This is a genomic window from Paenibacillus tengchongensis, from assembly GCF_008973665.1.
In the GTDB taxonomy this organism is placed as follows: Bacteria; Bacillota; Bacilli; order Paenibacillales; family Paenibacillaceae; genus Paenibacillus_AQ; species Paenibacillus_AQ tengchongensis.
The window spans coordinates 1-182,389 of record NZ_WACP01000015.1; the positions used below are offsets into that span (position 1 = coordinate 1).

Genomic DNA, 182,389 nt, shown 5'->3' on the forward strand with positions numbered 1-182,389 from the left:
GTGCCTACCTTCTTACAATAGAGTTTTTTCTATTTATGGACAGTTAATTTATACCATTTGGCTAATGTCAGCTTTTATGCAACGCTAGTGGTGATTATCAACTTAGTCCTCTGATATTAAAGAAAAAGCCTGAATTAGTTTGCGATTATCCACTTAGAATTTGCATTGCCTTTACTCAGCCGCTTCAGCAAACAGCAATCCAAAGAAAAAACCTGAACGCCGGCTTTCGGCGTTCAGGTTTTAGGGAGCGGATGCTTTCCGCTGCTCTTTCCGTTATCATTGCTTCGCAGAATTTCCGTAACTCTGCCCAGCATGCGATGTTTTTCCGGATTAATCCGTTTGTACTTTTTACTGCATTGGTTTAAATATTCACTACCCTTGGCGGTCTCGCCTTGCAGATAATAATACTGCCCAAGTTCATACATTAAACTGGCTTGACGGTCTAACACCAGTCTCCGGGAGTATCTTTTCAAGACTACATCCTTTCTTATTTCTTCGATATCCGTCTGGAAGTGCTCCAAAACCCCATCTACATTCTTCTTGTACTTATTGGCAGCCTTCATGATGTATAGCAATCCGGTTATTAATTCTTCCTTTTGCTCATCCAGATAAGCCACATACTGTTCCAATACCGAGAAGTCCCCGCTAAGAAGCTTGGTCATCATAATATTAGCTCTGGTCCATTCCAAAAAAAGGTTCTTCCAGTAGTCTATTTCTTCACCCTGCTCCTTGACCCAGCTCAGATCGCTGGACGAATACATATACTCCAGAGCCTGATCATAATCCCCACGTTCATGGCAGACATTTGCTCTCAACAGGTTGCTGTAAGCAATATACATGAATAATGGCCTGGTCAGCTTCTTTCCTGTGCCTTTCCATTTACGTACGGGTTTATGCACTAGTTCATACTGTATATGCGCTTTCCTGCCCATTTTTTCAGCAAACTCATCGACCTTATCCCAACAATGTAATGAACGATATGTATTCGCCAGATCTTTAAGTGCATCCAGTTGTTCCATTTCATCCAGGCGCTCTACATAGGGCTCAAAGCGGGTTGCGGCAAACAAATTTTGGATTTGATTATCTCCAAGGGCAATGGTAAATATCCGGTACTGGCAGACTGCAAGCCTTTCTGAATGCTGATAACGCTCCCCCTCGGCAACACATTCATACAATATGGACGCCGCTTCTTTGTACCCTTCGGAGTACAGCTCCTCAGCTGTATCAAAAAACAATTGCGAATAAGCCAACTTGTCCAATACATGTTCTACCACACGGCGTATACTATCCAGCTTGCCCATTTCGGCACAACGGTGGATTAACGGACCAATTCGGCGCCAGTCAGGGGCTCCTTCAATAATGTAATTATCAATATAAAGCTCATAATAGTATCCTTCTACAAGTCCCATGGCTGTGGTAATGCGGTCTAGCTGCTGCATGGCAATGGGCCTATGCCCGTTCAAAATATTGCTCAGCGTACCAGAGTGCAGATCCGTTAGCTTCGCAAACTGTGAAATCGATATCATTTCTTTTTTCAGATATTGATCCAGTTCCGTCAGAATTGAACGTGAAGCCTCCATTTCATAAATCCACCTTTCTTAATCGGCTTTTGGTTACCGGTACCTTTAATACTAAGTTTTAGCAACCGGCTTTGAGGGTTAATACGAAAAGAACGGCATTAAGTCTCGTGCAATCTCAACCGATTTTTCGTACTGCCACATTAATGAGCCAAAGTGTGCGATTGTTTACAATTTTATACTCGTACAGCAAAAAAAGACCCCGCGCAAGTTTTGCGCGGGGTTCATTATAAGACTAGGATTACCTATGTAAATTCCAATCAACCGAAACCATGGTTGAAAGAAGTGACGGATGGTGTGCTTACAGCGTCTGTTGTAAAGATTACCGGTGCCAATAAAATGCTAATTGCTGTTAACAATACAATTGCCTTCTTCTTCATCTGCAATTCCTCCCAATAATAGAGCTTTATACAAATTTTGCATCTCTGGTGCTGCGGATTTCCGGAATCTCTCGAATAACGTTACACACTCAATTATATACTTTTCGTTATTAATTTGTTGATAATTTTTTAACGAATTAAGTAAAAGATTGAATCCACGGTTATAATCCTTATTAAACAAAAAATACTTCGCCAACTCCAGCATTAGGTTAGCTTGACGATCAAGTGCCATTTCTCTGTTATATCTTCCCTCTAAGGGATTCTGAATGCTTTCTTCAATTTCTTGTTGAAACAACCGCAATGTCATATCGACATTAATATGATATTTATTGGCAGCTTTCATTATATATAGTAAGCCTGTAACAAGCTCATCACGTTGATCCCGGATATAGGCAGTGTAAGGAGAGATAACACTTATATCTCCGCTTAACAGTTTAGTTATATAGATATTAGCTTGGGACCATTCGACAAACAGCTTGATCCAGGAGTCTACCTCTTCTCCTTGTTCCTTGACCCAGCTCAGATTACCATAAGCTTGTTTATATTGAAGTGCCTGTTCATAGTCACCAACTTCATCACATACGTTAGCCCGCAACAAATCACTGTAAGCAATATAAAAAAACATCGGCCGGCTCGGCTTCTTCTCCTCCTCCTTCACCTTCCGCTGGGGTCTGTGCATCATCTCGTACTGGATACGCGCTTTATGGCCCATCTTCTCGGCGAGTTCATCGACTTTGTCCCAGCGCTGCAGGGAACGATAGGTGTTCGCTAGCTCCTTCAGGGCATCGAGCTGATCCACTTCGTCGAGACGCTCGACATAGGGCTCGAAACGGTTCGCCGCCCACAGGTTCTTATCCTGGTCATCGCCCAGGGCAATGGTGAACAGGCGGAATTGGCACTGGGCCAGGCGCTCCGAATGCTGGAAGCGTTCACCCTCCGCCACGCATTCATACAGAATAGCAGCAGCTTCCAATTGGCCGGCGGCGAACATTTCTTCCGCAGTATCGAACAGCAGCGGCGAATAAATCAGATTATCCATGATATGCTGGGCAATCTGCCGGACACCCTCCAGCTTTCCAAGCTCCGCACAGCGGAGCAGCAGCGGCCCGACTCTGCGCCAGTCTGCAGACCCCTCAATAACATAGTTATTTATGAACAGCTCATAAAAGAACCCTTCCGGGTAGCCCATGGCCTCGGTAATCCGATCCAGCTGCTGCATGGCAATTGGTCTGCGCCCGCGCATGATGTTGCTGAGCGTACCGGAGTGCAGACTGGCATGCTTCGCAAACTGAGAGATCGTCAGGGATTCCTTTCTTAAATACTCTTCCAGTTCCGTTACTATTGTAAGAGCAGCTTCCAAGGCATAACCCACCTTTCCTCATCGACCAGACAAACATGGTTGTTTATACAGTGCTAATACAAAATATACCAGCGGTCGATAATGATTACAAGGTAAAATTATGGCTATTTCTGGAATTAAATAAACATACTCCTAATCGTCAAGGTTTGCTGCTGCGGGCAGCGGCTTCGGCGTATTCCTGCATAATCATTTTCCCGCCGCTGTCTTCCCACTTCTTCACCTCCTCGGCAAATTGTTCCGCATCCATTGCCCCGAGAATATAGTTATAGGTCGCATCGGTAATAATCATTGAAAGCTCCATATTCTTCTCATCAAAAGTAGGAGAGCTTAATGACACCGTCGGATCATCCACCAGGAACTGTTCATTATCTTTGCTTAGCTGATCAGCCATAGCGGTGAGCTGTTCTTTCCGGGCGACCTCCATGATGTTCTTGTTGCCGATATCGGCTATCATCAGGGAATAGAGCGGGCTGACCTCATTGACGCGCAGCTGCGAGGTTGCCTCCGGAAGGATCACCTTGCCGTTCTCCAGCTTGTAGTGGCGTCCTTCAAAGCCGTACATCATCAGATTGGCCACATCCTTGTCCATCGTGCGGTCAAAGAAGCCCAGCACCGTCTTCAGTTCGTCCTCGGTAGCGATCGCCTTCTTCGAGAACAGGTAAAGCCCGTTATAATTCGGAATGGACCACACCTTGTAACCGTATGGACCCTCGATCCTGTTGATCAGCGTGAACTCGGCCTGCGGATTGATGATCTTCGCTTCAATGGAGAGGCGCTGGGCATCCGTCATACTGCCGATGAACACGCCGGCCTTGCCGCGGATAATCTTATCGCGCTGCACTTCTTTGCTGGTCAACGCGAAATCCTGATTGATAAGGCCCTCCTGATACAATTTGCGCATGTAATTCATGGTATTCATATATTCGGGTGTGGCGAACTCCGGAATGAACTGCCCATTCTCCAGCTTCCAGTTATTAGGCGTACCGAAATAAGAGCCGAGTGTCTTGAACACGCCGTATACGAGGTCATTGCGGTCGACCAGGCCGAAGGTATCCTGCCTGCCGTTGCCGTCCGGATCGTTATAGGTGAACTGCTTCATCACTTCATACAATTCATCCAGGGTTCCCGGCTTCTCCAGTTGGAGACGATCCAGCCAGTCCTGACGAATGATAACGCCCTGTCTGGAGGAGGGACGCTCGGTGTACAGCCCATAGATTTTGTCTTCCACAGCCGATTGGTCAAGGATCTCCGCATCCAATCCCTTCAGATTCGGAAATTGTTCAAGATAAGGCCCGATTTCCCAGAAAGCGCCGGAACGGATCGCGCTCTTCAGCAGGTTATAGTCGGTAAATTTCACAAAAGTCACCTTTGCCAGCGTACCTGTCGTCAGTGCCGTGTTCATTTTGTCCGTATAGACTCCCTCCGGCACCCAGGTAATTTCGAGGTCCGTTCCGGTCAGCTTCTCGATTTCCCCCAGCAGTTCCTTGGAAGGGGTCTGCGGAAAATGCAGGGGAGCAAGAATGGAGATTTCCGGTATGCTTCCGGACTGCTGTGAACCGGCGTCTCCATTACTGCAAGCGCTTAACATTATAAGAATGAACGCAAGCGGCAGACAGACACGGGCAACAAGCACAGGGCGCGCAGATTTTGTGGGCATGATGAAGGTCCTCCTAAGCAATAGGCGATAACATGTAAAACAGGTGCCTATTAACTGTTATTTATAGAATTTTCTGCTTATCTAAACAATGATTTGAGATAATGATTATTGCGGCACCAGATGATTATTGTTATTATCCTTGCTGGTGCATACACTGATAGAGAACAATGTTTTCCAAAAAAGAGGTGCTGAATCTGTGAGACACTTGAGCTTTCTGAGCAAACTTACTTTATTTGCCTTTGTCATCAGTACGCTGCCCGTACTGTTCATCGGCACATTCTCTTATCTCACATCTTCACGCGAGATTCAAAAAAATGTTAACAAAAGCAAAATGGAACTCATTTTACAAATTAACTCAAATGTAGAACATAAGCTGACGACTGTCAACCAGACTTTGAATCAGGTCGTAAGCTCCTCAGTGCTCAAAAAAGCGTTGAACAGCCCCTTAAATGTAAACGATTTCATTCTATATAACGATCTTAGATCGGAAATCCGCAATATGCAATCCTTTGATACGAAACTGGAGGATGTTATTCTGATTAACCAGCGCCAGAACTGGATGATCAAGAATTCAGGCTTGTACCGGCTGAACGAATATCCGAATTACGAGCGGCTGACCAATCTGATGAATATTCCCGACAACAGCTCATGGGTGCTGAACCCCTCTTCCCTGTTCTACAGCGAGGAGAGCGTCAATGTGACCGGCTGCGATTACAGCATCAGCCTGATCAAGAAGCTGCCGACAGCCAAGCTGCAGAAATACGGTCTGGCCCTCGCCAACATTCCGGCCTGCAGCCTGCAGGATTTCATTAATTCCTCCGATGTCGAGCCGCTAGACAACATTATGGTGCTTAACGAATCGGGCACGATTCTGCTGCATCCCGACCGCAGTCTGATCGGCAAGCCGGCCAGCGCCGGCGGACTGACAGATCTGAGTGTCATTAAGAAGAGCACCAATACCTCCGGCCAATTCCAGACCGTAATGAACAAGCAGGATTATTCGGTGGCTTATTTCCGGTCGCCGATGAACGGATGGATGTACCTGTCCGTAACCTCCATCGACGGTCTGACCAAGCAGTCGGACAAAATCGGCCTGTATACCATTCTGGTCTGTGCGGTGATGCTGATTCTGTCTGTGCTGCTGGCCTGGCGGGGCTCCCGCAAGATGTACACCCCGATTGAGCGGCTGCTCAATCAGATGGGGCAGCGCCGTCCCGGCATCAAATCCGGGCAGCGGGATGAATTCCAGTTCATCGGCGAGCAGGTGCACCATCTGTTCCAGTCCAAATCGCAGCTGGAGCGTGAGGTGAGCCAGCATATCCGCAATGTGCGCACCTTTTTCCTGATCAAAGCTTTCCAGGGCCATGTGAAGAAACGGGAGCTGTACGAGGAGCTGGAGCAGTTCGGGTACCGTGAGCAGGTCGAGGAATGGCAGACGATGGCCGTCATTATCCTCAGCATCGACTACGCCGGCGAAGACGGCTATGAGAAGAAGGACCTGAACCTGCTGCTGTTCGCGGCGCAAAATATGATTGAAGAATTGATTGACCCGGGCCGCCAGCTGGCTCCGGTCATTGTGGACGGGGCGGTGGTGACGCTGATCGGCAGCCGGGAGGATCACCCGGAATCCTTCCACCGGGTGCTCTATGCGCTCACGGAGAATCTGCAGCAGCAGGTCCACAGCTACCTGAAGCTTGCAGTCAGCATCGGCATGAGCCTGCCCTTCCACACCATCGAGAAGCTTCCCCTCGCCTACAAGGAAGGGCTGGAAGCGCTGAAATACCGGATTACGCTCGGAAAAGGAATTATTATCCAGTATGAGCATATCAACTCCGGCAAGCATTACCTGGGGCTGAACTACCCTGTGCATACCGAGAATGATCTGATGGATGCAATCAAGCTGGCGGACGAGGCCAAGGCGAAGGAGCTGCTGGGCAAGTTGATGCGCTGCATCTTTGCGCCGGGGCTGCCGCCGCAGGAGTATCAGATCCCGCTGACCCGGCTGCTGAACAATATCCTCATCATGATGCAGGAGTCGGGCATTACGCTGAATCAGATCTACCATGTGAACGGCTCGCTCTTTGAGGAGCTGACCGATCTGCATATCGCGGCCGAGATTGAGGACTGGTTCTGGAGCATTATCGTCCTGCCGATTATCCGCACTTTCCACAGCCGGCAGAACGCGCAGTACCATAATATTTCCGAGAAGATCATCGACATTATCCAGCATGATTACGATAAGGACCTGACGCTGGAGGAATGCGCGTCACGGCTGCATTATAACGCTAACTACATCAGCAGCGTCTTCCGCAAGGAGACACAGTACTATTTCAGCGAATACCTGGCGATGTACCGCTTCAAGATGGCCAAGAAGTGGCTGGAGGAGACCGACATGCCGATCAAGGACATCGCGGCGAAGCTGCGCTATAACAATTCGCAGAATTTCATCCGCTCCTTCCGCAAGCAGGAGGGCATGACTCCCGGCCAGTACCGCGACAGCGCCGGCGGCCGGCAGCGGGCGGTGCCGGAGGAGTACTAGCGGCGGGGGAGAAACAGGGCGGAGCGTAAAGATCATTGCTCCCCCTATTCCGCAGGCCCACATTTGCGGATAATGACAGCAGCGCCCCCGGCCTTTCGGCTGCTATAGCCGACAAAACCGGAGGCGCTGTTTCGTTTGCGGTTAGGATGTCAAACAGCCTTGGGCTTCCGTCTCTTGCGCGAGCGGATGAACAGGACGACTGCGGCAATGATCACCAGCAGAGCGCCTCCACCGGCGATGGCGATGTTCCGCACGTTCGGCACCATCAGCGTAAGCTCCAGTGGCTGCTCATCGGTCAGGGTCAGATGCCAGGTTAATGTATTGCCATCTTGCGAAACGGCGTTGTTCTCCCCATACAGGTCGAAGGGCAGCGTCAGTTTGAAATCGATGGCAAAGCTCTGCAGCAGCAGCCGGACCAGCGGCTGAGGCACGCCGGCGTCGCCCAGGCTGTTCAGAATATCGTCCGTGTATGAGCTGAATTTAGGCTGGGCCACAATGCTGTACTTCGTGTACAGCCATTTGTCCTCCTGATTGACTTCGGCATCGATAATATCCAGATTCCCCGCCGTGTTCATCGCCGGAAGATCTTTATAGGAAGCGTACACCTTACGGAACAGATACTCCGTGTCATCTCCATTCTTGCTCTTCTGTAAAACAATTCCCTCAGGTTCCAGCTTCTCGGACAGCACCTCCTCAAGCTTGCTGCCGGCCAGTGCTTCCAGCCGCGCATTCAGAACGAGGCTGAATGCAAATTCCAGGCTCCCGTTCTTCTTCACGGTGACATGCGCCGTGCTCTGGGCGCAGCCGGCCAGCGCCAGCATCACAATCATCAACAGTGCGGCAACAACCGCCCGTGCAGCTCTCAAGGCAACTCCCCCATTACTTATCGCTAGAATCTCATTCCTGTGATCTAATCATAGCGGGTACGCTACCGGCACTGCAAATCCGAAGGGCACCTTCACTCTCTTGCTTGCCCCGTCTCCTTCGGCAGCGTCTGCCGCAGATAGCAGGCCAACTGCAGATGGAGCAGATGCTCCTGGTTCCCGAAGGACATCCCCAGAATCTCCTCAATTCTGTGAATCCGCTGATAGAGCGTGTTGATATGAATATGCAGTGCGGCCGCTGTCTGCGCGGCCGACCCGCCGCTGGCCATATAAGCGGTCAGCGTATCCTCCAGCACTGCGGCCGCCCCCTTCGCAGGGCGCAGCGGTTCAAAGATCTCGGCAATGAATGCGGCAAGATCCTCCGCCGGCTGACGGATGAACAGCCGGTTCACACCGATGTCGGCATAACGGATAAGGCCGGCTTTGCCTCTGGTCTTCTGGTAGGCAAGCGCTTTGTCGGCCTCCTGGTAACTGGTGTTGACCGCATCCACTCCCGTCCGCACCGAGCCGATTCCCCCGAACAGCGCAATACCGGCTTTCCGTTCCCAATCAGTAAGGCCGGCGGTGAATTTCCGCTCAAGCTCACCCGGCTTGTACCCTTCGGGAGTCATGAGCAGGAGCGTTGTCCGCCGTTCGCTGGCGAAGGCCAGCGGGATCGCCTGCTGTGCCATATTATCCCTGAGGAACGAAATCAGCTGCAGGGAGAGTGCACCGAATGCCGAGGGGTCGCCGGGTTCGGCGAATTCCAGCAGGCCCACGGCAATGCGGGTGGCCGGGACGATGCCGATCTCGCCCGCCCTTTCCCAATATTCCGCCGAATCCTTGCTCAGCCGCAGGTCATTGAAGAACTGCTGCGTCTTCTTAAAATACAGCTCAGCGAGTGACTGCTTGCGCATCAGCTCCAGCGCGAGAATCGAGCTACCCTGCTCCAGCGCCATTAATTGCAGCGGTGTCAGATTCTCCTCTGCCCGCACCAGCAAATATCCGAGGCATTGTCTGGCGGAAGCGATCGGATACAGGTGCAACAGATGCGCTTCGTCCCCGCCGTCCACCGTAGTCAGATAATCAGGCGGCTGCAGCGACTGGTACAGCTTCACAAGCCGCTCCATGCCCCACTCCTGCGCCCACTCAGCGCTGCGGGGATGCCACTGGCGGTCAATGAAATCGCCAAAAGTCAGCGGCAACCCGGTAATGCGCGCCATTTCGCCCACAATAGAACCGACACCTTTGTTCTGCAGGGACAGCTTCATCAGCGTGGAATGAATCTCATCCCGCCGGATCAGAGCTTCGTTCTGTGCGCTTAAATGCGCGTACAGCTTCGCATTGGTAATAGTAATCGACACCTGGTCGGCAAAGCTTTGCAGAAGCCGCACCTCCGCTTCGCCGAACAGGGGGATCCTCCCTTTCTGATAAAAGATCAGCACGCATTCGCTCTGTCCTTCCACCTTAATCGGGACCGAAATGATCGAGCAGATATTCTCAAAATGATATGCATTGTACAAATGCAGCCGGTTCTCCCGGGACATGTTGCCAATATCCTCTTCCAGGATGCGCATGGTGTCATACAGCCGGGGCTCGCCGCGCACGAAGGTCTTACCGATAATGCCCTCGCCCGGCTTCATCCGCATCTTGAGCATATCCTCGCCCATCTCCCCCGCCCGTGCTTTAACCTTCAGGGCATCGATTGCGGGGTCGTAGCTCCACAGCACACCTATACTTTCATACGGAATGACTTCCAGCGCGCTCGCCAAAATGCGTTCCAGCACATCATCCAGGTCCAGCAGCTGCGTCACATCGCGGAAGCTGTTCATCATTGTCTGGAGAGCCTGTTCATGGGCTGCGGCCATAAATTCGGTATAGCTTGGATACAACAAGGAAGAAAGGATGTTAAGCTCTGCTTCCGACAGTCCCTGCACCCGGAAAACACGGATTGCGACACATACATTATGCTCATATGGAAGATAAGCTAACGTATATTCGTCTGATTCTCGGCCTGACTGCGCAGACCGTAATGGTAATCCGGATGCCAGAAGGGGTGGCGCCGCCGGAAAACCTTCTCTTCGATAAATCTCCGTCCAGTCCGTCCAATTCCTGCTGATCCATACGGCAAACTCCGGGGTCTCTAAGTGTCTTTCCAACAACTCCACGAAAAAAGCCTGCATTCCTCCACCTCTGTCAATGTAGGTTTTCATATCACATTATTCTTTATTATAGAAGAACCTCCATTGTAAAGATACCACTGATCCTGTAATTTTTATATTAATCAAACAATATAAATAACAACCCATGAGAAAGAAGGTAACACGATGTCGAAGGTGATCCACAGCAAACACTTTAAGTACATTATTTTGGCCCTGTTGTTCCTCGGATGGTGCCTCGGAAATCTGGACCGCTTCGTCATCAACTACGCCGTCGTCAGCATCGCTGAGGATTTGGGGCTGAGCGCTTCCTCGCAGGGAATTATCCTCAGCAGCTTTTTCCTGGGCTATGCCATCATGCAGATTCCCGGCGGAGCGCTGGCGGACCGATTTGGTTACCGTAAGGTCATTTTGTTCTCGCTGTTATCCTGGTCTGTCTTCACCATGATTACCGGGTCTGCCTGGTCCTTGCTCTCACTTGTGCTTGTCCGGTTTCTGTTCGGCATCGGCGAAGGCGGCTTCTTCCCTTCCGGTTCGAAAGCCATTGCCGTTAACTTTCCCGTCAACCAGCGCAGCAGCGCGATGTCCGTCATGCTGGCCTCCGGCGCGATTATGGGTGTGGCTACGCCGCTTATTGCCGGCTTCACGCTGGAGTCGATCGGCTGGCGCACGCTGTTTCATATTTTCGGTATCATTGGCATTGTCATTACCATCCTGATGTTCTTCTTCCTCAAGGAGCCCGCCCGCACTCCCGTACAGACCTCTACTCCTGCAGCCCGAAAGAATGCTTCGTTAAAAACTGTGCTCAAAAGCCCGATGATCTGGGGCCTGTTCCTCAGCTATTTCTGCATTTATGCGGTCAATTGGGGACTGTCCTCATGGATGCCGACGTACATGGTCAACGTCCGCGGCCTCAATCTGAAGGAAATGGGCATGCTCGCCGCCATTCCCGGCGTTATCGGGATCGCTACCATGCTGCTTGGCGGCTATGTGATGGACCGCATCCCCCCCGGCAAAGACCGTAAGATCTCCGCCGTCTTCGCACTGGCCGTCGCCGCAGGACTTTATCTGATGAGTACAGCCGGCAGCATTGCGCTCTTCATCACCTATGAAACCATTGTGCGGATTGCCGCAGGCTTCGTATCCACACTGATCATCTCCAAATCCGTGAAATCAATGCCGGAGAGCGTTGCGGCCAGCGCGAGCGGATTCGTCAACACAGGGGCCCAGCTGGCCGGCTTCCTGACACCGATGCTGATCGGCTTCCTGGTCGATGCCTCGGGCGGTTCGTATACTGCAGCCTTTACAATGCTGATTGCCTTTGCCGTTATTTGTTCCGCTGCGCTGCTGTGGGGCCGCCGTACCCAGCCCGATCTGCCGGCGGAGCCGCAGACGACCTGAGCGGTTAACTGGCAAACGTAACACCTGACCTGTCACGCGGTTACTAATCCCGAACAAACCATCCGGTTTCACTATTCTTCTATAATGAGGTGTCTTCCTTCATGAATATGACCATTGATTTAACCCGTTTTGTATCCGAAGCAATTGAAGGCAAACAAGAGCGGTTTACCTCCGCCAGCGACGAGATCTGGGCGTTCGCGGAAACGCGCTTCGATGAATTCCGTTCGGCCGGCGTACTGATCAGAGAGCTCGAAGCCGAGGGCTTCAGCATAACCAGGGGCGTGGCGGGCCTGGAGACAGGCTTCATCGCCTCCTACCGCACCCGCAGCGGAGGACCTGTCATTGCACTGCTGGGCGAATACGATGCGCTGGCGGATTTAAGCCAGGAAGCCGGCATCAGCGAATACCGGCCGGTGGCGCCGCGCGGCAACGGCCACGGCTGCGGGCATAATCTGCTCGGCGTCGGCGCGCTGGCCGCCGCAGTCGCGGTCAAGGATTATCTGGTCCGGAATCCGGATACCGCCGGAGAAGTCCGTTTCTACGGTTGCCCCGCCGAGGAGAGCGGATATGGCAAGACCTATCTGGCCCGCGAAGGCTACTTCAAGGACGTGGACGCTGCCTTCTCCTGGCATCCGCATGCGCTGAACGCCGTGATGCATGGCAGCTCGAATGCGGTCATCCACGCGAGCTTCACCTTCAAGGGGATCAGCGCCCACGCCGCTGCCGCCCCCCATCTGGGCCGCAGCGCGCTGGACGCCGTAGAGCTGATGAACATCGGCGCCAACTACATGCGCGAGCACATGATTGACCAGGCCCGTCTTCATTATGCCATTACCAATGCGGGCGGACTTGCCCCGAATGTGGTTCAGGCTGATGCCGAGGTGACCTATCTCGTCCGGGCGCCGAAGTCGGCCCAGGTCCGCGAGCTGTTCGCGCGGCTGGTCAAGGTTGCCGAAGGCGCCGCGCTGATGACCGGCACGCAGATGCAGTACCGCTACGAAGGCGCCTGCGCCAACCTGATTCCCAACAGCACCCTGGAGCGGGTGTTGCATAAGCATCTTGCAGCGCTGGGGGTCCCTGCTTACAGCGAGGAAGAATATGCTTTTGCCAAAGCGATCTATGAGACGCTGCCGGAGAGCAATAAACAGGAGGCGGCGGCCATGGTTGGTCCCCAGCTGGCAACCGTGCTTGCAGAGTGTCCGCTGGCGAACTTCATCGTTCCCTTCTCCGACGAGAAAGAGATCTTCATGGGCGGCTCGACCGATGTGGCCGATGTGAGCTGGAACGTGCCTACCGCCCAATGCGGAGCCGCCACGATGGCCTTCGGCACACCGCTGCATGCCTGGCAGACGGTGGCCCAGGGTAAATCATCCTTTGCCCACAAGGGCATGCTGCTGGCGGCCAAGGCAATGGCGGCGGCAGCCATCGAGACGCTGCTGCAGCCGGAGCTCGCAGTGGCGGCGCAGGCCGAGCTGAAGGAGCGGCTGGGCGGCGAAGCCTACGACTGCCTCGTGCCTTCTGGCGTGCAGCCGCCGAAGCAAGGAGCAGCCACTCTTGCGCTTTAAAGATGTGTTCTCGATCATCGGCCCGGCGATGGTCGGGCCGTCCAGCTCCCACACGGCCGGGGCCGCCCGTATCGGGCGCACAGCCAGGCTGCTGTTCGGGGAATGTCCGGCCAGAGCCGTGATCTGGCTGTACGGTTCTTTCGCCGCCACTTACCGGGGGCACGGCACGGATACGGCGCTCGTCGGCGGCCTGCTGGGCATGGCCACCGACGATCCGCGCCTGCCGGATGCCTTCGCGCATGCCGAAGCAGCGGGGATGGCGGTATCGATCTCCCCGGGGAAGGGGCTGTATCCCCACCCCAATACGGCGGAGCTGCAGCTGTCCAGCGCGGACGGGAGCAGAGCACTGCAACTGACCGGCACCTCCATAGGCGGCGGCAATGTCGAGATCGTCAGGATCAACGGCTTCAGCCTGAAGCTGTCGGCCTCCTATCCCACCCTGACGATCCGCCACCGGGACGAGACCGGCGTCATCGCCGTTGTCACCGGCCTGCTCGGCAGCGTGGGCATCAACATTGCCCACATGTCGGTGGACCGCCGCTCCAGACGCGGCGATGCGATGATGGTGCTGGAATGCGACGCCGTACCGGACCCGGATACGCTGGAGGCGATCTCCGCGCTGCCGGCAGTGCAGGAACTGCGTGTACTCGCAGTCTGATTTGAGCCTGGCGGCCGGGAAGCTGCAGAAGACCACCCGGATCAGATACCGGCATGATCAGTGGCGAATAATGCGATATGCTCGGATTAAATGATGCTTTCGGCAAATTAAGATCTTTAAGGTCCGTTAGCAGCTTAAGCAACGGGGGCTGACAGCCTTAACGCCTGAGAGGAGCGACACCATGAATTTTCAAACACTGAAGCAGCTGTCCGAATTGGCGGAGACCCGGAACTGTTCGCTGGGCCGGCTGATGCTGGAGGAGCAATCGCGGGAATCCGGGGAAGAGAGCGGCCGCGTCTTTGCGCAGATGTACGATTATTATCAGATCATGAAGGATGCCGTGCATCAGGGGATCCATTCCGATACCACTTCCAGAAGCGGCCTCACCGGCGGCGACGCCCGCCGGATGCACGGCTACCGTGCAGCGGGCGAAACGCTGCTCGGCGGACATGCCGCGCTGGCAATGACCTACGCGCTTGCCGTTTCCGAGGTTAACGCTTCGATGGGCCGGATCATCGCCACCCCTACTGCGGGCTCCTGCGGCATCATCCCCGGCGTGCTGATCAGCAGCCAGGAGCGCTTCGGCTGGAGCGACGAGGAGATGGTGTACGGCCTGTTCGCCTCGGGAGCGATCGGCTATGTGATCGCCAACAATTCCTTTATCTCCGGCGCCGAAGGCGGATGCCAGGCCGAGGTCGGCTCGGCGATCGGGATGGCGGCGGGCGCGCTCGTTGATATCCGCGGCGGCACACCGGCCCAGGCCATTCATGCCGTCGGCCTAGCGCTGAAGAATACGCTTGGGCTGATCTGCGATCCTGTCGCCGGACTAGTGGAGATCCCTTGCATCGTCCGCAACGGCTTCGGGGCCATTACTGCATTAGCCGCCGCCGATATGGCGCTCGCGGGCGTACGCAGCGTCATTCCGTCCGACGAAGTCGTGCAGGTGATGCTGGAGGTCGGCTCAGCGATGCCGGAATCGCTGCGGGAGACCGCCGGCGGCGGGCTCGCCCAGACGCCAACGGGCCGCAGGATCACCCGCGAGCTGCACCAGAATGCCTGAGCATCTGCAGCAGGCGTTCATACCGGGCAGCGGGTGAACACACAGACGGACTTGCCTCAGCACTAAACTTTGATACCCCGGAAACGCCTGACGGCGCTTGCGGAACAGCAAACCCAAAGACCGTGAGCCTGCCGGCGCTGCCACAGAGCTTCACGGTCTTTGTGCTGTAACCCTATGTTCAGGTACTGCGGAAGTCACTCCTCTTCCGTGCGGATACCCGCATTTCCTGTCCCCGGTTCCATCAGGGCCCTGCTGTCCGGGTACCTCTCCAGCATAAGCCGGTTCGCGGCTTCCAGTTCCTCGCTGTATGCCCGGTAAGAGGGGCTCAGCCGCTTCATGGCCGGGATGAAGATATCCGCATACCCGGAACCCTGCTGAAATTCACGGAGCAGCTGCCCGAGCCGGAAAGCCGGAGAATTTTTATAACCGTCAGAGCGGCGGAATGCGATATAGGCGTCAATCTCCTCCTTATGCTGTTTCAGATATCCGTCAATATCCTGAAGCGCTTGTTCCATCTGCTGTCCGGATTCCTTCATCCAGACATCGTCCTCCGCAGGCAAATATTGCTCCAGCAATGCAGACAGCTCCGTATCCATGGGCTGGGAGAGCTCCAGCCGGTCCAGGTAACCGACGATGTCGGCATAGGCCTGCCGCTGCTCCGTCCCGGTCTCGCTGAAATCCAGGAAACGGCCGAAATGGGCCGATAAGTACCGGCCATAGCCGCCCGGAAAAGCCAGCAGCAGCTTCTCACGAATCGTAAAAGCCTCTTCGATCCCCGCCGCAAGCCCCGCGAGCTGCTCCGGCCGGTAATCGGCGATCAACAATTCCACTGCCTGCAGCCGGGCCTTGCCCTGCTGCTGCTGCAGCTCCATTCTGGCTCTTACGGCTGCAAGCCGCTCCTGCCTGTCACTGCTGCCCACAATCTCCCTGATGTCCGGCACGCCTATGCCGAGCTTGCGCAGCAGCGAGATTTCCTGCAGCCGGGCCACATCGCCGGAGCTGTACATCCGGTAGCCGTTCTCTCCGCTCTCCGGTGTGAGCAGGCCTTGCCGTTCATAATATTCCACCGCTTTGCGGGTCAGGCCGCTAACGGCGCACACCTCTTTGATCCTCATTGCGTTCACCTCCACTCCAGCATAAAACAGTCCCTTAGGGGGAGGTCAAGCCCGCAGCTTACCGGACGAAGGCTCTGATTCAGCAAAGCCCTCCAATACAGTAACCCAGTAATGCAGGGGACTCCGGTAAACACAGCACCTCACAGCACCTCACAGCACCTCATTGTACCTCGCAGCACTTCACAGCACTTCACAGCACTTCACAGCACTTCACAGCACTTCACAGCACTTCACAGCACTTCACAGCACTTCACAGCACTTTACAGCACTTCACAGCATTCACCGCCATACAGCTCTTTTACACAAGAAACAGACCTGCCCGGGCCACGTGCATCCCAGAACAGGTCTTCTTCATCTAAACCGCCTGCCAAATGAGCAATATACCGAAGACGATAAACAACGCCCCCACCCAACCGGCCAGCATGCCGGTGAATTTGATGGCCTCCAGGTAAACCTCGCTGGGCTCGCTTTCCCCTCTTACCTTCCAGCCTTCATTCATCCGCCAGCCGGAATCCGGGCGGCGGCGGATGTATAGCCCATAGAAAACGGTGACACTGCCGAGCAGCAGCAGCAAAATACCTACAGCCATCAGGGATCAGCTCCTTTTTCCGGGTTATACGCCGGCTGGCGGGAAAAGTTGCTGCATGCTCGGAGCGGCAGAAGCAGAGGAGGGCCGGCGCCGGTTATTTTTTCAAATGATAGGGTACTGTAGTAATAATTACATCTCTGCGGTACAGCAGATGGGCCCGGAGCAGCAGACTGGACTGGTTATGCAAAATATTGTGCCAGCCTTTGCGCGGGATGAACTGCGGCACGATAACGGTCACATGATAGTCCGACTCGCAGGCCTTGCGCTGCACAGTGTCGATAAATTTGGTCAGCGGCTGGATGATGCTGCGGTAAGGCGAGTACAGCGTAACCAGCCGGACGTCGGGGTGGAACTTCTTCCATTTCTCCTCGAAGGTGTGCTCCTCGTCCCGCTCGAATGGAACGTGGACGGCGATAATCTGGCTGGCGTTCAGCGATTTGGCATACCGGAGCGAATTCTCCACCACGTGGGTGATGCCGGCCACCGGCAGAATAATGATGTTGCCGTTAAACTTCAGCAGAGGCTCTTCATTGTTGCTAATGCTGAGCTGGTCGGCGACTGCTTCATAATGCTTGCGGATACGGTAAAAGAGCAGAATGATGAGCGGCAGGAAGATCAGCACCGGCCACACCTGCGGAAATTTAGTCAGAAAGAACACAATCGTGACGATAAAGCTGATGAGCGCCCCGGTGGTATTGATCGCCAGCTTGGTCCTCCAGCCTTCCGGCTTCTCACGGAGCCATTTGACCATCATCCCGCTTTGGGACAAGGTAAAGGGAATAAAGACCCCTACAGCGTACAGCGGAATCAGATGCTCGGTGCGCCCTTCAAAGGCGATAATCAGAATGATCGACAGAATTCCGAGGCTAAGTATGCCGTTCGAGTAACCCAGCCGGTCGCCGCGGACAGTAAACATCCGGGGAATGTATTTATCCTTCGCCAGATTTACCGCCAGCAGCGGAAATGCAGAATATCCGGTGTTCGCGGCCAGAATGAGAATCAGAGCGGTTGTGCCTTGAATAAAGAAGTACATCCCGTTACGCCCGAAAATGTGCTCGGCGATTTGCGATACAACCGTCACATCCTCACGCGGCGTAACCCCATAATAATACGCGAGCAGCACAATACCGGAAAAAAGCAGCGCCAGCAAAATCCCCATTGCTGCAAGCGTCTTGGCTGCGTTATTAGGCGCAGGCTCCTTGAAGTTCGGGATGGCGTTGGAAATCGCCTCCACCCCGGTCAGCGCCGAGCTGCCGGAGGAGAAGGCCCGCAGAAGCAGGAACAGGCTGATCCCTGCCACCTGTGTGCCGAGCGGCGTATGGAGTTCAGGCGGCACTCCGCCTGTGAGCACCTTAAACAGGCCGACACCGATCATAAGGAACAGGGCCAGTACAAACAGGTACACGGGGTAGGCCAGGAACGAGGCGGATTCTGTGACCCCGCGCAGGTTGAGCGTCGTAATGACCAGCACAAACAAGATCGCAATCGGCACATTGTACGGATGCAGACCGGGAAATGCCGACGTTACAGCGTCGGTACCCGCGGATACGCTGACGGCAACCGTCAGAATATAATCGACCAGCAGCGAGCCACCGGCGATGAGGCCGGGGTATTTACCCAGATTTTCCTTAGAGACGACATAGGCACCGCCGCCGTGGGGGTAAGCGTAAATAATCTGCCGGTATGACAGAATCAGCGCCAGCAGCAGTACCAGCACGCCGATGGCAATCGGAATTGAGTACCAGAACGCTGCGGCGCCGACCGTAATCAGCACGATCAGAATTTGCTCGGGACCGTAAGCGACAGAGGACAGGGCATCCGATGAGAGGATCGCCAGCGCCTTCGTTTTGTTCAGTTTCTGCTCGCCCAGCTGGTTGGACTTGAGCGGCCGCCCGATCAGGAATCTTTTTACCGAAGACATCATCAGCCTCACCCGACTTTTTTAGTGTTATATTACCCACGGCAGTCCGGAATAATCTGAGCCTGATCCGCGCAATTTCAGGAAAAATACCGCCGCCACTGATCATCATACGGGAAAACACCGTTAACCGTAGCATGCGGCCTCATAGACAGATGGGAATTTTTTGAATACAATAACCGGATACAGCGGCGCCGGTGGAAGCGGATGCTTTTCTTGCCTGCGTCATCGCCGGAATAAATGTATCAGTGCATCTATGATATAAACTCCAACATAAACAAACATATTGAATATAAAAAGCCCCAGATTAATACTGAGATATTGTTCGATCGTCACATACCCGGTCAGCAATAGCAGATGCAGCCATAAGAAAGTCAGGTAAACCCACACCTGAAAACCAACGGTAAAGAGCGGAACTTTGCTGCTGTATCTCCTAAAAAACAACAGCCGGCTGAGCCATGCAGGAATCCGTACACGGACCAAACTTTCCTCGTAACCCGCAATTCTTGCCGTGACCACCCAAAAGGCTACATAATTGACGACAATCGCTAAGCAAAGCTTCAAAATCGTATCCGTTGACATCGTATCCATTGGCCTCCTCCTATTCTGAGTTCCAGCCCTGTATGCGGAAAATACCCGGATCACTGTTCAATTAACCGCATTGCGTACCTCAGCAAATTCATCTGGGCTTCTATAAACGCTCTCCCATTGGCTTAAAGTATCAGATACCGGTTTGCTAACCGCATTACAATAATGAATCATTCTGTAGGCCAGCCGGGCAGCAGCCACCCTGATTTCGCCTTTCGGGACAGCGTCGTCAGTCTCATCGCTATTTGGAATATTGCTTTCCTCCAGTAAACATTGCAGACCTATTAACAGGGCAGCCTCAATCTCTTGAGACAACAGTTCAGGTGCAACCCGAAAAAGATCATGCATTACATTCAAAGCAGAGACTAAATGCTCGTTACTACGCCACTGAATTTGTTGTGCAATCATCGTAAACAAAAACCGTGTCTCATCTTCGTTCAAAACAGCTTGCTCTTTATATTCGATGGCAAGAATAGCTGTGTCGTACAAAGCTAATTTTTGGTAGGGGCTCCCCATAAACAGATGCGCAATAAACTTATCATTAATAGATATAGTATTAGCGCATTTCCTTGCCCAGAGCAGTTCCAAACCGGGATGTGTAAGCCCGTGACTGCGCAAGCCTTCTACTATCTGCTCCATGAGTACGCGTTCCTGATCTGTTGGGTGCCAACCAGTCACAGATAATAATAAGCGTGTCAACGTCTCGGTCATTTGAAACCAATGTTTGCGTGCCAGACTATCTGCATTAAAAAATTTCGTCTTTCCAAAATGGTATGAAAGCCGTGCGTACATGGCTGCGCAGAATGTCAGAATTACAGTGATATCCTGCGTAGTAAAGATACCGCGGAAGACCCCATGACCAAATTCATATAATAAAGAATCACGGTTAGACATGGAAGCCTTGTTATCGCTTGCACGATCCCGGAAATCGGCTAACAGCAATGCTCTAATGACTTCTTTGGGGTTAACCTCCGCAGGATGCGGCAGCATTAAAAGAATTGTCCGTTCATACGATTTGAGCATCACAGGCCCATCTTGTTGCCAGAGCAGATCTCCCAACCGTTTGTCCTGTTCCTGGGTCAACCAGCCGTTACAAGACAGGACGGCCAAACGCCCAAGTGCGGCTTGCCGCAGCTCTGGTGAAGATAATGCTTGAACAAAGACCTCCTCTGTACCTGGAATAACTTCTGTACAAGGAATGGGCTTTTCTATTGGAAGAGCCAAAAAACTCATGGGATCCGACAAGTCGTAAAGCATCCGATAGTTATCGGGGAAAAGCGGGAATTTGAGTAACACGGCAATTTGTTGCGCCTTCTGTGTTGTTGTGAAAGCAGTCATCAACCTTCTCGTTAATTCGTTCAGCTTCTTATAATTCAAGCGGAAATCACTTTGATAAATCTCAAGCAGATATTGAAGCAGCTGTTCCAGAACAGAAAATGAACACTTGCAGCACAAATGCGATAACAGCAAAGGCAACACCTCAGCGGTAAAACCGGCAAAGTTCTTCGCACCAAGCCAGTCGGCGGCCTGGATTTCACCTGAAGTACGGCGTAGCGCAACTAAATAACCAAGAGCCAGCTCATCCGCTGCTGACGCATTCAGTTTACTAAGTGCTGCCCGGGACAATACCTCTTCAACCGCTTTATGCTCATTGGCGCGCGCAATAGTAACAACGGCCCAGGCAAATGCAAAGGGTGCAATTCGCTCCACTGCCCCGATCACCGCTTTACCTGCACTGGTGACCGTATGAATCCGGAAAGGATGACCGGTATCTTCACGAAAACGCAGGAAGGCATATGCTGTAAAGCTATCCGTATCTTCCTTATCATTAAAGGAAACAGAACGCCGTCCAAAGTCAAACGAAGGCTGTTCCTTGTTGGAACGGTGGTCTTGACGGGGAGCAGTCAGCAGCAGTTGGAAGCGCTCATCTTCAGTATGCCAGTCGGTTGTGAACATTCTGTGCTTTTGCCGGCGTTCAGCCTCCGTATCTCTCGGTTTTGCCCCGGTTTCCTTAAAGTCTTTTCCTATGGAAGCAGCGTGCTCAATATAGCCCTTTAATGACATCAAGGCGCTTTCGTAGGAGAGCAGCAGCAAGCTTTGGTCATTGCTCTGAAGCTGCCTTCTAATAAGAACAAGCGAATGCTGCAGCAGCTCCTGCGCCTGCAGAAGTTCATTGCATTCAGCCAGCAGTCCGGATTTCCGCAATACCCATTCAGGCGAGTATTCGTTGACATTCCATGCATCCAGGTGCGCCCGCATCTCCTGATAATTAAAATTAAACATGGAAAACAAGCAACGCTCGTATGACAACCGATGGATCTGGTCATCTCTCATGACCGGCGGTTGGCTCTGGATTTGCCCGAATAGCTCTTTCCATCCCTCATAGTCACCGCTCTCACGCAAATCCCGCAACAAGGAAAGCTGGATGGACAGACGCATTTGTTGTTCTTCTTTGACTATAGACCCGAGACTGCGTGCCAAGATTGCCTGATAGAACTCCAGCTCCCACTGTAAAGGCGGCCTTAGACACTTCTCCCGCAACCAGTCGTATTGGTACAACAGAGAAAGTTCGCCAACCTGATATTCCTTTATCGAGCGATGCAGGTACTCCTCTATTTCTCTTCTCAAACGAAGAGCTCTGTTGCGTATCGCATGGGGAAGAACCAACCAGCCGGGATAGGCATTACGTACGGACTGAAGATGTGAAATGACGTCCGGCAAAGACTTTTTTTCATCCAGGTCCCGTTTCAGTTCTTCCGGCCAAACCTGCTGTGAAGTATGTACACTGTCCAGAAGGTAGTCGAGTAGACCTTCATAGCGTTGCCGGGGACTGCCGGCGGGCGCCAGTGCAGATATGTCCAGAACGACCACTTTTTTGCGCAGCAGCAATCTTTTTTGGGCGTCGGGATAATCCTCATGAGTGAACAAATAAATCTGCGGAGAGTTTTCAATCCCCAGATTATCGTGAATCCAGCCGATCCACTGGTTGAAGTTCGGATCATCTCCTGAAAACCCGATTAAACATAACGTGTTCTCAAGCAATGACTGTTGGACGGTATTGATCAAGGGAGCAAATTCCCGCGGGTATCTCCGATAATCTTCGGAAGTGATAATAAAAGGCCGGTGGGAAGGAAACGTTCCATGCAGCTTAACAATCCGGGGAGCATCCACACTGGAAACCAGATCTTCTTTGCAGTTAATAATATTAAAACGTTTGCTTGTAATTTCCTGGGAAGCCCGTTCCAATAAGGTATCATAATTAGTCGTGAATATATCTGTCCAAGGCAATTCCAGCAATTTCGTATGCAGGGCAGAGGGGCTGTACTGGGCGTCGGGTATCCGGGAGATCAGCAAATGATTCAGCACATTCCGCCCAAAGGCGGCTTCTACCTGTTCCGCCAAAGCAAGGGGGCTAAGATACTGCGTACCTGCAGGCTTAACTGAATGCAGCTTCTCATAAAAGGTGTCGGCCAGCTCATTCCAGGTGGGAAATGTCGGCGCAAATAGCGAACCGCTGTCCGCATTGCGGCTAAATCCAGCTCCCACAAGTACAGCACAACGATTAGATTTTAAACTTTCGGTAATTTGTTTCAAATACTGCTCTAGTACCTGTGATACTACAGTGGTCATTTGAATCCCTTCCCTAATAAAGTTATAGTTTAAATCCGGCGCCCAATATATTCAGTATACTTCCAGTATTTATAAATCATATGTTACCATATTTCTTACGTTTACTATAAGATGACGTAGAACACAACAATACTTAAAACAGTAATCGCAATTTCAAAATTATTAGACTAACGTATACTCGCTGCCTCCACCTTGTCCTTCCCCCGCCCGCCGGGATATAATGGCCCATATATTGGGGGGATCAAGTGATGAAGCTGTTTAACCGGAGAACGGTCCGTGTGCCGTATGCCAAGATCAAGAAAGCCAACAGGCTGCGCAATGAATCCACCAAAGACGACTGGGTGCATTGGGCGGATTACCGCGAACAAATCCGCGAGGTCATTGCGAAGACCATGGAAGACTATCAGCCGGGCTGCGGACACATCGTGCTGCTGGGCGCAGGGAACGGCAACGATGTGCCGATTTCGTATATTGAAACTGTTTTTGAGCGGATCACCATCGTCGACATCGATGAACAGGCGCTTGACCGCCTGATCGCCAAGTCGGCTTACCCCGGCAAGTTCTGCAAAGCCGTCATTGATTTAACGGGGCTGGGTCAAACGGTGACTTCCCTGGCCGATCTGAAAAATAATATCGAAGCGTTAGAGCCGGCGGTCGACCTGACCAAAGTTGCCGCCCCGGTGGATGTTGCCATGAATTTATGCTTCACCACCCAGCTCTTGTCGGCTTATTTCCACCGGGAGAAGGATAAGGAAATCTCGGCGGAATTCAGCGCCGCGCTGGACCGGCTGCTGGAGCGGATTCACATCGGCCTCTTCGAGGGACTGGCCGGGCTGCTGGCCGAAAGCGGAGTGGTCATCCACCTGACCGACACCCTGCTGCTGCAAACCAAGCAGGATTATGTCAGTCCGGCAACCCCCAAGGTGGAGGCAATCGTTAAAGGGGACCGCAAGGGCAACGCCCACCTGCTGTATGGACATCTCAAAGAGTGGGACCGCCAGGGCCTGTGCCTGCCGGGAGCCTTTATCCCCAGACATCCGGACATCCTAAGGCGCTTTACCGCCGGTCCGCATTACTCCCTGCTGTGGCAGTTCGTCCACGATGAATATGAGGACCGGGATTATTATGTGACCGCACATGTGCTGGCCAAGAAATAAAGCGGTAAACATTACAAAGAGGGGAGTCAAAACAGCCATGATATCAGGCTGTTTTGACTCCCCTCTTCACCTTTCTTTAATGCTCGACCCTCACCGTTACGGTTGCCGTGGTCCGGTTGCCCGCCCGGTCCACCGCCTCATAGGTGATGGTATAGACACGGCCGCTGCCTTTGCCCGAACGCTCGGCGCGCAGCTCAAAGTCGAAGTCGGCGGTGCCGTAGGCCGCGCCCTGAATATCGTTGTCCGTATTGCCGTCCCCTGGGCCGTTGTCCGGTTCATTGCTGGTAATGGACAGCAGGGTTACCGCTGCTATTCCTGAACCGGCATCATACACATCGGCGGTGACATGGATCGCTTCCATCCGGTGGCCCTTGGCCTTAAGCACCGGCTTGTCGGCCGTCAGCCGCAGAACCGGAGGCTCCGTGTCCGTAACTTCAGGCTCCTTCACCGTGAACCTGATCGTATAGACCTGCGCGCTGCCATCCTGTGCGGTAACCCTAATCACGGCCGTGCCGGGGAGCGCTGCCGCCTGCTCTACCGTGACCGTTGCCGCAGCCGCAAGGGCTTCGGCGGCTACCACGGGAACCGCATTGCCGTCTTCAACGATCACCGTGTACGCTGTCACGGCCGGGTCAAAGCCGGGCAAAGCGCTGCCGTCCACCGTGAGCCCGGCCAGCTCGCGGTTGCTGCCGGCAAGGCCCGAGAGCGCCGCCGGGTTCCAGCCATCGCTGCCGCCCAGCAGGCTGGCCGGAGTAAACAGCGCCGCCTCCTCCGGTGTCAGCTGCTGCGACCAGCCGGCCCTGCTCACCGGGGCCGCTCCCGGCCCGAAGCTGGCGAACTCGCCGTAGCGGGCCGTCTTCTCGTTGGCCGCATTGCCCCAGTTATTCCAGCCCGCAGGGGCAATATGCCCGCCCAGGTAGCTGTTGATGTAGACAACATTGGCATCGGCGCGCCAAGGTCTGCCGAGGGCTACGCCCGTAATGCCGGGCTCGGCGGTCGCCCGGGAGTTCAGGAAGATGTAGCCCGGCTTGCCCGCTGCAGTGGAGGCGGCGGTTACGTATCCGCCGCCGAGGCTGTGCAGTGTGCTGTTCTCAAATAAGGCGGTGGCATTGCCGAAGATGAAGTCGACCGTGCCCTCTATATAACTATCGAGATAATAATGCCGGCCATTGTTGGCATACAGCGTATCCTGATGTCCGCGCAGGCTGACATCCCTGAACACCAGCCGGTCCGCGTTCGCATACAGCGCCACAGCCTGCCCGGCATTGATCCCGGCGTCATTGCGGATCGTCAGGTGCTCGGCCGTGAAGTCGCTAGCCTGCACCCGGAAGCTGTAGCTGCCCGAGGTGCCAAGCGCATTGCCGCTGGCATCCAGCGTGCTCGCTGCATCTCCGTACACCAGCACCGTGCCCTCCCGGCTCTCGCCGATCATCCGCACCTTGACCTTCTGGGACGGGAGGTCAAGCTTCTCGCGGTAGATACCGTCCCGGATCTTGATAATCGTTGGCACGGCGCTGTTGGCCGGGACGGCATTGATGGCCTCCTGCACCTTCGTAAATTGTCCGCTGCCGTCCTTGGCAACGGTCAGTACCGGCGCAGGCACTTCGCTGGCTATCGCCGAAGAAGGCCCCTCCCCCGCTGGGTTCACTGCGGAGACAACATAATAGTAGCGGGTGCCGTTCACCAGACCGGCATCGGTATAGGACGTGTCCGTGAGGCCGGAAGCGACCGTTTCAAACGGTCCGGAAGAAGCGATGCCCCGGCGCACGGTATAGGACACGGCGTCCGGCACCGCCTCCCAGCTTACGGCAACGCTGGCGTCATCCGGGCCGGCCGTAAGTTCCGCAGGTTGGGCAGGCTTGCCGTCCATAGCCGCCGGCCGTACACTTGCCGCCGCAGAGTCCAGACTGTGTGTGCTGCTGTTCACGGCAGCAACCTTATAGTAGTACGGCGTGCCGTTCACCAGGCCCGCATCGGTGTAAGCTGCTTCCGTAACTGTGGCAATGACGGCATACGGGCCTTCTATCTCCGCCGCACGCTTCACCTCATAGGAGGCAGCCCCGCCAACGGCCTCCCACTGCAGCTGCGCCGCATTCGGCAAGGACTGCGCCGACACTGACGGCGTGCTCAGATGAGCAGCCGGTGTTACGGCGACCGGAGCCGAATCCGGTCCCTCCCCGCCGATACCGGTCGCCGAGACCACATAATAGTACGTGGTACCGTTCGTCAGTCCGGCATCCCGGAAGGATGCCGCAGTAACGGCGGAGGCAACCGCCGTATAGGGTCCCTCCGCAGCCAGGCTGCGCTTGACGGTGTAACGGATCGCATTCTCCACTGCCTGCCACTGCAGGTCCCCCTGCGCACTGCGCGCCGTTGCGGTCAGTCCCAGCGGGGTAGCCGGAGTCACCGCAGCGGTGGACGGCGTTGCCGACACCTGATTGGACGGGCCGCTCTCCCCGGTGGAGCCGGTGGCCGTAATGACATAATAATAGGCCGTATCATTCTGCACTGTCTCATCGATATAGGAGACATCGGTCAAGCCAGAGGCAACTGCCGTGTATGGGCCGCCATCCGTCGTGCTGCGTTTCACCGTATAGGTAGACGCTCCTTCGGCGGGGGACCATTCCAGCTTAATTTTGCCGTTGCCGGGGGTTGCACGGAGTCCGTTCGGGCTCTCCGCCGGCTCCACGTACACCTTAAGGTTGTCGAAATACAGCGTGCCCTTGCCGGTGCCCGGCATCTTGGCGGAAATCCGGGCAATGCCGCCCGCCGTCAGATCGGCCTCCAGCGGCGCATCATCCTGGACCAGCACATCGTCAATGTAGATGTCGGCCGTCCTGGCCGGTACGTTCACAATCAGCTTCAGGCTGTACCACTGATTGTTCACCGGCGGGTCCATCAGCTTGTAATCGGCACCGTTCTTTTTGTAGATCAAAGTGTAGTTCCCTTCCGCCACGGGAGCGGTCGGCTTGCGGATCTGCAGGGAGAGCGCGGTTTTGCTGCCCGCTTCATCCTGCAGGTTCAGCACTGTCGCCGTGCCCGGCCATCCCGGAGAAGTAATGTCGGCTTCCAGGATGAACTTGCCCTTTTGCGGCGTGAATTTACGGATCATCTCTGTGCTGCCCGCAGCATTGTCGTAGACGATCAGCGCCTTATCCGAGTCATTGCCGCTTGTGCCGGCAGGGAGGTCAACCGCCGTCACCTTGTGGTCCGCATCCGGCGGATTCGGTGTAAAGGTGTAACCTTCCGGTGTCGTCTCATTGGCTGCCGCTTCAAAGTCATCGTTGACATAAAAGACCGTTTCCGGCTCCCCTTCCGGTACAGCGTGCACCACGGCGGAGTTGAAGCTGGTTCCGCTGGCATTGGCAGCGGTAATGACATAGTAGTAGGTTTTGCCTACAGTAAGGTTGGCGTCGGTGTATGCATTCTCCGTAATACCGGCGGCAACTGCCGTGAACGGCCCGCCCGGCATTTCGCTGCGCAGCACATGGTAGCTGTCGGCTACCGCAACCTCATCCCAGCTGAGGCTCACCGATCTTACGCCGGCTTCCGCCGCTACATTCACCGGGGACACCGGATAATCCGCTGGCAGCGGGTTAACGGCTGCACCGGAGAACACGGTGGCGTTGTATTTGTTCACATCGTCATCCACCTTGGCCGCATCGGCCGCCAGCCCGAAATAGACCGTTTCCGGCAGTGACAGATTAACGGTGTCAATGACCGACCATTCTGTTCCGTTATCCGAAGCCAGCGAGGTAATCTGGTCGCCCAGGCGCACCAGCTTCACCCAATAAGGCGTATTCATGAACTGCTCCGGCTCCACTTTGACCGCCTGCCCGCCCGTATCCTGCCGGGAGAGGGAAATCGTCTTCTTCCCGTATTTCACATACGAGGCCATCAGTGCAGCGAAGCGGGCTGACCCGTCCAGGCTTTCGCGGATCATGACGCCGCCTTCGGCCTCATCGTCCGTTGCGGTAATGCTCTCCACACGGGCCACGATCTCCCCGTTGCCGGTCAGCTCCTGATAGGCATAGTGGAAGCTGTCGGCGCTGCCGCCAATGTCGCCTGCCGATTTCACGGTTACGTCTGCAGCTGTGGCACCGAGCTGCGTATGTCCGGGTATTCCGGGAGCTCCTACATCCGCCGCCTGCCAGGGCAGCGTGCTGCCTGCCTTGTTGACGTGAACGGCCACATTGTCCGACTGCGTAAAAGTCCCAGTGTTATCCATGGCCCGTACGGTCAGGAAATGGGTGCCGTCCTGAACATTCTCCCAGGTAAAGGTATACGGGGCCGTACTGTCCTCTCCCAGGAGCTCATCGTTCCGGTAAAATTCCACTTTGGCCACAGTCCCGTCAGTGTCGGCGGCGGCGGCCGTAATTTCCACATCTGCCCCCTCTGTCACAATCGCGTGATCTGCCGGGGAGCTGATGGCCGCTTCCGGATTGGCCGAGCCGTTGCCGCCGATGCCGTTCAGGTAGACCTCCAGATAGGTATAACCGGAGGAATGGATGTTGTTCCGGTCCTCCGGATCGGCCGGGTTCAGGCCGTGCGCCGTCTCCCATTCATCCGGCATGCCGTCATGGTCGCCGTCGGCCAGCGCCGATACCGCCGGAGCGAATTCCGGATATCCGCCGACCTCGCGCTGCGAATTGATATGCCGTCCCGTCCGGTTCTTCACATCATTCACGATCCGCGCATCGACGGCATCTCTGCGGGGCAGGATGGCCCCTGCGCCCTTGAGTACACGCTCGTAGGCGGCCTCGGCGGAGTCGGGATTCACCGGGTAGGGCATCACCACCGGCTCGGGGAGCACCGACTCGGGATTGGCCACATCACCGACGCCCAGCCAGTTATCGGCTGTCACTTCAGGGGAACCGTCCATGATATTGCCGCCGATGAAGATGCGTGTATCCGCGCTGACCCCGAGGAACAGCTGCTCCCTTACCGAGCGGTAGGTGCTGGGACCGTATTTATAGTAGTTATTCCGCAGATTATAGTTGCCCTGCTCGCCTCCATAAGAAGAGAAGAAGCCCCAGTTGTATATAATATTGTTGTACATATCTGTAGGGAAATCCGGCGAACCGGCAAACCGCGGATTGCGGCTGACGTTATGGGCGATCAGATTATGATGAAAGGAGGCGTTGTTGCCGCCCCAGATGCCCGCATAGCCGTGTCGGCCCTTCTGGTGCGACGTCATCAGCATACTCTCGGAGACAACCGACCATTGTACCGTCGTGTTCTCGTTTACGTACATGCTGAGCACTTCATCCACGGACCAGCTGAACGAGCTGTGGTCGATGATGATGTCTTTATGGTACCGTCCGCCAAAAGCATCGTCCTCGCTCGGATGCCTGTCACCGAGCCGGAAGCGCATATAGCGCACGATCAGATTATCCGCCTCAATGGAGGTATAGTAGTCGGAGACGGTAATTCCCTCGCCCGGCGCCGTCTGCCCGGCGAGGGTCAGATTCGATCCTGTGATCTTCAGCGGCGATTCCAGGTGAATCGTCCCGCCCACCCGGAACACGACAGTCGTATTGCTCCGGGCCACGCCCTCGCGCAGCGAGCCCGGACCGGAGTCGGCCAGCGTTGTTACTTCATAGACAGCGCCGCCCCGTCCGCCGGTAGTGTACATGCCCCCGCCTTCGGCTCCCGGAAAAGCCGGAAGCGGCGGGACCTGCGCAGCGGAAGCCGCATCGGCTTGTACCCCGGCCGGCAGCATCCCCAGCAGCAGGGAAGCGGCCAGCAATCCTGATAGCATTTTTCTCAAAACAGTTCCTCCTTCACCGGATTAATAAATGCAAAGCAAAAAGCGCACCCGCTGCATCCAATCAAGTTGAGCCAAATCTGGTACGGATCATCCCATCCGTTAAAGCCATAATTGTCTCTCTGATGTGCTGCGCGGGTGCGCGTAAAGCTCGGGATTACTGCGGAGAACCGGCAGGTTTAGCCGTTTACCGCTTTATAGGCGGCTTCGTACTCGGAGATAATCTGATCTCCGCCGCTCTTGCGCCAGTTGGCGACCTCTTTCTTGAAGTCGTCCAGGCTGATTTTATCGAGAATATATTTGTAGGTAGCGTCGGTAATAATCTTCTGGAGCTCTGAGCCCTGGGTGGAGAAGGTCTCCGATTCCAGTGAGTACACCGGATTCAGCACTGCATACTGTTCATTCTCGTGAATCAGGCGGGCAGCTTCCGTCCGCAGCGGATCGGAATCATGGATTTCATAGCCCGGCTCCTTCGGACGCGACGAGGAGAACGGCTGTACTTCCTGCTGCCACAGATCCTGGTTCGTGATCGTTACCGCTTTGTCGGCATCAATGGTATAGTGCACCCCTTCAATGCCATAGGTCATCAAGGCGTAAATCTCTTCGGACATCAGGTCATCCATGAATTTCAGAATACGCTTCAGCTCGGCTTCATCCTTAACCTCCGATTTCGGGAAGGCCAGCAGGCCGCCTACACCGTTGCTCGTCGTCCAGATGGCCCGGTCCGCCGGATTTCCGGTGGAGGTAATGTCATTGACGAGCACCAGCTCCATATCATCCTGAATTCCCTTGGCGGAGTTCAGCATATTCTTGCTGTCAAACAGCGCTCCGACATAAATACCCGCTTTCCCCTGGGAGAAGCCTTGCTGCTGGTCTGTCTTGGCCGTTACGGCAAAGTCCTGGTTGATATAGCCGCCCTTGTACAGCGCCTTCATATAATCCATCGCTTTCACGTAGCCTTCGGATTCGAACTCCGGCGTCACTTTGCCGCTTTCATCCACATGCCAGCCGCTTGGCGTGCCGAAGTAAGAGCCGAGCGTCTTGAAGGCGCCGAATACCAGATCGCTGCGGTCGATAAAGCCGGTAGTGTCTTTTGCACCGTTGCCGTCAGGGTCCTGCTCTGTAAACGCTTTCGCAACAGCCATCAGCTCATCGGTCGTTTTCGGAACGGCGAGGCCCAGCTTATCGAGCCAGTCCTTACGGATGATCACCCCGTTACGGGAGATGTCCTTCTGCATCGGAATGCCATATAGCTTGCCTGCAATGGAAGCGGATGTCCGCATATCCTGCGAAATGGAGGCCAGGTTCGGGAACTCGTCCAGATACGGGCTGACCTCCCAGAACACACCGGCCTTCAGGGCGTTGCGCACCGAGGAGTTCTCCAGAATCGTCAAGGTTACAATATCCGCCAGTGAATCGGAGGCGAGCGCTGTATTGATCCGTTCTTCTTTAGAGGCATCGGGAATCCAGGAGAATTCCAGATCGGTATTCGTTGCTTCCTCTATTTTATTGAGGATGGTGTCGGTTGGCGGCGAGGCCGTGTGCAGAATGTTCATCCAGCTGATCTTGGCGGGTTTATCGGCCGCCTCGGCGGCTCCGTTTCCGGTATTGCCGGCGGCAGGCTGCGTGCCCGCATTCCCGTTATTGTTGTTGCCGCCGCAGCCGCTGAGCAGCAGCGCACCGCTGACCGCGAGCGCGGCGAATTGCGTAATTTTCTTGTTCATGTCCTTTCCCCTTTTCTCGTCGTATGTGTGGCCCATGCCTCTGCTGATAATTAAGCCGGAGGCAGGAATTCAAGCGGCGTTTAGTCCGCCTGGCTGATTCTTGGGTTAAGCATACTTGCCGCTGAAGTGTTACGTATATAATCATTTGGTATCGTGTCAAAAAGGGCCATTTCCCTGCCCCGGTCCGCTCTGCGGCTGCAATCGTTGCTGCGGATTATCCCCGTAACGGACCGGCTGCGGCTACTTTCCGGCCGGGATTCCATACATAATCTTTGGCTACAGTACGGGTATTATCAGGTTAGCATACAGCGGAAGGCCAGGCCACCCAAAATACCTTCTAGATATACTCCCAAACGCCATAAAAAAGCGGCAGCCCCGGACGGAAATCTCCGCCTGGGGCTGCCGCTGCATGCAATCTGCAGTCCACGCTTGCTATTCGATGGGTTCAGGCCTTATTTCAGTCCAGCTTCCAGCCGGGTAAATAAGCCTTCGTATTCTGAAGCATTTCGCCCAACAGGCTGCGGGCGTCCTGTACATCGATTGCGACCAGCGGATCGGCGGCGAAAGCACGGAAAGCCACGTCCGCATCCTTGCGCAGCCCTGCCTGCAGCGTCGTTTCCTGATTGGCGACATGCCGGAGCACAAGCGCCTCCACCTCCAGCGGCAAGCGTCCGGCGGTTACCGGGGCAATCCGGTTATGCGACAGAACGGCGTTGGTCTCGACGACACTGTGGAGCGGCAATCCGGCCATCTGCCCGATATTCGGAAGGTTGACGTTGGTCACCATGTCCCCCAGACCCAGCAGTGCCTTGATCTGACGCACGCCTTCTTCGCCGGATTTCTTCAGATTCAGCTCCTCTTCGCCGCGGAACATCCGCTCCGACTGCTCCAGCAGCCGCACGCGGTTCTCCATCCGCCAGGAGACCGGGGTCAGCGCGAACTTCCAGGCATCGATATGCCCGGGGGAAGCGAGATAAGCCTTGCCGCAGAACTCGGCCAGGTGGCGGTCCCCGGCCGCCGCAATAATGCCGTACCGGCGGAACAGATCAAACTTCACACGGTGTGCGGAGTCGAAGAATTTGTTCATCCAGTGCTCTTTTTTCTGCTTGCTGAAGCCTTCCTCATAGTACTTGTCTACAAACTCCTTGTACAGCGGGAGCAAATCCATTCCCTCATACTCAGCGCGGTCGATCCAGGTAAAATGGTTGATGCCCAGCACATTGGTCTTGATGTCCTCCCGGCTGACGCCGGTAATCCCCTTCATATCGCCCAGCATATCGGCCAGCAGCTTCTGCACTTCGAATACCTCATGGCAGCAGCCGAACGCCTTGATCTCCGGGAACACTTCGTACAGCGTACGCGTACACACCGTCATCGGGTTGGTGTAATTGATCACCCAGGCATCGGGACAATGGGCGCGGACCGCTTCGGCAATTTGGGCAAAAATCGGAATCGTCCGCAGGGCCCGCACTATGCCGCCCGGTCCAACGGTATCGCCGACGGATTGATAGATGCCGTATTTCTCCGGCGTATGCACATCGGACGCCATTTCCTCAAAGGTGCCCGGCACAATTGAAATGATAACAAAATCTGCACCCTGCAGCGCTTCCTCTATCGTATCTACAGCCTGGTAATCCCACCGCCCAACGGCTTCGGGACGTTCCTTCAGCCGGTTCCCGATTACCTCGTTGCGGGTTGCGGCTTCTTTGTCGATATCGTACAGCTTGACCGTACCGGACAGCTCGGCGCTCAGCGCCAGATCGCCCATCAGCCCCCAGGCCCAGCCGCGCGAGCCTCCTCCGATATAAGCAATTTGCAGCTTTTCCACCCGGTTATCATGTTTAATCAATGGACTTCCTCCTCATGGTTGCAACTTACCTTTTACTACCGCCAGCTTATCATAACAATAGAGGGAAATCGCCGCGTTATAACGCATACATAGTGCAAATGCCGCTTTTTTTGCTCCGGATTTTTTTGTATAGTATCTAGTGAATACACTATGTGAGAGGAGGAGGCCGCCATACCTTTGCAACAGCTTCCGGATCTGCTGCGCTACGGCGCCAGCCCGGACCCGTTCTATCTGGAATTTGACCGGAGAATCGGCCACTTCTCCATGTTCACGAACCATTATCACAGCCACTATGAGCTTTATTATTTATTCAGCGGGGAACGCAACTATTTCATTAAGGACCGAGCCTACCATGTCCATGCCGGAGACCTCGTCCTGGTGGATTCGGATGCCGTACATAAAACCTCGGATCTCGGGATTCCCGGCCATGAGCGGGTGGTGCTGTATTTCTCGCCTTCGTTCTTTGACGCCTATGAGCCGGAGGAGCGGGAGCTGCTCCTGAGCTCCTTCGCGCAAGGCTCGCCGCTGCTGCGGCTGAATCTGCAGGAGCGGCTGCATGCGGAAGCGCTGCTTGGTTCGCTGCTGACCGAGCTGCACGACCAGCCGCCGGGCTACGGGCTCCATCTCCGGCATATGGCCGGAGAGCTCCTGCTGTTCACCGCCCGCAGTATGCAGAAGCGCCAGGGCGTGCCCGATGTCGAGCCTACACCGGTGCAGCGCAAAGTATCGGACATCGTCCGCCACATTAACCTGCATTTCAGCGAACCGCTGGAGCTGGGCATGCTGGCCGGACAGTTCTTCATCAGCAAAAGCCATCTGAGCCGGATGTTCAAGGAAGTCACCGGCTTTGGCCTCAGCGAATACGTCAATATCACCCGGGTGAAGGAAGCCCAGCGGCTGCTGCGGGATACCGACTACAGTGTGACCCGCGTATCCGAGCTGGCCGGCTTCGATAACTTTTCCCACTTCGGCAAAATGTTCAAGCGCCTCTCCGGCCTGACACCGCGCGCTTACCGGAAGATGGCGGAGGGGGAGTAGACAGCGGAGCTGCCGGACGGTAATGTAGGGCTTTTATTGGTGGGAGGAGGGCGCAGTATATGTCCGGGTTAACTATCAGTAAGTGTTTCTCATTGTTATTAATGGCTCTAGGCGCCTTGAAGCCGATGGGGATGGGTCCCCCTTATATTCTGTATCTGACGCTCTGGCCGGGGCTGCTGCTTCTCCTGACAATCAACTGGATTGAAATAAAGCAAGACAAGCAAAAATAACGGACTGACACCTCCAGCGTATATCGTGCGGGAGTTGCCGGAAGCATATAAAGCAGCTATCCTCTCCACATCAGGAGGATAGCTGCCCGTAAATTATAATCTACGCCTTCAGACCTCCTGCCCCGCGCCGCCCAGGAAGAAGCAGACACGGTGCGGTGCACCCGGCAGTGTCACTCTGCTCTGCAGCACCGGCCCCGGCGGAATTCTCCTACCTGAGCGATCCGCCTGCTATTTCCCGGCAGCAGCCCGCCGCGCTTCAACTTCCCCGCAAGCCTGCAGGAACGCGCCGAGCCCCTTAAGGTCGTTGGTGATGATCGGCTCGCTGATGTAATAGGCATAGGTGCCGTCGCGGCGCTCATCGCCGCCTAACCCGGCAACCTGGCAGGTCTTGTTCAGATTCACCCAGCCGCGCTTCGTCACCGTGATGAATTCGTCGATTAGTCCGGCGTAGGCGTGCTCCAGCGTCTCCGCCCAACCCTCTTCATCCAGCACACCCAGCCGGAGGCCCTTGGCGATCGCGTACGTGATCATACTGGATGCCGAAGCCTCCAGGTAATTGCCTTTGCGGCCGCCCTCGTTCACCACCTGGTACCAGACGCCGGAAGCCGCATCCTGATACTTCCGTAAAGCGGTAAGCGTATCCCGCAGGATTCTCACCAGCTCTGTATTATCCGCATGCTCCTGCGGCAGCAGCTCCAGCACATCGGCCAGGGCCATAACGAACCAGCCCACCGACCGGCCCCAGACCTTCGGGGACTGTCCGGTCTGCGGATCGCACCACGGCTGGACGCGCTGCTCATCCCAGGCATGCCGAAGCAGCCCGGTCTTGGCATCTTTGGTGTGGCGTTCACAGAGGATGAACTGCTTCGTTACATCCTCAAGACCTTGGCCGTCCTCGAAGGCCAGCAGATATTCCAGATAAAACGGCGAGCCCATGTACAGTCCGTCCAACCAGATCTGGTACGGGTAAATCTGCTTATGCCAGAACGCGCCTTCCGAAGTACGCGGGTGCTGCCGGAGCTGTTCTCTGAGGTTGGCTGCTGCCAGCTTGTATTTCTCTTCTCCTGTCTCCTTATACAGCCCAAACAGCAGCTTTCCATTATTTAAATGGTCAATATTGTATTCATCCGGACGGTAGCCCTTGATGGAGCCGTCCTCCCCGATGAAGTCATCCATGTTGTCCCGGATATACCGGAAATATTTCTCCTCGCCCGTCAGCCGCCATAGCAGCTCGAAGCCCTTCAGGATGACCCCGTAATCATAGGACCATTTGCCCCGGTACCATTCATTGGTTTCATACAGCAGCGGCGTCCGCTCCATAATGGAGCCGGCCATGCGTACCGCCCAATTCGTCTTGTCCGTCATCGTGACCTCCACTTGTGTAATATTTAGTACACTCCGTCCTCCCCGATCTTCTTGGCAAGCTTGTTGGACAGCATGACGAGGATCAGGCCGACCACGCCCTTGAACAGGCCGACGGTGGTGCTGAAGCTGAGCTGGCCGTTCTTCAGACCGGCGGTGTAAATGTAAGTATCGAAGATTTCACCGACCTCGCGGTTCAGCGAGTTAAGCAGCAGGTACATATGCTCGAAGCCGAGGTCCAGCGTGTGGCCGATCTTCAGAATGAGCAGCGTAATAATGACCGGCCGGATCGCCGGCAGGGTGACATGCCAGGTTTTACGCAAGCGGCCGGCGCCGTCCATCTCGGCGGCCTCGTACAGCTGCGTGTCCACAACCGTGATGGCAGCCAGATAAATAATGGTCGACCAGCCGAGCTCTTTCCAGATGATCTGGCCGATATACACGATGCGCAGCCATTCCGGTGAGGTCAGGAAGCTGATCTTCTGCCCGCCCATCGCGGCAATCATCTCATTGAGCACCCCGCCGTCCACATTCATAAACACATAAGTAATGGACACAATGATGACCCAGGACATAAAGTGCGGAATGTAGATGACCGTCTGCACCACATTCTTGAAGAACTTGTGCCGCACCTCGTTCAGCATCAGCGACAGAATGATCGGCAGCGGGAAGAAGATGATAATGTTCAGCGCGAACAAAACCAGCGTATTGCGCAGCAGCATCATAAAGGTAGGCTCCGTGAATAAACGGATGAAGTGCTTAAAGCCGACCCACGGGCTGTCCGCGATCCCCATATACGGCTGATAATCCTGAAAGGCAATAATCAGCCCGCCCATCGGCAGGTATTTGAAAATCACAAAATACACGAACCCCGGCAGTATCATCAGATATAGCAGCTTGTTTCTTCGCAGACTGAGCAGGTTATGCATCGTCCTTGTTCTTTTTGCCGGTGGTGCTTGAACCTCCATCGCGGCGACATTGGCTTGTTTCACGGGAATCGGCCTCCTTGAACGCGTTTCTTTACGGCTCAAGCTTAAGGCGCCCGTTAGGATTACGTATATAATCATTACTTACTATGGACTGACAATCCGCGCCGCTACGCGCTTTTGGCTGAAACGACCCCGTGCAGGGATACCGATCGTACCTGAAGAGCATGTCCGCCCGAACCCGCCAATTCTCCCGCCTGCAAAGCGATAGCTAATGATTATATACGGAATGAAATCCCCTTGATACATTGTCATTGAAACGATTACGAGGAGGATAACTGCATGGCGCAATCATCATTAAAAAAAGAAAGCATGGGCGGCAAACTGTTCACCATCGTCAATACCACCCTATTGGCTCTCATTGCTCTCATTTGTCTTTTGCCATTTGTCAACGTGTTTGCCAGTTCCTTTGCCACCACCCAGGAGATCGTCGAGAAGAAATTCGTCCTGTTCCCGACCACCTTCTCGCTGGATGCCTACCGCTTCATTCTATCCACGCCTACCCTCTTCCGCAGCCTGGGCGTGTCTATCGGCGTCACGATTGTAGGCACCGTCGTCAGCATGGTCCTGACCGCCCTGATGGCTTACGGCTTGTCGCGTAAATATTTGCTGGGCCGTGATTTCATTAACTTCGTGGTTGTCTTCTCTATGTTATTCAGCGGCGGCATGATCCCGACCTTCCTGGTGGTCAAATCGTTGTCGCTGATCGATTCCTACTGGTCGATGATTATACCGGTAGCGATCAACGCCTTTAACCTGATCATCATGCGCAACTTCTTCCAGGCGCTGCCTGAAGGGCTGGAGGAGTCGGCCAAGATTGACGGCTCAAACGATTTCGGCGTCTTTCTCAAAATCATGCTGCCGCTGGCGCTGCCCTCCATTGCGACCCTGTCGCTGTTCTACGGCGTCGCGTACTGGAACACGTATATGAACGCCATCCTGTACATCAACGATTCCGTCAAATGGCCGATCCAGGTGCTGCTGCGCCAGATCGTTATCGTCTCCAGCGGGATGCAGGGCGACAATACCTCGGTCGACATCATTCCGCCGGCCCAGACGATCAAAATGGCGGTCATCGTGGTTGCGACTGTGCCGATGCTGCTCGCTTACCCGTTCGTGCAAAAGCATTTCACCAAAGGGGCGATGCTCGGCGCCGTTAAGGGCTGACAGGCCCATCTCTCTGCCGCAGGAGCAAGTATTAAGGGCCATCCCTTGCGGAATGGCCCTTTTGAAGTATCGTTACTTTTTCTTAACAGGTATCCAGATCTTACCCTGCGTAGTCCCGGTCTTCATCACCTTGTATACTGGCCCATCAGTCTGCTGCCTTGATTTGTTGTGTGGCATACATGCCTTCCTCCCAAACCTTGCCGTTAGACAAGTGATATTCCCTTTCCACCGACCCATCTATTCGGGTATAGCTGAGCATAAAGACCTGGCCGGTATCGATCAGCATCGGGTATTCACTGTAAGGAAGAAAGTTATCCACCAGAGGCAGCTCTTTGACATCCTCATAGGCGCCTTCCAATCGCCAGAATTCCCGGTAGGCATAATCCTTGAACCCGGTTAAATCCTGCTTCCCAAAATACGATGCCGGATATTCCTTGCCTTGTAACGTGATGCTATCCACTCTGGAGGGCTCGATATCTTTAATCATCCAGCTTAAGTCCTCCGAATAAAGGTTGTCACCGTAGTGTTCCTTTAATTGATTGGCCATACAAGGGATCGATTGGGTGTCATAATCCAGCCCGTCAAGCGCGGTATGTGCCGAGCCGTAAATGCCCATGACGCTCTCGCCGGCCAGCTTTTCAAATTCGCGGATAAAGTTCTCCGTCATCTTGTTCTCCCGGTATACTCCATCATCTTTGATGTAGAAATATCGGCCTTGGTTGATCGATTCCTTCGTTAAAGTATACTCCTCCGATTCTGTCAGATCGTGTGTGCCAAGGTAAGATAAGAAGCGGCTCCCGGTGGTATCATGCTGATGCCCGACGTCTGTGCCGTGGAAAATCGTCTCGGGACACTCGCTTTTTATCTTTTTGTAAAACGCCTTGATATATGGATTTTGACTAAGGGTTCCCTCCCAGTCCTCATAAATCTCCTCCAGAATATCGTCATTGTCCGACTGCATCCACAGGTTCAAATATTCAGCGGTAAAATAGGGCAGCTCGACGAATAAGTGCCTCATACCCTCATTATGGTAGTAATCAGACCACAATTCATATTCCTTATCTAAAATCTTGGATACGCCATGGGCTTCACCGTACAGATAAATGCTGCCGGATGCTTGCGTCACCACAGGCGTTTCTTCGGGTGGCTGTTCAAACTTATCTGCGGAAGAATTGCTGCAGGCTGCCAGGCTGCCGGTTATAAGCACAACGATCAAGGCAAGCAGCAAAGGGTGGGCAAGCAGTATTTTGGCCTTGGTTAAGCTGGGGGATTGATTATCATTCATAAGCTAGGAACAACCCTTCATATTGATGTATAAATCCAAATTCAGGTATTCTCTAGCTTAGGAGGGATTTCCTGCTACTTTTTAAACTTATAATTGAATTTCACATCCATCAAAAGGAAGCCTTGTCAAATCCACAGGATCCGGCAGCTTTGGCCAGTAATTCCCGGCTTACCATACGAAGCCTCCACCACATAAAGTATCGTTTACCCCCTTGCTCTCGCTCATATTGATATTATCAAATCTGGAACCCTCCAGATTAATGTTGCAGAATCTTGTTTTGTTCATATCGGTCTGCTCTCTACTGCATCGACTGATATTCCGAGGAAATCACTAATTTCCTTTATGCTTTTCCCTTACCTCTCCTGCTTCATCGCCCGGTAGGCGCCCGGTGTAACATGCTCCTTCTTGCGGAAGGAGCGGATGAAATTCTGCGGATTGTGGTATTGCAGCCGCTCGCCGATCTCCTTGATCGTCATGTCGCTTTCCACCAGCCATTTCTTGGCCATCTCCAACCGGTAGCCCATCACATATTCGCTGAAGGTCATGCCGAACTCTTTCTTGAAGATGCTGCTTAAATAGTTCGGGCTGTAATGCAGCCGTTCGCCGATCATCTCCAGCGACAGCTCCTGGTCGTATTCGGTACGCACGATGTTGGCAATCTGGTCCGCAAGGCCGCGGAACTGGCGGGTCGTCTTCTCCTTCATGGAGGCGACCATCGGCTGGATGACCTCCTTGACCAGAATACGCTCAATTTCTTCGGGATTGCGGATATCGAGCAGCCGGTGGTACAGCGCATAATTATCCTGTGTCAGCAGTACCTCCACGCCGATCAGCTGCTCCAGCTGAATCAGGTTGTTCACGAAGCGGATTAGCGTCACCTCGAAATTCAGCGGGTTCTTGCCATGCTTCATCATCTCGCCAAGCAGCGGATAGAGGGAACGCGACACCTGCTCCTCATCCCCTAACCGGATAGCGTCAAAGAGCTGCGATTCCAGCTCTGACGGATAATGCAGCAGCACCGGTCCGGAAATCACCTGCGAAATATCCTCGTAAAAGAGGATCGACTCCTTCCCCAGATGCAGCCGGTGATGCAGCGCCTCCTTACTCATCTCGCAGGCTTCCTTGCTGCCGCTTAAGTCTGTATAGAAGCTGCTGATGCCAACGCTGACCGACAGATTAAGCAGCTCCCTTACGGTCTTAATGATCCGCTTGGCATCCTCAAGCACCTGCTTGCGGTTGTCCTGCTCCACATCTCCGTCGAAGATCAGAATGGTCGCCTGCGTCCGGTCGTTCAGCAGCACCGGAATCATCCGCCGCGAAGCGGGAATCAGCTCCTCTGCCAGCTTGTTGACGGCGACAAGCAGCAGGTCCTTGTCGCTGGCCTGTCTGTCGCCGTAGTTATCCAGCTGAATCAGCATGGTCGCATAGCAGGCGTGCGCGGCAAGCGAATAGCCGAACCGCGTCATGTTATGCTCCAGTTCCTCTGCCGGGATACGGCCGCGGAACAAATTCAGGATGAACTGGGTTTCCAGCTGCGGCAGCTCCGACTCCAGCAGCCCTTCCAGGCTTTGCTTCTCGGACAGAATATGGTCGATGGAGGTAATAATCCAGTCAATTTCGTCCTTGGGGGCCGGCTGTCCGTCAGCGGAGAGCTTGCGCTGAATCTTCTGGATCCGCTTGGTGAAATGCTGGGCGATACCGTACGCTACCACGACAATCAGCAGCGTAATCAGGACAATCATCATAATCAGACCGAAGCGTGTAGTTTTCAGTGCATCGGCGATCTCTGTCTGGTCCAGCAGCGTAACATAGGTCCAGTTGTTATAGGAGGATTTCGCATAAATCGCTTTAACGTTCTTGCTGCCGGGGTCATCCAGGGACAGAATTCCCGGCTCACCCGATCCGCCCGCCGCTCCGGTGATGTCCTGCAGCTGCCCTGCGGTCAGCAGTCCTTGGGCCGAAGCCGATTCGTACAGCAGCTCGCCCTGGCGGTTCAGCAGAATCACCGGAATATTGTCTTCCGTCTGCAGGATGCGCTGCAGTGCCTTGAGCGATATATCGGACAGGGCGATCGCCTGCTTACGCTGCGAGAACACCGGCAGCGTGTTCACCATCCGGATGCCGTCCTCCGTCTTGATCCAGAACAGCGAGCGTTTCTGATCGTCAATGTAATGATCGTGCAGCAGATCCCGCTCCTCCTCCGTCAAATGCGAGAGCCGCCCGTTGGCGATCTGCCAGTTCTGCTCCAGACTGATCAGCGAGTACGCCACCCCGTCCACGCCAAGTGAAGCGATATAATTGAGCTGGGTATTGACGTTGCGGTAAGCCTGAAAGTCGGATACCGTGATCGGATTCTTGATGACATCGCTGAAGGAGCTGGTCGTGCTGTACGTATTGAAGGCATACTCGATCGTTTCGATTTTCTGCTCCAGCGTATTTTTGACCTGTGTAATCAGGCTCTGCTTGCCGACGGCCACCCGGTCAACCACCGAACGGTTCGTCGTGAAATAGATGTAGCTGCCGAAGCTGATCACAAGCCCCACGCCAAGGACAAGAATCGGGATGAAAATCTTGTAGAACATTCTGCCTTTTCTCATTGGCTAAACTCCTTCAATATTGGAATCATTCCAATTATAGCGTTTTCACAAATTGGAGTTCAACCATTTTTCACACGTGTGCACAGTTTGTATGAACTGCCGGAACGGCAAGCCGTCACCCGCACTATCGGATTCCGGCAGTTCCCGTCCTCACAGCCAGTCCTCGGCCAGCAGCCGCTTCAGCGACTCCACCCGTTCCGCCCCCAGCTTCTCCGCAATGTTCCGTTCGATATCCTGCTTGCACTCCAGCAGCTTCCGGCTAGTCTCCAGCCCTTTGGAGGTAAGGGCAATATGCTTGTCGCGTCCGTTGCCGGCGGCCTGGGCAATCTCAGCATATCCTTCGGCCAGCAGGCCGTTCACGCATTTCTGCGCACCTTGGCGGGAGATATTGATCATGCGGCTGATCGCCGAAATCGACAATGTGCCGTGCAGCTCCAATTTGGCGATGACGTGGGTCTCGGTATGGTTCAGCGGGTTGCCGCTGTTCTCATCGAGCTTGTCCCGGAGCGCCTTATGCTTCTCGCTCAATAAATCGATTAGATTAAGCTCATGGAAATAATCTTTCATGTGAACCCTCCAGGTAAAATGAATATGTAGACACAGCCTTCGCAATAAATTGTCAACCAAGTTGACAATAAAGACGGCCGCTGCTATTATAAGTGAAGTTTTACAATCACCGTTAGGGGAGAGGAGTTAACTTATGGGCAGAAACAAAAAGGAAGCACTTATCTTCACTTCAATTATGTGTGTATTTATGGTCTTCGGGATGAGCGTATATAACGTCGTCATATTTAGCGGCCTGACCCGCTCCCTGCTCGGCGACGTACTGTCCACCCTGCTGCCGGCGCTGGCTGTGGCTTTGGTATGCGATATCTTCATTGTCGGTAAACTGGCCAAGGGGGCTGCAGGCAAATGGCTCAAGCCGGATGCTCCTGTCATCCGGAAGGTACTGACGATCTCCTGCCTCATGGTCTGCGGCATGGTGCTCTGCATGTCTCTATATGGGACACTAGCACATTACGGATTGGCCGGCAACTTTATCAGCCACTATCTGACCACTGCAGGTCTCAACTTCATCTGCGCTTTGCCGCTGCAGCTGCTGATCGTCGGTCCGCTGACACGGTTCCTGTTCACAAAGCTGTTCCCGCCGGATCCGGCCATCTCACATTAAGACTCTGCGTGCTTGGAGAGCGAAGGGGCGGGGTAATGGGTATTATTACCACCACCCATGAAAGGACGTGACACCATGTTCAGCAAAAGAGATGCGCTCTCTCTCCTTGCCCTAATTGCGGCTTTAATTCTTGTCAATGTGTTCGGCAATACGCTTGAATCCCATCTTTGGCCCCGGTTTACGCTGCTGGCCAACTGTATTCTAGTCCAGGGGATGTTCCTCACGCTGCTCGGCCTGTTCCGCAACAGCGCGAGCCGCACTCCCTCCATCGCTCTCATTCTGCTCTCCCTGCTGACGGGCTTCATCTCGTTCGTAATCATCTTCAACTCGCGGATCGACTCACTGAATCAAGTGCTTGTTCTGGTCCTGCAGGTCATCATCACCTACACGGAAGCCAGCCTGCTGCGCAGAGAACGGAACCGCGACCGGGACAAACAGATTTGAATCCGGAGGCAAGACTTGTGTCCCGGCGGGAATTAAAATATCCATCTATAGACAAGACCCGGATACCATTTACGCTGGTTCCGGGCCTTTGTATGTTCTGGGACATAGTCTTTTAGACTTCAATCCGCTGCACTGTCCCGGCCGGGATACGCAGCGGCTCCCCGTTGACGGAAATCCAGACATCCATCGCCGAGGGATTGCCTGCAAGAGTCCGGTCGGCGCTGAAGTACAGGGACCGGAGCGCAGTAACATAGTCATAGATTTCGATATTCGTGGCATACCAGACATCTTCTCTGCCGCCCGCCCGGGCACAGAATGCTTCGATCAGCTCCCAGTTGTCCTGATGGGCGAATTCATAGCTGTGACCCCAGACGTAGCACAGGCTCAGGCTGTGGGACAGCGGCTGGCTGATGAAGCGTTCCCATATCTGCTCAAGCCCGTCGTTGTGATGACATGTAGGATGCCACTTCATGAAGTCAGCGGGGACGCCGAAATACCCCGTCGCATGGACGGTCCGGCTGTACACCAGTCCCACGGAGCGCAGCACCGGAATCAGTTCCTCAGCGTATGAACCGAAGGGATAGGACATCCCTCTCACCGGGTAACCGGCCACCTGCTCCAGCGCCTTGCGGTCTTCCAGCATTTCATGAACGGCCAGCGGAGCCGGCAGCTGCTCCAGATGCGGGTGGGAGACGGAATGGGCTGACACCTCATGTCCGGCCAGAACCTTATGGACCTCCTCTTTGCTCAAGAATCCCTCCCGGCCGAGGTTGCCGCTGTTTAAATGAAAGGTTCCTTTAATTCCATGTTTGTCCATGATGCCGGCCAGCCGGATATCATGAATTTGCCCGTCATCATAGCTCAGCGTCAGCGCTTTAGGTAATCCGCCAGGGAACAAATTGAGTTGCAAATGCATGGGTTCACTCTCCATCATTTAGTTCCGGTAATGAGCCTTCCGGTAATATATAGGGATTCTGCGGCCCTGCCGGGATTCCTTTTTTCACAAAATTGCAATTATATTTTCATGAGAACTATGGAAATAGACTTATTTTCGAATTAATATAAGGAAAACCATTCTTCCGAAAAGGCGGGAACCTTGCTGAACACCTATAACTTCAGACAAACTGTTAAGGACCTGCTGGATCGTTCGGCCAATGGCGTTGCAGTCAAGTATGAGCCGCGGTTTCCGGGAGGCCGGCTGGTTGGCGGCAAATATCAGATGAGCACCCACACGGTATACTTATATATAGAAGAAATTATCCGCCAATGCCGGCTGATGTTCGGCTCTACCGGCAGGCTGCAGGAGTACTTCGCCGTGATTATGGCCCACGAGCTGGGTCACTCCGCAGATGCCGAGCTGGAAAGCCTGGCGGACCGGCTAGATGAACCGCTGACAGCCCGGGAACGGGCGGAAATTCAGCTGCGCATCGAGGAGAACGCCTGGGCCTATGCGGCAGCGCTGCTGCCGGAGATCGAGCCCGCCTTTATGCAGCGCATCATCGATGAATCGCTGGCAGCCTACCGGCGGCGGCTGGAATCCCATATTGCCTGAGGGGATGCTTTATGCTGAGCAGGACCGGTTCGTACACTTTTATTTATACTATCTTATGTATGTGATCTGACTTCAGATTCGGGGGACCACCCGGGTTATTGTAATATAAGGTCAGGCCCCTTTACGGGGTCTGACCTTATTCTTTAGTTGATTATAAGCTTATTGCGTTTGTTTTAATTGTCACGTTGACGGGCACGGGCCTCGCCGCCCTTGCGGCCTGCTTCCTCACGGCTCATTTTACCGTCGTTGTTGCCGCCGTTTGAGCCGCGGGCTTCGCCGCCCTTCTCACCGATTTCCTGATAGAACTCGCGGTCATGATTTCTTGATGTTGCTTCTCCACCCTTGCGGCCGGCTTCTTCGCGGCTCATCTTCCCATTCTGGTTGTTCTGTGCCATTTTGAATTCCTCCTTAAGGTTATGAGATATCGTGTTGCCCTATATTCTTAAACTTGTCTCCCGGAATGAAACATCGCCTGCTGTAAAATAATTTCCTGCTGCCGGACACCTTACCCGCTTGAATCGCATGGCTATGCGGCTTCCGCGGACAGGGGGCTTGACAGGCATGTGGTATAATTATTTTTGTCAGCCGGACCAATCCCGGCACTGTAATTGGATGTCTGCTGTTAGTAGTTTTGGTCACAATACACGGTAGTGATTAATAAATAACCAGGGAGGTAGACAATGCTGGTAACTGGAGACGAAGTGTTTTATCCGAATCATGGAGCAGGTTGTGTAAAGGATGTGGAGACCCTGCAAATCACGGGATCACCGCAGGAATATTATAAAATCTTCATTGCATCGAACAGCCTGAGCTTATACGTGCCCACTAATGAAGCCCGCAGAATGGGCCTGCGCAAGCTGTCCTCGCCGCAGCAGCTGGAAGAGGCCCGGCAGCACTTTTTCGCCGGTTCGGCCAAGCTGCCTATGAACAGTACAGAACGTAAAACCATGCTGAAGGATAAACTGCATTCCGGCACTGCAGCTGATTTGTATGAAATATTAAGAGATATGGTCTGCAGCAAAGGGCATGACACAAAGTTAACGGCCGACGACAAGCATGTGATGGAGCATACCTTACATCTCTTGAGCAGCGAGCTGATGATGGTCCGCAACATTTCGCTGGCCGAAGCCGAGCAGCTGCTGAAAAAAGACATGGAAGTCCGTTCTGCAAGCATGGGCTGATACATCCCCCCCTTCCTCACCGGTCAGCGGTTTGGCGGGGGCTTTTTTATGCCTTGGCGGCTCCCAAATCAAGCATTAATCTGGAGATAAATTTATTTATGACGTACTATATGTTGCAATGAGCATATTTATTGCGTATTATATAATCAAGTTAGGTACATTATTCCAAACACAGCATGCAGAAAGGGGGATCATGACCCAGGCGCTGTTCCATCTCTGGAAGGCCACCCTGCAAAGTACCCGTGAAAGTGGAGGATTTACGTGATTGAACTGACATCGCGTCAACTGCTGATTATCGAAATCGTCAAGAAACATGCACCCATCACCGGCGAGCAGATCGCCGAACAACTGAATCTGACGCGGCCCACCATCCGCTCCGACCTGTCGGTGCTGGTCATGCTGGAATATATTGACGCGAAGCCCAAGGTCGGCTATTTTCCCGGCAAGAAAGCGGCGCAGCGGCTGGGCAGCGGACAAGTGCTGCTGGAAACTACGGTTGCGGCAATCCAGAGTACGCCGATCATCGTCCGCGAGACGGCGACGATCCAGGATGCCGTGGTCACCCTGTTCCTGCAGGACGTCGGAACACTGATTATCTGCGATGAGGCCGGCAGCCTCGCCGGCGTTGCGTCCCGCAAGGATTTTCTGAAGGTGACGCTCGGCAATCCCGCCGCAGTCACGATGCCGGTAAGCATGGTGATGACCCGCAGATCGAAGGTCGTTACCGTCTCGCCGGAGGACACGGTGCTGGATGCCGCGCATAAGATGATTTTTCATGAAGTGGACAGCCTGCCGGTCATCACTCCGGATGCTGCCGAGGACAACGGCTTCCGGCAGGAAGTGACCGGGCGGCTGACCAAGACCGCCATTATCAAGCTGCTGCTTGAACTCGAAGCCAAAGGCTAACAGGGAGGAAACTGAAGGGCATGGAGCCATCTTCTCACTTCATCACCATCGTCTCCGATTCCATCGGCGATACGGCCGAGGCTGTAGTAAAGGCCGTTATTCATCAATTCCAGAACCGCCCGGTCACCCTCCGCAGATACGGCAATGTCAGGCAGGAGGAGGAGCTGCGCAAGCTGATGGAGGAAACCGCCAGGCTGCACGGCTTCGTAGCCTACACGCTGGTGCAGCCGGAGCTGCGGGAGGTGATCCGCGAGGAAGCCGTGCGGCTTGACCTGCGGATCGTCGATCTGATGGGCCCGATGATGCAGGCCTTCATCGATACCTTCGACGGGTCGCCGACAGCGCGGCCGGGACTTCTGCATCAGCTCGACGAGAGCTATTTCCGGCGCATCGAGGCGATTGAATTCACTGTCGCCTCCGATGACGGCCGGGACCTCGGGGCGCTGCTCAAGGCGGATATCGTACTGCTCGGCATGTCGCGCACCTCCAAGACGCCGCTCGGCATCTTCCTTGCCCACCGCGGCAAGAAGGTGGTCAATGTTCCGGTCGTTCCGGAGATGGCCCCGCCGCCGCAGCTGTTCAGCCTGCCGCATAGCCGCCTGTTCGGACTGACCATGAAGCCGGAGACGATGCTGAAGATCCGCTCCGAGCGGCTGCGTATGCTCGGGCTGCCCGAAGGCTCGCAGTATGCCAGCCTTGAACGCATCTGCGAGGAGACGGAATATGCGGCTGCGCTGTATGCGAGGCTCGGCTGCCCCGTCATTGACATTACGAACAAAGCCATTGAGGAAACCGCCGGCATCATTATGGGCTATATCGCCGATTCGCAGGAAAGCTGAATAGAATTCAAACACATGGAGGGAAAACCTATGGAACGAGAGTTGGCACTGGAAATCGTACGGGTGACGGAACTGGGCGCATTATCCGCGGCACGCTGGATCGGCCGCGGTGACAAGATGGCGGCGGATGATGCAGCGACAACGGCCATCCGTTCCATGTTTGATTCCGTCTCCATCGACGGAACCGTCGTTATCGGCGAAGGTGAAATGGATGAGGCGCCGATGCTCTACATCGGCGAGCGGGTCGGCAACAGGAACGGCCCGGCCGTCGATGTTGCCGTCGATCCGCTGGAAGGTACGGAGGTAGTGGCGCTGGGGCTGCACAATGCCCAGTCCGTCATCGCCATCGCTGACCGCGGCAGCCTGCTGCATGCGCCGGACATCTACATGGAGAAGCTGGCCTGCGGGCCGGAGCTGGCCGGCAGGCTGCGGCTGGAGGACGATCCCGAGGCGACGGTGCGCAAGGCGGCAATGATCACCGGCAAGGCGCTCTCGGAGCTGACCGTCCTCGTGCTGGACCGCAGCCGCCACGAGCAGCTGATCGCCACCCTGCGGCGGCTGGGCGTTCGCATCCGGCTGCTCGGCCACGGCGACGTGGCCGGCGCCATTGCCGCCGCGCTGCCGGACAGCGGCGTCGACTTGTACATGGGCTCCGGCGGTGCGCCGGAGGGCGTGCTGGCCGCGGCTGCCCTGCGCTGCCTCGGCGGCGAGCTGCAGGGCCGGCTGCTGCCGGAGGGCCCGTTCGAGATGCAGCGCTGCCTGATGATGGGCCTCGACCATCCGATGCGCGTGCTCTCGATGGCCGACATGGTAGGCACCGGCGACGTCATCTTCGCCGCCACCGGCGTCACCTCCGGAGAATTCCTCAGCGGCGTGCGTATGCTCGCCAAGGACCGCGCCGAGACGCATTCCGTCATCATGCGGGCCAGCAGCCGCACGATCCGCTACATCCGCAGCATCCACTACCTGCCCGGCAAGGAGATTCCGGAAGGCATGGCGCAGCGGATGAATGCGGCATCGCAATAGGTTCCATACGCATTCCGTTGTTATCCCGAACCAAGAGGACCGGTCTGGCTATGCCTGCCGGTCCTCTATCTTTTATGTTGGCCTCTCCGCAGCTCATCGCCGTGCCAATTAACGAAAGGACCTTCATTTATCTGGCAGATGCAGAATAGAGGTAAAATCTACCTCTATTCTCCGTATTGTCCGCTCCACAGGAAAATAGAGGTAAAACATTCCTCTAATTTCACAGAAACAGCCTATATGGCTTAGAACCAGCATGATTAGAGGCAGGGAATGCCACTAATATCACTTAAATGGAACTCGTCTTGAAATTAGAGGTAGAAAATCCCTCTATTTGGGCTTTGGCCTGTTCCAGTGGAGAACACGAGCGGGTTGATCCAAAAAAACCGTTCCCGCGCAGCTTCAATCTGCGCAGAAACGGTTAACTCCGTATCCGCCCTGTCAGCGCACCGGACTAACCTTCATTAACTCCGGATAAGCTTGGAGCTGTCCTTACCCGCCAACGGGCAATCCGAAATAACGCTCCGCATTATGATGGCAAATATCCTGCACGATCCCGCCGAGCAGCGGAAGGTCGCGCGGCGCCTCGCCGCTCTCCACCCAGCCCCCGAGCAGGTTGCACAGAATCCGCCGGAAATACTCATGCCGCGTGTAGGACAGGAACGACCGCGAATCGGTCAGCATGCCGACGAAGCAGCTCAGAAGCCCCAGGTTGGACAGGGAGGTCAACTGCTTCAGCATGCCGTCCTTCTGGTCGTTGTACCACCAGCCGGAGCCGAACTGCACCTTGCCTTTGATGCCGCCTTCCTGGAAGGAGCCGGCCATCGCGGCCAGCACATCGTTGTGCACCGCGTTGAGCGTGTACAGGATCGTCTTCGGCAGCTCGCCGCTGCGCTCCAGCCCGTCCAGCAGCCGGGACAGCGGCTGGGCAAAGCTGCCGTCCCCGATAATGTCGAAGCCGGTGTCCGGGCCAAGCTCGCGGAACCGCCGCGAATTCGGGTTCCGCAGCGCCCCAATGTGCAGCTGCATCGCCCAGCCGAGGGACGCATACTTACGCCCCAGCGCCAGGAACAGCGCGGTGGTGTACTGGTCGGCTTCCTGCCGGGTCAGACAGCCGCCGCCCAGCCGTTTGGCGAAGATCGCCTCCAGCTCAGCCTCGTTCGCTTCAGCATAAGGCACATATGTAAACGCATGGTCGGAGATCATGCAGCCATGGGAAGCGAAATAGGCCACACGCTCCAGCAGAACGCGTTCCATTGCCGCATACGAATCAATACGGCAGCCGGCAGCCTGCTCCAATACGGCGACATAGTCCGCGAAGTCCGGCGCTTCAATCTGCAGCGCCTTGTCCGGCCGGAAGGTCGGCGTCACTCCAGTGCCGAAATTCTCCAGCGCTGCAATACGCTTATGGTAGCGCAGATCGTCCGCCGGATCGTCCGTGGTGCAGATCCACTGCACGCCCGAGCGCCCGATCAGCCCCCGCGCCGAGAAGCCTTCTCCGGCAAGCAGCCGGTTGCAGTGCTCATAAATGTCGCGCCAGTTGCCGGGATGGAGCTGCTCTTCCACGCCGAAGTATGTCTTCAGCTCCAGCGCCGACCAGTGATACAGCGGGTTGCCGACCGTGTAAGGCAGCACCCCGCTCCACTTGGCGAACTTCTCTTCATCCGTCGCGTCGCCGGTGATATACCGTTCTTCCACGCCGAAGGTCCGCAGCGCGCGCCATTTATAATGGTCTCCGCCCAGCCACAGCTCCGTAATGCTGCGGAAGCGCCGGTCCTCGGCGATGGCCTGCGGGTCGAGGTGACAGTGATAATCAATAATCGGCAGCGCCTTGGCGTAGTCGTGATACAAGCTGCGGGCCGCCTCCGACTGCAGCAGGAAATCCTCATGGATCAAAGGCTTCATTTTCAGTCGTCCCCTTCTAATTCAGAACCTTCTCCAGCGTCCGGCGCACCGCGCCCGGGCCGGCCAGCATCTCATGGAACATGCCCTCGATCTTCACGCCGAGGCCGATGTCGTACAGCTTCACGCCGAACAGCTGCTCATCGCTGAGAATAGCCCTTACATTGGACGAGGTGTCGCCCAGAGCTACACCCGACAGGCGGCTCTGCAGCGATTCCAGCAGAGGGTCCGGGCTGAGCGTGAAGGCTTCTCCTTCGTCGTTCACGCCGAGCAGATACCGGCACCAGGCAGCAATCGCCAGCGGAATCGCCGTCAGCTGCGCCGGATCAAGGTCCTCGCGGCGGACATAGGATTTGATCGTCTCCCCGAAGCGGATGCCCACCTTCTGCGAGGTGTCGGTCGCGATCCGCTGCGGCGTATCGGGAATGAACGGATTGGCGAAGCGCTCCTTAAGCACTTCATCCAGGAATTGCTTCGGACTGAGAATGCCCGGGTCAACGACCACCGGCAGCCCTTCCTTGTAGCCGATCACCTCCACCATACGGCGCAGGGTGTCGTCCTTCATCTCGTCGGCAATCAGGGTATAGCCGAGCAGACAGCCGGTAACGGCCAGCGCCGTATGCAGCGGGTTGAGGCAGGTCGTCACCTTCATCGTCTCCACCTTATTGACCGTATCGCGGTCCGTGAAGATAATGCCCGCTTCCTCCAGCGCCGGGCGGCCGTTCGTGAACTTGTCTTCGATGACCAGGTATTCGCTGATCTCCGCGTTGACGAACGGCGCGGTGTACGTATTCTTCGAGGTAACGATGACGTCCATTTCGCCGATGCCCTGCTTCAATAATTCCGCCTGCACCGTCTCTGACGGGCGGGGGGTGATCTTGTCGATCATCGACAGCGGGAAGGCGATCTTGCTTTCATCCTCCAGGTAGTCCACGAAGCCCGCTTCCACATGGCCTTGAGCCGCCCACTCCTTGGCAATGGTAACGACACCGTTCTTCAGCTTGTCGCCATTGTGAGAGCAATTATCCATGCTGACAAAGGTCATCGGATACTGCCCCTTGAGATACCTGCGGTAAGCAAGCGAAGCCACCACGCCCATGGCATGCACCGTATGCTCCGGCCCTCCGGCAATATCCTTCTCGACGATGCCGAGATAGGAGCCGTCCGGTCCGGTCAGCGCGTAGCCTTTTTCCGTAATCGTAAAGCTCGCCATCTGGAGACTCGGATTCTCGAAGACTTCGATCAGCCGCTTGTAATCCTCTTCCCGGCCTTTATCGGCGGCGGTGAGGCCCTCCACAATGCTGCTGACAACCGTCTTCTGAAACTCGCCGCGCGCGTTCATCAGCACCAGCAGGGTCAGATTGTCATACGGCTTGTAGACCTTGTCAATCATCTCGAAGTCGAACGTCTCTGCCGCAATAATCCCCGTCTCCGCCTTGCCGCTGTCCAGCAGCTGCTGATGGGCCCTGGCCACGAATCCGCGAAAAATATTCCCCGCCCCAAAGTGAATCCACTCCGGCTTCGCCAGCGTATTCTGTGCCACCCGGGCATGGTCGAACTGCGGAAGCTCTACACCCGCCGCCTGCCACGCCGCCGTCTCGTTTACGATACTGCTTCTCGTCAGGCGCAGCATTTATTTCGCCTCCTTGGCATTGTCCAGGCTGTCCCACACACCCAGCAGGTACATAATGCCCATGGCCCGGTCATACAGACCGTAGCCCGGACGGCAGTTCTTCTCCTCGCCCCACAGATGGCGGCCATGGTCCGGACGGACATAACCGGTGAAACCGTTCTCATGATAGGCTTTTACAACCTCGGCTACATCAACGCTGCCGTCGCGGCCGCGGTGTGATACCTCAATAAAGTCGCCGTTCTCGAATACCTTCACATTGCGGATATGGGCAAAATGAATCCGGTCATGGAACTCGCGGATCATCGCCGGCAGATCGTTCTCCGGATTTGTGCCGAGCGAGCCGGTGCAGAAGGTCAGGCCGTTGTATGGGCTGGGCACGCTGTCGAGCATGCGGCGGATGGTGTCGCGGCTGCGGATAATGCGCGGCAGGCCGAAGATCGGCCAGGCCGGGTCGTCGGGATGGATTGCCATTTTGATATCTACTTCTTCACAGACCGGAATGATCCGCTCCAGAAAATATTTCAGATTCTCGAACAGCTTATCTTCCGTTACGTCGGCATAGGCTGCGAACAGCTCATCCAGCTTCGCCAGCCGCTCCGGCTCCCAGCCCGGCATCGTAAACTGCCCTGCGCCCTGCAGGATGCGGTCAACCATTTCACGCGGATTATCGGTAATGGCAGCCTTTTCATAAAAGAGGGCGTTCGATCCGTCCGGCAGCGGATGGTACAGATCGGTCCGCGTCCAGTCGAATACCGGCATGAAGTTGTAACAAATGACCTTTACGCCAACTTTGGCCAGCTTGCGGATGGTGTCGATATAAATATCGATATATTTATCACGGGTCGGCAGGCCGATCTTGATATCATCATGAACGTTGACGCTCTCCACCACAGCCGTGCTGAAGCCTTTGGCGGTGATTTGATCCGCAACCTCCTGAATCCGTTCCATCTCCCACACTTCACCGGCCACCTTGTCATGCAGCGACCAGACGATGCCCATTACGCCCGGCACCTGCCGGATATGATCCAGCGTGATGTTGTCGTTCCCTTCCCCGTACCATCTCCACGTCATGTTCATTTGATTGATTTAACCCTCCCATGTGTTGTTCTCAATAATCTTGTATACAAGATTTCCTTGATCATAATTTAGGTCTGCCATTCTTGTCAACAACCTTTAGTACGTGAAAATATTCCTTTAATCGCCCATACTTACGGACTCATCAGCCGCGGATTTCTTCCATTCATCTTTCTATTTATGTATACTAGTTAGAAATGCACAACCGGATTATCCGTATCTGTTAACGGACCTCGGCGTTCCATCCATCTTAACGTATTGGAGCAAACGACATGTCGATCAAAGAACAAATTATGGCCTCGCTGAAGCATGAAATCCGCAATTTAACGCTAAAGCCCGGCACCATCCTGAGCGAGACGGTCTTGTCCGAACGCTTTCAGCTCTCGCGGACACCGCTGCGCGATGTGCTGAAGCAGCTGGCGCTGGAGTCCTATATCGATGTCTATCCCAAGAAGGGCAACCTCGTCTCCTTCATCGACCTGGAATCGGTGGAGCAGATAATTTATTTGCGCAGTGTGCTGGAGAAGGAAATTATCAAGAGCCTGGCGGGCAAGCTGGCCCTCAAGGGCACGCTTGAACTGAAGGAGATTCTGGAGAAACAGCAAAACGCCATCGGCCGGGAGGATGCGCTGGAGCATTTTCTCACCTGGGATGACGCCTTTCATCAGACGATCTTCAAGCTGGCGGGCCGCGAATTTCTGTGGAATCTGATCCAGCAGTCGAACGTACACTATGAACGCTACCGCCGCCTTCACATGCTGAAGCAGGAGAAGCTGGAAGAGATCGTGCAGGAGCACCGCTATATCCTCGATTACCTGCTGAACCAGGAAAGCGGCAGAATCGAGGAGCTGATCCACCACCATCTGCGCGAAGATATTAACTCGCTGTACCTGCAGGAGAATTTTGCGGAGTATATTAAGAGCTGATGCGGATAACTGTAAGAAATTACTATCCATGTAATATGTCCGATAGCTTTTGATATATGAATTGAAGGTTTTCGTTGATATCTTTCAGGTAACTGTTAACGGTTAGTATACTTGAGTTATTCACGACACCTTGAGCATTTTGAAACAGGTTATATAGCGTCAAGTCTGTGGTTGAAGAGACGCTTGTCTGCGGATCCATCTTGGTTAATAGATTATTGATTTCATCCTTTTCGATGTCAGTCCAATTGTTCTCGAAAGAGCCGGACCGCGTAATTTCTAACAGCGTACCCGTAACTTTTGTCAGCAGTTCCACGGACTTACCGGCCTCCGAGGACATTTCATCATTTGTTTTATCCAGGATGCTTGTCATATCCGAAGTTAAATATTCATATACAGAGCTGTTATCAAATGAAAAAGAGTAGCCCTTGCTTACTGACTTTATTTCATTCATGGTGGTCTCTGCGCTGAAAATAGATCTTAGATAGGATATATGAGATTTGATCCTTCCTGCGTAATTGTAAGGCAAAGCGTAGTCATCCTGACGCTCCTGTTCCATATTCCTGTCAGCAGCACAAGCTGTCGTCAAAGCGAATCCCAGTATTAAGACTATTAAGGCCGCGCGTTTCTTTGTCATAGTACCTCCACGATTATTTTTGGAACAATTATACACTAATACCATCTAGTTTTGTTTAACTGACGGATTAGATGCTTTCAGGACAGCACGCCAAGCTCTATGTAGTTGGAAAATCGCCACTTAATTTCACCACTATCGAGATAATTGCAGACTTAGTTGGATAAACGCCACTTAATCCGGGTGAAAGTGAACGGTCATGCTAATATCGTTCGAAATAAGTAGCGATAATCGAACTAGTCCGCTGGAATCGGTAAGAATAGCAAGATTAGTGTGCCAAAATCGAACTATTCCCATGGAACGCTGAAATTCCTATGGGGGGGTAAGTTGTGACTATGGAAGTGTGCAGACTTCCGGCCGCTGTCAGCCTCCGGGCATCAACGCTGACTCCGCATCCGCACAGCAAACAACAAGCTGACCCTCCGGAGCACCGGAAGACCAGCTTGTTTGCATTATCGATGGTTTCTGCTGCGTATACTCAGAATCCCGTCTTGGGAATCTCGACGGGCTCGCGGCCGTACGGCTGCCGCACTCCGGTTCTGACTTCATACATGGCGCTGTGCGCCTCGCGCATCGCCTCTGCCAGCTCTGGATAGAGGCGGCTACAGACGTCGACGGCGCCGATCTGGTAGTTCTCCCCGTCGAACCGGCCCAGCAGCGGCTGGTCGTTCCACTGGAAGTAATGCACGCCGATCAGCTCCGGGATCGCTGCCGCCTGCTCGACATAATAGCGGTAAGCGCCTCCCCGTTCGGCGCCCGTGGCCACGGCCTTGATGCCATATGCCGGGAGGCCGGCGTCAGCCGAGCCGAAATGGAACTCGCCGATCATCACCGGCCGCCCCAGTCTGGCAGATATTCCGGCCATGTGCCGGCGGTCGGGCTTCCACTGGTAGCTGTTCAGGGAGAACACATCGAACCATTCGCAGCCCTCCAGCACGGCATCGCTGGCCACCCAGGCATACCGCATGCCAAGATTAAGGTGATGCGGGTCGATCTCCTTGCAGCAGCGGGCCGGGACTTCCACATACCGGCGGATCATCATCCGGTTGAACTGGTCGCAATCCGCCGCCCACGCGGGAGATTCGCCGCCGCCAACTGACGCCTTCTGCGGCTGATACAGCTCCTCCCAATCGGCGTACCGACTGTTCCAGGCCGCATTCAGCGCTGCCACATCGCCGTACTTCTCCTGCAGCCAGGCGACCAGCCGCTCCTTCGAAGCGTAACGCGCGGGGCGCTTCAGCATCTCCCCCGTCAGATTGAGGCTGTCGACGAAGGCCCATTGCGGCTCGTTACGCATGAAGTAACCGACCAGCCGCCGGTCTTCGCGGAGCGATTCAAGCTGCCGGGCGAATCGCTCCGCCGCTTCCGCATATTCCGGATGGAACACATCCGGGAAATCGCGGAAGATCGTCTCTTGCGTCTCCGGAAATCCCTGCAGCGGCAGCACATAGGGAAGACTCGATGACGCAATGAACTGCGGATCGGACCAGTTGCCGACCGTGTTGATTCCGAGCGAGTACAGCCGCCGCTCGGTTAAGACCTGCCAATCCTCCCGCCAGGAGGCTCCGAAGGCGGTAATCAGATTGGCGGTCGCCGGGCAGAACTCCGCACCGTCCCGCCTCCAGGCATCCCCATACCCGTCCTCCGGTGCCGGGAGGGCGGGGAGCAGATGCTTCATGCCCCTGACATGCATCGGCGAGGAGGGACCAACGCAGTCCATCCCGGCGCTGAACAGCGCATACCCTTCCGGGTCGGCGAACCACCAGCGCCCGTCTGCCTGCTCCGTCCGGAAATATCCGGTCGCCGCAAACTGCAGCCCCTTCCAGCCACCGTAGCGGCCATACTCCCCGGACCCGGGCTCGGGTCCGGCTTCACCACGCGGCACTCCAGTAGCCGCCCGCTCTTCCCGGGGCATCTCGGCTATAGTCCCGGCCACGAACTCGGGTCCGGCTTCAGCTCCACCACACAGCACTCCACCCGCCGCCCGCTCTTCTCGCACCCTGCTAGTCATTGCCCCGGACCCACTCCCAGCCCCGGCTCCACCACACGGACCCGCCGCCCGCTCTTCCCGCAGCCGCGCGGTCATCTCCGCGCGGCTGCGCGTCTTCCCTACCCATTCCCGCCCCGTCCATTGCCCGAGGCTGTCGATGAGCGGCTGCCTCGCACACTCATCGGCCTCATATTCAAACACCGGCTCCTCCATCCCGAGCGTCCACGCCGTCAGAAGGAATTCGCGCTCCGCCGTGGACGGCGGCGTACTGATCAGGACCCCGCTCAGCCGGGTCCGGTCAACCGACGCGTCGCCGCGCATCACCGACTGCAGCACGCCCGGATAGCGGTCCAGAAACAGCCGACCGCCTTCCAGCGCCTGCAGCGGCAGGCAGAGCCGGGTCGGAACCTCCGGCAGAACTCCGAAGTGAACGGACACCTCGCGGCCAAGCGCATCGCGGAAGGTAAAGATTAGCACAAGCACATCATGCAAGCTGTGCGAGACCATCGCGGACATATACCGAGCGTTCCGCCAGGCCGAGGAAGCGGCCTCATCCAGCCGCAGCGCGGCACTTCCGCCTTGTGCAGACGCCTTCATCCACAGGGAGCCTGCACCCTCTTTTTCCATAGACAGCTGCACCCCGGCCTCCGGCTTCATCTCCTTAGTATCAATCATCATCTGCAGCCGCCCCGCTTACTTCAGGCCCATCTGCGACATGAAATCCACTTTATTGGCGTCAGCATACCATTCGTTGACTTCTTTGGTGATTTGCTCGCCGCCTTTGTCATGCCACTGCTTGACGAAATCGTCATACGCTTCCAGCGGCTCGTCGCTGTAGATGATCTTCGTAAAGACTTCTTTCTCCATTGTCGTCAATTGGGCCCAGGAATTCTGCATCGTCTTGGTCGGCGGACCATTGAAGGCGCTCGGCAGCAGCACGTCGCTGTTCTCATACGAAATGACGTAGCCTTCCTTCATCGTCTGATCGAGCGCATTCGAACGCATCAGCACGCCGTTGTCCATGGACGCGCCGTTCGCCAGATCATAGAATGATTTGCCGGCACCGTCTACGCTTGGCGTATTCTTGGTAAATGCCATCTTGCCGACACCCTGGACTTCCGTAAGCGGTGTGTTGAACCGGGTCGGATCAAAGGTCACTTCTTCGTTCACAATGTCGTAATCGTAGCCTTGCGCATAGCCGTAGGTGAAATCGCCGGTGCCGAAAGCGGCATCATAGAGCTTGTCGTAGTAGAGGAAGAAGGCCTCCATGTTGTTGAAATCCTTGTTGAACATGAACACGCCGTCGTTAAGCTGACCGCTCTGATACGTCTTGTCGCCGTCGACACCGTTAATCGTCGGATAAACTTTGATGACCGCGCCTGCCACATTCTTCTCAACATCCTTAACGCTGCCGTACAGCCACGGCCTTCCGACAATGATGCCCGCTTTGCCCTCGGTGAAATCCGCCAGCGCATCCCATGCACCCTGGGTCGCCAGCTCCTTGTTCAGATAGCCCTTGGAGTACCAGTCGCGCAGCTTCGCCAGAGCCTCCTTATTGCCGTCGGCCACCGAGCCATACGACAGCGTGCCGTTCTCCTCAAGCCAGGAACCCGGCAGATGCTTGCCCGTGTACGCGCTGAAGATCATCACCGGATCACTGACCCAGCCGGTATTGTAGGAGTCCTTGCCCGAGAACGTGAAGCCGTACGTATCCGGTTTACCGTTTCCGTCGGGGTCCTGCTCCGTAAAGGCGGCGATGACCTGCTCGAATTCTTCAATCGTGGTCGGCGCCTTCAGGTTCAGCTTATCGAGCCAGTCCTGGCGGATCAGCATCACTTCGCCTTCCGTCAGATTGGGCGCAATCGCCATCCCGTATACTTTGCCGTCGCTGACCACCGGATTGAAGGTCGTCGGGAATTGCTTATAAATGTCCTTGAGCCGCTCCGGCATATAGTTCTTGATATCTTCGCCGATTTCTTTCACCTGGCCGGACTGAATCAGGTCGCTCGCCAGCGCGGTATCGTAGACGGGCACGACATCGGGCAGCTTCTCGGAGCCGGTCAAGGCCAGACGCAGCTTGGTATTATACTGGCTGGCATCGCCGCCGAGCAGAGTGGTCTGAATATCGATTCCGAGGTTCTCTTTGCCCCAGCGGGTCAGCACGTTGTCGTTCAGACTCTCCCCTTCCAGATATTTGCCGGCGTTCTCATCCTGCTGCTTGGCGATGGTAATGGTAATCGGGGGATCATATTTCCCGTCCTTCAGAGTAGCCTGCGCTGCGGAGCTCCCTTCCGTCTTCGCCTCATCTCCGCCGCAACCGGCCAGCATTCCGGATAACAGGAGGATAGCGGACAGTGCAATGCTTGCTTTTTTCATGATAGTCTCCCCTTCGCTATTGTGGTTTGGATTTTATTCCTTAACGGCACCCAGCACAATCCCTTTTACAAAATACCGCTGCAAAAAAGGATACACGAGAATAATCGGCAGGGTGGAGATGAAAATCTGTGCGGCTTTCAGGCTCTTTTCGGATAAAGCGGCCGCTTCCGAGGCGCTTAGCGCCATGCTTTGCGCATTGCTCTGGACGACTACCGTCTGCAGGAACGAAGCCAGCGGGTATTTGTTGGTATCGGACATGTATAGAATACCATCAAACCAGGAGTTCCAATGGCCGACCATGATGAACAGTCCGACCGTCGCCAGCCCCGGAAGCGAGAGCGGCAGATAGATTTTGCGGAAAATCCCGAAGAAGCTCGCCCCGTCGATAAACGCCGCCTCCTCCAGCGCCTTGGGAATCGTCTTGAAGAAGTTCATGATCAGAATCAAATTGTAAGCGCCGAAGGCGCCGGGCAGGACAAGCGACCAGAGCGTATCCTTAAGCCCGAGGGTGGTGATCAGAATATAGGAGGGAATCAATCCCCCGGAAAACAGCATCGTGAACACGAAAATCCACATCAGCGCATTGCGCCCGCGAAACTCCTTGGACAGCGCATAGCCTGCCGTTGTAATCACAAACATGCTGATGGCTGTTCCGAGTACGGTCCGCGTGACGGAGATCAGCATGGAGCCGGTGAAGTTGGAGTTACTGAACGTTTTGCGGTACGAATCGGTGTTGAATTCGACCGGCCAGAACGTGACCAGATTGCCGTTGACCGCCGACTTGCTGCTGAAGGACTGGGCCAGCAGATGGAGCAGGGGCAGAAAACAGGACAAGGCGACCAGAATCAGAAAGATATAGTTGAACACGGCGAATACTTTGTAGCCTCCGGTTTTGTGGTACATGTTCCTCCCCCTCTAGAAGATTTTATAGTTGGCCAGCTTGTAGGCGATGCGGTATGAGATCACGATCAGAACCAGGCTGATTCCCGATTTAAACAGGCCAACCGCTGTCCCGAAGCCGTATTGGCCGTTCAGCAGCGAGGAGCGGTAGACATACGTGTCGATAATATCTCCCGTGCTGTACACCAGCGGGTTATACAGGTTGAAGATTTGGTCGAACCCGGCGTCCAGAATACTGCCCAGGCTCAGGGTGGCGATGACGATAATCATAGGCAGCATGCTGGGCAAGGTCACATGGCGGATTTGCTGCCGCCGGGTGGCGCCGTCGATCTCAGCCGCCTCGTAGTAGGATGGATCGATACCCGTAATCGTGGCCAGGTAGACGATCATGCTGAAGCCGAAGTTTTTCCACAGATCACTGATAATAACGGTAGGCCGGAACAGCTCCGGGTCCCCCAGGAAGAAGATCGGCTTCGTTCCGAACACGCTGGCGAGAAAATGATTAATCCCCCCGTCCAGGCCCAGAATGTCGATCATCATACCGGCCACAGTAACCCAGGACAGGAAGTGCGGCAGATAGACCAGCGTCTGGATGCTCTTCTTCACCCCGACGTTACGGATCTCACTGAGCAGGATCGCCATAAAGATCGGCACAATGATACCGATTACAATTTTGCAGTCCGCAATGATCAATGTGTTGATAATCGCCTGGGTCGACTCTTCATACTGGAAGATGCGTGCGAAGTTATCCATTCCGATCCACGCCGACCCCGTCATGCCGAGCCACGGCTTGTAATCCTGAAAGGCCATGACCAGCCCGGCCATCGGACCGTAAGCAAAAATCAGTACAAAGACAAGCGCGGGCAGGCACATCAGGTACAGCGGCCAGCTTTTGCGGATTTCCTTGCCCCACGGATTACGCAGCGGCTGCTCCAGCTTCTCCGGCCTTTCCGGCTTCTCCCGGGCGATGGGGTTTCCAAGTAGTTGCGCCATTTTTCCTTTCCCCCTTTTCTCCAAGAAGCATTTTCCTCTTACACAAATAATCGTAGCAAAAGCGTTTACATGCCGAAATGTCAATTTCTCAACATCATGGCCATAACCTCAACCACTTTAGATAACGCTTTCATTTTTCGCGGCGTAACACTTTTTCTTTTTACCTTGATGACTTATGATAAAAATACAAGATGGGGGGACCGGCAGCATGATCCGAAAAGTAAACATGAAGCGCTTTATTTATTTCTTCGTCTTTTTCCTGCTGCTTACGCTCAGCCTCTTCTTCGTCATGAACACCTTTAGCTCGCAAACGCTGCAAAAAAGCCTGATCGGCGCCTCGCGCAGTCAAATTTCCTACGCTGAAGGGATTCTCCAGGACGCCGTGTCCGAGGCCGCCATGTACGGCATCCAGTTCACTGCAGATGATTCTATCCGGCTCTACCGGAACCAGATTGCAGACCTGGACAATTACGACGCGCAAATGAAGAAGAACGCCATCCGCGATAAACTGGGGAGCACGCTTATCACCAGCCGCACCGTTGACGCCCTTGCCATCTATTGGCTGACGGATGAAACCTTAATTACGACCAACTCCGGGCTCCTGTCCGAGGAGCACTTCCAGAATGTAACGGCGCGGGGCTGGAAGGTCATCGGCGGAAATCTTTACTATTTCTCGGTCTACCCGTACATTCATCCGCCGAAGAACCCGGCGAATTTCCAATATATCGTCGGGGTCAGACTGAAGCCCGATTATATGGTCAGTCTGCTGCAAAAAGCGGTGAACGGCGACAGCTCGGACGCATTCTTCCTTGTCGGCGGAGAGCAGGTCATCCGCAACCGGGCCGTGGATGAACGAATTGTCGCCGAAGCGCGCGAGACGCTCATTCCCGACCCGGCTCAGGTGAAGCAGTTCAATTACCGGGCCGGCCGGGATGAGTATTATATCCTGTCCAAATACATCGAGCCTATCGACACTTATCTGATTACCTATACGCGGATGAATGATTTTCTGACTCCGCTGGAGCAGAGCCGCCAGGTATTCCTCGTCAGCATCCTGGCTGTCCTGATGATCGGTCTGGTGGTGATCGGGGTGTTCTACCGCAATTTCTACCGGAACGTTCAACTGCTCGGCAAGAAATTCCGCCAGGTCGAAGAAGGCAACCATAATACCCGGATCAGCGAGAATACCGGCAACGAGTTTCAGAGCCTGTTCGTCAGCTTCAACCACATGGTCACCAACATCCAGACGCTGTTCGCCTCGCTGAAGACGGAGACTGAGCTGCGGCGGGACGCGGAGTTCAAGCAGCTGCAAGCCCAGATCAACCCGCATTTTCTGTATAATAACCTGTTCTTTATTATGACCGTAGCGCAAAGCTCGCCCGACGCCGTCATGCGCATGAGCAAGCATATGGCTGAATACTACCGTTATATCACCCGGCTCGACCGTGCAGAGATTACGCTGTCGTCCGAACTTGAACTGGCCGACCACTATCTCAACATTATGGCCCTGACCAAGCAGATTACGTACAGCATCGACCTGGCTCCTCCGCTTGCCGCAAGGCCGATCATGCCGCTGATTATCCAGCCGCTGGTCGAGAATGCGATCCAGCACGGCATTGAAGAGCAGCAGGGTGCCCACCGGATCTCCATTGAGGTTAAGGCGCTGGAGACCGGAGCGCTGCTGACCGTCGCCGACGACGGCAAGGGGCTGACTCCCGAAGAGCTGCACCGCCTCAGCGTGAAGATCGAGAGCCCGCAGCCGCCCGAGGGCAGCCGGGGAGTCGGGCTCTGGAATGTGAACCGGCGGCTCAGGAACGCCTATGGCCCGCTCAGCGGCCTCCGGCTGTTCACCAACCATTGGGGCGGCCTGTCCGTCATGGCCTACATCGAATTTGCCGAAACCGAAGGAGGACATCATGAAGCTGCTGATCGTTGACGATGGACATTATATCGTGGAGTACTTAAAGCATCTGCTGGACTGGAGCAGATACGGCGTAACCCGGTTGGAGACGATGATCAATTCGGTGGAAGCCAGACAGCGGCTCGCAGCGGGCGATGTCGATCTCCTGATCACCGACATCCGTATGCCCGAGGTGTCCGGCATTGACCTGCTCCGGTACATCAGTGAGCAGGAGCTCAAGACGAAGACTATCATCCTGTCCGGCTATTCGCAGTTTGACTACGCGCAGAACGCCATCCGGCTGGGGGCGCTCGATTACCTGCTGAAGCCTGTGGACAAGGACGATATGGAGAAGGCGATGAAGCAGGCCTTTACATGTATCGGGAAGGAGCAGCGGCTGACAGGCGGGGAAGAAGGTTCCGGTTCGGGGACAGCTGTTGCTGCCGGGCAAGGGGAGCCGGAGCCGCCGGGCAATCAGGAGGACGGGGCACCTGCACCTGCACCTGCAGCTGCAAGTCAGACAAAACTATGTAATACGGAGCTCGTCCGTTTCATTCACACCTATATCTCCGAGCATCTGGGCGATACGCTGTCCCTGGACGATCTCGGAAAAGCGGTTCACCTGCATCCCGTCTATCTCTCCAAGCTGTATAAGCAGGAGACCGGTGAGAATCTGTCGGGCTATATTACGCTGAAGCGGCTGGAGCGAGCCGCTAGGCTGCTCACCGAATCGCGGCTGCATGTACTGGACATCGCGCAGCTGGTCGGGTACCGCAAGCCGCAATATTTCATCAAGCTGTTCAAGGAGCAGTACGGCACCACCCCTTATCAGTACCGCCGCAAAAGTGTCCAGTGAATCCAAGCCACAGCAGCCTCAGAAGGGCCATCAGGGCGTGCAGCGGCAGCGGAACCGCGGTGACTGCATATTCAGATCTATTGTATTTTGTACATCAGAATAGCAGAAATCAGTCTCTCAAATGCTATCTAATGTATTTTGTACAATAGATTTCGGCTTACAGCCCCAAAAAGCACTTTTCTCTTAAAATCTGCTGTACAAACTGCAACAGATTCATTTCAGAGGTCATTTTGGGGCTAATCTATTGCCAACCTGCAATCACGCTATTAAGCCCGCCCCTTTCCCTGTCTATTAAACAACAAACAGCGGCAATCCCCCCGGTTTAAGGGAAGGATTGCCGCTGTTTGAATGGTGCCGCCGCTGATTACTACAACACTACCGGCCGGATTCTGCCGTCTTCGTCATAGAACAGCTCAGTGAATTTCACCGACCGTTTGTGATCCACGCCGCCCGACAGGGACGCATCGTGATAGAACAGATACCATTTACCGCCGAACTCCACGATGGAGTGATGCGTGGTCCAGCCAAGCACCGGGTTCAGGATGGTCCCCTGGAAGACAAACGGTCCGCATGGCTTGTCGCTGGTGGCGTAGACGATTTTGTGGGTGGTGCCCGTCGAATATGACAAGTAGTATTTCCCGTTATACTTGTGCATCCATGGACCCTCGAAGTATCTCCGCTCTTCATCCCCGGCAAGAATAGGGTTTCCCTCTTCATCGGTGATCACAATTTCCTGCGGTGCCGCCCGGAAGGACAGCAGGTCTTCGCTAAGCTCTGCTACCCGTGGACCATAGGCCGGTTCTTCCGGGCCTTTCTCCGGCGCATCCGGCCGGAACTCTCCGGTCTGCCATTTTTCCAATTGCCCGCCCCATAGTCCGCCGAAATACATATAGGCCCGCTCATCCTCGTCAATGAACACCGCCGGGTCAATGCTGAAGCTGCCTTCGATATAATCGTCCTGGGCCGCAAAAGGGCCAGCCGGAGACGCTGAAGTCGCCACTCCGATGCGGAAGATTCCATCCTTGTCCCGGGCCGGGAAGAAGAGATAATAAGTGCCTTTCCGGTAGGCGGCGTCGGGGGCCCACATTTGCTGCGAGGCCCACGGCACATCCTTCAGGTGCAGCACCAGCCCATGGTCCACACACGGTGAATCCGGACTGTCCATGGACAATACATGATAATCTTCCATCGCATATTGATCGCCATTGTCGTTCGTTGGACCATCGTGGTCGATGTCATGGGACGGGTAAATATACAGCTTGCCCTCAAAGACATGAGCGGAGGGGTCGGCTGTATAGAGATGGGTTACTAAAGGCTTATGTTGCTCTGCCATAACAGGCTTCTCCTCCTTGGGTAGTGGTATTAAAATGAACTATTCCTTGACGCCACCCAGCGCCACGCCTGCGATAATGTAACGGGACAGCAGGAAATACACCACGAACAGCGGCAATGCCGTCAGTGCAAGGCCCATATAAATGGAGCCGAACTCCGTCTTGTAAATGTCGCCGCGCAGCAGGCTGACCATGATTGGCATCGTATATTTTTCCTTCTGGGTCAAGAGAATCAGCGGCATGAACAGGTTGTTCCAGTTAGCGACAAAAGCAAAGATCGCCTGTGTCGCCACCGCCGGCATCATCAGCGGCAGAATAATCCGGTTGAACGTCTTAAACTCGCCTGAACCGTCGACGCGAGCCGCTTCCACAATTTCCAGCGAGAGCGTCGCGAGCAGATACTGGCGCATGAAGAAGACGACCGCCGGCGCAGCTATGGCCGGCAGGATCAGCGGCAGGAAGCTGTTCGTCCAGTGCAGCTTATACATGAACTGGTAGAAGCCGATGGCGCTCGCCTGGGCAGGGATCATCATGACACACAGGATGAAGGTAAAGAATGGCCCCCGCAGCTTCCAGTCATAGGCCACGATGCCGTAGGCCGTCAAGGACGAGAAATAGACGGTACACAGCGTCGCCGCACTGGAGATAATGAATGAATTCATGAAGCCCTGAAGCGGATCGAAGCTCTTGTCCAGCAACACCCGCAGATTGCTCATCATATGGCTGGAAGGCAGCAGCGACAGGCCGCTTTGAATCTCAGGTGTGGAGCGTGTGGCATTGACGAACATGATCCAGAACGGCAGAATGCTGAGCAGCGCCAGCAGAATGCAGACGATATAGACAATCGTCTTGGTGAGTTTCCGGTTTACGTTTCCGGTGCTTTTAATTTTCTCCATATGATTACACCTCCCTTGCGGTTGTTGCTTGAGCGGACCGAGCCGCTCTGCGCTTCATTTTCTCCGCTTTCTTGAGCCTTGCTGCGTCGCGGTCTCGCATCAGGAAGAACAGCAGCGACGACAGTACCGCCGTGATCAGGAACATTATCATGCTCGCTGCCGCAGCGCGGTTATACATATAGCTGCCCTTGAAGGCTTGCCCGTAAATAAACATGGACGTGGTCATCGTTGAATCATCCGGTCCGCCGGCCAGGAACAGCTGCGGAATATCGAACATCGTCAAACCGCCGACCATCGAAGTAATCAGAGTGAACAGCAGGATTGTCCGCAGGCTCGGCAGCGTGATCCGGAAGAAGGTCTGCACCCCGTTCGCACCGTCGATTGCCGCAGATTCGAACAGTGCCGGATTAATGCCCATGACCCCGGCAATCAGGACGATCATCGTATTTCCGTACCACATCCAGAACTGGATGAAGGCCACGATACCGCGTGCAGTCGTCTTATCCTGCAGGAAAAAGATCGGAGCGTCGGACCACCCCAGCATCTCGAACAAACTGTTGATAGGACCCATCGGATAGGCAAACAAGCTGTTGAAGAGGATGGCAATCGTACTGGCAGTAATAATATTGGGCATATACAGCAGGACCTTGAAAGCCCCCTGCCCCTTAATGTTCATTCTCTTGTTCGTGAACCAGGCCGTAAGCAGCAGCGCCAGGAGCATTTGCGGAACGAAATTGAGGACCCACAGCAGTCCCGTGTTGGTCAGAGACTTGATGAAGGTAGGATTGTCAAAGAGCAAATCCTTGAAGTTTTGAAAAGGATTGTCCATGATGTGAATCGGCTTCGGGATCAATCCTTTCATGTCAGTAAAGCCGATCACCGCGGTGTACACAATCGGATAAAGCGAGAAGATCAGAAATGCCAGGACAAATGGCAGGGTAAAAATATAACCGTACTTCGAATAGCTGACACCCTTGCGGCGCATGCTCTCACCTCTTTTATTGATATGAAAGGGCGGGATTCCCCCGCCCCTTCCGGCCCTTCTTATTCGCTATCGATACCCAACTGGTCTTTGACCTGCTGCTTGAACGTCTTGATCGCATTGTCGCGGTCCTTGTTGCCAGCTGTGTATTCACGGACCTGATCGCGCCAGAGCTTGTTGATCGTTTCGTCATACTGGGTCAGGTTCTTACCCGAAGCATTGGCGTTGGCGGGAACGAATACGTCAAACATATTTTGACCGCCGAGCAATGGAACTTCGCCGTTGGACTTCGCCATAACAGTGGCGGATGCAACGCTGTCCTTCGTGCCCTGCTCGCCTTCCTTCATTGTGCCATTGGCCCAGTAATACTGCAGACCAGTTTCGGATGTATCAAGCGTTACCCACTTCACGAAATCGGCAACCGCCTGTTTCTTGGCATCATCCTTCGTAACATCTTTGTTAGCCAGCAGCCAGGTGCCGCCCCAGAAGAAGCCAGTGGTCGGTTCGGTAACGGCCCAGTCGCCGTTGGTGTCCTTCACTTGACCATTCATCGTGTAGTTGATGAGCCAAGCGGGACCGAAGAAGCCGAAGATTGGCTGTGCGCCGGTGCCGGACATATCCGCGTACCAGGCTTCCGTCCAGTCTGTCGTATCGTTATGATAGCCGTTGTCTTTCAGCTTTTTGGAGAGATCCAGGAACTCTTCACGCTTCGGATCGATGTGCAGCTTGCCGTCGACAATCCAACCCGTATCGGAGCTGTTCTCAATTGCGTGCCAGATATCGCCGTCGCCGGAAACAATACCGTAGCCCTTGGCTTTCAGCTTCTCGGCCGCCGAGAAGAATTTATCCCAGCCCGGACCGACCTCTGCCTTGATGGCAGCCGGATCATCCGTGCCAAATACCTCCTTCGCAATAGAGCGGCGATAGATAAAGGCACCGCCGGTCGCCTGATAGCCGAGGCCCTTCAACTGGCCGTCCGTGCTGCTGCCGATATCCACCGAGTATTGGGCGATGCCCGCATCCTTCACCAGTTGGTCATCAAGACCCAGGTCCGCATAATTAGCGGCATAGCTGGATGCGTCGCCTTGCGTATATTTGAGCACGAACGCCGCTTCGGCGGCATAAACATCAGGTGCGTCCTTGCCGCCGGCCGCCAGGGCCTGGTCAAGCGCAGGCTGATAAGCGCCGTCGGTCGTCGCAATTACCGTGGTTTTGAACTCCACGTTCGCGTCCGGATGAGTTTCAAGATATTTTTTCGTCATATTCGGAATTTCGTCGGTGAAGCTCCAAAGATTAATGGTAACCTTTTCACCGCTGCCTTTAGCCGGAGCTTCGGAAGCGTTTGCCGCTGGAGCCTGACTGGCATTTCCGCCGGATGCATTGGAATTGGAGTTAGAGTTTGAATTCCCCCCGCAAGCTGCGAGCGCCGTTGTTAGAACCAGTGCTGTGGAAATTCCAACCATCGTACGTTTCATACTTTTCATACTTTGCCTCCCCTTTTTAGTTGCTGTCTCGGTTTTTTGTAACCGCATACACATTATAGTCCCTGCGGTTTGCAGGCATAAGGCTACAGCTATTGGGGAAAATTCCACTTTTATTGGGTGTTGTCCTCGATAAAACTATTGACAAAATATTAATTTGAAAGTAACTTATAGAATAATTGAATAAGATATCCACTAGGGGAGCCCGAATAGGCTGAGACGGGAAAATTGCATTTCCGGACCCTTGAACCTGATCTGGATCATACCAGCGTAGGAAAGTGGAGAGGGACTTTCTTTATGCTGGGCTCCTGCCAATCATGAGTAAAGCCGCTCCACGTGGAGCGGCTTTTTGTGCGCAATCTTATGAATTCATTTGATTGGAGGAAGAAATGATGAGTAATGATCTGCACCAGGGCCAAGTGAATTTAGGCGCTTTTCCGGGCAGCCGCAAAGTGTATGTAGAGGGCTCAAGACCCGATATCCGGGTGCCCATGCGGGAGATTGGGCTTGGAGCTTCACCGGCTGCCGCCGGAGAGCAGCAGGATTCCATCCGCGTCTATGATACCAGCGGAGTGTACACGGACAGCGTAGGCAATCCCGATATCCGGCTGGGCTTGGCGCCCCAGCGCTTGCCGTGGATCTGCGAGAGGGAAGATACCGAGCCTTATGGTGACACGGAGCTATCAAGCAGGCCGGTCCGGAACTCCAAAGTGAGCCTCATGGAACCCGATACCTTTGCTGGCGAACGCCACCTTCCCTTACGGGCGAAGAAGGGACGGAATGTCAGTCAGCTGCATTATGCCCGCAAGGGAATCATCACTCCGGAGATGGAGTATGTCGCCATTCGCGAGAATGTCTCCCCTGAATTCGTCAGAGAGGAAGTTGCCTGCGGCAGGGCGGTCATTCCGGCAAATATCAACCACCCGGAAAGCGAACCCATGATTATCGGCCGCCGCTTCCTGGTCAAGATTAATGCCAACCTCGGAAATTCCGCCGTCTCTTCTTCGATCGAGGCAGAGGTGGAGAAGATGCGCTGGGCTACAAGATGGGGTGCAGATACCATTATGGACTTGTCGACCGGAAGCCACATTCACGAGACAAGAGAATGGATTGTGCGCAATTCACCTGTTCCTGTCGGCACCGTGCCGATCTATCAGGCTTTGGAGAAAGTCAACGGCAAGGCCGAGAACCTGACCTGGGAGATTTACCGGGATACTTTAATTGAGCAAGCCGAACAAGGGGTAGATTACTTCACCATTCACGCCGGAGTACGGCTGGCTTATATTCCGCTGACTGCAGGGCGGATGACCGGAATTGTATCCAGGGGCGGCGCGATTATGGCGTCCTGGTGTCTGGCCCATCATGAGGAGAACTTTCTGTATACTCATTTCGATGAAATTTGTGAGATTACGAAAAGCTACGATGTTGCGCTCTCCCTTGGCGACGGTCTGCGTCCCGGCTCCATCGCCGATGCCAACGACGAGGCCCAGTTCGCCGAGCTTGCAACCTTGGGTGAGCTTACCGAAAGAGCCTGGAAGCATGATGTGCAGGTGATGGTGGAAGGTCCCGGCCACATTCCCATGCATTTAATCAAGGAGAATATGGATAAACAGCTGGAATGGTGTCATGGTGCCCCTTTTTACACACTGGGTCCGCTGACTACCGATATCGCCCCAGGCTACGACCATATTACTTCGGCCATCGGCGCCGCTATGATCGGCTGGTTCGGTACGGCCATGCTGTGTTACGTCACCCCGAAGGAGCATCTCGGACTGCCGGACAAGGAGGATGTGCGCGAAGGGGTCATCACCTACAAAATCGCCGCCCATGCCGCCGATCTGGCCAAGGGCCATCCCGGAGCGCAGGAGCGGGACAATGCCCTGTCCAAAGCCCGCTTCGAATTCCGTTGGCGCGATCAGTTCAATCTGTCGCTGGATCCCGAGCGTGCCCTGGAATATCACGACGAAACCTTGCCGGCCGAAGGGGCGAAGACCGCCCACTTCTGCTCCATGTGCGGTCCCAAATTCTGCAGCATGCGCATCTCACAGGATATCCGGGACGAAGCCGCCCGGCAAGCCCATGCGGAGAACGGGGAGGCTTCGTCCGTTCTCGCCGGAATGAAGCAGAAAGCGCAGGAATTCAGGAAAGGCGGCTATTCCATCTATAACTGAATGATGACAACAAACAGCCAACCCTCATCACAGAAGGTTGGCTGTTTGTATTCCTGGCAATCAGACAAGCATTTCCCAATCCTTGAATACCGGCTGCAGTCCGTTCTTATAGAGCATCTCTCTGATCTCCGGCACACTGCGCCCGTCGGAAATCTCGAATTGCGGCGTTCCGCCGCCCAGGGCATGCCCGCCTACCGCAGTCGACACCCCCGCCGACATCCGGGTTACGCCCAGGTGCACCAGCTTGTCGCGCAGCGGGGCCGGCTCCCTGCTGGACAACGTAATGCCTGCAGCCGGCAGGAACAGGCGGTACGCCAGAATAATCTGGACCAAGGCACGGTCTGTCACTTCCGATTCGGGGTTATACTCCCCCAGGTAAGGACGGAACCGGGGAATGGATAGGCCAATCTCACAGTCCGGGTACTTACGCTGCAAATAATCGGCATGCATGGCCGTCAAGTAAGCCTCCTGCCTCCAGTCGTATAAACCGAGCAGAGCGCCGATGTTCACAGAGCGGTAGCCTGCCGCGCAGCCCCGTTCGGGCGCCTCCAGGCGGTCGCGGTAATTGCGTTTTGGACCTTTAATATGCAACCGTCTGTAAGTTTCCTGATGGTACACCTCCTGGAATAGCGTCAGGCTGTCCACCCCGGCTTGGGCAAGCTCCCCGTATTCGGCCACAGACAAGGGATTCACTTCAATGCCAATCGATGAAAAATGCCTCCGCAGCACGCCGGCACACTCTTTCATGTAACTGACGGGCGTTTCCCTGCGGGATTCCCCCGTCAGCAGCAGAATGTGGCGTATACCCGCAGCTGCGATCCGGGCTGCCTCCCTGTCCACCTCCTCCATATCCAGTTTCCGCCGCGGAAAATCGTAAATGGAGCTGAAGCTGCAATACTCGCAATGGTTCACACAATAGTCCGACACATACATGGGCGTAAACAGCTGGATGACATGGCCAAAATGGTTCCGGGTAACCTGCTGCGCCCTCTGCGCCATCGCCTCCAGATAATGACCGGCTGCCGGGGAGAGCAGCACGGGCAAATCCGCTTCGCCGATGCTGCGTGCCGCGAGAACCCGCCGCACATCGGCATCGGACACCTGCCGCAGCCGTTCCGGCAAGGAAGAACTCTGCAGCGTCTGCAGCTTGTTATAGAAGCTCATGCTCTCCCCCCTTATTCGTGCAGAAATCCGGTAAGCGGTGATGAGGCTGCCGCTTCCTGCTGCACCGCACCAAGCCCTGCCAGATAAGCCCGCCGCCCGGCGGCCACGGCGTAACGGAACGCTTCCGCCATGCCGAGCGGATCCCTCGCGGTGGCGATCGCTGTATTGAGCAGAACCGCTGCGGCTCCCATTTCCATCGCTTCCGCCGCCTCTGACGGCCTGCCGATGCCGGCATCCACGATGACCGGCAGTCCGGCCTCTTCAATGAGGATACCAATCAGCTCTTTGGTGCGGAGTCCCCGGTTGCTGCCAATGGGCGAACCGAGCGGCATTACCGCAGCGGCCCCCGCATCTCTCAGCCTCAGGGCGGCCCCCAGATCCGGACTCATGTAGGGAAGCACCACGAACCCTTCCGCAGCCAGCACTTCCGTGGCCCTGATCGTCTCCAGATTGTCCGGCAGCAGATAGCGCTGGTCCCTGATCACCTCTATCTTGATCCAATTCCCCATGTCCGCCGCCCTGGCCAGCCGGGCAATCCGGATAGCTTCCTCCGCCGAGCGGGCACCGGAGGTATTGGGTAGCAGTGTCATGTGCGGGGGAATGTGGTTAAGCAGATTCTCTTCCTCCCAGTCCGGGTTGACCCTTCTTAGCGCTACCGTAATCACCTCCGCCCCCGACGCGGCAATCACCTCGGGAATCAGCGTGTTCCGGCTGTATTTGCCTGTCCCGATCAGCAAACGGCTGGTCAGCGACTTGCCGCCGATCTCAAATCCATCATTATGGTATATATCATTCATGGGTAGCACCCTTTCTGTTCGCAAAATTTCCGTCCTTTAGCCAAAATAACGGTGATACAGCGCCCGCGCTGTCCCGGTATCGTTCGTTCCATGGACCAGCACCCGTCCATCCGGAAAAAGCGCAATCCGGTAATCTCCGGTACGGAGCGATAACGTATAAGAATTAAAGTCTACCTGACCGTAGGCGGCCAGACGCCGGCCCCATTCGGCCAAATCAAGCTTCTGGGCTTTGGGCGGGCGGATCTGTACCGTATCTCTTCCGCACAACACCGCCGTCCTGGGGTGACTGGACGCTGACAGGAAAGGAAAGGTGCGCTCCTTCCCGCAAGTCGGACAATCGGCTCGCTTCAGCTTCGAGGTATCCACCGCCACATGCCGGTTCTCCCAGAGATCGAAGGATACCAGCGTTCCCCGCAGCGCGTGCTGTCTTCCGGACAGCCACTTCAGGGCTTCGGCTGTTTGGTAAGCGGCGGTCATCTGTACAGCAGGCTGGATAATTCCCGCCGTATCGCAGGTCTCCCCTTCCGGGTGAAGCTCATCCAGCAGGCAGTGCAGGCAGGCGCCCTCTCCAGGCACCACCGTCAGGGATATTCCGCTGCTCCCCGTGCAGCCGCCGTAAATCCAGGGAATGCCATCCCTTGCCGAAATATCGTTCAGGATCATTCTCGCCTCGAAATTATCGGTAGCATCCAGAATCAGATCTGACCCGCGCGTGTATTCTTCAATATCGTCAACAGTCACGTCGGCGACGATTCCCTCCACCTTCACCGACGAGTTCACGCTTTGCAGACGGCGTGCGGCGGCCACAGCCTTGGGCAGCCTCTGCTCCGCATCCTGTTCGCTGAACAGATTCTGGCGCTGCAGATTGCTCCACTCCACCACATCCCGGTCTATGACCGTTACCTGGCCTGCGCCGGCGCGCACCATAGTTTCGGCCAGGGCGGAGCCCAGTGCGCCGACTCCCAGGATTAGCACTTTGGAGCGGGCCAGCTTCTGCTGTCCTTCCTGGCCGATTCCATAGAAGCGCTCCTGTCTGCTGTATCTGTCCTTTGGGCCTTCAATCATGCCCATCAGCCTCCTCCAACAAAATGTACCAGTTCAACCCGGTCGCCCTCGGCCAGCCGGGTATGAGCGTAATCGCTCTTCCCGACAACCTCCCCGTTCACCTCCACCAGGATACGCTTGCCGCGCCATGGGCCGCTGCTGAGCAGGTCGGCTACCGTCATCCCTTCCGCTTCCAGCACCGTGTCTCTTCCATTCAGCAGAATCCTCATCTTCTCACCCCCTCTCCAGCCAGGCTGTATCCATTGCACTGCGGTAGGCTCTCGCCTGGCCCGCCGGGTCCGGCGAATGCCAGATGCCGGACAGCACCGCTATACCGTGTGCGCCGCTCCGGATGACATCTCCCGCATTCCCCGGCTCTATCCCGCCTATGGCGATTACGGGAACAGAACAGGCCTGTACAGCTTCGGCCAGTTGCACCAGCCCGCGGCCGGGGAAGCCAGGCTTGCTGGATGAATCATAGACGTGGCCGAACAGACAATAATCTGCCCCCTCTCCGGCGGCGGCCGCAGCTTCCTCCGGAGAATGAACCGAGCAGCCCAGACGTATGCCTGTGGCGATGGGACGCACCGCCGCTGCGGGAAGACTATGGCCTGCCAGCTGGACGCCTCCCGCGCCGGCGGCCAGCGCTACATCCAGCCTGTCGTTGACCACTATAGACGCCACGGGCACTCCGGCCCGGCGCATCTCTTGTACTGCCTCGTACTGCATGTTGGCCGGGAGCTGTTTATCGCGAAGGTGGATATAGTCCACATAGGGAAGTACCGCCGCCGACACTTTTAACAGTTCGGAAATAGGGGTTCTCCCGGAGGAGATCAGGTGAAGCTCGGGTCTGCTTCTGATTTGTATTGGATTCATCATGTTGATTACTCTCCCGTAACAGAGGATTGGATTGTAGCAGAACGATAGACCACTGCGGTCCCGTTGCTGCACACGCAAAAAAGCCGCCCTCCGGTAAGAAGGGCGGCCAAGAAACACAACAGAAATAAGCCGTCTGAAGGCATACATCCATATTCACTCTTGCCTCTCCACTTCCCTACGCTGGTATGATCCAGATCAGGTTCAAAGGGTCCGAATGTTCATTCGTCTCAGCCTTGCGGCCCCCCTAGTGTCGATCACTATACAATTATTAACACTCAATATACATGATTATCCAGTAAACTACAATCATTAATTGAGGTCTCCATCCTTTTCCGCTACAAATCGGAACCGGCTTACCCGGATGTCACCCTCCAGCTCCAAGACAACCCGGGTGGCGGCGGACATCTGCCGGACAGGGCAAGCTGCGGTATGCCACCCGCTGCGGCTGCCTGCGGCAGCGCCTTCTATCCTTAGTTCTCCAGCGACAGGACCTTCCGGCGAATCGAGCCGCACGCGGATTGCGCCTGCGCCATGGGACAAGACATGCGCTTCAAAGCCGCTAACCTCTTGCGGAAATGCCGTGTCGAAATATCCGGCCCAGGCAGCAGCGGCGGCGCCAGCCGGGCGGATGCATACACCCTTCACCGGTTCAATATCGCCCAGGCTACCCGTTTCCTTCCACTCATCCAGATACAGTCCCTCGTAGTCATCGTAGTTCTCAGCGGCAGTCCAGCCGCATAAGTCGCGCGGCGGAACGGTCTCGCCCTGCACAGGCAACTCTGCCGTAAGCCGGATATCCTCCGAGGATGCTCCCGCGAGGAGTGTATACCGGCAGGCTTCTACGCAATACCGGTCCCGGGTGACATCCCAGTACGCCAACTCGGAGACCGGGATGCCGAATACCAGCTTCCGGCTCTCGCCGGGCTGCAGATGCAGCCGCCGGAAGCCGATCAGCTGCTTCTGCGGACGCACGACGCGGGACTCTTCCGCACGGACATACAGCTGAACAACCTCGTCACCGGCCAGAGGACCGGAGTTCTCCACAGTCAGCTCCACAGTAAAGCTCTCCCCTTCTGCCGGCCGCTCTCCAGCGACGGTCAGACCGGAATAGCGGAAGGAGCTGTAGGACAATCCGTAGCCGAACGGATACAGCGGACTGCCGTCGAAATACTGATACGTCCGTTTGCCCTTAATAATATCGTAGTCCATAATATCCGGGAGCTGTTCTTCGGACCGGTACCAGGTCATACTCAGCCGTCCCGCCGGATTATAGCGGCCCAGCAGCACATCCGCCACGGCGGTGCCCAGCTCCTGGGAGCCGTGGGCGGTGTACAGAATGGCGGGCAGCAGCTCCGCCAGATCACCCAAAGCATACGGGTAGCTTCCGATAATGACCAGCACCGTTTGCGGATTCGCTTCATGAACGGCGCGGATGAGCCGTTCCTGATATTCCGGCAGGGTCAATCCGGGCCGGTCAATCTCTTCCTTGCCGTTCAGCAGCGGATGATTCCCCGCGAAGACCAGCGCCACATCCGCTGCCTTCGCGATTTCTACAGCTTCCCCGATGCCGGAGCTGGCCGTCTCCACCGTGAACGGGCAGTCCGGATGGGGCTGGCCGCCGCCGTGTCCTTCTGAATCGGCCGCAGTTGCTCCATCAATGGCCTCGCTGCCGCCAATGGCATCAGCACTATCAGTGCCGTCAGCGCCGCCTGCACCCGGAGCTATCCATGGAGCCAGGACCAGTTCATGGTCCGGTGAAGCATCGTCCACAGACACGCTGCGGCCGCTCCACGTCCGGATTCCGGTTGTTCCGTCTGCGCCCGGCACAAGCTCCAGCCGCTCCTTCACGAACCAGCCCCAAATGTCTCTGGCCTCGGCAGCAAGCCGCCCGCCTTTGTCATCGGCGGTAACATAATTTCCGTTGGCATGGGAGCGGAGCGTATTTGCTCCCCAGCCCCAGTCCGTCCGGCGGAACCGCTCGCCCGCAGACGGATGCTCACGGTCTGCCACCAGCAGGCCGTTCCCCCAGCCCTTCGTGCCGACATACCGGTCGGTGCGGACGGAGCGCAGATACACCCGGTCGTCCCCGTCCCGGAAGTCTACCCTAGCGTCCGGCAGCGCCGCGACGATGCCCTGCAGCGGGCTAACCGTATACGGCGGGTGCCCGGTATACCAGTCACGGTAGACCGTGTCGGCCAGCGGCCCGATCACCGCAGCCCGGCGGATGGCATCCGGCCGGAGCGGGAGCAGGCCGGCCTCATTCTTGAGCAGAACTATGGCTTCTCTGGCCGCCTTCAATGCAGTCTCCCGATGGGCCGGATGATGGATGACAGTCTCCGCGATCTGCGCATACGGATTCAGCTCGTCCGGGTCGAACTGCCCGAGGCGGAAGCGGATGCGGAACACATTGCGGATGGCGCAGTCCAGCTCGGCTTCAGTCAGCAGACCCTGTTCCAGGGCTTCACGGATCGAGTTCTTGACGAGCACGGAGTCGTCGGTTACGCAGTCTATGCCGCCCTTTATGGCAAAAGCAACCGCCTCCGCGTAGGTCCGGCAATACCCGTGCTCGCTCACCGTCATCGACATATCCCCGCCGTCGCTGACAATAAAGCCGTCCAGGCGCCACTCTTCCTTCAGTACGCCCTTTACATCCGGATGGCCGATTGCCGGGGTGCCGTTGATCGAGTTGTAGGAGGTCATCAGGGAATGCACGCGGCCCTCGGTGACAGCCCGCTCAAAGGCTTTCAAATAATACTCCCGCCGGTTGCGCGGATCGACCGAAGAGGAGCTGCGCAGCCGCTCCCGTTCATTGTTGTTGGCGTAGAAATGCTTGAGCGCAGGCGCCAGCTTAATGTAGTAAGGATGCTCCCCATGCATCCCCTGGATCAGCGAGGTTGCCAGAACCCCCGTCAAATGCGGGTCTTCGCCGTAGGCTTCCTCCGTGCGTCCCCAGCGCGGGTCGCGCTCCATATCCACCGTCGGCGCCCAAACGGTAAGGCCGCTGAGGCCGCCCCGTTGCCGGTAGTAGCTCCGGGCTTCATCGCCGATCACACTGCCGATTTCCTGCAGCAGCTCCGGGTTCCATGTAGAAGACAAGCCAATCGTCTGCGGGAACACCGTGGCAGGCCCATCCTGGGCCACAAAGCCGTGGGCGGCTTCTCCCCCGACCCAATACTCCGTAATGCCTAGCCTCGGCACCGCCTCCTGGCGTGTGGGCATCAGCCCGATTTTATCCTCAAGTGTAAGACGGTCCAGGAGATCATCCAGCCGCTGCTCCAAGGGAAGCTCTGCATTCCACATCGGCAGCGTCCGGAAATCGGTTTCCGTTCGTTTCATCGCATGTTCAGTCCTCTCTGCACACTGATTGGTTACGCTTTCTATTGTACACTTTCTGCAACAATATGTTGATCCTGTGGCACCCGGATTCCGGCTTGGACACTGTACTTAACTCCAATAAATAACCTCCGGCACCCGGAATGCCGGAGCTCCGCGCCGGAATAACGCAAAAAAAAGGGGGGCCGCCGGCCCCCCGTCTAAAACATTTTCTTCAATCTTCGCTTCATACAACCTGGACGCCAAGATTCCTTCTTACCAAGGCAGGCGGTCTTCCATATAAAAGAACCCGCCCGTAGGTCCGTCCGCCGGCAAAGTGGCATAATGGACCGCCGTCTTCGCGCCTTCCTCGGGTGAGAGCTCGGCCTTCTCGCCGCCCATCCGCGTCTTCACCAGACCGGGATGAACAGTATTCACCTTCAGCGGAGTTCCTTCATATTTCTGGGCCCAGTAGGCTGTGAGCATGTTCAGCCCGGCCTTGGATGCAGCATAGGCCGGAGTGGCGATGCGCCGGGCCAGCTCATTGCCGAGAATGTATCCGATGGAGCCGAGGGCACTGCTCTGGTTCACAATCCGCCCCGCCTCACTCTTAAGCAGCAGCGGCAGCAAGGCTTCCGTTATATGGTAGGGTGCAAACGTGTTAACCTCAAAAGTCTTCTCAAATGCTCCTTCGGTGTTGCCCGCCTCTGCCCAGATGCCGGCATTGTTCACCAGAATATCCAGTTTGCCATATTCGCCCGCAATCCGCTCCGCCAGCTTCGCAATGTGCCCGCTGTTCGTCACCTCAAGCTCCACACCGACTGCATCAATGCCTTGCTCCTTCAGCTTGAGCGCCGCTTCCTCGGCGTCAGCCAGTGTACGTGCTGATACCAGTACCGTTATCCCCTGCTCCCCCAGCTGTTTGGCCACTTCAAAGCCAATGCCTTTGCTTGCTCCTGTGACCAGTGCAATTGTACTCATGTTAATTCCCTCCTAATTGGGTGAATATGATCCGTTTCATTTGAGACCAATCATTCTAATAAGTCCGCAATAAATTATTTGCTGGTATTACTTTACCATATTGAGAACGATCAGTAAATAATTATTTTTACCGATCGTTCTCATAAGAATGAGTATACTTTTTGAAGATCCAAGGGGCTTTTAAATTTACTTAATCATAATGTCTTCTTTGGCAGCAGAATCTTCCTCCTGGGAGAATGCTCTTAACGATGCTTCCACTCGCTTGCTAATATCTGCATCCTTAACTTCTTCTTTTATTTTTCTTTCCCAACCCGCTTTGCAGGAGCATTCAATGGATTCAAACGCATAAATCTCTCCAAATGTATTGAACTTATCAATAGCTTCAAAGATTAATGGATCACATACATCACAGTTTGAAGTTCGATCGATCGCAGAAACCGAGTAATTAGGCGGGCTAATGTATAAAGGTGTTTTCAATTCCAGTAGCTGTCTTGCCTTAAGTATTTTAATCACCGACCAGAAGCTTATGGGCTTGTATTCTCCCCTCTTCCATAATTCATGAACCAGGGTATTCGCTTCAACTGTAGGCAGCTCCATATCAATTCTTTGAAACTTGAATTTTTCCAGGAAGACAAGGCTATCAATATAATCCTCAACTGCCTCTTTTTCGGTCAAGAATGGCGGTTTGATCATTAACAGAGGAATAATACTGATACCATGGCTGCGTGCACGGAAGCAATTTTCTTCAAATACAGCGTTGTCAAAATTTTTATTTATACACAGATCCCTAATCAATGGGTTCGCCGACTCAAAACCAACGGCTATCTCCAGTTCCTTATGGGTTGCCGCTCTAATCTTTGCCAGCTTCTGCCCCGATACATCCTCTACCCTGCCTTCGATTACGATCTTTTTCACTGTGTCCTGTTCACTAAGGATTTTGATAATTGCTATTAACCCGTCAATGCTTATTTCTTCTTCCCGCAGCATACTCCCGTCATTATACAGACAAATAATAGGATACTGATGAAAGTTCACCTTCGCATCCTCTATTACTTCTTTGATCTGGGAAATATAATCCTCATCCGCAATCTTCACTCCAAAATTAGTCGCATTATAAAATCCGCAGAATGTGCATCCCCCCGTTTCTTTAACAAGCGAGCAGCCTGTCCCTCTTAAAAAAACTACAAGTCTCTCCACATATGTATTATTTATGTATCCTTTCCGCACTTCTGTGAAAATCACTTTCTTTTGTTCGTTAATATCTCTCTTCGTTTCTCTTTTGGCAGTTTCTCTTAAATCCTTCAGTTTCGAACGCAGCTCAGCTCTTATTTCCTTATGTGCCGTATAGTTATACGTCAATTCATTCACTCTCCATTGTGGATTAATATATATAGTTACGCTCAGCCAAGGAAGGCTAAATACCCATCCAGAATCATCTGGATGGGTAGGAATAGAACATTTCTTATTGGTGTTTCTTATAGCTGATCCGCGTGCTGGAGTTTCACCAGTCTGTCATTCAGAGTTGAGGACTCAGGCCATATGTCTATCGCTATTTTGAGTAAGTCAACCGCCTGTTTATTTCTTTTTTCCTTGGACCACAGACTGGCAATATCATCAAATTCACCTTCGCGAATAATGTACTCCTCAATGGAATGCTGCTGTATTTCTTTGTACTTCATGAATGCGGCTTGAGGGCTATGATTGAGCATAGTTATGGCCAGTGAATGGGCAAGAGATTTCCGTACATCCGCCGGCTCTTCACCTAATACAATATCCAGAATACTTGTACAGATGCGCTCGGTCGCAACGTAATCCGAGTTAGTCATGATTACTACGGCTGCTCCCGCATCGGGGGCAATCATAAATTCAGCCCGGTATCCTGTATCACCGCCCAAATGTGACATTACTCTGTACCCCTTATACTCGCCTAAAAACCAGGACAATCCCATTTCTGTTGTATGACCGCCCCAGCCGGTACCAATTTCTTCTTGCCACAGAACTGAGTAACTGCCCGGAGCTAATATCTGTTGTCCTTCGAACTCGCCTTGATTGATATTGGCAATTGCGTAGTTACACATCTCCACCACATTGGAACATAATGTAGAGCTTGGACTATGGATGCGGTTGTAAGGATAAATCCGGCTAACCTTTGCGCCTGACTGCCCTTCCACATACAGCAAATGGGGACTGGTAAGTAACTCCTTTGAGACAGCTGGAACAAAAAAGTCACTTTCTTTCATGCCTATAACATTCAATATATTATCCTTCATGTACTGCTCAAAGGATATTCCCGAAACTTTGGCAATGATCTCCCCCAAAATTTCATACGCGGTATCGCTGTAAGAGAATGACTCCCCTGGTTTATGAAGCAACTTTTTATCCTTAAGTCCTGCTACATACTTTTCCAAGGCATCTTCTTCATATTGAGGTTTATCCCACTCCAGGTCCTTCTCATTGGGTATAGCCGACCTGTGACTTAATAAATGTCTTATGGTTATGTCCTTATATCTGTCGTCATGAAGCCGGAAATGGGGAAGCAGTTCAACCACAGGGGAATCTAAATGAATGCTCCCTTGTTCAACCAATTGCATGATTCCGGCTGCCACAAAAGTTTTGGATACAGATGCCATATGGAACAAGGAGTATTCGTCAAGAGGCTCCTTCGATTCCGCATTTTTCACACCAAATCCTTTGGTATAAATTATCTGATGATTACGTACGATTCCTACCGCTAATCCTGGAATAGACTCTTTACTCATATATTCATTTAGCAATTGGTCAACTTTTACTGCAATATCCATACGGACCTCCTGAGAGAATCTGACTTTGATTAATTTAAATAATTCTTAATGATCTCAGCAACTTTATCTACATTAGGCGGGGATAACACCGTATCATGATCTCCCGGCACTTCATGGAATTCCAAAGGCCCTTTCACCATTTTCATCCAAAGCTCCTCTTTTAATAAATCGTGGTTATTATCTTCTCCTTTAATTACAAGTGTAGGACTTTCAATGAATCCCAAACTATTGTAAACCGATTTAATGACTAACTCTCTTCCAAAATAATTACTCAAATTCTCAGTATGGTTTAACAATTCAATCTGTCGCTCTTTTGAAATCGGCTTAGCTTTGAACATTATTTTCGAGAATTTTTCCGTAGTATACATTTTATCCAGCTTCTTAAACCGGCGCCAAAGCTCAATGCCCCGCAAGATCAGACTATTCAAACGCACGAATGCCCTGCCCTTTTTGATAAAAGCTTCATGATCTAATTCAATGAGCGCCGCTACGCGGTCACCCTGCAGTTCAAATATATTTACAAGATCAAACGACACAATTCCGCCGATGCAATAACCTGCTATAATGTAGGGGCCTTCATTCTGAATTATCCGGATTTCCTTTATATAGTCATGGATCATCTCGTAATAGCTGTTCGGAAAAGGTTCCTCCCCGTTCAAGCCTTTGGGCTGAATACCGTACACACTATATTCCGCTTCCAACAGCTTCGCCAAATCCTTATAGATGAAAATATCCCCGCCTGCGCCGTGTACAATAAAGATGTTCTTTTGACTGCTGCTTTTGTTCATTTTGAATACATGTTTAAACAGATTGCCGTCCTTCTCTTGTTTGGCTATATAATCTGAGAGTTCAACAACTGTCCGATTGGCCATTAAGTCAGCAAATGTTATGTTCACGCCCAAAGCTTGATTTATTTGGTTGACGGCTTGGATCACATGAATCGAGCTTCCTCCCAGTTCAAAGAAATCATCCTGTATATAAATTTCTTCTAATCCTAATACTTCTCTCCATATTTCTACGATCGTATGGTCACGATAATTTTTGGGAGGTGTTTTGTTGCTTGTTTCATTGGTTACCTGAATGCTAAGGAGAGCATTACGGTCGGTCTTTCCGTTAGAAGTAAGCGGAATGGCATCAAGAACAATATACGAAGCAGGAATCATGTAATCTGGAAGCTTCTCCTTAAGGCTGGCCCTGACGTTTTGCACATCGGTATGGTTAAGTACTACGTAAGCGCATAAATATTGAGATTCAACATCGTCTCCTTTCACCATTACTACAGCCTCTTTTATGCCGGTCTGTTTATTGATTACACTTTCAATTTCGCCCAGTTCAATACGATGCCCTCTTATTTTTACTTGCTGGTCAATACGGCCTAAATAATCAATATTTCCGTCATCTCTCCATCTTCCCAGATCACCCGTCTTGTACAGACGTTCACTTCTATCCTTTACAAAAGGATTTACCAGAAATGCGTTTCTCGTCTTTTCTTCATTGTGTAAATATCCCCGGCCTACACCTGCTCCGGAAACAACAATTTCTCCTTTAACCCCGATCGGACATAAATTTAAATATGCATCAACAATATAAATATTGAGATTTTGCAGCGGCTTGCCTACAGGTACTCTTATATCATTTGGATAAGCCGGCATTATATAGTGTGTAATATCATCCGATGCTTCTGTTGGCCCATAGGCATTTACCAGTAGGGTATCTGAATATTTATCGAACCATCTCTTAACTAATTTCGGCTTTAATTCTTCTCCGGTAACGATTAAGTACTCTAAGTCCTCCAGCTTATCTTCTCTTTCCTCTAAATAATTGAGCACGACATTTAGATAGGAAGGGACTACTTCCAGAATCGTTACCTTATCCTCCATTACTCTTTTCACAAAGGCTTCGGTGTTTTTGACTAACTCGTTGGAATAAATGACTGTAGTTCCCCCACACAGTAACGCAGCGAAAAATTGCCAGACGGATATATCAAAACAATGAGAAGCGTTTTGAACAACGATACTGGCTTCAGATAATTTCAAGTCATTAATTTTTGCAAACAAATGATTAATCATCCCAATATGTTCAATCATGGCTCCCTTTGGTCTTCCGGTCGAACCTGATGTATAGATGACGTAACACATATCGGATGGGTTATTTATAAATTCAATGTTTTCCGTTGAATACCGATCAGACGCATTATTAAAATGATCCAGATCGATGATATGTTCGACATTCGTGCCGGAAGCAAGTTCATCATAAAATGACGCCGGATGATTAACCGTTTGCGATTTCGTCAATACAATGCCAGCGCCAGAATCAGCCAGCACGGTTCTTATCCGCTCCGAAGGATAATCGAGATCCATCGGAATATATGCTCCTCCAGCTTTCAGCACTCCAATGATGGAAACAAGCATATCTATTGACCTTTCTAACAAAATCCCTACAAGCTTATCCTTGCTGACCCCCTTCTCCCTTAACATATGTGCGATTTGATTAGACTTTTCATTCAGTTCCTTATACGTTAAACTTTGCTTCTCATAAATAACTGCGGTACGGTAAGGCGTCCGTTCTGTCTGTTCCTGTAAAAGCTCCTGCAATGTTTTCTGTTTGGGAAATTCAACAGCATTGTTGTTGAACTCATGTAATAACTTGTGCTTTTCCTTCTGCGACAATATATCAATCTCTCTTAGCCTTACACCTTTATCTTTAGTAATCGTGTGCAGGACGACTTGTAAGTGTTCCGTCATCCGTACTATGGTTTCTCTTTTAAATAATTTCGTAGAGTACTCCACATTGACGAGAATTTCCTCTTCCCCTTCAGTTGCCGAGAACTCCAGATCAAATTTAGCAACTCCGTTTTCCAGCCTGTACTCGGAGAATGTTAAATGCTCGAATGAATACCTCGCCAGGCCTGTATTTTGCATGGTAAACATAACGTCGAATAAAGGGTTTCGGCTCATGTCTCTTCTAACGTTCAGCCTATCTACTAAATCTTCGAATTGGAATTCCTGATTCTCATAGGCTAAGAATGAATTCTCTCTCACTTCCTCCAGAAACGCCTCATACACTTTTTCTCCTGCCGGCTGGCTTCTCATAGGGAGCGTATTAATAAATACTCCAATCATACTGTCTAATTCAGCATAGGGTCTTCCTGCTATAGGGCTTCCTATCACAATATCATCCTGCCCGCTGTATTTGGAGAGCAGGATATGCAGAGCAGATAAAAGCACCATATACATCGTGCTTCCCTTTTCTTTAGCCAATCTTCTCAACCCTAGCGTAAGTTCAGCATTCAATGTGAAGTTGTAAGACTTACCTTCGTAACTTTTAATTGAAGGCCTTATGTAATCCGTCGGAAGATCCAGAACCGGGATTTCTCCAGAAAATTTATTGAACCAGTATTCTTCTTTCTTTCTCATCTCAGCCGTTTTAAGGAAGGTATTTTGCCACTCCGAATAATCTTTATACTGGATCTTTAAATCATCCAATCCAATCCCTTCATATAAATTCGCAAAATCGCTAATCATTCTGCCTATGGATGTGGCGTCTGAGATAATATGATGGATATCAAAGAGAACTAAATGCTTGTTATCCTCAAGTTGCAGAATCCCCGCTCTTAATAAGGGCCCATTGCTTAAATTAAAAGGACGAACAAACCGGCTTGCAATTTCCTCTATTTCATGATCATTTTTTTCCAAGTACTCTATATGAAACTTAACTTCACCCGCTATTCTTTGTATGACTTTTTCCTGTACAACTTCAAAAGAAGTCCTCAAAGTCTCATGCCTGCGTATAAGCTCATTGAAGGCTCTTTCTACCCTTGACCGGTCAAGCTCTCCCTCAACAAACAGGAGATTAGGCATATTATAAGCTGTGGTTTCTGCATCAACCTGCTGCAATACATACATTCTCTTTTGGGCCGAGGATGCTTCATAATACGCTTGGTCCACCGCTTTTGGAATCCGGGTATAATTGCTTTTGGCAGCATTTTGAATAAAAACGGATTGTTTTCTGATTGTAGTGATGTCGAATAAGTCCCTCATAGAGATGTCAACATTAAACTCTTTATATATTTCAGCCATCAGACTGGCGGCTCTTAGGGAATGACCTCCCAATTCAAAAAAGTCGGCTTCAACGCTAATTTTCTCAATGGGAAATATGCCTGACCATATTCGGGCGAGCCGTTCTTCCGTCTCATTACACGGCTTAACATATTGCTCATTGTTGTCGGCAACAATATTCATTAACTCCAATTTTTTTCTGTCCGTCTTCCCGTTTGGATTTAACGGAATATGATCCATTTGTACAAAGCTAGAGGGCATCATGCCTTCCGGTAACTTTTTTGATAAATATTGTTTTATTTCCGAAGCACTTAACGTTTCTTTAGACACAAAAAAAGCAGTTAAGTATTTATTGCTGTCCGGGTCCATCCGCACAATAACAACTGCTTCATTGATTTGAGGATGCTGCAGCAGACAGTTCTCAATCTCCCCCAGTTCTATTCGCATACCTCGAATCTTAACTTGATGATCTGCCCGGCCTAATACTTCTATATTGTCATCAGCGAGCCTTCTTCCCAGATCTCCGGTGTTATAGATGAAATCATTCGTATGGTCTGAGAAAGGATTTTGAATAAACAGCTTTTGAGTTAACTCTTTATCATTACAATATCCTGAAGTCATGAATGGAGTTCTGATATAAATCTTTCCCACTATTCCTTTGCCGCATTTCTGCATTTCTTCATTCAGTATGTAAGCCTGGGCGAGATCTATGGGTTTACCGACAGGAATGATGGTACGGTTGATATCATCCGCTTTGATTTTGTAGAACATTTTGGCCAAAGTTGTCTCGGTGGGACCATATAGATTCACGAGCTGTACTCTCGTCCCAATGATTTCGATAAATCGCTTTATATCATTGCCTCTTAGCAGTTCACCTGCCAAAAGAATATGCTTTAACTTCCCGAATCTCCCCGAATGTTCGATTTGAGCTGTGATTGCTTTGAATAAGGAAGGTACGGTATGAATAAGAGTAATTTCTTTATCCTCAATCCAGTTCATTAATTTCACAGGATTCAGAATGATATCTTTACTCTCGGGAATACAAAGCGTGCCTCCTGCGCATAACGGTACTAATACATCCCTAAGGAAGGGATCAAAAGATACAGGGGTAAGTTGACTTACTCTGGAATTCTCATCCACTCCCATTTCTTTCATTTCCCAATCGATAAAGTGCATTAAGCTATCCTGTCTTCCCAGTACGCATTTGGGTTTACCTGTTGAACCTGATGTAAAGTAGATATAGCAATGTCTATTTAGAGCATATTTATCCGAAATATCCGATTCGCCTCTGTAATTCTCAATGGAATCCACTGAGTCGACCAACAAACAATTCATATTGTCCTTTACCTTATTTTTGATATCTGTAATTTTGTTCAATAAGGATGGACTGGTAATTATCCACTCAGCTTCAACTTCACCAAGCATATTGGCAATTCTTTCTTCAGATGCGGAAGGATCAATAGGTATGAAAATCCCCCCGGATTTGAAAATTCCGATTAGTGCTTTAATTAAAGCAACCCCGCTATCCAGGAAAACATAAACATGCTTCATTTCGTTATAATTGTCCATCAAGAAATGGGCGATTTTATTAGTAGCGTTCTCCAGTTGTTGATAGGTAATCTCCTCATTCGCACATTCTATTGCAACTTTGTTAGGAGTGCTTCTTGCAAAACTTCGAATCCTCTCAACGATTGTTTGTTTATTTGTTTGTAATAAACTCATTCCCCATCCTCCTAGTTTCATTGCTCCATAAAAATAGAGACACGCATTTCAATATGAAATGTGTGTCTCTCAGTCCAGTAATGGATGAAATATTTATGCAAAAATATCTGTAGTATTAAAGTACTCTTCCATCATCAAGTCCTCTTCCTCAGCGTCCTCCATAATATTGCTGAATTCGATTTCTTTGATGACCACTTCGGAATCGCCCAGAACCAGATCAGAAATATACAGAAATGATTGGCCGATCCTTTGAATAATATAGTCTTCGATCAGGGAGCTGTTGTAAATCATATTAAGCGATACATCATCCCTGTTCTCATTTACATAAAATGTAACATCATATTTGGGCGTTATCTTGTCTGTGTTATACGGTGTAAACGTGACATCCTCAAGATTACCGCTGTTCATCTCAGAATCAGTATCTTGATACGGCATGTAATTTAGCATAATAGAGAATAAGGAGCTTTGGTTCCAGCCCTCTTTATCCACCAACATACTATGCAGTTCTTCATAAGGATAATCTTGATGCTTCATTGCCTCAATTATTGTGTCATTTACGTTACCTAAGTATTGGGCGAACGTGTGCTCCTTATCAATTTGAGTTCGCAGGAGGATCACATTCAAGAATACACCGATTACATTTTGCAGCTGATCATGGTTTCTTCCTGCTACCGGCGTTCCGATTACAATGTCCTCTTTGCCCAACTCATTCATGAGAATAAGGTTCAAGATTGAAGCGAAGTAGGTGAATTTCGTTATTGAATGTTCCTTGCAGAACCTTCCGATTCTCAAACAACGTTCATTGTCGAACAGAATTTCTACATTCGCCCCCTCAACTTTATCCCTATTTATATCATATCTTTTAGGAAAACCCGTGTAACTTAAATCTGTGGTCTGCTTGCTCCAGTAATTCTCCAAATCTTTCATGTAGCTTGAATTTAGATAGTCTCTCTGCCAGGCACAATAATCCTTATACTGAATCTCAAGCTCATCCAATGTCTGATCATTATACAATTTCATAAGCTCCTGGATAAATATATCCATAGACACACCATCTGAAATAATATGATGCATATCCATCATTAAATAGTGGGTTCCTTGTTCCATTCTTACATAATTTACTCTCAACAATGGAGGCCGGCTCAAGTCAAAAGGTACTATTAGATCAGAGATTACTTCTTCCACGTTTGTGCCCGATACATTAGCGAGGTTTAGCTTAAAATCGACTTCTTTATTTATCTTTTGCACAGGCTCACCATTTACAATGTCAAAGGAAGTCCGAAATACATCGTGTCTTTGAATAAGCTTATTAACGGCATGTTCCAGCTTTACGGTATCAAGCACTCCTTCTACACTGGCTATCGTTGGCATGTTATAGCTCACATCATTCGGCTTAAGCTGATTCACAATAAACAGTCTGTTTTGAGCTCTGGATAAAGGATAGTAATCTTGTTCAGCAACGGCAGGAATGATGGCGTAATTCTGCAGCTCGGTATGAGCAATATAACTGCTGAGTTCCTTAATCGTTGCAGATTTAAATATCTCTACCAGCGGGATCAAAACATTAAAGGCTTTGTGTATTTTTGCAGCCATAATCGTTGCCTTTAGCGAATGACCTCCAAGATCAAAGAAATTCTGATTCATCCCTACCTGTTCTAAGCCCAGTACTTCCTTCCAAATCTCCGCCAGCCTCGTCTCCCTCTCATTTCCAGGCTCATCAAGCTCTGAAGCTGCCGCATTCTGCTCTGTGGGTTCAGGCAATGATTTTCTGTCGACTTTTCCATTCGAAGTCAGAGGCATTTTATCGATCTGCATAAAAGAGGACGGAATCATATACTCCGGAAGCTTCTGAAACAGGCTTCTTCTTATTTCATTTACACATAATTTGTGGTCAGATGTGATATAGGCACATAAGTACTTCTCCCCGTACCTATTTTTTCTATCCACAACAATTGCTTCTCTGATGGATTCATGACGCAATAATTGGCGTTCGACCTCCCCCAGTTCTATCCGGATCCCTCGAATTTTGACCTGGTTATCGATTCTTCCCAAGAACTCAAGTACCCCATTCGGTGTCCATCTTCCCAGATCCCCCGTTTTATACAATCTGCCTCCGGGAATAAAGGGATTATCGACGAATTTTTCCAAGGTAAGCTCCGGTCTGTTCAAATACCCTCTGGCTACCCCATCTCCTCCAATATACATTTCACCCGGCATGCCCATAGGCTGTAATTGCCCCGACATGCTCATGATGTACACTTGTGAATTCTCCACCGGCCTTCCGATTACATCGGTCTCATCGCAGGTGGTGATGATGGTATCCACCGTGGTTTCTGTGGGTCCATAATGGTTGTGCAGTGTATACCCCTTAGAAATGACTTCATTCTTCAGAGAGTTCTCCAGTACATCTCCGCCAGATATGAGTACCGTGAGCGTTTCCATAACCTCGTTGCCCAACAGCAAATCATTAATAATTGCAGGTACGAATTGGACAGAATTTATTTGGTGTATATCCACGTATTCCCTAAATCTACTCTTTTCAAATATGGTTTCCTTCCGGGGAATAAAGATGGTTCCGCCATTTAAAAGAACGACTAAGGTCTCCAGGACTGCCACATCAAACGCCAGGTTTGTGATTTGAAGTGTGTTTTTGTTGGCCCGCACATCATACTTGTTATCATACCAGTTACTTACATGAATCGCGTTTTTATGCTCAATCATAACTCCCTTGGGAGTTCCCGTGGAGCCCGATGTGTAGATAACATAAGCTAAATCATTCACCTGGTTGATATTCCTTAAATTCTCAGTCTGTTGTTCATACACTTGTTCGTCTTCTACAACTACTGCGTGACAATCATAGGGTTTTTTATCCATAAACTTGCTCTGCAGGATAAGGATTTGCGTCTTGCTGTCTCCAATCATGTAGTTTATCCGCTCTGCCGGAATATCCGGATCGATTGGCAAATACGCTCCTCCTGCTTTCAGTACCCCCATAATTGCGATTATCATATCTATAGAACGTTCCAGCATAATTCCAACAATACTTTCTGCCTTAACTCCCTTTTGCCTTAGTGTCCGGGCTAATTGGTTTGACTTTTTATTTAACTGTCTGTAAGTTAACCGCTTATCTTCAAACACTACTGCAACCTCATCCGGAGTTTTTTCCACTTGCTCTTCAAACCGTTCATGGATGGTCTTTGCTCTGTCATATGTGGTATACGTATCATTAAAGCCGTAAACCAGCATTTGTTTCTCTTCTGCAGTAAGCATATCAATTTCATCCAGCTTGATATTTTTATTCTCCGCTACTGTTTCAAGAATCCGGCAGAAATGCCCAATCATCCTTTCAATCGTTCCTCTTTTGAACAGCTTGGTACAGTATTCCAAATAAAGAATAAGCTCTTCCTCTGTCTCCTTTACCGTGCACGTCAAGTCAAATTTCGCCACATTGAACTCATGCGAATATTCTTTGAACTGCAGATCTGCAGCCTCGGCTTCTTCGCTATCCATATGCTCTACTGCAAACATCACATCAAACAATGGATTTCTGCTTACATCTCTCCTTAGATTTAATTTATCTACTAATGCCTCGAATTGATAATCCTGATTTTCATATGCTTTGAGCGCATTTTGTTTTACATCCTCCACAAATTGCTTATAGGATTTACTCCCTTCCGGCTGATTCCGTATCACAAGGGTGTTTACAAACATCCCGATTATCGGCTGGAGATCTGCATGGGGACGTCCTGCTATCGGACTCCCGACAATGATATCCTCCTGTTCACTGTATTTAGAGAGCAGTATGTTGAATCCAGCCAATAGGACCATGTACATCGTACTTCCGGTTTCCTTGGCTAATCCCTTTAATTTAGCTGTTAATTCTTTATTAAGCGAGTAAATAACCCGCTCGCCTTCAAAGCTTTGGATCGCCGGCCGTACAAAGTCTGTGGGCAGATTCAATAAAGGAATCTCACCCGATAAAGTATCGAGCCAATATTTTTCTTGATGCATTAGTTTTTCTGTTCTTAATAACTTGTTCTGCCACTCCGCATAATCTTTATACTGGATGCGCAGCTCCTCTAATACCTTTCCTTCATAAAGTTTTGAGAATTCGCTTACTAAAATCCCCATAGATAAACCATCCGAAATAATATGGTGCATATCGAACATTAATATATGATTATTTTCCTTAAGCGTACATACTTTTACTCTGAGCAAGGGTGCCTTGGCTAAGTCAAAGGGTTTGACGAAATGATTAATCAGCTCATTTGCATCTACATTAGTCTGATTAACAAAATCACTATGCTCAACATTGAAATCCACTTCTTGATTCACAATTTGCATAACTTGCTCACCAATGGTAGTAAACGATGTTCTGAGCGTGTCATGCCGCATGATTAATTGATTAAAAACCCATTCAAGCTTCTCTATATCGAGACGCCCGTCAATTTCCATAACACCCGGCATATTATAGCCCGTACTCTGCAGTTCAAGTTGCTGTAACAGGTACATCCGCTTTTGTGCAGAGGATGCCTCATAACAGGCTTTATCCTCAACGGGGAGTATAGCCTCGAAGATTTGCTTTTCGGCACTGGCTATATATTCACTAATCGCTTTTATGTTAGGAGCTTTGAATAATTCTTTCAGAGGCACCTGCACATTCAACTTCTCGTGAATTTTTGATACCAGCATGGTCGCCTTAAGCGAATGCCCTCCGAGTTCAAAAAAATTATCATTGATTCCTATATCTTCTACGTCTAATACTGTGGACCAAATCTGATGTAAGGCTTGTTCCACGTCATTTCTTGGCGCTTCATATTCCATTCCTGTATTTATCCTCTTGTCCGGTTCAGGAAGCATTCTTAGATCAATCTTTCCATTTGGAGTTAGCGGCAGCTTCTCCATCCGAACAAAATAGGAGGGTATCATATGTTCCGGCAGCTTACCGGAAAGATGTTCTCTCAACTCTTGGACCGCAACCTCTTTGGTCAGTACTACAAATGCGCACAGATATTTAGATCCATTCTTATCCTCTTTATCTGTTACAACCGTTTCTGTTACTGCCTCATGGCTCAATAACCAGCTTTCAATTTCACCTGGTTCTATTCTGAAGCCGCGTATTTTCACCTGAAAATCGCTTCTTCCCAGATACTCAATATTCCCATCAGGAAGCCATCTTACCAGATCGCCGGTTCGGTAAACGGTCTGTCCGCCGGTTCCTTGCAACTGTAACTGAACGAACTTTTCTGCCGTCAGTCCGGCTTTGTTAAAGTATCCTGCCGACACCCCGATTCCGCCGATATACAGCTCCCCCACTGTTCCTACAGGTACGAGCTGCTTGTTGTGATCCAGTATATACGTTTGGGTATTGTGAATCGGCTTGCCAATAGGTACAGTTGTCATTTGATCTATAGCTTCATTGTCTATCGTATATGATGTTGCAATATCGGTGCACTCGGTAGGGCCATACGTGTTAATAATCCGGGAATGGCATTTCCCGGATTTCACCCAAGGAACGAGTAAGGCAGGCTTTATCGGCTCGCCCCCCAGGTATACACATCGCAGACTCTCAAGCGCTGTAAATTTCTTATCGAATTCCAGCAGAGGGTGAAAGGCACTGGGCGTGCAGTTAACAATCGTTATCCGCTGTTCCTTCATCGTCAGAAGCATCTGATTGTAGTCGTACATACCTGGAGTAAACAGACATAGCCTTCCGCCTTTAACCAAGCTGGCGTAGAGATTTTTCTGCGCCAGATCAAAGCTAACCGGGGCGATCAGCAGAATATTGTCATTGGCAGTAATAGTGAACTCGCTTGTAAACCAGTTGATCAGGTTCGTGAATGCGTCCGCTCTTACCATTACCCCTTTCGGGTTTCCTGTGGAGCCCGAAGTGTACAGGAGGTACATTAACCGGGATGGCTCATACGTTATAACCGGATTTTCTTCACTGAGATCTTCGCGCACTAACAAATCCTCAATGGCTACAAGTTCTTTTTCATCTTGTCTTATTTTTTCTTTTAATTTCCTCTGCGTAAGCAGAATCGCAGCCTTCGAGTCATCCAGAATATACTGTATCCGTTCTTCCGGGTAATCGGGATCAACTGGAACGTAGGCTGCTCCCGCCTTTAAAATCCCGTAGATTCCTATCATCATTTCGAAGGAACGCTGAGCCATAATGCCGATGATGTCATTCTCTCCGATTCCATTTAACTTCAGGTAGGATGCTACTTTATTAGCCTGCCGGTTCAACTCCCGGTAAGACAGGGTCTGATGTTCAAACACCAAGGCTACCTGTTCAGGTGTCTTCTCCGCTTGCTTCTCGAACATTTGATATACGGTCTGATGATTATGATGATTTACGGCGGTATGGTTGAACTCCGACGTAAGCTGATGCTTTTCCTCTCCCGAGAGAATATCAAGCTCTTTCAACTGGATTCCGGCATCTTCTGATATATGCTCCAGGAGGTGGCTGAAATGTCCGGTTAACCGCTCTATCGTGGCAAGCTTAAACAATGCAGGTGAATACTCCAGAGTGAATGTGATTTTTCCAGCCGTTTCCTGGGCGTATAATGTTAAGTCAAACTTGGATGCTCCACTATCAAGAGGATAAGGTTTAAAACGTAATCCCTCCAGCTCCAGCTGTCTGCTATCCGCATTTTGCAGCACAAACATGGCATCAAATAGCGGATTACGGCTCATGTCCCTTGGTAAGTCTAACTTTTCCACGAGTTGTTCAAATGGATAGTCCTGGTTCTCGTAAGCTTTGAGTGTGTTTTGTTTAACCTCCTGCAAGAACGTTTGGAACGTTTTGTCCCCTCCAGGATAATTCCTCATAGCCAGCGTGTTCACAAACATTCCTACAATACCTTGCAGGTCAGCATGGGGTCTGCCAGCAATCGGTGAGCCTACGATAATGTCCTCTTGCCCCGTATATTTGGATAGCAGTGCATTGAACCCGGCGAGCAATACCATATAAAGGGTAGAGCCTGACTCTTGGGCCAGCATATTTAACCGTGTTGTCAGTTCCGCGCCAGCCTCAAATTGAACGCTGCGTCCTTCAAAACTCTGCATGGACGGGCGAGGGTAATCGGTAGGCATGTCAAGTACAGGGACCTCGCCTGCAAATGCACTTAACCAATACTGCTCCTGCTTCTTTACCGCTTCACTTGCTAATAACGCATTTTGCCATCCTGCATAATCCTTGTATTGAAATTGGAGCGGTTCCAGTGAAGTCCCCTCGTACAGCTTAATGAAATCGTTAATTATTATATTCATTGATACACCATCACTAATAATATGGTGTATATCAAACAGCAATATATACTTTTCTGCTTCAGTTTCTTTAAGCCCGATTCTTAATAGAGGCGCCGAACTAAGGTCAAAGGGCTGTATAAACTTTGCCAGTTCGTCCTCAATTGTTAATTCAGAGTTCGCCACATATTGCACCTGGAAATCAACTTGCTGCTCAACCCTTTGACTAATTTTATCGTCCGCTATGTTAAAGGATGTTCTTAAAACCTCATGCCGCTGTATTAATTCCTGCGAAGCCTTTTCTAATCTTGCTCTATCCAGCTTGCCTTCAACGATCATAACACCCGGGATGTTGTATCTTACGCTTTCAGCATCAAACATTTGCAGGATATACATTCTTTTTTGCGCGGAAGATACTTCATAGTATTCTGCTTCATCTACTTGAATGAGACCCTGAAATGTTTTCTTTTCCGTTCTTGCTATATACTCCCGCAGCCCCTTTATGGTCGGAGATTTAAATACTTCCTTCAGTGGTATTTCAACATCCAGACTCTTATGAATCTTCGACACCAAGCGAGTAGCCTTTAATGAATGCCCGCCCAACTCGAAAAAATTATGATGGATGCCAACACTATCTACAGATAAAATTTCTCTCCACAGGTTTACAAGTACTTCTTCTATGCCATCTCTTGGGGCTTCATAGTCGCTGTTAATCCCCATGTTTCCAATGGGGTCGGGAAGGGCCTTAATATCAATTTTCCCGTTATGACTTAGGGGCATATTCTCCAATTTTACAAAACAGGACGGTATCATATATTCCGGCAGTACTTCCAACAGGTAGGACCTTAATTGTGAAGCGTTTACATCATCAGAAACTACAATATACGCACATAATGATGCGGTACCAGCTTTATCATTTTTCACTAATACCACTGCTTCTTTTACGGATGAATGCAATGTAAGCTTACTCTCAACTTCACCTAATTCAATTCTGTACCCTCTATGTTTAACTTGATGATCCATTCTTCCGATGTACTCTATGTTGCCATCGTCGAGCATTCTTGCGTAATCCCCTGTTTTGTACATGAGAGATGAAGCAATAAAGGGGTTGCTTATGAATTTTTCCGCAGTAAGTTCCGGTTTGCCCAAATACCCTCTTGCTACTCCATCACCGGATATGTATATTTCCCCTATGACTCCCGCTGCGACTGGCTGCAAATATTGGTTCAACACATAAATTTGAGTATTGTCTGCCGGGACCCCGATTGGTACGGAATCATTAGTATCCTGCAAGGGATCATATTTGTAGATCATACACCCTACCGTTGTCTCTGTAGGACCATATTCGTTGAATATTTCGATATCCCCGCCAAAATTCTTATGCACCTTTCTTGCTGTATCGGTCTTTAACAGCTCCCCACCGACAATTAACTTTTTCAACCGGGATTTCTTCATATCCATGTCTTCCATTATCTTCAAATGCGTTGGTGTTAATTTCATCACTTCTGTTTTGTTATCGTTAATTATTTTTTCAAGCAACAAGACTTTTTCATTCCCGCTGTAAATAATAATCTGATTTCCCGCTATTAATGGCGTATAAATGGAGGTGATGGTTAGATCAAATGAGATTGATGAGTATAATGAAAAATTAAGCCTTTCACCATTCACATACTCTTTCTGGGCCCAGGTTATATAGTTCACTAATCCCTGATGAGTGACCATAACACCTTTAGGTTTCCCCGTAGAACCAGATGTATAAATAATATAGGCCACATCGTTGCTGCTGCAATTTTTATCTAAATTCCCTCCATTTTGCTCGTATAAGTCATTATGGCTGACATCAAGAATCTCACCATGAAAGCTTACTTGCTTGTGTAACCCCTCGTAAGTGATTAACAATCCTGTACCACTGTCATGAAGCATGTATTCAATTCTCTCCACCGGATACTCAGGATCTATGGGAAGGAAGGTCCCCCCTGCTTTTAATATTGCCATCATGCATATTACAGTTTCCGGACGGTTCTCCATCATGATTCCCACAACGGTTCCTGTCTGAACACCTTTGTTTCTCAGCCTTCTCGCTAATTGATTGGATTTTTCATTCAACTTTTTGTAAGACAAAAGTTCCTCTTCAAATACTACAGCCACATCATCTGGTGTGCGTTCTGCCTGCTCCTCAAACAGCTCAAATATAGCCTTTTCCTTGGGATATTCTGACCGGGTATCATTAAAATCATATAAGATCTGCTGCCTTTCCCCGTCCGTAAGCATTCTGATATCTTTTATGCACTGGTTTGCTGTGCCGGATATTGCATCTAATATATTTTCAAAATAGGAGCCAAGCTTTGCCACCATTTTGTCGTTGATTACAGCGTCGTTGTAGCTAAAATGCAGGCTTATATTTTCGTGATGTATAATGGATAAAGTAATATTATAGTTGGTTTCTTCAACCATGGAATAGTTCTCGATAGTTAAGTGGTCATCGCTATTCCGATCTAATTTAATGGGATAGTTCTCCACGACAACAATGGAATTAAATAAATCTTCAAGCTGATTCAGATTACTGCTTGCTTTAATTTCGGTTAGTGGGGTATTTTCATACCCGTCTCTATGTTTTAAGGAATGGTCTATTTTCATGAGGAGATCAACGATTTTCTCTTGAATATTTATCTTCACTCTCAGCGGTATAGTATTAATACACATGCCCACCATGGTTTCAATATTTTTCATATTAACATTTCTTCCAGATACAACCGTTCCAAATAAAATATCATCTTCATTATTAAGGGTCTGAAGCATTATTGCCCATGTAGAATATAGAATTGATGCAGTGGTTACTTTGTATTGCTTGGAGCATTCCTTTATTTTGTTGCTTATTTCGGCTGAAATGGTATATTCACTTTTTTTAATGATTGATTTTCCTGTTGTATTTCTGAAATAATCATTCCCCGGTTCAAAGCCATGCAAGTATTCATTCCAGAATGCCCTGCTTTTTGTGGGGTCCAGCTGTTTCATCTCGGCAATAAAGCTTTTAAATTTGTTTTTTTGTATCTTTGATGGTACGCTGCCCTGTTTATAGTTATTGTAAGCCTGCAATAATTCTTCCAGGATTATGGCATTACTCCAGCCATCATATAAAATATGATGGTTACTGATGATCATTTCGTATCTGGATTCGGCCAACTTACACAAGGAAACCCTTAAGGATTCCTTCGTTATATCTATTCTGTTCCTTAAATCCGATTCTTTTAGTTTACTTAGCTCCAGTTGCTTTGTATTCTCCGCAAGTAAGGAAAAATCATAATAATTCATATTTACTTTATGAGACTTTAGAATAATCTGCACAGGATTTTCAATATTTCTCCATCTGTATACTGTCCTGAGCATTTCATTCGATTCGATAACAAAATCCCATGATTTCTGCATTACTTCTATATCCACATCACCCGTCAATGTTAAGCTTAACTGCTCATGATATAATCTGCTCTCCGGTTCATGGATGTAGTGAAACAATATTCCTTCCTGCGTACTGGTTAAGCCGATTATATCCTCAATATTATTTTTATCTAATTTAATATCCATTATGAGTTCCTCTCAATAAATTATAGTTTTGTACGTGCGCACCATTCCGCATTGTAAATGGTATCAAAATATCTGTCGCCCCGATCTGCAAACAAGGTTACTACATTGGGCTTTTTATCAAGTTTTTTATCTGAGAAATATTGCTTTATTGCTGCGAAGTTTGCTCCTGAAGAGCCTCCGGCAAAAATGAGATGTTTCTTCAGCAGTTCGTTACAGTTATTCACAACTTCTGTTTCACTTACGTAGACAACTTCATCTATTTTTGCAAATTCTAAAATGGGTGGAACCTTACTTGAGCCTATTCCAGGAATATATCTTTTCTTCGCCGGACCTCCAAAGATCACTGACCCAACAATATCTACAGCAATAATCTTCGCGTTCGGATAAACATCTTTGATCTTTCTCGAAACCCCTGTTATGGTGCCTCCTGAACTAACTCCGACAAATACATAATCAACACGATCTGCAGCCTCACACATTTCCCCTCCGAGGGTATGGTAATATGCTTCTGCATTATAAGGATTTCCATATTGATTGATCCAATACGAGTTCGGGAATTGCTCCCTTAGTTCTTGTACCTTCTTAATCCGGTTGACCAGATAGCCCCCGTTAGCATCCGGCTCTATAACCTTGAACACTTTTGTGCTTAGACTATTAATGATGGTTTCGTTTACAGAAGAAATCAGGGGATCTATTACACAATAAAAATCTAATCCTCTTTCCTTACAATAAGAAGACAAGGCTATACCGAAATTGCCTGAAGTAGATTCAATAATGATAGTGTCCTTGTTAATTTCACCTGTACGCAATAATTTATTTATAATATAGGTCGCAGCCCTATCCTTTACACTGCCGGTCGGATTAAATGATTCCATTTTCACATATAGATTGATGCTGCTAATTTCTTCACCGTTTATTCTAATCAAAGGCGTGTTTCCTACAGTACTAAAAATTCCATCTGCCATTTCCAACGTTTCTATCATTTCATTGCTCCTTTTAAAAGATCTATTGTTATTATTCCAGCCTCGTCCACTCTAACTAACACACTTTCCAAGCTCCAGCTTTAAAGTTTGATCTGCCAATCCAAAATAATAATCATCGTGCGTGATCGCAATGACACACTTTCCACGGCTCTTTAAGTCCGGTAAAAGTATATTATAGAAAAACTTCCTGAATTCCGGGTCCTGATCGGCTGCCCATTCATCAAATAAATAAATTGGCTTATCCTCCAAATAACTGATTAATAAAGCCAGCCTCTTCTTTTGACCCGTCGATAGTTTGATCGTACTAAACCTTCCATTATCCACCTGCACCTTGCTGTCCATATTCAGAAGCTTTAGATATTTGCTGATTTCACCTTCCTGCTCTTTGTAATCAATTCCATAAAGTTTCTCGAACAAATGGAAGTCGCTGAAAATTGCGCTGCAGAACTGCCTCAATTCCCCCGCTTCCACCTCTTTTCCATCTATACATACATTTCCTTTTGTCGGTGTATACAGGCCCGTAATGAGCTTGGCCAAAGTGGACTTACCGCTTCCATTCCCGCCGGTTATAAAATTGATCTCTCCTGATTTAAACCGATAATCTATAGGCCCTACTTTAAAAACAGATCCTTCAGCAGCCATATATTCATATTCAAGCCTCTCTAAATGGACCTCAATGTTATGCTTGGAATGCAATTGCTGTTCCGGTAACGTAATTAGATTTAGAGAGGATAATTGCTTTAGAAACTCATTAATCCGCTTCCAGCTTATTTTTACATCGATTAAATTGGGAATAGAGTCCAATATCCCGTGCACCGGTCCCGTCATGTATAGGAGCACAAAAATATAGGTTGTTAAAGTGCTTGCCGAGATTTCTGTAAATACGAACGGAAAGATGAATGCAACAGAACCGACAGCTAATGTGAATAACAATTCTCCAATGACAAACATGTTCGCAAAAGCCATGGTCGATTTACCACGCATAATTCTGTATTCATTACAGCTCTCGCTCATATCTGTTTCAAACTCTTTTTTTCTTTTCTCGTTCAGACTTAATTCCTTAAATCCGCCGATCAAATCATCAATAAACTTGAAAAACGTATTTTGGAAATCCCGCGATTTCTCTCCAATCTTGTTAGCATAAATCCCGGCGATAAAATAAATTCCGGCGATAATCAGGATGATTGCCGTGGAGAGCAGCAGCCCGTAGAAATTGATAAAACCCAGGTAAATAAAACAACAAACTAATGTTGCCGTACTTGTTATGCCCGTAATAACGATATTAACGAATCTGCTGACCGTTTCCGTATCATTATTCAGAGTGGCTTGGATTTTTCCATTTTCAATATTTTCGAAATCCATATATGAGGTTTTGAGAAGTTTATTGATGATCTCGATTCGCTTTAAATAAATAACTCCATTTGTCATTTCAATTAGTTTTTTCCTTACTATTTTTTGTCCGCCTACATACAGCGATAGCCCCAATACAAAAAAATAGATAAATACTGTCTTGCTGCCGGTACTTGTAATCGCCATATTAATGGATAATATGATAATGGAATTACCGATTCCGCTTATAAAGCTCAAAATGCCTAATAATACAATATTCTTGTTATTCTCCTTTTTAAAAAGATACACCAGTATAAGATATGCGTAGGTTAACCACAGGCTTGCAAAGATCAAATGATACGTTACTGTCAGACTATTGGGCAGCCAAACATCAATAAAACCCCAAGATACCCCCTGGAATAAAACCACCGGAACCATTTGGAGACAGTAGCTTACACCGCTCATGAAAATAAGCGATACTATTAGCCCGATTACTTCTTTAATGTTTCTGGATACAAGCTTTCTGCGTTTTTTCCCTATCTCATACAACGCCTTAATACCTAAATATACAATCGCCGCTATAAGCGCACTGACTATGATGATAATTACAACAGAAGCTTTATCCGCCTTCGTATTTAAATCATTTATGCTCTTTTCAGGCTGGTCGCCACTCAGGATAGCATGTATACCCCGGCCAATTAATTCTGTATAAGCGGAATTAGTGTTGCTTAATACAGCAACCCCCAATTGTTCGCTAGGCTTCATTAGGATATAAGAGGAATAATTCGGATTATTGCCCCCGTGCGAAATCTCGCCTTCATCCCCCTCAAATATAAACCACCCGTTTCTATAATATGATCCGTCCGATAATGGTTTACTTACATGGTCTGCAATATGCGACTTCTTAATAATTGCGCTATCAAAACTGCCGCTTTCACCCGTACCTATCTGGATCTTCATCCATTGCGCCATATCTTCAGCATTCATAATAAAATAACCGGCGGGCTTGTTCCCCCTATATTCAGGCGCATCATACTTTTGAGCCTTGGAAAAATTGACTTTATACCCTGCAGCAATCTCATCCGTAATGATCTCATTACGGAATAAATATGTACTTTTCAAGCCCAGAGGATGAATCACATTTTCCTTCATATAATCCTCATACGATTTTCCGGTAACCTTTTCTATGATCAGACCCAGTACATCATAGTTAATGGTGGCGTATTGAAAACTACTCCCTGGTTCCGAATCGAGCGTGACTCCGTTTAATCGCTCTACGGTTTCCTCCAATGCGTTATCCTGATTGGAAATGGGAATACTGTCGATTGTCTTAAACGGTACGCCGCTAGTCTGATCCAGAAATTGTTGTATTGTTGGAGAAACGCTCTGTCCTTTGTAATTCATATTTAGCCCGGGAATATATTTGGATACGGGTTCCTCTAAACGAATCACACCTTCCTCCTGAAGCTTTAATATGCCCAGTGCAGTGAGTGCTTTACTATTGGACCCAATTTCAAATAAAGTTTTGGGGGTTACCGGACTCTTCTTCTCCACATCAGCATATCCAAAGCCTTGTTCATAGATTGTTTTATCTGCTTTCACTACAACTACGGATAGACCGGGAATTTCAGCTTCCTTCATCTGCTTATGTATATATTCTTCTATTTTTGTTTTTTCATCTTCTGCCAGGCTCACGCTACTGCTGACAGTTGAAGCTGTTACCCGGATAGGCCAAAATATTGCGGTAAAGATAAGCATCCCCGCTATAAACAAACCTTGTGCTTTCCTCATAAATTCCTCCTGAATAACAAAATATGGATCACCAGGAAGCATGCCATAGCTTCACCAGTGATCCAAGAGTTAGCTTTAGTTGAATAAATAATCCAAATCCTCCTGCGAAATATCCGTACCTTTAAAGTCAGAAGGAGTATATTCCTTCTCTCTTTTTTCGCCACAGTAATTTAGTATTTCTCTCATCTTGTCAGCGTAAGAATGAATGAAGGAGTGTACCGTTTCCTCAGCAAATCTATTTTTGCTATAGGTAACTGTAACCTGCAATCTTCTGTTTACAATCATCGCCGTTATATCTAGAAGTGCAGTCAAATGGTTGCCTGTGCCACTATCCATACCACTGGCGGCATGTGATAATTCAAAATAATCACCCCGCAACACACTATCAAAATCCCCCAAATAATTAAACCTTATTCTTTTAGGTTCTTTGCCTTCATTAATTTGATTATTGAGGTATTTAAAAATCCCATAAGTAAACCCCTTATCAGGGACGTATCTAAGCTGTTCTTTCAGACGTTTAATATGATGGTCCAATTCCGCTGCCTGATCTTCGATCTGGAAAAGCACCGGGTACATGCTGGTAAACCAGCCCACGGTTCTTGATATGTCCATCGGAACATGGATAGGTTCCCTACCGTGACCTTCCAATTCGATAATGATATCAGACTGTTCCGTTGTGTTATTAATGGTTAATAACAAAGAAATGAGGAGAACCTCATGAATTTCGAGGCCATAGGTCTCATTGGTTTGTTGGCATAGCAAACTTATGAAATCATAATCAAATTCAACCTGCTGTACTGCGGAGGATTGTACATCGTCCTTCCCCATATTGAAGTCGCTTGGATATTCAGTTGTTCTTCCCGCTATGCCTCTCCAGTACTCCAGGTCATTTGTAGACATTACCTTGCTGTACTCCGCAAGATTGTATGACCATTCTTTGAACGAATGCGTTTTTGCAGGCAAACTCAGCTCCTGACTATGAATCAGCTGCCCTATTAAGGACGAGAAATCCTCCAGTAAGATTCTCCATGAAATACCGTCAACGAATAAATGATGGGCAGTAAACAAGATCAGCTGCTCATCTTTGCTTAGATTGAACACACCTACTTTGAATAAAGGACTTCCTTCACGTTCAAATCCTGACTTCAGCAGATATCCCAGATACTCTAGTTTTTCATATTTCCCCTCTAATGAGTGATGGGATAGATCAAAATATTCAACCGGGTTCCTGAATGTCAGTAATTCGTTGTTATAAAACACTTCTTTTGTTGTTTTATTGTAATTCAGCCTCAAAGCGTCGTGGTGCTTAATTAGCGCTTCAACTGCACTATTTATAATCTGCGTACTTATTGGTTTTTTACTTACTAACAATACTGACTGATTATAATGACTGTCACACGTAAAATTCTGTTCGAAGAACCATTCCATAATTGGTGTATTGGTCATAGTCCCTTCGCAGATACCTTGGTCTATGAATATCTGATCATCCAGCACACTCATAGCAGCCGCAATCTCTTCTATATATTCTTTCTCCAAAATCTGTTTGGGACTAATCTCCAAGCCTGAATTTTTCAATCTCGAAGAAATTTGAATCGCCTTGATGGAATCACCGCCAATTTGGTAAAAACTATCTGCCATATTGACATGATTGAGCCCAAGAATTTCTTTGATCGTGTTTACGAGCTCTTTAACTGCCGGGTTCATATCCCCCATACTATCTGTTTCATGGACATTTTCTTTAGCATGAGGTAATAGTTTAACATCCACTTTTCCGTTAATGGTTAAAGGCATATGTTCAATACCAATAAAAACGTTTGGAATCATATAAGCAGGAATAAATTTCAACAACCACTTCTTTAAATCAGAGCTGCTAACCTCTCTCTCACTTACGTAATAAGCATAGATTGACTTGTCACCTTGATCATTTTCCCGGATCAGCGCAATGGCATTTATTATCGGCTCAAATTCAAGCATGCGTGCTTCAATCTCACTAAGTTCTATCCGATATCCTCTGATTTTCGCCTGATTATCCCGCCTGCCGATATATTCAATATTGCCGTCTGGAAGGTATTTGGCGATATCACCTGTTTTGTACATCATTTTATTCATTAGAAAAGGATTATTAACAAACCGCTCATGATTTAACTCTGGCCGATTTAAATACCCTCTTGCCACCCCGTCGCCCGAGATATAAATCTCCCCTTGCAAATTAGCAGAGACCGGGCTTAAATATGAATCCAATATGTAAATCTGCGTGTTATCAATAGCTATACCTATCGGTACTGATCCTCCGTCATTTCTTGCTTGTTGGTATTTGTATATCATACAGCCAACCGTGGCTTCTGTAGGTCCGTACTCGTTAAATATTTCAATTTGTCCATTAAAGCTTTGCTCTATCTCCCTGGCCACAGCAGCCTTTAAATTGTCTCCACCTACAATGAATTTTTTGATCGAACTATTGGAATTATCCATATCTTTAATTAATGTTAAATGTGCGGGTGTTAATTTCACTATGGTTGCAATATTATCTTTTATAATCTTATGTAAGATAAACTCTTTACCGTCATCGTTGTAAATCACTACGGTGCTGCCTGAAATCAGGGGGGTGAATATGGAAGTAATAGTTAGATCAAATGATATTGAAGAATAAAAAGCAAACACATCTTTCTCTTCTATGTAGGTTTTATTCGCCCACCATATATAATTCACCAGGTTTCTGTGTTCAATGATCACTCCTTTTGGAGTTCCTGTGGAACCGGAGGTATATATGATATAAGCCATATCACTTGACGAGTGATCAACTGGTCGCTGATCTTCATTAGATAAATATATTCCACTGTCATTCAGATGGAATATTTCACCGGCGAAGTGAATCCCATCTAAATGTTCGAGGTTAGTAAGTAATAATGCAGTTCCGGAATCCTTCAGCATATAATTCACTCTTTCAACCGGATAATTCGGTTCAACCGGAAGAAATGCGCCTCCAGCCTTAAGAATCCCCAAAATTCCGACGATTAGCTCAAAAGAATGATATCCGGTAATAGCTACGATTTTATCTTTTACAACGCCTTTCTCTATCAGGAAAGCAGCTAATTGATTCGCGCGTTCATTCAACTCTTTATATGTCAAACTTTCCCCTTGAAAGATCAATGCTACTTGCTCGGGAGAACGTTCTGCCTGTTCTTCAAACAGTTGATTAATCGTCTTCTCCCTGGGATACATGCTCTCATTGGTATTCGCAAGATATATCCTTTCATTAATTTCATGATCACTGCACAACATGATATCCTTTATCTTCAGTTCCCCGTTAACCAGAATTTGAGACAAAATAAGCATTAGATGTCTATACATTTGCGAGATATCTTCATCCGTGTATTCCTGTGTTTTATAGTCGAAACTTAGACTTACGCAATCATCCTCCCATTCACTAACGATCAGCTGCAACGAATAACTCTGATCACCGCTGCTGTATTCATGCACCTCTACGGGCATCCCGGCAATATCTCTTATATAGCGGGAGTTGTAATAGTTAACAGCAATTTTGTATAAACTATCGTAGGCTTTTTTATTTAACCCCAGGTCTGAAATTAAAAGATCATACGGGTATTTTTGATTTAACAAACAATGCTTTACTTCTAAAACAACAGCCTTGAGCAGTTCTTTTATAGAAAGGTTCGTATCTATTGCCAATCGAAAGGGCACTGTGCTCGTGTACATTCCTACTGTATTTTTATCTTGTTTATTGGTTCTGTTAGCTATCGGAGTACCTATTACTAAATCCTCCTGTTCTAACACTTTGTTCATATAAATCATCATTACAGCAATGAATAATGTATTTAGGGAGAGGCCATGCTCCTGCAACAGGTTTCTAATTTGCAGAGAAGTTTGTTTATCCATATTAAAAGTCTTCCGGTCACTCGCTAAGCTGGAGATGCTTTTATATAGAAACATTTCAGGAAGATTTTTAAATTTTTCATTCCAGAACAGCTTGTTTTTCACAAATCTTTCGCTCGAAAAATATTCTTTTTCTCTTGCGATGTAGTCTATATAGGAATACTGAAAGCTTGTTTTCTCCGTACGATTTAACAAATAACCGTACTCTTCACATACCTGTTTTTGAATCAGGGCAATAGACCATCCGTCTGATATAATATGATGAATTTTTAGAGCGATCCCAAACTCTTGTTCACTCATTTTGTAGATGAAAAAACAGAATAGATCGGAATTCTCTAGTACAAACGGTTTTTGAAAAAAAACCTTGATCCAGTCCGAAAAGGCTAAAGATGCATTTTCCCTGCTGCTAAAATCTATAAAATCAATCTTTTTTGGCTCACTTTCACTAACATATTGATAAGGTTCCTCTTCATTTTTGGAGAATCTTAATCTGAGTCCGTCATTCATCTTAATCACAACATTAATAGCTTCGCTAAGCAAATGTTTATCAATTTGACCTGTAATCTTTAAATAGCCGCCAATATTATTTAGTGCAGTATTGGAATGGATTTTTTCTAAGTACCATATCCTTTTTTGTGCATGAGTCAGATTATATACATTCATGTCGCTGCTCCTTTTCATTTTCATTTAAAAGCATAAATAGACCCCGCACTCTAAATCAGTAGAGTACAGGGTCTTTGTTAAAATCAGTCACATGTTCCAAACAAGACATAGCTTCGCCTGTTCGTCCAGAAGGGTCTGCACTAATTCAAAGTTATATTTATCCCCCTAAACAATTAACGTGCCGAAACATCGATTAGTTCTTAAGGTTCTTTTGTAGAATTCAATAATTTCCAGCAAAGAAAGGCACTAGCTAAAAACAATGCCTACATCAACATATCTTTCTGAGCCCAGCAGATTTACTGCAATCTTGGCCCGTCTCTTGTGTTTGTTTATTTTTCTGATTTGACTTTCCAGGCCCAATAACGGACCTGACTTTACATAGAAATTTGAATTTTCAAAATGAATTTCAGAATAATCTATGATTTCATCGTGATGCGTAAACCGCAAAATACTATCCATTTCACTCTCCTGGATACTTTTAAAGCAATCCTCTTCCAATCCATTAGTTGTTTCCTCTTCATCAGCAATGACCAATCTTTGGTTATTCACGGCCGTCATTAATTTATCTTTTTCATTTAAATAATTAAGTAACCTTATTACTCCTGGAACTTTATGTATTAAATAATATGTACTTATATCCATTCTGACTTTCAAAAATATATATCCCGGAAACAACGGTTTAATAACATCCTGGAACTCCCCTGCGGTTCTCTCAGGTAATTTCCTTTTAGGGGCTATGCAGGTGATGTTCTGATGGATCAGTATTCTATAGATCTCTCTCTTTACAAACTCTTCTTTACCGGTATGTACATATATAGCGTACCATTTCATAAAATCTCCTTTTCGGTTAACTACCCTGTCTCAGATGATTATCCATCCATTTTTGAAAAAATGTTATATAATGCCATGGTAAACTTTCTATTTTTTATAGTCAATAATGAAAAATTATACAAATTTCTTTTAAATTTATTAAATTGAAAATAAATCCTTTTTCACTGGTGCAATTCCAGACGAAACTCCTACTGCAAAAACTTTGTTCAATTCAAATAAGCCGAATTCACCATATAGGTGAATTCGGCTTTCTATAGTTGATTAAATTACTATCCTATTGATGGTTAAATTCACTGTAGAAACGAAAAAAATACTGTCCACTTCCCCAGTTCCCTTCACCTTACTCCCACAAGGCTTCACCGCCAATTCTGGGATAATGATTGGTGTCTCTTCATGTTAAGTTAAACCATAGAAAATTGGAAGCCAACTGTTCCAATTGTGAACGAAAACGAATAAAAATTAGAGTCCAGAATGGCAGGGTGAAGAGCAGGAATAGATCGGGGGAAGGGATTAGGGATCGGAAAAACGATCGAGGTAAAGCTTGAGCAAAGAATCGCAGAAGCCTTGATGGGACTGGGTTATTGCTTGAGAGAAGGATCGAGGAATGGCTTGAAGAGGGCTTGAAGAGGGCTTTAAAAGCAGAGAAATAGGCTGGAACAATGGTTGGTGCAATCGTCAACCTGGTTCCAGCCTTTGTGCAGTTAGAGACAGTTATTTTTAATCAGGGACAGTGATTTGGGCGTTGGACGGGAATTTTTTATTTATTAAATTCACGCTGCCGCATCGCCTCAAACAGCAGCACCGTCGCTGCCATTGCTGCGTTCAGCGACTCGGCCCGGCCGGGCATCGGAATGATGATGCTCTTGTCTACGAGCGCGGCCGTCTGCGGCGAGATGCCCTGGCCCTCGCTGCCGATGAGCAGCCACTGGCTGCCGCGGAAGTCATGCGTGTAGCAGGAGTCCGTGCCGGCCAGCGAGGTGCTGACCAGCAGTGTGCCGCGCTCGCGGGCCTGCGGCAGCACCTGTCCCAGATTGGCTTCCGCGACCGGGAGATGGAATAGCGAGCCCATCGTTGAGCGGATGGTCTTCGGGTTGTACAGGTCGGCGCAGCCGTGGCCGAGGATAACGCCGTCCGCTCCGGCCGCATCGGCGCTGCGGATGATCGTGCCGACGTTGCCGGGGTCCTGCACGCCGTCAAGGACAACGACCAGACTGCCCTGCTGTGCCAGGATCGTCTCCACGCCCTTCCGCTCCTTGCGGATGACGGCGAATACCGGCTGCGGCGTGTTCGTGCTGCTCACTTTGCCAATGACGGCCGCCGACACGCCGATGACTTCCATGCCCTGCACGGATTGCAGCAGCGGCTTCAACTCGGCGGGCATGCCCTTATCTACATCGAAGGCCAGAATCTCCACCTCGGCGGCGGCCATCAGCGCCTCCTGCACCAGATGGATGCCTTCCACAATATATTTGCCGGACTTGTCACGGTGCTTCTTCTCCTGCAGTCCGGCCCACTCTTTAACCCGCGTATTTTGCGGCGATAATATTTCCATAAGTTCCTGCCTTTCTTAACTACTGGTACGCCATCTCCAGCTTCGCCAGGTTGTCCTTGCGGCCAACGATGACTAGCACGTCTTCAGGCTTCAGCCGGTCCTCGGCCCGCGGCGAGATGTTCATCTCTTCGCCCCGGCGGATCGCCATCACGTTGCAGCCAAATTTGGCGCGGATGTTCAGCTCCTGCAGATTTTTGCCGATCATTTGCTGGGGCGCCTTCATGTCCAGGATACTGTAATCCGGAGACAGCTCGATATAGTCGAGTATGTTCGGCGAAGCCAGATGATGCGCCACCCGTGCGCCCATATCCCGCTCCGGAAAGACCACCTTATCGGCGCCGATCTTGCTCAGCACCTTGCCGTGCAGCTCGTTTCTGGCCTTGACCACAATATTCGGCACGCCGAGATCCTTCAGAATCAGCGTCGTCAGAATACTGGACTGGATATCCTCGCCGATGGCGACAACAACGACGTCAAAGTTCCGGATCCCCAAGGCCCGCAGCGCTTCCTCATCGGTGCAGTCCGCCGAGACGGCGTGGGTGACGATGCCGGAAATCTCCTGCGTGCGCTGCTCGTCCGCATCGATCGCCAGCACATCGAAGCCCATGCCGCTGAGCGTCTTGGCTACGCTGGAGCCGAACCGGCCCATGCCGATGACGGCGAATTGTTTTTTGGCCATAGTCTAGTCTGTCCCTCCCACATACGCTAATGCATCTCCAAGTAGTATAGCACAAGCCCCCCTAAACTTGAATTTTCGGACCGGCGGACGGGTACATTAAGACGGGGTACGAATTTACACTAACCATCGGGAGGTCAAAGCATGCCGGTAACCATTGATTTGCGCCAGGCGATTCTTCATAAAGTCCACGGCCAGTCCGAGGAGCAGCTGAAGGAAATGATTGAAGGCTCCATCGGCGGTCCGGAGGCAGCGCTGCCGGGACTCGGAGCCGTGTTCGAGATGATGTGGCCCGACCTGAGCGAAGCCAAGCAGGATCATCTGGTCGCCAAGCTGCACCGACACCTGGAGAAGGTTACACCCGGTTCTATTACGTCCTAGGACAACCGTTTCGTATCGCCAAAAAACCTCCGCACCGGCATGCCGTTGGCATCACGGGCGGAGGTTGTATTTTTACATTTTGACAGGATAACCACTATTCACGAAAGACCCGCTGCACTTATACTCCGTTTGACTTAGACTCCCACAAATTTACGGAGCCGTCTCCAGGAACTTGGCGCTTGGATTCTTCTCTATGGCGGTACGCATCGCGTATTCATTCTCGAACAGCACGACATAATTACCCTTCTTATCCGTTACCAGCGTCGAGTTGATGCGGAACTTCGCCGGGTCCGGCTTGTTCTCATCGACAATCCAGCGTGCGAACTGGTAGGACATCCGCTGCAACTGCACATCCACGCCATACTCGCCTTTCATCCGGTACTCGAACACCTCGAACTGCAGCTGCCCGACCACCCCGAGAATAATATCGTCGAAGTTCACCGTGCGGAAGACCTGGATCATCCCTTCTTCGGTCAGCTGGTCGATCCCCTTCTGGAATTGCTTCGATTTCAGCGCATTCTTAATGCTCACTTTGGAGAAAATTTCCGGCGAGAACGTCGGCAGCTCGTCGAACTCGATATCCCCCGCCTGGCTCAGCGTGTCGCCGATCCGGAAGATGCCGGGGTCGAACAGACCGATAATATCGCCCGGATAAGCCTCTTCGACGATATCCCGGTCCTGCGCCAGGAACTGCTGCGGCTGCGACAGCTTGATGTCCTTGCCCGCCCGCACATGCTTCACGCTCATGCCGCGCTCGAACTTGCCCGAGACAATCCGCAGGAATGCGATCCGGTCGCGGTGGGCCGGGTTCATGTTGGCCTGGATTTTGAAGACATATCCGGTGAACTTCTCATTGGTCGGTTCCACAGAACCAGCTGTACTGCGGCGCGGCTCCGGTTTCGGCGCCAGTTCAAGAAAGTTGTCCAGGAAGGTCTGGACTCCGAAATTATTGATTGCCGAGCCGAAGAAGACCGGGGTCAGCTCGCCGCGGAGTACCTTCTCGTAATCAAAAGCGTCGCCCGCCACGTCCAGCAGCTCCAGATCCTGGCACAGCTGCTCATGCAGAAATTCGCCCGCCATCTCGCGGATAATTGGATCGCGGTAGCTCTCCACTTTCTGCACTTTGATGACACTGTGGTCATCGCCCTGGAACAGCTCCACCTGATTCTTCATCCGGTCGTAGACGCCGCACAGCTCGCGGCCGCTCCCGATCGGCCAGTTCATCGGTACAGAGCGGATGCCCAGCACATTCTCCAGCTCTTCCATCAAGTCAAACGGACTCTGACCCTCGCGGTCCAGCTTGTTGATAAACGTAAAGATCGGAATTCCCCGTTTGGCGCAGACCTGGAACAGCTTGATCGTCTGGGCTTCCACGCCCTTCGCCACGTCAATCAGCATGACTGCGCTGTCGGCGGCCGTCAAGGTACGGTAGGTGTCCTCACTGAAATCCTGGTGACCCGGAGTATCAAGGATGTTCACCCGGTGGTCCAGATAATCAAACTGCATAACGGAAGACGTTACAGAAATCCCGCGCTGCTTCTCGATTTCCATCCAGTCACTTGTTGCATGCTTACTGGCTTTACGGGCCTTGACCGTGCCCGCCAGGCGGATGGCGCCGCCGAACAGCAGCAGCTTCTCCGTTAATGTTGTTTTCCCCGCATCGGGGTGGGAAATGATCGCAAACGTTCTGCGTTTGTCCACTTCCTGCTTCAGCTTCTGATCCGCTGCCATAGGTTTTGCACATATCCCTTCATCTATAAATTCGTATAATCCGTGCCTATGCTGACGGGCAAGAAATCAAATGGGTGCTCTGCTCATTCGCCTTAAGTCCCTTCACAGTGGATTATGGATGGATTCTTGCTTAAACGATCCCTAATTCTTCAACCGCTTCAAAAAAAACATCCTTATCAGTATAACAAAATCCGGCCGGCATTATCTACACCAAAGCGGCGGAACAAGGGCAGTTGCGTAAATAAAAATGGCACTGACCGGAATCAGTGCCATTCTCTATCGATCCATAAACAGGCTTAGCTGTTAACACTCCATACCACATTGTCTTCTTCCTGGCCGTTGACAGGCCACCAATGGAAGCCTTCGCGGGCCAGCAGCTGTTCCGCTTCAACCGGCCCCCAGGAGCCTGCCGGGTAGGAAGCCAGGTCGCCGCCCTCTTCCTTCCAGGCCTGGGCGATGCGGTCCACGAAGGACCAGGCCGAGGAGACTTCATCCCAGCGGGTGAAGTAAGTCGAATCCCCGCGGGCTGCATCATGCAGCAGACGCTCATAGGCTTCCGGCGAGTTGATGCCGACCAGGCAGCTCTGGCAGAAGTCCATCGCCAGCGGCTGGATTTCCGATTCGGAGCCAGGCTTCTTGGCGTTGATCTTCACATAAATGCCTTCCATTGGGTTCACGCGGATAACGAGCAGGTTCGGCTCCAGCTTATGCTTCTGGCCGAGATACACGTTCGTCGGCATGCCCTTGAATTCCACGACCACTTCGGTCGTCTTCACCGGCAGCCGTTTGCCGGTGCGGATGTAGAACGGTACGCCCGCCCAGCGGAAGTTATCGACGAACACACGCGCCGCAAAATACGTCTCGGTGTTTGATTCCGGGTCCACCTTATCTTCCTGGCGGTAAGCCGGCAGGGACTTGCCTTTGTAGAGGCCTTGCGTATATTGACCGCGCACGACATTCTCACGTACTTCCTCCGCGGAAGCATACGGACGCAGGGAACGCAGTACCTTCACCTTCTCGTCGCGGATGTCCTCGGCGAGCAGTCGGCTTGGCGGCTCCATGGCGATCATCGTCAGAAGCTGCAGCATATGGTTCTGCCCCATATCACGCAAGGCACCGGCATGATCGTAATATCCGCCGCGCTCTTCTACGCCAACCGTTTCACCGAGCGTAATCTGCACATTGGCGATGTGCTTGTTATTCCACAGCGGCTCAAAGAAAGCGTTGGCGAACCGGATGACTTCAATATTCTGAACCATTTCCTTACCAAGGTAATGGTCGATCCGGTAAATCTCCTCTTCCTTGAACACCTGGCGGATCTGCTCGTTCAGCTCTTCCGCCGACTCCAGATTGTACCCGAACGGCTTCTCGATTACGAGACGGTGCCAGCCGGGACTTTCCAGCATGCCGCCCGCCTGCAGGTTAAACGATACGCTGCCGAACAGCTCAGGCGCCAGGGCCAGATAGAACAGCCGGTTGCCCGGAATGCCGAACTTGGCCTCAATGGCTGCAGTCTGCGCGCTCAGCTCGCGGAAGCCGTCGATATTGTTGATGTCCAGAGACTTGTATTCAAAATGCTGCACGAACTCGTTCCATTCCGCATCATCTCCCGCCTGGTAACGGCAGAACTCGCGGATGGACTCTTTCACATCCTCCCGGAATTGCTCCTGGGAGCGGGGACGGCGAGCCACGCCAATGACCGCAAAGTCTTGGGTCAGCTTGCCTTCGCGGTACAAACTGTAAATCGCCGGAAATAGCTTGCGCCGGGCCAGATCTCCGGTTGCCCCAAAAATAAAGAATACGGCACCGGGGGTATGCAATGCATCAAGGGTTTGATTTTCAGCCATGGCTCCTCATCTCTCTGTATGTAATATAGTTGACAATCATTCTCAGCGCCGGATAGTAGAACGAAACGCATGACGGCGTGATGTCATTTTATCATATTCGCGGGAAGGATGCTATCAGATTCCTGACAGTTTTTCTCGGAATTTCGCAATTTTCCATTACATTTTCTTATCCGTTTACATAGTCCCGCTTATACATTATTCCCTATTCTTCATATCCAGATTCAGGAACACAGCTATTATAACCTTATGCCCTTAGCCCCGCAACGCGGTGGCCGGAAACCGGACCCGTTTGCAGAGTGTGCCAAGCCTTCAGATACCCGGATTATGCAACGGAAGAAATCAGCGTCAGATTGTGAGGCCTGATCATTCCAGTGTACCCGCCTCCTTTGCTATCGGATGGCTGGAACCGTTCCACCAAGCTTGGGAGATGCACTCCACTGTAGAGGGGGCTGGCCGACTAACCATGTACAAGCTGGTGCATTGACCAAGTTAAATTTATGGACAGTATGCGCCGACAGCCCCAGCTTGTACTCGCAGTTCGCCGGTGCATAGCTGCAATTTGGTGCGTTCAAAGTATTAGTTCGATTTCCGCCACTTATTTGGTTCGGTTTTTGCATTTTCTTGAAGTTAGTTGGAATTCCGCCACTTAATTCTGGGCATATCCCTCCACATCAGCTAAATCAGGAGAATTAAGTGGTTATTATCCAATTGCTCTTTTCAAATTGGCATTTTGACACAAATTAAGTGTCGAAATTCCAATTAATCCGAAATCCGAATAGCGCCTTCTGCATTAGCCTGTTGAGCGATCAGCCTGTTGAGCGATTACCCGGCTGAACGTGCATTACTCCAGTGTCGGCACGCCAAAAAGCCGCCTGCCGGTACGGTCCCGGCAAACGGCTCAGCATTTCTTGACGCTTCTCTTTTCTATGAACAATTTCAGGGCCTGTTCCCTTAATACTCAATCGTAATCAGCGGCAGGCCAATAGTCAGCCGGTTTGCGCCGTCCTGGCTGTCCTGATGCACCGCCGCCTGCAGGGCGATGTCATGCCCGCCGCTCTTGACGAAGCGTTCCAGACCCGGAACGCTGTACGAGCGGCTGGCGGTGGCCCCGTCCGCGTACGCCTCCTCGGCCTGCGCCTCCCCAAAGGCCTGCGCCAGCGCGGACTCGGCCCCGGCAAGCGCCGCCTCAGGCGCGCCCTGCTCCGCCGCCTCCCCTTGCAGCGACGCGTTCCACTCGGCGGCGACCCCCGCCGCCTGCAGCGCCAGCCCGGCCGCTTCCGCTGCCGCCTGAAATCCGCCGTCCTGCCGCCAGTCCGCCGTCTCATGGGTAACGATCACATAGCTCGTGCCGTCGCCAAGCTCACTCCAGAACATGGCCGCCTTGCCGGCGGCTGCGGCTGCGGCGGAAGCCCGGTAGACGGTGTGCCCGTCTTCCTCCCCCACCTGCACCGGGCCAAGGCCAAGCCGCTGCGCCAGAGCCGCGGCTGCTTCATGGGCCGCCGGGCCCTTACCGCTGAAGTTGCCCTGCCACTTCAGCACCAGCCGCAGCGGCGAGCCCGCTTCCATGGCGGCGCCGCCGGCCGCCGCCAGCTGGCGGAGCGGCTGTGCCAGCTCCGCGGAGCGGGGAGCGTCTGCGGCCTGCAGGTCCGCAGCCGCCGCGCCGCGGAACCCCGCCAGCAGCAGTGCCGCGATGCACAGCGGCACCAGCAGCAGCATGATTCTACCTTGTCCTCTTCTCAAGTTCCACAGCTTCATCATCCGTCTTCCTCTCCATCCGAATCTAGCAATCTACTAGAAGGATGGCCAGGAAGAGAGCTCCCTATACCTCTTGGAAACCAAAAATCCGCAGCGCATAGCCGGCCGTCGCTTCGGCAAGAAGACGGGCCTCATCCGGAAAAATAGCTCCGGCGCCGTTAATATAGGAGAAGTAGGTCCAGCCGATCACCTGCGCATTGCCCGGAGCCAGGACACCTGCCCGCTGCCCCTCTTCAATTACCGGAACCAGCAGCGTAACAAAATCCTCTCCATAACGGTAAACGGCCGCCGTTAGCTCGGGATACTGCTCGGGCTGTCCCATAACTTGCTGCACCACCCGCAGAAACGTCCCCCGCCGCAGCCACTGCTTCGCCTGCAGGTCAACCAGCCGGGTTAGCGTGGCAAGCACATCCTGCGCCTCCTTGAACAGCGTCCGGTATGCGCTCAGTGTCTCCTCCAGCGGCTCCAGGACTACCGCACGGATCAGCTCTTCTTTGCTCTTAAAATAAGTGAAGATCAGTGCGTGGCTGATCCCCGCTTCCTGGGCAACGCTGGTGATGCTTGTCCGGGCGAATCCGCCGGAAGCAAATTGCTTTTCCGCCGCCGCGATGATGATTCCCCGCTTCTGCAGCCGCAGGGCCTCGTTTCTTTTGCGGGCCATAATACACTCACCTCGGGTATATCATACCGCAGAATCAGGAAATAAATAACCATTCAGTAACAAAATAACTTTAAGGAAGCGTTTTATTTATAGTAACCCATTCGTTCCGCCCGGTTGCACAAAAAAAACGGCCCGGCGGTTCACTCCGCCAGCCCGTTCTTATATGCATAAATGGCCGCCTGGGTCCGGTCCTCCACATCCAGCTTGGCCAATATATTGGTCACATGGAACTTGACCGTCTTAATCCCGATGATGAGCTGATCGGCAATATCCTGATTGGATTTGCCCTGGGCCAGGAGCCGCAGCACCTCCATCTCCCGGTCAGTTAGCTCTTTGTAGGCAGGCGTCTCAGCCTTGGAGTTATTGCGGAACCGGTTCATCATCTTCGAGGCGACCTGCGATTCCAGCACAGACTGCCCTCTGGCCGCCGCACGGATGGCATCGGCCACTTCGCTTGCCCGCGAGGTCTTCAGCAGGTAACTGAACGCCCCGGCTTCAATGACCGGGTACATCTTCTCATCGTCGAGATAGCTGGTCAGGACAATCACCTTGCACTCCGGGAACAGCTTCATCAGCTGCCGTGTCGTTTCGATGCCGTCCATCCCTTCCATCACCAGATCCATCAGCACCACGTCTGGCTTATACTCCTGAGCCAGACGGATGCCTTCCTCGCCGCTTCCGGCCTCCCCAACCACTTCAATGCCGTCTTCGGTGCCGAGCACGGCGGCCAGCCCGATGCGGACCATCTCATGGTCGTCCACCAGCAGAACCTTGATCGCGTCCTCCATTTCCATGCTGCGTTCCTCCTATTCCTTCATTAACGGTACGGTAACTTCAATGCGCATCCCTTTGCCCGGGGCCGTAATAAACTGGATCGAGCCTCCAGTCTCCACAATGCGCTCCTGCATGTTCGACAGTCCGTAGGATGTCAGCTTACTCTCGTCCAGCTCGAAGCCGACTCCGTCATCGCGCAGCGTAAGCCGCACAGTATCGCCGCGCTTCTGCATCCGGATTTCCATCTTCCCGGCCTTCGCATGGCGCAGGGTGTTGGAAATCGCCTCCTGCACGATGCGGAACAGGTGGTTCTCGACCCCCTTCAGCAATTGAATCTCGGGGTCGATCTCGCACACAATATCCAGCGGCACCTTGATCTCCAGTTCCTTGATCAGTTCACGGATGCCCTGCTCCAGACCCTTGCCCTCCAGATAGACAGGCCGCAGGTGCAGCAGCAGCGCGCGCATCTCTGATTGGGCGACGGCGGCCATCTCCTCGATCAGCGCGATCTGCCGCTGCGCCTTGTCGAAGTCCTTCTCCAGCGTCCGCCCGACTGCCGTCGCGGTCATCGAGATGGCGAACAGCTGCTGCGAGACCGCATCATGCAGCTCGCGCGCCAGCCGCTGCCGCTCTTCCATGATCGCCGAGCCGCGCGCCTGCTCCGCCAGCTTGGCGTTGTTGGTGGACAGCCGCTGCAGCGTGCTCACCTGGTTCTCCCATTTGCCGCTGATCCGCCCGATCTGCTCGCCGAGCCGTCCGAGCTCGTCGGTGCCCAACGCCGGAATGGCGGAGGAGAGGTTGCCTTTTTCCCAGGCTACCAGCGTCTCCCGCAGCCTTTCCAGCCGGCGTTTGGTCCGAAAGCCCTGATAGAACCCGAAGCCGATACCGAAAGCCACCGGCAGCAGGACAAGCGTGACCGCGGTCTGCAGGCCCACAGTCCAATCTTCGAACGGCCGCAAATAGCCATATGTATACATCAGATAGAGAATCACCAGCAGCATGACCAGAGAGAACAACGCCCCTTCGCCCATGCTGCGTGTGACCATATTGCTGTTCTTTTTGTCCATACGGGGCTTACGCCCTCCCTTCAGGATCAATGTGCGGCACCTACTTGCTTCAGGATACCCGCACATCCAGATCGCCGATCAGATAAGACACGCACAATTTCACTTTCTGCTCACTGCTGTCATAATTGGCCGATTTCCAGTTCAGCCGGTTAAGCATGCCCGTATCCCGGTGGTCGCCGAACTCAATGGAGCCGAACAGCACAAACGCTTCGATTTCCACGCCGTAATTGTCGGACAGCAGAATATCCACATCGCCGAAGATCCCCTGGAACAGCATGATGGTCTCCTTGTCCTCAGCCATCGCCAGCGACAGGTCCACATCGGCCTCACCCAGCACATGCCAGGCGCTCAGGCTCTTCATCATCCAGGGGGACAGCTCCCAGTCGAACCGGGAAGAGAAGCTTTGCTTCTGCATAAAAGCCCGGCCGCTTTGCAGCTTTTTGGATTTGGCAAAAAACAGTCCCAGCGAGACCAGACAAATCCCCAGCACCAGCACAAGGTGATCCAGCAGCAGCAGCGCTGCCCCAATCCCCAGAAGCGTGTAGCCCTGCTTCACCTTACCCGTGGTCGTCCGGTATACCCCGAGAAGCAGGAGCACCAGCGCGACAATGGAGAAAAAGCCGATCCATCTGCCAAATATCATCAAACAGCCAACCCCGATCAGTCCTATGGCGATCATCCGGCTCCGTTTATCCATGTTCGCACCTCCTGCAGTCGTATTTCGTGTACGCACAGCCCGGTTTACCTGCTGGCACAGTGCCTATCCCATGCTTGGATGTTCACCGCCCGCTACCGGCCCATCGGCCATCCTCAATCTTCAAGCCGGAAGAAGCCGGTCAACATCCTAACTTTTAAAAAAGGTTGGAGGTTAGTTGCACTTTATACCTCTAAATGATTTCAATCTCCGTTCTAAATGAAATTGCTGTATTTCATAAAACAGATGGTTTCTTTCTAATCGGCATTTTCCCCAAACTTTAATTGCAGAAACTGTAGCTATATCGAATAAAGCAGCGAATTGGGCCGAAGTAATTGTATGAAATACAGTTACTTCAATAAACGGTTCTAGAACTCATCGCGTTCACCTGGAAAGGGCTTATCCCTGTACCGCTTACCGCTATAAAAGCCATACCGGTATGGTGACCCATACCGTATGGCTTTTTGACCTCATTCAGCATATCATATCGGCCTGCGGTTTAGGAACAGGCTTTACTTATCTTTTTTGTCGGCTGGCGCTGCCGGAGCGGCCGGTGCTGCTGTTGCCGCAGATGCACCGTTCAGCTTGCTCTTGAGTGCGGCCAGCTGCTCATCCACTTTAAGCTGCTTCTCCACGTCAACCGGCTTGCTGTAAGCAGCGGATGGGCTGTAAGGAGCGCGCAGCACATCGGCTTCGGCTTCAAGCTGCATGATCTTCTCTTCCATGCGGTGGAAGCCCAGCGAAGCGGTTCCGCTCTCGATGGAGTGTACGCTGCTGATCTGCGACATCTGTTTCTTGGCTTTGGCCATTTGCGCCCGGGAGACCAGCTCATTGCGCTTGTTGCGCAGCTTGTAGAACTCATCCTTCATATCATGCAGCTGCTGCACCAGTTCCTTGGCCTGTACTTCCGCTTGGGCGTGAAGATCACTGTACTCGGCAAACTTCTGGTCGAAGTAGATTTTCTCCTCCAGCAGCTTGCGGGTCACTTCCTCCTGGCCGTTCTTGAGTGCCAGTTCAGCTTGGGCGGAACGCTGGCCGGACATCTTGGCCGCTTCCTCCACGCGCTGCTTCATCCGGCGCTCATTAGCCATTTGCTTGGCTACGGTCACTTCGGCTTCATGAATTTCCGCCTCCATGTCGCGCAGATACTGGTTCAGCATTACAATCGGGTCCTCTACCTTATCCAGCAGGTCATTTACCGACGCCTTAGTCATATCTTTAATCCGTTTAAATACTCCCATGATTACACTTCTCCCTTCTCGTATTTGGCAAGTTTGCGTTTCAATTCTTCAATTTCCTTCTGCATGGCCTTCTTCTCGATATCCTTCATCATGGCATCCAGACTGGAGTCCTGTGCCGAATAAGCTCCTGCTTTGTTATGACCGGCGCCGGGGCCGGGCTGTCCGTGGTAAGGACCGTACCCGCCTTGTCCCTGCGGGCCGTATCCGCCCTGCGGACCTGGTCCCGGGCCGTAACCGGCGGGGCCTCCCTGATAAGGGTTGCCGTAAGGTCCGTTATAGGGACCTTGGCCATGTCCATGGCCGAAAGGATTATAATGGGTGGGCTCTTTCGGAATCACCAGCGCGGCGATGAAATATACCACGATTACCGCGCCGCCGGTGAAGACAATGCTCACGAGCAGCAGGATCCGGAACAGGGTGGAGTCAATACCGAGTGTCTCGGACAATCCTCCTGCCAGTCCCGTCATTACCTTGTCGCGGGTTGAACGATACAATCGGGTCATGGTCCTACTCCTTTCCGTCATTGTTCAGCTTCTCCTTCAGACGGGCCATCTCCCGCTCCAGTACCGAAGCTACGGTCTCGCCGGTCTGCAAGGCGAACTCCTGGCCCATCCGGCGCAGGTCGCGCAGGCTCTTGGCCTCCAGCTCCCAGTCGCTCATCCGGTCTTCCAGCCGGCCGAACATCTTGGGAACATCGGCGCCGTTGCCGTAAGCGGCTGCCCGCTGATTCATGCGCTGCTGCAGCCGGAGCGATTCCATCCGGGCCGCATAATACTGGCGCTTGCTGTACACGGTCTGATACTCCATCTTGAGCTCATTCAGTTGGCTTTCCAGTTCAAACAGCGATTCCTGGCTTTGCTCCAGCAGCCCGCTGTACTGCTCCAGCTTCTCCTCATGGATAATCTTCTCCTGGAGCGCCAGCTTGGCCAGATGGTCTTCACCGGCCTTCAGCGCCAGCAAAGCCTGTTCTTCACGTTTGTTGCGCATTGCCGTCGCCTGGTTCACCTGCTGCTGCAATTGCTTTGTATGTGAAGCGTATTGCTGGTGCAGCCGCTCCGCTTCGGCAATTTCTTCGCGGGTCGTGTGAAGAAACTGATCGATCAGCTTCACCGGATCCTGGCTCTGCTCCAGACGTTCATTCAAGTTGGCTACTGTAATGTCCCTCATGCGGCGAAAAACACTCATGATTACCTGCTCCCTCCCTGCTTCTGATTAAGTAGTTATTGGCATGTATTAATAGGTTCTTCTATGTCCGCCGCGCAATACCGAGATGCCCCATACTACAAGCGCGATCCCCAGCAGCGGTCCGATAATCCAGGAGAGCTTGGATAGCAGCGACATGACACCGATGAAGAGTACGATCCAGCCGATAATCTTGCGTCCGCTCTTAATTCCGTAGTAACCGAGAGCAATGAGCAGTACCGGGAACAGGATACGGAAGATTCCGTGGATCAGCGGCAACGCGATGCCGAGCAGCATAATCGCTCCAAGGACAATCAACACAATGGCAAGTCCGTTGTTTCTTCTGTTATTCATTAGTTTCTCACCGCCTTTCGTTCAGCCTTGTTCTTATATCCTTATTCTAGGGTAAACCGCGGCTTCTCAAAACAGACCGTGGACGGTTTTACGGACTGGACCTTAGTCGGGGCAGCACTCGGACCCGGGTCGGCAGTGCCTGCAGACCTGAAGCGGAGCCTCTGCACCGGAGCAGCTGTTTGCTGCTATGAACTCCTTGCTCTTCCGCACTGCGGGAGGGACGAGTAATGTGTATAATGAACCAAGTCTTAAGAAAGGAGCATGGATAGAATGAAATGCCTGATTGTTGAAGACGACCGGAGTCTGAACAAGGGAATAGCGCTCACGCTTTCCCGCAGCGGACTTACCATCCTGCAAGCTTATGACCTGGCCGAAGCGGACGCCATCTTCTCGGCCCACAAAATCGATCTGATCATTCTGGATATCAACCTCCCGGACGGAAGCGGGCTGGATTACTGCGAACGGGTCCGCAGAGCCTCACAGGTGCCGGTTATTTTTCTGACCGCCAATGATATGGAGCCGGACATTGTGCTGGGCTTCGAGCTGGGGGGCGACGATTATATAACCAAGCCGTTCAGCCTGATGGTGCTGCGGGCAAGAGTTATGGCCGTCCTGAAACGGACGGCTGCGCGCAGCGAGGATTACTACATGGCCGGGGCCTTAAGCTTTAACTTCTCCCGGATGGAATTCTATAAGCAGGACGAACAGCTGATTCTGAGCAAAACGGAGCAGAAGCTGCTGCGCCTGCTTGTCGCCAATCCTGGCCAAATTCTGCACCGCCAGCAGCTGATGGATAAAGTCTGGTCGCAGGATGCCGAGTTCGTCGACGAGAATGCCCTGACGGTAGCCATCAAGCGGCTGCGCGCCAAGCTTGAGGACAACCCTTCCGCTCCCCGGATCATTAAGACGGTCTATGGTCTCGGTTACATGTGGGCCGGGGAGCCTGATCTATGAAGAAGCCTAAGCATGACCCGAAGAGCCGCGGCAGTAGCTTCATCTTCACCGTCATGTTCCTCCTGGCGGTCTTCATCTATACAACCGTAATCGCTCTGGCGGGAGATTTGAACAGTACGCTGCTGGGTCCGACAATTCTATTTATAGCAACCGTGCTCCTTCTCGCCTTCATGCATAACCGCTCGCTGCAGCGCCAGCTTAACGCCATGATGCATGCAGTCGAACAGATGGTGGACGGGGCGATGCATGGGCGGAGACCTTCCTTCCTATTTGAAGAGAGCCGCCTGTCCGCTTTGGAGCACCGCTTATTCAGATATATTGAAATAAATCAGGCAAGCGAACAAAGCCTGGAAGCGGAAAAAAACAGCATTAAGGCCCTGCTCTCCGATATTTCGCACCAGACCAAGACTCCGCTCGCCAACATCATGCTGTACAGCCAGCTGCTGGCCGAACAACCGGCAGCGGACGAAAGCTCACGCCAGCTTGTGAGTCAAATATCCGCCCAGTCGGAGAAGCTGGAGTGGCTCATTGCGTCTCTGGTTAAGCTGTCGCGGCTGGAGTCCGGCATGATTACCCTGCAAACCGCACCGGTTCCTGTCATTCAGACGGTCAGCCGGGCGCTCTCCCAGGTGTACACCCGGGCAGAAGCCAAAGGGATCACGATCCGTACGGACTGCCCGGCGCAGATTACGGCACGGCACGACCCGCAGTGGACTGCCGAAGCCCTGTTCAACCTGCTGGAGAATGCCGTCAAATACACGCCAGCCGGCGGTACGATTACGGTTCATGCCGAGAGCAACGAGATGTTCACGCGCATCGAAGTTGCCGATACGGGGATAGGTATCCCGGCCGCAGAGCTTGAGCATATCTTCAAGCGGTTCTACCGCGGAAAGGCTGCGCGAGATTATGAAGGAGTAGGCATCGGGCTGTTCCTGTCGCGGGAAATCATTAACCTGCAGGGCGGATTTATGCAGGCAGTCTCTGCCGTCGATGCAGGTACGCGGATCACCGTCTATTTGCCGCAGAGCTAAATGTGTCGAATCCGTCAGATTTCAGACATGGCCCGGTTAGATTTGTCTGCTATCTTGGTAGACAAGAGGTAGACAAGAACGATGATGGAGGGATAACCGCATGCCTATACTGCAAATCGAGCATCTGAAAAAATATTACGGGAAAGCCCCGCAGCACGTTAAAGCGCTGGACGGAGTATCGCTCAGCGTCGGCAAGGGCGAGTTCGTCGCCATTGTCGGCACCAGCGGCAGCGGCAAGAGCACCCTGCTGCATATGCTCGGCGGCCTTGACCGCCCTACGGAGGGCAAAGTGATGGTGGACGGCAATGATATCTTCGCGATGAGCGATGAGAAGCTGACCATCTTCCGCCGCCGTTCGGTGGGCTTTATCTTCCAGAGCTACAATCTGGTGCCGATCCTCAATGTGCTGGAAAATATTCTGCTGCCCATCGAGCTCGACGGCGGCACCATTGACCAGCAGTATCTGGATGAAGTGATCCGCGCCCTGGGCCTGCAGGAGAAGATCTACAGTCTCCCCTCGAATCTCTCCGGCGGCCAGCAGCAGCGCGTCGCCATCGCCAGGGCACTGGCAACCAAGCCGAGCATTATTCTGGCGGACGAGCCGACAGGCAACCTGGACAGCAGAACCAGCCAGGAGGTGCTGATTCTGCTGAAGCAGCTCAGCGTCAAATTCCATCAGACCCTGGTCATGATTACTCACAATGAAAGCATCGCCCAGGCCGCCGACCGGATCATCCGCATTGAGGACGGGCGGCTGGCCGGGGACAGCGGACCGGGCGAAAGGGCGGACCGGCGATGATGGCACCGAACAACCGCAAAGCCGTTACCCGGCTCTCGCTCCGCAGCCTGAAGGCTGCTCCAATGCGCAGTTTGGCCGTGATCTGCGCCACTGTGCTGACTACCCTGCTCATTACCTCTATTTTCACTATGGTTATGAGTATTAATAAATCGATGGAACTGGCCCAGATGAAGACGTCCGGCAGCGATTTCCACGGGTCCTTCAAGTATCTCACGCTGGACCAGGTGGAGACGCTGAAGGCTCATCCTGCAGTCCGCGAATATGGAGTTTCCCTAATGGCCGGGCAACTTACCAATAAGGTTTTTGCAGACAGTCCGGTAGAAGTGCTTCAGATGGATAAGAATGATGCCAGGCACGGCTTCATCCGTTTAATTGAAGGCGGACTCCCTGTCGCGGAAGAGGAAGTCGTGCTTAGTACCTGGGCGCTGGACAAGCTGAAGATTCCGCATGAACCGGGACAGCGGGTGCCACTGGTCATCGATATCGGGGAACGGGTAATTGCCAGGGACTTCGTGCTGTCGGGATACTATGAAGCAGATAAGAATCTGGCTATGGCCGGCCTGGCCCTTGTGTCCAAAGCGTTTACCGACCAGAATCTCGCGGATATCGATCCGGTTCTCTCCCGGGACAGCGGATCCTACGTAAATACATATCATCTGTCCGTCATGTTCAACAATTCGTTCAATATTGAGAACAAGTTACGCAAGGTGCTTGCCGATAGCGGCCTGGATGTCCCTTATGGCGTGAACTGGGCTTACACCGCGACGACGCTGGCGGATAATCCCCTTTCCGTCCTGCCTTATCTGGCGGTTGTGGCAGTCATCATGTTCAGCGGCTATTTGCTGATCTACAATATTTTCTACATTTCGGTTGTCCGGGACGTGAAGTTCTACGGACTATTGAAGGCGATCGGAACGACTCCGGGACAGGTAAGGCGGGTGATTACGAAGCAGGCCGAACTGCTCTATCTCGCCGCTTTGCCGGTTGGCCTGGGCTCCGGTTACGGCGTCGGGCGGCTGCTGGTCCCGATGCTGAACTCCTTCTCCGGCGAGCCGATGGAGAGTGCCTACTCCGCCAGCCCGTGGATCTTCGTCTTTGCCGCCCTCTTCTCCTATCTGACCGTGCGGATAGCCGCAAGCAAGCCCGGCCGGATGGCTGCCCGGATTGCTCCGGTGGAAGCCGTGAAATATGCCGGGGTCAGCAGCGGGCGCCGCAAGCTCAAGCGTTCCAGACGGGGAGCCCGGCTGTACAGCATGGCGTTCGCGAATATTTTGCGTCATCCGAAGAAGCTGGTGCTCATGATCACCTCTTTGGCATTAAGCGTCGTTTTGTTCGGGATCATCTTTACTTTGATTTCTTCATTGGACATGAACAAATATCTGAATTCCTACATCACCGGGGACTTCGTCATCCGCAATAAGGCGGTTGTGTTCACGGAGGGCACGCGGCCGGGCGATTCCTACAAGCTGTCGGATGGTCTCATGAATACATTCGCATCGCTGGAAGGAGTCGAGCGTGCGGACAATGTATTTTATAAAAGCGAATTGTATCCCCCGGATGCAGCCGTCCGCGCTGTGCTGGAGCCGCTTGAGGAATCGCTCACTTCGTGGGTCTGGGAGAACAACTTCATAATGCTTGATCTCTATGGTATTGATCCGGGCTGGTACGGCCTTGTTCAGCAGGATCTTCTTGAAGGGTCTTTCGATCAGGCGAAGTTCGCTTCCGGTGATTATGTGCTGGTCAGTGAGTCGCTGATCGGTCCAGAACGGGCACAGACCTATTACCACCCGGGCGACCGCATTACCTATGCCGGACTGGGTAAAACCTATGAGGTCATGGCCGTCCTGAAATCGGACGCACTGTTCCCTGCGACTACGCAGGCGTTCTCCTCGCTGGGCTATAACGCCTTTTTGCCGGCTGCTGAATTGACCGGAGCCTTGCCGGAGGGGAGCGAACCGGTGATGGCTATATCTTCGACGCTGCAGGTTACTCCGGATAAGCTGGACAGCGTGGAAGAAGCCCTGACCTCTTTGACTGCAGGTGCCGACGAGCTCGTGCTTAAATCCCGGGAAGATTACCGTCAGGAGCTTGGCGGCTTCATCCGGGTGATTCAGACCCTGGGCTACGGGCTCAGCTTTGTCATCGCGCTCATTGGAATTCTTAATTATGTAAATACTGTCGTAACCGGAGTAATTAACCGGAAGCACGAATTTGCCCTATTGGAGAGCGTCGGCATGACCCGGAAACAGCTTAAACGCGTTCTTGTCTATGAAGGTCTATATAATGCTTTGTGTATTACGGCGGTCACCTCGACCCTCGGCGTGCTGCTGACCTATACGATTGCCAAAAGCATAAGCGGGAACATCGAGTTCACTGAGTTCCGGATGAGCTGGCTGCCTTTTGTTCTCACGGTGCCAATCCTGCTCATCATTGCCTATACGGTGACAGTAAGCTCCTACAGAATGCTGGCCGGGAATACACTGGTGGAACGGCTGCGGCAGCCGGAATGAGTGAATAAGAAACGACATTTGTCCATATTCATTCTGCTTTTCTCCATACGCTTGGCCGGGAAACAGCCTTATAATGGGGCTGTCGCAACATTAAATATGTGCCATCTCCGGGAGGTAATCACCTTGTCTATTTATGTTGATGCGGAGCGCCGCATCTTCCACCTGCAAACGCTTAACACGAGCTATATCTTCGCTATTGCCCGGGAGCAATACCCGGTGCAGCTTCATTACGGCAAAAGACTCCGCAGCGCGGAGGTTGCCGACCTGTTCCAGCCGCAGGCACGGGCTTTCAGCACCACCGTTGATCCGGCGGACGCCGATTTCTCGCTGGATACGCTGCCCCATGAATATCCCGGCTACGGCTCAGGCGATTTCCGCGAGCCCGCTTATGAAGCTGAGCTGCCCAACGGCACAACGGTGACAGAGCTTGTGTATGTCTCTTATTCCATCGTAAAAGGCAAACCGGCACTCGCCGGCCTTCCGGCCGTCTATGCCGAAGGCGAAGATAACGCCGAGACGCTGGTCATTGTGCTGGAGGATGCTGCAGCGGGACTGCGTGCCGAGCTGTCCTACTCCGTGCTCGCAGGCTTCGACGCCGTCATCCGTTCGGCACGGCTGACCAACACCGGCTCCGGGCCGCTGAAGCTGAACCGGGCGCTGTCCGTAGCGCTCGACTTCCCGCATGACCAGTTCGAGCTGATCCAGCTCTCCGGCTCCTGGGCCCGTGAGCGCCATCTCGTCCGCGCCCCGCTGCACAGCGGCCGCCAGAGCATTGACAGCAAGCGAGGCGCCAGCAGCCACCAGCAGAACCCGTTCCTCGCCCTGCTCTCCCCGCAGGCGGGCGAGGACCACGGCGAGGCGTACGGCTTCAGCCTCGTCTACAGCGGCAACTTCGTTGCCGGCGCCGATGTGGACCAATACGGCACCACCCGGGTTACCATGGGCATCAACCCGTTTGGCTTCCGCTGGAACCTCGGCCCGGGCGAGAGCTTTCAGACACCGGAGGCGGTGCTTGTCTATTCGGACCGCGGCATCGGCGGCATGTCCCGCACCTATCACCGGCTGTACCGCACCCGCCTGGCGCGCGGCCTGTTCCGCGACGAGCCGCGTCCGGTGCTGATCAACAACTGGGAGGCGACCTACTTCGGCTTCGATGCGGATAAGATCGAAGCCATCGCCCGCGCCGGCCAGGAGCTGGGCATCGAGCTGTTCGTGCTCGACGACGGCTGGTTCGGCCACCGCGATGACGATACCACCTCGCTCGGCGACTGGTTCGTCGACACCCGCAAGCTGCCGGACGGCCTCGGCGATCTCGCCGCACGGGTCAACAAGCTCGGCATGCAGTTCGGCCTCTGGTTCGAGCCGGAAATGATCTCGCCGGACAGCGAGCTGTACCGCGCCCATCCCGACTGGTGCCTGCATGTGCCGGAGCGCCGGCGCAGCCAGGGGCGCAATCAGCTCATTCTGGATTTGTCGCGCAAGGAAGTCTGCGACTATATTATTGAAGCAGTCGGCAGCGTGCTGTCCTCCGCACCGATTACCTACGTCAAATGGGATATGAACCGCCATATGACCGAGATCGGCTCCGCCGCCCTGCCGCCGGAGCGTCAAGGCGAGACGGCGCACCGCTACATGCTAGGCTTGTACCGGGTTATGGAGGAGATTACTTCGGCGTTCCCGCATGTGCTGTTCGAGAGCTGCTCGGGCGGCGGCGGCCGCTTCGATCCGGGCATTCTGCATTATATGCCGCAAACGTGGACCAGCGACAACACCGATGCGGTGGAGCGCCTGAAGATCCAGTACGGCACCAGCATCGTTTATCCGGCCAGCGCCATGGGCGCCCATATCTCGGCCGTGCCGAACCACCAGGTGCACCGCAGCACACCGCTGTCCATGCGCGGCGATGTGGCGATGTCGGGCAACTTCGGCTACGAGCTGGATCTGACCGCACTCACGCCGGAGGAGCGGGAAGAAGCGGCGGCACAGGTCGCCTTCTACAAGGAGATCCGCTCGCTCGTCCAGCAGGGCGACATGTACCGGCTGCGTTCGCCGTTCGAGGGCAACGAGACGGCGTGGATGTTCGTCTCGCCGGACCGCGGCGAAGCGCTGGTCGGCTACTTCCGCGTGCTGGCCGGACCGAATGCGCCGCAGGCCAGGCTCCGCCTGCAGGGGCTGGATCCGGACAAGGACTACGTGCTTAAAGAGACCGGCGCCGTCTACGGCGGCGACCGCCTGATGCATGCCGGACTGATATTGCCGCAGCTGCACGGCGACTTCCGCAGCAAGCTGCTGCATTTTGCAGCGGTACCGCAAGGATAATATAGCAGCAACAGAAAGTGCCCCGATACCATGTATGGTGTTGGGGCACTTTCTTGTGACCTGCAGCGAAACAATTTGTGCCGGCACCACGTAAAGAAAGGCATACCCACACTATACTTTAGGGAGTGAACGGCATGAATCAAAGCAAGATCGAAGAGCTTCGGGCAGAGTTAAGAGAACTGTCTGCCCGGCAGGGGCATCAGTACAAGCTGGATGCCATGCTGCGTGATCTTGACAGGCGGGAACGGGAGCTGGGAGATGAGGAATACCGGCTGAAGACGATACTGGATAAGGAAGAAGCAGATGTGGAGCGTCTGGAGAAGGTGACGCTGACTTTGATTTTTCATACCATTACCGGCCAGAAAAAAACGAAGCTTACCCGGGAGCAGCAGGAGGCGTACGCCTCCAGGCTGAAATACGAGGCCGTGCTGAAAGAGCTTGCGGATTGCAAAACAAGGCGGTATGAGCTGCGTTTAGAAAAAGCCGATCTGGTGAATGCTGCGGCACGGTATGACCTCGTTTTTGCCGAATTGCAGGAGCTGATGCAGGATGACCCCCGGTTTGCAGAGCAGCTGTGCGAGCTGGAGAAACTGGAAGGTGAAGCGTCCGCTCATTTGAAGGAAATTGATGAAGCCATTTCTGCCGGCAGAGCCGCACTTAACCAGATCGATCGGATTGAGCAAAGTCTGGGCAACGCCGAAAGCTGGGGCAAATGGGATTTGTTCGGAGGCGGGCTGATTGCCGATATGGCCAAGCATTCGCATCTGGACATTGCGCAGGAACATGTCGAGTATCTGCAGGTGCTGCTTGGCCGATTCCGTACCGAGCTGGCGGACGTGAAGATGGACAACCGGCTGGACAACGTTAATATTGAAGGGTTTCACCGGTTTGCGGACTACTTTTTTGACGGGGTGATTGCCGACTGGTCGGTGCTTTCCCGTATTCAGGAATCCCAAGATAGCGTGCACCAAGTTAAGCGGCATGTAGAACATGTCATGTCCAAATTGTCGAAACTGCGCACCGCCTATGCCCAGGAACAAGGAGGCATTCAGGGACAAATCGCCAGCCTGGTTGCCCGGCCTTGAAGATAAGCTGCCTCGAGCAGCAGCGTTCACCTGGAAATTGAAGACGGCCGCCCCTCCCCTACCATGACGGGAACAGGGCGGCCGTTTCCTTTTGCTCCTATTCAGGAACTCTTTTCGGCTCCCTTTAGCAACTTTATCCTTTTTCTTCCGTCCAATGATAGAGATGACATAGGAGAGTGCCTGCATGAATAAAACCAATGCTGTACTTACTGTCGCCTTTTTGGCAGCCCTGCTGTCAGGCTGCAGTGCGGCCGGGAACGCCGAACCATCACCTAGCCCGGCACACCTGGAGCCGGTGGCACACAGGGAGAAATTGCCGCAGCTGTCTGCCGAATCGCTGACGCTTACGCATGAATCCGTGGATGTTGAAATCCCGTTCACAGATCAGGATGACATTGATCTGTTTATGAAAGCCATCCATAGCGCGGAGCGGATCGAAGGAATCCTGGATACGGGTATACCGGATTATGAGATGGTGGTTGGGGAAGCAGACGGCACGATGCATACCTTTCGGCTGTGGATTAAGGAGAACGAAGAACAAGCCATGCTGATGGATATGGAGGCTCCTTATAGCGGGTACACGGTTCCGGAGCCGATCACGGCTAAATTGAAAGAAGTGCTGTGGGCCTCACCCGAGATCGAACATTTAACTTTTGAAACCAAGCGGAATGCTGACGGATCCCTCGTCGCTGTACCGGCAGGATTGCGAAATGACCAATACAGCATCAGCGGCGGAACCGTTCTCGAATTGAATGGAATGACGTATGTGAGCATGCAGCTTTTTTATGGTGATCACCATATGATTAATGCCTTGGTCGCCCATGCTCCCGCTTCTGATGAAGCTGAAGTGATCTGGAGCGAACAGCTGAACGATTCGAACAACCGGTGGAATAATGCGTTTATTGGCAGTTATAAACCGCTGTATCCTTTAGATGAACGACGCCTGCTGTTTCTTGAGCCGGAGCTTACCGCCGATGCGGGGCAATTTCATCTATCCGTCTATGACAGCGGGAACGGCTCCATTGAACGGGTACGTGAAAATTTCTGGCCGCTCACCGACAATTACGACTATCTCTATCAAACGCACTGGAATGCGGAGAAACAGACGCTGTTCATGCAAAGCTACCTGGGAAATGTATGGTTCTATAATTTCAAAACAGGCGAGGATAACGTTCATCCGCTGAAATTCCAGGTCATCCCCCATTCGACGACCGGGGTTCCTTCTCTTTTCCTGTCGCCGTCCTTCGACCACTTCGCATTTGACGATGAAAGCGGCACGGTTGGTTTCTACGACAGTGAGGGGACACGACTGAATACGGTAACACTGGAGGGTGGCACACCTTCCGAATTCATCAAATGGAGCCCGAAAGGCTCGGTGGCCTGGATGGAGCAGGCGGATAACATTGACAACCGGATGTTAGATATCGATATTGATTACATGAAGATTGCGCCCGAGAGAATCCAGTTTTACAGCCCCGACGGGCAGCCGCTGGGCACGCTCGAGGCTGAGGATTACGTGGAGGGCTCTTCACTGGAAGTAGCGGGTTGGATGGACGAGCAGGTAGCCGTGCTTAGAACTTATACGGTGTATTCCGGCATGCCGGCTGGTGCGGAAGCTGAACAGACCGATTCCGATAAGACTGATTCGGATAAGGCCGGGTCGAGTGAGACTGGGACGAGTGCAACTGAACCGGATGAGGCTGATGTGAGCCAGACTGGGCTGAGGGTGAAGGATGGAGCATACTACCTCTACAATGTCCGGACCAAAGAGAAAGGCGACATCATCCAAACGATACCCGCCGGCGCAACTTTGGTTAAAGACGGGAGACAAGGCTACAGTGAAACGGTTGAGGACAATGCCGGCGCAACAGTGACCCGGGAGGCAATTATTTTTGCTGCAAAATAACGGGACTGTCTTCCTGGGCGCAGGTTGGTTACAGGCGAAATGGCTGGTGAGGTGATGGTTGGTGTAATGGGTGCGGGCGAAAAAAATTCCACGGTCAAAAATGACCGTGGAATTTTCGAGAGAATTGTGATTTCTGACGGTCGTTCATGTCCTTTAAATCCGCATCTCGGCCAATTACTATCTCTAACGGACTTTTGTCCGTTAGCACTTGCAGCGCACCGCTCCCCCGTACTCTTGCACGCACTCCGACTCTGCCCCCTCCGTCTGTCTTTATCCAGGCTGTTCCGAATCAGTTACGAAGGCAGGTATCCTAATTGTATGCAATCGACTTCGTTTGCAGGGTTGATAAAGATGGAGCCTTAATGGCAGACAACCGCCGGCTTATTCAAAAGCGGGAACCGCGATGTCCGCGTAATTATCCTCGAGGAATTTCTTCACTTCCGGACCGCTGATGCGCTGCGCCAGCTTCTGGATCGCATCCGAATTCTGGTTGTCCTCGCGCGCCACCAGGGTAATGGTGAACTCGGAGTCCTTGCGCTCAGTAATCAGGGCATCCTTCTTCGGCGTCAGTCCGAGCGGACTGGCATAGGCGGGAGTCATCGCCACCAGATCGGCATCGTCATACATGCGGGCCAGCATCAGCAGGTCCACTTCCTCAAACTTGAAGTTCTTCGGATTCTCCGTAATATCCGCCTGCGTCGCCTGGATGCCTACGCCTTCCTTCAGCGAGATGAGACCGGCATCGGCAAACATCTGCAGTGAGCGGCCGATGTTCGAAGGATCGTTGGCCATCACCAGTGTTGCCCCCTCAGGTAGCTCTTCAACCGACTTGTACTGCTTGGAATACCCGCCGTAAATAGCGTCGTATACCGGCTGCACCGGAACGAGATTCGTGCCCTTGCTCTCATTGAACTGCTCCATGTAAGGAACGTGCTGGAAGAAGTTAGCATCCACTTCATTGTTGGCCAGCGCATCGTTCGGCTGCACATTGTCGGAAAGAACCACAATTTCCATATCGACTCCGTCTTCCAGCAGCAGCGGCTTCACAATGTCGAGAATATCGGTCATCGGCGGAATGAGCGTGGCAACCTTGATCTTCACCGGTTCTGAGGAGCCGGCAGCCTCTGTGGGAGCCGCCGTTGCGGAAGGCGCGGCGTTCTCCTGAGCGTTACTGTTATTGTTGTTGCCGCAGCCGGAGACGACGAGCGCAAGCAGGGTGAACAAGGCGAGCAGTGATTTTTTCATTGGTTTAGATAACCCCCATTGAACTATGTTATTTGTGGTACTGAACGGATAAGCTTTCAATCAGCGTTTGTCGAGCAGTCTGGCCACGGTACTGCCTGTAAATTGGATCAGCTGCACGAGCACAATCATCACAACAATTGCATAGACCATGACTTCCGTCTCGAAGCGCTGGTAGCCGTAACGGATGGCGAAATCGCCGACCCCGCCGCCTCCGACCACTCCCATAACCGTCGAGAAGGAAATGAAGCTGATGGTGGACGCGGTCAATCCAAGGACCAGCCCCGAGCGGGCCTCCACATACAGAAACTTGAAGATCAGCGCGGTCCGCGAGGCGCCCATCGCGCGCGCCGCTTCGAGCGTTCCCCGCGGAACCTCCAGCAGCGACTGCTCCACCAGCCGCGAATAATAGGCGATGGCCACAATCGACAGCGGCACCGTAGCGGCCATCGTGCCGATAGCCGTACCCACCAGCAAGCGGGTGAACGGAATCAGCGCTACGACCAGCAGCAGGAACGGAAAGGAACGGACCACATTCACGACCGCATTCAAGAGCGCCGACAAACTCCGGTTCTCGTAGAGCTGGCCCTTGCGGGTGAAATAAAGCAGCGTGCCGAGCGGCAGCCCCAGCAGCACTGCCGCGCCGATGGACACCCCGACCATCACGAAGGTCTCGCGGATAGACTCCCACATTTGCGCCTCGTATTGCTGCAGGCTCTCAAACATAGACTCCACCCGCTTTACCCGTAATCTGCTCCCGGTAGGAACCGGAATGGCCGGCCGGCGGCAGGAAGTCTTCCTCCCGGCGCGAGAAGGAATCGACGATGCGCCCTTCCTCCATGACGGACACATGGCTGCAGATGCTGCGCACCACGTCCATCTCATGGGTGACAATAACGACTGTCACCCCCAGGGAGCTGTTGATGTGCCGCAGCACACCGAGGATGTCGGCCGTCGTCGCCGGGTCCAGCGCCGAGGTTGGCTCGTCGCACAGCAGCAGCTTCGGCCCGTTGGCCAGCGCCCGGGCAATTGCCACGCGCTGGCGCTGGCCGCCGCTTAGTCGGGCAGGGTACTGCCCGGCCTTGTCCTCCAGGCCGACGAACTGCAGGCATTCCATCACCCGGTCCCTCCGCTCCTTGCGCGGATAACCGGACAGCTCCAGCGGTATGGCCACATTGCGGCTCACCGTGGCATTGGCCACGAGATTGAACTGCTGGAAGATCATGCCCATCTTCTGGCGCTCCCTGCGCAGTTCAAGCTCCGTCAGCTCCGTCAGCGGTCTGCCCTCCAGCAGGACCATACCCTCATCGGGCCGCTCCAGCAGATTCATCAGCCGCAGCAGCGTCGACTTCCCGGCGCCGCTTGCGCCGATAATACCATGGATAGAGCCGGCCTCTACCGACAGCGATACTCCCCGGACCGCCTGGTAGCTGCCTTCGCGCTGCGTAAAGCTCTTGCTTACTTCCTGAAGCGTCAGCATATGTAGTCCCACCTCCAACCCGCCAAGATTAGTCTTGTTCCCCCGAACAGTGTACTACAAATATTTTAAAACTGTTTTATAAAAAATCTCTTTAAATAATAAGGCATTTTAACCGCTGTGTCATCATTTTCCTGAAAATTAATATATCAGACCTATAGGAGAGCAGAATCCTTATAAGGATGCACGCCGCAGCCGGAATTATCCGTAATGTTCCAAAAACAACAAGCATCCCTTGCTGCTGCTGCTTTCTGCACAACGCAAATCCCCCCGCACCAAGGGAATGGCGCGGGGGGATACGGACCCATCTGCGATAAAATTAACGGGCTGCACCCGCTTTAATAGATTGTTCTACCATCTTGGTCGGGGATGCAGCTGATGCGGTAGAAATAAGTGTTGATCCGGTCACGCCACTCTTTGGCATGCTCCGCCTGTTCCTCCAGACGCGCAAGCACCTGGGAATGCAATCCTTCATTCATTCCGCCGGCAAGCGACTGCCAGCTCTCCACAAATTGTGCCGCCAGCTCCGCACCTTCGAAATGCGTATCATAAATATGTTGAATGACCGTCTTGCCGGATTTCAGCACATGGGTATACGGTACATGGTGGAAGAAGAGCAGCAGCTCATCCGGGCAGGAATCCGGAGATTCATAAATCCCGGCTACTGCCGGCGGATATTGGCCGGTGTAGCCGGTACCGGTGCGCACCGTGCGGTCAACTCCGATGCCGTGATGATCGGCGTAATGGTAGGTTCCCCACTGCGAATATTCGTAGCCGTCGACGTTAGGGCCGTAATGATGCTCCGGATTGACCATCCAGCCGATGCCCAGCGGAGCCGTATAGGCTTCATAAATGCCCCAGGAATCGAGCAGCATTTCACCGATAGCCTTTACCAGCCGCTCATCGCCGCCAAACGTAAGCGAGATCCACTCCCCGGCGATCTCCTCCGCGCCCAGTCCGGGATTCCAGGCCAGCCGGCCATATCCGTACAGGTTGGCCTGCGCCAGCAGATGTCCCGTCCAGTTGGCGTCATTGCCGACATTGACTACCGCGGCAATCCCGTTATGCTTGCGGCCGTACAGCGTTCCGCCGACGATCCGCTTCACCGAAGCATCCGCCTCTGCCGCGCATGTATTGAAATCCAGCACTTCTTTCCACTGGGGAACGAGATAGCACAGATGACGCTGCTGACCGGTATACTCCTGGGTGATCTGGAATTCGAGCACCTGCCCAGTCTCTTCCATGGCACCGAACAAGGGGGATACCGGCTCTCTGACCTGGAAATCCATCGGACCGTTCTTGATCTGCAGCACGACATTATCATGGAAGCTCCCGTCCAGCGGCTTAAAGTGATCGTAGGCCGCCCGGGCCCGGTCCGTCTTGCGGTCGCGCCAATCCTGCTTGCAGTTATAGACGAAGCAGCGCCAGATGACCAGCCCGCCGTAAGGCGCGAGCGCCTCGGCCAGCATATTGGCCCCGTCGGCGTGATCCCGGCCGTACGTGAACGGGCCGGGGCGGTTCTCCGAATCCGCCTTGACGACAAAGCCGCCGAAATCAGGGATAAAGCGGTAGATCTCTTCGGCCTTCCGCCTCCACCACTCCCGCACCTGCGGGTCCAGCGGGTCAGCAGTCGTAAGCCCGCCGATCTCCAGCGTGCTGGCATAGTTCACGCTGAGGTACAGGCGGATGCCGTACTCCCGGAAGATACCGGCCAGTTCCGCGACATCGGGCAGGTAACGCTCCGTAATAAACAGCGTCTCCAGCCGGTGGACATTGACATTGTTGACCGAGATGCCGTTGATGCCCACCGATGCCAGCAGGCGGGCGTAATCCCGTACCCGTGCGAAGTCCTTCAGAAAGCGGTTGTCTGCGTAGAAGAACGAGCGGCCCGCGTACCCCCGTTCGATGCTTCCGTCAAAATTGTCCCAGTGGTTGATCATCCGCAGCCGGGCTGCGGGCTGCTCCAGTACATCCAGCTCTGCGGGGGGACGTCCGGCAGCCATCAGCCGCAGCAGATGGAACACGCCATACAGCACGCCTGTCGGCCCTGCTGCGGCGACGGCGATGCAGTCCTCTGCTTCACTGCAGCGGATCGCGAAGCCTTCATTACCGAGCCGTCCGGCGGTGTCCGCATCGAACATCCGGCGGAGCACCTCCGGTCCCTCCGCGAAGGTACCGATAACGATGCATGGCCCCTCAACGGCTGCGGTGCGCTGTGGCGTCCGGCCGGTGAATGAGGCGACTGCCCCAGCCAGCTCCGCCGCAGCCCTTTGAACCACCGGATGCTGCTCGTCTGCGGCCACGGCGGCACACCACTTCCCATACTGCCCGGATTGTCCGTCTTCCAGAGGGCGGTAGCCCAGCCAGGCCTTATATCCGCTGTCAGCGGATTCTCTGTACCCGGCGGTTTTATTCATCGCCCTTTCCTCCTTGCAGGGTTCCTTGAAGCAGACGGTTATAGGCCGCCTTCGGCCGGTGCTGCTCGTCGAACAGAAACGGCCAGTTCTTCCGCCCGTGCACCGGGAAATGGTCCAGCCAGGTATAATCATCGGCGGCGCCCCAGAAGGTCACAGCCGAGATGACCTCCTTATATTCCCGCAGCAGCTTGAAGACTGCGGCATAGCGCTCCGCTTGCAGCTCCAGCAGCTCCGCCGGCGGCTTCGTCAGATCGGTACGGCGGTCATCGAACCGGAACAGCGACATATCCAGCTCTGTAAGCTGCAGCGTAAGGCCCAGTGAAGCATATTTCTCGATCGCCGAACGGATTTCATCCAGCGAAGGATCATACAGATTCCAGTGGGCCTGAAGCCCCACGCCGTGCACCGGTACTCCCTGGTCAAGCAGTGATTTGAGCAGAGTAAAGATTTTATCCCGCTTCAGCGGATTCGACTCATTGTAGTCATTGTAAAACAGCAGCGCCTGCGGATCGGCCTCGTGCGCGAATTCAAACGCCTTGGCGATGAAATCAGGTCCGCATAGCTCCAGCCACTTCGAGGGGCGCAGCAGCTCTTCTCCCTCGTCGGCCACAGCTTCATTGACTACATCCCAGGCATAAATATCATTCTTGTACCGTCCCACCACCGTATTGATATGCGATTTCAGCCGGGCCAGCAGCAGTTCCCTGTCCGCAGCGCCTCCCTTGCCGTCCTGAAACAGCCAGTGGGAGGTCTGGTTATGCCACACCAGGGTATGGCCGCGCATCTGCAAGTGATTCTCCCGTGCAAATATCACCAGCTCGTCGGCAGCGCCGAAGCGGTATATATCCTCCAGCGGGTGCAGGCTCTCAAATTTCATTTCGTTCTCGGCAGTAATGCTGTTGAAATGATGGATCAGCAGCTGCTCCTGAGTCTTGATCGTCCGCGGATTTACCGCAGCGCCAATATGGAAATCTTCGGCGAACATAGCTTTAAGCGCCGGTTCGCTGAAGCTGTCTCGTTCTCTCAAATCGGATACCTCCTGTTTAGTTAGACTCCCCGGTACTCCAGCCAGTTGAAGTAAGCCGGGTGAAGGCCCGGACGCCCGCCGCCCGTCGCATATATACCGAACACAACGCCGGTAAAAGCATTTCCCTCCGCCGCCTGCGGCGAGAGATCATAGGCCTGGGCACCGGCAAGTTCTGCCCAGGCCTCTCCATCCTGCGAGTACAGTAGCCTATATTCATCAGGTGTGGCGGCAATCCGCAGATAGACCGGCCCGCCGGCGAACACGGCTTCTCCTGCCAGACGGGTCTCGCCCCGCACGGTCAGATACGCGGCAATGATCTCCCTGCCCTCCTGTCGGGTCAGTACAATCTCATAGTGCTGCCGCTCGTTCATGCGGATGCACAGCCCGGCGGCCTCCCCTTCTTGCGCAGGCGCCCACTCCAGCAGCGTGGTACACTCGCAGGTGAAGTGCTGCTGCCTCAGGCCGGCGAAAGCCACCTGTACGGCAGGGTCGCTTAAACCCCCCGGCAGTCCGTGCAGCGCCAGCCAGCCCGGACGCCCGCTCAGCGACCAGCTGCCTTCCGCCGGATTGCGCAGGAACGTCAGCTCCGGCGGCAACGCCGCATCCGCGAAATCTATACGTGCAGCGGACACGGCATAGCGAGTTGGAGCCGCAGCTTTATCCGCGAATCCCATCCCCAGAGCTTCAACCAACTGATCCGATGTATCCGTGTCCGGCACCGCAGCCTCTGAATCTTTAGCCGTCGGAACGGCTGAGCCTGCCGCACTCCGGCCCGCCACCTTCATCTCCAGTGCCACCGTGCCTTCATTGTTATCAATCTGCGGCCAGCCCTCTTCCGTCCAGGTTACCGGAGCCAGAAACGTTTCTCTGCCCAGGACGCTGAAGCCTTCTCCGCCCAGCCGCACACCGAGAAATACCGCCCACCAGCCGCCGTCCGGGCCGATAACCAGATCGGCATGGCCCAGATACTGAATCGGATGATCATCCAGCCGGTTATGGGTCAGAACCGGATACGGCAAGCGCTCAAACGGGCCGTACGGCGAGACGCTGCGACCGATAATCTCGCGGTGCTCTTTGGCAGTTCCGCCCGAAGCGGTCATAATGTAATACAGGCCGCCGATCTTATACAGATGCGGCCCCTCCACCCATGGTCCGCCGTCCCCGTTCCAAATCACCACAGGCTCGGTCAAAGCCGCACCTGTCCGGACGTCTATCTCGTACTGGATAATATGGGACTCCAGGTCCGCTCCCTGCTGTACGGTGACATATACCTTGCCGTCATCGTCGAACATCAGAGAGGGGTCGATGCCCCCATAAGGAACGGTTATCGGGTCTGACCAGGGCCCTGCCGGGTCAAATGCTGTCACATAGAAGTTCCCGATTCCACGCACATCCGTCGTAATCATATAAAAGACGCCTTCATGATAACGGAGCGTCGGCGCATAAATGCCGTCCGAGCTGCCGGCAGAGCGCAGGTCAAGCTGGCTCAGCCGGTCCAGCACATGACCGATCGGTTCCCAATGGATGAGATCGCGGCTGTGAAAGATCGGCACTCCGGGGAAATATTCAAACGAACTGCAGACCAGATAATAATCATCCCCGACCCGAGCAATGCTCGGGTCGGGGTAGAAGCCCGGAATGACCGGGTTGCTATATTCCAGAACTGAATTCTTCATTGAATCTCATACGTTCCTTTCATTTCTGAAATCATGTCAGGAAAGGCTATTCCTTTACGCTGCCGACGTTGAGGCCGACCACGAAATACTTCTGCAGGAACGGATACACCAGCAGAATGGGTACAGATGCCACTACCGTAATTGCTGCACGGATCGAGATTGGTGTAACCATATCCCGCGCCGACTCTGCAGTCATACCGGATCCGTGCGCCACGCTCGGATTGGCGTTGGAATTCATCGTTGAAGAGATCAGCTTCATCAGCTCGTATTGCAGCGTACTCAAATGCTGTCTGGACGAGGTATAGATGAAGGCATCGAACCAGGCATTCCAGGCTCCCACGGCGACGAACAAGGCGATCGTGGCCAGTACGGGCTTACAGAGCGGGAAGATGACACGCCAGAAAATTTTAAAATCGCCGGCTCCGTCGATCTTGGCCGATTCGATCAAGGCTTCCGGCAGTGTCAGAATATAGGTCCGGATAACAATCAGATTGAAGGCGCTGATCATCGAGGGAACTACATAGACCCAGAAGGTATTCAGCAGATGCAGGTCCTTGATCAGGAAATAGTTCGGAATCAGGCCGGCATTGAAGTACATCGTAAGCACGAAGATGACTGTTATCACCTTGCGGAACACATAATCCTTACGGCTGAGCGTATAGGCCAGCATGGTGGTCAGAAATATGTTCAGCAGCGTCGAAATGAGGGTACGCGCCACCGAGATGAAGAAAGCGTCGTACACGTAGCCTGAGGCAAAAATCGCCTTGTAATTCTGCGTCGTCCATTCACGGGGCCATAAATAAATCCCCCCGCGGATCGTATCATTGCCGACATTAAATGAAACGGCGATCGTATTCAGGAACGGATATAGAGTCACGATTACCAGACAGATCATGAAGACCGTGTTGAACGTAGTGAACAGGAAAGGTTCAAGCCGTCCGATACCCGAGTTTTTTCGATACTTGATACCTGCATTGGGTTGCGGGCTAATTTGTCGGTTGTCCATAGTCTATAACAGCCTCTCTTCCCCTAGCCGCTTCGCCACTCCGTTGGCCAAAAGCAGCATCGTTATACTGACGACGGTCTTGAAGATACCGCCTGCAGTGGCAAGTGAATAGTTTCCTTGGGCCAGCCCGTATTTAAGCACGAAGATATCGATGGTCTCCGCCCAGTCCACAACAAGTCCGTTGCCAAGCAGATACTGTACCTCGAAGCCTGCCTCCAGAATGTGGCCGATGGACATAATGAGCAGAATGACAACCGTCCCCTTAATGCCCGGAAGGGTAACATACTGCATTTTCTTATAGCGGTTGGCTCCGTCGATTTCTGCGGCTTCATACAAAGCAGGGTCTATGGAAGCGATGGCAGCCAGGTAAATGATCGTGTTCCAGCCAACTTCCTTCCATACATGCGAGGCGCCGACAATGCCCCAGAAATATTTGCCTTCACTGAGCCAGAGGATCGGCTCATTGATGATATGCAGCTTCATTAATACAATGTTGACAATCCCGTCGTTGATCGAGAGGGAGGTAGCGACAATGCCTGTAACGATAATCCAGGACAGGAAGTGCGGCAGGTAGGAGATCGTCTGTACAACGCGCTTCCAGAGCACCTTGCGGATCTCATTCAGGAGGAGCGCCAGAATAATCGCGGTGACAAACCCGAGCACCAGGTTGATAAAGCCCATGGCAACCGTATTGCGGAGTACCCGGATGAAATTATCGTCGGTGAACAAGAAATGGAACTGCTTGAAGCCTACCCACTCCTGCTCGCCGAAGCTCTTGTTCGGCCGGTAATTCTGAAAGGCCATCGTCCAGCCCCAGACCGGGTAATAGGCAAACAGCATAATATAAAGCGTTAAAGGTACAGACATCCAGATCAGCTGCCGCTGATCCTTGATTTGCTTCCAGGTAAAGCGCCGCTCCTTCTTTCTCTTGGGAGGCCGCGCGACGGGTTGTTGCGTCAAGGTCTCTGCCATATATGTTTATCTCCCCACACAATTGATTAATTTGACGAAGGTGGACAGCCGGGGTACGGCTATCCACCTTCTGGTATCAAACAAGAGAGCCGTTTCCTATTTACTCCAGTTGTCGATTCTCCATTTAATCAGCTCGTTGATTCTGTCTTCGTAGGCTTTGATATTCACTTTGCCGATCTCGGAAGTGTAATCGTTCCATACCTTGTCGAAATCAGCCGGTTTCGCCAGAATAGCTTGTGGCAGGAACTTCGTGGACAGTTCGTTCAGCTTTGTATTGGCGATCTTCGCGTCAGAGCCGTCGATCAGGTCAATGGACCAGGCAGGGTAGTACACTGGATTTTGCGGCGGTTCGCTGAAGAAATCTACGTAGGTCTGAAAGCCGTAAGCGTCGAGGAATTCCTTGTCATAAGGCTTCAGACCCGCTTGGTATTCTTCCGGCTGCTCGGCCGGACCGGTAGCATTGCCGTCGCTGTAGCTGCCTTCAATCTTCGGCAGGTACTCGAACATGGATTTGGCCTTGTTTGCTAATTGCCAGGTGGCATCTGTAGCCTGGTCACGCTGCTCCTGTGTTCTCATGAAGCGGCCTTCTTCGTTGAGGTAATAGTCCTCGCCTTCGATACCCCAGGCCAGGGTTTTCTGCCAGTCTTCGGAAATCAGCGTTTCCAGCAGCTTGATGATCTTGACCGGATCCTTGGCATTGATGCTGATGCCGAAGCCGTTGTTCAGATTCAGCACCGGACGGTCACGGTAGTAATCCTTGGTAGCGGTATCATATACGAGCGGCAGACCGACATAAGTGCGCTCAATCTTGCCCTGGGTGGTCAGCGCATCCTCGGCAGTACCAAAGTTCCAGTGCTGGTCGAACATGCCGAGAACCGTTCCGCTGGAGAGCTTCGCCAGGTATTGGTCAGAGTTCTGGACAAAGGTTTCCTTGTCGAGCAGACCCCGTTCGTTCACTTCATTCAGCTTCTGATAATACTTCTTGGCGTAATCTTTATCTGCAAAAATTTCTGCTACGCCGTCATTAACCACCACGCCGCCGTCGTTCGGATGTCCGATCAGATGCTGCGGCGGGTTGAACAGACCCCAGTTCTTCCAGTCGTAGTTAAGAATTTCGAAGCCGATAGTCGGGCTACCGTCAATGGTCGGATATTTCTCCTTGTATTTGGCGATCAGATCGAAATACTCGTCAAGCGTCTTGATCTTCGGATAGCCGAATTCCTTCAGTACGGCCTTTTGAACCCAGAAGGCCGGCCCGGAATAATATGAACTGTTCACCTTGCCGTTATATACCCCGTAGTTCGGGAGAACGTAGATGTGTCCGTCGCTAGGGTCCTTCATCATGTTCCAGTAATCTGCATAATGCGCTTTCAAATTTGGTGCGTGTTCTTCAATGAGGTCTTCTAGTGGAATATAGGCGCCAGCTGTAACCAGTTTGGCATTCCCGGTAATCAGGTCCGGATAGTCTTGTCCGGCAATCATAACGCCCAGCTTCTGGTTAATGTCCCCGGCGAGGAATTCCATATTGAAGGTTGCGCCGGTTTCTTCTTTGATCTTCTTGTAAATCTTGTTGTCCGGTGTAGGCTGCTGTCCGGCTGCGCCGATGAACACACTGACCTCAAACGGCTTTACCTTATCGCTGCCTGCATCCGATCCTGCTGTCTGCGTTGCCGCATTTCCGCTCTTGTCGCCTTCTCCGGCGGATGAGCTGTTGCCGTTATTGTTGTTGCCGCCGCAGCCCGCCAGCGCGAAGCTGAGGGAAAGCATCAGCATTAGGGAAACCTTGAACGTTCTCTTCGTCTTGCCCCCCATAAAGCACCTCCATGTTTGACCGTTATTTGTAAGCACTTACATGTATAAATTATAGAGGTGGTAATCTTCCTAAAATACGGCTGAATTAAAGGTGTACCCCCAAAAAGTTTAGGTCTTTGCATGGCGGTATTCATTAGGGCCCATTTTCATTTTCTTTTCGAATTGTTTCAGAAATTGGCTGTAATTTGCATATCCTACCCTTTCGGAAATCTCCGACAACTTAAGCTGCGGCTGCTCCCGCAGGAGGCGCGCGGCTTCTCCGATCCGCAGGCCGTGCAGCTGTTCGTTGAAGTTCATCCCGTTCTTCTTGATCAGCAATTGACCCAGATAAACCGGGTGTAAATAAAAGATTTCAGCCAGCTTCTGGATGGTCAAGGCTTCGCGGTAATGCTCCCCAATATAGCGGTTAATCTCGCCGACAGTTCCATGGGAGCTGTCCTGCCGCTCCTGAACCAGAAGACCGATTACCGCTTCCCCGAAGGATGCGAGCTGCCCCATGAGCCCGGAGAGCGATATGGACGTATTCCGCAGGCCGGCCCCGCGGATGTCCGCCAGCATGTCCCCGAACGGATTGCCATCCACATCCGAAACGGCCTCCAGCATCCGGTATTGCAGATGAATGGCAAATTTCCGCACCGCCTCAGGGGCAACAAGCTCCACGCGGAAATGCTCCTCCGCGGTCTCCAGTGCCAGCCTGAACCCGGCAACGTCCAGCGTATTGACGGCGCTCATCAGCGCATCTGTCAGCCGGATATGGTCATAACGGCTGCTGAACGGCCGCTCGTAGACAGCCTCATACTCCATTAAACCGGATGCTTCGGGCTGGTAGAAATAATGCTGCAGCGCGATTCGCGCCGTCTGGAGGCTGTCTGCGATCCGCTCCAGCATATGTACGGGAGCTCCGGCAGCGATATAGACAGCTGCGCCGGGATATTCCCGGCGCAGCTCGTCAAGGCGACCGAAGCTTGCCGGAGAATCGCCCGATATTCCGCAAATGACGCATAATTGCCCCTCCTCCTGGTCAAGCAGGTAGACCGGGGCGTCGCCGGCCAGCAGTAGCGATGCTTTCTCCCGGAGCCCCGGGCACTCCTCCGGCTCCCATTCCACCAGACACACCTTCCAGTTATCGGATCTTTCGTTCAACTTGGAGAGCAAGCGGGCATCAGACTGCTGGAGGGGCTGCTCCAACAGCAGCCGCTTCAGCAGTGCCGTGGTTTCACCGCATTTCACCAGTTCATTCATCATCCGTCCCCGCTCGGACTGCTCCAGCTCGCGGCGGATTTCCAAGAGCTCCTCAGCGGCCTCCTCCGGGAAGATCGGCTTCAGCAGATAATGGCTGATTCCATAGCGGATGGCCGTCTGGGCGTATTCAAATTCACTGTAACCGCTTAGAATCACGAACTTGGTCTCCCGCCCGCCCTGACTGCGCCAGGCCCAGATCATCTCCAGGCCGTTCATCAGGGGCATATGGATGTCGGTGATGACGAGGTCCGGCTCCAGCTCCTGTATCTGCAGCAGTCCGTCCCGGCCGTTGCCGCAGGTTCCGCAGACCTCAAAGCCCAAGCTTGCCCAGTCCAGGAGCAGCAGGCCTTCAAGCGCATTCGGTTCATCGTCGATGAGCAATACCTTATAGGCCACAGAATATCCCCTCTTTCTAGATTTCATTGGTTTTGCGCAGCAGTCGGAGCGGTATGCCAAAGGTCACTGCCGTGCCCTGATTCGGAGAGCTGACAATATCAAACCGCACCTGATCGGCATAATTCAGCTCCAGCCGGCGGTATACGTTGCGAAGCCCGATGTTGGCCCCCGAGGATTCCTCGCTGGCAACGGCGGCCAGCAGCTCCTTGAGCCGCTCGGGCTCCATGCCCTTGCCGTTATCCGAAACCGTAATCTGCAGCCGGTTGTCTTCAACGGCCGTTCTGATACGGATAATGCCGAGCCCCTCAATGGTCTGCAAGCCGTGCTTGCAGGCATTCTCCACCAGCGGCTGCATGCTCAGCTTCGGTATTTTGTAATCCAGGGACTGCTCTTCAATCTCGAACTGGTAATCGAATTTATCGCGGAAGCGGAACTTCTCGATCTTCAGGTACATCTCGATAAACGTCACCTCTTCCTGCAGCGACACCAGATCCTCCTTCCAACTGAGCAGCCGCCGGAGCAGCTTGGACAGGCTCTTCACGATGTCGGTGACATCGGAATAATTATTTTTGGTGCAGACGACCAGAATAGCATTAAGCGTATTGAACAAGAAATGGGGGTTCATCTGGCTCTGCAGGAAGTTCAGCTCCGCCCGGACACGCTCCATCTCCAGATTCTTGCTGGTGATTTCCAGCTTGTACACATCGTTGATCAGCGAGTTGATCCGGGTGGTCATATTGTTAAAATTGCGGATCAGACCGCCGATCTCGTCGCGCCCCTCATCGATGGCAATCAGCTCGAACTTCTCATTCGATACCTTGTGCATGTGGCGGGACAGCCGCTTCACCCGGTAGTTGTAGGATCTCAGCATGACGTATATGAATAAACTGGATAACAGAACCACCGTCGTCGCCAGAAAAGCGGCATACAGCCGGATATCCAGCACCGCCTGCGTGAGCCGCTCCCCCTGGGTGATGCCGATAATCCGCCAGCCCTTGAGATAACTGGCACCGCTGATGGCCGCCTCGTGCACCTCCTGCTTCTGGCCATCCTGATTCTGCTCGTCCAGCAGCTTGAACAGCGGATACGGATCATCGGTCATCCGTTGATACCCGCTTTCTTCCGACATAATGATCTGATTCTGGCCGTTGACCAGATAGAGGCTGAGATAATTCTTCTCCCGGACAATGACATCATAAATTTCATTGAGATCAAGGTCGATCCGCAGCAGCTTCTCATATTGATCCAGACCCGGATAATTATCCATCCACTCCACAATGCTGAGATTCGGAACCGAAAGATTGGGATTGGCGGCGTCTGCCGAACGGTAAGCGCTCACAATCAATGCATTATCGGATTTCTGTAACTGACGGTACCAGTCGCTGCTCCACACCTTGCTGTTCATCACCTGGTAATTCCCCCCGGACACAATAGACCGGTTATCCGTAAATACGGTAATCCGTTCAATCTGGTTATTGACCGGCATGTAGCTGTTCATCCGGTCGCGGAGCTGCTCGTCAAAGGTATTGTAGAATTGGCCTGAATCCGCATAGGTCCGGTCCAGCATGTCATACAGATTTTTGTCCGAGACCAGGGTGTAGCTGACCGCAATGCCGCCTTCAATGTAATCGCGGATATCCTTGCGCGCACGCTCCAGCGAAATCTCCAGGTTCTGCTGCTCCCGCGACCGGATCAGATCGGTGATCCGGTCCAGAAACATCAGGTTGATGACCATAATCGGCAGCAGCACCCCGACAATGTTAATCAGAAAAAATTTATAATTCAGTGGAATATTGTTCACGATATTGGTGAAGCGGAGTTTTCTTCTCGCCATTCGCTTACGCCCCCGGAGTTCTTAGTGCTGCTTGCTGTGGTCGCCATTCTTATAGACGGAAGGCACGACCCCTACAACCGTCTTGAACTTATCGATAAAATAGTCAGTATTCGTAAATCCGACCTGAAGCGCAATATCGGAAATCTTAAGCTGGGTCCGTTTCAGCAGCCCTTTGGCGGCCTCGATCCGCTTCTCGTTCAAATATTCGCTGAAGCTGCGTCCGGTCTCCTTGCGGAACAGCTGACCCAGATAAGCCGCATTCATATGGAACTGCCGGGCCAGATCCTGAAGCTGCAGCTTATTGCGGAACTCAAGGTCAACATACTGAATCACGTTAAAGATCGTATTGCCCTCATTGGCCTCGCGCAGCTCGCCCAGGTAAGCGTCCGTCCGCAGACACAATTCCTGTACGTACTGGCTCAGCCCCGCATAATCCGCGATACTGCCAAGCCCCCCGTATAACGGCTGAAGCCCGTTCAGCACATGCCCGGGGTCTCCGTTCAGCTCCGACGCCAGCCTGCAGAAGCTCATCTCCAGATCGGCAACGGCCGACTGGACAGCCGGAATATCAACGCCCTGCTCGGCGAGAGCGGTGAATATCCGCTTCACCGCGGGCGGAAGCTTTGCCGCCTCACCGCACTTTACCTTCTCCAGCAGCTCGGCAAAGAGGCTCCCCTGCGGCTCCTCCGCCGGATCGGCCTTTTTACGGTGCTCGCAATAAATAACCCCGCCTTTATCTCGGCAGCATTTCACCTTCCACGTCTCCAGCGTCTGTGTGTAAAGCCCCCGCAGCGCCCCGGCGCCCCTCATCCGGGGGCTGAGGAAGACGACGGCCGGTTCCTGCAGCCGCTCCGTGAGCTCCCGCGACACCTGGCTAAACGCAGCATCCAGGTATTCCGCCGTCAGCCCGGCTGAATGCACAATGATACCGCTTCTTCCTGCATCATCGGCAACGGTACGGAGCGTACCCGGCGGGAAGCACTCCCCCGCCAGCCTGTGCAGCTCCAGCGGATCTCCGGAGGTGCCCAGCAGCGCGAAGACAACCTCCGTATCCGGCCGGATGCCCAGCAGGCCAGCCGCCGCATCCTCCAGCTGCTCCGGGTACTCGCCGCGGACCAGCCGGTTGAACAGGCTGCTGGCGATCAGCAGCCGCTTTTGGGCCTCCTCTTTTTTGGAACCGATTTCATTTTGAATGTCAGTACTGACTCTGGACAGCATGTCCTCAATTTCCTCATCGTCGATCGGCTTCAGCAAATATTGAAACACCCGTTGGCGCAGCGCTGCCTTGGCGTAATGGAAATCATCGTAACCGCTCAGAATGACGAATCTCGGCGGTTCCGCCATTGTTTCATTCAGCTTCGCAATCATCTCCAGCCCGCTGAGTACGGGCATATTGATGTCGGTCAGCACGAGGTCGGGCTTCTCCTCCAGAATCAGCCTCACTGCATCCGGACCGTTGAGCGCTTCACCGGTAACCTCGAACCCGTATTTGCGCCAGTCCACCATGGATCTCAAGCCTTCGAGCACCCACGGCTCATCGTCCGCCAGCACAACCTTCAGCATCCGAATCTCTCCTTTCATCCACCCTATACAGGTAATACATCAGCCGCTGAACTCACTGTTATGCTAACACACAAGAGTTAGAATGTGGAAGATCGGTTGCCAATTATTAATAAAAGCAAACAAGGACGCCAGGCCCGGCCGGGCCTGAACGTCCTTGTTGATATACGCGGGCGGGTAATCCGCATCTGCTTTTTAATGGCGGCGGATCTTCTCGAATACCTGATAGCTCCGCTCTGCACACGCCGAGATGGCTACCGGATGAAAGCCCGGCAGGTCGGCATACAGCGTGTCGTTCAGCGGCTTCGTCCACTGCGGCGGAAGCGCCGCTGCCCCCAGCTTCGCTCCCATCAGCGAGCCGACGGTCGCCCCGTTGCAGTCGGTGTCCAGCCCGCCCTGAACGGCGGTGACCAGCACCTTCTCGAAATCCTCTCCGCCATAGACAAGCGAGGCGGCAACGAGCGCAGCGTTGTTATTCGTGTGAACCGGATCGTAGTGGCTGTACCGGTCCCAGATCCGGCTCACCAGCTCGCGTTCGCTGCGCGAAGCGGCGCCGGTCTCCATCCCGAAGCGCACATCGGCTGCCAGCCGGCTGGTATGCGGAATTTCGCTGAGGCCAATCTCCAGCAGCTTCTCGTTTCCGAGTCCGGCGAAGGCGGCGGAAATCATCGCCGCATTAAACATCGCGCCGTATATGCCGTTCTTCACATGGGAGAACGAAGCGTCGCGCCAGGCCAGCTCGGCGGCCAGCTCGGGCCGCCCGGCAGTCCCGTAGGCAAGCGCGTCCACGCGGATGGCCGCGCCGATCCACTCGCGGTACGGATTAAGATGCATCCGCACCCGCTCTAGCCGCGCGCGCCAATCCGCCGGCTTCTCCCCGTGCATATGCGAGGTCTCCTGCGCAAAGTTCATGTAGACCTGTGTCTCCGCTGTGCAGACCTGACTGTACGTCAGGTGCTTGTGCCACAGCTTGCCGATGTCCCAGGCATCCCAGTCCAGCCCTTTCTCCTCCAGCAGCAGCAGACCGAGCACCGTATAGCGGATATCGTCGTCGCTCTCCATGTACTTGATCGTTTCCTGCGTGCTGGTAAAGGACCAGGCGCTTAAGCCCAGGCCGTATTCCTGTTTCGCCCGGGAATGCCCCGGCGTGTAGCCCTTAATCGGCCAGGCGTCCGCACCGCGGAACCACAGCTCGACATTCTCCCAGCCGGTACGCCCGTCTTTGCCGTACAGATAATCCCAGTGCTCCAGCGGCTTGCCGAGCGCACAGCCGACACTGCGGCCGAGCCAGGCGCCGTAGAATTTGTCCCGCCATTGTTCCGGCATATAGTCAACCTCCAGCTTGCGCGGCCCTTGCGGACGCAAGGCACGGATCTCTTCCAGTCCGGAAGGCTCCCGGTACGGGAAGTCCTCAGTTACCGTCAGCTCCATCAGCTCCCGGTAGACCTCCATCAGCTTACCTTCGTCGCTTCCGGCCGCCGCCAGCCGCTCAGCCAGAACGCCGGCCCGGCAGCCTTCCTCCATCCGCTGGATCAGCTCCAGCCGCACCGTTTCCTGCAGCGTCTCCCATCCTGCCATAATCAGCTTCCTCCCGCAGGAGCCTGTCTTAGCAGCTGCTCCCGGTCCAGGCGCTCCAGCGCAGTAAAGAGCAGCTGCATGAAGGCCTCGCGGTCCACATCCAGCAGCACCTCCGCGTTCGCGGGCTGCTCCGGCTTCTTGCGCCGATCGGCCACGGTCATGCCGCGGGTCAGCTTGCCCTCGGTCTCCACCGTGACATGCAGCCGCTCTGAGCGGAACAGCTCCGGCTGCAGCAGCCAGGCGACCGCGCACGGATCATGCAGCGCGTTGCCGACGTAGCCCATTTTACGGCCGTAGATGGAATAGAAATCGAGCAGCTCGCCGACCAGCACCGATACAGGGCCGCGCGTCTTCAGCTCATCAATCTCCTCCTGGAAGATCGCTGCCTTATCGGTCACATCCAGCCCGCTCATTACAATCGGGATGCCGGAATCGAACACGATGCGGGCCGCTTCCGGGTCTACGTAAATATTGAATTCCGCCGTACGGGTCACGTTGCCGTAGGCCAAGCCGCCGCCCATGAGCGAGATCTCTTTGATTTTCTCTTTTACCTCAGGATAGGCGGTAATGAGCAACGCAATATTGGTCAGCGGCGCCAGCGGCACCAGCGTAATCTTCTCCTCGGAGGCGCGAAGCAGCTCCAGCATGAATTCCACCGCGCCCTGCTCCACCGGCTTAAAGCGGCTTGCCGGCAGGGCCGGACCGTCCATGCCGGATTCACCGTGCGCTTCTGCACCCGTCACCAGCTTGCCGAGCAGCGGTCCGGCCGCCCCCTTGGCCACCGGAATGTCGGCGTCCACAAAGCTCAGCACCTTCAGGGCATTATCGGTGATTCTCTCCAGAATCTGATTCCCTCCGACCGTGGTAATCCCCCTGATGTCCAGGCGTTCCGGATGGGCCAGCGCGAGCAGTATCGCAATCGCGTCGTCATGCCCCGGATCGCAATCTATAATGATGGGCGTTCTCATGAAATCTCCTCCAGTTGCTTCTTGTTGGCTTGGGCTTTGGTGCACCGTTCTGCGGTGCAGTTACTTCGCCGCCGGACTCTTCAGCTTGCGGTTCTTCTTGCGCGTCTCCGAGACGGCATAGACCAGCAGGCCGATTACAGTAGCCACATATGGCAGGGTTCCGATCAGCTCGGCCGGAATCTTCAGCACCTGCAGCGCATTCGCCAGCGCATCAGCGGCGCCGAAGAGCAGCGAGGTAAGCGCGGTACCGGCCGTCGTGCTGCGGCCCATCGACTCGGCGGCAATGGCGATCCAGCCTCTGCCCGCCACCATGTCGCGTGTAAACAGCGACAGGTAGCCCATCGACATGTAGGCGCCGCCGAGTCCGGCGAAGAAGCCGCTTAGCAGCAGGGCGGTATACTGGATCTTGATGACGCTGACGCCGACCGACTGCGCGGCATGCGGATTCTCGCCGACCGAGCGGATGCGCAGGCCCAGCGGTGTGCGGTTCAGCAGATAATATACGGCGAACACGGCGATGATAGAGAAGTAGGTCAGGATATGATGGCCCGACAGAATCGGCCCGAGCACCGGAATATCCTTCAGCAGCGGAATGTCGACGCTCGGCAGCACCTTGCTCGCCAGGGAAGTGGACGAACCCTTGTCCCCGCTCAGGAGATACAGAATAAAGACCGTTCCCCCGGAAGCGAACATGTTAATGGCTACGCCGCCGAGAATAATATGCGTTTTGAATTTCAGGGTAAAGAAAGCCAGGATGCCGGCAATCAGCGTACCCGCCAGCGCAGCACCCAGCAGACCGACCCATGCGCTGTGCGTATAGGCACTCACAATAACCCCGGTCAGGGCGGAGACGAGCATGATGCCTTCCATCCCGATATTGATAATCCCCGCCCGGTTCGAGATCAGCGCACCCAGTGCCGCGAACAGGATTGGCGTCGTCACCCGCAGCACAGAGAAAGCGAAATCCGTCGTAAAAATAACATCAAAGAGACTGTTCATGCGTTAGCCTTCGCCTCCTTCAGCAGCATGCGGTTCTTCCAGAACTTCAGGAACTGTTCCGCAGAAATCAGCAGGATAATAACGGCCTGGATGATCGAAATCATCTCCGAAGGCACATCCGACAGGCGGGCCATCATATCGGCGCCGATGCGGATGTAGGCCAGAAACAGCGCCGAAGCGATGACCGACAGCGGATTATTCTTGGCCAGCATCGCCACCAGCGCCCCGTCCAGGCCGTAGCCCGGCAGCGCCGTCCACTGGAAGCGGTTATACATGCCGAGCACCTCGACCGAGCCGCCCATCCCGGCGATAAAGCCGGCGATCAGATGGACCAGAATAATGACTTTGGCAGTTTTCATCCCCGAATAACGGGCAAATTCCCGGTTGATGCCGGTCATCCGCAGCTCATAGCCCCATTTGGTTTTGTAGAGGAACAGATGGGCAAGTACGATCAGTGCCAGAACGATAATCAGACCGGTGTGGATACGGGTGCCCGGGAGAATCTTCGCCAGACGCGCCGTTTCTTCGAACTTAAAGGACACATTGGCAAAAGCCTTCGCATCGCGCAGATGATAATTCAGCAGGTACAGGCCGATGCCGAACAGGATATTGTTGAACATCAGCGAGGTGACCAGCTCATTGGCATTCCACTTCGCTTTGAGAATACCGGGAATGGCCGACAGCAGCGCCCCGACCAGCGAGCCGGCAAGAATCGCCACCACCGGGTGCAGCCAGCCGCCCAGCGTAGTCAGGTGAATGGCCAGTATGGAAGCCACCACGCCCGAGAAATAAAAGATCCCCTCCGCGCCCAGATTGAACATATTGGCCCGGAACAGCAGCGACACGGCCAGGCCGGTGAACATCAGCGGAATTGCCATCTCAATGACATTGCCGATATGGCCCAGGGTCGACAGCGGCTCCCACAGGAAGATGCCGATGGTCTTCACCGGCTGCTCGCTGACCAGCGATATAATCAGAAAAGCGATGACCAGCGCAATCAGAATGACCGCCGTTGTGCGGATCGCTTCGAAATATTTAACTTTAAACATGTTCGGCGGCCCTCCCGCTCGGCAGCTTGTCCTGCCGTTTGATGCCCAGCATATACAGTCCCAGCTCCTCTTCGCTCACCCTGGACGGCTCCTCGAAGCAGGCCACGATCTGTCCTTCATACATGACCAGCAGCCGGTCGCTCAGCTCCAGAATTTCATTCAGATCCGCCGACACCAGCACGGTGGCGCAGCCATTCCCGCGCAGCTCCAGCAGCTTCTGGTGAATGAACTGGGCAGCGCCGATGTCGACGCCGCGCGTCGGCTGCTCGGCAATCAGCAGCTGCGGGCCGGTGGAGCACTCGCGCGCCACCACCACCTTCTGCATGTTGCCGCCGGACAGCATGCCAATCGGCTGGCGGGGTCCCGAGCAGCGCACCTTGAACTCTTCCACCAGCGCTGCGGCCAGGCGGGCAATCTTCCCGCCGTTCAGGAACGGCCCCTTATTCAGCTCCTTGGAGCGGTAGCGGATCGAGATCAGATTGTCGGCAATGCTGGCATCGCCGGCCGATCCCTGACGCATCCGGTCCTCGGGAATATAGGAAACGCCGAGTCCGCGGATGGCCAGAATATCCGCGGCCAGGATGTCCTGCCCCGCAACCCGGACCGCACCGCTGCTGAGCACACCGCTCAGCCCGCCGGTCAGGGCATGAATCAGCTCGGTCTGACCGTTGCCCTCCACGCCGGCGATGCCGACGATCTGCCCCGCCTGCACCGCGAAGCTGATGTCCGTGAGCAGCGCCTTGCCCAGGCTGTCCTGCACATTCAGCCTGTCCACAGACAGCACTGCTTCGCCTGCAGACAGGTGCTCCTTATCATATTTCAGCACCACGTCGCGGCCGACCATCAGCCGCGAAATCTCCTGCTCGCTGACCTCGCTGACGGCGAAAACGCCCTCGCTGCGTCCGCCGCGCAGGATCGTGATCCGGTCGCAGATCGCTTTGACTTCCTTCAGCTTGTGTGAGATAAAGACAATCGTGTGGCCCTGCGTTTTGAGCTGCTGCAGCTCATGGAACAGCTCCTCTGTCTCCTGCGGGGTCAGCACAGCCGTAGGCTCATCGAGAATGAGGATTTTGGCCCCGCGCAGCAGCGCCTTGAGAATCTCCACCTTCTGCTTCATCCCGACGGTCAGATCTTCGACCTTCGCCTTGGCGTTGACGGCCAGGTTGTACTTCCGCGCCGTCTCCTCCGTCAGGCGCACGGCTTCAGCATAGTTAAAGCTGGTGCCCTTGCGCGGCTCCATGCCCAGCACCATGTTCTCCGCTACCGTAAAGGACGGCACCAGCATGAAATGCTGATGGACCATCCCGATGCCCCGGTCAATCGCATCCTGCGGCGACTGGAGCTTGACCCGTTCGCCCCGGATGAGGATTTCGCCGTCGCTCGGCTCCTCCATCCCGAACATGATTTTCATCAGCGTCGATTTGCCGGCCCCGTTCTCTCCCGCAATGGCATGAATCTCGCCCTCGCGCAGCGAGAACTGCACATCCTGATTGGCGACTACGCCGTTCGGATATACCTTGGTGATGCCCCGCATTTCCAGCAGAGCGTTTTGCATCGTTCATCAACGCCTTTCCGCATGGTGTGCTTGCAAAAACAGGCAGCTGGAATATCCTTCTGGCGAAGAATATCCTCAGCTGCGTATTTGCTTTTCATATTTTATTGAATTAAGGCTTAACTGCGTTGCGGATGCCTTCCACTTCGGAGGTTTCCATACCCATCGCGTTGTCGACAGTGATCTCTTTGTTAATCAGCTTCTGCTTTACTTCTTCCACTTTGGCCTGCAGATCTGCAGGGAACACGCTGCCGTAGATGTCGTTCTCGGCAATGCCGACGCCGTCTTCCACGAAGCCGAGCACATCGCGTTTGCCCATTTCAAGCGTGCCATCCTGCAGCTTGGTCACTGCGCCGAGAATGGCGCTGTCGATCTTTTTAATCGCCGAGGTGATGATCAGGTTGGCCTTCTCGCTGTCCGTATCCTGCAGCAGCAGCGCCTGGTCGGAGTCGACGCCGATGGCGTATTTGGTCTTTTCTTTTGCCGCGTCAAAAATCCCCAGACCCGTACCGCCCGCCACGTTAAAGATGACATCCACACCGGAGTTATACTGGATCAGCGACAGCTCCTTGCCTTTGGCCGGATTGACGAAATCGCCTGCGTAGGATACCGCTACCTTCACGTCAGGGTCAACATACTGCGCTCCCTGAATATAGCCGACGAGGAACGCATTGATGCCCGGAATATCCATCCCGCCGACAAAACCGATCACATTCTCTGCATTGGCATTCGGCATATCGGACTGCGTCGTAAGTGCCGCTACGGCACCGGCCAGGAACGAAACTTCGTTCGTGGAGTAAGACATGTTGTACATATTGGCAGGCGCTTCTTCGATATCCGTGTCATAGTTGATGAACTTCTTGTCCGGATTCGCTTCGGCGGTCATGTTGAACATTTCCGTAATTTCTGATCCGCCCGAGATGACGACATCCCAGTCTTCAGCGGCAATATCATTGAACGTAGGCTCCCATTTAGTCTTGTCGGTGCCCATTTCAACGACCTTCGTTTCTGCACCAAGCTCGCTCTTCACTCTTTCAAGACCTTTGTTTGCCGCATCAAAAAATGATTTATCCCCAAGCGTTCCCGGAATCAGCAGCACGACCTTCAGTTTATCGCCGGAAGCCGCATTGCCGCTCTCCGCATCCGCTCCGCTGTTCGCCGAATTTGCCGCATTTCCATTGCTATTGCCGTTGCTTCCGCAAGCCGTAACCAGTACCATTACCGCAAGTAACAATAAAGCAAGAACGTTCTTTTTCATCTGTTCAGTTCGCACCCCTGTTTTAGTTTGTTGGACCGCCCCGGTCTTCCGCAGTCTGTCTCTTAGTTGCACGTTTTGTTCCAGTACGTCAATGTAATTATTTTTCAGCAGATCTAATTAATCTCTGAACAATAGCAAATCACAATAAAAAGCAAACATTAAACAGCAAAAATAGGGATTAAACCAGTCAATTTCCGAACGAGATGGCCAGTCAAGTTGCGAATCTTCGGTTTAATTGATACGATCATAACAAATAAGTACTTAAAAAATTATATGAATTCGGTCATTTTTTTGCATGATTCGGCTAAAACTAAGCAAACTGGAGGTTCAACATGGATCAGGTCCTATATATTGTAAGAGCTGCGCATGAGGCTAACACCCACATCCCCCGGCATCAGCATGAATGCTTCGAGCTGGTCTATTACATGGAAGGCTTGGGCACCTGCGGCATTGGACCGCGCAGCTTTCATTTCCGGCCCGGATCATTCGCGCTGATTCCTCCCAACTACAAGCATGACGAGAACCACCAGCCCGTCTCCGAGGTGTTGTTCGTCGGATTTCACTGCGGCAACGCCCGCATCAACTCCCTTTCCGGGGTATACGAGGACGACAAGGATCAGACGGTGCTGCACACCCTGCTGCGGATGCATGAGGAGTTCAAGCGCAAGCGCGACGGCTTCACCGAGCTGCTCAACCTGCAGATGAGCGAGATTACCGTATATCTCCAGCGCCTGCTGGGCGCTTCCGGGTACCAGTCGCCAGCCGAGGATCAGGTACAGTATGTGCTGAATTACATGGATGAGCATTACCGCCACAAGCTGTCGGTCCAGTCCCTTGCCGATATGTCCGGCTACAGCTATGACCGGTTCCGCCATCTGTTCAAGGAACGCTTCGGACACTCGCCGCACCGTTATCTTCTGCTGAAGCGCCTAAATTATGCCAAATCGCTGCTGATGCACACCCAGATGCCGGTTGCGGAAATTTCCGCCGCCGCAGGCTTTGTGAATGACGCGCAATTCTGCAATATTTTCAAAAGAGAAATCGGCCTCTCCCCCCGCAACTTCCGGGTCAGCAGCAAAAATGAAATCAACGAGGTTAAATAATGTAACATTAATCATTTACTTTATAAGCATTTTATATATAATGGAGTATAAACTTGGCCTCGGGCAGAGGTTTCCGTTGATTAACAAAGGTGTTGTGTCACGTTAAGTTACACTATTCTTGATTTTCTGTAGGGAGTGAACGTTATGACGCTTGCGCCATTGCTGTCCTCCAACGAGTATAAGAAGAAGCTGTCCCGCTGCTATAACGAGGTTCACAAAGAACTTTACGGCGTAGGAGTCACCCAGCTCCGGATTGAGCCGGTCAGCGGCACGATGATTATGTTCCTCGTCAAGCATCAGCGGGTTCCGGCCCTGCGGGCGCTGGAGGACCATTATCCTGAATTGAAGCAATCGGTGGATGCCGCACTGCATCAGGAGTTTAAGCGGAGAATCCGGGCACGGCTGGCGGAGGAACTGGAGCTGGAGGTTACCGGAGTGCTGAGGGATTACGATCCGGAGACAGGCTGGGCCTGCACGGTGGTCATGAGCGAAGCCGGGCCGGAGCAGTGAATGATGCACAGTTTCACCTTGACTTAGAAGGCATTACACAATTTCATACCCATCTCTCCCCGGATTTATCCTGGGGGAGCTGATCCACCTTAAGGTTCGCCCAATATCTGTTCACAGATTGCAGGAAGCCGCTTGATGTAGAGGACATCTCTATTTCAGCGGCTTCTTTTTGTTATACCCCATTATCCGGAAAAGGAGCGCCTGCGCATGAGAATTATTGTGGCGATAACCGGAGCGAGCGGCTCCATCTACGCCTACTCCATGATCCGCACGCTGCACCAGTTGGGCGCCGAGACCTTTGTCATCTCCACCGCTTCCGGCGAGAAGGTGATGCAGTATGAATGCGGCGTTACGCTTCAGGAGCTGGAGCCATACGCCAACGTGCTGGACAACGGCAACCTGTTCGCTTCCGTGGCGAGCGGCTCCTTCAAGACCGATGGCATGGTCATCCTCCCCTGCTCCATGAACACGCTGGGGGCGATAGCCAACGGGCTCGGCGACACCCTGCTGAGCCGCGCCGCCAGCGTGACGCTGAAGGAACGGCGCAGGCTGGTGATCGTCCCGCGCGAGACGCCGCTGCATATCATCCACCTGGAGAATATGCTTAAGCTGGCCCGGGCCGGGGCCGATATCATGCCCGCTTCGCCGGGATTCTACCACCACCCTACGGAAATCTGGGAGCTGGTGAACTTCATGAATGCCCGTGTGCTCGACGCCCTGGGCGTCGAGCATCAATTGATCAAAAGATGGGGTGAACGGTGATGGCAGATGACAATGCCGGATACAGAGAGGCCACAACTCCGAATCAAACTGTTATCAGACGGGGATTGCCCGTGTCGGCAAGTCATGCGTGGTGCGGAGCGAATACAAATGACGTCCATCAACATTGTATCGGAGGAGAGGTGCGCCCATGGCTTCCACTAATGTAAGACAGCTGCTGGCCTGCTGGGAACGCAGCGGCAAGCTGCTGCGCATCCGGCGCGAGGTCAGCCCGCATTTCGAGCTGGGCGCAGTCGTCAAAGCGGTCAAGGGCCGGCAGCCGCTGCTGTTCGAGAAGGTCCGGGATTACAGCATGCCGATGGCAGTCGGCCTCGGCGGGTCCAAGGAGCTGATTGCCGAGAGCATGGATATGGAGCCCGCAGACCTGCTCCCCCGGCTGATCGCCGCCATCGTCCAGCCGCTGCCGACGATAGAGGCGCAGCGGGCTCCGGTTCACGAGAATGTGCTTACCGGAAGAATTAACTTGAAGAACCTGTTCCCGGTCTGCACCTATCATGCCGAGGACAGCGGCGCTTATTATGTATCCGGGGTGATGGTCGTCAAGGACCGGGACGGGCGCAAGCGCTACACCTCCATCCGGCGGATGCAGCTGCTTGAGGGCAACCGCACTGGCATACTCATCTCCTCCCCCGAGCTGTTCGGGCAATTCCGGGAGATGGAGGAACGCGGCGAACCGATGGAAGCGGCCTTCATGTTCGGCATCGTGCCGGCCGTGGTGCTGGCTTCGCAGATTAGCACCCATCTCTTCCACGCGGATAAGCTGGAGGTCGCTTCCGCCCTGCTCGGCCAGCCGCTTCCGGTCGTCCGTTGCAAGACCGTCGGCCTTGAAGTGCTGGCCGAAGCCGAGGTGGTGTTCGAAGGCCGGATTCTCCCCGGCATCCGCGAACCGGAAGGCCCCTTCGGCGAGCTGGGCGGCTACTATGGCCCGCTTACAGAGCAGCCGGTTGTCGAGATTTCGGCTGTCACCTTCCGCAATGATCCGGTCTGGCAGACCATTCTGCCTGCCAGCTACGAGGAGAAGGTGCCGATGGCCATCTCGCGCGAGATTGCGCTGCTCAGCTCGGTCCGCCAGGTCGTTCCCGGCGTACAGGATGTGCATGTCACCCTCGGCGGCGTCGGCCGTTATCATGCGGTCATCCGCATCCGCAAGGTCCAGGAGGGTGACGGCAAAACCGCTCTCCTCGCCGCCTTCGCCGGCGACAAGGACCTCAAGCATGTGGTCGTCGTCGACGAGGACGTCGACATCCACAGTCCGCTCGATGTCGAATGGGCGATCGCGACCCGCGTGCAGGCGGACCTGGACATCTTCATCGTCCCCGGCGCCAAAGGCTCGCCGCTTGAACCGTCGCACAACCTGCGCGGCGTGAGCGCCAAAATGGGCATCGACGCCACCGTCCCGCTGGCGGAGAAGGCGGCTTACCGCCGCACGCACATCCCCGGCCAGGATGAGATTGATCTGGCCCGGTATGTGTAGCCGTGAGGACGGATGCCGCGGGCGTTGCGGAGTACGCTCCAGGGGGCAGGATGCAGCAGGCGTGCTTCGCCGGAATACCCGGCGGGCGGCATAAATTCGATTCTGATGTATTCTGTACAGCAGAATACCGCCAAACAAGCTACTATGGCCGGTTAACCCGATTTCAATTGTATAAAGTGCAATAGAACTCTCCGGCCGGAGCGATATCCCCTCTTTCTATTGTATGAAGTGCAATTGAACTCAAATTTGCGGCTTACTGACACTTAATTGCCGAGCCAAGAAGATTAGGCAGTGAATCAATCCTGCTTCACAGCGCTTCTAGCGCAAACCTAGGCTAAAACCACAATGTTACACTCACTGCACTTAAACAAACTATTGCACTAAATACATCCATACGCTGACGGCCGACATACAACTGCAGTGTTGCTCTCACGGCACTTAAAGCTACTTTTACATTGCAGTGCATTTATTTCGTGTTACTCCAGCCAGTAGCCTTTAAGGAGGTGGATTATGCAAGCGATCGGTTTAATCGAGACGCGGGGCCTGACGCCGGCGGTTGAAGCGCTGGATGCCATGTGCAAGGCCGCAAACGTCCGGCTGCTCGATTTCAAGCGGGTGGGCTCCGGCCTGGTCACGGTCATCGTCGAAGGCGATGTAGCCGCTGTAACGGCAGCCGTGGAAGCCGGCGGTTCTTCCTACCGGCAGACCGGCGGCCAGCTCATTGCTACCAACGTCATTCCGCGGCCGCATCCGGATCTCGCCAGGATGCTGCTCTAGCTTATTTGCTTCAAGGAGGTGATCGTCTATGTCCGACTTTATCCAAGAGATCGTGACCGGGGTGCTGCAGCGCAACCGGACAGCAGGCCCGGCAGCAGCAGGCGCTCCTGCCGCAAGCCTCGGAACGCCCGTCCCGGGCGGTTACCCGCAGCCGCCAGCTCCCGGAGATGTGCGGACGCTCCCGGTCAAGCGCGTCAATTACCAGAAGGAGCGGGCCGGCAAGCGCCTGGCTCCGATAGCAGGCAGCACCGCCAGCCCGCTCGATACACCGCTACCCGGCAGCGGCAGCCCCGCACCGGCGGAAGCACGGCACTCAGGTAACACGGCTGCATCAGCAGCTGCGCCGGGCCCCGGTTACGGCTGCGCCAGCCCGCCCGGTGCGATGCTCTCCAGCAGCGCTGCCGACGTCTCAGCCACTGCGCCGCTCTACGGCGGCCCCAGCAGCATAGCTGCCCCGCCGCCCGCAGCAGGGCCGGCGGAGGCCCGCCGGCTCGCCGCAGACAACCTCTCACCGCTGCTGCTGCGCACGCTTCCGGCCGCTGCCGGCACGGGCGGCGGCACCCCTCCCGCTTCCGGCCGCAGCCCGGAAAGCGCAATTGCCGGCTCCCTGCCGGACGCGCGGGAGCCCCTCCGCCTGCAGGCGGGCAGCTTCACCGACGCCTGGCTCTTCCCGGAGCTGACCGGTGAGCTCCGCCAGCTCCTCGGAAGCCCGGGCCGCAATTACAACGCGGCCGGGGTCATCAGCTCCAGCAGCTGCAGGCCAGGCCAGCTATTCGCTGTCGAGGAGATTCTCGCGGACACTGCCGGCCTGGAGCCGGATATCCGCTGGGGCGGCGAGTCCGGCTTTGAGCTGAAATTGTTCGGCAGCGAGTCCGCACTGCTGCGCAGCAAGCTTCAGGCGCTTGCCGACCGGCTCCGGCAGGAAGACAGCGCAGCAAGCGCGCGGGTCTATACCAGCGCAGCCCCGTCCCCGCTGCTGCGCCGGCATTTCGGGGCAGGCCAGCAGGAAGCGATCGCCATAGTGGCGTCAGGCTCCCGCTGGAGCAGCATCGGCGTCGTGGAGCAATGGCGGCACCGCCATTCCGCTTCCGGCGTGAGCATCAGCGCCGAACGCAATTATTGTCTGCTCAGCGGCAGTGCGGCACAGATTGCCGCAGCCGTCTCCCAGCTTAACGCTATAATCGCCGGAGCCTAGAATCTTGACCAAGCCAAGTTCACAGCTCCATTTGTAGATTTCCGCAGCTATTCTCGCATGTTAGATCATATATGCATTACTGCACTTGATATAGTCCAGGTGCTAGTTAGATTTCCGCCACTTATTTTTTCGCTAAAATGCCTTTTTTCGGACGCTAAGTGGATTTCCGCCATCTATTCTGGAGATAATTCGCTCCAGTCATCACTTTCATTGCAATTAAGTGGAAATTATCGAACTAGACTCCAGCTAAGCAGCAAAACGTAGGAAATTAGGTGGTGAAAATCAATTTAATCTCTTAATCAGCTAAACTTGAGCAGTCAAAATTGATCAGCCAAATCAATAGACTCTATATGCGAACGTCTCCAGCCAGTACTTTTCTCGCAAGCTAGGTGTCGCATAACTGAAATTTGATTCGGTCACAGCACTAGTGCATCAACCCGCCGGGATATTAGGACCAACCAGCCAGTACCCGCAGCCATCTATTTGAACCAAGGAGGTAATGCAGCATGCAAGCGCTCGGCCTGATCGAGACCTTGGGATATACCGCCGCCGTATCGGCGGCAGATGCCGCGCTCAAAGCGGCAGACGTCCAGCTTGTAGCTGTGGAGAAAATCATCGGCGTCGGCGGCTCCCTGGGGGTAACCATTCACCTCAGCGGGGAAGTCGCTGCGGTAACTTCATCGGTTGCAGCCGGCAAAGCAGAGGGCGAGCGGGTCGGCAAGGTCGTCTCCGCGCATGTCATCGCCAAAGCCCATGAAGATGTCAGCGGTAAAATTCTGGCGAATTACATGTGGAGTACAGAACGTACAGCCGTCAAGGCAGATGCGGCACCAGATAGTGCAGCAACAACAGCGCAGGACAGCCCCATCGCCAAAGCGAAGCTGCGCTCCAAAGCCTCGGAGCCTTCAACGCCACCGCCCCAGCCGCCGGCGCTGCCGGAATAAACGCAGCGAAAACCGGCTGCATGCGTAAGCTTTATGCCATACGCCGCGTATCCTTAGCGCCAAGCTTCTATTACAAGCTTCAACCAACCAAACTTTTATTATGGAGGTCATTACAATGGGAGAATCACTGGGACTTATCGAAACCAAAGGGCTGGTCGGAGCCATCGAAGCAGCCGATGCCATGGTCAAGGCGGCCAATGTGGAGATTTGCGGCTATGAAAAAATCGGCTTCGGTCTTGTCACCGTCATGGTACGCGGCGACGTAGGCGCGGTCAAGGCCGCCACCGACGCCGGAGCGGCCGCCGCCAAACGGGTCGGCGAGCTTGTGTCGGTGCATGTTATTCCGCGTCCGCACAGCGAAGTCGAACGCGCCCTGCTGTCCAAGGGCGGCGGGATTGAATAACCCGTCCCATGGACAGCCGGCATAGCGCGGTTGCGGAGAATGCCCTGTTAGAGCTGGCTTACCGCTCTTCAGACAGCCAGTTGAAGCAGAATCATCCGCTGGTGCTGGTCCTGTTGACCGGCCATTTCATCGGCATGGACGAAGGGCTTGCCGCCATCCGTACGCTCGCCAGAAGCGGCGCACGCCTCAAGCTTGCCGTAGACGGACCGCTGGCAGAGATCATGAGTCTGCGGGATGTGGCCAGTCAATCCGGGGTAGATGATATCCTCTCCCCCGCCGATCTCCGTACATTCCCGGCGACCGGTGCGGAGCTGCTGTTTATTCCGGTGCTGTCCCTATCCCTGCTGGCCCGCCTGGCCCAGCTTGACACTGCGGACCCGCTGGTCAGCCTGGCCGTGCAGTCGCTGTGCGCCGGCAAGCCGGTCGCAGCACTGCAGCTCGGGGCAACGCCCGGTCATTACCGCTGGGCAGAGCAAGGCCTCTCCCAGGCAAGCCCGGCGCTTACTCAGGAGCTGCAGCGCAAGCTTGACCTCATCGCCAGCTATGGTGTCAACCTGCTGGAGCCGGATGAGGTCACCGGCTGGCCAGCCAAGGCCGCTGGCCGGGTACCAAAGAAGCAGGTACTCACCGCAGCGGATGTGCAGGATGCAATGAAGCTGAACCGGCCTGGCATCGTCCTCGGCAGAACGGCCGTAATAACCCCGCTTGCCGCCGATCTGGCCCGGCAAGCCGGGATTGAACTTACACTTAAAGAGAAAGGGTGACAATCCCATGATGCTGGGACGGATTACCGGGCATGTCGTTGCTACCCGCAAAGACGAGCATCTGATCGGCACCAAGCTGCTGATCGTGCAGCCGATTCTGCCGGACGGCGCGCCGGCTGGACAGCCGCTTGTGGCCGTCGATACGGTCGGTGCAGGCATCGGGGAGATGATTATATACGCCGTCGGCAGCGTCGCTTCACGGGCAGCGCAGCATCCGGATGCCCCGGTGGATGCTGCGATCATCGGAATCGTGGACAGTGTGGATTGTCCCCGAGCAGGAGGCTTGTAGCTTATGCGGACTACCGATATCAAAGACGCCATCCAGCGGCGGCGGCTGATCGATGTGCTGCTGTCAGGGCAGCAATATGCAGATCTTGTGCTGCAGGGCGGCTATATTATTAACGTCATTACCCGCGAAATCTATCCGGGGGACGTGGCGGTCAAAGGCGACCGGATACTGCTGGTCGGCGACGCCGGCAAGCTGATTGGCCCTTCCACCACCGTCGAGCATATCGGCGGCAAATTCGTCAGCCCCGGCTTCATTGACTCCCATATGCATTTCGAGAGCGCCATGCTGACCGTAACCGAATTCTCCAAGCTGTCCATTCCGAGCGGTACGACCACGCTTGTGGCTGACCCGCATGAGATCGGCAACGTGCTGGGCGTTCCCGGAATGAAAGCGATGATCGACGAAGCCCGCACCCTCCCGAACCGTGTCCTGTTTACCGTCCCCTGCCTGACGCCGGATGTGCCGGGACTGGAAACGGCTGGAGCAGACATCACTTCACAGGATATGCACGAGCTGCTGAACGATGAGCATGTGCAGGGCATCGGCGAACTGCAGGGCTTCAGCAACGTTCATCCCGTCTACCGCAATGCGCCGTATCTGATCGACGACCTGCTCGCCTCCGTGTCTTATGCCAAGACCATCGGCAAAACCATCGAAGGCAATGCTCCGGGTCTCGCCGGGGCGGAGCTGGCGGCGCATATTATTTGCGGCGGCGGCCATGTCTCCTGCCACGAGACAACGACCAAGGAAGAGATGATGGAGAAACTGCGCTACGGCGTAAGCGTCTTTATGCGTGAAGGCTCCTCCCAGCGGAATATGGCGGAATGCATCCGCGCAATTACCGAGGAAGGCATGGATTCCCGGCGGGCGATTCTCGTCTCCGACGATATGGTGCCCGAGGATCTGCTGAAGCACGGGCATATGAACGATATCGTGCGGCGGACCATTGCCGAAGGGATCGATCCGGTGGAAGCCATCCAGATGGTAACCATCAATCCGGCGACCCATTTCGGCTTCCAGGATGTCGGTGTGCTGGCTCCGGGCAAGAAGGCGGATATCGCAGTCATTTCCGACCTCGCCCAAATGACGGTCGACCAGGTCTACATCGACGGAGAAAAGGTGGCGGAGCACGGTGAACTGACCCGTGACATTCCTTCCTACATTTATCCGGACTCCGTCAAGAAGTCCGTCAAGCGTAAACCCGTCAAGCAGCAGGAGCTGCAGCTTGACGCCGGCGGGGCCCAGGGCAGCGTCAGGGTCCGGGCCATCGAGGTGATCCCCGACCAGAACCTGACCGGCGCAGGCGTTTATTCCGTGCCGGTAAAGGACGGCGCAGCCCAGCCCGCGCCGGAGGAGGATTTGCTGCCGCTGATCGTCGTTGAGCGCCATGGGCGCAGCGGCAAGATCGGCAAAACATTTGTGCGCGGCATGAAGCTGAAAAGCGGCGCTATAGCCGAGAGTGTGGCGCATGACACGCATAACATTATCGTGACCGGCACCAATTACGCCGATATGGTGACGGCGGTCAACCGGGTCATCGCGATGGACGGCGGCATTGCCATGATCGACGGCGGCAAGGTGGTCGGCGATCTGCCGCTGCGGATCGGCGGCCTGATGACCGACGAGCTGACCGGCAAAGAGATGAGCACCAGGATCGCCGAGCTGCACCGGCTGGCCCGCGAGGAGCTCGGCTGTACGCTGCATGTTCCGTTCATGCACCTGTCCTTCCTCTCGCTGGTTACCAGCCCGGCCTGGAAAATCACCGACATCGGCCTGATCGACGCCGACAACTTCACTGTGCTGCCGCCGCTGGCTTAACCCCCCCATAAACCGGGGGCTTAACATGGCGGCCCGCAATAAGGAGGACGAACCCATGGGCATCAAGGTTATCGACTTGTCCCAGGAAATCTATCAGGGAATGCCGGTATTCCCGCCGCATCAGAAGACAATGATTTTTCCCAATATGAGCCATGAAGAGAGCAAGGCTAAGCTCGGCTTCGAGTTCGCCACGAACAACCTGCTGATCAACGAGCACGGGCCGACCCACAGCGACGCCACCTATGAATACGATCCGCAGGGGCAGACGATCGACGAGATGCCTTTGGAGTATTTCTACGGCCCGGCCGTCTGTCTGGATCTCTCCCATATCTCGCCGGATGGCTGCATTACCCGCCGCGATCTGGAGCAGGCGCTGCAGCGCGGCTATCTTCACCTTGACCGTGGCGACATCGTTCTGCTGTATACCGGCCATTACAACCGCGCATACGGTACAGACGAATGGCTGACCCGCTATACGGGCCTGGATTACGGAGCGGCGGAATGGCTGGCGCAGCAGGGTGTCGTCAATATCGGCATTGACGCCCCGTCGATCGACAACCCGCTGGATCCGGATTTCTCCGGACATCTGATCTGCCGCGAATACAAGCTGACCAATACGGAGAATCTGTGCAATCTGGACCGGGTAGCCCAGCGGCGTTTTCTGTACTTCGGGCTTCCGCTCCGAATCCGCAAGGGCACCGGCTCTCCGGTACGGGCCGTGGCCGTATTTATCGAATAAGGAGGCGGCTGAACCATGCGTGCCGATGAACGCATCATTGAAGAAATTACCGTCCCCCCGTATGAAGGGCGCAGCGCCCGCATCCGCAAAGGCCAGACCCTCTACATTATCGATGTGGAGGGCAAGCAGGTCGGGGATTTCGTCTGTTTTAACGCTGACGACCCGGAGGAGCATGTCTCCCCGGTGCATATGCGCTCTTCGCTCAGCAGTATCCGGCTGAAGCCGGGCGACGGCCTGTACAGCAACCGGCGACGGCCGTTGATGCAGCTGACCCGGGATACCGTGGGCAAGCATGATTTCTTTTTTCCGGCCTGCGATTATTACCGGTACAAGGTCGATTTCGGTCTGGAAGAGCATCCCAATTGCCACGATAACCTGCAGAAGGCCTTGCGGCAATACGGCCTGGAGCCCAGAGAAATTCCCGATCCAATCAACTGGTTCATGAACAACGCTCTCGATGAGAATCTGGATTATGTGATCGAGGAACCGTTGTCCCGGCCCGGCGATTATGTGGCACTCCTGGCACTGACCGACTGCATCGTTGCCCTCTCTGCCTGCTCGCAGGACCTGGCCCCCGTCAATGCCTATCAAGTAACGCCACTGCGGATGCAAATTACCGAACCGGTAAGCCGGCAGCTTTTGTAATATTCCCGCTTAGAATCGCAATGCACCTCCGTATCTCCCCCCATTGCGGCAGCCCCCGGCCTTGTGCCAGGCGGGCTTGTTCCGTTTGCCGTCCTATACTCCGGCTTATGATGCGCTACAGTTCTCTTTTGTACAGTAAAATCAGGTAAGCCGCCTGCTGGAGGACACGGTCCTGCCGGTGACCGCTATCGCCGAGCGCTGTTGATGGAAGGTATCATTCTCGCGATGAACAACTAGTATAATTAACCAAATTTATTACGGAGAGGTGTAAAATGTTTATTGAGGATTCACGAATCGGCCGCTTGCTTTCCGGACTACCCCCCATCAATAAGCCGGGTTATTATCTGGTATGCGAAGAGGGCCAGATCAGATACAGTGCGGAGAAACCGCACAGCGTCCAGATTATTGACGCGGATACATTTATCGATACGCTGGTTCAAGGCTGCCGCGAAGCCATCCGCATCTTTGCGGACAGCCCGGATAACCGGGAAGTTTATGTCTTTTGCCTGCGCACGAGTGAATTTAAAGAGTCCATCGTTTATCTCAATACCGTTGCCAAATATGAAGAAACCCTTACCCATTATCACAACAAATACGGTACATATCCCGCAGGCAGCCAAAATGCGCAGCACCTGAAATACAGCCTTGGCGAATTCCCGCTCCAATTCTGGAATGAAGAGATGGGTGATGCCGGCAGAATATTGGCTCATTTTCGCGACTTAATGGACTATCCTTCATTCTTGGAGGAAGACATCCTTTGGGGTGAGAGTGATATTCCGTTAATTGCCTTTGAAACGGGGATTCTGGCCAGGGGCTATTATTTGCTGTTCTCTGAAGCCATGCAGCGCCTGCATGCGGAACATGCCTTTGACTCACTCGACCGGACAGCAGATTTCATTGCCTATACCTCCATCGGAAACAGCCATCTGGACTACAGTATCGTTATGCGCAGTACGATTGACCCGGATTTGTTCTATAAGCTATTTCCCGACATTCTTGCAAAGGATCAAATGTTTGCCGCAGAAATCAGCAAGAATAGCGGACTGAATGCAGGCGAGTATCTGGATTACTGGCTGGCTGCCGTACATGATAATTATTCGCGTGAATTCCCCTATTCCGCCGGCCGTACTGCTTATGACGTTTATATGCAAATGAGTCTTTTGGGCAGCAGCCTGGCGGATGAAGCCCTTAAACGCCTAAGCTTCTTCATTATAACTGTTTCTACTTCGCCCACTCTGCCTGAACATTGTCCAGGCCGGTCAGCTTATAGTAGCCGTTCTCCACTGTGTAGCTCTTACCCTCTGCGCCATACCAAAAGACCCCGGAACGATTCCCTGATGGAACCTGTTCCGGGGCTTGGATACAAGCTGGTCTTTTCGGTTATTGCAGGACACCGCTCTTACGACATTGACAAGCCGCTTTGCGGCTCCAATGACTGCGGCCGTTCGCCTGTCTCCTCCGCAGCCGCCGCATTCAGCACCTTGCGTCGCCGCCAGCGGATCAGCACCAGTACCCCACGGAGCAGCTCGTCGGTAATCATGGAGCAGTAGATGCCGACCAGTCCCCATCCTGCAGAGATTCCCAGCAGGTAGGAGCCGCCGATCCCGATCAGCGTCATGGAGAGCATCGAGATCGTCATCGTGAACCGGGTATCGCCGATGGCGTTCAGGGCGTTGCCCATCGCCATATTAAGCATTTTGCTCGGCTGCAGCAGCAGATTCAGCGCGAGCAGCGATACGCCGATGGCGATAATCTCCTGATCCTCGGTGAAGAAGCCGAGCAGCACTTTGCCGAACAGGAACAAGATCAGCACATTGGCGCCGACGATCACCTGCCCGATGAACATCGTACGGTAGGCTCCGCGGTAAACCGCCTCTGTCTGCTTCGCTCCGAACAGATGGGCGGTCAGAATTTGCCCGGCCATGGCAATGGCGTAACCGAGCGTGAAGCAGAACGACTCCAGCGTGTTCAGATAGGTGCGGGCCGCCAGCTCCTGGGCTCCGAGCATAGCCATGAACATATACATCGCCAGCTGCGAGATGACCCAGGCCGATGAGTTGAGACCCAGCGGCCAGCTGATCCGCAGAATTTCGCTGAACAGATTCCGCTGGAATACTCTAAAATCGCGGAATTTAATCTTCCGCTCAAATGATCCGCAGAACATATAGAGCAGCACCGCTACACCGAATAACCGGCTGATGACGTTCGAGATGGCAATCCCGCCAAGCCCCATTTCGGGCAGACCGAACATCCCGAAGATAAAAATATAATTAAGCACGATATGCAGCACATTGACGGCTACACCAGTATACATCGGCCCCCGGGTGTTGCCCGTGTTGCGGATCGCGGTCCCGAGCGCGGCAGTCATACCGACCAGGAACAATCCCCCGCCGACATAAGTCAGGTACACATGAGCCAGCGGCGCCAGATCACCCGATATTTGCAGCATCCGTCCGATAGGATCGGCATAGAAGAACAGAATCAGACTGACGATAACACCCAGCACGGCACTGACCGACACCCCCATGATCGCGATGCTCCGGGCGTCTTCTCCGCGGCCCGAACCGAGCCGCTGGGCGATCAGAATACCCGCTCCTCCCGCAAAGGTTGTGAACAAGGCCGTCAGCGCATTAAATAATTGACTCGATATTCCCACCACGGCCACAGCGTCATCGGAGATTCGGCTGACCATGATTGTATCCACCGTACCCAACAGGGTTTGCAGAAAAATCTCAATAAAAATCGGCCAGGCCAGCATCCACAGTCCGATTTTCCCACTTCCGGTTTTCATTAAATGAACTCTCCTCTCACTACCCGCTTCCATCATCTGTATGTTTGGACAAGCCGTATTATCGCCTTGCTAGAAGTAAATTATAGGTGATATACTCGGGGAAATGTACCACATTCCCAACCTAAACTTTCAATATCCCAACCATCAGAGCTGCAGGCTCCGGCATGGGCCGAGGCACTGGCTCATGCCGGAAGCTGGCGGCTGCAGGAGGCCTGTCATGACATTGCTGCAATTTTCCGCCCCCCCGCTCCCCCACTATATGGTCTCCGGATTTGGAACCTTTCTCCCGGGTGAACGGCATATGAACCGTCACAATCTGCAGATGTTCGATCTGCTGGTGGTCACGGGAGGCTGCCTTTATGTTGGCGAAGAAGACCGCAGGTACGAGGTGCGTGCCGGGGAAGCGCTCATTCTGCGCCCGGATTGTCATCACTTCGGAACCGAAGGCTGCCGTGAGGAGACGCCCTGCTATTGGCTGCATTTCCAGACCACCGGAAGCTGGAGCGCCGTTACGGCTCCGGAAGCCGGTCCCGGAGGGATGGGGACTTCTGATGAGACGCAGCCGGCTGCGTTCTGCGACTATCATGTGTTCAATCTGTGGCTCTCGCAGTACACTACCCTGCTTCAGCCTGCACGGATGGAGGAGCTGCTGCTCCAGCTTGAGCAGCTGAAGGTGAACGGGCACCTCGATTCGGTGCGGCTCCGCCAGCAGCTGCTGTTCCAGGAGATCCTGCAGCTGCTTTCGGCCTCCATCGACCGTGAACGGCCGGTGTTATCCTCCAAAGCCTGCGCCGAGCAGGCGGCTTCCTTCCTGCGCCTGCATTACCGTGAACCGGTAACGACGGCGATGCTCGGCGACAGCCTGAACTTTCATCCGGTCTACATTGCCCGCTGCATGAACCGGGAATACGGCTGCTCGCCCATGGAATACTTGCTCCGCTACCGCATTGAGCAGAGCAAGCTGCTGCTGATGCAGACCAGCTTCCCGATTGCCCGCATCGCCGAAGAGGTCGGCTTCAACCAGGCGCCTTATTTCAGCTCCAGCTTTATGAAGCAGGAAGGCATCTCGCCGCGCCAGTTCAGGCAGCGGTTTAACTGAACCCCTGCAGAGCAGTCCTCTCTAACACGCCAAAGGCCCCGTTACTGCCTTGTATTGCCGGCAGTAACGGAGCCTTTGGATTGCAGATTTTAGTTGGAAATCGCAGTTCTATTCCCTCTAACCCTTCACAACCATATTTCTCGCTTTGTACTCTTCCAGCGTGACCACCTGACCGAAGATGCCGATGTCGCGCAGGCCGGAGATGTGCATATCCTCATCCTTCGAGGCGCAGCAGTCACTGATGCACATGACCTTGTACGTATGATACATCGCATCGGAGGCCGTGGAGCGGACGCAGACGTTAGTCCATACCCCCGTAACCACAACGGTGTCAATCCCTTCTTCGCGGAGGAACAGGTCCATATCCGTATAACTGAAGGCACTGTGGCGTCTTTTTTGTACCACATAATCGCCTTTGCTCTCGTCCGGTGTCAGCTCAGCAATGAAATCCGAGCCCCATGAACCTTTAATGGCATGGACCGGTCTGACCTTAAAGTCCGCATCATTCTTGCGGTGCGCCTCCTGCACGAAGATTACCTGTATTTCATTCTCATGACTGAATTCAATCAGGTCCTGCAGCGCCGGAACAATACCCGCCCCGTTCGGACAGGTCAGCGCCCCATCCGGGTGAATGAAATCATTCAGCATATCAATAACTACAATCGCATGTTTGGCCATTATGCTTCCTCCCTCTCTCCGGTCTTAGTATTTCAGCAGGCGCGGGAGCTCGCTGATCGTTTGCCGTTTGACGTATTCACCGTGGCCCGGCTTGCCGATGACGCCCAGCGCTTCGTCGTACACCAGCGTCCCGCGGACAATTGTCTTATCGACTTTGCCCTTCAGCTTCATCCCGTGGAACGGCGTATATTTCGGCTTACAGTGCATTTGGTCTTTGTCGAGCGTCCATTCCTTCTCCAGATCGACGATGGTGAAGTCGGCATCGGTGCCAATCTCCAGCGCCCCCTTCTTCGGATACAGACCATAATGGACAGCCGGGTTAGTGCAGAGCAGCTCAACCAGGCGGGAAAGGCTCAGTCTTCCTTTGTTATAGCCTTCGCTGATCATAATCGGCACCAGTGTTTCCACCCCCGGGATACCCGGGAACGACGTCCAGACGTCCATGCCCGGTGCATCCTTCTCGGTGGCAATCTCATAAGGCGCATGGTCGGTAGCCATAAAGTCGATGGTGCCGTCCTGCAGGCCCTGCCATAGCCCCTCGTTGTCCTTCTCCGTGCGCAGCGGCGGCGCAATCTTGGCGAACGTACCGAATTCGGTCATCGCATCCACCGCGTTCAGCGTCAAATAGTGCGGACAGGATTCGGCCGTCACTTTGGTGCCCTTCAGCTTGGCTTCGCGGATCAGCTCGTTGCCTGCCGCCGTGCTCATATGCACGATATGCAGCCGGGCGCCCGTCTCTTCGGCGAAGCTGATGCCGAGCTGAATCGCCGCTTTCTCGGCGAGTGCCATACGCGCTTCCGCCCAGGCCGGGTAATCCATGCGCCCTTCACCTTTTAGCTTATTAGTGAAATAATCGCAGATGGCAAAGTTCTCAGCGTGAATGCCGATCGGCAGCCCCGTAGGGGATACGGCAGCGAATGCCTCCAGCATTTCAGGGTCCGTTACACGCGGATAGCTGGGCACGGACGGCGTCATGTATACCTTAAAGGCTACTACGCCGTTAGCCACCTGCTCGCTTATAATCTCAGGCAGCACGTTATTGCGCACATCCTCGCCGGTAATCCCGCCCCACATCGCGTAGTCAACGATCCCTTTGCCTTCCAGCGCGTTCAGCTTATTGAACAGATTGTCGGCGGAACGGACCGAAGGCACACTGCAGCATGGCATATCGACAATCATCGTGACCCCGCCTGCGGCAGCGCTGCTCGTACCGGTAACGAAATCCTCACGGTGAGTAAAGCCAGGATCGTTAAAATGCGTATGGGAATCAATAACCCCCGGCAGGACCAGCTTGCCTCCGGCATCGATGATTTCGGCAGCCTCAGCTTCAATATCCTTGGCGAACCCGGCAATGACGCCGTTCTTGACCAGGATATCCGTCAGCACCTGACGGTTGCCCTGCGGGATGTTGGCATTTTTGATAATCAGATCGTAGCTCATGAATACACACCTCTTCGTTTAGGATAATTAGGCGCGCACAACAAATAAACCCCAGGTAACAAAAGGTACAAGACAGAAAGCATTCATGGCCCGCAGTAACAATCACGGTGAACAGCAATCCCTATCCTATACCTCTTGTAGCCTGGGGCAATTTACGGTCGCCTGGTCGAAACGCTCAACCCGAATTATTGAGCTTATACAAGAGCTTATTCAGTTCAAAAAGAAAGATATCCGGTCTTTTCTATGTCATATTAGATAACAGATAAACAGGAATATCTTTGCTTGATTACTTATATCATATCATCGCTTGCTTTTCAGTCAATGCAGAAACTCTGTTTGTCATCGAATGGCCAAAACATATGTCAATTAACATTACACAAAGGGCAATTAACAGCGTTTATTAAGGCTCCCTCACAAGTTGCAGCGAAATTTCTCACAGGCAATCCGAACGGTGCATTACTTCATTTCGGCCTTAGCTTCTTGTTCCAGAGAGTTGAAATAAGCGATTTTGTGGTCGATTTTCTGGGCGAAGCTTTGAAAAAATTGAATTTTCTCCTCGATCTGCCGCTTATGCGCCTCCAGCAGTTTGCACTGCTCCGACAGCGCCTCCCGGCCTTCTCTCGACAAAGTGATGAACTGCTTGATCTCGGCAATCGGCATTCCGGTATCCTTCAAACAGCGGATCAATGACAGCAGCTCCAGATCCTCATCGTGAAAGCAGCGGTTACCGTTGGCATCCCTGGACACCTCCGGCAGCACGCCTTCCCTTTCGTAATAACGCAGTGTATATTGGCTTAGCCCGGTTTTTTGTGCTATGGTTTTGATGCTGTATCCCATGCTGGCAGCTCCCCTCCGCCGAACGCCTTCGGCATAGTATTCTATCTTTAAGGTAACACCAATCTGCGGGCTTGGAAAGCTTGTCATGAAATTGGTTGACTTACAGTTAGCTCTAAGGTCTACACTTTGATAGGTAAACTTTATAACTATAAGGAGTGAACTCTGATGGTTAACAAAATAAAAGCAGGAAACAGCGCCCTGGAGGTTGCCGAAATTTCACTGGGCTGTATGCGCATTGCCGACTTGTCGCCCCAGGAAGCGGACAAGCATATTCACAGCGCTTTGGAGGCAGGGATCGACTTCTTTGACCATGCCGATATTTATGCCGGCGGCAAAGCCGAGGAGGTCTTCGGTGACGTCGTAGCCGCAAGTCCGGGAATGCGCGAGCAGCTCTTGATCCAGACCAAATGCGGTATCCGCCATGGCTTCTTTGACTTCTCCAAGGAGCACATCATTTCTTCCGTCGAAGGCAGTCTGAAGCGCCTCAAGACCGATTATGTGGATGTGCTGCTGCTGCACCGTCCGGATACACTGATGGAGCCGGAGGAAGTGGCTGAGGCTTTTGACTATCTGGAGCAGAAAGGTATGGTCAAGCACTTTGGGGTGAGCAACCTCAATCCGCTGCAAATTGAACTTCTGAAAAAGAACGTCAAGCAACCGCTGCTTTTCAACCAGCTGCAACTCAGCGTAATGGTTACCGGCATGATTGACGCCGGCTTCAACGTCAACATGACGAACTCGGCCTCGGTCGTCCATGATGGCGGGATTCTCGAATACAGCCGCCTGCATGACATGACGATCCAGCCTTGGTCGCCGTTCCAGTATGGCTTCTTTGAGGGTGTATTCCTCGGCAATGAGAAATTCCCTGAAGTGAACCAGGTCATCGGCCGTCTGGCCGAAGAGAAGGACGTAGCCGATACGGCCATCGCCATTGCCTGGCTGCTCCGCCATCCGGCGCATATGCAGCCGATTGTCGGCACGACCAATACCCGGCGCCTGCTCGACATCGCCAAGGCTTCGGAGATTACTTTGACCCGGCAGGAATGGTACGAAGTGTACCGGGCTGCCGGCAACAAGCTGCCGTAAGCTGCTCTGACGTCACAGGATGGGGTGCTTCACCAGGACGGGGAAGCACCCCATTTTATATTTCGATCGCTTATGAGCCATTAGTCCGCGAAAAAAACAAGCTAGGTCCAAGTAGAGAAATCTTCAAGGGGCTGTCCCATAAGCCATTAATGGCTGCTTGGGATAGTCCCCCTTTTTTTGCCTGAAAGGCTGGGACGAGCCGACCTAAAGTTTTTTACATTTTATACAACTAACATCCTTTTCAGGTGTTTATATACTTTGAAGGCAATCTTTACGAAAGCAAGTGCAATCAATATGCTTACCCTCGGCTTAGGGAATGGATCTAATTTACGAAAGGAGATCGGAGAATTATTATGAGAAAGCTGTTATCATGTGTTTTGGGCATTGGTCTCGTAGTTAATGCGGATATTGCCCTGGCTGAGCAATCAAACATGTTTAAAGATGTTCCAAATCACTTTTGGGGAGAGGATTATATTGAAAGAGCAATCGAGCATAAGATAGTTGAGGGATATCCTGACGGAACATTTAAACCTGATGCAAAGGTAAGTCAAGGCGAATTTCTTGCAATGCTTATCCGAAGCTATCAGCCTTTGGACTTTAATTCAAACCAAAATTTTCAGGATTGGGTCGGACCTTATTTGAGCTATAGCAATAAGCTTGGTTGGACAGAGCTTCAGCCTTCCGAGCAGGCTGCCTTGAACAGAGGAAATGTAGCTCGGTACTTAGTCAACGCAACCGGAAAAAATTTTACCGTTGATGACTCCATTCAATATCTTTTGGATATTGGCATAGCAAAGGGGAAAACGGAAAGATCCATACAAGGATTCATGAAAAATGATCCCGTTACGAGAACCGAGGCACTGGTTTTTATAGAACGACTAAAGTATAGATTTGACGAGTTGGAATCAATACCCAAAACTGCAGAGCAGTATCATAGTGAGCTCGCACAGAAGGATGTTTTTGCAATATCTGAACAGCATATAAATATCCAGTTTCCTCAGCAGTGGAAGAGTAAGTATGAAGTGGTGTATACCGCAAATTCGGAGTTAAAAACCAAAAGCTACGACTTTATTGATAAATCCAACAAAAGTCATGGTGGAGTACTCTTTAGAATGACTGTTTGGCCCAAAGAAGTATGGTCTTCCGAAGGACCAGAACTGATGAAGAATATTCATATCTACAAGATCGGCGAAAGAGATAATGTCGTCTTCACAATAAATACACCAACAGACGTACAATATAGCTCAGAGGATTTAGCATTAAAAACAGAATACCTGAACTTGAGTAATGATGTTACAGAAAAAAGAATTGACTTTCTAATTGATTAGAATCATGAAAAAAAACGGTTAAGCGCCCAATCTCCGCTTAACCGTTTTTGTCATACTTTACAGATAAGAAGCATTGATGTAATAGAACTCATACGAACTGCTGCTAAAGTTTGCAAAGGAAGCTTTTAAACGATCATTTGTATGCGCACTGAACAACATCGTCACACCATCATTTGCAACAATAAACATTACATGAGAGTAACCAGTAGCGCTGATAAAACCGCCTGCAGAGGTTCCGGCTTTCGTTGTTTTATAGAAATAACCTTTTGTATCAACCATATATTGTTTCAACCCATTAGAGATGTTACGTCCAGTATTAACCCAAGCCGTGCTTTCCGGTTTCCATGTACTGTCCTGCGGAATACCTCCCGCATAGATGGCTTGAGAAACATAATTAGCGCAATCCACCCCACCACTTTCTGTATGCCACGCATAATTAGGATTCCATTTGCTGGTATCATATCCAAGCGATGAGGTCACTTCCGAAGTATATTTATTTGCATAGTCCCTTGCTGCGAGACGGTCATATTTAACGGCGGCAAGGGGTTGAATTAAACTAGCCTCTTGCTTAACTGCATAACTGCGGTTGACTGTAATGGCATTTACCAGATCCGCCTCTGCGCTTTTTGCAATTGTGGTTTCAGATTCCGGGATAAAATATGTTGCCGGTATCCAATCAACAAGACCATTTAAAAACTCAAGCTGAGAATTTTTCAGATCAAGTTGGTTGTCGATAATATCCGCACTCACGCGAAACGAATCATTTTGATCCGTTGATGTCCCAATATACTGTTGAAGATCTTGGACTTTATCTTTAATTACCTGTTCGGCATCGGTTACATTGGCAGCTCTGGATAGCTTGAGTGATTTCAACTTGCTGCTGAGACCCTTCACATAAGGAAGTTCATTTACAGACTTTGCTTTTAGCGTTTTGTTCAGGGATACATTGACTCTGGTGGTTAGTTTGCCTTGGTCAATCTTAAAATCAGATGTTGAAAGATTGATTGAATTGATAACGTAATAAGGAGCATAAGCATCTTTCACGAAATTCTCAACATAGCTTTTCACTGCGGCCTGATACTCCTGTTGTACCGCTGAATCTTGTGAAACTGTGGCTGTCTCCGGTTGTGCAAAAGCAATACTGGAAGTAAGGGACAAAGTAACTACAATTGCTAAGAGCACTTTTTTAATACGCATTGGACTTGCCTCCTCAAAATGGTTTGCCATTGGATAAATGGCCTTAATAGAATAACAACAGATGAAAACGCCAACCTATATTATGTATATCCTCCCTCCCACATTAAATTATTGTGGCAGATAGTGTTCTATCTGTTTAAATATTACCATATTATTCCTGTCGAATTACTTTCAATATTGCAATTGATTCGACACGGCAACAATGATTTTTATGTAGAGACGAGAATATAGCCTACTCTTCTAACAGAAATTAAATTGTTCGGGGTAGATTTATCTTCTATCTTTTTTCGAATTCGTGACATATGTACATGAAGCTCATTTGGTGTAATCGGTTCGGTTACATAAGTAATTAACTCATCATATGTTACGATATGCCCTAATTTTGAAACAAGGCAAGAAAGCAAGGATGTCTCAATTCTTGATAACGCGCATAGTAGATTATGATTCACAAAAATGGCTCTATCAAAATCAACATAGCAGTATTCTCGAAGGAATATCACATTTTTAATATATGTTCCCATCTTTAACCTCCTTCTCTCAGAATATGGATAATAAAAGCATATACATATAAACACCTGAAATTACTATATGTTTCATTTTTTTATTTTTTTTCGGAAACTTTTTTATTTTAGAGTCGGATCCGAACTGTTCACTGAACTTCTAATGTGTCTTTATTTATCTCCCCTTCTAAAAAATCTAGCTTTCAGCAAATCTCTAGCTCTGTGAAGCTTCTGTCGCACTCTTTCCTCCGTCATATTAAGCTCTTGAGCAATTTCATAATAGGACAGCCCGGATTTCCAGCGCAACTCGATTAGAAAACGATATTCCGGCTTCATTCTGTTTAAATATTGTAAAATTTGCTCTTCAAGTAATTTAGCTTCTATTAGGCTTTCCACTGACTCTGGAGTTCCACAAGAAGTTGTTTCTATAAACACACTCCCAACATCGATATTGTGACGACACTTCTTCATTTTACGCAAATAATTGAAAACCAGGTTACGAACAATTACTTTAATCCACCCTATTAGCTGTCGTTCGTTCTCTACGGCTGGAGAATTGTATATTGTTTTCAAAAAAGCTTCTTGAATAATATCTTCGGTCGCATGATGGTCATGCGTCATATATAAAATTGATCTGTAATTCAGATTATAAAAAATATGAAAAATTTCCACCTGAATAGCTGGACTTAATGAAAAAAAATGGGAAGAATGAATAAGCAAAAGCTTTCCCTCTATTTGATGCATAGCTAACCCCCATTTTGTCACATGAATAAATTGAAAAATTTAGATTTTCTTAGCTCATAATAAATTTGAAATAAATTCTATTTAAGCAAAATAGATACATACCCTCTTAAAGTTTAATCGAAGTCTACCCTATCAGCAAGTAGATATAACAGCGGCAATTTCCAGGATCAGTATTAGAGGCAAGATGCTTCTGAATTGGAGCGGCCCGCAATAGTTTGAATATTTAAACAGCCTTATTGTCTTTAAACTTTAATGAGCCTCCCACAAGAACTTTTGCGTTCCTGGATTTATCAGATATATGGCGGGTTAAGTAGGAATGACAGAGGGTGAGGTAAATCGAAAATTTATGTCTATTTAGAGTTCAACTCGAAGATAGGATCCGTGGGAACCATGAATAAATCAATTAATAAAATAAAAAAGACTTGTTTGGTTACTTGGAAGTAATCAAACAAGTCTTTAGTTTATACCGGCGAGAGGACTCGAACCTCCACGGTTTCCCACTCGATTTTGAGTCGAGCGCGTCTGCCATTCCGCCACGCCGGCTTAATACTGGAGGCGCCACCCAGATTCGAACTGGGGATAGAGCTTTTGCAGAGCTGTGCCTTACCACTTGGCTATGGCGCCAGATTTAATGGAGCGGACGACGGGAATCGAACCCGCGACCCTCGCCTTGGCAAGGCGATGCTCTACCGCTGAGCCACGTCCGCATTAATGGCTGGGGATATAGGATTCGAACCTATGAGTGACGGAGTCAAAGTCCGTTGCCTTACCGCTTGGCTAATCCCCAACATCTTCGTTTGTTGTCATAATAATGGGGCGATCGATGGGACTTGAACCCACGAATGCCGGAGCCACAATCCGGTGCGTTAACCCCTTCGCCACGACCGCCATAATATTATTCTTTTTTAGTTGTACATACAATTTACGGTTATGGGGCGATCGATGGGACTTGAACCCACGAATGCCGGAGCCACAATCCGGTGCGTTAACCCCTTCGCCACGACCGCCTCATTAAATTGTAAAGTAAAAATGGCAGGGGCAGCAGGAATTGAACCCACACTAACGGTTTTGGAGACCGCTGTTCTACCTTTAAACTATGCCCCTAAAGATGGTGGAGGCTGATGGATTCGAACCACCGAACACGTACGTGAGCAGATTTACAGTCTGATGCGTTTGGCCACTTCGCTAAGCCTCCACGGGATGGTGCCGGCGAGAGGACTTGAACCCCCAACCTACTGATTACAAGTCAGTTGCTCTACCAATTGAGCTACACCGGCATATTCAATTGTTTGAGTAATAATGGTGGCGCGGGACGGAATCGAACCGCCGACACAAGGATTTTCAGTCCTTTGCTCTACCGACTGAGCTACCGAGCCATAACTTCACTTCTCTAAAAGAATGGCGGAACCGACGGGATTCGAACCCGCGATCTCCTGCGTGACAGGCAGGCATGTTAGGCCTCTACACCACGGTTCCACGTTCAGGTACTACTGGGTTCCCACAATCAAGTTGGGGAACAATTGCGGGGGCAGGATTTGAACCTGCGGCCTTCGGGTTATGAGCCCGACGAGCTACCGGGCTGCTCCACCCCGCGTCAGTAAAAGTATGATCTTGTATATCCCTTTTGAGGGTAATCATGGTGGAGGCTGAGGGGTTCGAACCCCCGACCCTCTGCTTGTAAGGCAGATGCTCTCCCAGCTGAGCTAAGCCTCCATAAACGAACAATTATTATTGTACCAAATTCCATCTGTTGAAATCAAGACAAAATTGGTGACCCGTATGGGATTCGAACCCATGTTACCTCCGTGAAAGGGAGGTGTCTTAACCCCTTGACCAACGGGCCATGCTTTAATTCCTAAAGGTAATGCTACGGAGAGAGAGGGATTCGAACCCTCGAGACGCTTGTGGCGCCTACACGATTTCCAATCGTGCTCCTTCGGCCAAACTCGGACACCTCTCCATATGGCTCCCCGAACAGGACTCGAACCTGTGACAACTCGATTAACAGTCGAGTGCTCTACCAACTGAGCTATCAGGGAATAGTATATCAGGCTTGATCGCCTGAAAACTGGATCGAAACGAATGTGCGTTTTAGCCCTTACTGGGTGTCCCGGGGTCCCCGAAAAGTACTCGGTGTACTCTCCGAAGCCTTCGCTTCACTTTTTGGGGTAATTTTGGATAAGCCCTCGACCGATTAGTATTG

General features: G+C 52.8%; 129 protein-coding genes, 16 tRNA genes and 3 riboswitches. Of the genes, 44 read left to right on the top strand and 101 right to left on the bottom strand.

Annotation, left to right across the window (positions count from 1 at the left end):
- Positions 1 to 233: 233 nt before the first annotated feature.
- From F1381_RS22130 to F1381_RS22140, 3 genes are all read right to left on the bottom strand, one after another.
- Positions 234 to 1,580 carry a helix-turn-helix domain-containing protein gene (locus F1381_RS22130; protein WP_151737032.1) on the bottom strand — a complete coding sequence of 449 codons (1,347 nt, stop codon included), beginning with the start codon at positions 1,578 to 1,580 and terminating at the stop codon, positions 234 to 236.
- 339 nt (positions 1,581 to 1,919) lie between these two features.
- Entirely contained in the window at positions 1,920 to 3,317 is a 1,398-nt protein-coding gene (locus F1381_RS22135) for a helix-turn-helix domain-containing protein (RefSeq protein WP_151737033.1), read from the bottom strand.
- Between the two features lie 139 nt (positions 3,318 to 3,456).
- Positions 3,457 to 4,974: an extracellular solute-binding protein gene (locus F1381_RS22140; RefSeq protein ID WP_151737034.1), complete on the bottom strand. Its 1,518-nt coding sequence runs from the start codon at positions 4,972 to 4,974 to the stop codon at positions 3,457 to 3,459.
- 196 nt (positions 4,975 to 5,170) lie between these two features.
- On the opposite strand from F1381_RS22140, the gene F1381_RS22145 reads away from it, so the two are divergent.
- Positions 5,171 to 7,513 carry a helix-turn-helix domain-containing protein gene (locus tag F1381_RS22145; protein WP_151737035.1) on the top strand — a complete coding sequence of 781 codons (2,343 nt, stop codon included), beginning with the start codon at positions 5,171 to 5,173 and terminating at the stop codon, positions 7,511 to 7,513.
- 149 nt (positions 7,514 to 7,662) lie between these two features.
- Here the strand turns inward: F1381_RS22145 and F1381_RS22150 are convergent, their stop codons facing one another.
- Together F1381_RS22150 and F1381_RS22155 are read right to left on the bottom strand one after the other, a co-directional pair.
- Positions 7,663 to 8,379: a GGIII-like transmembrane region-containing protein gene (locus F1381_RS22150; RefSeq protein ID WP_151737036.1), complete on the bottom strand. Its 717-nt coding sequence runs from the start codon at positions 8,377 to 8,379 to the stop codon at positions 7,663 to 7,665.
- Between the two features lie 92 nt (positions 8,380 to 8,471).
- Entirely contained in the window at positions 8,472 to 10,271 is a 1,800-nt protein-coding gene (locus tag F1381_RS22155; protein WP_187355515.1) for a helix-turn-helix domain-containing protein, read from the bottom strand.
- A 432-nt stretch (positions 10,272 to 10,703) separates the two neighbouring features.
- Here F1381_RS22155 and F1381_RS22160 point away from each other — a divergent pair, with 432 nt between their 5' ends.
- The 4 genes from F1381_RS22160 (at position 10,704) to sdaAA (ending at position 15,219) form a co-directional block, all read left to right on the top strand.
- Positions 10,704 to 11,936, top strand: a complete 1,233-nt coding sequence (locus F1381_RS22160) for an MFS transporter (protein ID WP_187355516.1) — start codon at positions 10,704 to 10,706, stop codon at positions 11,934 to 11,936.
- A 101-nt stretch (positions 11,937 to 12,037) separates the two neighbouring features.
- Positions 12,038 to 13,501: a M20 family metallopeptidase gene (locus F1381_RS22165; RefSeq protein ID WP_246188154.1), complete on the top strand. Its 1,464-nt coding sequence runs from the start codon at positions 12,038 to 12,040 to the stop codon at positions 13,499 to 13,501.
- The gene (gene sdaAB, locus F1381_RS22170; RefSeq protein ID WP_151737038.1) at positions 13,491 to 14,159 is read left to right on the top strand and encodes an L-serine ammonia-lyase, iron-sulfur-dependent subunit beta; all 669 of its coding nucleotides are present in this window, start codon (positions 13,491 to 13,493) and stop codon (positions 14,157 to 14,159) included. Before F1381_RS22165 ends, sdaAB begins: the two co-directional genes overlap by 11 nt.
- A 181-nt stretch (positions 14,160 to 14,340) precedes the next feature.
- Complete coding sequence (gene sdaAA / locus F1381_RS22175) at positions 14,341 to 15,219, top strand: L-serine ammonia-lyase, iron-sulfur-dependent, subunit alpha (RefSeq protein ID WP_151737039.1); 879 nt, start codon at positions 14,341 to 14,343, stop codon at positions 15,217 to 15,219.
- A 194-nt stretch (positions 15,220 to 15,413) separates the two neighbouring features.
- Here sdaAA and F1381_RS22180 read toward each other — a convergent pair whose 3' ends face one another.
- The 5 genes from F1381_RS22180 to F1381_RS22205 form a co-directional block, all read right to left on the bottom strand.
- Positions 15,414 to 16,334 (bottom strand): MerR family transcriptional regulator, encoded by a 921-nt coding sequence (locus tag F1381_RS22180; protein ID WP_151737040.1) that lies wholly within the window; start codon positions 16,332 to 16,334, stop codon positions 15,414 to 15,416.
- A gap of 355 nt (positions 16,335 to 16,689) precedes the next feature.
- Positions 16,690 to 16,923, bottom strand: a complete 234-nt coding sequence (locus tag F1381_RS22190) for a DUF6199 family natural product biosynthesis protein (protein ID WP_151737041.1) — start codon at positions 16,921 to 16,923, stop codon at positions 16,690 to 16,692.
- Positions 16,924 to 17,017: 94 nt separating this feature from the next.
- Complete coding sequence (locus F1381_RS22195) at positions 17,018 to 18,847, bottom strand: APC family permease (protein ID WP_151737042.1); 1,830 nt, start codon at positions 18,845 to 18,847, stop codon at positions 17,018 to 17,020.
- Between the two features lie 219 nt (positions 18,848 to 19,066).
- Entirely contained in the window at positions 19,067 to 19,432 is a 366-nt protein-coding gene (locus tag F1381_RS22200) for a hypothetical protein (RefSeq protein WP_151737043.1), read from the bottom strand.
- Positions 19,433 to 19,489: 57 nt separating this feature from the next.
- Positions 19,490 to 23,059: an SIR2 family NAD-dependent protein deacylase gene (locus F1381_RS22205; protein WP_151737044.1), complete on the bottom strand. Its 3,570-nt coding sequence runs from the start codon at positions 23,057 to 23,059 to the stop codon at positions 19,490 to 19,492.
- 248 nt (positions 23,060 to 23,307) lie between these two features.
- Between F1381_RS22205 and F1381_RS22210 the strand changes: the two genes are divergently transcribed.
- Entirely contained in the window at positions 23,308 to 24,216 is a 909-nt protein-coding gene (locus tag F1381_RS22210) for a hypothetical protein (RefSeq protein ID WP_151737045.1), read from the top strand.
- Positions 24,217 to 24,292: 76 nt separating this feature from the next.
- On the opposite strand, the gene F1381_RS22215 is transcribed toward F1381_RS22210, so the two are convergent.
- The 3 genes from F1381_RS22215 to F1381_RS22225 form a co-directional block, all read right to left on the bottom strand.
- Positions 24,293 to 29,977 carry a pectinesterase family protein gene (locus F1381_RS22215; protein ID WP_246188162.1) on the bottom strand — a complete coding sequence of 1,895 codons (5,685 nt, stop codon included), beginning with the start codon at positions 29,975 to 29,977 and terminating at the stop codon, positions 24,293 to 24,295.
- Between the two features lie 185 nt (positions 29,978 to 30,162).
- Positions 30,163 to 31,707 carry an extracellular solute-binding protein gene (locus tag F1381_RS22220; protein WP_151737047.1) on the bottom strand — a complete coding sequence of 515 codons (1,545 nt, stop codon included), beginning with the start codon at positions 31,705 to 31,707 and terminating at the stop codon, positions 30,163 to 30,165.
- A 457-nt stretch (positions 31,708 to 32,164) separates the two neighbouring features.
- Entirely contained in the window at positions 32,165 to 33,553 is a 1,389-nt protein-coding gene (locus F1381_RS22225; protein WP_222850476.1) for a family 4 glycosyl hydrolase, read from the bottom strand.
- A gap of 180 nt (positions 33,554 to 33,733) precedes the next feature.
- Here F1381_RS22225 and F1381_RS22230 point away from each other — a divergent pair, with 180 nt between their 5' ends.
- Complete coding sequence (locus F1381_RS22230) at positions 33,734 to 34,594, top strand: helix-turn-helix transcriptional regulator (protein ID WP_343043456.1); 861 nt, start codon at positions 33,734 to 33,736, stop codon at positions 34,592 to 34,594.
- Between the two features lie 59 nt (positions 34,595 to 34,653).
- Positions 34,654 to 34,824, top strand: coding sequence for a hypothetical protein (locus F1381_RS28450; protein ID WP_187355517.1), 171 nt, complete (start codon positions 34,654 to 34,656; stop codon positions 34,822 to 34,824).
- A gap of 228 nt (positions 34,825 to 35,052) precedes the next feature.
- Here the strand turns inward: F1381_RS28450 and F1381_RS22235 are convergent, their stop codons facing one another.
- Both F1381_RS22235 and F1381_RS22240 read right to left on the bottom strand, forming a co-directional pair.
- Positions 35,053 to 36,189 (bottom strand): glycoside hydrolase family 88/105 protein, encoded by a 1,137-nt coding sequence (locus tag F1381_RS22235; protein WP_151737050.1) that lies wholly within the window; start codon positions 36,187 to 36,189, stop codon positions 35,053 to 35,055.
- 23 nt (positions 36,190 to 36,212) lie between these two features.
- Entirely contained in the window at positions 36,213 to 37,115 is a 903-nt protein-coding gene (locus F1381_RS22240) for an ABC transporter permease (protein WP_425495288.1), read from the bottom strand.
- A gap of 339 nt (positions 37,116 to 37,454) precedes the next feature.
- Here F1381_RS22240 and F1381_RS22245 point away from each other — a divergent pair, with 339 nt between their 5' ends.
- Complete coding sequence (locus F1381_RS22245) at positions 37,455 to 38,339, top strand: carbohydrate ABC transporter permease (RefSeq protein ID WP_151737051.1); 885 nt, start codon at positions 37,455 to 37,457, stop codon at positions 38,337 to 38,339.
- Positions 38,340 to 38,484: 145 nt separating this feature from the next.
- Here F1381_RS22245 and F1381_RS22250 read toward each other — a convergent pair whose 3' ends face one another.
- From F1381_RS22250 to F1381_RS22260, 3 genes are all read right to left on the bottom strand, one after another.
- Positions 38,485 to 39,624, bottom strand: a complete 1,140-nt coding sequence (locus tag F1381_RS22250) for a hypothetical protein (protein WP_187355518.1) — start codon at positions 39,622 to 39,624, stop codon at positions 38,485 to 38,487.
- Between the two features lie 353 nt (positions 39,625 to 39,977).
- The gene (locus tag F1381_RS22255; RefSeq protein WP_151737052.1) at positions 39,978 to 42,221 is read right to left on the bottom strand and encodes an AraC family transcriptional regulator; all 2,244 of its coding nucleotides are present in this window, start codon (positions 42,219 to 42,221) and stop codon (positions 39,978 to 39,980) included.
- 150 nt (positions 42,222 to 42,371) lie between these two features.
- Positions 42,372 to 42,788 carry a MarR family winged helix-turn-helix transcriptional regulator gene (locus F1381_RS22260; RefSeq protein ID WP_151737053.1) on the bottom strand — a complete coding sequence of 139 codons (417 nt, stop codon included), beginning with the start codon at positions 42,786 to 42,788 and terminating at the stop codon, positions 42,372 to 42,374.
- Between the two features lie 133 nt (positions 42,789 to 42,921).
- On the opposite strand from F1381_RS22260, the gene F1381_RS22265 reads away from it, so the two are divergent.
- Complete coding sequence (locus F1381_RS22265; protein WP_151737054.1) at positions 42,922 to 43,392, top strand: DUF2798 domain-containing protein; 471 nt, start codon at positions 42,922 to 42,924, stop codon at positions 43,390 to 43,392.
- A gap of 75 nt (positions 43,393 to 43,467) precedes the next feature.
- Positions 43,468 to 43,836 carry a hypothetical protein gene (locus F1381_RS22270; RefSeq protein ID WP_151737055.1) on the top strand — a complete coding sequence of 123 codons (369 nt, stop codon included), beginning with the start codon at positions 43,468 to 43,470 and terminating at the stop codon, positions 43,834 to 43,836.
- Between the two features lie 112 nt (positions 43,837 to 43,948).
- On the opposite strand, the gene F1381_RS22275 is transcribed toward F1381_RS22270, so the two are convergent.
- Complete coding sequence (locus F1381_RS22275) at positions 43,949 to 44,752, bottom strand: polysaccharide deacetylase family protein (RefSeq protein ID WP_151737056.1); 804 nt, start codon at positions 44,750 to 44,752, stop codon at positions 43,949 to 43,951.
- Between the two features lie 180 nt (positions 44,753 to 44,932).
- Here F1381_RS22275 and F1381_RS22280 point away from each other — a divergent pair, with 180 nt between their 5' ends.
- Positions 44,933 to 45,388, top strand: coding sequence for a hypothetical protein (locus F1381_RS22280; RefSeq protein WP_246188155.1), 456 nt, complete (start codon positions 44,933 to 44,935; stop codon positions 45,386 to 45,388).
- 173 nt (positions 45,389 to 45,561) lie between these two features.
- Here the strand turns inward: F1381_RS22280 and F1381_RS29140 are convergent, their stop codons facing one another.
- Complete coding sequence (locus F1381_RS29140; protein ID WP_151737057.1) at positions 45,562 to 45,783, bottom strand: KGG domain-containing protein; 222 nt, start codon at positions 45,781 to 45,783, stop codon at positions 45,562 to 45,564.
- 285 nt (positions 45,784 to 46,068) lie between these two features.
- Between F1381_RS29140 and F1381_RS22290 the strand changes: the two genes are divergently transcribed.
- From F1381_RS22290 to glpX, 4 genes are all read left to right on the top strand, one after another.
- Positions 46,069 to 46,569, top strand: coding sequence for a CarD family transcriptional regulator (locus F1381_RS22290; protein WP_151737058.1), 501 nt, complete (start codon positions 46,069 to 46,071; stop codon positions 46,567 to 46,569).
- A 261-nt stretch (positions 46,570 to 46,830) separates the two neighbouring features.
- Positions 46,831 to 47,475 carry a helix-turn-helix transcriptional regulator gene (locus F1381_RS22295; protein WP_246188156.1) on the top strand — a complete coding sequence of 215 codons (645 nt, stop codon included), beginning with the start codon at positions 46,831 to 46,833 and terminating at the stop codon, positions 47,473 to 47,475.
- A 20-nt stretch (positions 47,476 to 47,495) separates the two neighbouring features.
- Complete coding sequence (locus F1381_RS22300; RefSeq protein ID WP_151737059.1) at positions 47,496 to 48,314, top strand: pyruvate, water dikinase regulatory protein; 819 nt, start codon at positions 47,496 to 47,498, stop codon at positions 48,312 to 48,314.
- A 30-nt stretch (positions 48,315 to 48,344) separates the two neighbouring features.
- The gene (gene glpX, locus F1381_RS22305) at positions 48,345 to 49,340 is read left to right on the top strand and encodes a class II fructose-bisphosphatase (RefSeq protein ID WP_151737148.1); all 996 of its coding nucleotides are present in this window, start codon (positions 48,345 to 48,347) and stop codon (positions 49,338 to 49,340) included.
- Positions 49,341 to 49,829: 489 nt separating this feature from the next.
- Here the strand turns inward: glpX and uxaC are convergent, their stop codons facing one another.
- Genes uxaC through uxuA form a run of 3 tightly spaced genes read right to left on the bottom strand, consistent with a single transcriptional unit; the run spans position 49,830 to position 53,949 of the window.
- Entirely contained in the window at positions 49,830 to 51,242 is a 1,413-nt protein-coding gene (gene uxaC, locus F1381_RS22310) for a glucuronate isomerase (RefSeq protein ID WP_151737060.1), read from the bottom strand.
- A gap of 16 nt (positions 51,243 to 51,258) precedes the next feature.
- A complete protein-coding gene (locus F1381_RS22315) occupies positions 51,259 to 52,872 on the bottom strand; it encodes a mannitol dehydrogenase family protein (RefSeq protein ID WP_151737061.1) in 1,614 nt (537 codons plus the stop codon).
- Positions 52,873 to 53,949 (bottom strand): mannonate dehydratase, encoded by a 1,077-nt coding sequence (gene uxuA, locus F1381_RS22320; protein WP_151737062.1) that lies wholly within the window; start codon positions 53,947 to 53,949, stop codon positions 52,873 to 52,875.
- A gap of 269 nt (positions 53,950 to 54,218) precedes the next feature.
- On the opposite strand from uxuA, the gene F1381_RS22325 reads away from it, so the two are divergent.
- Complete coding sequence (locus tag F1381_RS22325; protein WP_151737063.1) at positions 54,219 to 54,872, top strand: GntR family transcriptional regulator; 654 nt, start codon at positions 54,219 to 54,221, stop codon at positions 54,870 to 54,872.
- A gap of 22 nt (positions 54,873 to 54,894) precedes the next feature.
- On the opposite strand, the gene F1381_RS22330 is transcribed toward F1381_RS22325, so the two are convergent.
- The 5 genes from F1381_RS22330 to F1381_RS22350 form a co-directional block, all read right to left on the bottom strand.
- Positions 54,895 to 55,506 carry a hypothetical protein gene (locus tag F1381_RS22330; protein ID WP_151737064.1) on the bottom strand — a complete coding sequence of 204 codons (612 nt, stop codon included), beginning with the start codon at positions 55,504 to 55,506 and terminating at the stop codon, positions 54,895 to 54,897.
- Positions 55,507 to 55,981: 475 nt separating this feature from the next.
- Positions 55,982 to 58,168 (bottom strand): beta-galactosidase, encoded by a 2,187-nt coding sequence (locus F1381_RS22335; RefSeq protein WP_187355519.1) that lies wholly within the window; start codon positions 58,166 to 58,168, stop codon positions 55,982 to 55,984.
- A gap of 18 nt (positions 58,169 to 58,186) precedes the next feature.
- Entirely contained in the window at positions 58,187 to 59,869 is a 1,683-nt protein-coding gene (locus tag F1381_RS22340) for an extracellular solute-binding protein (protein WP_151737066.1), read from the bottom strand.
- A 33-nt stretch (positions 59,870 to 59,902) separates the two neighbouring features.
- Positions 59,903 to 60,772, bottom strand: coding sequence for a carbohydrate ABC transporter permease (locus tag F1381_RS22345; RefSeq protein ID WP_151737067.1), 870 nt, complete (start codon positions 60,770 to 60,772; stop codon positions 59,903 to 59,905).
- Positions 60,773 to 60,784: 12 nt separating this feature from the next.
- Positions 60,785 to 61,642, bottom strand: a complete 858-nt coding sequence (locus tag F1381_RS22350; RefSeq protein ID WP_246188163.1) for an ABC transporter permease — start codon at positions 61,640 to 61,642, stop codon at positions 60,785 to 60,787.
- Between the two features lie 328 nt (positions 61,643 to 61,970).
- Between F1381_RS22350 and F1381_RS22355 the strand changes: the two genes are divergently transcribed.
- The gene (locus tag F1381_RS22355) at positions 61,971 to 63,698 is read left to right on the top strand and encodes a sensor histidine kinase (RefSeq protein ID WP_151737069.1); all 1,728 of its coding nucleotides are present in this window, start codon (positions 61,971 to 61,973) and stop codon (positions 63,696 to 63,698) included.
- A complete protein-coding gene (locus F1381_RS22360; protein WP_187355520.1) occupies positions 63,679 to 64,518 on the top strand; it encodes a response regulator transcription factor in 840 nt (279 codons plus the stop codon). The genes F1381_RS22355 and F1381_RS22360 overlap by 20 nt, the downstream gene beginning before the upstream one ends.
- Before the next feature lie 367 nt (positions 64,519 to 64,885).
- Here the strand turns inward: F1381_RS22360 and F1381_RS22365 are convergent, their stop codons facing one another.
- From F1381_RS22365 to F1381_RS22380, 4 genes are read right to left on the bottom strand one after another with little or no spacing between them, the layout of a single operon-like run.
- A complete protein-coding gene (locus F1381_RS22365; protein ID WP_151737071.1) occupies positions 64,886 to 65,851 on the bottom strand; it encodes a glycoside hydrolase family 43 protein in 966 nt (321 codons plus the stop codon).
- 39 nt (positions 65,852 to 65,890) lie between these two features.
- The gene (locus tag F1381_RS22370) at positions 65,891 to 66,745 is read right to left on the bottom strand and encodes a carbohydrate ABC transporter permease (RefSeq protein WP_150269145.1); all 855 of its coding nucleotides are present in this window, start codon (positions 66,743 to 66,745) and stop codon (positions 65,891 to 65,893) included.
- Positions 66,746 to 66,749: 4 nt separating this feature from the next.
- The gene (locus F1381_RS22375; RefSeq protein WP_150269147.1) at positions 66,750 to 67,730 is read right to left on the bottom strand and encodes a carbohydrate ABC transporter permease; all 981 of its coding nucleotides are present in this window, start codon (positions 67,728 to 67,730) and stop codon (positions 66,750 to 66,752) included.
- 59 nt (positions 67,731 to 67,789) lie between these two features.
- Positions 67,790 to 69,211, bottom strand: coding sequence for an ABC transporter substrate-binding protein (locus F1381_RS22380; protein ID WP_151737072.1), 1,422 nt, complete (start codon positions 69,209 to 69,211; stop codon positions 67,790 to 67,792).
- Between the two features lie 184 nt (positions 69,212 to 69,395).
- A riboswitch (TPP riboswitch) is annotated at positions 69,396 to 69,502 on the top strand.
- Positions 69,503 to 69,600: 98 nt separating this feature from the next.
- Here F1381_RS22380 and thiC point away from each other — a divergent pair.
- Positions 69,601 to 71,379, top strand: a complete 1,779-nt coding sequence (gene thiC, locus F1381_RS22385; protein ID WP_281349945.1) for a phosphomethylpyrimidine synthase ThiC — start codon at positions 69,601 to 69,603, stop codon at positions 71,377 to 71,379.
- A 60-nt stretch (positions 71,380 to 71,439) separates the two neighbouring features.
- Here the strand turns inward: thiC and thiH are convergent, their stop codons facing one another.
- The 17 genes from thiH to F1381_RS22470 all read right to left on the bottom strand — a co-directional run bounded on the left by thiH (position 71,440) and on the right by F1381_RS22470 (position 110,692).
- Positions 71,440 to 72,543 (bottom strand): 2-iminoacetate synthase ThiH, encoded by a 1,104-nt coding sequence (thiH, locus tag F1381_RS22390; protein ID WP_151737074.1) that lies wholly within the window; start codon positions 72,541 to 72,543, stop codon positions 71,440 to 71,442.
- Positions 72,544 to 72,554: 11 nt separating this feature from the next.
- The gene (locus F1381_RS22395; protein WP_151737075.1) at positions 72,555 to 73,340 is read right to left on the bottom strand and encodes a thiazole synthase; all 786 of its coding nucleotides are present in this window, start codon (positions 73,338 to 73,340) and stop codon (positions 72,555 to 72,557) included.
- Positions 73,341 to 73,376: 36 nt separating this feature from the next.
- Positions 73,377 to 74,405 carry a ThiF family adenylyltransferase gene (locus F1381_RS22400; RefSeq protein WP_222850475.1) on the bottom strand — a complete coding sequence of 343 codons (1,029 nt, stop codon included), beginning with the start codon at positions 74,403 to 74,405 and terminating at the stop codon, positions 73,377 to 73,379.
- A 5-nt stretch (positions 74,406 to 74,410) separates the two neighbouring features.
- Positions 74,411 to 74,614 carry a sulfur carrier protein ThiS gene (gene thiS / locus F1381_RS22405; protein WP_151737077.1) on the bottom strand — a complete coding sequence of 68 codons (204 nt, stop codon included), beginning with the start codon at positions 74,612 to 74,614 and terminating at the stop codon, positions 74,411 to 74,413.
- Between the two features lie 4 nt (positions 74,615 to 74,618).
- Positions 74,619 to 75,263: a thiamine phosphate synthase gene (locus F1381_RS22410; RefSeq protein ID WP_187355521.1), complete on the bottom strand. Its 645-nt coding sequence runs from the start codon at positions 75,261 to 75,263 to the stop codon at positions 74,619 to 74,621.
- A 155-nt stretch (positions 75,264 to 75,418) separates the two neighbouring features.
- Positions 75,419 to 75,519, bottom strand: a riboswitch (TPP riboswitch).
- A 53-nt stretch (positions 75,520 to 75,572) separates the two neighbouring features.
- On the bottom strand, positions 75,573 to 78,599 hold the full coding sequence (locus tag F1381_RS22415; protein ID WP_246188157.1) for a glycoside hydrolase family 3 protein: 3,027 nt from the start codon (positions 78,597 to 78,599) through the stop codon (positions 75,573 to 75,575).
- Between the two features lie 252 nt (positions 78,600 to 78,851).
- The gene (locus F1381_RS22420; protein ID WP_151737079.1) at positions 78,852 to 79,556 is read right to left on the bottom strand and encodes an SDR family oxidoreductase; all 705 of its coding nucleotides are present in this window, start codon (positions 79,554 to 79,556) and stop codon (positions 78,852 to 78,854) included.
- A gap of 186 nt (positions 79,557 to 79,742) precedes the next feature.
- Positions 79,743 to 80,915, bottom strand: a complete 1,173-nt coding sequence (locus F1381_RS22425) for a radical SAM protein (protein ID WP_151737080.1) — start codon at positions 80,913 to 80,915, stop codon at positions 79,743 to 79,745.
- Positions 80,916 to 81,031: 116 nt separating this feature from the next.
- Entirely contained in the window at positions 81,032 to 82,357 is a 1,326-nt protein-coding gene (locus tag F1381_RS22430; protein WP_151737081.1) for a serine hydrolase domain-containing protein, read from the bottom strand.
- Positions 82,358 to 82,386: 29 nt separating this feature from the next.
- A complete protein-coding gene (locus F1381_RS22435) occupies positions 82,387 to 88,137 on the bottom strand; it encodes a non-ribosomal peptide synthetase (RefSeq protein ID WP_187355522.1) in 5,751 nt (1,916 codons plus the stop codon).
- A gap of 93 nt (positions 88,138 to 88,230) precedes the next feature.
- On the bottom strand, positions 88,231 to 98,970 hold the full coding sequence (locus tag F1381_RS22440) for a non-ribosomal peptide synthetase (RefSeq protein ID WP_151737083.1): 10,740 nt from the start codon (positions 98,968 to 98,970) through the stop codon (positions 88,231 to 88,233).
- 20 nt (positions 98,971 to 98,990) lie between these two features.
- Complete coding sequence (sbnA, locus tag F1381_RS22445; protein ID WP_246188158.1) at positions 98,991 to 99,953, bottom strand: 2,3-diaminopropionate biosynthesis protein SbnA; 963 nt, start codon at positions 99,951 to 99,953, stop codon at positions 98,991 to 98,993.
- Positions 99,954 to 100,004: 51 nt separating this feature from the next.
- Positions 100,005 to 103,073: a cyclic peptide export ABC transporter gene (locus F1381_RS22450; RefSeq protein WP_151737084.1), complete on the bottom strand. Its 3,069-nt coding sequence runs from the start codon at positions 103,071 to 103,073 to the stop codon at positions 100,005 to 100,007.
- A gap of 75 nt (positions 103,074 to 103,148) precedes the next feature.
- On the bottom strand, positions 103,149 to 107,630 hold the full coding sequence (locus tag F1381_RS22455) for a non-ribosomal peptide synthetase (protein ID WP_151737085.1): 4,482 nt from the start codon (positions 107,628 to 107,630) through the stop codon (positions 103,149 to 103,151).
- A gap of 246 nt (positions 107,631 to 107,876) precedes the next feature.
- Complete coding sequence (gene loaP / locus F1381_RS22460; protein ID WP_151737086.1) at positions 107,877 to 108,461, bottom strand: antiterminator LoaP; 585 nt, start codon at positions 108,459 to 108,461, stop codon at positions 107,877 to 107,879.
- A gap of 757 nt (positions 108,462 to 109,218) precedes the next feature.
- Complete coding sequence (locus F1381_RS22465; RefSeq protein WP_151737087.1) at positions 109,219 to 110,013, bottom strand: TrmH family RNA methyltransferase; 795 nt, start codon at positions 110,011 to 110,013, stop codon at positions 109,219 to 109,221.
- Positions 110,014 to 110,032: 19 nt separating this feature from the next.
- Complete coding sequence (locus tag F1381_RS22470) at positions 110,033 to 110,692, bottom strand: potassium channel family protein (RefSeq protein WP_151737088.1); 660 nt, start codon at positions 110,690 to 110,692, stop codon at positions 110,033 to 110,035.
- Positions 110,693 to 110,833: 141 nt separating this feature from the next.
- On the opposite strand from F1381_RS22470, the gene F1381_RS22475 reads away from it, so the two are divergent.
- Positions 110,834 to 111,070, top strand: a complete 237-nt coding sequence (locus tag F1381_RS22475) for a small acid-soluble spore protein SspI (RefSeq protein ID WP_151737089.1) — start codon at positions 110,834 to 110,836, stop codon at positions 111,068 to 111,070.
- 150 nt (positions 111,071 to 111,220) lie between these two features.
- Here F1381_RS22475 and F1381_RS22480 read toward each other — a convergent pair whose 3' ends face one another.
- From F1381_RS22480 to F1381_RS22530, 11 genes are all read right to left on the bottom strand, one after another.
- Positions 111,221 to 112,801 (bottom strand): peptide chain release factor 3, encoded by a 1,581-nt coding sequence (locus F1381_RS22480; RefSeq protein ID WP_151737090.1) that lies wholly within the window; start codon positions 112,799 to 112,801, stop codon positions 111,221 to 111,223.
- Positions 112,802 to 113,097: 296 nt separating this feature from the next.
- Entirely contained in the window at positions 113,098 to 114,648 is a 1,551-nt protein-coding gene (gene zwf / locus F1381_RS22485; protein ID WP_151737091.1) for a glucose-6-phosphate dehydrogenase, read from the bottom strand.
- A gap of 951 nt (positions 114,649 to 115,599) precedes the next feature.
- Complete coding sequence (locus tag F1381_RS22490) at positions 115,600 to 116,403, bottom strand: YwmB family TATA-box binding protein (RefSeq protein WP_187355523.1); 804 nt, start codon at positions 116,401 to 116,403, stop codon at positions 115,600 to 115,602.
- Positions 116,404 to 116,467: 64 nt separating this feature from the next.
- Positions 116,468 to 117,064 (bottom strand): TetR/AcrR family transcriptional regulator, encoded by a 597-nt coding sequence (locus F1381_RS22495; RefSeq protein WP_151737093.1) that lies wholly within the window; start codon positions 117,062 to 117,064, stop codon positions 116,468 to 116,470.
- 140 nt (positions 117,065 to 117,204) lie between these two features.
- The gene (locus tag F1381_RS22500) at positions 117,205 to 117,858 is read right to left on the bottom strand and encodes a response regulator (protein WP_187355524.1); all 654 of its coding nucleotides are present in this window, start codon (positions 117,856 to 117,858) and stop codon (positions 117,205 to 117,207) included.
- A gap of 12 nt (positions 117,859 to 117,870) precedes the next feature.
- Positions 117,871 to 118,905: a sensor histidine kinase gene (locus tag F1381_RS22505; RefSeq protein WP_151737094.1), complete on the bottom strand. Its 1,035-nt coding sequence runs from the start codon at positions 118,903 to 118,905 to the stop codon at positions 117,871 to 117,873.
- Between the two features lie 49 nt (positions 118,906 to 118,954).
- The gene (gene liaF / locus F1381_RS22510) at positions 118,955 to 119,602 is read right to left on the bottom strand and encodes a cell wall-active antibiotics response protein LiaF (protein WP_151737095.1); all 648 of its coding nucleotides are present in this window, start codon (positions 119,600 to 119,602) and stop codon (positions 118,955 to 118,957) included.
- Positions 119,603 to 120,111: 509 nt separating this feature from the next.
- The gene (locus F1381_RS22515) at positions 120,112 to 120,840 is read right to left on the bottom strand and encodes a PspA/IM30 family protein (protein WP_151737096.1); all 729 of its coding nucleotides are present in this window, start codon (positions 120,838 to 120,840) and stop codon (positions 120,112 to 120,114) included.
- Between the two features lie 2 nt (positions 120,841 to 120,842).
- A complete protein-coding gene (locus F1381_RS22520; protein WP_151737097.1) occupies positions 120,843 to 121,343 on the bottom strand; it encodes a PspC domain-containing protein in 501 nt (166 codons plus the stop codon).
- Positions 121,344 to 121,347: 4 nt separating this feature from the next.
- Positions 121,348 to 122,025, bottom strand: coding sequence for a PspA/IM30 family protein (locus F1381_RS22525; protein WP_151737098.1), 678 nt, complete (start codon positions 122,023 to 122,025; stop codon positions 121,348 to 121,350).
- A 48-nt stretch (positions 122,026 to 122,073) separates the two neighbouring features.
- Complete coding sequence (locus F1381_RS22530; RefSeq protein ID WP_151737099.1) at positions 122,074 to 122,376, bottom strand: LiaF transmembrane domain-containing protein; 303 nt, start codon at positions 122,374 to 122,376, stop codon at positions 122,074 to 122,076.
- A gap of 261 nt (positions 122,377 to 122,637) precedes the next feature.
- Here F1381_RS22530 and F1381_RS22535 point away from each other — a divergent pair, with 261 nt between their 5' ends.
- From F1381_RS22535 to F1381_RS22565, 7 genes are all read left to right on the top strand, one after another.
- On the top strand, positions 122,638 to 123,330 hold the full coding sequence (locus F1381_RS22535; protein WP_151737100.1) for a response regulator transcription factor: 693 nt from the start codon (positions 122,638 to 122,640) through the stop codon (positions 123,328 to 123,330).
- Entirely contained in the window at positions 123,327 to 124,361 is a 1,035-nt protein-coding gene (locus tag F1381_RS22540; protein WP_151737101.1) for a sensor histidine kinase, read from the top strand. The genes F1381_RS22535 and F1381_RS22540 overlap by 4 nt, the downstream gene beginning before the upstream one ends.
- 100 nt (positions 124,362 to 124,461) lie before the next feature.
- Positions 124,462 to 125,160 carry an ABC transporter ATP-binding protein gene (locus F1381_RS22545; protein ID WP_151737102.1) on the top strand — a complete coding sequence of 233 codons (699 nt, stop codon included), beginning with the start codon at positions 124,462 to 124,464 and terminating at the stop codon, positions 125,158 to 125,160.
- Positions 125,157 to 127,670 carry an ABC transporter permease gene (locus F1381_RS22550; protein WP_187355525.1) on the top strand — a complete coding sequence of 838 codons (2,514 nt, stop codon included), beginning with the start codon at positions 125,157 to 125,159 and terminating at the stop codon, positions 127,668 to 127,670. Before F1381_RS22545 ends, F1381_RS22550 begins: the two co-directional genes overlap by 4 nt.
- A 123-nt stretch (positions 127,671 to 127,793) precedes the next feature.
- A complete protein-coding gene (locus tag F1381_RS22555) occupies positions 127,794 to 129,989 on the top strand; it encodes an alpha-galactosidase (RefSeq protein WP_246188159.1) in 2,196 nt (731 codons plus the stop codon).
- Positions 129,990 to 130,123: 134 nt separating this feature from the next.
- Complete coding sequence (locus F1381_RS22560; protein WP_151737103.1) at positions 130,124 to 131,074, top strand: hypothetical protein; 951 nt, start codon at positions 130,124 to 130,126, stop codon at positions 131,072 to 131,074.
- Between the two features lie 184 nt (positions 131,075 to 131,258).
- On the top strand, positions 131,259 to 132,980 hold the full coding sequence (locus tag F1381_RS22565) for a YhfM domain-containing protein (protein WP_151737104.1): 1,722 nt from the start codon (positions 131,259 to 131,261) through the stop codon (positions 132,978 to 132,980).
- A gap of 381 nt (positions 132,981 to 133,361) precedes the next feature.
- On the opposite strand, the gene F1381_RS22570 is transcribed toward F1381_RS22565, so the two are convergent.
- The 18 genes from F1381_RS22570 to F1381_RS22655 all read right to left on the bottom strand — a co-directional run bounded on the left by F1381_RS22570 (position 133,362) and on the right by F1381_RS22655 (position 157,006).
- Positions 133,362 to 134,225 carry a MetQ/NlpA family ABC transporter substrate-binding protein gene (locus tag F1381_RS22570; protein ID WP_151737105.1) on the bottom strand — a complete coding sequence of 288 codons (864 nt, stop codon included), beginning with the start codon at positions 134,223 to 134,225 and terminating at the stop codon, positions 133,362 to 133,364.
- A 60-nt stretch (positions 134,226 to 134,285) separates the two neighbouring features.
- Positions 134,286 to 134,948, bottom strand: coding sequence for a methionine ABC transporter permease (locus F1381_RS22575; RefSeq protein WP_151737106.1), 663 nt, complete (start codon positions 134,946 to 134,948; stop codon positions 134,286 to 134,288).
- A complete protein-coding gene (locus F1381_RS22580; protein ID WP_151737107.1) occupies positions 134,941 to 135,702 on the bottom strand; it encodes a methionine ABC transporter ATP-binding protein in 762 nt (253 codons plus the stop codon). Before F1381_RS22580 ends, F1381_RS22575 begins: the two co-directional genes overlap by 8 nt.
- Positions 135,703 to 136,037: 335 nt before the next feature.
- Positions 136,038 to 138,116, bottom strand: coding sequence for an alpha-glucuronidase family glycosyl hydrolase (locus F1381_RS22585; RefSeq protein WP_151737108.1), 2,079 nt, complete (start codon positions 138,114 to 138,116; stop codon positions 136,038 to 136,040).
- On the bottom strand, positions 138,109 to 139,101 hold the full coding sequence (locus F1381_RS22590; RefSeq protein WP_151737154.1) for an endo-1,4-beta-xylanase: 993 nt from the start codon (positions 139,099 to 139,101) through the stop codon (positions 138,109 to 138,111). Before F1381_RS22590 ends, F1381_RS22585 begins: the two co-directional genes overlap by 8 nt.
- 62 nt (positions 139,102 to 139,163) lie before the next feature.
- Entirely contained in the window at positions 139,164 to 140,819 is a 1,656-nt protein-coding gene (locus F1381_RS22595) for a glycoside hydrolase family 43 protein (RefSeq protein ID WP_151737109.1), read from the bottom strand.
- A 46-nt stretch (positions 140,820 to 140,865) separates the two neighbouring features.
- Positions 140,866 to 141,825: a carbohydrate ABC transporter permease gene (locus F1381_RS22600; protein WP_151737110.1), complete on the bottom strand. Its 960-nt coding sequence runs from the start codon at positions 141,823 to 141,825 to the stop codon at positions 140,866 to 140,868.
- A 3-nt stretch (positions 141,826 to 141,828) separates the two neighbouring features.
- The gene (locus tag F1381_RS22605; protein ID WP_150269218.1) at positions 141,829 to 142,797 is read right to left on the bottom strand and encodes an ABC transporter permease; all 969 of its coding nucleotides are present in this window, start codon (positions 142,795 to 142,797) and stop codon (positions 141,829 to 141,831) included.
- A gap of 96 nt (positions 142,798 to 142,893) precedes the next feature.
- Positions 142,894 to 144,609 (bottom strand): extracellular solute-binding protein, encoded by a 1,716-nt coding sequence (locus F1381_RS22610; protein ID WP_151737111.1) that lies wholly within the window; start codon positions 144,607 to 144,609, stop codon positions 142,894 to 142,896.
- 108 nt (positions 144,610 to 144,717) lie between these two features.
- Positions 144,718 to 146,247, bottom strand: coding sequence for a response regulator (locus F1381_RS22615; RefSeq protein ID WP_187355526.1), 1,530 nt, complete (start codon positions 146,245 to 146,247; stop codon positions 144,718 to 144,720).
- Between the two features lie 16 nt (positions 146,248 to 146,263).
- Positions 146,264 to 148,081, bottom strand: a complete 1,818-nt coding sequence (locus F1381_RS22620; protein ID WP_151737113.1) for a sensor histidine kinase — start codon at positions 148,079 to 148,081, stop codon at positions 146,264 to 146,266.
- 21 nt (positions 148,082 to 148,102) lie between these two features.
- On the bottom strand, positions 148,103 to 149,662 hold the full coding sequence (locus tag F1381_RS22625; protein WP_151737114.1) for a response regulator: 1,560 nt from the start codon (positions 149,660 to 149,662) through the stop codon (positions 148,103 to 148,105).
- Positions 149,663 to 149,836: 174 nt separating this feature from the next.
- Positions 149,837 to 151,219: an ADP-ribosylglycohydrolase family protein gene (locus F1381_RS22630; RefSeq protein WP_151737115.1), complete on the bottom strand. Its 1,383-nt coding sequence runs from the start codon at positions 151,217 to 151,219 to the stop codon at positions 149,837 to 149,839.
- Between the two features lie 2 nt (positions 151,220 to 151,221).
- The gene (locus F1381_RS22635) at positions 151,222 to 152,187 is read right to left on the bottom strand and encodes a nucleoside hydrolase (RefSeq protein WP_151737116.1); all 966 of its coding nucleotides are present in this window, start codon (positions 152,185 to 152,187) and stop codon (positions 151,222 to 151,224) included.
- 60 nt (positions 152,188 to 152,247) lie between these two features.
- The gene (locus F1381_RS22640) at positions 152,248 to 153,186 is read right to left on the bottom strand and encodes an ABC transporter permease (RefSeq protein ID WP_151737117.1); all 939 of its coding nucleotides are present in this window, start codon (positions 153,184 to 153,186) and stop codon (positions 152,248 to 152,250) included.
- The gene (locus F1381_RS22645; RefSeq protein WP_151737118.1) at positions 153,183 to 154,235 is read right to left on the bottom strand and encodes an ABC transporter permease; all 1,053 of its coding nucleotides are present in this window, start codon (positions 154,233 to 154,235) and stop codon (positions 153,183 to 153,185) included. Before F1381_RS22645 ends, F1381_RS22640 begins: the two co-directional genes overlap by 4 nt.
- Positions 154,228 to 155,790, bottom strand: coding sequence for an ABC transporter ATP-binding protein (locus F1381_RS22650; RefSeq protein WP_151737119.1), 1,563 nt, complete (start codon positions 155,788 to 155,790; stop codon positions 154,228 to 154,230). Before F1381_RS22650 ends, F1381_RS22645 begins: the two co-directional genes overlap by 8 nt.
- Before the next feature lie 109 nt (positions 155,791 to 155,899).
- Positions 155,900 to 157,006 (bottom strand): BMP family ABC transporter substrate-binding protein, encoded by a 1,107-nt coding sequence (locus F1381_RS22655; protein WP_246188161.1) that lies wholly within the window; start codon positions 157,004 to 157,006, stop codon positions 155,900 to 155,902.
- A gap of 371 nt (positions 157,007 to 157,377) precedes the next feature.
- Here F1381_RS22655 and F1381_RS22660 point away from each other — a divergent pair, with 371 nt between their 5' ends.
- The 13 genes from F1381_RS22660 to F1381_RS22720 all read left to right on the top strand — a co-directional run bounded on the left by F1381_RS22660 (position 157,378) and on the right by F1381_RS22720 (position 168,486).
- The gene (locus F1381_RS22660; protein WP_151737121.1) at positions 157,378 to 158,148 is read left to right on the top strand and encodes an AraC family transcriptional regulator; all 771 of its coding nucleotides are present in this window, start codon (positions 157,378 to 157,380) and stop codon (positions 158,146 to 158,148) included.
- Positions 158,149 to 158,292: 144 nt separating this feature from the next.
- The gene (locus tag F1381_RS22665) at positions 158,293 to 158,658 is read left to right on the top strand and encodes a Na-translocating system protein MpsC family protein (protein WP_151737122.1); all 366 of its coding nucleotides are present in this window, start codon (positions 158,293 to 158,295) and stop codon (positions 158,656 to 158,658) included.
- A 207-nt stretch (positions 158,659 to 158,865) separates the two neighbouring features.
- Positions 158,866 to 159,420 carry a UbiX family flavin prenyltransferase gene (locus tag F1381_RS22670; RefSeq protein ID WP_187355527.1) on the top strand — a complete coding sequence of 185 codons (555 nt, stop codon included), beginning with the start codon at positions 158,866 to 158,868 and terminating at the stop codon, positions 159,418 to 159,420.
- Positions 159,421 to 159,568: 148 nt separating this feature from the next.
- On the top strand, positions 159,569 to 160,912 hold the full coding sequence (locus F1381_RS22675) for a UbiD family decarboxylase (RefSeq protein ID WP_151737123.1): 1,344 nt from the start codon (positions 159,569 to 159,571) through the stop codon (positions 160,910 to 160,912).
- Between the two features lie 510 nt (positions 160,913 to 161,422).
- Complete coding sequence (locus F1381_RS22680; protein WP_151737124.1) at positions 161,423 to 161,689, top strand: BMC domain-containing protein; 267 nt, start codon at positions 161,423 to 161,425, stop codon at positions 161,687 to 161,689.
- A gap of 28 nt (positions 161,690 to 161,717) precedes the next feature.
- On the top strand, positions 161,718 to 162,884 hold the full coding sequence (locus F1381_RS22685; protein WP_151737125.1) for a hypothetical protein: 1,167 nt from the start codon (positions 161,718 to 161,720) through the stop codon (positions 162,882 to 162,884).
- Between the two features lie 506 nt (positions 162,885 to 163,390).
- Positions 163,391 to 163,828: a BMC domain-containing protein gene (locus F1381_RS29145; RefSeq protein ID WP_151737126.1), complete on the top strand. Its 438-nt coding sequence runs from the start codon at positions 163,391 to 163,393 to the stop codon at positions 163,826 to 163,828.
- A gap of 115 nt (positions 163,829 to 163,943) precedes the next feature.
- Complete coding sequence (locus tag F1381_RS22695) at positions 163,944 to 164,231, top strand: BMC domain-containing protein (RefSeq protein ID WP_150269253.1); 288 nt, start codon at positions 163,944 to 163,946, stop codon at positions 164,229 to 164,231.
- A gap of 8 nt (positions 164,232 to 164,239) precedes the next feature.
- Complete coding sequence (locus F1381_RS22700) at positions 164,240 to 164,995, top strand: Rossmann-fold NAD(P)-binding domain-containing protein (protein WP_151737127.1); 756 nt, start codon at positions 164,240 to 164,242, stop codon at positions 164,993 to 164,995.
- Between the two features lie 7 nt (positions 164,996 to 165,002).
- Complete coding sequence (locus F1381_RS22705; protein ID WP_151737128.1) at positions 165,003 to 165,284, top strand: EutN/CcmL family microcompartment protein; 282 nt, start codon at positions 165,003 to 165,005, stop codon at positions 165,282 to 165,284.
- Positions 165,285 to 165,287: 3 nt separating this feature from the next.
- A complete protein-coding gene (locus F1381_RS22710) occupies positions 165,288 to 167,102 on the top strand; it encodes an adenine deaminase (protein ID WP_151737129.1) in 1,815 nt (604 codons plus the stop codon).
- Between the two features lie 55 nt (positions 167,103 to 167,157).
- Positions 167,158 to 167,841, top strand: coding sequence for a cyclase family protein (locus F1381_RS22715; RefSeq protein WP_151737130.1), 684 nt, complete (start codon positions 167,158 to 167,160; stop codon positions 167,839 to 167,841).
- 15 nt (positions 167,842 to 167,856) lie between these two features.
- A complete protein-coding gene (locus F1381_RS22720) occupies positions 167,857 to 168,486 on the top strand; it encodes a DUF1989 domain-containing protein (protein WP_151737131.1) in 630 nt (209 codons plus the stop codon).
- Positions 168,487 to 169,885: 1,399 nt separating this feature from the next.
- Here F1381_RS22720 and F1381_RS22725 read toward each other — a convergent pair.
- Complete coding sequence (locus tag F1381_RS22725; protein WP_151737132.1) at positions 169,886 to 171,277, bottom strand: MATE family efflux transporter; 1,392 nt, start codon at positions 171,275 to 171,277, stop codon at positions 169,886 to 169,888.
- Positions 171,278 to 171,494: 217 nt separating this feature from the next.
- Here F1381_RS22725 and F1381_RS22730 point away from each other — a divergent pair, with 217 nt between their 5' ends.
- Positions 171,495 to 172,376, top strand: coding sequence for an AraC family transcriptional regulator (locus F1381_RS22730; protein ID WP_151737133.1), 882 nt, complete (start codon positions 171,495 to 171,497; stop codon positions 172,374 to 172,376).
- A gap of 117 nt (positions 172,377 to 172,493) precedes the next feature.
- On the opposite strand, the gene F1381_RS22735 is transcribed toward F1381_RS22730, so the two are convergent.
- The 3 genes from F1381_RS22735 to F1381_RS22745 all read right to left on the bottom strand — a co-directional run bounded on the left by F1381_RS22735 (position 172,494) and on the right by F1381_RS22745 (position 175,331).
- Positions 172,494 to 173,054 (bottom strand): cysteine hydrolase family protein, encoded by a 561-nt coding sequence (locus tag F1381_RS22735; RefSeq protein ID WP_151737134.1) that lies wholly within the window; start codon positions 173,052 to 173,054, stop codon positions 172,494 to 172,496.
- A 24-nt stretch (positions 173,055 to 173,078) separates the two neighbouring features.
- Positions 173,079 to 174,494: an allantoinase AllB gene (gene allB, locus F1381_RS22740; RefSeq protein WP_151737135.1), complete on the bottom strand. Its 1,416-nt coding sequence runs from the start codon at positions 174,492 to 174,494 to the stop codon at positions 173,079 to 173,081.
- 118 nt (positions 174,495 to 174,612) lie between these two features.
- Positions 174,613 to 174,716, bottom strand: a riboswitch (purine riboswitch).
- 234 nt (positions 174,717 to 174,950) lie between these two features.
- Positions 174,951 to 175,331 carry a MerR family transcriptional regulator gene (locus F1381_RS22745; protein ID WP_151737136.1) on the bottom strand — a complete coding sequence of 127 codons (381 nt, stop codon included), beginning with the start codon at positions 175,329 to 175,331 and terminating at the stop codon, positions 174,951 to 174,953.
- A gap of 165 nt (positions 175,332 to 175,496) precedes the next feature.
- Between F1381_RS22745 and F1381_RS22750 the strand changes: the two genes are divergently transcribed.
- Complete coding sequence (locus tag F1381_RS22750) at positions 175,497 to 176,417, top strand: aldo/keto reductase (RefSeq protein ID WP_151737137.1); 921 nt, start codon at positions 175,497 to 175,499, stop codon at positions 176,415 to 176,417.
- A gap of 353 nt (positions 176,418 to 176,770) precedes the next feature.
- Positions 176,771 to 177,745 (top strand): S-layer homology domain-containing protein, encoded by a 975-nt coding sequence (locus F1381_RS22755; RefSeq protein WP_151737138.1) that lies wholly within the window; start codon positions 176,771 to 176,773, stop codon positions 177,743 to 177,745.
- Between the two features lie 57 nt (positions 177,746 to 177,802).
- On the opposite strand, the gene F1381_RS22760 is transcribed toward F1381_RS22755, so the two are convergent.
- From F1381_RS22760 to F1381_RS22850, 19 genes are all read right to left on the bottom strand, one after another.
- Complete coding sequence (locus tag F1381_RS22760; protein ID WP_151737139.1) at positions 177,803 to 178,942, bottom strand: amidase domain-containing protein; 1,140 nt, start codon at positions 178,940 to 178,942, stop codon at positions 177,803 to 177,805.
- 209 nt (positions 178,943 to 179,151) lie between these two features.
- On the bottom strand, positions 179,152 to 179,463 hold the full coding sequence (locus tag F1381_RS22765) for a helix-turn-helix domain-containing protein (protein ID WP_151737140.1): 312 nt from the start codon (positions 179,461 to 179,463) through the stop codon (positions 179,152 to 179,154).
- A gap of 150 nt (positions 179,464 to 179,613) precedes the next feature.
- On the bottom strand, positions 179,614 to 180,207 hold the full coding sequence (locus tag F1381_RS22770) for an RNA polymerase sigma factor (protein ID WP_187355528.1): 594 nt from the start codon (positions 180,205 to 180,207) through the stop codon (positions 179,614 to 179,616).
- A gap of 443 nt (positions 180,208 to 180,650) precedes the next feature.
- A tRNA-Leu gene (locus F1381_RS22775) sits at positions 180,651 to 180,729 on the bottom strand.
- A 7-nt stretch (positions 180,730 to 180,736) separates the two neighbouring features.
- Positions 180,737 to 180,810: transfer RNA gene (locus F1381_RS22780), tRNA-Cys, on the bottom strand.
- An 8-nt stretch (positions 180,811 to 180,818) separates the two neighbouring features.
- Positions 180,819 to 180,893, bottom strand: a tRNA-Gly gene (locus tag F1381_RS22785).
- A 5-nt stretch (positions 180,894 to 180,898) separates the two neighbouring features.
- Positions 180,899 to 180,973 (bottom strand) — tRNA-Gln (locus F1381_RS22790).
- A gap of 25 nt (positions 180,974 to 180,998) precedes the next feature.
- Positions 180,999 to 181,074: transfer RNA gene (locus F1381_RS22795), tRNA-His, on the bottom strand.
- 43 nt (positions 181,075 to 181,117) lie between these two features.
- Positions 181,118 to 181,193: transfer RNA gene (locus tag F1381_RS22800), tRNA-His, on the bottom strand.
- 23 nt (positions 181,194 to 181,216) lie between these two features.
- A tRNA-Trp gene (locus tag F1381_RS22805) sits at positions 181,217 to 181,290 on the bottom strand.
- Between the two features lie 5 nt (positions 181,291 to 181,295).
- Positions 181,296 to 181,381 (bottom strand) — tRNA-Tyr (locus tag F1381_RS22810).
- A 6-nt stretch (positions 181,382 to 181,387) separates the two neighbouring features.
- Positions 181,388 to 181,463, bottom strand: a tRNA-Thr gene (locus F1381_RS22815).
- Between the two features lie 23 nt (positions 181,464 to 181,486).
- Positions 181,487 to 181,562 (bottom strand) — tRNA-Phe (locus F1381_RS22820).
- 23 nt (positions 181,563 to 181,585) lie between these two features.
- Positions 181,586 to 181,662, bottom strand: a tRNA-Asp gene (locus F1381_RS22825).
- A 44-nt stretch (positions 181,663 to 181,706) separates the two neighbouring features.
- A tRNA-Met gene (locus F1381_RS22830) sits at positions 181,707 to 181,780 on the bottom strand.
- A gap of 43 nt (positions 181,781 to 181,823) precedes the next feature.
- Positions 181,824 to 181,899, bottom strand: a tRNA-Val gene (locus tag F1381_RS22835).
- Positions 181,900 to 181,954: 55 nt separating this feature from the next.
- A tRNA-Glu gene (locus tag F1381_RS22840) sits at positions 181,955 to 182,029 on the bottom strand.
- 27 nt (positions 182,030 to 182,056) lie between these two features.
- Positions 182,057 to 182,146, bottom strand: a tRNA-Ser gene (locus F1381_RS22845).
- 3 nt (positions 182,147 to 182,149) lie between these two features.
- A tRNA-Asn gene (locus F1381_RS22850) sits at positions 182,150 to 182,225 on the bottom strand.
- Positions 182,226 to 182,389 lie beyond the last annotated feature (164 nt).

Coding starts and splice junctions, on each gene's coding strand:
- F1381_RS22130 (WP_151737032.1), bottom strand. CDS start 1,580: ATGGAGGCTTCACGTTCAATTCTGACGGAACTGGATCAATATCTGAAA.
- F1381_RS22140 (WP_151737034.1), bottom strand. CDS start 4,974: ATGCCCACAAAATCTGCGCGCCCTGTGCTTGTTGCCCGTGTCTGTCTG.
- F1381_RS22160 (WP_187355516.1), top strand. CDS start 10,704: ATGTCGAAGGTGATCCACAGCAAACACTTTAAGTACATTATTTTGGCC.
- F1381_RS22165 (WP_246188154.1), top strand. CDS start 12,038: ATGAATATGACCATTGATTTAACCCGTTTTGTATCCGAAGCAATTGAA.
- sdaAA (WP_151737039.1), top strand. CDS start 14,341: ATGAATTTTCAAACACTGAAGCAGCTGTCCGAATTGGCGGAGACCCGG.
- F1381_RS22180 (WP_151737040.1), bottom strand. CDS start 16,334: ATGAGGATCAAAGAGGTGTGCGCCGTTAGCGGCCTGACCCGCAAAGCG.
- F1381_RS22190 (WP_151737041.1), bottom strand. CDS start 16,923: ATGGCTGTAGGTATTTTGCTGCTGCTGCTCGGCAGTGTCACCGTTTTC.
- F1381_RS22195 (WP_151737042.1), bottom strand. CDS start 18,847: ATGATGTCTTCGGTAAAAAGATTCCTGATCGGGCGGCCGCTCAAGTCC.
- F1381_RS22200 (WP_151737043.1), bottom strand. CDS start 19,432: ATGGATACGATGTCAACGGATACGATTTTGAAGCTTTGCTTAGCGATT.
- F1381_RS22205 (WP_151737044.1), bottom strand. CDS start 23,059: ATGACCACTGTAGTATCACAGGTACTAGAGCAGTATTTGAAACAAATT.
- F1381_RS22210 (WP_151737045.1), top strand. CDS start 23,308: ATGAAGCTGTTTAACCGGAGAACGGTCCGTGTGCCGTATGCCAAGATC.
- F1381_RS22215 (WP_246188162.1), bottom strand. CDS start 29,977: ATGCTATCAGGATTGCTGGCCGCTTCCCTGCTGCTGGGGATGCTGCCG.
- F1381_RS22220 (WP_151737047.1), bottom strand. CDS start 31,707: ATGAACAAGAAAATTACGCAATTCGCCGCGCTCGCGGTCAGCGGTGCG.
- F1381_RS28450 (WP_187355517.1), top strand. CDS start 34,654: ATGTCCGGGTTAACTATCAGTAAGTGTTTCTCATTGTTATTAATGGCT.
- F1381_RS22235 (WP_151737050.1), bottom strand. CDS start 36,189: ATGACGGACAAGACGAATTGGGCGGTACGCATGGCCGGCTCCATTATG.
- F1381_RS22240 (WP_425495288.1), bottom strand. CDS start 37,115: ATGCATAACCTGCTCAGTCTGCGAAGAAACAAGCTGCTATATCTGATG.
- F1381_RS22245 (WP_151737051.1), top strand. CDS start 37,455: ATGGCGCAATCATCATTAAAAAAAGAAAGCATGGGCGGCAAACTGTTC.
- F1381_RS22250 (WP_187355518.1), bottom strand. CDS start 39,624: ATGAATGATAATCAATCCCCCAGCTTAACCAAGGCCAAAATACTGCTT.
- F1381_RS22255 (WP_151737052.1), bottom strand. CDS start 42,221: ATGAGAAAAGGCAGAATGTTCTACAAGATTTTCATCCCGATTCTTGTC.
- F1381_RS22260 (WP_151737053.1), bottom strand. CDS start 42,788: ATGAAAGATTATTTCCATGAGCTTAATCTAATCGATTTATTGAGCGAG.
- F1381_RS22265 (WP_151737054.1), top strand. CDS start 42,922: ATGGGCAGAAACAAAAAGGAAGCACTTATCTTCACTTCAATTATGTGT.
- F1381_RS22270 (WP_151737055.1), top strand. CDS start 43,468: ATGTTCAGCAAAAGAGATGCGCTCTCTCTCCTTGCCCTAATTGCGGCT.
- F1381_RS22275 (WP_151737056.1), bottom strand. CDS start 44,752: ATGCATTTGCAACTCAATTTGTTCCCTGGCGGATTACCTAAAGCGCTG.
- F1381_RS29140 (WP_151737057.1), bottom strand. CDS start 45,783: ATGGCACAGAACAACCAGAATGGGAAGATGAGCCGCGAAGAAGCCGGC.
- F1381_RS22290 (WP_151737058.1), top strand. CDS start 46,069: ATGCTGGTAACTGGAGACGAAGTGTTTTATCCGAATCATGGAGCAGGT.
- F1381_RS22300 (WP_151737059.1), top strand. CDS start 47,496: ATGGAGCCATCTTCTCACTTCATCACCATCGTCTCCGATTCCATCGGC.
- glpX (WP_151737148.1), top strand. CDS start 48,345: ATGGAACGAGAGTTGGCACTGGAAATCGTACGGGTGACGGAACTGGGC.
- uxaC (WP_151737060.1), bottom strand. CDS start 51,242: ATGAAGCCTTTGATCCATGAGGATTTCCTGCTGCAGTCGGAGGCGGCC.
- F1381_RS22315 (WP_151737061.1), bottom strand. CDS start 52,872: ATGCTGCGCCTGACGAGAAGCAGTATCGTAAACGAGACGGCGGCGTGG.
- uxuA (WP_151737062.1), bottom strand. CDS start 53,949: ATGAACATGACGTGGAGATGGTACGGGGAAGGGAACGACAACATCACG.
- F1381_RS22325 (WP_151737063.1), top strand. CDS start 54,219: ATGTCGATCAAAGAACAAATTATGGCCTCGCTGAAGCATGAAATCCGC.
- F1381_RS22330 (WP_151737064.1), bottom strand. CDS start 55,506: ATGACAAAGAAACGCGCGGCCTTAATAGTCTTAATACTGGGATTCGCT.
- F1381_RS22335 (WP_187355519.1), bottom strand. CDS start 58,168: ATGATTGATACTAAGGAGATGAAGCCGGAGGCCGGGGTGCAGCTGTCT.
- F1381_RS22340 (WP_151737066.1), bottom strand. CDS start 59,869: ATGAAAAAAGCAAGCATTGCACTGTCCGCTATCCTCCTGTTATCCGGA.
- F1381_RS22345 (WP_151737067.1), bottom strand. CDS start 60,772: ATGTACCACAAAACCGGAGGCTACAAAGTATTCGCCGTGTTCAACTAT.
- F1381_RS22350 (WP_246188163.1), bottom strand. CDS start 61,642: ATGTGCCTGCCCGCGCTTGTCTTTGTACTGATTTTTGCTTACGGTCCG.
- F1381_RS22355 (WP_151737069.1), top strand. CDS start 61,971: ATGATCCGAAAAGTAAACATGAAGCGCTTTATTTATTTCTTCGTCTTT.
- F1381_RS22360 (WP_187355520.1), top strand. CDS start 63,679: ATGAAGCTGCTGATCGTTGACGATGGACATTATATCGTGGAGTACTTA.
- F1381_RS22365 (WP_151737071.1), bottom strand. CDS start 65,851: ATGGCAGAGCAACATAAGCCTTTAGTAACCCATCTCTATACAGCCGAC.
- F1381_RS22370 (WP_150269145.1), bottom strand. CDS start 66,745: ATGGAGAAAATTAAAAGCACCGGAAACGTAAACCGGAAACTCACCAAG.
- F1381_RS22375 (WP_150269147.1), bottom strand. CDS start 67,730: ATGCGCCGCAAGGGTGTCAGCTATTCGAAGTACGGTTATATTTTTACC.
- F1381_RS22380 (WP_151737072.1), bottom strand. CDS start 69,211: ATGAAAAGTATGAAACGTACGATGGTTGGAATTTCCACAGCACTGGTT.
- thiC (WP_281349945.1), top strand. CDS start 69,601: ATGAGTAATGATCTGCACCAGGGCCAAGTGAATTTAGGCGCTTTTCCG.
- thiH (WP_151737074.1), bottom strand. CDS start 72,543: ATGAGCTTCTATAACAAGCTGCAGACGCTGCAGAGTTCTTCCTTGCCG.
- F1381_RS22395 (WP_151737075.1), bottom strand. CDS start 73,340: ATGAATGATATATACCATAATGATGGATTTGAGATCGGCGGCAAGTCG.
- F1381_RS22400 (WP_222850475.1), bottom strand. CDS start 74,405: ATGATTGAAGGCCCAAAGGACAGATACAGCAGACAGGAGCGCTTCTAT.
- thiS (WP_151737077.1), bottom strand. CDS start 74,614: ATGAGGATTCTGCTGAATGGAAGAGACACGGTGCTGGAAGCGGAAGGG.
- F1381_RS22410 (WP_187355521.1), bottom strand. CDS start 75,263: ATGATGAATCCAATACAAATCAGAAGCAGACCCGAGCTTCACCTGATC.
- F1381_RS22415 (WP_246188157.1), bottom strand. CDS start 78,599: ATGAAACGAACGGAAACCGATTTCCGGACGCTGCCGATGTGGAATGCA.
- F1381_RS22420 (WP_151737079.1), bottom strand. CDS start 79,556: ATGAGTACAATTGCACTGGTCACAGGAGCAAGCAAAGGCATTGGCTTT.
- F1381_RS22430 (WP_151737081.1), bottom strand. CDS start 82,357: ATGGATATTGCAGTAAAAGTTGACCAATTGCTAAATGAATATATGAGT.
- F1381_RS22435 (WP_187355522.1), bottom strand. CDS start 88,137: ATGAGTTTATTACAAACAAATAAACAAACAATCGTTGAGAGGATTCGA.
- F1381_RS22440 (WP_151737083.1), bottom strand. CDS start 98,970: ATGGATATTAAATTAGATAAAAATAATATTGAGGATATAATCGGCTTA.
- sbnA (WP_246188158.1), bottom strand. CDS start 99,953: ATGATAGAAACGTTGGAAATGGCAGATGGAATTTTTAGTACTGTAGGA.
- F1381_RS22450 (WP_151737084.1), bottom strand. CDS start 103,073: ATGAGGAAAGCACAAGGTTTGTTTATAGCGGGGATGCTTATCTTTACC.
- F1381_RS22455 (WP_151737085.1), bottom strand. CDS start 107,630: ATGAATGTATATAATCTGACTCATGCACAAAAAAGGATATGGTACTTA.
- loaP (WP_151737086.1), bottom strand. CDS start 108,461: ATGAAATGGTACGCTATATATGTACATACCGGTAAAGAAGAGTTTGTA.
- F1381_RS22465 (WP_151737087.1), bottom strand. CDS start 110,013: ATGGAAATATTATCGCCGCAAAATACGCGGGTTAAAGAGTGGGCCGGA.
- F1381_RS22470 (WP_151737088.1), bottom strand. CDS start 110,692: ATGGCCAAAAAACAATTCGCCGTCATCGGCATGGGCCGGTTCGGCTCC.
- F1381_RS22475 (WP_151737089.1), top strand. CDS start 110,834: ATGCCGGTAACCATTGATTTGCGCCAGGCGATTCTTCATAAAGTCCAC.
- F1381_RS22480 (WP_151737090.1), bottom strand. CDS start 112,801: ATGGCAGCGGATCAGAAGCTGAAGCAGGAAGTGGACAAACGCAGAACG.
- zwf (WP_151737091.1), bottom strand. CDS start 114,648: ATGGCTGAAAATCAAACCCTTGATGCATTGCATACCCCCGGTGCCGTA.
- F1381_RS22490 (WP_187355523.1), bottom strand. CDS start 116,403: ATGAAGCTGTGGAACTTGAGAAGAGGACAAGGTAGAATCATGCTGCTG.
- F1381_RS22495 (WP_151737093.1), bottom strand. CDS start 117,064: ATGGCCCGCAAAAGAAACGAGGCCCTGCGGCTGCAGAAGCGGGGAATC.
- F1381_RS22500 (WP_187355524.1), bottom strand. CDS start 117,858: ATGGAAATGGAGGACGCGATCAAGGTTCTGCTGGTGGACGACCATGAG.
- F1381_RS22505 (WP_151737094.1), bottom strand. CDS start 118,905: ATGGACAAAAAGAACAGCAATATGGTCACACGCAGCATGGGCGAAGGG.
- liaF (WP_151737095.1), bottom strand. CDS start 119,602: ATGGATAAACGGAGCCGGATGATCGCCATAGGACTGATCGGGGTTGGC.
- F1381_RS22515 (WP_151737096.1), bottom strand. CDS start 120,840: ATGGGAGTATTTAAACGGATTAAAGATATGACTAAGGCGTCGGTAAAT.
- F1381_RS22520 (WP_151737097.1), bottom strand. CDS start 121,343: ATGACCCGATTGTATCGTTCAACCCGCGACAAGGTAATGACGGGACTG.
- F1381_RS22525 (WP_151737098.1), bottom strand. CDS start 122,025: ATGAGTGTTTTTCGCCGCATGAGGGACATTACAGTAGCCAACTTGAAT.
- F1381_RS22530 (WP_151737099.1), bottom strand. CDS start 122,376: ATGAATAACAGAAGAAACAACGGACTTGCCATTGTGTTGATTGTCCTT.
- F1381_RS22535 (WP_151737100.1), top strand. CDS start 122,638: ATGGATAGAATGAAATGCCTGATTGTTGAAGACGACCGGAGTCTGAAC.
- F1381_RS22540 (WP_151737101.1), top strand. CDS start 123,327: ATGAAGAAGCCTAAGCATGACCCGAAGAGCCGCGGCAGTAGCTTCATC.
- F1381_RS22545 (WP_151737102.1), top strand. CDS start 124,462: ATGCCTATACTGCAAATCGAGCATCTGAAAAAATATTACGGGAAAGCC.
- F1381_RS22550 (WP_187355525.1), top strand. CDS start 125,157: ATGATGGCACCGAACAACCGCAAAGCCGTTACCCGGCTCTCGCTCCGC.
- F1381_RS22560 (WP_151737103.1), top strand. CDS start 130,124: ATGAATCAAAGCAAGATCGAAGAGCTTCGGGCAGAGTTAAGAGAACTG.
- F1381_RS22565 (WP_151737104.1), top strand. CDS start 131,259: ATGAATAAAACCAATGCTGTACTTACTGTCGCCTTTTTGGCAGCCCTG.
- F1381_RS22570 (WP_151737105.1), bottom strand. CDS start 134,225: ATGAAAAAATCACTGCTCGCCTTGTTCACCCTGCTTGCGCTCGTCGTC.
- F1381_RS22575 (WP_151737106.1), bottom strand. CDS start 134,948: ATGTTTGAGAGCCTGCAGCAATACGAGGCGCAAATGTGGGAGTCTATC.
- F1381_RS22580 (WP_151737107.1), bottom strand. CDS start 135,702: ATGCTGACGCTTCAGGAAGTAAGCAAGAGCTTTACGCAGCGCGAAGGC.
- F1381_RS22585 (WP_151737108.1), bottom strand. CDS start 138,116: ATGAATAAAACCGCCGGGTACAGAGAATCCGCTGACAGCGGATATAAG.
- F1381_RS22590 (WP_151737154.1), bottom strand. CDS start 139,101: ATGTTCGCCGAAGATTTCCATATTGGCGCTGCGGTAAATCCGCGGACG.
- F1381_RS22595 (WP_151737109.1), bottom strand. CDS start 140,819: ATGAAGAATTCAGTTCTGGAATATAGCAACCCGGTCATTCCGGGCTTC.
- F1381_RS22600 (WP_151737110.1), bottom strand. CDS start 141,825: ATGGACAACCGACAAATTAGCCCGCAACCCAATGCAGGTATCAAGTAT.
- F1381_RS22605 (WP_150269218.1), bottom strand. CDS start 142,797: ATGGCAGAGACCTTGACGCAACAACCCGTCGCGCGGCCTCCCAAGAGA.
- F1381_RS22610 (WP_151737111.1), bottom strand. CDS start 144,609: ATGGGGGGCAAGACGAAGAGAACGTTCAAGGTTTCCCTAATGCTGATG.
- F1381_RS22620 (WP_151737113.1), bottom strand. CDS start 148,081: ATGGCGAGAAGAAAACTCCGCTTCACCAATATCGTGAACAATATTCCA.
- F1381_RS22625 (WP_151737114.1), bottom strand. CDS start 149,662: ATGAAAGGAGAGATTCGGATGCTGAAGGTTGTGCTGGCGGACGATGAG.
- F1381_RS22630 (WP_151737115.1), bottom strand. CDS start 151,219: ATGGCAGGATGGGAGACGCTGCAGGAAACGGTGCGGCTGGAGCTGATC.
- F1381_RS22635 (WP_151737116.1), bottom strand. CDS start 152,187: ATGAGAACGCCCATCATTATAGATTGCGATCCGGGGCATGACGACGCG.
- F1381_RS22640 (WP_151737117.1), bottom strand. CDS start 153,186: ATGAACAGTCTCTTTGATGTTATTTTTACGACGGATTTCGCTTTCTCT.
- F1381_RS22645 (WP_151737118.1), bottom strand. CDS start 154,235: ATGTTTAAAGTTAAATATTTCGAAGCGATCCGCACAACGGCGGTCATT.
- F1381_RS22650 (WP_151737119.1), bottom strand. CDS start 155,790: ATGCAAAACGCTCTGCTGGAAATGCGGGGCATCACCAAGGTATATCCG.
- F1381_RS22655 (WP_246188161.1), bottom strand. CDS start 157,006: ATGGTACTGGTTACGGCTTGCGGAAGCAACGGCAATAGCAATGGAAAT.
- F1381_RS22660 (WP_151737121.1), top strand. CDS start 157,378: ATGGATCAGGTCCTATATATTGTAAGAGCTGCGCATGAGGCTAACACC.
- F1381_RS22665 (WP_151737122.1), top strand. CDS start 158,293: ATGACGCTTGCGCCATTGCTGTCCTCCAACGAGTATAAGAAGAAGCTG.
- F1381_RS22670 (WP_187355527.1), top strand. CDS start 158,866: ATGAGAATTATTGTGGCGATAACCGGAGCGAGCGGCTCCATCTACGCC.
- F1381_RS22675 (WP_151737123.1), top strand. CDS start 159,569: ATGGCTTCCACTAATGTAAGACAGCTGCTGGCCTGCTGGGAACGCAGC.
- F1381_RS22680 (WP_151737124.1), top strand. CDS start 161,423: ATGCAAGCGATCGGTTTAATCGAGACGCGGGGCCTGACGCCGGCGGTT.
- F1381_RS22685 (WP_151737125.1), top strand. CDS start 161,718: ATGTCCGACTTTATCCAAGAGATCGTGACCGGGGTGCTGCAGCGCAAC.
- F1381_RS29145 (WP_151737126.1), top strand. CDS start 163,391: ATGCAAGCGCTCGGCCTGATCGAGACCTTGGGATATACCGCCGCCGTA.
- F1381_RS22695 (WP_150269253.1), top strand. CDS start 163,944: ATGGGAGAATCACTGGGACTTATCGAAACCAAAGGGCTGGTCGGAGCC.
- F1381_RS22700 (WP_151737127.1), top strand. CDS start 164,240: ATGGACAGCCGGCATAGCGCGGTTGCGGAGAATGCCCTGTTAGAGCTG.
- F1381_RS22705 (WP_151737128.1), top strand. CDS start 165,003: ATGATGCTGGGACGGATTACCGGGCATGTCGTTGCTACCCGCAAAGAC.
- F1381_RS22710 (WP_151737129.1), top strand. CDS start 165,288: ATGCGGACTACCGATATCAAAGACGCCATCCAGCGGCGGCGGCTGATC.
- F1381_RS22715 (WP_151737130.1), top strand. CDS start 167,158: ATGGGCATCAAGGTTATCGACTTGTCCCAGGAAATCTATCAGGGAATG.
- F1381_RS22720 (WP_151737131.1), top strand. CDS start 167,857: ATGCGTGCCGATGAACGCATCATTGAAGAAATTACCGTCCCCCCGTAT.
- F1381_RS22725 (WP_151737132.1), bottom strand. CDS start 171,277: ATGAAAACCGGAAGTGGGAAAATCGGACTGTGGATGCTGGCCTGGCCG.
- F1381_RS22730 (WP_151737133.1), top strand. CDS start 171,495: ATGACATTGCTGCAATTTTCCGCCCCCCCGCTCCCCCACTATATGGTC.
- F1381_RS22735 (WP_151737134.1), bottom strand. CDS start 173,054: ATGGCCAAACATGCGATTGTAGTTATTGATATGCTGAATGATTTCATT.
- allB (WP_151737135.1), bottom strand. CDS start 174,494: ATGAGCTACGATCTGATTATCAAAAATGCCAACATCCCGCAGGGCAAC.
- F1381_RS22745 (WP_151737136.1), bottom strand. CDS start 175,331: ATGGGATACAGCATCAAAACCATAGCACAAAAAACCGGGCTAAGCCAA.
- F1381_RS22750 (WP_151737137.1), top strand. CDS start 175,497: ATGGTTAACAAAATAAAAGCAGGAAACAGCGCCCTGGAGGTTGCCGAA.
- F1381_RS22755 (WP_151737138.1), top strand. CDS start 176,771: ATGAGAAAGCTGTTATCATGTGTTTTGGGCATTGGTCTCGTAGTTAAT.
- F1381_RS22760 (WP_151737139.1), bottom strand. CDS start 178,942: ATGCGTATTAAAAAAGTGCTCTTAGCAATTGTAGTTACTTTGTCCCTT.
- F1381_RS22765 (WP_151737140.1), bottom strand. CDS start 179,463: ATGGGAACATATATTAAAAATGTGATATTCCTTCGAGAATACTGCTAT.